This window comes from Nocardioides luti, assembly GCF_014212315.1.
In the GTDB taxonomy this organism is placed as follows: Bacteria; Actinomycetota; Actinomycetes; order Propionibacteriales; family Nocardioidaceae; genus Nocardioides; species Nocardioides luti.
Map to the genome: position 1 here is coordinate 283,711 of NZ_JACKXE010000002.1, position 223,467 is coordinate 507,177.

Genomic DNA, 223,467 nt, shown 5'->3' on the forward strand with positions numbered 1-223,467 from the left:
CCATGAGGAGCCTGGGGGCGGCCAGTAGCAGATGTGCCACGCACCATCCTCGTTGCTCTGTCCAGGGGGCGGCAGTGGGCCCTCCCCACCCGGATCCCAGACGTCGCCGACCCAGCACTGATGGCTGCTGCTCCATACCGACCCGCCGGGGCCAGTGCACGGGATCTCCCTACCGTCTGAGGTCGAGCAAGTCGACGAGCCACCGGTGTCACCGCCGTCACCGCCGTCGTTGCCGCCATCCTCGTCGTCACAGACAACTTCGCCGGTCACCGGGTCCGCTGTGCAGTCAGCGCTCGCGGCGGAGGCGGTGACGAACACGATGACGAGCGACCCTGCCAACGCCACCAACAGAGCAATGAGTCTCCTCAGCATGGCTGGTCCCAAAGCAGGTCCGAGTCGGAGACCTTCCACGCACCCTTGTCCTTGACGAGCGTGTACTCAACCGGGGCGGGGTTGCGGAGCGGGTTTCCGTTGGGGTCGGTGAAGTCCGGTTGCCTGATCGCCCCGTCGTTCTTCCAGGTGACCCTGGTGCGGTCCTCGCAGTCGATGATCAGGATCGAGGTCCCGCGATTCCGCGGCGCGTCGAGCGTGTGTGCGTACTCCCCGGTCACCGTGACGTTTTCATTCATCATGCTCGCGACGGTGTGCTGCAACTGCAGAAACTCCTCACCGGTCGCGACCGGATTGAGCGCCTTGAAGTTGATGTCCCGCTTCCGGTAAGCGAGGTCGCGTACCTCGAGGTACATCGCCAGCTGGGCCGCCGCCTTCTACTCGGGAGTCTGCGGCGTCGGCGCAGTGCTCGTCGGGCTCGAGCTCGGCGTAGCGGTCGGGGTGTCCTCGGCCTCGGGGTCGGTGCTGTCGTCCGAGCAGCCCGTGAGGGTGAGGGCGAGGGCGAGGGCCACTCCCCCGAGTGCGGAGTGGTGCTTCCTCATGCGGTGTCTCCTCCTATGTTGGGCGGCGCCATGACTGATCGCTGGCTGACGTCGGTGGCAATGTGCTCGAGGTGTTCTTCGGCGGCGTCGACGAGCTCGGCCAGCGAGCCGTTGTCGGCGGGGTCGATGCCGAACTGCTTGTCGGCGTTGTAGAGGGTGCGGATGGTGTCGCGCACGAAGACGGCCCTGGCCACGCGTCGGGCGTCGAGGTCTGGGCGGTCGCCGCCGGCCGCGACGTAGCGGCCGGTGAGCTCCTGGTCGAACGTGGTCATGTGCTGGTGCTCCCTTCCCGAGTCAGCTCGCGAGCCAGCCGTGGGTACTGATGATGGTCTTCGTGCGCTCCGACAGTTCCAGCGGGGCGTCGCCGTCGTCGGACCGGTTGCAGATCTCCTCGCGGAGGATCCGGTCGGCCTCGAGCTGGTCGCCCTCGGCCTTCATGACGTGGGCCAGGCACAGGCGGGTGCTCTCGCCGTCAGGGTCGGCCCGGTTGGCGACGTAAGCGGCGGAGCGAGCCTTGACCAGGTCGCCGGCGGCGAGAGCCTCGGTCACGACGATGAGGGCGACATCGGCGATCCAGCCGGACGCCATGAGGTCGACGCGGTCGGGCTCATTGACCAGCCAAGACCATCCCTCTTCACGCAGTTGGCTGAACGGCTTGGCCTCGCCGACCAGCTCGAGCGCGGTGCAGAGGTCGGCGACGCCTTCCGCGCCGCCCCGGGCCTGCCCGCGCTTGCGCAGTCGGAGGAAGAGGTGGAGGTCGACCAAGAGACCGTCGTCGACCTGGTAGACGTTGACGCCGCGAAGCTTGGTGGCGGGTGCCTTGTCGGCGTGGGGCAGGTGGGGCTCTCCAGTGGCCGGGTTGGAGCCCAGCCACTCGCGGACGGTGTTGGTGTAGTCGCGCACCTTGCCGGGGGTGATCCCGAATGCCTCGCCGATCTCCTCGCGGGTGGCTCCGTGCTTGCGGTGCAGGGCAAGGTACGCGAGGAGCTCGGTGAAGTAGGGCTTGCGCTTGGCCAGGGCCTTGCCGTGGGTGCGTGCGGTGACCGGACCGAGCAGGCTGAGCCGTGGACGGTCGCAGTCGGTCGAGAACCAGTCGGCGATGTCCTGGTCGAGATTGGGGTCGCTCTGCTCGACCTCGGCTCGGACGTGCTCGGGAACCTTCGGCGCCAGCGTCTCGAGGTCCTCCTGCACGATCGCGCTCTGACGGATGTAGTCCTGGTCGTCGCCCTCCAGGAGGGAGGACAGCGGCTCGTCGACGGCGTCCGCGGGGGTGTTGCGCGGCAGGGTGTACTCGCGGCGCAGTGCCCCGGACTGGTCGGTGTAGGCCTCCCAGCCGTCGGTGGCGGTCTCGTCGACCGGCACGGGGACGTCCTCGGCGACCTCGCTCTGTCCGTAGACCAGGGCGCAGCCGCGGGCCTCGTCGCTGGTGAGGCCGACGGCGATGAGGTTGAGGCTGGCTTGCTCGAGGACGACGCGGCCGGTGTTCGTCATGTGCAGGACGGCGCCCGGTGTGTTGGGGCGCTCGCCGGCGACGACGATGGAGGTGGCGGACTGCCCGACGTGGTCGGTGACCAGCTGCAGCAGCTGCTCGAGGTCCTCGGGGTCTCCGGCCGCCGCGTCGAGCAACAGCATCCGGGCCGGCCAGGTGTCGTCGTCGACGCTGCCGGTGCGTGCCGTGGACACGTCGGTGTCGTGTCGCTTCGCCCGGTCGACCGTGGTGACGGCGGCCGCGAGGGCCTCCGCGGTCGCGAGCGACCCGGCTGCTCCGGTCGGGTGGTAGCTGATCCGCTCGTCCATGGCGACGGCTTCCTCAGCCACGCCGATGCAGTCGACCTGCACGCGCCGCGACCACGGGTTGACGGCGAACTGTGCGGCGAGGTGGCGGGCGAAGTCCCGGCCGTAGGTCGGGTCGCCGCTGATGGTGAGAGTGGACAGTTCCTCGCAGTTGAGCAGCCACGTCTCACCGGTGTCGCTCATGCCGATGGTGGCCAGGAGCGGGTAGGGCGGCTCGACGTTCCCCGTGTCCGGGCCAAGCTCGTCGACGGCGGTGTCCGTGCTGACGTGCCAGTGGGTCTGGTCCGGGCTGCCCACCCAGGGCCCCGGGACAGCGGCCGGCGCGCTCAGGTGCAAGGTCAGCTTGCCGTGCGCGAGTTCCACGGCAGCGAGCGGCGGCATCGTGATGCCCTGCGCGCCGACGGCGGCCGCGAGGCGGCGCAGCGCCTCGTCCGCGAACTCCACGGTCGCCGCGGCCGCGGCACCGGTGGCGTTCAGGGTCATCTCGACAGGCGCGAGCTCCGGAGGCGGCGCGGCGATCGCGCGGCCCGGTGTCCGGTTCCGGTAGCCGGCGCGGCGGCGGGACCGCAGGGCCATGAGCAGTGCCCCGGACAGCAGGACGCCCCCGCCGGTCAGACCGGCGAGGACCCACGGCGCGTCGAGGATCGAGTCGTCAGCGTCGTCGACCTGGTCGATGTCGGCGGCCGGTGCCGCCGGCTCCTCGGCCTGGGGCGGCGCGTCGGGCACGGCCGTCTCGGGTACTTCGGGCACCTCGGGCTCCTGGGCGACCGGCGGCTCCTCCTCGGCCGGCAGGTCGACGGGCCGCTGGTCCTCGGGGCTGGCGGGCGTCTCGGGCTCGACGTCGCGCGGCTGCTGGTGCCGGGTGTCGTCGTGACTGCCCCCCTGCTCGGCGCCGGGGATTTTGAGCTTCCAGCCGACGTCGATGACGTCGGGGTCGGTCAGCTGGGCCCCGCCGGGCTGGGTGATGCCGATGGAGGCCTGGTAGATCTCGGGCCAGCGGTCGGCGTCGCCGAGCTGTTCTTGGGCGATCTCGCTGAGGGTGTCGGTGGGCTGCACCGTGTAGTCGTGGGCCGGTGCCTCGCCGTTGAGGGCGGGCAGCTTGAGTACCCAACCGGGCTCGAGGAAGCTCGGCTGCGCGCCGAGGAGGTCGCGGTTGAGCTCGACGAGTTCCTTGTAGCGGGCACCGTCGCCGAAGTGGTCCTCGGCGATCGACCACAGGCTCTCCCCCGGCTTCACAGCGTGGTCGAGCGTCTTGCGCTGGCGCTCCTGCTTCGTCTCGACCTTGACGTCCTGCTGGGCGGGCGCCTGGTCGGCGGCACCGGCGTTGACGTGTCCCACCGTCACTGGCGCCGCGGCGGCCGTGGTGATCGTGGCTGCCTGGGCGGCGATGGGCGCGGCGATGAACAGCAGGGCGGCGAGGCCGATGAGGCCGCGTGCTGCGGCCTGAGGCCGGCCCAGGCCCGGCAGCTGGGGCGCCTGGACCTTGCGGAGCCGTGCGATGGCCTCCACGACCAGGCTCAGCGCCATGAAGGCCCACGCGACCCAGCCGATCACCTTGAATAGGCCGAGGACGAGGGTGCCGTCGTCGGGCGCCAGGAGCGCGTTCTTGATGCCGTCCAGGTTCGGGGCGTGGTCCGGGATTGGGCTGGCACCGATCGCGAGGAATAGTGCGGGCAGCCCGAGGACGATGCCGAGTACGGCGGCAGAGGCTGCGAGGCCGGTGAGCCGCTGGCCCAGGGTGGGATGGGTGGTCATCTCTCGATGCCTCCTTCGGCGCGGATGAGCCGCGCGGACGCCTCCCCGGTGACCTGCATCGTGTCCAGGCCGATGATCCCGAGGAACTTGCTGGTGTATGTGTCGGTGGTGGTGACGATCAGGGTGTCGCCGTCGACGACGCGGACGGTTCCCTCCACGCCGGCGGCGCGGAGATAGTCCATGGCGGCCGTCTTGGCGGCGGTGAGGTCGACGCGGAGGTCCTCGCCGCGGACTGCGGTCGAGCCCTGAACCTCCTGGGCGCCGGTGCGGGCGGCCTGGGCGGCCGCGCTGCGGGCTTGCTGCTGGGTGTGGACCTTGCCGCCGAGGTCGACGGCCATCCCGACGAGGATGATCATCGCCAGTGCTGCGGTGGCGAACCAGACGCTGATGGAGCCGCGCTCATCGCGCGAGCGCGGCGTCATGAGGCAGCGGATGCGGTGGCTCATCATCGGCGCTCCCGGTAGGCGTCGACGGGGCTGCTGGCGGTGGCAGTGATCGTCCGGGTGCCGGGCAGGCCGGGGATGCTCAGGTCCGCCACGTCGACTTTGCAGGTCACGGTGGCGGTGACCTGGGCGGTGGTTCCCAGCGGGGCGTTGAAGGCCGCAGCGTTGATCGTGATGTTGGTGGTCGTGCATTGCAGGCCCTGGTCGTTCAAGCTGCTGGTGGCCGCGGACTTGCCGGAGGTGATGGCTTCGCTCTGAGTGCGCTCGATGGAGGCCGCTCGAGCTGCCTCGTAGGCGGCTGCGTCCACGGACTGCTTGGCGATCTCCACGCGGCCGCCGAGGATGATCATCGCCACGAACAGGCCGAAGGCCGGGACGCCGATCGCGGCCTCGATGGCCACCGACCCGCGCTCGTCCCGGCGCCGGCTGCGTGTGCTGGTCCGCCTCGTCTGCCTGGTCATTCGGTGAGCCTCTCGACCGGGACGCTGGCGCTCTGGGTGACGGTCACGTGCCAGCCGGGGATAACGCTCATGGACTTGCCCGTGACGGTGATCGTGGCGGTGGTCGTGGTCCGTGATCCGGAGACGCTGGTGGAGGTCATCACGTCGGAGCCTCCGGCGTCGTGGAGGAAGGTGTTCGCCGTGGCCACACCGGCGTCGCGGGTGCCGGTCTCGCTGCCTGCCTCACGGGCGCCCTCCTGCGCGGCCGCGAGCGCTACCTGCTTCGCGTGGTAGTACAGGGCGCCTTGGAGGCCGAGGAACATCAGCAGGAACAGCGCGGGCATCAGGAAGACCATCTGGATGGTCACTGAGCCGCGCTCGTCCCGGCTGCGGCGGTGGAGGCTGGCGAACATGGCGGCCTACTTGATCTTGGCGGACTCGCTGGTCACGAAGAACTTGATGGCCGCGACGACGATGCCGACGATGACGATCACTGCGCCGGCCCACAGGACCTGCTCGATCGTGACGGAGCCGCGCTCGTCGCGCTGCCTGGTGACGCGGTCCTCGAGGGAGGCGAGCGTGGTCAGCGCCGCTATCTGGAGGGCGATGAAGAGCTTCAACATCGGGGTTCTTCCTTCCTGGTTGTTCGGTTTGCGGTCTGGGTGGACCCGGGTTCTTGGGGTCGGTGTTAGGTCGGTCAGGTGGTGAAGCGGAGCAGGGAGGGGGTGACGAGGATCGCCATGAAGACGATGCCGAGCAGGCTGGCTGGGATGTACATGCGCTCGGAGGTGGCGTTGGCCTTGCCGACCTCGGCGCTGAGCATCGCCGAGCGGAGTGCGGCGGCGCGGGCCCGGAGGTTGTTGTAGATCTGGGCTCCGTCCTGGCCGGACTGCTGCATGATGTCGGCGAGGTCATCGAGCTCGGGGACGGCGAGCTCGTCGGCGAGACCGTGCAGGGAGTCCCAGGGTGCGCGGGTCATGTAGCGGGCGCGGCGCAGCTCGCTCTCGATCCGCTTGAAGACCCACTTGTCGCCGACCTCGGCTGCCGAGCGCAGCGCCTGCTGGCCGCTGGATCCGTCGCGGACGCCGGTGGCCACCATGTCGATGTAGGCGCCCAGGGCGCGGCTGAACTCGATGCGGGCCTTCTTGGCGTCGTCGGCGGCGTTGTAGTTGGGCATGAACCAGAACAGGGCTGCCAGGGCCAGCGAGCCGAGCGTCGGGATGGCGAACGGCAGCGGAAGGCCGATGAGAGTGAAGAAGGCGGCCAGCAGCGGCGGCATGATCAGGCCGAGCAGTGCCCAGACGACCTTCTCGCCGTAGAACCGGGTCTCGCTGATCTGCAGAATGGCCAGGTCCTTGCGGGGCGTGTGCGCCGAGGCGCCGCCGGGCAGGTTCTTCATCGCCCACAAGCCGATCCGATCGACCGCCGAACTGGTGCCGGTGTCGGCGTCGGGGCCGGGAGTGTTGCGGCGGGGTACGACGTGGTCAGGTGAGAGACGGTCCAGCGCGTCGACTAGGTCGGGGTCGGAGGGCGCAAGGCGCCATACGAGCAGGGCGAGGGCCAGCCCGAGGAGGGTGCCGCTGGCGAGCGCGATCTGCAGGCCGGTCATGCGAGCGCTCCTTCCTTCTCGCCCGGCGCCGTGCGCTGGGCGGCGCGGTGCGCGTTGCGGGCCTGGAGGTCGAGGAACCGCGGGAGTGGCTTGGCGACGGCCATCCGGCGCATCCACAGCAGGGTGGCCACGTAGGCCGAGAGCAGGACGGCGAGGATGACCTGGCCCAGCGGGGACCCGTAGGGCTCGATGTAGTCGCCGGTGAAGGCGAGCATGCCGAGCACACCGAGGGTGATCACTGTGACGGTGCGGGCGGTGGTGCGGGGCTTGGCTTGGTCGGCGGCGATTTGGCGGCGGGCGCGCACGTCGGAGGCGACGGTCTCGGCGAGGGCGTCCAACGCCTTCGACAGTCCAGCCTGGCCGCGGCCACTGGCTGCCAGGATCAGCTGGCTGGCCACGACGTCGCCGGTAGAGTCGTTGAGGTCCTCGGCGAAGGCGCGCAGCACGTCCTCGGTATTGGCGGTGTTGTTCCACAACCGGGAGACCATCAGCCCGACCTCACGCTCGATCGGCGCCGGCGCGGACTGCAGGGACTTGATGAGCGCCGAGCGCAGGGACTGGCCGGCGGTCAGCTTGCCCGACAGCGACCGAGTCCACTCCTCGAGCGCCTCGAGCTTCTCGATGCTCGCGGCCGCCGGCGGGGGCGTCAGCAACAGCGGGATACCGACGATCCCGGCCGGGACGAGCACGATCGCGATCACCCAGCCGGTCACCAGCGCGACCAGGAGGCCGGCCACGGCTCCGCCGACCATCAGCATCCGGGTGCGCCGGTCGAGCCGGACGAACCAGTTCCCCAGCCGCCCGAACGGTGTGACGGTCCGGGCGGGCCGCGGCAGCTTGGGCGGCGCGGGGATCAGCGCGTAGACCATCCCGATCAGGCCGATGACGATGAGCGCGCCGAAGACAGCGGGCAGGAACGCGGTACTCATGACGTGGCCACCCCCGGGTTGGCCTGGGACTCGGCCTTGTACGCCTCGAGGTCGAACCCGTGCCGCGCCAGCTCCTGGGCGAGGAAGCTGTCGAGCTTCCCGGTGGCGACGGCCTGGCCGAGCTGGTTGGGCGCGAAGATCGGGGTGGTGGCGTATCCCCTGGCGGCGTCGATGCTCGGCTGGACGACCAGGACCTCCTCGACCCAGCGCTGCTTGCGGAAGGTGCCGTCGGGATTGGGGACGACCTCCGAGCGCAGGTACATCACGATGTCGATCGCGGCAGCAAGCTTGCTGATCGCCAGCTCACGGGTGACCTGCGGGCCCTTCTCCATGGCGCAGGAGACGAGCTTCTCGATGGTGTGCTCGGCGCTGCGTGCGTGGGTGGTGCTGATCGAGCCCGGGCCGGACTCCATGGCCTTGAGCATGTTCCAGACCTCGGGGCCGCGGACCTCGCCGACGATCTGGCGGGCGAGGTTGAACCGGAAGGAGTGGTGGATGGCCTCCTCGAGGCTGAACTCACCGGCCTGGCGGCCGTCGATGCCGACCTCGCCGGATCCGGGGCGGTGCTCCCATGCGTGAACAATCTTGTGGCGGTCGACGAGCTCATGCAGGTGCAGCTCGAACTCGGTCTCGAAGGTGCCGATCATCTCCCAGGGCGGGATACACGAGCACAGTGCTCGGACCCAGGTGGTCTTGCCGCTGCCTTGGACCCCGGAGACGACGATGCTCTTGCCGGCGCGCACGCAGGCTGCGACGAAGTCGGCCAGGACCGGACTGCACGCCTTGCGGCCGTAGACCATCTCGTCCATCGACACCTCGCGCAAACCGTGGCGACGGATCACGACCGAGGTGTAGGCCATCACCCAGGAGCCGGCCGCGAGCCGCGCTCCGCCGGGCAGCCGGAGGTCCATGTGCGGCCGCGCCTCGGTGAAGGGCCGGTTCTGCCGGGCGCCGAGGTCGGAGACGAACTCACGCAGCTCGTCCTCGGAGTCGGCGATCGGGGCGGCCTCGACCAGCCTGCCGTCGACCAGCTCCAGCCAGACCGAGCAGACCGGGCCGCGGGCGATGACGATGATGTTCTCGACGTCCTCGCGCTCGACCAGGGGCTGCAGGCGGCCGAGTCCGAACAGGGCGGCGTGGAGGGCGGACTTGAGGGCCTTCTCCTGGCCCTTCGTCCACGGCGGCCGGCCGGTGGAGACCAGCGTCTCGGCCTCGGACTTGATGAGCTCCTCGATGACGTCGAGGCCCATCTGCTCGCGGTCTTCTTCGGTGACCCGGCCACCTTCCTTGTCGAGCCGGGCGGTCAGTCGCGACGAGATCTCGGCGCGATACTGCGCGATCAGCTCCCAGTCCAACTGGACCTCGCCGTCCGCACCGTGGATGTGATGGTGCTCCTCCGGTGTGGGCGCCATCAGCGGGCGCAAGCTGAACTCCGAGCGGGCGCGGCCGGGCAGCTGGCCCTCGCCTTCGCTGGTCCAGGCGCCGGCGAAGATCGGCAGTGAGGTCGGGTCGTGGGCCTCGACGCCCGGCGGCGGAGGCGGCGGAGTGCCGTTGGTGCCGCGGCCGCGGGCGAAGGGCGAGGTTTGCTCGCGGTTCGCGGCGTGGCGGGCATCGAGCCACTCGTCGGCGCGCAGCGGGTGACGATCGTTGGTCTCCTGGTGGTGTCCGTTGGTGCTCATGCGTGGCCTCCGTTCGTGGAAGCGAGGGCGGCCTGGTTGGCGCCGAGGATGGACTGGATTGCGGCGGTGCTGCCCCGGTAGCCGCGCCGCAGCCCAGAGGACTCGAACTTGCGTGGCTTGCGGGCGCCGTGGGAGTAGACCTCGGCCACCTCGGGCTCCCAGTCCACGGAGGCGACCACGGGAATCTGGAGCGCCTTGGCGATGTGGCGTGCGGTGTACGGCCGGACTCGGGCGCCGGTGGGCACCGTAGGCCAACGTCGCTCCTCGTCGACGAGCAGGACCCCGAGGCGAGACAGGCCACCGACCGCGGCGAACTGTGCACGCAGGGTCTTGGCCCAGCTGGTGGCGCCGGCCAGCGCCGGCAGCGAGCTGCGGGTGACGAGCAGGGTCAGGTCGGATGCAGCGATGAGCGGCTGGGGCCAGCCGACGAGGCCGAGTCGGCCGGCGTCGACGATGACGTCCTGACCGTTGCGCTCGAGGGCGCGCAGCTGCTCGGTGAGCGGCTCCCACAAGGGCAGCAGGCTGGGGGCCTGCTCGTGGGCCCGGATGCCGGGCAGGAACCAGGCCGAGCGCTCGGCCGACGCCTCGGGGTCCAGCAGCAGCGTCTCGCGGGGCAGTGCGTCGGCCAGCGTCCCCTCGCGCAGGGAGAGGGCGAGGTTGATCAGCCCGCCGGTCGGCTCCTGGGTACCGTGGAAGTAGCCGGCGAAGACCGAGGAGGATCCGGTCGGGTCGGCGTCGACCAGGAGCACGGGTCGGTGCCAGTTGAGGGTGAGCCCGAGCGCCGAGGTGGAGACGCCGGGCGAACCGCTGGCGGAGGCCAGGACTATCAGCGCCATGCCTCAGCGCTCCCGGGCGTCCAGGACGAGTGCGACCCTTCCGGTAGCGGCCCGGGCAGCCAGGTCGGCGGCCTCGGCTTCGGGGACCGAGACGTCGACGACGGTCTCCCCCGTCTCCTCCGCCCGGCTAACACCAACGACGGTGGCCTCGATCGTGACCGGCTCCTTGTCGGTGATCTCGCCCTGGTCGCCGGGTGTGGTGACGATCCGGACGACGTCGCCGCCGTAGAGCGGCTCCGAGGGCATCTGCGCGGGAGTGAGACTGATGCCCACCAGGGACTCCCCCTCCCCCGGCACCAGGTTGTCGGTGACTGCCTGCGCGGTGAGCAGAGTGCCGGCCCACAGGTCGACGGCAGCGCGGCTGCCCTCGAGCTCCGCCTTCTGGCTGCCGGGGACCGGCGTCAACGCCGGGTCGACACTGACCCGCACGACGGCGAGGTCGCCGGCCTCGATGATCTCGCCGCGCTTGATGTCGCTGCTGACGACCAAGACCTCTCGGGTGTCATTAACAGACGTGTACGCGTAGCCGGTACCTAGCGCACCAGCAGCGACCAAGCCTGCGCAGAGTGCAAACACCCACCGCCTGGGGCGTTGTCTGAAGGGCCGGTAGTGGGTGACGTGGGGCGTGGCCGCGACATCGGAGGGTGCTTCGCCCGACCGGTCCTGAGTGATGTTCATCGACATGGATCCCGAGTCCTCTCGTGTCTCGATCACCTACGTGTCAAGCCGGGTTCGGAGCGATCATCGCCAACCCAACTCGACAAGACGACACTAGTGCATTTCTATCGAGCGAGTGGATATCCACAGGTGACCAACTCCGAGATGTCATCGCCCGGGCCCTGACTGGAAGCTGTTGCGCGGCCCAGTCCCCCCGATGGGACCGATCAATTTCGCGCACCGAATGTCCGGATCTATGGGACCACAAAATCATCCGGTTCTCCCGGGGAGAACCTGTTCCTTGTGGATAACCGTCAACCCGGGGCGTTTGCGCGTTGTCTGCCCGGAGCTAGATCTCCTCGCGCTGCAGGCGTTGACGTTGTGCCTCGTAGAAGGCGGCGACGACGACATCAATAGGGTGCCCCGAGGCACCGGCGAGTTTGTCGAGTTGCCTGGCCGCAGGGAGCCGAGCCCAGCGGCCTTGCTCCCATGCGTAGTAGGTAGGCACAGCAACATTCACGGCCGCCGCCAGCTTGGGGACTGTCAGTCCGGCCTGCAGACGCAGAGCCCTGAGGTCGGGGATCTCACCGTCAATGTGAATGAGACGAAGGGTCGGGATGTCCAGTGCCCTTGCGAGCTTGACCAGGAAATCCGGCCGGGGAACGGACGTGCCGAGCTCCCAGCGCGAGATGCGCTCCCCGCCAGCAGCACCGACGAGACGCGCCAGCTCGTGCTGGGTCAGGCCCGCCTTCTCGCGTGCTGCCCGCAACTCCGAGGGGTCGACTCCGGTAACCATCAGCGACGAACACTAGCGACAGGGAGAACGATCACAGTTCCGCGACCGCGCCGAGGTGCTCGAACTCCTGGGCACAGTCCAGCCGCCAGCCGCCCCGGAGGCTGCAGCCGCCCCGGTGGACTGCTTCACCCCCGAACGCCTCTTGCTGATCGCTCGGACGCTCCTCAATCACAAAGGTGACCCGCACCTGGATGGCAGAATCCCCGTGATGACTACACCAGACCGCTACTCCCCTGCGGCCGGCTGATCGGGTGGGCTGCACGATCCTGGCGCGACCGGCGCATCGACGACCTCCTGGCGGCCGTCTCCGACCTCGGCATGACGATGTCCCGGTCCGCTGCCGGCGAGTTGCTCGACGAACGGGTCAAGTTCGTCGCTGAGCAGATGCGTGTCACAGAGACCACCGCCCGCCGGTACCTCACCGACGATGCCCTCGCCGGCATGGCCAGGGAGATCGTCTTCGGCTTCGTCGACGAGACACCGGGTGCGGACCTGATGAGCGCACCGCGGACCGCCGCGGTTCCCGTGAGGTTCGCCGGCCGGGTCTTCGCGGGGTTGGGCGAGGTCGTCCGCATCCTCCTCGTCGAGCGCGACGATCTCGAGCACACCCGCGATCGGGTGGCTCAGATCGCGCACGCGCAGAGCTATCTCGGACTGCTGGTCCATGACCAGGTGGCCACCACAGGCTTCTACGACGAGCCGTCGGTCCAGATGCCCCCGGCGCTTCTCCTGCGCGTGGCGCGCATCCTGGAGACCGCCGCAGACCTGGTGGAGGATGGCCTGATCGGCTACCAGGGGGATCCGGAGCAGAGCGCTGGGCTCCCATCAGCCTTCCGCCGGGACGTTCGCCTGATGCGCACCATGGCCGGGCAGGAGTCGAGCACGTGACGGAGACCGCAGCTCGAGTCCTCGCCCTGTACGCCCCGGGTGCAGGAGATCCCGCCCGACCACCGCGGCGGCTACACCCTCGGCCGAGACGAGTTGACCGTCCAGGACTCCGACTACGACCAGGCGCTCGCGGCCGCCCGACGCCGCGTTCCTGACGGGTGGCGAATCATCGCCCTGCGAGTCGTGCGCAGCTAGCAGCGGATCCGACGCTGCCGTGCCCGCCGCCGGTGCACTACGCGTGCCGGCCCAGGCCGGTGAGCTGGCGAAAGTACCTCGCGCAGCTGATCGCTCCCAAGGTCCGGGATCACCTAGGTGACCAAGCAGAGGAGGACCCAGATGAGCACTTCACCCGCAGAGCAGCCGGGCCCCGGCTTCGTCACCTTCACCCAGCAGGGCGACCGCGCCCTCGATCGCCTCGCCGCCGACCTGGTCGACCACTGCGACGGCTCCGCCGGCAGCATCGCCGACATTCTCGAGCAGGTGCTGTCCGCCGACATCGCCGAGCTTGCCGACAAGCTCGGCGAATCCCTCGTCTGCGGCGAGGCCGGCCCAGCCCCCGAGAGTCCCGACCAGGCAGCCCGTAGACCCCTCGGCGCCGACCGGTCCACTGCCGGCGGCGCTCCTCCCCCGCCACGCCGGATCGGCCGTTGACACGCCGGTCCCACGCGCGAGAGCTCGCCCGCCGAGTGACCACCTAGACTGACCTAGAAAACCCCCTAAATCTAGGTGAGTCTAGGAAGGTGGCGCTGGTGGATCAGAGCCCGTACACGCCCGGTGCTGGGCACAACCCGCCCGTCCTGGCAGGACGCGACGGCCTTCTCCGTGACTGGCACTTGGTGCTCAACGACATTGTCGCTGGCGGCCGCGTCCGTGCCCAGGACATGATCCTTGCCGGCCCGCGCGGCGTGGGGAAGACCGTCACGGTGAGCGCGTTCGCGGACCTTGGCAAGGAGCAAGGCTTCGAGGTGGTCAACCTCCAGGCTGTGTCGGGCCACGCTGGTCTTGTAGAGGCGCTGCTCCAGCGCGCTCGCACCCGTATGGCGGAGGAGGCCGGCCCCTGGCAGCGCGCCCGCAAGGCCTTCGAGCGGATCGGTGGGGTCAACCTCAGCATCGCGGGCATCGGTGCCGGGATCTCTACCCACCAATCCGACGCCGCAGCACCGGGCCTGGACGCGGGAACGCTCGCTGACGCCCTGGCCACGCTGGCGGCCGAGGTCCGCAAGGACGCCCACAGCGGCGGCCTGCTGATCACCGTCGATGAACTCCAGGTCGCCTCTGGGCCCGACCTCGCCCTGCTCGCGGCGACGCTGCACCGACTCAACGTCGACCACCCCTCCGCACCGGTCCTCTTCGCCGGCACCGGACTGCCCTTCACCCCCGATGCACTCCGCAAGGCCGGCGTGACCCACCCAGACCGCCTCTTCGTGCTGGAGCCCATCCCGCTGACGCTCGAACCCGATGACGCCCGATACGCCGTGGTGGAGCCAGCACGCCGGGCCGGTGTCGCGTGGACTCCCGAGGCGGCTGCAGCCGTGGTCGAGGCCAGCAACGGCTACCCGGCCCACCTGCAGCTGTTCGCCCACGCCATCTGGACATCCGCGCCTGGGCCCGACCAGATCACCCTCGGCGACGTCGAAGCCGCACTCCCCCAGGTCGCCGACATGCTCGAACGCCGCACGCTTGGTCCCCGCTGGGACCGCATCAGCGATCGCCAGATGGAGTTCCTTGCCGCCCTCGCTCTGCACGGCGGGCGCGCCTCGACAGCGGCGATCGCCAAGACTCTCGGTCGCTCCCAGCAAGAGCTGTCCTGGCTCCGCGAGGAGCTCATCGAGGAGGGCGACGTCTACGCACCCAAACGCGGCCAGCTGGCGATGGCGGTTCCGCTCTTTAACCGCTTCGTTCTGAGCCACTACGAACGCACGCGGCCCGAGGCAGCGACCGAACTGCTGAGCCTGCAGAAGATGATCGCGAACGCCGGGCTGGATCCGTCAGCAGCCCACGCGGATCGGGACATGCTGCGCCGAAGCAAGCAGAACGAGACCCGCCAGGTGCCACCGCCCAGCGGCGAATCTGTGCGGCCGCGCTCCTGAGTGGCCGCGCGCACCGCTACCGAACGCGCGGACATACGTTCCGTTACACAACGCAGCCGTGTAACAGGCTGGGAGCGGGCCGGCACGGACCGCGACAGTCCGCGCGGCGCTAGAGCTGGCGGCGGGCCCGCCGCAGCATGAGGCCCTGTCACGTCGGGCAGCAGCGCGGCAAGGGACTGCGGCGGCGCGACGTCGGCCAGCTCGTCGAGCAACTCGGAGTCGTCTGCCGTCAGTGACTCCATCGTCGGGCGCAGTAGGCGTTCCACTCACTGGCCGCCGCGGCGAGCCGGCGATAGGCCTCAACATCCTGGGGGCGTTGAACCACGCGGCGGCGGACATCGCGACGCGCCGCGCGATCAGGGCCGCTTTGTCGTCCATGGCTCAGTCTCCCTCCCCACACACCTGGAGGGAGTCCCTTTCCCGTTGTTAACAGCCTCACCGCCAGCGGCGCGCGCCGGCCGGCGAGATCCGCGAGACTCAAGCCCAACCTCTCGGAGGGAAGGGCACCCGGTGGACGACAACGACCAGCTCGAAGCAGGCGGGCACGCGTCGGCGGCCCGCGAGCACGTCTACGGCTTCAACCGCGCCACGATGTGGGAGCAGGACCAGATCCCGGCTGAGACCTCCGCCCAGCTGGCGGAGTTCGCCGAGATCGCGGCCGCACTCCCCCAGGCATCATCGCAGCTTTCCAGCACGCTCGAGCAGGCTCTGGCTCACCAGGTGCTCAGCATGGATGCGATGACCGACGAGTCGGACCCGGCGATGGCGATCGGCGTCGCTCGCCTCCATCTAGAGGAGGCCCGCGGTCTCGCGGTCGACCTGCACAAGCACCTCAACGCCGCGCGCAACGCCACCGCGCACGTCATCAGCCAGGGCGCCGACGACGGCCAGGAGTCGATGCCCTGAGACCAGCCCTGACCCGGCCCCGCTGACGCATCAGCGAAGATTTCTTCGCGTCGGGTGATCGCCCCGACGGGTCGACCTTCCTTTGGTGACTGAGAGATGACCCCGGTCCACCAAGGAGCTGCCCGTGAGCACGCCCACCGATTCCCCGTCCGCGGCCGACCGTGACCCGGTCCAGGACGTCCGCGCACACCTCGAGCAGGCCCTGGCTGCGCTCGATCAACTCCGCGAGGTCCTGCCCCCTCCCACCGCTCCGCCCGCCCGAAACCGGAGGCGGTGAGTCGGCATGACCACCGACACCACAATGAGCGCCGCCGACGCCGTGTTCGAGGCCGAGCAGGCCGTGGGCAGGGCCCGATGGGTGGTGGAGGAGCTGAAGGAGACGATCGGCTCCGCGCTCCGCGTGCTCAACGACGCCGAACTCGACTCGGCCAAGGCCAAGCTGTCCGGGCGCGGTTCCTTCTACCTCGAGGCCGCCGGCGAGCACCTGGGACGGCTGCGCACGAGGTGCAACGAGATGCCTGACCTGACGCACGACCTGTTCGTACACCTCAATCGCGCGTCGCAGTCGGTCACCGACGCCCGTGCCCTCCTCGACCCGGCCGACACCTCCGATCCCGTCATCGCCAGCGAGGTCGCCCAACTCAAGCCGCACCTCGCGGTCGTCGGAGAGATGGTCACCCTGGCCAAGCCCGTCGCCCAGCTGGCTGCCCAGCACGTCGAGACGGCACACCAGGCCAGCCAGGACGTGACTGCCATGGGGCTGCTGGAGCCGGTCAGCCTGGAGCGGAGCATCGCGACCGCCGGCAAGGAGCTCGGCCGCGCCGACGAGGACGTGCGCCTGCTCGGCAACGTCGTCGACCACGCCGCGGCCAGCGCCCGTGAGTCGGCCGGGATCGCCAGCGAGATCACCGACAACGCTCGCCGGCGGATGTCCGAGCAGGCCCGTGACCCGATCCCGAGCCCCACCCTGCCGGGTCCCAGGACCCCGGGTCGGTAGAGCGAGCCATGGATCTCGACCCGGGCGGCCGCCAGCTGGCGGGCCTCATCCTCGACGCGGCTGGCCGAGGCGAACATGACCAGGTCGCCAGCCTGATTGCACCGCTCGATGCAGAGCGGCTGTGCTCGCTGGTGACGGTGCTGGCCGTCCAGGTCGACCAGAGCGCGCCGGCCTCCTCGGCAACCGGCCCGGCCGCGGTGTGCGAGCTGGCCATCAACGCCGCGGCGCCGATGTTCGGCACGACGCCGGAGGCGATTCTTAGCGCCGAACGCCGCCGACCAGTCAGCGATGCGCGGGCGGTGGCCATGACGGCCGCCCGCGAGACCGGCCTGTCCCTGCCGGCGATCGCCGAGCACTTCAACAAGGACCACGGCTCGGTGATCCATGCGGTCCGCCGCACCGCCGAGCGGCCCCGACTGGCCGACGCCGCGGCGCGGGTGAGCGAGCACGTCAACAGCCGCTACACCGCCCGTCTCCCCCGCACCGAGGAGAGCGTGGTCGACCTTCACCAGCGGCCTCTGGCCTCGACGTTCGAGCCCGATGGCCCGGTCGAGCACGCCGTGGTGGCGGCCGCGGATGCCTTCAACACCACACCGGAGGTCCTCCTGGGTGCCGACCGGAGCCGGGCGGCCGCCGATGCCCGGGCGGTGGCCATGACCGCCGCCCGGATCCACGGGCACAGCCTGCCCACGATCGCCCGGCACTTCGAGCGCGACCACACCACGGTGCTGCAGGCGACTCGGCGCATCGAGAAGACCCCGCCGCTGCGGGACCTGGCCGCCAAGATCGCCGCGGATCTCCCCGAGCAGCCGGCCAGCGCCAGCGCCGGCAGGCTGGAAGTCGACGAGCACGTGCCCGAGAGAGGCCCCCGCTCCCTCGGGTTGCGCGAGCAGCAGCGGGCGATCCCCGTTGCCGCCGAGCGGGCGCAGCTGAGGGTCGCCCGGTGAAGGCACTGATCGGGCTGGCCGCGGCCGCGATCCTCGGGCTCACCGCCGGCGGGATCAAGGCCGCCCTGCCCGAAGTCCAGACAGGACCCGAGCCCGCCGAGGGCAAGACCAGCCAGGTGCGCGCAGGCGCTCGCCCGCGAGGAGTCGTACGCCGCGGCCACCGACGATGCCCAAGGCGCTGAGCGCGGCCTGTGAGGCAACTGCTGAGAGCCAAGGGGCAGGTCAATGGACGAGCAGCTGACGCTGGCCGCGAAGACGCTGGCCCGGTGGTGCTACGCCCGCGGCATCGACGAACGCCTCCTCGGCTGCGGTGAGCAGCTGTGCAGAGTCGCCGTCGACCAGGCCCTCGGCCGCCCCGCCCCGGCGCACCTCGAGCAGGCACTGTGGCAACAGACCGCCACGCTGCTAGGCCAGCGCCGCGACTGGGACCGCGAACACCAGGTGAGCCCACCGACGCCGGCCGCCTGCCTGCCCTGCGCCGTGGCGGCCGACCAAGTGCCCCACCCACGCCGGCCGGCGCTGTCGTGCCTGCGGTGGCCAACTGCACCGCATCGTCGTCGACGAGGGCTTCGGCACCCATCCGTGCTGCGACCGTCCCGGTGAGAACGGATCCTTGGGCGTCCTCAAGCACACCGCGCAGCAGCTGGGAGCCACGCTGCTGGCGCAGTCGGCGTGATCGGGCCCGGGTCGCCAAGACGGATGCGCCGAGGGTGATCGCTCCCACCCCCGATCCGCACTTAGGAGACCAAGGAGGACTGGCGCAGCCTGTGCCGGTCCACGGGATCCATGGGAGTTCACATGAGTGACGCCGCTCGCGAGGAAGCCGCGCTCGAGGAAGAGGCTCGTCAGCGCGCCGAGGAGATCAGGGCCACCCAGGAGGCCGCCGCCCAGGCCGCGGCCGCCGACACCGGCCCCTCCCCCGACGCCGAGATCGCGCAGGTCCACCGGTCCGGGCGCCAGCACGACCACACCGACACGGCCGCCTACCAGCGGCCCCAGCTCGGCCGCCGCCGCGGCCCGCGGCGCTAGGGGGTCGCGATGGCAACCGCGCTCGCATCAACGGACGCCAGCCGCATCCCCGGCCGCACAACGGTCCGCTGGGTCGACTGCTCCCACAAGCTGGGTTCGCTGCCGTGCATGAACCACAAGCCGCACGAGGGCAACGGCCACGGCTGCGTGCACCACTCCACCTCCGGCTTCCAGGACGACGAGTAGCTCGCCGACCTGCAGCGCCAGAGAGCGTGCCTAGCCGTGGACCAGGTGCAGCCGCCGCCGCGCCGGCTGCTCGACGGCCGTCTCCAGGCGCTGCAGCCGCTCGAGCGTCATCGGATGGCCATGACGCCGGAGCAGGCCAGCCAGCACGGAGCCCAGCCCAAGGGAGACCACCAGCTGGTCGGCCGCGGCCTCCGCGCCGGCCTCGATCCGCCGGCTGGCTGCCGGCACCAGGTAGGTCAGGGCGATCACCGCGCCGCCCAAGATCCCCGGAGCGGCCCGGCCCTCAACGACCGACTGCACGATGCAGATCACCCCGACGACACCTCGCAGCGTCCACGCCAGCCGCATGAACGGAAGCCAGGCGAACGCCCGGGCCACGCCGCGGAACGACGCGCCCACCAGCCGCCACGGCGTCGTCGCCGCAAGCACAGCGAGCTCGAGCCGCGGCCGGATCGCACGCCGCCGGCCGACGGCATGAGCAATCGCGGCGGCCGCCTCCGCAGCGGTCACTCCTCCCCGGTAGGTGGCGTTGAACAGTCCGGGGCTGACCATGACAGCGCCATCCGCGATCGCCGCAGCCACCAGGGTGCCCGGACTCTGACGCCGGCGTACGAACAGGGTGCCGACGTCGACGCCGCGGACACCCAGCTCGGCGAGCACAGGCCCCATCACCTGGAGCTCAGCCGCAGTCGCAGGCCGCGACCGGGTCAGCGCCGCGGTCGCCGGCACCTCGAACTGGCCGAGCGCCAGTGCAACGAGCACGCCCGCTGCAGCCAGGAATGCGATCAGGCCGAGCGCCGGCGGGAGCAGGGCGCACACCACCACGGTGAGGACGAAGCTCACCAGCAGCGCCGGCGCCAGCGTCACCACTCTCAGCACGGTCATCGGGAACCTCATCATCACGACCCTCCTCCATCTGTCAGCACTAGTGCGAATCTCTTGACTTTATCCGCGATGCTCGTCCGGCGACCGCCATACGACATAGGCGAACGAGACCAGTTTGTGCCCAGCCGCCGACACGACCCCGAGTTATCCACAGCCCGCCGCGCAGCGGAGCGAGGACCGACCCGGACGTGGGTTCATGGGCCAGACCGACCTCCGACCGAAAGGAACCCCCGTGGACACCCTCAACGCTGACGGCACTTGGGACCGCCTCGGCTCGATCGCCCTCCTGCTGCACCAAGCCGCCACCCAGGTATGGAGCGACGCCGACCGGGCGGCCGCCGACTCGCCGCTGCACGACCTCGGCCTCGGTGTCTACCTCGCGCACTCCCAGGCCAGCGCCCTGCTGCCCGAGGACTACGAGCTGCCCGACGTCGAGGTGGACGAGCTCGAGGAGCCCACCCCGCTGCAGCTGCTCACCGAGGCCGAGGAGCTGACCCGGCCCCTGCCGCTGCACCGACCCGACCTGCACGGCTCCCAGCTGGTCGTCGACCTGTGCGACCTCATCCGGGAAGCCCGCGGCCTTGGCTACTGACCTGCGGCTGGCGTACGCCGACATCGACCAGGAGCTCTTCGACGTCGACCAGATCCCGATTACCGCGCGCGACGTGCGCAGCGTCGGCGAGATGCTCTTCGACGTCGACTACCTGGCGCGCCAGCTCCTCATGGACGTCGACGGAGACGCCGCCGGTACCCTGCTGCGCAGCTGGCCGACGATGGTCGCGGCCGCCGAGGACCTGTGGGCATCCCTGCCCGGTCGCCGCCCCGGCGTCGACGAGCGCGACCGGCCCATCACCACCCTCTCCGCCCAAGCCGCCACCATCGAGACCAGCCTCTCCGGCCGCACCGCCTGGCCAGGGCAAGGCCCAACCAGCCACCGCATCGACCAGATGACCCAGACCTTCCTCAACGCCGCCGCCCTGGTCCGCCGCTACGGCGCCGAGATCCCCCACGAGCAGCCCGACGCCCACCGCGACCTCGAGGCAGCACGCACCCGGATCATGCACGGGCTCTACCTCACCGCCCACGCCGTCAACGTCGCGCTCCAGCAGCACGGCCGCGACCGCGTCAACGACGCCCGCAGCGCCGGGCACCGGATCCACCTGGCGCAGCACCACTCCCCCTACGCGATCGCCCCCACCGGTGCCTGGATCGACCGGATCTCCGCAAGCGAGAACACCGCCCGCAGCTACCTGAGCGACCGGTTCGCCCAAGCCCTCGCCGGCGAGGCGATGCGCCCCGTCGACGACCCCGGCCGGCTCGCGCAAGCGCTGGCCAACTGGGACATCCAGACCCACCGCGCGCTGGCCCGGGAACTCGAAACGTCCAACATCCTGCTGATCACCCGCACCCAGGGCCTGATCGCCGGCGCCAGCATGGTCCTCGTCGACGCCGCCGCGACTGCCGGCGCGCTCGAGCGTTCCGACCGCCTGATCCCCGCCATCGCCGAGACAGGACGCTCCTGGAGCAACCTGGCCAGCCGCTGGGGCGACCTCGCTCCCCCAGGAGCCCGCCTCGAGGAGCCACTGGCACGCGCGGCCGCGGAGGTCCGCGCCGCGTACCGCCAGATCACCCACGACAAGACCACCTTGGCCAGCCCGGAGGTCATCGCCAGCCGCCCAGGACTGCCCCAGGCAATGCACGCCTCGCTGCGCGCGATCGAGGCCGGCTCCGAGCTCGCAGTCGTCGTCGCCGAGAAGGCCGACGCACCCGACCTCACCGGCCCGGCCCGAGCCCTGTCGCGCCGAGCTCACAACGACGTCGAGGCCGGCCTGGCTACCCCGCCTGCCGAGGGCGACGTCGTCTGGGTCTCCCCCGCCGACATCCTCGCCAAGCGCCTCGTGCCACTCCCCCCGCCCGTCGCGGAGACCCTGCGCGCGGCCAGCGACGCCACGATCGACGCCACAAGCTCGGCCTCCGCGGTGGTTACGGTGCACATGCCGAGCAATGAACGAGTCCCGGCGAGGGTGAACACGCACCAAAGCCCTACCGGGCGAAATGAAGTGGCACCACTCACCGCCGGTATCCCAGCCAAGAGCCGTGGCCGGTGACGACGCTTCGCGCCCATACAAGTCCGGTAGCACCGCAACTGAACCGCGCCTGCCACGAACTGTCGGAGGTGACTCGTACCCTCAAAGAGCCGGGCTCTCCAGGTTCCTCGGCAGAAGCGAGGTACCGGTGGGAGGCGGTAAGCAGGTCAAGTCGCAGCACGCACATCAGCGACGCTGGGATTGCCCTGATTCACCAGCGGGTCAGCGCCATGGATCACGTCTGGCATGAGCGCACAGTCGACGCCGGGATCGATGGCACGATCGAGTTGCGCGACCCCGCGACGGGCGAAGTTAGCAACTGCCACCTCCAGGTGCAAAGCAAGGCCCGCGACAACGACTTCCGCCGCCTCGGACAGCTGGTCCTCGACGGACTCCACCTCCCAGATGAGACCGTCGGGTTCCCGTGAGGTGCCGTACGCAGGGCAGCGCGGGTCGTCGCTTGTGCCAACATATGTAATCCGGTGCGTTGTGCGCTTGTTGACGTAGCCTTTTCCATCTCAAGTATGTCCCATCTCGGGCATACCGCCGACCACCGGTCAAGTCACGGAGTTCACCTTGGTTCCACGGTCTGAGGTTCGACACGACCTGTTCGGCGATCCCACACGAGAGGCAGTGGGAGACGTTGACGGGGCGCACTCAACCGACGCTTGGTCGCGTACGCTGGAGGTCCTCTCGCGAGCAGCAGACCATCCCCTGATGCGTGCATTCGACCTCGATGCCATTTTCACTTTTGACCGCAGCCTGCGCTACCTGTCAGTCAACGGCAGCGGCCTCGCCGCGCTGGGCCTCTCCCGAGAGGCCCTGGAGGGCAAGACCCTCTTTGATGTCTTCCCTGCAGAGACGGTCACCATGGCCGAGCCTTGGTTCCGAGACGCGCTCGCAGGTCGCTCGAACACCATCGACGTGCCCTTTGCGGGCCGAATCTTCTCTCAGCACCTGACTCCCATTCGAGACGAGTCCGGCCAGGTCGTAGCAGCAATGGGAGTCGTAGAGGACGTCACCGAGGCACGGGCAACGGCGCAAGCGCGCCGGGAATCCGAGGAACGTTTCCGGCTCAGTTTCGACCACGCCCCCATCGGCAAGGCGCTGGTCGAACTCGATGGGCGCCTGCGGCAAGTCAACAAAGCGTTCGCGAACCTTACGCGGTACTCCGAGCAGGAACTGCTGGCACGGTCGTTCCAGGACATCACCCACCCCGACGACTTCGACACACACGTGGATTACAGCAGTCGGCTGCTTGCCGGGGAGATCGACGCGTACGACCTGGAGAAGCGCTACATCACCGGGTCGGGTTCCACCGTTTGGGCGCAGCTGTCGGTCACATTGGTACGGGATCCTGACGGCGCGCCGCAGTACTTCATCGCTCAGATCCAGGACATCACAGATCGCAAGGTACGCGAGGCATCTCTTCGGGACATGGTTGCCATGCTGTCGCACGACCTGCGCGCTCCCATGTCGGTTGTCACGGGGTACGTCGAAATGCTTCTCGACTCCTGGGATTCACTGCGCGCCGACGAGCGCCGCAGCTTCCTGCAGAAGACGAAGGCAGCGGCGCATTCAGTGCAAGCGCTGCTCGAAAACACGTTGACGGTCTCGGAACTGGACGACAGCGGTCTCGTCGTTTATCCCGCGCCGGTGAGCGTGAGCGAGGTGGCTGGCGAAGTCCTAGACAATCTCGGTTTGACGTCGTCTATCACCCTTCGCGCAACGGGAGACACCACGGCGCTTGTTGACCGCGGACACCTGACGCAGATCGTTACGAATTTGGTGACCAATGCTCTGAAGTACGGCGCAGAACCAGTCGTCGTGAACATCCGCACGGACACCGATTCGGTTGCCGTCGAGGTGGCGGACGCGGGTCCAGGGGTGCCGCCGGAGTTCGAGCCACATCTGTTTGACCGCTTCACCCGATCTGAGGCGTCTCGATCGGGCCGGGAGCGGGGCAGCGGGCTCGGCCTTTACATCGTCCGGCGTCTTCTTCTGCTCAATGGCGGTGACGTCCGGTACACACCCCAGCCAGACGGGGGTGCGATGTTCGCCTTTCATCTCCCCCGGGCCGCACCACGCGCTCCCACGTCACGGCGCGGACAGTCTGTCCAGTGAAACAACTGACTGTGGATTGGGCGCGACTCATGGCTCGCGATCTTCGGGCGTGGTGGGGGTCGCAAGGCCGTTGAGGATCAATGCGCAGATCGCCGCTGCGAATCGTGCCGCATCCGCAGACGGATCCTCTGAGGGACCTTCGACTGCGGCGCTGAGGCCGGCGACGGTGATGGCACCGAAGACGCCCATGGCGACCGCACTCGGGTCGGCGACCCGGCGCAGTGACCCGTCGGCCAGCAGTTGCTCGATCGGCTCGTAGAACGCACTGCGCAATGCATCGGCGAGGTCGGGCAGCCGGGTGGCTCGCCCCAGGTCGCCCACCAGGGCCCGGCACAGGAACGGGTGCTCGACCATGACGGCCAGTTGCGCGGCAACGGCGGCCTCGAGGCGGCTCCGCGCGTCCTCCTGAGTTGAGACGGCGACACCGACCTCCCCTGCGATGAGGTCGAGCAGGTCACCCAGCAGGAATGCCAGCACCCCGTTCTTCCCGTCCAGGTGGTAGTAGATGGTGGCTTTGGGGATACCCGTGACCTCGGCGATGTCGTCGATCTTGGTGCCGTCCAGCCCCCGTTCCGCGATGAGCTCGGCCGCGCCGTACAGCTGGGTGGCCAGCTTTGCCGGAAGTTTCCTCATGACTCACTTTGTTCTCTACCCGCCACGCCCGTGCAGGCTTTCGGGGTTGAATCGCCTCGGGTCTGATGGAGGCTCTCAATCCATGGAGGATGAGAGTCATGGCAGCACCCAGGAAGTACCCCGACGAGCTGCGTGAGCGGGCCACCCGGATGGCGGTGGAGCTCCGCCAGGACCCGGCGACAAAGCAGGGCGCGATCGCCCCGTGTCGCCGACCAGCTCGGCATGCACCCTGAGACCCTGCGCAACTGGGTCCGACAGGCCGAGATTGACGGTGGCGTCCGGCCCGGCACCACAACCAGTGATGCGCAGCGGCTGGCCGACCTCGAGCGCGAAGTCCGCGAGCTGCGGCGGGCGAACCACATCTTGAAGACCTCGGCGGCTTTCTTCGCGGCGGAGCTCGACCGCCCCACGAACAGGTAGTGGTCTACATCGACGCCCATCGCCACGACGTTGTCGACGGGCGTGAGGTCGGGGTCGAGCCGATCTGCGGCGTGCTGAGGAACGCCGGCGTGCAGATCGCCCCGAGCAGCTACTACGCGGCCAAGACCAGACCGCCCTCGGCACGCGCGATCCGTGACGCCGAGCTGGTCGAGGACATCAAGGTCGCCCACAAGGCGAACCTGGGTGTTTACGGCGCCCGGAAGATCCACGCCGAGCTCAACCGCGAAGGCGTCAAGGTCGCCCACAAGGCGAACCTGGGTGTTTACGGCGCCCGGAAGATCCACGCCGAGCTCAACCGCGAAGGCGTCAAGGTCGCCCGGTGCACCGTGGAGCGGCTGATGCGCGCCGAGGGCTTGCGGGGGATCCCGCGGGAGAAGTTCCGCAAGACCACCATCGGCGACGGTGCTGAGACCGAGCGTCCCGAGGATCTGGTGAAGCGGAAGTTCGCAGCGACCGGCCCGAACCAGCTGTGGGTGGCCGACTTCAAATGCCGACGTCGGCATTTGAAGTCCTATGCCGACGTTCGAACTATGCCGATGTTGTCGGTGATGGCGTTTGACAGCTTGGCCTTCGGTGTTGAGAGGTCGGCATAGTCACAGCGCGGTGAGCCAGGCCAGGATGTCGGGTTCGGGCTTGTAGGTCCCGGGCTTGATGTCGGGTGGTCTCGTTCGGTCGATGGCGGCCTGCTTGATGGCCATGTCGGCGTGCAGGTAGGCGTCGGTGCTGTGGGTGTCGGCGTGTCCGAGCCAGAGCGCGATGACCGAGACGTCGACTCCGGCGGCGAGGAGATTCATCGCTGCGGTGTGCCTCAGGGTGTGCATCGTGACGTGCTTGGTCGCGAGGTTGGGGCAGGTGGTCGTGGCGGTGGCGAGGTGCTTGGCGAGGCGGTGCTCGAGGGCGTCACGCGACAGTGGCCATCCTTGGGGACCGCAGAACAGGGCCGTGCCGAGACGTGTGGCTCGTTCGGCGAGGTAGGCCTGCATGATGCCCAGGGTGGCTCGGGTCAACGGGGTGATGCGTTGGCGTCGTCCCTTGCCGGTGCAGGCGACGTGGGGGCCTGTGCCGAGGTGGATGTCGGCACGGGTCAGCGAACGGATCTCGCTGATTCGAAGCCCGGTCTGGACGGTGAGGGCCAGCAGGGCGTGGTCGCGTCGACCGGTCCAGGTGTTGGGGTCGGGCGCGGCGAGGAGTGCGTCGACCTCGGTGGTGGTGAGGAACTCGATGACGGGTCTGATGGTGCGCTTGGGTGGGATGGCGAGGACCTGGGTGATGGTGGCGGCGTGTTCGGGATGGTCCGGAAGGGCTCGGCCGAGCACGGAACGGATCGCGGTCAACCGAGCGTTGCGGGTCCTGGCGGCGTTGCCGCGTTCGTGCTCAAGTTGGTCGAGGAACCCGGACACGTTGGCGGCGGTGATGGCGTCGAAGTCGAGGGAGTCCGCGGGGACCCCCAACGTGGAGGCCAGGTGCTTGAGCAGCAGCCGCCAGGTGTCGCGGTAGGAGGCGATCGTGTGGGCGGACAAGTCGCGCTGATCGTGGGCGAAGGTGGTGAAGTAGGTCTGCAGGCTGGTGGCCAGGGCGTTCATGAGGGGTCTCCTTCGGGGTCGTGCTCGAGCAGGCCGGCGGCGCGGGCCATGAGCTCCCCGGTCGCGGTCAGATACCAGTAGGTGTGGGCGGCGTCGGAGTGCCCCAGCCAGGTGGCCAGCAGCGTGAGCACTCGTTCGGGGTCGCCGTGGTAGGCGTAGGCGGTGGTCATGTGCGCAGTGGCGAAGGTGTGCCTCAGGTCGTGCAGGCGGGGGCGTGCCCTTCCGCGCGGGGTGAGCCCGGCGGCCTCGCGAACCCGTTTGAACCGCGCCTGGAACGGTCCGTAGGCGTAGCTGGTTCCCTTGGAGGTCACGAAGACCGGACCGTGGGGGTCGGGGTGGGTGGCTGTTCGGGCAGGCAGGGCGATGTATTGCAGCAGGGCGGCCGTGGTCGTCGGGTGGATCGGGACCAGCCGTTCTGCTGACTTCGCTTCCTGGATTACCAGCAGGTCGTGGGCGGTGTCGATGTCGTCGACACGCAGGCGCAGGGCCTCGCCGATCCGCAGCCCCGTCGCAGCGAGCAGCCCGATAACGGTGCGCACGGTCGCGGCGATCCGCTCGTCGGTGAACGTCGTGTCGCAGGCGGCGAGCAAGGCGTCGATGTCGGCTTGGCTATAGATGAAGGGAACCGCCCGCGGCTTCCTGGCTGGCAGCAAACCGCTGGGGATCGCCGGGACGTCGACGCCGCTGGCGTTGAGGTGGTTGGCGAAGCGGCGGACCAGCGACAGCCGGGTGGCCCACCATGATGGATGCGCGTCGGGGTTGAGCCGCGCCCACCTCACGGCGTCGTCGATGGTGAAGGTCTGTGTCTGGCCGCGTGCCTCGAGCCAGGCGAGGAACAGGCCGACCTGCCGTTCGACGTCGTCGAGCTGGAACCCCAGGGCCCGTCGCATCGCCAGGTACTCATCCAGCCACTCGCGCAGCGTCGTCGGCGTCGTCGGTGTCGTCATCGCGGGACCTGTCCGAACGGCACGACCAGCTCACGCAGCGAGGCGAGGTCGACTTTCGCGTAGGCCATCGTGGTGGCGGCGTGGACGTGGCCCAGCAGCTCCTTCGCTTCGGTCAGGGAACCGCCCGAGGCCAGCACGCTCATCGCGGCGGTATGCCTGAGCCGGTGCGCGTAGATCGGGTCGATCCCCGCCAGGCCCGACAGCCGGGCGATGACGCCAGAGATCCCCGAGGTCGTCATCGCCTGGCGAGGCGCCTTCATCCGCACGAACACCGCCCTGTCCAGGGCAGGAGGCCGGTGCCGCAGCCACGCCTCCAACGCCTGGCCCACGTCGACAGGGAGCGGGAGCACGTGCTCGCGGCCCTTGCCGGTGACTTTGAACTGGCCGGTGGCCCAGTCGATATCGTTGAGCCTCAAGCCCGCTGCCTCACCAGCGCGCAGGCCCAGCCTCACCAGGACCAGGACGAGCGCCCGGTCCCTGGTCCCGATCGCCGTGGCGGGATCGCACGCCCCCAACAGTGCAGCGACCTGGTCGGCGCTCACGCCACGCGGCAAGGAACGCTTCGTTCCTGGGGGCTTCAGGATGCCAGGAGCAAGATCCCGGTCGATACGACCGGTGCTCAGCGCCCACCGCAGTAGGCACCGGACAGCGGTCACGATGTGCGCACGTGCGACAGCCCCGTAGCCACGTCCGCGCTCGGCGACGTAGGCGTTCACGAGGGGGACTTCAAGCCGACGCCATTCCAGGGCCCCGCCGTCGGTGGTCAGCGCGTCCAGGAGGCCGGCTGCGTAATGGACGCGGGCCGCGATGGTCTGCTCGGTCAGGCCGCCTTGGTCGCGCATCCAACCACGCCACTGCGCCACTGCAGCCGCAGCCGGCGTCGGGTGGCAGTCCTCGACCACCACAGAGCCCAGGTATCCGCTCGCCACAAGGAACCTGCGCATCGTCCCTCGGGCCCTCATCGCGGTGACGCAGACGACGTCCCTCGCGCGCTCCTCCTCCACGAACCTGGCGAGGAGCTCCTCCTCGATGTCCTCGACACCGGCACCGACCGTTCGCATCCACAAGCTGAGTCGGCCCAGCGCGTTCAGCACCCCGGCCGCCGAGCCCGGGGAGTAACCCTTGATGCTCAACCAGGCCGAGCACTCGCCCAGCACCGTCGGTGCCAAGGGGCCCACCGGAACCCGAGGAACCCGATCCGGGTACGACCGGGCTATCGCAGATCTCTTCGTCACGAACCACACCTCCAGACAGACACCCCGTGTCTGAAAGCGTGGCCACGACTACGCGACTATGCCGACCTTCCGAACCTCAGCATCACCGTTGACCTGCGCGACCGCTGAAATGGTCGGCATAGTTCCAAGGTCGGCATAGGACCTGACCTACGTGCGGACGCACGCCGGCTGGACCTACGTCGCGTTCGTCCTGGACGTCTTCAGCCGGATGATCGTGGGCTGGCATGTGTCCACCAGCCTGCGCACCGATCTGGCGCTCGACGCCCTCGACATGGGGATGTGGACCCGGCAGCGAGCCGGGCAGGACGTCACCGGCCTGGCGCACCACTCGGATCGTGGCGTTCAGGGCGAATTCAACCGGTCGTCGCAACACCTCATGATCACGGAGGTGTTTGATGGGTCGTCGTCAGCAGGCGTCAGATCGTGCGGTCCGGCCAGCGATGCGGTCCCCGGGTCGTCCTCAACCGCCCCGGCAGGTCGAGCAGGAGTTCTGGCGGCGGATCGCGGAGGGCATGAGCAGCGAGGACGCCGCCGCCGCTGTGGGCGTGTCAGGACCAGTCGGCTCCCGATGGTTCCGCCACGGTGGCGGCATGCCACCCCTGAGTCTTGCCCCGCCGTCGGGCCGGTACCTGTCGTTTCCTGAAAGGGAAGAGATCGCGATCTTGAAGGCGCAGGGCCTTGGGGTCCGTGAGACCGCCAGGCGCCTCGGTCGACATCCTTCGACGATCTCGCGCGAGCTGCGCCGCAACGCCGCCACTCGCAGCGGGAAGCTGGAGTATCGCGCATCGGTGGCGCAGTGGAAGGCCCAGATGGCCGCCCGGCGTCCCAAGGTTGCGAAGCTGTTGGCTGACCTGCGACTGCAGGGCTACGTCCAGGACAAGCTCGCCGGCGTGCTCCGCGGACCCGACGGCGCGGAGATCCTCGGGCCCGATGTCGCACCGTGGAAGGGGCGCAGAAAGCCGCACCGTCAGGACCGCCGCTGGAGCAAGGCCTGGAGCCCGGAGCAGATCTCGAACCGACTTCCTATCGACTTCCCCGATGATGAGTCCATGCGCTGTAGCCACGAGACGATCTACCAGGCGCTCTTCATCGAGAGCCGTGGCGCCCTCAAGCGCGAACTCGTTGCATGTCTGCGCACCGGTCGGGCATTGCGTGAGCCCAGGGCACGTACCCGCAACAGACCCGGCGGCCATGTCACCGCCGATGTCGTGATCAGTCAGCGACCTGCCGAGGTCGAGGACCGTGCAGTCCCGGGGCACTGGGAGGGAGATCTGATCATCGGGTTGAACCGCTCCGCGATCGGGACCCTGGTCGAGCGGAGCACGAGGTACACGATGCTGGTCCACCTTCCTCGCGCTGAGGGTTACGGGATGGTGGCGCCAACGAAGAACGGGCCACCGTTGGGTGGTTACGGCGCGGTGGCCATGAAGGAGGCCCTCGTCGAGACCATGACGACCTTGCCCGAGCAACTGCGACGCACGCTGACCTGGGACCGCGGCAAGGAGCTCTCCCAGCACGCGCAGTTCAAGATCGAGACCGGGATCGCGGTCTACTTCGCCGACCCGCAGAGCCCTTGGCAGCGCGGCACCAACGAGAACCACAACGGTCTGCTGCGCCAGTACTTCCCCAAGGGCACCGACATCTCGCGATGGAGCAACGAGGAGACACAAGCGGTCGAAGCTGCACTCAACAGCAGACCCAGGAAGAGCCTCGGATGGAAGACCCCAGCAGAGGCCCTCGACGAGCACCTACGATTGCTCCACCAAGCTGGTGTTGCTACCACCGGTTGAACCCAGTCAGTATCGAGCGATTCGATACACCGAGCGACTCGCCGAGGCCGAGGCCGTCGCGTCGGTCGGAAGCCGAGGAGATTCGTATGACAACGCGATGGCCGAGGCGCTCAACTCGCTGTTCAAGGCCGAGTGCATCCGCAACCCGGTCATGAGCCCTAAGGGCGGCTGGAAGTCCGTGAGCGACGTCGAGATCGCCGCCGCCGAGTACGTCGACTGGTTCAACCACAGGCGCCTTCACGGCGAGATCGGGCTCGTCCCGCCCGCCGAGTTCGAGGCCAACCACTGGGCCAGCATCCGGCCCGAGCACTACCGTGAAGCACCCGTCCCGACCGGGGCTGGTTCCAAGTAACCGAGCCTCCACGAAACCCGGGGCGATTCACTTTTCACGTAGAGCTCGAACTCGGAGGTGGACCAAGAGGCGCCGGGCTTGTGGGCCTGGTTCCCACGATCGGCGGCATGCGCGAGGATGTCCGCCCTCGGGACAATATGCACGCTGGTGCGGCCCCCGAACCGAGTGCATCCGTTGACTCCCGGGTCGGGGTCGTCTCCGGTGCGGGATACCTGGTGAGGATCTTGTCGCGTTTGCGGGGGCTCAGGTTGGCGCACGTGAGGTCACCGTTGAAGTGGGCGAGCACGCGGTGATCCATCACCCTTCGCCACACCGGGGGGAAGAGGGCGAGGACGATCATGCCAGGCGTAGCCGGTGGGCAGGACCGGCGACTCCTCGAAGTCGCGCAGTGTCTGGTAGCGCCGGGTCGGGTTGGCGTGATGGTCGGAGTGCCGCTGCAGGTGGTGCAGGGGCACATTGGTCGCGATGTTGTTGGAGTTCCAGCTGTGGCTGGGGTCGACACGCTCGTAGCGTTCCTTGCCGGGTGCGCCAACCTTCTAGCGCACCATCCCGTAGTGCTCCATGTGCTTGACCACCTCGAGGAGCGAGAATCCCACGACAGCCTGGATGACGAGGTACGGCGTGATGCCGACACCGAGCCACGCGATCATCGCGCCCCACAGCACCGCCGACATCAGCCACGCGTTGAGCACGTCGTTGCCGATCCGGAACGGGTGCTGCTTCTTGCGCGCGTAGCGCTTCTTCTCGATGTTCCAGGCACTCTTGAGGGAACCACCGACCGTACGCGGCCAGAACTGGTAGAAGTTCTCGCCGTACCTGCTGCTGGCGGGGTCCTCCGGTGTGGCGACGCGGACGTGATGGCCCCGGTTGTGCTCGATGTAGAAGTGGCCGTAGAAGCTCTGGCTTTTGGTCCTTGCGGTGGCGGCGGACCCGATCACCGGCTGGGAGTGTACGTCAGGTCGTGGCTTCGGACGTCGCCGCTTCGACGGAGAGCCCGAGGTACCTCAGTCCGACCTCGGTGATCTTCCGTGAAGTGTCCTTGCGGGACATGGTGGGCAGGGCTAGATGGCTCACGGTGAGCCTCACCAGAGCCTCCGCAGCGTCCGCCACATCGTCGGCCTGCACCCCGGGCACGTGAGCCATGAGCCACCGTGCCAACGAGTTCGAGGCCAGTTCCAGCAGCTGCGCGGAGGTCGTCATCAGGGGGAGAATGCCCGTCGCGGTCGGGGAGGAATCGCGGTTGGCGATCAGCACCGCCCTGAGTAGAGAGCTGTTCTCAGCTTCCTCGAGCACGAATTTCACCGAGGCCGCGAGGCCGCGAGCAGCATCGGCGTCGTGGTGCGCGAGCACTCCTTCGATGCCCTCGATGAAGCGCGCCGCCTCCCTCAGGACGACGGCCTCTCCCAATCCGGGCTTGTCGCCGAACTCTTTATAGAGCAGGGCGCGTGAAATCCCGACTGCCTCGGCGATCTCACCCATGCGGACTCGCTCCCAGCCTCGATCGGCGATCAGGTCGTGAGCAGCCTCCACCACAGCCGTGCGGACGTGCTCGCGGTACCGATCGCGCATGGAGGGGGATGACACGGTGGACACGATAGCGACCGTGGTGCCCAACGGACTCATGTCACATCGGACCTGGCCATGACAATGAGATGCTCGTGCCTTAGGTTGGAACAAATCATGCAAATTGTCTTTAGGAATGAGTTCCATGGCCAGCTCGAGCGACGCCGTCGCGGTTCCCTACCCGCACCGACGTGGCGGCCACTGCGGCTCGGGCGCGATGCGCGACCTCCTCGAATGGGCCGGGCTCGGCTGGGAAGGCCCGCCCGACGAGGGCCTCGTCTTCGCGCTAAGCGGGTCGCTGGACCTCTCCTACGTCCGGAATGCAGCGCTCATGCCACCGGTGTACCTCGTGGGTCGGGGCGGGGACCTGGAGACCGATCTCCCGACACGACTCGGCGCCGTGGTCACCGTGCACGCCACGGAGGACCCCCAGGTGGGCTGGACCTACGTGCGCGATGCCGTGCGCGCCGGTCGCCCAGCCCTTGTGTGGGCCGACATCGCAGAGCTGCCCTACCTGCGCGTGCGCCTTCAGATGAGTCGCCATGACATCGTTGTGATCGGCTACGACGACGTGCAGCAGCTCGCGCACGTCGTCGACAACGACCGCGACGAGGTGCAGCTGGTGCCTTACGAGGCTCTGGCTCGGGCTCGCTGCTCCCGAGGATTTCCGGTCCCGACGCGCCACACCTACTTCGACATCGCCTGGCCCGATTCGCTGCCCGACCTGGCCACCGTCGCCCGGGCGGCGTTCGCCCAGGCGGCTGTCGCGATGACCACCTCGACCGGTCCCTCGATTGTCACCGGGAGGGACACGGCGACCGGGGCCACGGGGCTGGCCGCCGTCGACCTGTTCGCCGAGGACCTCGCTCGATGGCCAGAGGTCTTCCCCGACGAGGTCTTGGACCTGGCGCTCCAGGGACTCAGCGCATTCGTGGAGAAGGCCGGCACCGGCGGTGGGCTGTTCCGGCGACTGCTCTCCAGCGGCGCCGCCGACATCGCGCGTCTGACCGGGGACGTTCGCGCGAGCGAAGTCGCCAACGCTGCGCACCTCTGCGCGGAGACATGGTCACTGGTCGCGTCGCTGGGCCGGCAGGAGGGCCCGGCCCGGGGCCGGGCGGAGCAAGCCGCCCTCGCAGCTGCCGCCCTCCCGTCGCTCGAGCGGGACCTCGTCACGGCCCTCGGGGCGGCCGGCGCACTCCAGAACGCCGAGGTCAGTGCCTGATGGGCGACGAGCTCGACCCCCGGCAGGCCCTTGCCCCGACCGGGTTCATCGACAGCGACCACCACGACGTGCGCGACTTCACCGAGTCCGTGGTGCGAGGTGTCCAGGATCCGCGTGAGCGGGTCGGGCTGCTCTTCGCGGAGGTCCGCGACCGACTCCGCTACGACCCCTACAGCGTCACCGCGGCCCCCCCGACCTACCGCGCCAGCGCGATCCTTGACGGTGGCCCCACCTGGTGCGTCCCGAAGGCGGTGCTGCTCACGGCGAGCCTGCGCGCTGCGGGGATCCCGGCCGTACTGGGGTTCTCCGATGTCCGCAACCACCTCAACAGCGAGGCGCTGCTGGAGCTGATGGGCACGGACCTGTTCGTGTTCCACGGGTGGAGCGCGGCGTACGTCGACGGCCGGTGGCGCAAGGGCTCGCCGGCCTTCAACTCCGAGCTGTGCCGCCGCTTCGGCGTACCTCCGTTGGAGTTCGACGGATCGCAGGACGCCCTGCTCCACGCAGCCGACGGCGCCGGCCGCCGCCACATGGAGTACGTCCGCGAGCGGGGGATGTTCGTGGACCTACCGTTCGATGAGCTGATGGCAACACTGCTGGACACCTACGGCCCCGCGATGGTGCGCGGCTCGGGATCCTCGCGCCCTGAGGATCCCGCCTTCGGCGCCTGAGCACGGATGGACCGCGCCGCCGCGGTGGCTCCACGCAGCTCGCACACCATCGTGATGAGGACGTCCTCGAGCCGTTGACGGCCCACTTCGACGGCACGTGCGGGCTCCAGGTCACGGAGGTCCTCGAGCGGGACGGGAGCGCCGACGAACACGCTCACCTGCCGTCGCCAACCCCATCGCAACCGCCCGCTGTATGCGGGCAGGATCTCCTGGGCACCCCACTGGGCCACCGGGAGGAGCGGGACCGACGCCTCGAGGGCGATGCGAACCGCCCCTGACTTCATCGTCATCGGCATACCGTCCTCCCGCTTGCTGATAGAACCCTCGGGATACACCAGAAGGAGCTGACCACAGCGTGCCGCCTTCACCGCGTCGTCGTACCCTGCGCGTCCGGCAGCCCGGTCGACCTTGACGTGGCCGGCCGCACGGAACCACCTGCCCACGATCGGACCGTGGAAGAGGCTGTCCTTCGCCAAGAACCGCGGCACCCGCCCCGAGGCCAGCACCAGCTCCGCGACTAGCAGAGGGTCGATGTGCGAGACGTGGTTGGCGGCCAGCACTGCCCCACCCGACCTCGGGATCCCTGAGACTCCGCGCCAGTCCGGCCGGCGCAGCACGATCAGGAACGGCTTGCAGCTCAGCACGGCCACCCACCAGGCAAGGCCACGTCGCTCGGCATCGGTTTGAGGACGGTGAGGTGTCCAGATGAGCCGCATAGCGACGAGTGTAGACAAATGTAGCCCCAACGTCTCACGTGAATACAAATATGCCATCATGTCTCGTGCGTTGGCGAACGGCGGGTCATTGACTTTCGGCTATAGGCCACTCTCGTCACGACGACGACTTGATCCTGTATGCGAGAGAGACAGATGCGACGTTGTGCCTCCGCGCCCGTCGGTCTTGAATCTGAGGAGCTTTCCATGCGCGAACCGATCCGAGGCGCCTCCGGCGCAGGCGAGCAAACCGCCCCGGCGAACGAGGTACGCTCCGAGGGGGGCGCCATGTCGGCATTGGAGGCGTGGATCCGCTCGATGTCGCGGCCCGAGCCGTCGGCGGAGGGACGCCTCCCCTCGCACTCCCCCACCTGCGCGGGATGCGGGACGGAGAATCCTGCTGGTCTTGCACTGAAGGTCGACGCCACCGAGGTCGGCGTTCGCGCCGTGCACCGCTTCGACCACCGTCAGGAAGGGGCGCCCGGGATCACCCACGGCGGCCTGGTCGCTGCAGCGTTCGACGACCTCTTCGGCTTCCTCCTCTACCGGGTCGGAGAGCTTGCCGTGACGAGGTCCCTGACCGTCGAGTACCTCCGTCCGGTGCTGCTGAGGACCGACTACGAGTTCTCTGCCCACGTCCGGGACCGCTCGGGACGGCGGTTACACGTGGAAGCCGCGGCGTTGGATGCGGACGGCAACCCGGTCGCCACCGCACACGCGACATTCGTCGTCGTCGATGTTGAGCACTTTGAGCAGGGCAAGATTGCGGGCCGTTGATGACTCACCCGCCGATGAACGGCTCCAGCTCGACCGCTGGGTCGAGGTCGATTCCGTGGGCGGCCAAGGCATCGTGCAGCACTAGAGTGACGTGGCGCGAGAGGCGCCCCACCATGACCTCGAGGGTTTCGTCGCGCTGGTCGAGCCACCAGATGATTGTCGCGTCGACCATCCCCATCACGCCCACCAAGATGCCCTCGGGAAAGGTCTCCTCGGCCGAGTTGGTATAGCCGCGAGCCGCCGCAGCGATCTCGTCCAGCAATCGCGAGCGACCCATCCGAGCGCGGTGAAGGGTGCGACTCTGCCCCCGTGCGGCTAGGAAACGGAAGAGGTGAGGGTGGACGTCGGCCCAGGTGGCGCAGGCGTGGACCAGCCCCTCGACGACCTGTGAGGGCGTGCCGCGCCGAGTCAGGTGGGGCCGGACGCAGGCAATGAGGTCCTGCGCGGCGAGGCGTACCACATCGTCATCCAGGTCCTCACGGCTGGAGAAGTAGCGGTAGACGTGCGGCCTCGGGATGCCAGCCCGCTCGGCAATCAGGGCCGTGCCGGCACCCACTCCTGCCTCGTCGACGACCTGCAGAGCGGCGCTCGCCACCTGTTGTCGTCGCCGCGCCCGGACCTGATCATCGCGCGACGACCGGCGCCGCACCGTTGAATCCACCCATCGCCCGACCTCGACCACAAGAGGCAGCCTATGCGGGGTCGACGAAACCAACGACTCCCGGGTCCGCATGCATGGAACACCTTGTACCCAGGGCGACGGGTGTGGTCAGATTGGTACACCCTGTACCCGACCTGCCGGAGGCACCCCTTGCCCACTCGTCGCTCCCCCTGGATGGACAAAGACCTCGACGACGTGCGCGACCTGGCACGTACGTTCTGTGAGAAGGAGATCAAACCGCACATCGAGACCTTTATCGCCGACAAGCACGTCGACAGGGAACTGTGGAACCGCGCTGGTGATGTCGGTCTGCTCTGCCTGTCGATCCCCGAGGAGTACGGCGGCGGCGGCGGCACCTTCGCCCACGAGGCCATCTTGATCGAGGAGCAGGCACGGGTCGGCGACAGCTCCTGGGGGGCGTCCCTGCACAACGGCATCGTCGCCCACTACCTGTTCGCCTACGGCACGGAGGAGCAGAAGCAGCAGTGGCTTCCCAAGATGGCTTCCGGCGAGGTCGTCGGCGCGATCGCGATGACCGAGCCCGGGACCGGCTCGGACTTGCAGAACATCAAGACTAAGGCGGTGCGCGAGGGTGACGACTACCTTGTCAGCGGCTCCAAGACCTTCATCACCAACGGCTCGCAGGCCGACCTGGTGCTCACCGTGGTCAAGACCGATCCGGACGACCGCGCCGCCGGCATCTCGCTGATGCTGGTCCCCACCAGCACGGAGGGCTTCTCCCGCGGTCGGGTGCTCGACAAGATCGGGATGAAGGGGCAGGACACCTCGGAGCTCTTCTTCGACAACGTCCGCGTCCCGGTCACCAACCTGCTGGGCCTCACCGAAGGCCAGGGCTTCGTGCAGCTCATGCAGCAGCTCCCCCAGGAGCGGCTGTTGGTCGCAGTGTCGAACGTCGCAGCCATGGAGTTCTGCTTGGCCGAGACACTGGCCTACGTGCGCGACCGAAGCGCCTTCGGACGGCCGATCTGGGGGTTCCAGAACACCAAGTTCAAAATGGCAGAGGTCGCTACAGAAGCTCGCGTGGCACGGTCCTTCGTGGACGAGTGCATCCAGCTCCACGTCGGCGAGGGTCTGGACATCCCCACCGCCGCCATGGCGAAGCTGTGGTGCTCCGAACGAGCGCAGCGCGTCGCCGACACCTGCCTCCAGCTGCACGGCGGCTACGGGTACATGAACGAGTACCCCATCGCCCGCATCTGGGCCGACATGCGCGTCTCCCAGATCTACGCCGGCACCTCCGAGATCATGAAGGAGATCATCAGCCGGTCCCTGTGAGGACCGACCCGGCTCCGGCGGCACCGCTGGAGCCGGCGGGCCGGGCCTTGTGCGCCGAGCCCCGCGGGATCCTCCGCGTTGAGCAACGGCACATGACGCCCACTCCACCGAGGTGACACCCTCGACAGACATCGTCTGACAGGAGTGCCATGAGCTAGCGAGTCGCCCTCATCGACCGGGCATCGACCCGGACTCGGTACTCCTGGCCGACAAGTGGAGACCGCTCCACGCCATCCACAGCTGACCGCCCGCACGTACACCCGTCAGATCGGCGGCACTGCCGGTCCGCCGCCCCACTCGCGTCGAACACCTCACAGAAGGATCCACATCCCATGACCTCGGCCCACTACGACGTGCTGATCATCGGCTCCGGCTTCGGCGGCTCGGTGACCGCCATGCGCCTGGCGGAGAAGGGCTACCACGTCGGGGTGCTCGAAGCAGGCAAGCGCTACGACACCGACGACCTGCCCACCTCGTCCTGGGACACCCGTCGGTTCGTCTGGGCGCCACGGCTCGGCTGCTTCGGCATCCAGCGCATCCACCTGCTGCGCGACGTCGTCATCTTGGCGGGCGCCGGCGTCGGCGGCGGTTCGCTCAACTACGCCAACACCCTCTACCAACCTCCTGCCCCGTTCTTCAACGATCCACAGTGGGCGCACATCACCGATTGGCACGCCGAGCTGGACCCGCACTACCAGACGGCACGGCGGATGCTGGGTGTCACGCAGAACCCCCACGTGACGCCTTCGGACAAGGTGCTGCGCGAGGTCGCGCGCGACATGGGTGTGGAGCACACCTTCACACTGACCCCCGTCGGCGTCTTCTTCGGAGAGCCCGGCAAAGAGGTTCCCGACCCGTTCTTCGGCGGGGCGGGGCCGCGCCGCACCGGGTGCACCCAGTGCGGGTCGTGCATGACCGGGTGCCGGGTCGGGGCGAAGAACACCCTGGACAAGAACTACCTGTACTTCGCGGAGAAGCTCGGGGCCGAGGTACGTCCCCTGACCACCGTGGTCGACGTGCGCCCGCGCAAGGGAAGCGGGTACGTCGTCGACACCGTCCGCACCGGCAGGTCCGCGCGCCGTCGCCGCAACCGGCAGTCATTCACGGCCGACCACGTCGTCTTCGCAGCGGGCACCTACAACACCCAGAAGCTGCTCCACCGACTGAAGGCCACGGGCTCCCTGCCGCACATCTCCGCCCGACTGGGCACCCTGACCCGTACCAACTCCGAGTCGATCCTGGGGGCGAAGTCCCGCGATCGATCCAGCGACTTCACGCGCGGCGTGGCCATCACATCCTCGATCCACCCCGACGAGTTCACCCACATCGAGCCGGTGCGCTACGGCAAGGGCAGCAACGCCATGTCCCTACTCCAGACCGCGCTCACCGACGGGGACGGCCATGGGCCCCGGTGGTGGCGCTGGCTGCGGACAATCGCGACCCAGCCCTCTCATCTGACGTGGTTCAGCCCGCGACGGTGGTCGGAGCGCACAGTCATCCTGCTGGTCATGCAGACGCTGGACAACTCCATCACGGTGCGGTCGAGGAAGACCCTCCTCGGTCGCCCCACGATCACCTCGGGACCTGGCCACGGGGCGCCCAACCCCACCTGGATCCCCGTCGGCAATGAAGTCACCCGTCGCGTCGCCGAGAAGATCAACGGCGTGGCCGGCGGGTCCACGGGGGAGATCGCCAACATCCCGATGACCGCTCACTTCATCGGCGGGTGTGCCATCGGTGACTCCCCGGAGACCGGGGTCATCGACCCCTACCACCGTCTCTACGGGCACGACGGGATCTTCGTCGTCGACGGCTCCAGTATCACGGCGAACCTGGGGGTTAACCCGTCGTTGACGATCACCGCGCAGGCCGAGCGGGCAGCCTCCCTGTGGCCCAACAAGGGCAATCGGGACGAGCGTCCCCCGTTGGGCGCCGGCTACCAGCGGATCTCCGCCATTGAGCCGGAGCGGCCGGCCTTCGCCCCCCGGACCTGATGCCCGTCGTCGAGGGCGGCCAGCACCCGGCCTAAGCCACGGGACAGGAGACGACCGCGAGCGCCACGCGACGCTCGCGGTCGTTTCGGATGATCCGTGGCGCGCGATCGCGCCCTGTGGCATCAGCTGCGACCGACCCGCTCCAAGTAGGCCTGACGCGCCGCGGAGTCCACGCGGTCGAGGAAGACCGTGTCGGTCCCGAGCATCGCCCCGAGCTGGGTCGCGATCCGCTCGGGAACGAACTTCATCGCCGCCACCATCGTGCCGGCGATACGCGTGACTCGCACGAAGGGCTGCGGGCGCTCGATGAGAGCCGCCGTGGCGCGCGCGATCTCCTGCGGCTCTGCGTTGCGCATGCCCTTGGCCCCGCTCGTCCCCGCGACCAGCTCGGTGTTGGTGAAGGTCGGACGCACAGTGGACAGGGTGACACCCGACCTGCGGTACTCCTGCCGGGCGGCCTCGGTGAACCCGATGACCGCGAACTTGGTCCCGCAATACGTCGCCAGCCCCGGGACCGGGAGCTCCCCGGCCAGTGAAGCCGTGTTGATGATGTGTCCCTGTCGCCGTGGCAGCATCCGCTGCAGGGCGATCTTGGTGCCGAAGATGACGCCCAGGATGTTGATCTCCACCTGCCGGCGGGTGACCTCGTCGGTCTCCTCGTGCACGTGCCCCGTCGGCATGACACCCGCGTTGTTGATGAGGACGTCGATCGGCCCCAGTGCTTCCTCGGTCACGTCGAGGAAGGACGCCACGGAGGCAGGGTCGGTGACATCTAGACGCACCGCGACGTCGAGGCCGAGCTCCTCGGCGGCCACCTTGAGCTGGATCTGGTCGATGTCCCCGATGGCGACCCGGTGACCGCGCCGGATGAGTTCCTCCGCGGTGTGGTATCCGATCCCCCGGGCGCCCCCGGTGATGGCGACCACCCGTCGCTTGTTCGTTGTCGTCATGGTTCCTGTTCCTTTCAGAGGCCGAGTCGCTGCCGCAGGCCGCGACCAGCGGCCAGGCGCAGCACTCGGCCGGCGATCGCCGTACGCCGGGCGGAGTACGGGTACCAGGTGAGCTCCTTGGTGGTCAGCGGGATCCGCGGCTCGGTGATTGCTTGGACGCGGCAGTACTTCCGCAGACCCTGCGCGCCGCCGAGGCGAGCCCCCAGGCCCGAGGACTTCCAGCCGCTGTGGGGTAGCCCCACGGCGAAGAGGTTGCTGAAGACGTCGTTGATGTTGACCGCACCGACCTCCAGTTGGTCGGCGATGCGCCGCCCTCGGGAGACGTCTCGTGTCCACACGGTGGCCGAGAGCCCGTACGCGGAATCGTTGGCCAGGGCCACCGCTTCGGCCTCGTCGGCCACCCGCATGACCGGCAGTGTTGGCCCGAACGTCTCCTCGGTCATGCAGGCCATGCTGTGGTCGACGTCCACCAGCAGCGTGGGGGCGAAGAAGTTGCCTTCGTCGGCCCGCGACCCGCCGACAAGCACGCGCGCACCGGACTCCTGAGCCTCCCGCACATGCCGCTCGACCGTGTCCACCTGCGCCCGGGTCACCATGGCGCCGACATCATCGCGGGCTCGAGAGCCCTGCTTCAGCGCTCCGAGGGCCGCCACCACCTTCTCCACGAACCGGTCGTAGACCGCGTCCACCACGTAGACCCGCTCGACCGAGATGCAGACCTGCCCCGAGTTGAAGATCCCGCCCCAGACGATCCCGTGCGCGGCCCGATCGAGGTCGGCATCCTCGAGCACGATGGCAGCGTCCTTACCGCCCAACTCCAGGCTGACCGGCTTGAGCAGCTGAGCACAGCGCGTGGCCACCCGACGGCCCGTCGCCGTCGAGCCCGTGAACTGAACGAAGTCAACAGCCTCGACCACCGCTCCTCCAGTGTCCCCGGCCCCCGCGACGTGCAGGAGGACCGGCGGGGCGCCGATCTCGTGCCATCCCTCGATGATGCGCGCGCACGTCAGCGGGGTCATCTCCGACGACTTTGTCAGCACCGCACATCCCGCTGCGAGCGCCGGCGCCGCATCCATCAGGAACAGGGTGATCGGGAAGTTCCACGGGATGATCAGTCCGACCAACGGGTAGGGCCGATAGCTGCGGGTCAGCCGCTTCGGAAGGCTGAGCAGCCCTCCTGCCCCCACTCGTTCGGGGGCGAGGAACTCCTTCGCATGGTCGGCGTAGAAGGAGATGAACTCGCACGAAGCGGTCGTCTCCACCAAGGCGTCAGGGCGGACCTTGCCGGTCTCTGCGACGAGCAGGTCAGTGAGCTCATCGGTGTGGTCGAGGATCCAGCCCCGCCACTTGCGCAGCCAGGTGGCTCGCGCAGCAGGACCCATGTCGCGCCACGCGACCTGCGCCGCGCGCAGGTCCTCAGCGGCGGCGCGCACGCGGTCGCCGTCGACGATCGGGACCGATCGGAGTACTTCGCCGTCGGCGGGACGTCGGATGTGCAGGGTGGGTGCGGACGGGGCGTTCATGACACTTCCTCGAGGTCGGTGACGGTGCCCGGGAGGGCCTGGCTTGCTGCGCCATCAGACGACGGTCGACGGGGGCCGCTGTGGGCTTGCAGCGGAGTGCGCGGGACAGCAGCAGTTGCGAAGTCGCTGGCGAAGGAGTACGCAGGCGTGGTGATCCCGTGCTCGCGGCACCATGCCCCGGGCTCGCGCTGGGAGCGGCGCGGGATGCCGTTGGACGGCTCCTGCTGGAACGAGATCGGCGGCAGCGGCGGCAACTCCCGGCCGGACTCGGCCGCGAGCTCGTCCACCAATCGCGCCTCGCGCCGTGATGCCTTCCCATGCAGTCAGAGATCGATGACAGCGAGGTCGCCGTCGGCGTGCCGGGCGCGGAGCAGCTTCTTGTCGAACTTGCCGACCGAGGTCTTGGGCACGTCGGGCACGAAGCACCACCGCTCGGGCAGCCACCACTTGGCGACCTTGCCCTCGAGAAAGTCCCGCAACTGGGAGGGAGTCACCTCGGACCCGTCCCGAACGACGATCACGGCCAGGGGCCGTTCCTGCCACTTCTCGTCCGGAACGCCGATGACGGTCGCTTCCAGCACATCCGGGTGACCTGCGAGCAGCAACTCGAGCTCCACTGACGAGATCCACTCGCCGCCCGATTTGATGACGTCCTTCGCCCGGTCGGTCAAGGTGACGAAACTACGCTCGTCGATCCGTCCCACGTCTCCGGTACGCAGCCATCCGTCGTCGAACTTTTCCGCGTCCTCGTCACCGATGTAGGACCCCGTGATCCATGGGCCGCGAACCTGGATCTCCCCGACTGACTTCCCGTCGTGCGGCACCTCGTTACCGTCGTCGTCGATCAGTCGCAGCTCGACCCCGGCGACGGGACGACCTTGGGAGGCCCGCAGTGCCCAGTGCTCCTCGCCCTCGACCGCTGCCGGCGGCCGAGCGATAGCGGCTAGGGGCGAGGTCTCGGTCATCCCCCACGCCTGCACGATCTGCACGCCGTACTTCTCCTGGAAGGCCTTCATTAGATGAAGCGGCACGGCCGATCCACCGCAGGCCACCAGCCCCAGCGACGAGATGTCGTGACCGGGGTTGGAGTCGAGGTGATTCAGGACGTCACTCCAGATCGTAGGCACAGCTCCGGCGATCGTGGGGCGCTCGCTGCTGATGAGTCGCACCAGTGGCTCGGCCTGGAGGAACCGTTCGGGCATGACCAGGTCGGCTCCTGCCATCAAAGCCGCGTAGACCAGTCCCCAGGCGTTGGCATGGAACATCGGCACGATCGCCAGGATGGCATCGTCACCGGTGACGCTCAGCCCGTCGGCGGCACACGCAGCCATCGAGTGGAGGTAGGTCGATCGGTGGCTGTAGGCCACGCCCTTGGGGTTGCCGGTAGTGCCCGAGGTGTAGCACATGGCCGCAGCGGAGAGCTCATCGAGTTCCGGCCACTCGAACGTCTCCAGGTGACCTCCGATGAAGTCGTCGTAACCGACAACGGTGAGGCCGTCACGTTCGAGCGGCGCGAGATCGACACCCCCCGTGACGACCACGGTGTGCACCTCGGCGAGCTGCGGTAGGACCGCCGCCAGGAGCGGGGCGAGCGTACCGTCGACGATCACCACCCGGTCGTCAGCGTGGTTGGCGATGTAGACCAGCTGCTCGGGGGTCAGTCGAGGGTTGAGGGTGTGCAGGACTGCCCCCATGGAGGGCACTGCACAGTAGGCCTCGACGTGCTCCTGGTTGTTCCACATCAAGGTGGCGACCCGCTCGTCCCCCACGACCCCGCAGGCCCGCAGCGCGTGGGCCAGCTGCGCCGAGCGGCGTCCCACCTCGGCGAACGTGCCGGTCCTGACCGAGCCGTCGGGCTGGAGCGTGCGCACGCGCGCGGTGGCGTGCACACGGGCACCGTGCCGCAGGATGGCTGCCGTCGTCAGCTGGACGTTCATCATGGTGCTCTGCACGAGTAGTCCTCCGGCGATGGGGTGTTGAGGGGGGCGGTGATGGGGTGCGGGGCTTCGCCGAGGCGCGCGCCCGGCACTGTGAATCAGGAGGCGGCGGGCCGTTGCAGTTCCGCCCGATCGACGTCGAGACCCTGGCCGAGCGTTCTCTTGGCCTTCATGAAGTCCCGGGGACGGTTCACACAGTCCGCGGCGAGCAACCGCCCACGTTGGAGGTAGTAGCAGGTGAAGTCGCGATCGCGCGCGGGGTCGCCGCTTAGCACGATCTCGTCGTAGCCCGTGTTCAGTCCCGCGATCTGCAGCTTCAGGTCGTACTGGTCGGACCAAAACCACGGCAGCGCCGAGATAGGCCGCTCCTTGCCGCACAGCGTGGCGGCAGCCGCCTTCGCCTGCTCACCCGCGCTGGGCACCGCTTCAAGTCGCACCCGCCGGCCGTAGCGAGAAATGTAATGGATGGCGCAGTCCCCCGCCGCGACGATCTTGGGATCGCTGGTCGAGGCGAAGTCGTCGATCACGACACCGTCCTCGACCTGCAGGCCCGCCTCAGAGGCGAGCTCGGTGTTCGGGACCAAGCCCACACCCACGATGACCAGGTCTGCGGGAATCCGCTCACCCCCGGCTAGCACCACCTCGCCGGCGCGGCCGTCGCCGGCCACGGCCTCGACGAGAGCGCCCGTCCGCACCACGACCCCGGCGTCGCGGTGGATGCGCTCGTAGAACATCGACACCTCAGCAGCCGTGACCCTCTCCAGGACACGTTCGGCGGCCTCCAGGACCGTTACCTCCAGCCCGAGGGCGCGCAACGACGCGGCGGTCTCCAGCCCGATGTAGCCCCCGCCGACGATCACGGCTCGGCGACCCGAGGCCGTGGCCTCACGGATCGCCTCGACGTCCGCGAACGTCCGCAGGTAGAAGACGCCCGGCAGATCGATGCCAGGAATAGCCAGCGGACGCGCCCGGCCCCCGGTGCACAACGCGAGGCCGTCGTAGGCGAGCGTCTCACCGTCGCTCAGCACGACCTCTCCGGCCGCACGATCAATCTCGGTGACCGTCGCCCGCAACAGGCGGATCTTCTGCTTGTCGTAGAACTCCGCCTTGCGGATGGCGAGCTCCTCCAAGCTGCTCTTGCCGGCAAGGTAGGCCTTGGACAGGGGAGGCCGCTGGTACGGAAGCGCGGCTTCGTCACCGATGACGACAACCTCACCTGCCCACCCCTCCTGGCGAAGGCTGGCGGCCAACTGGGCCCCGGCGTGGCTGGCCCCGACGATCAGCGCCCTCCCCGAGGTCACGCGTCGGTCTTCGGCGTCAACTGGACCATCAACCGGCTGATCCCGCGCACGAAGTTGGACTGGACATACTCCGGCTCACCCACGACCTCGATCTTCTCGAAGCGCGGGAGCAGCTCTTCCCACAGGATCCGCAGCTGCAGCTCGGCCAGACGGTTGCCCATGCACCGGTGGACGCCAAAGCCGAACGCGATGTGGTTGCGTGCGTTTTTGCGGTCGATGATGAGATCGTCCGGACGTTCGAACACTCGCTCGTCGCGGTTTCCCGAGGCGTACCACATGACCACCTTGTCGCCCTCACGGATGAACTGGCCGTTGAGGACCGTGTCCTTCTTCGCAACGCGACGCATGTAGGCCAGCGGCGTCTGCCAGCGGATGATCTCTGAGATCATGTTGGGGATGAGGTCCGGGTTGGCCTTGAGCTTCTCGAACTGGTCGGGGAACTGATTGAGGGCGAGAACACCCCCGCTCATAGAGTTGCGTGTGGTGTCGTTGCCGCCGACGATCAGGAGCACCAGGTTGCCCAGGAACTCCATCGGGCGGTCGATCAGGTCCTTGGTGTGCTCGTTGCTCTGGAGCATGGTGATCAGGTCGAACCCGGGTTCCTCACCTGCCGCGAGTCGCGCCTGCTTGTCCCGCCACAGCGCGCTCAGTCCCCGCGCCGCGTCGACGAAGCCCCGGAAGACCTCGTCGTTGTCGGATGGTCCGCCGTTGGCCTGCTCCATGGAGCTGGCCAGGTCCGACCACTCGACGAGCTTGCGGCGTTGGTCGTATGGGAAGTCGAGTAGGGTCGCGAGCATCCGCGCGGTGAGCTCGATCGAGACGCGGTCGACCCAGTTGAAGGGCTCACCTACCGGGAGCTCGTCCAGTACTTCCTGGACCCGCGTGCGGATCAAACTCTCCATCTCGCGCAGGTTCTTGGGGGCGACTACGCCTTGGACCGCGGCTCGCTGGCGGTCGTGTCGGGGCGGGTCCATGGCGATGAACATCGCGACATCCATGAACCGTGGGGGCTCGCCGATGATGATGAAGGGCTCAGCCGAGAAGGTCTCATGGTCTTTGTCGACCGCGATGATGTCGGCGTGCCGAGTGACGGACCAGAAAGGTCCGAACGGGCTGTCGGCCTGGTAGTGGACGGGTGCCTCGTTGCGCACGCGCTCGAAGTAGGACTGCCACTTGCCCTGACGGTAGAGGAACGGGTTGCTCAGGTCGATGTCGGCGAGGGCGACGTCCTCCACGGGGGGAATGGGCTCCTCGACGAAGATCTTCTTCCCGTTGGTCCGTGTCACGAAGCGACGGGTCTTGTCGTACAGGTGCGCCCCGCGGATCTGGATCTCCATCGGGATGATGGACTGGGCTCGCTCAGCCACGGCGTCGGTCACGGTAGTCAGGGTCGTCATGGTGCAGTCTTCCTCTCGACGGTCACATCTGGAACTCGGGGAGTCGGACGACGAGGCCGTCCCAGCTCTCGCTCACCCGCATCTGGCACGAGAGCCGCGAGGTCGGCTCGCGCTCGGGGTTCATGGCGAGCATCTCCTCCTCGACCGGACCCGAACGGCCGACTTCGGCGATCCACTGGTCCTCGACGATCACATGGCACGTGCCACACGCGGCCTCCCCGCCACAATCGCCGTCGATCCCGGGCACCATGTTGTCTACGGCGATCTGCATGAGGGACGCACCCTCCTCGAGGGGTGCCTCGCGCTTCTCCCCGTCGTGGGAGATGAAGGTGACAACTGACATGGAACGACTCCTTGCTCGAACGTGAGTCAAGTGTTGGCACTCTGGACATGCTGTGGCTATGGTCACTCGAGTCAATATGTTGTGATTTCGGCTCAGGAGGTCACTGCCCATGAAGTCCCCCGAGCCCGGGGTGCCTCCGTTGGCGTTCGTCCAGCTCTTGAACAGCGATGCTCTCGGTCCTCAAGCCGTAGGTCGCTTCCGCGCGATCATCGACCGCGAGGGGACTTCCGAACTGGAGCTGGTCCAGCGCGACCGACAGGTGCCGATCCGGTGGTTCCGTGAGGTCTACCCCGGACTCGACCACGACGAAGCCACAAGCCTCGGGCTCTCCTTCGCCGAGCACGCGCAATTGACGTCGTTCGGCCCGCTCAGCCTGCCGCTAGTCAGCTCCGGCTCCGTGGCCGAGGTCTTCGAGCTGCTCGGGTATCTTCCGATCATCTCGAGCGCCTTGCGCCCCCACTTCCACAGCAGTCAGCGCAGCCTAACCGTGGGCCTCACCGGCCACACCGGCGATCGTGATCTCGACTGCCTAGTCATCACCTACGGCGGAGCGGCACTGCTGCGGCTCCTCGACATGCTGACGGGCCCGCTGCCAGGCGTCACGATGAACCTGGCTTGGAAGACACCCCAGTCCCCTCAGCGCATCGCCGGCGCGCTGGCCGGACGCTTGGTGTTCGGCGCACGCGCGTCGTTCATCGACGTTCCCGTCGACATCCTCCAAGCACCCTGTCGCTTCCCCGACCCGGTCGCCTATCGCATGGCCATCGGCGAACTGCGCCGAAGCCTCGACCGTCACACCGCTGCCACCAGCTTTACCGAGACCGTGAGGCGATTGCTCGAGGAGGACCCCGGACACATCAGCAGCCATGACATGGCTGAGCTCCTCGCAGTCTCCCCGAGCACCATGAAAAGGCGCCTCCACGAGGAGGGCACGACCTTCCGCGACGTACAGCAATCGCTGTTGCGCGAGAGGGCGATCGTCCGCCTGCTCGACCGATCGCTGACGGTCGGTCAGATCGCCATAGATCTCGGCTATAGCGACCTGGGCAACTTCTCGCATGCCTTTAAACGCTGGACCGGGCAGTCGCCAAGCGAATTCCGTCAGTTCGGTCGCCGCGAACCGGGCTAGGTAGGGCCCGGCTACCAACCTTCGCTCGCTTCGCGCCACTCAAGCAGCACGCTCGCGGCGTTGTTCACGCAGTCACGTCACCGTTGACGATCCAAGTGGGGGCGTCATCCCTCCCGACACGCACGCCGACAGCCATGTCAGCTCAGCGTGCGACTCGCACCCTTCCGTCGTCACACGGCAGAGGAACAGGCACCAGCCGGGAGTACCGACCGGGAGTACCGGTCGCGCCCGTGTCGAACCCGACCGCGCTGAGATCCCGCAGAGTCCCTCCGCCACGGTGCGCTTGCGACCGTGGCGCCCACGGGAACTTCGGGGATAAAGCGGCCCACCCACGTCTTAGTCATCGCGGCCTGCCCTGGTCGAAGTGGGTCACGTCCACCCTCAGGAAAAGGGCCGAAGCGAAGGCGACAGTTGGTCCTCCGGTCTCACTCATGTCGGCCTCCACGAAGAGCTTGCGCCCTTCTGTCCGGACGACCCTGGCCGCGAGCTCGTAGGTGGTGCCGAGGATGACGGGCGAGTCGTAGCGCACCTCGAGCTTCCGGGTCACCGCTGGACTGCCGGTGAGGTAGAGCAGGAACCCGAACAGGTCGTCGAGGACCGTTGCCACGGCGCCTCCGTGCGCGATCCCGGGAGCGCCGACGTGGCGCTCGTCGAAGACGTGAACCGCATGCACCTCGTCGCCGCGACGCTGGACGGTGAGGTGATGGCCGTGGGGGTTGTCGGGTCCGCAGGCGAGGCAGTGGTCGTGGTGCGGCGGAAGCCGGGCGCCGTCCTCGTACGCCCGGAACTTCTCGTTCCAGCTCGCGAGGAGCTCATCCAGGCTGGTCACGGCCGCTCACCCGATTCGTGGTCATCGCGAGTGCGAGGTGTCGCGAGACCGTCGAGGATCAGTTCGCAGATCGCCGCAGAGAAACGGGCCGCATCTGCGGACGGGCCAGTTGAAGACCCCTCGACCGCGGCGCTGAGACCGGCCACGGTGATGGCACCGAAGACGCTCATTGCAACGGCACCCGGATCGGCGACCTGGCGCAGCGAGCCGTCGGCGACGCCGTCGGCCAGAAGCTTCTCGATCGGCTGGTAGAACGCGCTCCGCAAAGCCTCGGCGAGGTCAGGCAGCCGGGTGGCACGGCCGAGGTCCCCCACGAGTGCCCGGCACAGGAACGGATGCTCGACCATCACACTTAGTTGTGCTGCGACGGCGGCCTCGAGCCGGGTACGGGCATCCTCGACCGTTGAGACTGCGACACCGACCTCGCCAGCGATGAGGTCAAGCAGGTCTCCCAAAAGGAATGCGAGGACCCCGTTCTTGCCGTCCAGGTGGTAATAGATCGTGGCCTTCGGGATACCCGTGGCTTCGGCGATGTCGTCGATCTTGGTGCCGTCCAGACCGCGCTCGGCGATCAGCTCGGCCGCGCCGTAGAGCTGACTGGCCAGCTTCGCCGGAAGTTTCCTCACCGCTCTCACTCCTCCCCTTGTGCCCCACCGTGCCAACTGGCCTCGACGTCGACCACATCCTATGTTGTACTGCCAGTACAACATTTCAGTCCAGAGCATTGGTGCGGGTGAATGGGTCGCGGACCACGAGCCGGAAGCAGCGGACCGCTGAGGTCTGCCCTCAGGCTGGGGCACCGCTTCCCATCGATCGTGGTGCTCGGCTGGGTGCTGGCCGCCGCCGCGCTCTCGCTGCTGGTCACCCCGCTGGGGACCGTGGTCGAACGCAGCAGCACTGCCTTCCTGCCCGAGGACTCACCGACCCTGCACGGGCTGCGGGTGATGGACACCGCGTTCGGGTCGGGCAACACCCACTCGTATGTGTTCGTGGTCATCACCGACGACGACGGCCTGGGCGTGGGGGACCGCCGCGTCTACGCCGACCTCGTGAGCACCCTCCAGAAGGAGCCGGAGCGGGTCTCGGAGGTCCAGGACTACCTCGGCAAGCCCGAGGCCCGGCGCTCGATGACCAGCAAGGACGGCGAGGCGACCTACCTAGTCGTCGGGCTGCGATCCGCGGTCGGCTCACCGGCATCCGACGAGGACGTGAAGTGGCTCCGCTCGGTCGTCGACGACCTCGATGCTCCACCCGGCACCGAAGTTCACGTGACCGGCGACCCGGCGATGATCGCCGACCTGACCACGGCGGTGAACGACGCCTCGTTGAAGATCACCGCGGTCTCCCTGTTCCTTCTGGTCGGAATCCTCTGGCTGGTCTACCGCCGGATCGCGACCGTCCTGGTGTCGCTGGTGACCATCGGTGTCGCCCTGCTGTGCACCCGCGGCGCCCTGGCCTGGGCAGGTGAGCACGGGCTGGCCCTGTCCACCTACACCGACGCGTTCGTCGTAGCCATCACCCTGGGCGCCGGGACCGACTACTGCGTCTTCCTCATCTCCCGCTTCCGCGAGGAATACGGCAACGGCCTCGAACCCCTCGATGCGGTAGCCGAGTCGGTCTCCCGGGTCGGGCCCGCCCTGCTGGCCTCGGCAGCCACCGTCATCCTCGGCGCCATCTGCCTCGGATTCACCGAACTCGCCATCTTCGCCACCACCGGCCCCCCGATGGCGATCTGTATCGCGGTCACCCTCGCGGTCAGCCTCACCTTCACCCCCGCCCTGATCCGCTGGTTCGGACCCCGCATCGGGCCAGCTCCGGCACCGCGGCCGGACTCGCGGTGGGCCCGCACCGGCCGCCTCGTCGGACGACACCCCGCCCGGATCCTGGTCGCGGGAGTGACGGTCCTGGTGCTGCTCGCGCTCGCGCTGCCCACGATGCAGCTCTCCTTCGACGAACGCGCCGCCCAACCGCCAGACACCCCCAGCAACCTGGGCCTCGCGGCGATGACCGAGCACTTCCCACCCAACCAGACCCTGCCCGACTACCTGCTCATCCGCTCCGACCACAACATGGCCAACACCCGCGACCTGGCTGTCATCAACTCCGTGAGCACCGCGGTCGCGAAGGTCGACGGCGTCAACCAGGTCCGCAGCATCACCCAACCGGCCGGAAGGCGACTGGAACCCGCCTCCATCGCCAACCAGCTCGGGAAACTCGCCCGAGGACTCCACCAGGCCGACCGCAAGCTCGAGTCCGGGGAACCCGGGCTGGAACGCCTCGCGTCCGGGGCCGGCGACCTCGGAGACGCCCTCGGCCAGGTCTCCGCAGGCGCCGGGAAGGCCCAAGACGGCGCCGGGAAGCTCAGCGACGGCAGCCGCCGCATCGCCCACGGCCTCGGGCAGGCAGCCGATCACACGAGCCAGGCCGCCAGCGGCGCCCGCCGGCTCCGCTTGGGCGCCGCCGCACTGGCCGCCGGGCTCCGCACCGCACACGACCAGGTCGCCCAGGCCGTCGAGGGCCTCGGCAGGATCGTCGAAGCCCTGGAGGACGATCCGATCTGCACCGCCGACCCGATCTGCAAACGCTCCCGTGAGGGCCTGCGCAAGATCTACACCGGCGAACGCGACCGGCTCCTGCCCGGCCTGGCCCAAGCGGCCGCCGGCGCCGAACGCCTCGCCGCCGGCGACGGACGCCTCGCGACCGGGCTCGACCAGCTCGCCGCCGGGCTCCGCCAAGCCCAGTCGGGCAGCAACCGGATCGCCGAGGGCCAAGCGCTGTTGAGCGAGAAGCTCGGCGAGCTCGAAGGCGGCACCGACCGGCTCGCCACCGGTGCCGCCGGCATCGCACCTGGCATCGAGCAGCTCCTCACCCAGACCGAGAAGCTCAGCAACGGGCTCGACGAATCCGGCGACTACCTCCAGGCCATCAACCAGCGCGCCGACACCCCAGAGGCCGGAGGCTTCTACCTACCCGCCTCCGCACTCGGAAAGCCCGACTTCGCCCTGGCCCGCACCCAGTTCCTCTCCGAGGACGGAAAACTGGCCCGCATCCAGGTCACCGGCGATACCGACCCCCTCACCCCCGCCGGACAGGAGCGCTACAACGAAGTCCAGGACACCGCCGACCAGGCCATGAACAACACCCGCCTCGACGACTCCACCATCCTCGCCACCGGCGCGGCCGGCCTCGGCGCCGACCTGGCCCACTACCTCGCCGACGACGCCGTCCTCGTGGTCGCCGCGGTCCTGCTCATGGTGCTCCTCATCCTCATCCTCACGCTGCGCGCCCTCACCGCACCGCTCTACCTCCTCGCCTCCGTCGTCCTGTCCTGTGCGGCCGCGCTGGGGCTCACCACCCTCGTGTTCCAGCAGCTGGTCGGACAAGACATCCACTTCACCGTCCCGGTCATCGTGTTCGTCCTGCTCGTCGCCGTGGGCGCGGACTACAACATCCTGCTCATGAGCCGGATGCGCGAGAGCGGCCTCGCCCTGGACCGCGACGAGGTCGCCCGCGCAGTCACCGCCACCGGACCCGTCATCACCGCCGCCGGCCTCATCTTCGCCTCCACCTTCGTGGCCCTGCTGTTCTCCCCCGTCGAAGCGCTCGCCCAGACCGGGTTCGCCGTCGCCGCCGGACTCCTGCTCGACACCTTCATCGTCCGCACCCTGGTCGTACCCGCCTGCGCGGCCCTTTTCGAGGACCGCAGCTGGTGGCCACACCGCAGGCCCACGCGCGCCCCGTCCGCACTGCAGCCAGCCACCACATCCGATGCACACGCGTGAACCGACAACCGAGAGAGATGCGATGAGCAACCAGCAGCTGACCTACAGCCCGTTCGACCCGGAAGTCATGGCGGACCCGTACCCCGTCTACCGCGAGCTGCGCGACCACGCTCCCGTGTACTGGTCCTCGCAGGCGAGCTGTTGGGTCCTCAGCCGCTACGACGACGTCTCCGCCGCCCTCGCCGATCCGGCGACGTACTCCTCGGCGTCCGGGATCTTCCCCACCCCGCCCGGGGTGGACATGACCGACCTGTTCCTGCCCATGCTCATCATGAGCGACCCACCCCGGCACACCCAACTGCGTCACCTCGTCAGCAAGGCCTTCACCCCCCGCCGCATCGCCGGGCTCGAGACACACATCCACACCATCGTCGACGACCTCCTCGACCAATCCCCCGAGACCGGCCCGTGGGACTTCGTCTCCGAATTCTCCGGACCTCTGCCCGCGATCGTGATCGCCGACATGCTCGGCGTGCCGCGTGAAGACCGCGACCGCTTTCGGACCTGGTCCACCACCCTGATCCAGTCCAACCCCGTGCGAGGCGAGTTCGGCGCCGGGCTGGACGCCGCTGCAGCCCTCTACGAGTACTTCTCCGCATTCCTGGCCGACCGACGCGCGCACCCCCAAGACGACCTCATGACAGCGCTCGTCCAAGCCGAAGTGGACGGCGAGCACCTCACCGAGGAAGAACTTCTCGGCTTCTGCCTGCTGCTGCTCGTCGCCGGGCACGAAACGACGACCAACCTCCTGTCCAACAGCGCTGTCATCCTCGCCCAGCACCCTGAGGACCGACGCGCTCTCGCCGACGACCCCGAACTCGTGCCAGCAGCCGTCGAAGAGCTGCTCCGCTACGACTCACCGGTCCAGGGCCTGGCACGCACCCTGACCCGACAGGTCGATCTGCACGGGCAGGCCATGGCAGCCGGCGACACCGTGCTGCTGCTCTTCGGCTCAGCCAACCGCGACGACCACGCGTTCCCCGACGCCGACCACTTCGACATCAACCGTCGCCCCGAACGACAGGTCGCGTTCGGGCGCGGCATCCACTTCTGCCTCGGCGCATCCCTAGCCCGCCTCGAAGCACGTATCGCTCTGCGAGCACTCCTCACCCGCCGCCGTGACTGGGATGTCGACATCGACTCCGCGGTCCGACTCCGCTCAGGCCCGATCCGCGGGTTCGCATCTCTACCCATTCAGTAGGTCAGCCACACACCATCCAGTCCCACGAAGGAGTACCCGTGAAGGACCGACCGAAGCCGAGCCGCGCAACAGTCCTCCACAATCTGATCGAGGAGATCCTCGCCCGAAACGACGGGCAAATCCCCACCAACATCGAAGGCACCGACACCTACTTCAACAACATCGAGGATCTCGCGAACGCGCTGCTGCTCCGCTGGCACACCCGCCTCGTGGCATCACTAGAACGCAGCCTCGTCGACGACCCTGAAGACCGCAGGGAGGCCGTCATCGAAGCCTGGCGGCACGCCACCCGGATCTACTCGGGCGTGCGGAAGGTCATCGACGACCTCGCGGACCACCCTCCCACCGAAGAAGTTGCTCATGCCGTCCGCGCGACCGCGCACAACGACTGGGCCGCCATGGCCGTCGCCGCCGGGCTGGCCAGTGCCTTCGATGAACCAGCAGTTCGAGTCGGCCACCGTCTCGAATTGGAAGCGCGACGACGCAACATCGTGGAGCAAAGCACCGCTCGCACGCCTCGGCCGCGAACCGTGCTCGGTAAGGTCAAAGCCATGATCACCGGTTGAGGCACCAGCGCCCAGAAGCAGAGCCTGCGGCGGGTGGTCGTCCAACCACAACGGCGTCTCTCAGCTTTGCTTCTAGCGCGGCCTCGTCCATCCACTTCGGTCGGGTCTTGGCGATGATGAGTTCGGGGTCTTCGCGCGGATGGCTTCCTCAGAAGGAGCGATGAGAACTCCCCAGAACCCGCCCATCCTGTAGTCGTTGGCGACCAAGTATTCGCCCTCCCCAAGGACGGCGGGCAGGTCGTCCCGATCGGCCATGCCGTGAGAATCTCGCGCCCGTCGGTCGCTCGCTCATGGCTGCCATGGGCGGGCGCATCGACTGCGTCCACTCCCCCGCCCGCCAGGAAGATCCGACACAGGGCACGGAGCTCGACGGCCCGGAGCGATGACCCCGACTCCCTAGCAGACCCGCATCCGTTACAAGCGTGGTACAAATTGTCGAAAGTCCTCGACGTTTGCGCAGGTCAGCATGGGTCAGTCAGTCAGTATTACGACATATAGTCACTTGTGCACATAGAGCTCGAACTCAGCGTTCGACAGCGAGGGCTCCGGTTTAGCCGGGGCCCTCGTTGCATCTCGAGTTTCGACGTGGCACACGCGACCTTCGTAGACACCAGCCACTCCCCTGGCCGCCGTTGCCGAAGTGCCCGCGCATAGCCGATAAGCGCGTGCACTTGGCCCTGCGTGTTCCGTCCCAGGCGTGGTTCACGGGGGGCTGCAGTGCTGACGATGTCGAGTCTGGTGGGATGGCTTCGACGTACGTGTGATGGGGCCGACCGCCGGCCCCGGCGACGTGAGGAGCCCTCCCATGAAGTTCGTGATTCTCATCCACTCGAATCCCCAACCCTGGGGACATCCCACAAGCGCGAACACTGCGGAGTACCAGGCGCTGCCCCAGCAAGAGCGTGACGAGCTCGGTGCCCGGTGGGACAAGGTGTTCGGCGATGCCGACGCGAAGGGTGAGATCGTCTACGGCTGCGCGCTCGGTGACCCCGGCGCCTCGGTGGTACTTCAGTACGAGGGGGCACCTGTGGCCACGGACGGCCCCTACGCCGAGAGTAAGGAACACCTTGCCGGGTTCTTCGTCATCGACGTCGCGTCGCAGGAGCGTGCCCAGGAGATCGCCGAAGCGTTCTCCTGTCCCGGCGACACCATCGAGCTGCGCCCGACGATGCGGCCGGGCTGCGAGTCCTGACGCCGTTTCCGGCTTGATCACGGATGGCGGGACGGAGGACGTGTGGCGTCGCGAGGTGCCACACGTCCTCGCTGCGCTCCAGCGTCGGGGCGTCGCTCTAGAGGACTGTGAGGACGCCGTCCAGGAGACGCTCCTGGCTGCTGCCGTGCAGTGGCCCCGTGAAGGCATGCCTACGAATCCCCGAGGATGGTTGATCCGGGTCGCTTCTCGCCGTCTCATCGACGCTCAGCGCTCTGATGCCGCCCGCCCTCGCCGCGAGCTCCAGACTGAGCAGGACCGCACGGCCACGTGGAGCCAGCGAGTCGATGACCACGACGACTCGCTCCAGATGCTGGTCCTGTGTTGTCATCCGGCGCTGACCACGGCCTCCGCAGTGGCGCTCACGCTGCGTGCCGTCGGCGGCCTTACCACCCGCCAGATCGCAGCCGGTCTGCTCGTCCCGGAGTCCACTGCCGCGCAACGAGTCAGTCGGGCAAAGGCCACCCTGCGCAGCGCCGGTGCCCGTTTCGAACCTGTTCCTCCCGAGCAGCTGCCGGCCCGACTCCATGCCGTCCGGCACGTCCTTCACCTGATCTTCACGACCGGGTCTTCGCTGCCTTCTGGGTCCACGGTCATCGACCGAACCTTGACCGACGACGCCATCCGCATCACCGAGCGTCTCCACCGGGCTGTGCCCCGCGATCCGGAGACCGCCGGGCTCCTTGCGCTCATGCTCCTGGTTGACGCCAGGGCCGCCACCCGCGTCAATGACGGCCGACTCGTCCCGCTGGCCGAGCAGGATCGGGCCGCGTGGGACGCCGCGCAGATTGATCGCGCGGTCTTGCTCCTCGAGGAGGCCCTGCCCCGCGGCCGCGTCGGGCCGTTCCAGCTGCAGGCCGCCATTGCGGCCGTGCACGCCACAGCAGCCGCCTTCGCAGACACCGACTGGCCACAGATACTCGAGCTCTACCGAATGCTCCTGACCGTCGCCCCCAGCGCGGCCGTTGAGCTCGGCGCAGCCATCGCGCTCAGCGAGGTCGAGGGCCCTGAGGCCGGTCTGGCGGCACTCGAGCCTCTCGCTGCGGCACGCCCCCGAGACCATCGCGTCATCGCGGCCCGCGCACACATGCTTGAAACCCTCGCCCGACCCGAGGCCGCTGTCGCCTTCCGGCAGGCAGCAGCACTCACCGACTCCATCCCCGAGCAGAACTACCTCAACGTCAAAGCCGGCCATGCCTGAGTGACTGGATCACGCGGAGTCGATGGTCGTCGCCGGCCGGGCGGTGGGTGCACTGCGGCATCCGCTCCTGCCGCGATCCGCGCGCCGCCGGGCGCACGCTCTTGCCGCGCGGGGGACGTTTGTCCGACCAAGCCACGATCGGTTGCGTCGTTCATCCAACCGAAATGCAGAGGGGACGCCGGATGGTACAAGACCGTCAGGCCGCGGCGTCGGGGTCGGCGGAGGCTACGAGGCCCCTGCCTCAGGGTCGACCGACCAGGCGGAAGCGCTGGGTCACGACCGGAGTGTCGTCGTTGATCTCCGGCACGTAGCCCAGGACTTTGGCCACGCAGTCGCTGCGGAAGAGGTCCTCGTGGGCGATTCGCCACGCGGCGACGTCGCTGTAGCCGCGCCCCTCGGCGTGGGCATAGGTGGCACTCACGGCGTCTCGGCCGTCATGGTGGCTGGGCTGACGGCGTCATGCCACGAATCTGCCAGGTCTGACACCGTCTCGGGTCTCCTGCCGGGCCTTGAGCCAAAGCTGGACCCTTGAGCCTGGCGTGAGGCTGATTGCGAACTCCTGGTCGCTTCCCCGTCGCACCGGAAGTGTCCCGACGGGGGGAATGGGACGTCCCTGGCACATCTGGGGAGGGCGAGGGCGCCGCCGTTCCAACAGCCGCCAGTCGGACCACTTCCTGTCAGGCGAGTTCATCGGCTGCGGTATCGAGGCGGTTGATTTGCGCGTCATCCAGTGTGATGGCCGGTGCGGACACGAGGTCGTCGAGTTGCGCGATGGAGGTGGCGGAAGCCAACGGTGCCGTGACGGTCGGCTCGTGCAGCAGACCCACACGAAGCGCTTACTCGTTACAAGCGTGGTACAAATAGTCGAACATCCTCGACGTTTGCGCAGGTCAGCATGGGTCAGTCAGTCAGTATTACGACATATAGTCACTTGTGCACGTAGAGCTCGAACTCATTGATTCGAGCACGAGGGCCCCGGCGCCGCCGGGGCCCTTGCTGCGTCTCGGTTCGGCGTGGTGAGCCCTTGCGTCACTGTCGCCTACCGCCCCGGGCGGTCAGCTGCCGAAGTGCACGCTCATGCCGATGAGCGGTCGCGCTCCGGGCAGCCGCTTGCGGGGCTGGTCCCAGCAGTCTTCGCTGTTTCCGGACGCTGTCCGTCCTCATTGCCTCCTAGCATCACCAGATGGATATCAGCCCGAAACTCGACCTCGTGATCCTCGACTGCCCCAATGCGCTGCAACTCGCCCAGTTCTACTCCGCATTGCTGAGTTGGCCCCTCGAAGAGGGAGCCGACGAATCGTTCGCGACACTCACCCCACCCGGCGGCGGTGTGTCACCTGACAACCCCGAGGGCCGAGCCACCCTCGCGTTTCAACGGATCGACGATTGGGTGACGCCGACCTGGCCCGGCGGTCAACACCCGCAACAGTTCCACTTGGACTTCAGTGTCGGCGACATCGACGCCGCTGAGCCCCAGGTGCTCGCCTGTGGGGCGCGGCGACACCAGCACCAGCCGTCCGTCGACGGCGGGTTTCGGGTGTACTTGGACCCCGTCGGACATCCCTTCTGCCTGATTCGATGAGGGTAGGAGTGAGAAGGCTTTGAGCGCAGCCTCATGCGCCGCTGCGCGAGGCGGCCGACATCCCGGGCTTTGAGCGAACGACCGTAGTCTGATCTGGTGACCGGCCGCGCTTCTTGGGGCAAGACACCTCGGCAAAGCGTCGAGGAGGAATGCGCGCGTCGGGGCAAGGACGAGGTCGTCGCGGGTTGTATCGCCTTGCTTCGAGGCGACGACGGCGATGGAGCGTTGATCTTCGCTCTAGGTGGCCCTCCGGCGCGCTGGGCGGTCGAGGGTGGCGAGCCTGGGCCTCCCTACTGGTTGCGGGTCTGGGCGCTGCGCGGCCTGCTTTGGGCTTGGGACGACGATGCCCTGCCAGCTGTGGAGACAGCACTGAACGACGAAGCGTGGCGTGTGCGCGAGATGGCCCTGAAAGTGGTCGCCCGACATCGGCTGGAAGACTTGATCGACCCCGTCGTCGCGATGCGAGAAGACGAATCGGCGCGGGTCCGAGCCGCCGTTTCGCGTGCGGAGACCTGCCTCGCTCGAGGCAGCAGATAGTCACGCAGCGCCGGTGCACGCTCATGCCGCTTTGAGGGCGGCTACGCTCCGTGCGAGCGCGCACGCTCTCGCGGAGCGACAGTACGTTGTCTTGCATGCCGATCATCGAGGTCACCTATGGCCCCCAGATAGAGGAGGACCAGCTCCTCAGGCTCAAGCGCGCACTGCCGCACGCGGTCTCGCTCGCGATCGACTGCCCAGAGGAGCCTTACGATTGGGCGCTTCGCCCGGGGGATGTCGAGATCCGTTTCCGTCCGCGGGGGCCGTACGACGTCAGCGGCCTTGAAGTAGTTGTCGAGATCCGGTCGAAGTGGTTTCCCAGCCGGGACGAGACGCGGCAAGAGAGATGCGACCAGCTCTGTGACGCGGTAGTCGAAGTGGCCGCGACGCCCAGCGTGGGGGTCTACCTATCTCTACCGATCGCGGCTTGGTCGCAGGGCGAGTAGACCGGTCGTGCGCCGCGGGTCGGGTTAGTAGCCTCGCTGGTATGTCCAGCAAGTCGGAACGGCGGGCCGTGGTCGAGGTAGTTGCGGAGTATCACGAGGCTCACTTGGCCGAGCTCGTCCAGCGGGTAGGCGACGGCGTTGACCGCTTTCGTACAGGGGAGCTCAACGCCTTCGAGGCCGACCAGGTCATCTTTCAGTACGGCCGTGCTGCGAAGGAGCTGTGGAAGTTCTGCAACCTTTCCGACGCCGAGCTCAGCGCCAGCATGATTCGTGACGGCGCAGCCGTCGACTGGTGGGAGCGGGGTGCGCCGAGGCACCGATGACGCCGGTGTCGATGAGGATGGAGGACCGGCGCGGAGTTGGCCGCCTTGACGTCGGGTTCCGCGGGTGACGCAGTGGGGAGATGAACACTGCCCAACTCCTCGTGCCTGGCGACGACGCCATAGCAACGCTTCGCATCGCCGTCGCGGCCTATCTCGCGCGGTTCAAAGGCCAGTCCCGGGTCCACACCGAGTCAGATCTGCGTTCCTTCCTCACCTGGTGCGGCCGGCAGGGTCTTGATCCTTTGGTGGCTCAGCGTCCCCATATTGAGCTGTTCCTCCGCTGGATGCAGGAGATCGGCCGCTACAAACCATCCACTGTCTCGCGTCGGCTCTCAGTCGTCGCCGGATTCTACCGCACCTGCGTCATCGACGGACTCCTTGAGCACTCGCCCGCGGAGTATGTCCGCCGTCCCCGAGTCTCCACCGAGTCCCCGACGCTCGGCCTCAACCACCTCCAACTCGAGGCGATGCTCACCGCGGGCAGGAAGTCCTCGAATGTCAACGACTTCGCCCTGGTGACCATGCTGGGTCTGCTCGGGCTGCGCATCTTCGAAGCAACCGGCGCCAACATCGAGGCCCTCGAGGAGGTGCACGGACACCGCGTGCTGCGAGTCCTGGGCAAGGGCGACAAGATTGCGCTGGTCCCGCTGCCACCTGCCGTGGGGCGCGCCATCGAACGAGCGGTCGACGGCCGGTTCGGTGGCCCGATCCTGAGGAGCCGTACCGGTAGCCGGATGGATCGCCACTGCGCCACCCGCAGACTCCGCGCCCTCGCCAGGGCCGCCGGCGTCTCAACCGCCCGCATGCACCCGCACATGCTCCGCCACACCTTCGTCACCACAATGCTCGACGCCGGGGTGGACCTCCGGGACGTCCAGATCGCCGCCAGACACGCCGACCCGAGGACGACCATGCGCTACGACCGAGCTCGCAAGAACCTGGACAGGCATCCCAACTACGTCCTGGCCGCGTACATGGCCTCAGGAACCTGAGCGCTCGCATGTGAACTCAACGCGGCAGATCCGGATGGCCGCACCGGTCGAAAATGCCACCTGACATCGCAACGGCCTCCACGTGAGCGTCCAACTCGCGTCGTCACATCAGAGGCCGAACGCTCCGCCGCCCCACAGAATCACGATGCCCAGTCCGATGAGGACGATCGGAAACAGCACATGCTCCCAACGCTCAAGGACCTCGTTGATACCCGGACGAGTGGCAACGAACTTCGCCAGCACGACCAGCGCCGCCACCAGGATGAGGAATACGACGCAGTACGCGGCAGTCGCGGCGGGACCCACGTTGAGGAAGACAGGAACGTAGACCCCGATGTTGTCACCACCGTTGGCGAAGGTGACTGCGGCGACCGTCCAGGCCGCCACAGACTTGCCCGCGACCTTCGCCTCGTCATCGTCATCGTCGCCGTCACGCCAAGCCTGCCATGCCGCCCAGAGGCCCAAGGCCAACGGGATGAGGCCGAAGTAGGGGATTGCCTCCTCGGGCAAGAAGGCTCCTGCCCCCAATGAGACGAGCACCGCTGCGGCCAAGATGCCAGCGAAGCCAAGGTACTGACCGGCCAAGATTCGAGTTGTGGTCCCGCTTCGTCCGGCTCCTCGGGCAAAGAACAGCGAGAGCACGATGATGTCGTCGATGTTGGTGGCAATGAACAGCCCGAACGCCTGAAGTGCGGAAGGCAGGATCACGCGCCGACCCCTCCGCTGCCGCACTCCGGCAGGGAACAGGCCGGGTCGATGCACGGTGCACTCTCGTCGACCGCGAGCGTGACCTCCACCAGGGCGGTGAGTGCTCGCGCCAGGTGCGGGTCAGCGATGGCATAACGCATCTGGCGACCCTGCGGTTCCGCGACAACGATGCCGCAGTCCCGCAGGCACGAGAGGTGGTTCGACACGTTGGATCGGGTCAAGCCAAGATCTGCCGCCAGTTCGGCGGGATACGCGGGCCGCTCCACCAGGATCATGAGCAAACGCGAACGGGTGGGATCGGCCATTGCCCGACCAAGCCGATTCATCACGTCCAGGCGCGTGGCGACGGTCAACATGGCCGAGACAGTACAGCAGTCGCTGAACTGTTGATCGTGTGGGGGGTAGCCCTGCCCGATGTCGGCCGTTGGCTCGACGCGCATCCGCGAGTGTGGTCGACAGAATGCCGACGCGCTCTCATCGCAGATCCGGGTGTTCCGGTACGCCGACAGGCGGTGGAGAGACGTACTCATCGCGGCTGTCAGGACGTGCCCGGATCGGAGGTCGAGCGCCACGCTCCCGTCGAGGGAGCCCGGGAGATACTAAAGGTCAAGGGGTCGGGGTGACCCACCATGCGGCTTCGGGAGGTTGGTCATGAAGGTCGAGTTGCTCTACTTCGAGGGCTGCCCGAACTGGACCGTGGCAGATGAGCGGCTGGCGCAGGCGCTGACGACCCTGAGGCGTGACGACATCACGGTGGAACGACGCCAGGTGGAGACCACTACTCAGGCCGAAGAGTTCGGTTTCACCGGCTCCCCGACGATCCGGGTCGACGGCCGCGACCCCTTCGCGACCGGTGAGCAGCACGTCGGGCTGGCCTGCCGGGTCTACTCGACCCCGAAGGGTCTGAGTGGCTCGCCGACGGTCGAGCAGTTGGTGGAGGTGTTGTCGTGAAGCGCCTCGTACTCATCGTTCTCGGGGGGTATCTGCTCGTCGCGGTCGGCAACAAGGTCGCGGAAGCAGCGGGCATGATGACGTGCGGCTGCGCCGACGACTGCTGGTGCAAGCGCCCCGGCTTGAGCCCGTTCCGGTGGGTATTTCCGTGGCGGCACCACGGTCCTCACACGGCTCAGGAGAAGGCCAATCTGGAGCCCGCGCAGGCGTAGCCGACGGGAATCCGGCGCCGGGGCGGACCGAGGACCCGTGGGCCCCTGTGGTGTCGCGCGATCAATCCCTGACAGAGCGGACTTGGAGTTCGGTGGGGCTCGTTTAGGGGAATAAGACCACCACCACAGCGGGGTCGTCCGGAATTCGGCATGAGCGGGCACGCGGCCAATCAAACTGGCGGGGCCTCTCCCCCGTCGCCAGTCACCTCGCCGCGAGTGATGCACCAGCCGCGAGGGAGGGACCTAGAGAACGGCCGATTTCTAGACGAATCTAGGCGGGCTAGTCAGCGCCAGCGCTCCTGCACGGGAAGCTAGTCTGTTACAAGCCCGGTACAAACGGCCGGGAAATCTCGACGTTTGCGCAGGTCAGCATGGGTCAGTCAGTCACTATTACGACATATAGTCACTTGTGCACGTAGAGCTCGAACTCACCGATTCGAGCGCGAGGGCTCCGGCTTGGCCGGAGCTTTCCTGCATCTCGAGATTCGGCGGGGCGAACGCGTCCTCTTCGCAGACGCCGCTACTGCCCGGCCGCCGGTGCGGAAGTGCATTCTCATATCGATGAGCGAATGCGTCATGTCCAGGCAACGTGACATGGTCTGTGCGTGATTACCACTCTGACGAGCGGCACGCTCGATGCTTGCGTCTCCCTCTACGTCGATACCTTCAGCGCGCCGCCGTGGAACGAATCTTGGAATGCCCGTGATGCCGCGCAGCGGCTCGGCGACTTCTACTCCACTCCTCGCGCCCACGGTGTCTGCTCGTTGAACTCGGACGGCGAAGTGCTTGGGTTCGCTCTCGGTCATCTTGAACGTTCAGGAGTCGATGACCACTTCCTTCTGAAAGAGATGTGCGTACGCACAAGCATGCAGCGCAGGGGGCACGGCACCCGGTTGCTTGAGGCTCTCGCAGACGATCTCGGACATGTGCGGCACTGGTACCTCCTGACTGCTCGTGACAGCGACGCGTCAGCCTTCTACGAAAGGAACGGCTTCCGCCCCGCCGGGCGCATGGGCGTCTTCGTCCGTCCGTGACGAGAGCAGAGCACCATCGGCCCTCGCGCGGGAGCCTCTGTCCGCTTCTGCCGCGAAGCGTGCGGATCGATCGGTGACGACATGCTTCGTGAGAGGCAACAGGCTAGATGCCCGCTGCCGTTACTGAGATGTGATCTGCCCACGCCTTCTCGGACTTCTCCAGACTCATGTTCTCAACCTGGGATGCCGGCAGGTGGACCACCTAGAGCAGCGCGTCGATCAACCACTTCGGGGACCGGTTCGGGCTTGTCGGGCTCCGGGATCGCGGTCAGGTTCCGGGCCTGCTTGGCGAAGAGCTCCAGGACGTCCGAGAGCGCCTTGGTCTGCGGCGAGGCACCGGAGATAGAGACGCGTTGCCTGATCTCCGCATACACCTCGCTGCCCTTGCGGTAGCCGACCGCCCATACCCCCGAAACCTCGATTAGGTAGTCGCCGGTGTCGTCTCGCACCACGCGCCACACCACCCGCCAGTCACGGTCGCCAACGGTGATCTTGCGATAGCCGATGAGTCCGCCCAGCAGGGGGTCCCCGGCGTTCACCGGTTCCGGATTTGCGCTTCCGCGACTTCGTGGCCGTCCGGAGCTGCTGTAAGGGTCACGACATCGCGGTAGCGCCCCGGGGCCAACGGGTTAGAAGGCTCGCCGGTATGTCCAGCAAGTCGGAGCGGCGGGCCGCGGTCGAGGTTGTTGCTGAGTATCACGAGGCTCGATTGGCCGAGCTCGTCGACACAAAGCTGACGAACTCTTCGCGCCGGTGGCCTCAGAGGCTTTCTGATGGCTGCTCGGCTGGGTGCAAAGCCCTGCCCCGAGAGACTCACCTTTGAGGTCTGTGTCGTTCAGTCGACGGGTCGGTGGGACCCGAGCACTCGGAGGCGCCGGGGTGTTGCGCCGGAGCCTTCATCCTGGCTTCACCTGGCCTTCCTAGCGTCGTCGGTGTTCGCGAGCGCGAGCACACGTCGTGCGCAAGGAAGGCCCAGCGATGACACACGTTGCCATGGTGGCCGTTAGCCTGGCCCTCTGCTCCGCCCTGACGTTCGGGTTGTCGACCTCGTTGCAGCACCGGGCGGCGACGGCCCTCGCCGATGTCGCCCCCGGGCGCCTGTTGGGCCGACTCCTACGACGCCGCGAGTGGCTGGTCGGCATCTGTCTCAGTGTCCTGGCGTTCGGCCTGCACGCCTGGGCACTGGGCAGCGGGCCCCTCTCACTGGTGCAGCCGGTGATCATCAGCGGGGTCGTCTTCGCCGTGCTCTTCCGTTCGGCACTCGATCGCCGGTGGCCGTCGCGACGCGAGCTGGGCTGGGTCGCGCTCACGTGGTCGGGGTTGGTCGTCTTCATCGCAGGCACGGGCGCCCCCGAGTCCACCCACCTGCCGGCCCATGCGCCGCTGGTGACAGGAGTCCTGGCCGTGGTCGCCGCCGTGTCCACTCGCCGCGGTGCCCAGGCGGCCACGCCCGAGGGTCGCGGCCTGTGGCTCGGCACCGCCGCGGGCATTCTCTTCGGACTCGTGGCGGCCATGATCAAGCTGGTCCTGGTCGCCGCATCGCACCATGCGGGAGCGCTGTCCGTCGCCTGGCCGATGACGGCCATGCTCCTCGCGGGGCTGTGGGCCGTGGCCCTCAACCAGCGCGCGTACCAGACCACTCGCCTGTCGGTGTCGATGCCGGTGCTGAACGTCGTCGATGTGCTGGTCGCCCTGGCTTTCGCCGGCATCGTCCTCGGGGAGCGCCCGGGACTCTCTCCCGCTGGCCTCGCCGCCCAGTGCCTGGGGCTGTTCGCCATCAGCTGGGGGGTCCGTCAGCTCGCCCGGGTCGAGGAGCGCGCCCACCCGGCACCCGACCAGGACGCACTCCCTCCCCCTGCTGCCGACCCCGATCTCCACCCTGCCCAAAGCCTCGCTACCAGGAGCCCCTCATGACCCCTGCCCTCATTGCCCTGGCCCTCGGGGCCTTCGCCGCCCTGCATGCCGCCAGCTGGGGCGGATTCAAGGACGCCCCCTTCGAGGGCTTCCGTTGGCGCAGCTACGCACGCAGCCTCCTGCTGGGGGCGGCCGTCGCGGGACTCGTGGCGCTCTGGCTCCCGGTCACCTCCCCGAGATCGGCCGTCACCCTGATCGGGGTCACCTACGCCCTCGAACGGCTTGCGACCGAGTGGTGGAAGAGCATCGTGCGGGAGGACGACCAGTCCGCGTACACGATCCCCATGAGACTGGGCATCCGGGGCAGGACCATCGACGACCGGCGGACCCGCTACCTGGCGGGATCGGTCGTTGCCCTGTTGGTCGCGCTCAGCCTGCTCGTTATGCACCTCCTCCAGGCCGTCGCCCCGACGGCGCCGACCTGGCTCGTGGTGCTGACCGTGGGCGGTGCTGGCGGCTGGGCGACCGCGGTCGGTGGAGCCTGGAAGGACGCGCCGGTCGAGGGTTTCAGTGGGTGGAAGTTCCTGCGCAGCCCCCTCGTGGCCACGGCCTGGGCGCTGCCGCTCTCGATCGTGACGCACAGCTGGCCGGCACTCCTGCTCGGCGCCGCTGGTTTCGCTGTCGCCAGCATCGAGACCTACAAGACCTTCTTCACCGGTGGCCGGGCGCCCGGCAAGTTCGCCGGCCGCCCGGTGCGCTCGACGCTGCCCCGGCTGCGCCGCGCTCTCGCGACCCAGAACGCCGCCTGGTGGTTGGTCATGTCCGCGGCGTTCGCGGCCAGCATCCTGAACCCGCTGAGCCCGCTCGGCGCCCTTCCAGTCCCGACCGGACCGGTCACCGCCACCTTGCTCAGCGTCGCCGCTGGCGCCGTTGGCCTGGCGGGCATGGTGACCGTCCGCGGCCACAGCAAGCGGCTCCTGGCCCTGGACGTGACGCTGTGAGCCTCACGGGGACCCCGCGGGGAGCGGACGTTCCCCGGTCCATCCTCGTCGTCATCCCGACCTACGACGAGGCCGAGAACGTCCTCGCCGTCCTCGAACGCATCCACCGGTCCGCTCCCGGGGTGCACGTGCTCGTCGTCGACGACCGGAGCCCTGACGGGACGGGCGACCGCGTACGTGAGTACGCCCGCCATCGCACGGACACGTTCCTGGAGACCGGTCGTGCCAAGACGGGCCTCGGCACGGCCTACCGGACCGGGTTCGGCTGGGCCCTGGCCCGCGACTACGACGCCATCGTGCAGATGGACGCCGACCTCTCGCATCCTCCGGAGCAGATCCCCGCCCTGGTCGCGGCGCTGGTGGACCACGACGTCGCCGTGGGGTCGCGATACGTCGAGGGGGGACGGGTCGACGATTGGAAGCGGTCTCGACGACTCGTCTCGAGAGCGGGCAACCGCTACGTCCGGATCGTGCTCCGGCTGCCCGTGAGCGATGCCACGGCCGGGTTCAAGGCCTGGAGACGGCAGGCGCTGATCGGCATTGGCGCGGTCGAGAGCACCTCGAACGGGTACTGCTTCCAGATCGAGAACACCTGGAGGGCGAGCCGCCTCGGACTCCGGATCGCCGAGCTCCCGATCACGTTCATGGACCGGGACGCGGGTGAGTCGAAGATGTCGGGGAAGATCGCCCTGGAGGCGGTGACCCGGGTCCTCGCCTGGCGCCTGGGCGAGCTCTCCGGCTGCCGTCCCGCACGAGTATCGCCGGGCTCCCGCACCGCCTCGGATGAACGGATGCGGGTCCGATGACCATCCTCCGTCAGCCCCTCGACCGGCGGGCCCCGCTCGGCTCGTCCGTGGAGGACGGCACCGTTCGCCCGGCCGTGCCTCGGGTCCTGATCGTCTCCGCGAGCGTGGGCGCCGGTCACGATGGTGCCGCAACCGAGCTCGCCCGTCAGGCGGCAGCGGCAGGGTACGCCGTCGACCGGGTGGACTTCCTCGACCTGTTCCCGCGCGGGGTCGGTGGGCTGCTGCGGGCCGCCTACCGCATCCAGCTCAGGTCCGCACCCGCCACGTGGGGGTGGCTGCTGGCGCGTCTCGAGCACGGCGGTGGGCGCCGGTGGGCTGCCCGCGTCGCGGCGCGCCTGACCCGCAAGCGGCTGCTGCGTGCCTGCGCGCCGGACCCGACCCTGGCGGTCTCCACCTATCCCCTCGCCAGCCAGTCGCTGGCCGACCTCAGGCTCCGTGGACTGCTCGGGTGCCCCGTCGTCACGTTCCTCACCGACATGAGCGTCCACCCCCTGTGGGTGGCGCCCGGGGCGGACCTGCACCTCGCGCTGCACGCCGAACCCGCCCGGCAGGCCGCTCGGCTCGGCGCCCGCGGCGTCCGCATCGTCGGGCCCGCGGTCTCGCCCGCCTTCACCGCCGTGACCCCGACGTCCCGCGCCACCGCGCGCTCCCGGTTCCGTCTCCCGACGGAAGCCCCATTAGGCCTCGTGGTGGCGGGGTCCTGGGGGGTCGGCGACATCGTGCGCACCGTCCACGACCTGCTGGCCGCGGGTGTCGTGACGCCGGTGGTCGTGTGTGGCAGCAACGCGGCCCTGCGCCGTCGACTGGAGAAGGTCCCGGGCGTACGCACCCTGGGTTGGGTCGACGACATGGCCTCGCTCATGCACGCGTGTGACATCGTGGTCCAGAATGCCGGCGGACTCACGTCCCTGGAGGCCCGGGAGTGCGGACTCCCCGTCGTCACCTACCGCTCGTTGCCCGGTCACGGGCACTCCAACAGCCAGGCCCTCGAGATAGCCGGCTGGACCATCTGGGCCCGCGAGCGCGCCGAGCTCGTGCCCGCCCTCCTGCTCGCCCTCGGCCACCGTCCGACCGTCGAGCCATCGGTCTGCGTCCCCTGGGCCGGGCTGCTGGACCAACCCCTGTTGATGACGGCATGAGCGCCACCAGAACCGTGGCCGTACTCGGGGCGGCCGCCGGTGTCCTGCACCTGGCTCCTGCCACCACGGCGCTCGGGCCGGTCCGCCGCCTCGGCCTCGACCGGCTCTCCGGCGTCGGGTCGAAGGAGCGGGTCGCGATCACCTTCGACGACGGTCCGGACCCGGCCTCGACGCCGGCGTTCCTGGACGTGCTTGCGGACCTTGACGTCCGGGCGACGTTCTTCCTGCTGGGGAGGATGCTCACGCGCGCACCCTGGATGGGCCTCGCTCTCGTCGAGGCCGGCCACGAGATCGGGGTGCACGGGTGGGACCACCGCCCACTGGCGTTGCGCGGGCCCGGAGCGACGTACCCGGACCTGGCCCGCACCTGTCGAGAGATCGAACGCCGGTGCCGGGTGACTCCTACCTTTTACCGGCCGCCGTACGGCGTGCTCACCTGGTCCGGGCTCGCCGCGGCACGGCGGTTGTCGCTGAGCCCGGTGCTCTGGACGGCCTGGGGAGCGGACTGGCGCCGCTCGGCCAGCCCGGCTTCCATCCGGGCCACGGTCGGGCGACGCCTCCAGCCGGGAGGCACGGTCCTGCTCCACGACAGCGACTGCACCTCGTCACCCGGCTCGTGGCGGGCCACCCTCGAGGCGCTGCCCGGCATCGTCGCTGACATCCGTGGGGCCGGGTTGACGCCCGGTCCGCTGGGCGCGCACGGTCTCGGAGGGGCGCGATGACCCGCCGCAGGATGGTGAATGGCGCCCGGATGCTGGCGGTCGTCGCCGGGGCCGTAGCCCTGCTGGCGGTGGCGCTCCCGTCCGTCTCCGGGATCGACTGGCGCCCCATCGCCGCGGCCGTGGCCCACGTCCCCGGGAGGGACCTGGCGCTGCTCGGTGTCCTGTGGGCGTCCGGTCTCGTGCTGCACACCTTCACGCTCACCGCAGCCCTCCCGCGCCTGACCCACCGCCGCGCCCTCACCCTGAGCCTGACCGGGAGCGCCGTGGCGAACGTGCTGCCGCTCGGGGGTGCGGCGGGCATCGCCCTGAACTACCGGATGGTCCGGGCCTGGGGCTTCGGGCCCCGTGACTTCGCGACGTACACGCTCGTGACCAACGTCTGGGACGTGCTGGTGAAGCTGTGCCTGCCGGTGATCGCGCTCTCCTGGCTGCTCGCGAACGGCGAGGTCGTCGCGGGACCGATCGTCACCGCGACGGTCGTGGCGACGTCGCTCCTGGCGCTGCTCTCCGCGACGCTCGTCGTGACCCTCCTCAGTCGACGCGTCACCGCCGCCGCGGGCGCCATCGCCGATCTGGCCCTGCTGCCCGTGCTGCGGCGGGTGGGGTCGACCCGGCGCCCGGACGTCGCGGCACGACTGCTGCTGGTGCGCGAGCAGTGTGCCTCCGTGGTCCGGCGGGGCTGGGCGCGGCTGACCGGCGGCATGCTGGCCTACACCGCAACCCTGGCCGTGCTGCTGTGGGGCTGCCTCACCGTCTCGGGTGCGGGGCTGCCCGTCGCGGCCGTGTTCGCCGGATTCGCCCTCGAGCGGGTGCTCACCCTGGCGGGACTCACGCCCGGCGGTGCCGGGGTCGTGGAGGTGGGTCTCGCCGGTCTGCTGCTGCTCCTGGGGGGTGACCCTTTGGGGGTTGTTGCGGGCACCGTGCTCTACCGGGCGTTCACCTTCGGGCTCGAGATCCCCGTGGGCGGTGTCGGGCTGGTCGGTTGGCTCTGGCTTCACCGGCAGCCCCCCGCCGGCTCCGGCGAGAGCGCGGCGACCTGATGCGCATCCTCCACGTCACCGACTGCTACCTGCCGCGGATCGGCGGCATCGAGATGCACGTCCGGGACCTGTGCCGGGCGCAGCGAGACGCCGGCCACGACGCCCTCGTGGTCACGGCGACCGCAGCCGGCCCGAACGCGGAGTCCGACGACCCCTGGGTGCACAGGCTGCGCCCCGACGCCCGGTTGCTGCTGTCCTCGGCCACCGGCGGCGACGGCCTGGCCGGACTCCTCGACCAGTACCGACCCGACGTGGTGCATGCCCACGTCTCCGTCTTCTCGCCGTTCACCGTCGGTGCGGCCCGTCAGGCGGCCGCGGCCGGGCTGCCCACGCTCGTCACCGTGCACTCGATGTGGCAGGGACCGGTCCGGCGCGTGATGCGCGCGCTCTTGCTCGGGTTGAGCCGCGAGCCAGTCGCCTGGTCGGCGGTCAGTCGCAGCGCGGCCGAACCCGTGCGCGCGGTCCTCGCGGATCGGGTTCCTGTCCTCGTCCTCCCCAACGCCGTGGATCCCGGATGGTGGCGCTCGGAGCCGGCGCCGGTGCCGGCCGTCCCGACGATCGTGAGCGTGATGCGGCTGGCCCGCCGCAAGCGACCGCTCGCCCTGGCCAGGATGCTCCGCAAGGTCAGGGCCACCTTGCCCGCCGACCTGCCCCTGCGCGCCGTCATCGTCGGCGACGGGCCACAGCGGCCCGCGCTGGAGGCGTACCTGGCCCGGCACGCCACGTCCTGGGTGGAGGTCCGGGGACGCCTGGACCGCGAGCAGATCCGGTCGCTCTACGCCGAGTCCACCGTGTACGCCGCACCCGCGACGCTCGAGTCGTTCGGCATCGCGGCGCTGGAGGCCCGATCTGCGGGGCTGCCGGTGGTGGCCAGCACCCGCGGCGGGGTCGGCGAGTTCGTCACCGACGGCGTCGACGGGCTGCTCGCGCATGACGACGACGACATGGTCGCCGCCCTGGTCCGACTCGTCGGCGATGCCACGTTGCTCGCCTCGATCACGGCCCACAACCGCGCCGAGGTCCCCCGCCTCGACTGGCCGGCAGCCTGCACGGCCTCACTGGCGGCGTACGCCGTTGCCGCCCGACGCGCCGGGACCGAGGCCGTCGGTTCGACCCTCGCCCAGGCCGTCGCCGGGCAGCGCTCATGACCATCCCGTCGCCGAGGTTCACGCTCGTGTCGTTCCACGCCCACCCGGACGACGAGGCCCTGCTGACGGCGGGCACCCTGGCGCGCGCCGTCCGCGACGGGCACCGGGTGGTGGTCGTGGTCGCGACGACGGGCGAGGCGGGGCTGTCGGCCGGGTCGCCCGAAGGTCTGGCCGCGACGCGGACCGCGGAGCTCGAGGCGTCCGTCGCGGCGATCGGCGCCCATCGCGTCGAGGTCCTCGGCTTCGCCGACTCGGGATTCTCGGTCGACGACGCCGACGGATCGAAGTTCCCGCCCGATCCGGACGCCCAGCGCTTCTCGGATGTCCACGTGGAGCTTGCGGCGCACCGCCTCGCCGCCATCCTGGTCGAGGAGGGCGCCGACGCCCTCACCGGCTACGACCCGGCGGGCGGCTACGGCCACCGTGACCACGTCCAGGTCCACCGGGTCGCGGCGCGCGCGGCCGCGCTGGCCGGTACGCCGCTGCTGCTCGAGGCGACGATCGACCGGCGGTTGCTCCTCCCGGTGCACCGGGTGCTGCGCGCCATCGCCCGCCTCGTCGCCCTCCCCGCGCTGCCTGATCTGTCGCGCGCCTATACCGCACACGCGGACCTGACGCACCGCGTCGACGTCCGCGGCCACCTCGACGCCAAGCTCGCCTCCATGGCGGCCCACGTGAGCCAGGCCTCCGCGGACGAGGGCGTGCGCACCCTGGCGCTGCTGCTGCGCCTGCCGCGGCCGGTCGCTCGCCGGGTCCTGGGCACGGAGTGGTTCCGGGAGGTCGGCCGACCCGGAGGCGCACCCCTGCTCGACGACATCTTCGCGTCCCTGCGGTGCCCCGACCCGGACGGTCAGCGGACCGCTGCTGCCTCGCGCCCGCGCCGCAGCGGGCCCTCGACGGGTCCCGTCCGACCCCGCGGGTAGATCGTCAGGCGGCCGAGGCCCACCGCGACGAACGCGAGTACCAGGCCCGCTAGGTCGTCGACGGCGAAGTGCCAGCCGAGGTAGACGGTGGCGAGCAGGGTGCCCCCCAGGAAGACCGTCATCGCCCTGGCCGTCCGGCGCAGCCCGTAGTAGCGGGCCATCAGCAGGAGCACCGTCGTCACCGCGACGTGCAGGCTCGCGAACGCCGAGATCTGCGCGAACGAGTCGCTCGCGGCGGGGTGCGCCAGCAGGTGGGCGCGCTGGGCGACGTACCGCGCCTGGGTGTCCTGGATCATCGTGTGCGGCAGCCCGGCGAAGTCCTGCGGGGCCGAGTGGAACGGCCCGAGCGACGGGATCAGGTAGTAGGACCCCACCCCCAGGATCCACACCCAGACGGCCGACGCGATGAAGACGTAGCCGTCCCGGACTCGGGTGGTCAGCGTGATCGCGGCGACGAAGGACACCGTGGCGAGCCACGAGAAGGACTCGTAGACCACCATCAGGACGTAGGCCGCGACGTGCTGGCCGAGCAGGTCGTGCAACAGCACGGCCGGGCTGTGGCCGAGGAACAGCCAGCGGTCCCAGCCCAGGAGCATCGCGTCCCGCGGTGCCCGCAGGACGTCCGAGCTCTTGAGGTTGTGGTAGCAGAAGTAGACCAGGTGGTAGGCCAGGAGCGCGCTCGCGACTAGGACCAGCCGCTCCCGGTTCCACCGGGTCCGGAGCACGTCGAGGGTCCGCCGGGCCGTCCACCCCCGACGGCAGACCCGGAGCGCGGCGTCGACCAGGGACAGCACGACAAAGAGCCCCAGCGAGATGCCGAGGCGGGAGAGCAGGATCGCACCGTGCGGGTCACGCAGCGGGATCCCCACGGCGTACGAACGGGTGAGGGCGACGGCGGCGAAGACCGCCGCAACGACCCAGAGGCGCACGACCCAGGGCGGCCACGGGTCGCTGGCGTGGCCCTCGGCGTCGAGGGTCGTCGGTGCGACCCGGCTCGTCGAGGTGGTCACGCGCGCTCGCTCTCGTCCGGGGGTTGGCTCGATCCACCCACGATGCAGGAGCCAGCGTGAAGGGACGATGAAGGGTGGTGCGCGCAGCTCAGCAGTCGTCGCTGGACACGCCGGTCGGGCGCGACACGCCCTTGACGAGATAGACCGGCACGTCGCAGACCGTCGCCACCTGGCGGTAGTGCTCGGCCAGCGTCCGCGTGAGGATCCCGCTGTCGTCGATGCCCCAGGAGTTCTCGGGTGTGCCCTGCACGTACCAGGTCGGTGCGTCCGGGCCGCTCAGCCGTCGGGTCAGCAGTTCGAGGTCTGGGTCGAGCACCCGGAGCGTGAGGCTCCACAGGTAGGGGTAGGCCGGGCGGAGTCCCGAGTCCAGCAGGATGTTCGGGTGCCCGTAGCCCACGTAGCCGGTGTCGCCGGGCCGGTCGACCGAGGCCAGGTAGCCGACGAGCGCCGCATCAACGTGGTTGTTCGCGGGCCGCGCGAGCAGGTTGCCCATCCCGACCACGCAAGCGACCGCGACAGCGCCCACGAGCAGCACCGTGACCCGAAGCTTCCCGCGGCCGGCCAGCCACCCGACACCGAGAACGACCGAGGGGACCAGCGCGACGAGGTAGTGCGACCAGTAGCTGCCTCCCAGCACGATGCCGGCCACCTCGACGACCAGCATCGCGGCGATGCCGACGGGCACCGGGTCCAGCCGACGGATCCGGACCACGACGTGCCCGACGACGTACGCCGTCAGCGGCAGCAGCCCGCTGACCAGGACCAGGCCCCACAGACCCCAGGCCCGCCGATCCGGGGCCGACAGGCTGTGGGAGTCGATGGCCCGGCTGGCGTCGACCCGGAAGCCGTAGAGCGTGTACAGCAGGGTTCCTGTGCCGGCGGACGCGGTGGTGACCCACCAGAGGACGAGCAGGAGCGGCACCAGCGCGCCTAGGAGGCCGCTCACCACGACCCGAGCGGCCACCCGGGGGGCCAGGTCGCGGCGCGCGGCGGCGGCAACGACCAGGGCAACGGGGAAGGCCAGCGCGTCGACGAAATTCTGCTTCACGAGCACCGCAGAGACGGCCGCGACCCCGGCCAGCACGGCGTACGCCGCGGCCCGCGACCCGGCGGCGCCGGGCCGGACGGCGCGGAGCGTCAGCGCCACGCCGACCATCACCAGTGGGGCAGCAAGGATCTCGGCGTCCACCTCGGGCGCCCCCAGCAACGGCGAGGCCGCGAGGACGGCCGCTGACGCCGCCGACCAGCGCGCACCGCGGACGCCACCGACGGACCAGCCCGAGGCCCCGGCCGCCGCTACCAGCACGACCACCGCGACCATCGCCAGACCGCGCCCGGCGACCACGCCACCCAGGGCGTCGGCCGCACGCCAGAAGGCGATCAGCAACGGCGGCCGATCCACCCACAGGCTGCCGTAGAGTCCCGGTCCGCCGCCGTGCCAGTGCCGCGCCACCAACAGGTAGCCCGCCTCGTCCGGGTAGGACGGGCGCCAGGTGAACGGCAGCCGCAGCAGCACGGCGACGAGCGCGGCGAGCGTCACCGAACGAGTCGCCGCTGTGGCCTCGGTGCGCATGACCCGACGCTAGGAGCGGCGGATGAAGCCAGCATGAAGGTCGCCCGGCCCCAGGACAGCAAGGGCCCGCCCTTCATCACCCCTTCATGCGCGACACCTAGCGTCGCGGTGAACGGCCGCCCGATGCGGCCCCTGCTCACGGAGGACCGATGGAGACCCTGTTGCCGGCTCAGGCGGGTGCCTTCCTCCACGACGCCTCGCTGTTCCGCCACGTCAACGACCTCGCCCGCACCACGCCCTGGCTGCACGAGCCTGCCCGCTTGTTTGCGACGTACGGCGTGGTCCTCTTCGCCGTCCTGCTGCTCTGGTCCTGGTGGTCGGCGGTCCGAGCCGATGACCAGCGCGCCGTTGGCTCGTCCCTCTGGGCGCCCCTCGGGATGCTGCTGGCACTGGCCATCAACCAGCCGATCGGACGGTTGGTCGGTGAGCCGCGGCCGTACGCCGTGCTCGGCCACGTCCTGGTGCTCGTGCATCGGACCTCCGACTTCTCCTTCCCCAGCGACCACGCGGTGATGGCGGGGGCCGTGGCGGCCGGAGTGCTCCTCGCGCACCGCACGCTCGCGGGTGTCGGCCTGGTCGCCGTGGTGGCGGCACTCCTGATGGCCTTCACCCGGGTCTATGTCGGCGCCCACTTCCCCGGTGACGTCGTCGCCGGCCTGGCGCTCGGCGCCGTGGTGACCCTGATCGGTCACGTGCTGACGAAGCCGCTCCTGCTGGCCCTGGTGCGGCGACTCGCGGGCACTCCCCTGCGCCGCCTGGTGGGCATCGCCGATCGCCGGCCCGCCCCGGCCGGCACTCCGGCGCCGCGGTGATCGAGAACGCCGCCGCCCACATCCTCGACCTGCCCCCCTGGTTGGCGCTGGTCCTGGTCTTCGCTCTGCCTGCACTGGAGTCGTCCGCCTTCGTCGGCTTCGTCTTTCCCGGTGAGATTGCCCTGGTTCTGGGCGGGGTCCTCGCGTTCGAGGGCAAGGTGTCGCTGGCGGCCGTCCTGGCGGCCGGGATCACCGGGGCGGCCGTCGGCGACTCGATCGGTTACGGCGTCGGGCGGCGCTACGGGCGCCGGGTCCTCAATGGCACGCTGGGCCGCTGGATCAACCAGTCGCACTTCGATCGGGCCGAACGCTACCTCGCTGCTCGCGGCGGGCGGGCGGTCTTCGTGGGCCGTTTCACCGCGGCCTTGCGGGTGATGGTGCCCGGCCTGGCCGGTATGGCGCACCTGCGATACCGCACGTTCCTGTTCTTCAACGTAGCGGGCGCCGTCGCCTGGGGCACGTTCTCGGTGTTGCTGGGCTACCTGGGCGGGAGCAGCTGGCGGCAGGCGGCGAGTACGTCGTCCCATATCGGCCTGGCGTTGTTCGCAGTCGTCGCCCTGGCCCTGCTGGCGGGGTGGCTGGTGCGCCGGCGCCGCGCCCGGTCGGGCACCGAGGACTTCACCTGACCTTCACGGACCGGCGGTACCGTCGGCGGGTGCCTCAGTTCAGGATTGTGACCCCGTGAAGGTGCTCGTCGCCGAGGACGAGCCGCGCCTGGCAAGCCTTCTCGAGCAGTCCCTGGTGGAGGTCGGTTGGGACGTCGATGTCGTCGCGAACGGGCGCGAGGCCTACACCGCGGCGCTCGGCGACACGGCGTACGACGTGCTCCTGCTCGACTGGATGCTTCCCGGCATGGAAGGCGTCACGGTGTGCCGGAAGCTCCGCGAGGCAGGGGTGCGGACCCCGGTCCTGATGCTGACCGCCCGGACCACGGTGCCGGACCGGGTCACCGGGCTAGAAGCCGGTGCCGACGACTACCTGCTCAAGCCCTTCGACCTCGACGAGCTCATCGCCCGGCTGCGGGCCCTGCACCGCAGGGCGCGCGACGAGTACGACGAACCGCTGCGGGTCGGCGACCTGGTGCTCGACCCCGAGGCGCGTCGCGTCCATCGCGGATCCACCGAGATCGAGCTGTCCGCCCGGGAGTTCGACATCCTCCAGCTGCTCCTCTCGCGGGCCGGCCGGCTCGTGACCCGGTTCGCGATCCTCGACGAGGTCTGGGACGGCGACACCGACGTGAAGAGCAACGTGATCGACGTCCACGTCGCCTCCGTGCGCGCCAAGATCGACCGCCCCTTTGGGACCAACACGATCACGACGTTGCGAGGCTCCGGCTACCGCATCGACCCGGCATGACGGTGCGACGCCGGCTGGCCCGGCTACCGCTTCGGGTGCGACTGGTGGCCGGGTTTTCTGCCACCATGTTCCTGGTGCTCTCCGCCATGGGGGCGTTCGTCTACTGGCGCGTGCACTTCGCCCTCGATCGCCAACTCAACGGCGACCTCACCTCTGACACCAGGGTGCTCGCGCCGATGATCGGACCCGACGGGAAAGTCCGCTCCGGAGGCCGCGACGTCGTTGACAGCGAGCTCTACCAGGTCCTCGACCGGGACGGAAACGTGCTGAGCGCCAGCCCCACACTGCAGACCCGCGCGCTCGTCTCACCCACGATGGCTCGCGAGGCACTCCAAGGGCCGGTGCTGCGCAACGTGGGTGCCCTGCTCCCCACGACCCGAGATCCGCTGCGGGTGTACGTCACCCAACTGCCCGGCGCCGAGCGACAGCAGGCCGCCTTCCTCGTGGTCGCGGTCCGCCGCAACCACCGCGACGAGGCCCTTCTAGAGCTCCTGGTCCAGCTGAGCGTCGCGGGCTTCGTCGCGCTGCTCGCCACCGCAGTCGTCGGGGAGCGGCTCGCCCGCTTCGCACTCCTCCCGGTGGAGCGCTACCGCGCCCGCGCGGACGACATCATCGCCGGCGACACGAGCGTGCGCCTCGAGGTCCCTGCGCATCGACACGACGAGGTCACCCGGCTCGGCGAGACCCTCAACACCATGCTGACAGCGCTCGAGGGCGCCCTTGAGCGCGAACGCCAGTTCGTCAACGACGCCAGCCACGAGCTCCGCACACCCCTGACGCTGCTCACCACCCGTCTCCAACTGACGCGCCGACGGCTTCGGTCGGTCACCGAGTACCAAAGCGTGCTCGCCGAGATCGAGACTGACGTGCTCCGCCTCGTTGGTCTTACCGAGCACCTCCTCAATGCTGGGAGCCACCAAGGCACCGGGGACGTCAGCGCCGACCTGGCGGCGCACGCAGTCGCTGCCGTCGAGCGCCGCAACGCCCTAGTCCAGGCGTCGGATCACGCTGGGCTCTCCGTGACGGTCGGCGAACCGGTTCGAGTCCAGCTGTCAGAGGCTGCGGTCGACCAGGTGATCGGCAACCTGCTCGACAACGCGGCGCGACACGGGGCTCCCCCCGTGTCGCTGAACGTGGACCAGACCGGCGGGTTCGGTCGCATGGCGGTCGTCGACGTTGGAGACGGCATGAATCCCGACCTGTTGGCGACCGCGACCCAACGCTTCACCCGAGCGGCCGTTTCCCGCGCACGTGAGGGGTTCGGTCTCGGACTCTCCCTCGTCGAGCGCATCGTCCTCGGCGCCGGCGGCGAAGTGCGCCTCTGCTTCGCTGGCCACCACACGCGGCATGGCGTATCGAGCAGGCTGGACGAGGTGGCGTGCGAACACACCGAGGCCATGACCGTTACCGTTCTCCTACCGATCGCCGAGACTCAAGCCCAGCCGTGAAGCTCGCCGCTGCGAATCCCCCGTTCACGCACGACGCCCATCAGCGCACATCAAATCCTGTCCGCCGAACCTCGACTTCACCCCGCACGTTTCACGGCCACTGCGCAATTGTCCACCGCACGGTCGGTCCTAGCCCCACCGTGCCAACACAAAGTCGGACGACCCACACCGATAGGCCCTCGTCATCGGCCCTATCAGGTGCAGCGCGGCTGGAACCATGTCGGGTGCCAGCGAACACATGCGTGGTCTCGGGACGCTTCCGAAGTCACCAGGCGAACCGTTGGGCCGCTGGCCAGCCCGCGTCGCAGACCAACATCACGCGCACGGCAGGCCTTCGGCCTGCATCATTGGACCAACGATGGACATCCCTGCCGTCAAGGCCTGCAGGGAGGCTCGCTGCCCTGAGGTACGCCGGGGTGCAGGTCCTCGAGCAGCTCCAGCTCGACTCCCGGCGGCGGGGACTCCCCGACCATGTAGGCGAACTGACGCACCGCGATGCCACCGACGGTCGGGTGCCACCACAGGAGTGCCAGCACGCCGCGGCTGCGCCGGTCACGCACCCACAGCTCGCGTCGGCGCAGCCCGCAGGCCATGCACTCCCCCTCGTGCCACCGGTGCTGGGGCGGTCCCGCTCGCGGCCGGCCGGTCACCGACATGCCGGGCCGGCCCGCTCGGAGGAGGTCGGCACGATCACTCGTTGACGAGCACGGGGACGCCGACGGCCGCCGCCACGACGGCTCCGCGGAGGCCACCCGGCACGCCCACGACCACGTGCTGGGTCTCGTCGGGAGCACCGGCCCTGTCCTGGTGCAGGGTGTGGTGGCGCACGGCCCTCCGGGTGCCCAGGAGGTCCCCGCGAGCGTCGTAGAAGCCGACGACGACCTCCAGCTCGAGCAGGTCGCTGACGTCGCTGGTCACGGTCAGGTCCCCACTGACGCGGCCGTCCCCGAGCCGGAGGCCCGACCAGGTGTACCGGTCGTCGAAGGGGCCGGCGACCCGCGCGACCGCGCCGGCGGCCGGGCGCGCCGTGTCGAAGCCCGGCAGGGTCGGCTCGCCGGTCGCGGGCGCCAGCCCGGGGAGCGCCGTGCGCGCCCCGTCACCGGGCACCTCTCCCGCGCTCACCACCTGCTGGCGACGCTCACCGGGGCCACGGTCGTCGGCCGCGACCCGCGTGACGACGAAGCCGACGAGCAGGGCCGCCACGGCGACGGCGGCCAGGGTCCATCGGGGGCTGGGCGTCATGGTCACTCCTCAGGGGCCGCACGCCGGCCCGCTGCTGAGCGGGCCGGCGTACGGCGGGTTGGTTGGGCGGGTCCGGCGTCAGCCCGTGACACCCAGGGCCGCTCCGACGACGTCGAAGAGGTCGGTGTTGTCGACGCTGCCCTGCAGCTGCTCGGAGCCCGCGCCGTACGAGAAGATCGGCACGTCGGCACCGGTGTGGTTGCCCGAGAGGTAGGTCAGCCAGAGGCTTGCCTCGGGCGACCCGTCCTGCACGCCCGCCGCGTCGTCGGGCGTCCGGAAGGTGGCGGGCCCGAAGTTCTTCGGGTCGGCCGATCCGGACCCGTTGACGATGCCGCTGGAACGCGCCGGGTCCTTGGCGCCGCTCGTGGGCCGCGACGGCGTGGAGCTGTTCGCCGGGTTGCCCGCGTCGACGTTGGCCGGCGGCACGGCGGCCTCGGCGTTCGTGTAGGTGCCCTTCTCGATGATGTTGAAGCCCGCGCACTCGTGGTCGGCGGTGACGATCACCAGCGTGTGGCCGTCCTTCTTCGCGAAGTCGAGCGCGACCTTGACGGCGTCGTCGAACGCCTTGGTCTCCTCGAGCGTCTGCGCCGCGTCGTTGGCGTGCGACCGCTTGTCGATCAGGGCGCCCTCGACCTGGAGGTAGAACCCCTTGCCGCCCCGGGCCTTCGCCGAGAGGAGCTCGATGGCCTTGCTCGTCATGGTCGGGAGCGTCGGCTCCTGGGCCTGGGCCGCGTCCGGGTGCTCACGCTTGAACTTCTCGACCGTCAGGTTGCCCTTGTTGAAGAGGCCGAAGACCTTGCTGCCCCGAGCGGCAGCAAGATCGCTCTTGGTCGCGACGGTCTGCGTGGCGGGCGAGCCGAGGACCGTGTAGCCCTGGTCGCGCAGCGCCGCCTCGTCGTCCGCGTCGAAGCGGGCGAGACCGCCGCCGAGGATCACGTCGGCCGTGCCGTTGCGCGCGATCTGGTCGGCGATCGGCGTGACCCGCACGTCCGAGGTCGGCAGCGGGGCGCCGGTCACGGCCGGGTCCTGGCAGGCCGCCGCGGAGTACGTCGGTCCCTGGCAGCCGCGTGCGAGGGCGTGGCTCATCTGGCCGGCCGGGGTCGCGTCGGTGATCTCGGCGGTCGACACGTTGCCCGTGCGGAAGCCGTCGTTCTTGGCCAGCTCCATCAGGGTCGGGACCGTGTTGCCCTTGGCATCGACACCCAGCGCGGCGTTGTAGGTCTTGACCCCGGAGGACCACGCGGTCGCCGCGGAGGCCGAGTCCGTCACGAGGTTCGGGGAGAAGTCGCTCTCGCCGGGCTGGCCGGACTTCTTGTTCACGGCGTACGTCGACACCTGTCCGGTCGACGGCAGGGTCTCCATGACCAGGTGGCCGTTCGCTCCGTAGTAGCGCTCGCGGGCCGCGGTCACGTGGGTCCTGCCCATCCCGTCGCCCAGGAGGTAGATGACGTTCTTGATGCGCCCCGAGTTGTCGTGACCCGAGGCTGCCTCGGCGGTCGTGCTCGCGGCCGCGAGCGCCGAGCCACTGATCCCGGCGAGCAGCACCACGGCCACGCCGGCCGAGCGCTTCGACTTCGAAACAGACATGTGCGTCCTTCACAGGAGGAGAGCGGTGCGAGTCACCGCCGCCGCGGACGCTAAGCAGGTTGCGCAGCCATCTCGGTCGTAACCAACGGCCAACCGGTGACCGCCGCGTGAATTCAGGTTGTCAAGGTCCTCACCGGCGATGGGCACAGCGTGCCCGGCCAGGACGCCGGCGCGAGCCAGGCCGATACCATCCTCGCTACGGCCAGCTGTGAGAGCGTCTCATCGAGCGATGTCACTCGCTGGACGGTGACCAACGTTCCAGGACGAGCTGACGCTTCAGCGCGACGCTCGGAGAAATGAGTAGCTGATGTGGTGGCAGTCTGTCATCGGTGTGGTTGCCGGACTGGCGCTCGTGTGGACGGGACTGGTGGGTTGCCTGTATTACCTCGGGCGCAAGCAGGACAATCCCACCCGTTTCAGCGACGTCCTTCGTCTCCTGCCCGACGTCCTCGTCTTAGTTCGTAGGCTCGCCTCGGATCGCACGCTGCCGCGAGGCGTCCGCGTCCGGCTCGCGATCCTCATGGGTTACTTGGTGTTCCCCATCGACCTCGTCCCCGACTTCATCCCCGTGATCGGGTACGCCGACGACGCCATCGTCCTCGCCCTGGCACTGCGATCAGTCGCCAGGATCGCTGGCAACGAAGCGCTTGAGCGACACTGGCCAGGCACACCAGCAGGCCTGCTGACGGTCAAGCGACTCGCCAACATTCCAAACTCAATCAGCAGGTGACACGACGTCGGCATCAGCCGTCGGCCCGTTCGCCACATGACGTCGGACCAGGAGAGCGAGTCGACGGGCCTGGTCCGGTTCTGCCCCGGAATCCGTGTGATCGCCCGAGCAGCAGTAGAACTGAGTGACAGCGTTCCAAGTGAGGCGCAAGCGCCGCAGTCACGACGTTGGGTGCAGAGTTCGGATGGCCATGAGCTAACGCGGCACAGGTAGTCCGCCGAGCGCGTGTACGTTCGGTCCCGCACCGCCTCGTCATCAATCCCCCGACGGCGAGGCGGTGTCCAACCACCACGACGAGCGACGAGCGCGGCGAGCCAACCTACAGGTCTCGGGAGGCCGGGTTCGACCTCGAGGGCGGAGGTAACCTCGTCGCCCGCGACGGCGACAGTGTTGCCCGTCCCAAGTGCCTGCCTGCCCTACTCGGGCCAGGTCTCCTGCGGCACCGGTTCGTAGCCGAGGACGCTAGCCTTTGCACAGACCATCCAACCTATGCGCAGGGCCACGCAGGCTCCCTAGGCAGATGGGGGCGAGCAAATTCCATCAAGTGGGCCCCCGACCCGCGCTGTCGGGTCTGCGCCCTGACAGTCCGGACTTCGTCGTCCGTTCGTTGAGTGGAAACGCCATTGAAACGACACCCGGCGACGATCAGGCCTCGAGGCACCCCTCGTTGATCGGAGATCGAAGATGCTCCCCCTAGCGTGGATCAGGACGACCCGACGGTTACGACGGACCCGCTCTATGCGATCAACTGACCGTGACCAGCGGGCAACTACTCCGTGTCTGCGAACAGCGCGGTGCACAGCGCCCCCAGGGCACGAACCGACATCGCACCCAGATGCCCGCCAAGCACAAGACGGGGCCACCTTCGAGTATGCATCCCCTCCGGCACCACACCCCCATGACACCTCGAGGCGGCAAGAGCCCGTCCCTCTCAGCGAGGACGACGCTCGAACGGTTCTGGCGCGACGAGGCGCTTCAGGCGGGTACACCCCCGACCGTGCAGCGACCGGTTGGTACTTCCTACCCAGACTGGGCGAGTCTTGCGCGCCGAGTCCACTGGTCTGGGTCGTAGCTGACAACGGGCGAAGCCGTGCCGTGACGAGCACCGAGATGCGCCTGTCGGACGTCTTGGCCGAACTGAGCGACAGCGCCAGGTAGCGATCATTCATCCAAACTTCATGTCCTCTCCCTAGCGTCCTTTACGCACTCCCCGCGAAAGGACCACCATGCTCCAGACCGTGCTGTCGGCCGTGCTCGGCCACCTCGGCGGACCCGCCCGACTCGGCCTCGACGTTTTGTCCATGCTGCTCCTTGTAGGCGTGCTCTACCGCCGACGAGTCGCCGCCCCCGAGATGATCCTCGTCTTCACCGCCCTCAACATCGGGCTCTTCGCCGCCGTCTCCGCGATCGGCTCCGGCAGCTTCCCCACCGGCATCGGCTTCGGGCTCTTCGGGCTGCTCAGCCTGGTCCGGCTACGCAGCACGGCCTTCACGCTCAAGGACGTCGCCTACACCTTCGTCGCGCTGATCCTGGCCCTGATCAACGGACTGCCCGAACGCAACCTCATGCTGGTGATCGCTCTCGACATCGTCTTGCTGGCCGCCATCTGGCTCACCGACGACTCGCGATCCACCCAGCCGACCCGGATCATGCGCGTCACCCTCGACCGGGCCGTCACCGACACCGATGCGGCCATGGCACTGGTGCGCGACCGGCTCGCCGTCGAGCCGATCAGCCTGAGCGTGGACGACGTCGACTTCGTCCGCGAGACCACCCGCGTGTCGGTCCGGTACGCCGTGGACGACGGCTGGTGGAGCTGGACCGACGCCCAGAGTGCGAGCAACCGGGCCGACGCGGCCGAGAGCGGGGCGACCGATGCCCACTGACAGCACCCTCGCCCCTGTCCCGCTCGAACTCCACGGCCGGGACCGCGTCGGACTCGACGAGGTCGTCGAGGAGGCCGCCCGGATGACCCGGGTCGACCGGAAGTACCTCGTCGACCGCTGCGTCGCCGAGGCCTTCCTCGGTCGCCTGCCCGCCTCCTTCCGGGTCCTCGGGATCGACGGCCGCGACAGCACGACGTACTCCTCGGTCTACTTCGACACCCTGCGCCTCGACGCCTGCCGCGACCACGTCCAGCAACGTCGACGCCGCTGGAAGGTGCGCAGCCGCCTCTACGTCGAGGACCAGCTGTGCCGTTTCGAGGTCAAGACCCGCGACGGGCGCGGCATCACCGAGAAGACTGTGCGCCTCAGCGAGCCCGGTCGCCACGGACGCCTCGGAACCGACGAGTCCGCCTTTGTGACCCAGGTGCTCGACGACCACGGGCTCGACATCGACGTCGCCACGCTGGTTCCGTCGATGCGCGTCGACTACACCCGGGTCACCCTCGCCGACACCGCAGCCCACCTGCGCGTGACGCTGGACCTCGGCGTTGAGTGCTCGCTCGACAACGGCCGGGTCTGGGTCGACGAGGGCTGGGTCCTCGTCGAAACCAAGGGCGGCCTGCGCCCCTCACCGGCCGACGCCCTGCTCGGCTCCCTCGGCGCCCGTCCACGCTCCTTCTCCAAGTACGTCTCCGCCGCCTCGCTGCTGCGCGACGACATCCCCGACAACGACGTCCGCCGCCTGCGTGGCCGTCAGCTGCACGCCCAGGAGGCTGTCGCATGACCCGTGCATCGCGCACCCGCACCCGCGCGCCTCGCACCGCCCGGTCCCGGGCGTTCGTCGCCATCGCCGTCGTGGCCGTGCTCACCGTTCTCGCGGGTGCGATCTCGCCCTGGGCCTACTCCTCCATCGTGGACACCACCGCCAAGGACCGGATCGAGGCCGCCCCGCCGCCGCCGCTCTTCCCCGACGCCGACATCGCCCCGATCGGGCAGAAGATCGCCCAGCAGCAGCCGACCGCCGAGCACCTGATGGCCGGTTGGTGGAGCCAGCACGACGCGACCGCGGACGATGCCGGGTTCGTCTCCTGGCTCGAGGCGAACCTGCCCGGACCGCCCACCAGCGCGGTTCGGGCACAGGAGATCAAGCAGGTCCAGCGGATCGCCCCGACCCGGACCACCGCTGGGATCGCGGCCGCGACCTGGCTTGAGGCCTACGGCAAGAAGGACGTATGGAAGCTCGCAGCCCACGATCAGGCCGAGCTGATGCCCGTCTCGTCGGGCGATGCCGCCAAGAACGACGTGGACGCGATGCTGTCCATGTCCAAGACCGTCGCCGACACTCTCGGCGCGAAGTACCAGCAGTCCGCGCCGTACGTCATGGACCCGTCACTGCGTACCGACCACGTGGTCGCCCCCGGGGACGTGTGCCCCTGCTCCTACCCCTCGCGGCATGCGACGTCGGGTGCCGCGTCAGCGACATACCTCGCCGGCCTCGCGCCGTACCGAGCCGGCGAGTACCGCTGGTGGCAGGACGAGATCGCCTGGTCGCGCGTCTACATGGCCGGGCACGTCTCCAGCGACATCACCGGTGGCACGCTGCTGGGCGACATGATCGGGGAATACTTCCTCGTCACCCGCGGCCACCAGCCCGTGCCGGCGACCTGAGCGCTTCAACCCATCAGCCAGCCCTCGCCCACGCTCAACCAGAGCATGCTGCGTTCATCGACAAACTGGTCGCCCGCGATCACACCATGGGCGATGCCGACCCCAGGGCGATCCATCGACGGCATCAGGAGTTGGGGAACGTTGCCGGCGGCTCACGCCGATGGGCGCTCACGGAGTCCGACCGGCTACGGAGCTGGCGGGTAGACCGCGGAGCGGAGCAGACCGGCGAGGTGGACGGCGTACGCCGCGAGCGTGCGAGTGGTGCCGTCGGTAGCCTCGGGCGTCTCGTCGAGATCGTTGAAGTCGGTGTCCTGCATGGCCTCGCCGACCCAGTAGGTGCTGGCGTTCGCGGGAATCGTGAAGCCCACATCGTTGAGGGCCTGGAGGCACTCGGCGACTGTGTGGTGGGCGCCGTCCTCGTTCCCGACGACGGCGACCGCGGCAACCTTGCCCGTGGTCGGGTAGTGCCCATCGTCGTCGGCCTCTCCCAACTCCGCGTCGAGTCGCTCCAGGACCATCTTGCACACTGAGGAAGGTTGGCCCATCCAGATCGGGGTGGAGATCACCACGATGTCCGCCGCCAGCAACCGCTCGCGGATCTGCGGCCAGGCGTCACCGTCCCCCTCGTCGTTCGTCACCCCGAAACGGACGTCGTGGTCGACGATCCGGACGATGTCGCCTGGCACCCCATGGGTGCCGAGCGCATCGAGCACCTGTTGGGCAAGCAGCATCGAGCTCGAGGGAGTGGGTGACTTCTTGAGCGTGCAGTCGAGGACGATCGCGCGCAGATCAGGCATCGATACCTCCGTGTGTCGAACTGGTCGGGTTCAGCCGTACCCAGCCCACCTGCCCCTACGCAGACCAGCAAGCATCATGAGCAATGCGGCCCGGGCTCGTGAGTCGAACCCATGCTCACCGTCATCCGCCCGCTCCTCATCCCCTAGTCCCCGGCCGGCATGCCGCCTTGAGGCTGACACCGTCAAGAACGACCCGGACCGAACCGACCACCACACCGGGCACCGGGATGCGCCGAGATATCCGTACGAGAAAACTGCGACTCCAGGTGGGTGGGTTGCTGATTCCCACCTTGGCCCGCTGGCGCCTGCAGACGCAGCGTGCCTCGCCGTGGCATAACGACTGAGTCAGGCTGCCCAAGAAGAGCTTGCGCCCGCCACGTCCCACCCTTCAAGGTGCGCGGCGGGCCCACCGTCACCACACGATCGGTCCAGACCAGCCGCTCGCACCGATAACCCTGGCCGTCGAGCAGGCGTTAACTAGGCAGTTCTCCTGTCTCCCACATCACAGGAGAGCGGAGTCAGGCCATGCGGGGGCGTTGAGGGGACGGGCCAGCTCCGGAATCGCCGAGGTCTCGGGCCTCGGCGATTCATGTCCCCAGGCGCCATCGGCGACAAGAATCTTCGTTTTCAGGACGGAGTCGACGTGATCGATCTACGGTCGTGTGGTCGGCCTTTCGGGGTGCTGCAGGCACAACGGGGCCGACACCTAGGGACATTCGCCGGGCAGCCCCGTTCTGCTGGTGCAGCCCGGGAATCCGCCTCGGCTCCGCCGCTCGGAACTCCCACGCCGGGCGGCGGAGTTCGGCCTCTCACCCTTTGGCATGAGGACGGCCGGCATCCGGGTTCCCCTAGGCTCCGGTGACCATGGACGACCCCCGGATTCGCCCCGTCCGCACCGCCATCGCGCACGACGATCCCATCGTGACCGCGGGTTTCGCCGCCCTTCTGGCGCATGAGGACCATGTCAAGGTGATCGACGTGCACGATGGCGCGTCTCCGCTCGGACGCGTCGACGTCCTGCTCCTCGATCCGGCCCAGGAAGCAGCCACCGCCGTCGACATCTCCGCGCTCACCCACCGCGGCGTCAAGGTCCTGGCGTTCACCTGGGACTTGAGCTCGGCGGCCACACGCAGTGCCGTGCTCGCAGGCGCCTGCGGAGCAGTGTGGAAAGGATCGAATGCTCAGCAACTCACCGCAGCGATCTCCCAGGCGGCCGCCGGTCAACGGGTCTACGCGTGCGACGGTCGATCGGGAGGGGCTTGGCCGGGCGGCAGAGAGGGTCTCAGCCGGGTCGAGTCAGAGGTGCTCGGGCTCATCGCGCAGGGTCTCAGCAACCACGAGGTCGCCCGAAGGCGACAGGTCAGCATCAACACGATCAAGTCGACCGTGCGCGCCCTCTATCGCAAGATCGATGTGACGCGTCGGTCGCAGGCCGTTGCGTGGGCCATCGAGCACGGTTTCCCTCCCGCTCTGCGCGACGACGCGACCCTGCTGCGAGAACGCTGGCTCCGCAATTCCTAGCCGGGACCAGAAACGGCCCCACCCCATCGGGGGAGGCCGGCACCATTTCTCGTCGCATCACCCCTGCCGGCCTTATGATTGCCCTGGTTGCTCCGAGGTGCTGCAGACACTCCGCGGGCGATCTCCCCTGGAAGCTCGACCAGTCGCGAGCTGGTCGAACTCCGCTCCACGAACGACCCCACGGCACCGGCCCCCGTCCGGAGCCGTGGGGTCTTTCACGGCTTACCACCGGGCGCCTGCCAGGGAGATCCGCCGCGTCTTCGAAGACTCCCAGGAGTCCTTCTGTCGAGTAACCACCAAGTCCGGTCCGTCGCCAAACCGGCTAGTGGCGACTTGCCGGACCCCCAGGAGTTTCGGGCGCTGCATTTGGCATCCATTCCTTCCCCGCCGGGGGGTTCACTGCGGCTCGCAGGTTGGAAGGCATGAGTAGATTTCGGCTGCACCGCCTCACCGTCCACCCCCGTTCGGCGAGGCGGTGTCTCGTCTATGCGGTGCCGGTCGGCTTCGAGCGCTGCGTGCGGGGTACGGCGGGTACATGGCAAATCCGAACAGCACGCACGTCCTCTGGTTGACCTCATCGTGACGGCAATCCTCATCGCTCTCGGAGCCATGTTTGTCCGCAGGCGCTCAAAGGAGACGACACGGACCAGATCGACTCTCAGCAGGGTCAGTCCGTTGTGCTTCGAGCATGCCGGCCGAATCCAGGTGTGCGGCAGGCGCCTGTGATGGAACAACCTGTCGGCATGGAATGGACAGACCTCGCCCAGGAGTACATAGACACCTTCGGCCAGCACCCGGCGGCCCCGTACGACCCGCCTCTCCTGCCGCCCGGCGTCACTGCCGATTCAGAATCCGGGGAGATCGGCGCAGCGGATCGCTTGGTTGCAACTGATGAGTCAGAGCAGGCGCCGAACGAGTGATGTTGCGCCACGCAAGCAGCGGCGCATCATGGCGACCGCGGACCACCCATACTCCCCCAGATCGCTGGACCGTCTCAGCCCGGGATAGTCGATCGAGCCGCTGTTTGGGCCAATCCGCACCGCCCTCTCCAGCGGGGAGCTAGCCAGCCTCGACGATTCTCCGCAGCAGCACGCTCTCCTAGCCTCGGCCCGGCCCAAGTACGCAAACAACTCAGCACACGCTGCGGGCCGCCACGTGACCCCCGGCCTCGGCGACGTCTGCCTGCCGGTTTCAAGTCGCTTTGGGGGCAATGCCCAAAGATGCGGGTCGACATCGTGCAACCCACGATGTGACGGTGCCGTCTCCCCCGCTGTTCGCCAGACCGGTCAGAGTTTACGAACTGGAAACGACGCAGGTCCGTTGCGGTAAAGGAAACATAGTTTCCTCAGCGGAAGCGAGGTACCGGCCTCGAACCCACCGCAGGAGAGACACATGGACACAGGAACCACGGCCTTCATGCTGTGCTCGATCATCGGCCTGACGGTGATGATCCCCGGGCTGGCGCTGTTCTACGGCGGCATGGTCAGCGTGAAGAGCTCGGTGAACATGATGATGATGACCTACGGCGCAGTCGCGGTCGTCGGGCTCCTGTGGTTCGTCTTCGGGTTCTCCCTGGTCTTCGGCGACTCCATCGGCGGCCTGTTCGGGAACCCCGGCGACTTCTTCGGCAGCTCCGGCCTGTTCAGCCCTGACGGGTCGACGGCTCAAACCAGTTACTCGGGTCTGCCCATCCTCCTGTTCTCACTCTTCCAGGCCCTCTTCGCCTGCATCACCGTCGCCCTGATCTCCGGTGCGGCAGCCGACCGGATGAAGTTCTCAGCGTGGATGGTGTTCGCCGGGATCTGGGCGGTCGTGGTGTACTTCCCCGTCGCCCACTGGGTCTTCGCATTCGACGGCGTCGTCTCGGAGCACGGAGGCTGGATCGCGAACAAGCTCGGGGCCCTCGACTTCGCGGGTGGCACCGCGGTGCACATCAACGCCGGCGCGGGTGCCCTCGCTGTCGCGATCGTGCTCGGCAAGTCCGCCAACTTCGGGCGTGGTACCAAGCCGCACAGCGTCCCGCTGACCCTGCTCGGCGCCGGCCTGCTGTGGGCCGGGTGGTACGCCTTCAACGGCGGATCGTGGCTCGGCGCCTCGGACGGCGCGGCGTTCGCCATGGTCACCTCCTTCCTCGCCACCTGCGCGGCCACCTTGGCCTGGCTCTCGGTCGAGAAGCTCAAGGACGGACACGTCACCGGCATCGGTGCCGCGTCCGGCGCGATCACCGGCCTGGTGGCGATCACCCCCGCCTGCGGCGACGTCACCCCCATGGGCGCGATCGTCGTCGGCCTCGTGGCCGGAGCGATCTGCCCGCTTGCGGTCGGCCTCAAGGACCGCTTCGGCTACGACGACTCACTCGACGTCGTCGGCGTCCACCTCGTCGGCGGCATCATCGGCACCCTGATGATCGGCATCGTCGGCTCCGCCGAGTCCGTCCAGGGCATCGACGGGCTGCTGTACGGCGGTGGCCTCGACCAGTTCTGGCGCCAGCTGGCCGCCGCTGCCGCCGTCCTGGTCTACTCGTTCGTCGTTTCCCTCGTGCTCGCACTGGCGATCAAGTCGACCATGGGCATCCGGATCTCGCCCGAGGACGAGGAGCTGGGCATCGACGCGAGGCTGCACCGCGACCCCGCCTACGAGCTCGCCTGACGCACACTCCGGGCCGACGCAGTCGCCCGACCGGTCCACCGGCTCGCTCCACTCCAGGGGAGCGGGCCGGTTCCGCGTTCCGGTCCGGGCTTGGTCGATCAGACCGACGTGTCGGGAAAGGCGATCACGGACAGGAAACGAATGGGGAACTCGATCAACGCGGTCGGACCATGCGCACCCTCGCCGTCGAGGGTCACCGAGTCGCCGCGCTCGAGGCGGAAGACTGAGCGGCTGTGGCCGTACTCCATGACACCCTCGAGCATGTAGATGAACTCGGTTCCCGGGTGCTGGAACAGCGGGTGCACCTCGCTGTCCTCGGTGAGCTCGACCATGAGGCACTCGAGGCGTCGGTGCTCCCCGCGCAGCGACCCGAGCAGGTGATAGCCGTGACCGACCTGGGTGCCGTTGCGCACGATCGGAGTCCCTTGACCGGCCCGGACGAAGGCCGCCGGACGCTCCGCGTCGGAGCCGCGGAACAGCGAGCCCACGGGGACGTCCAGCCCCTGGGACAGCAGTGCCAACGTGGCCAGGCTGCACGAGGTCTGAGCGTTCTCGATCTTCGACATCATCGCCTTCGAGATGCCGACCTTGGCCGCCATGTCAGCCACCGACAGTCCCTGCTGTTGGCGTAGCAGGCGCACGTTGACGCCGATCGCTCCCTCGAGCGAGAACGGGACATCGGACTCCCCACGGTGGCGCTGCCGCGTACTGCCGGTCCGGTTCCGCAGGAGCCGGGAGCTGTCAGCCAGGTCCGTCATACAGGCGATCCTAACGACCGAGTTTCCTCTCAGGAGACAGCGTCCCCGGCGGGTCGCGGCACGACCGGTGTCAGCCAGCGAGGTGACGCAGCACCGCGCTCAACGCCCCAACTCCGGCCTCGCAGTCGGCTGCGTCGACGTGCTCGGCTGGGGAGTGCGAGACACCCGTCGGGTTGCGCACGAACAGCATGGCCGTCCGCACTCCCTGCGTCGCGAGGACGCCGGCGTCGTGCCCCGCCCCGGTGCCGATCACCGGCACGCCGCCGAGCAGAGACGCCAGATCGGCCACCAAGAGGTCGTCGAAGCGGGTAGCGGGAGTGAACGACTCGCGCGTCGCCCGCACACCAAGACGCTCCTCGAGCAACGGGACCAGGCGACGTACGTCGTCCTCCACCGGTCCACGAGCATCCAACCAGCCGGTCACCGACGACGGGATCGCGTTGACGCCGTTCGGGCGGACCACGACCTTGCCCACGGTCGCCACGCAGCCGAGCTGCGCTCCGGTGGCCCGGGCACCGGTGATCAGCGCTGCCAGGTCCAGCATCGGGTCCCTCCGATCCTCGAAGCGAGTCGTGCCGGCGTGGTTGGCCTCCCCCATCAGGTCGAAGCGCCACCGCCCGTGCGGCCAGATGGACGAGCCGACCGCGACGGGGACAGTCGGTCCGTCGAGGTCGGCGAGGAGACGGCCCTGCTCGAGGTGCAGCTCGACGAACGTGCCGATCCGGGCGAGGGTCTCGTCGTCACGGCCCACCCGCGTCGGGTCGCGCCCCGCGGCGATGAGCGCCTCGGCCATCGTGAGTCCCTCGCCGTCGGTCAGGCCCAGGGCGTGCTCGGGCGTCATGGCACCGGAGAGCAGGCGTGACCCTGAGCAGGCCACCCCGAAGCGTGCCCCTTCCTCGTCGACGAAGTTGGCGACCCCGATCGGTCGACCTGGCACGAACCCGGACGCCCGTAGACCGGCTACGGCTGCCAGCGACGAGGCGACGCCGAGCGGACCGTCGTACGCCCCGCCGTCGGGAACCGAGTCGAGGTGGGAACCGGTGACGATGCCCGGTCGATGGTCCCGGACCGCGGCGTCGGGGTCGCCCCACCAGGCCCACTGGTTGCCGACCCGGTCTTCGGTGACCGTGAGCCCGAGGCCCGTCGCGGTGCTGGCGAACCACTCCCGCAGGTCGGCGTCCGCGCGCGTCCAGGCGAAGCGCCGATACCCTCCGGTCGCGTCGTGGCGGCCGAGCCCCGCAATCTCATCGAGCAGGGCCGTGACCTTCATTAGCGCATCTCGCCGGCACCGACGTAGGGGTGGAGACTGGTGAGGAGCTCGCCTTCCTCGAAGCGCTCGAGTCGGAAGTCGGATGCGGGGATGTCCGGGTCGGTGCTGTCGCCCTCGAGGACGAGGTCGGCGACGAGGTCACCCACCGCGGGGGCGATCTTGAAGCCGTGCCCCGCGAAGCCGGCAGCAAGGACCAGGCCCTCGAGGCCGCCGACCGGAGCAATGACGGGGTTCCAGTCCGGGGGGACGTCGTAGACGCCGGCGTAGGTATGGGTCACGGTCGGGTCGGGGAAGCCCGGGAAGCGGTGGATGAGCTTCTCGGCGTATTTCTCGATGCTGGTGTCAGAGGCCAGGTTGGAGTAGCGGTCAGGGTCGACGGGCTGCCCGTCGCGCACCCGGTGGTCGCTGTTGCCGACGAGGAACTGACCGGCGCCCTCGATCCGGCAGTACTGCAGGCTCACGAGGTCGGAGATAACCGGCAGGTCGGGCAGGCGCTCGCCGGCGTCGACGACCAGGAGATCGGAGCGGTACGCCTCGACCGGGAACGCGACACCGAGGTCGGACAGCAGCCGGGCCGACCACCACCCCGAGGCCACGACCACGACGTCGGCGTCGACGATCGATCCGTCACCGAGCTCGACGCCGGCCACCCGGTCACCCCGGGTCAGGACGCGCGCCACCGGCGTGTTCTGCCGGACGCTGGCGCCGTGGTCGCGCGCTACCCGACCGTAGTGGAGCGCGAGCTGGGTGGCGTCGGCGAAGCCGCCGCGGGGTTCGTACGTCGCCAGTGCGACGTCGTCGACGTGCATCATCGGCCAGAGCCCGGCCAGCCGGTCGATGTCGATCAGCTCCACCTCGACGCCCAGCCCTTGATGCATGACGGTGTTGTCGCGAAGCGGCTGCTCGTTCTCCGGTCCGACGATGACGCTGTAGCCGACCTGCCGAAACCCGACCTCCGGTCCGAGCTCCTCGAAGACCGGCAGGCTGCGCCAGGCCATCGCGGCGATGGACGGCACGCCGTAGTGGGTGCGCACGATGCCGGAGGACTTGCCCGTCCCGCCGCCCGCCAGCAGGTGTCGCTCCAGGACGAGGACGTCGGAGATGCCGCGTGCCGTGAGCGCCCGGGCGATGGACAAGCCGATGAGCCCGCCACCGACGACGACGACGTGCGTTCCGCGGTCCATCAGAGCGAGCCTCCGTTGTTCCAGCCGGGGATCCAGCTGGTCCCCGCCAGCGGGACCCGGGCCATCGCCGCGCCCTCGATCGAGGTCGCGACCATGTCCTCCGGCTCGAGGTGGGTCACATGGGCCTTCCCGCAGGCCCGCGCGATGGTCTGCGCTTCCATGGTGAGCACGCGCAGGTAGTTCGCCACCCGCCGCCCGCCCTCGACGGGGTCGAGGCGCTGCTGCAGCTCGGGGTCCTGGGTGGTGATGCCGGCCGGGTCCAGGCCGGCTTGGAAGGCGTCGTAGAACCCGGCCGCCGAGCCGAGGCGTTCGTAGTCCTCCTCGTAGCGCGGGTCGTTGTCGCCGAGCGCGATCAGCGCCGCGGTGCCGATCGCCACCGCGTCGGCCCCCAGCGCGAGGCACTTCGCCACGTCCCCGCCGTTGCGGATGCCTCCGGACACGATCAGCTGCACACCGTCGGGCCGCTTGTGCACCCCGAGCTCCTGGAGGGCCTGGACGGCCTGCGGGATGGCCGCCAGCGTCGGGATCCCGACGTTCTCGATGAAGACCTCCTGCGTGGCGGCAGTACCACCCTGCATGCCGTCCACGACGACGACGTCGGCGCCGGCATGCACGGCCAGCTTGACGTCGTAGTAGGTGCGCGAGGCGCCGACCTTGACGTAGATGGGCTTCTCCCAGTCGGTGATCTCGCGCAGCTCGTTGATCTTGATGGTGAGGTCGTCCGGGCCGGTCCAGTCCGGGTGCCGCGAGGCCGAGCGCTGGTCGATCCCGACCGGCAGGTCGCGCATGCCTGCCACCCGCTCCGACACCTTCTGACCGAGCAGCATGCCTCCCCCACCCGGCTTCGCACCCTGGCCGAGCACGATCTCGATGGCGTCGGCCCGGCGCAGGTCGTCGGGGTTCATCCCGTAGCGGTTCGGCAGATACTGATAGACGAGGTGCTTGGAGCTTCCCCGCTCCTCAGGCGTCATCCCGCCGTCGCCGGTCGTGGTGGAGCTGCCGACGTCCGAGGCACCCCGACCCAGGGCCTCCTTGGCGCGTCCGCTCAGCGCACCGAAGGACATGCCGGCGACGGTGACGGGGATGTCGAGGTGCAGGGGGAACTTCGCGTGGCGCCCGCCCAGGACGACGTCGGTCCCGCAGCGCTCGCGGTAGCCCTCGAGCGGGTAGCGCGAGACCGACGCCCCGAGGAAGAGCAGGTCGTCGAAGTGCGGCAGCGCCCGCTTCGAGCCCCAGCCCCGGATGTCGTAGATCCCCGTCTCGGCGGCGCGCTGGATGGCGGCGATGGTCGCGCGGTCGAAGGTGGCGGACTCGCGCAGGCCGCGGCGGGCCCGGTCGTCGGAGGTGGCGGTCATGGCGGCGGCCTCGGTCCTGGTCAGTAGGAGTTGTCGGCGTGGAAGTGGTAGAGCGTGCGGGCCGAGCCCAAGCGCGTGTACGTCGTCGGGTCGTCGTCGTAGCCGGCCGCCTTCAGCAGACCGGCGAGCTCGGCGAGGTGCTCGGGACCCATCGCCTTCTCGACGCAGTCCGCCCCGAGCGACGTCGCCGTACCGCGCAGGTAGATCCGCGCCTCGTAGACAGAATCGCCCAACGCCTCCCCGGCATCACCGCGCACGACGAGCCGCCCGCGCTGTGCCATGAACGCGCTCATGTGACCGACGGAGCCCCCGACCACGATGTCGAGGCCCTTGAGGGAGATCCCGCAGCGAGCACCGGCGTCGCCGTCGATGACGAGCAGCCCGCCCCGGCCGGTGGCACCCGCCGACTGCGAGGCGTTCCCGGTCACGTGGACGGACCCGCTCATCATGTTCTCCGCCAGCCCCGTGCCGGCGTTGCCGTGGATGGTGACCTCGGCCTGCTGGTTCATCCCGGCTGCGTAGTAGCCGACGTGGCCCTCGACCGTCACGGACACGGGAGCGTCGAGACCCACCGCGACGTTGTGGGCCCCGGCGGCCCCTTCGATGACGAACGAGCCGCTGAGGCCCGGAGCGTGCAGCGCCTGGTTCACCTCGCGCAGGGGCACTCGGGCGAGGTCGAACGTCGTGTCGGCGGCGCTCATGCCGGCACCGCCGCTCGGGTCCACGCGTAGATGACCTCGGGCTCGGGCTCCCAGATGCGTGCGGAGGCAATGCCCGGCAGGTGGGCCAGGGCGCGGTACTCCGAGGCCATGGCGACCCAGTCGCCGGTCTCCGCGATGACCGCCGGCTTGCACGCGATCGCGTCGCGCACGACCGCGAACGAGTCCCGGTCGGAGACCAGGAGCGTGTAGAACCCGTCGAAGGTGCGGGTCAGCTCGGTGAGAGCCGAGGCGACGTCCTTGCCGGCCGCGAGCTGCTGGGCCACGAAGTGGGCGCCGACCTCGGTGTCGTTCTCGGAGTCGAAGGTGACGCCGGCCGCGCGGAGCTCGCGGCGGATCGTGGCGTGGTTGCTGAAGGACCCGTTGTGCACCAGGCACTCCCCCGGCCCCACGGCGTACGGGTGCGCACCAGCCGGTGTCACGGCCGACTCGGTGGCCATCCGGGTGTGCCCGACGCCCTGCCAGCCTCCGGCGGAGGCGAGGCCCCAGCGCTCGGCCAGCGCGCGCGGCGTCCCGACCCCCTTGAGGACCGCGAGGTCCTCGCCGAAGCCGCCGACCAGCACATCGGGGTAGGCCGTGCGGACGGCCGCCATCAGTGCTGTGGGCGACGCCTCGGCATGTGCGAGCACGACGCCTCCGACGTGCGCGGCATGCACCCGGTCACCCAGGGCCGTGGTCAGCGCGGCGCCGACCTCGCCGGCGTCGAGCCCCTCGTCGATCAGCGAGACCGTGCAGCGACCCGCCGGCGCCCACTCGTGGTGGCCGTAGACCGCGATCCCGGCCGAGTCCGCGCCACGGTCCTGCATCTCGCAGAGCATCCCGGTGAGCAGCTCGCCGAGCCGGGGGTAGAGCTCGGGGTTGCGCAGGTGCAACCCGACGATTCCACACATGCTGTCGCTTCCGTCCTCTCGTGGGGTCCAGCTGATGGGGATCGGCCTAGAAGGCCGTGAGGTAGCGCTCGATCTCCCACTCGGAGACCGCGGCGTGGTAGGCGAAGAACTCGTTCTTCTTCAGGTGTGCGAAGTAGTCGGAGACCCCCGGTCCCGCCGCGTCGAGGACGCCACGGATCACGGGGTCGGCCTCGAACGCTTCGACCGCGCTGAGGAGCGTCGCGGGGAACGGCGTGTCCGGGCCGCTGCCCACATCACCGAGCACGGCACCACCGGCAATGCCGTCGAGCCCGGCACCCACGGCCGCCGCGACCGCCAGGTAGGGGTTGGCCGAGCCGTCGCCGCCGCGCAGCTCGATGCGCTGGTCGTCGGGGACGCGCACGTAGTGCGTGCGGTCGTTGCCGCCGTACGTCGGGAGCTTGGGCGCCCACGTCGCCCCGCTCGCGCTCGAGGCGATCGCACCGGTGCGCTTGTAGGAATTGACGGTGGGGGCGATCACCGCCTGTAGGGCGGTCGCATGGGCCAGCACGCCCGCGACGAAGGACCGCGCCGTCGTGGAGAGCCCGAACCCGTCGACATCGGCGTCGGTGCCGTCGGCCCCTGCGGGGAAGACCGGCTCGCCCGTGCTGGCGTCTCGCAGCGACAGGTGAAGATGCAGGCCGGAGCCGGTGCGGTTGCTGAACGGCTTCGGCATGAACGTCGCGATCATGCCCCGCTCATGGGCCATGACGTTGAGCAGGTAGCGCAGCGTGATGACCCGGTCGGCGGTGGTCAGCGCTTCGGCGTACTGGAAGTTCTGCTCGAACTGCCCGTTGCCGTCCTCGTGGTCGTTGGCGTAGTTGCCCCAGCCCAATGCGTTCATCGCCGTGCTGATCGAGGCGAGGTGGTCGTACATCCGCGTGACCCCGCGGGCGTCGTAGCACGGCTGGGCCGCGACGTCGTCGCTGTCAGCCGGGACCAGGGCACCCCCCGCATCGCGCTTGAGCAGGAAGTACTCGACCTCCGCGCCCGCATAGGGCGAGAAGCCCGCGGCGGCCGCCCGGGCGACGACCTCCTGGAGGATCACCCGGGGCGCGAAGGGCCACGGCTTCCCGCTGACCCAAGGGTCGCAGTGCACGATCGCGAGCCCCGGCTTCACGAACGGGATGGGCGTGAACGACGTCGCATCCGGCATCGCCATGATGTCCGGGTCCTTCGGCTCCTGGCCGATCGCGCCCACGGCGTACCCCGCAAACCCGACGCCCTCGTCGATGAGCTGCTCGATCGCCTCGACGGGCACGAGCTTCGCGCAGGGCTTGCCGTTCAGGTCCACGAACAGGGCGAGCACGAAGGTCGTGCCCGACGCCTCGCACAACTCGGCGAGGTTTGCACGCTCAGCGTTCATCCGATCCTCCGTCTCCCACCAAGATCTTTTGTCCATTCACAGTAGACGGTAGCGATATTTCGCAAGAGTTACAGCGATGGCAATTCCGTCTCTCGACCCGAGCGGTTCGCTTGCCACCGACACCGAATTTCCGAACAGGGGGGGGTGGCCGCGTCCACGTCATGGGGCGCGGGTGTCGGTTGACTCTTCGAGGCGAATCGACGCATCCGACGCAACGAACTGGCTGGACTTCTGCGCCGTGCCAGAGTCGACGTGGTCGCACTCGTCCTGGCTGATCCGCATCGAGCAGAACCGCACTGCCGCCACCGAGAGCGGCGTCCACAGCCGCCATCTCCTGACAACGGCGCTAGGCGTCTCTTCGCCGCAGTGCACTTCTGATGAGTATGCGGAGGTACGCCATACTCGGGTATGGGTCTCGGAGGTCCCACACGGAGTGAGTGGATTTCCATGCCCTCATAAGGGGTTGCATGACCTGGCGGCCTGTGCGCCAGCCGCTACGCAGGTCGCCGTACAGCCACTGGTAGCGCATGCCGCTGCGCGCCCGCGGTGCCACGACATCGCCGATCGTGGCGGCCGTGGCCCATATTGCGGCGAGGTCGACCCCAGCGGCGGCCGCGAGCGCCATCGACCCGTAGCAGCGGCCGTTGACGTCGATGAGGAGCGGTCCTCGGGCGGAGTCGAGGAACTGTGCCTCGGCGAGGCCGCGCCAGCCGATTGAGGCTAAGAAGCTGGTGAGTAAGTCAACGAGGTCGGATTCGATCTCGACGGTCTTGGCAAAGACGCTGACGCCCGCTTCGGGAGGCCACAAGCTCATCGCTCGTTGCTGCACGGCGGCGAGCACCCGACCCTCATTACCCATGACCACCGATACGGCAACCAGCTGTCCGGTGACGTGCTCCTGCAACAGGGGCTCCGCACCGCGTGCGCGCATAGCGCGTGCCGCCGCTCGCAGCTCATCAATGTCAGACGAGACCAACGTCTCTGAACGCAGTTGGGCGTGGGAGCGCGACTTGAGCACTATCGTGCGGCTCACCGCGGACAGCGCCTCGTCGGTGGCCAGCTCCGTGTGCGGCACGCTCAGGCCCGCACGACGCGCGGCTGCCGTCATGTCGAGCTTGTCGAGTATCAGGCGTACGGATTGCCGGCTGCCGTACGGCACGTTGCAAGAGAGTGAGTCTCGAGATTCAGATAGCGCCAGCATCTCAGAGTCGCCGCCGGGCAGGACCACGCCATATCGTGCGGTGGCAACAGCGGCATCCACCGAGGTCACGACGTCACGGTGCAGGGGGTGCCAGTCTTGGGTGTGACGTGATGCCCCGACAAGGCTGTTGCGCGTTGGCGTGCAGACGCCGACGTTCCAACCGAGTCGCGACAAGGATCGTGCAGCCGCCAATAGACCGCGAGAATCATCGCTTCCGACAAGCAACACGCGGCCGGCTGCGGGGCGAGGACGCGCGAGGATGGCCGCGCGCGGATTCTCGACTCTACGGACGGAATCTGAGCCAGGCACGGAACTCCTCGGGACGGACGTCGAGCAAGGACTGGTCAACCAGCAGCAGCCGCACGGGCGATCTTCGCAAGCTGTGACTTCAGTGAGATACGTCCCGGAGCACCGACCCACGTAGCCACAACCGTACGGCAGTTCAACTGGCTGAAGCCCATGAAAGCCTCCGAGCTGCGCCTACTCGACGCCCACGTCCAGCCACCCGCATCGCTGGTGCGTCAAGAAGCCCGAAGCGGCAAGTACCTCCGCGGGAGAGGCGGGGCACAGCGCACGACCTAGGTCTCCGAGCGGCATCGAGGTGATCACGGTCGAGAGGTCCGACGCTCCCTCCACGAGGTTTCCGCAACCAAGGCCGGAACCACGCCGTCGCGGTGCTCGATGCGGAGAACCGGCGACTTTATATGGACGGCGGCCCCGCGCTCGACCACCCTGTCCCGCGCGCGCTTCTCTATCATGCCGGGACCAGGATGCGGACACTGAAACTCCTCGGTCGGGCTGGTGATCTGCTTCCCGCGCCGGAGCCGCAGCGCGATGAGAACCGCACCGGGCAGCGAGAGACTTCTCGATACGCTGGGCGGCCCAGTCAGCCTGGGTGCTCGAGGCGCTGACCCCCAGACCTTCTCGGTACGTCTTGAACAAGTGCGGTGGAGCCGCCAGCCGCACCGTGCCGCGACCCAACCCTCGAAAGACCTCTGGTCCGCGGGAGGGCCGACCCTCTGGCACAAGGCCCAGGCGAGCGGTTCCGCCGCGACCGCCCACCGCCATGAGCGGATACACACGTCTGCGACTCGAACGCGTGACACCTTTGACCCTGCGGACCTCGCCGTGATCGTACAGAAGATGACCACCCATCTCGATGAATCTGGGCGCGTCGGCCTGCTCCGGGGTCAGAGTTACCAGAGGTAGCCTGTTACATCTCCGGTACAAGCAGCCGGCCGCCCTCGACGTTTTGTGTGGGTCAACATGGGTGAGTCATTCAGTACTGCGACGTGTAGCCATTTGTGCACGTCCAGCTCGAACCCGGAGTTGAACAACGAGGGCTTGGGCTTGCTGGGCCCTTGTTGCGTCCACCCGCAGGGTCACCACGGCGACTTGAAGCGCTCCGTCGGGCACTCGGTTCTTGAGACGCGAACCTCCGGCAACGGGCTCGACCAGTTGGTCGGCGTCCGTGCACTTGTCGACTGATTGAGCATCAGCCGAATGCCCGAGCCGTTCTCCCGGAGAGGTAACCCGACCGCCTCTAGGATGAGGTTGTCGTAGGTGACCACAACGAGCGGTCAACGGATGCCGCAATGTGTCGTCCCAGATCGCTTCGGCACTGTCGCTGCCTTGCCAGGTGCCGTAGTGACACTCGCACGACAACGGGTCAGTCTCCGGTTCGAGCCGCAGCGTCGTGCCGATGATGGCTGCGGCCTGCTGCGCCCGGATGATGTCCGAGGTCAGCAACCGTTCTGCCCCTCGTGCGAGACAGTTGGGATCCGCCTTCGACAGCTTGGCGGCGACCGCGCTCGGTCAGTTCCGTGGAGACGGTTCGGCTCTCCACGTGCCCGGCCGCGTTCCAGGTTGACTCCCCTGTTGGATCAGCAATAGCTCCGTCATGGCGCCGTGCGGCCGATCCCCTGGCGTAGCTTGAGTCCGCTGATCAGCATGGCGACCGCCAACGATGCTCCGACGCCCTCCCCGGCCCGGAGGCGCAGGTCGAGCAACGGTTCGAGACCCAGGTGCTCCAGGACGGCAGCGTGTGCGCGTTCGCGGCTGCGCTGGCCGGCTACGAGGTACGCCGCAGCACCGGGCTCGATGCGCACGGCGACCAGCGCCGCGACGCTCGTGGCGAGGCCATCCAGGACGCTGACCGCTCCGGTCGACGCGGCGCCGAGCACGGCGCCGGCGAGGACGCAGAACTCCGGTCCGCCGACGGCGGCCAGCACCTGCTCAGGGAGGAGCCGGTCCTCTCCGCTCCCTGCACGCATCCGCGCCACCGCGGCTTCCACGACTTCGGTCTTACGCCGCACCATCGTGGTGTCCGCGCCTGCCCCGAGCCCCACCACCTCGGCGGCGGACAGGTCGAGCAGCGCTGCTGCAAGAGCCGCAGCCACGGTGGTGTTGCCGATGCCGACCTCTCCGAGGGCCACCAGCCGGTGCTCCTGTCCTGCATCTGCCCCGCGTCGTCGGCCACGCTCGATCAGGCTTGAGACCTGTTCGGCGGTGAGGGCGTCGGTTGTCACGAGGTCACCGGTCGCCGAACCCGCGTCGACTACCTCGAAGTCGAGGCCGGCGGCTGCCGCGGCGACCGCACCGGCGGACTCCCCGACGTGGCTGGCCGCAATCACGTCCTCAGTCACGGAGTCGCGGTAGGCGGAGACGCCGTGGGCAGTCACCGGGTGCCGTCCGGCCACCAGCAGCAACCGGCCGGTGGGGGTATGGTGCGCGCGTCCCTGCATCGCGGCCTCGACCCGGTCGACGTAGCGGTCCAGCAGGCCGAGGGATCCCGGCGGCGAGAGCAGTACGTCGGCATGGTCCCGCGCTCCCACCACGGCGTCGTTCTGCGGGGCCCGCAGGTGCGAGGGCGGTGCCGGCGTGGTTACGCTCCACCGCTCGGCGAAGATCACGTCCTCGACCGGCTGACGCCGCGACCAGCCTGCCCGCTCCAGTCCCGGGGCGGGCGGCCGCTCGTCGGGCCACCCAAGGCAGAGCCAGCCCAGTGTGACCACTCCATCAGGCACGCCAACCAGACCCTCGAGGTCCTTCTGCTCGAAGAGGGTGACCCAGCCGATGCCCAGGCCCTCGGCGCGCGCGGCCAGCCAGAGGTTCTGGATGGCGCATGCGCACGACCACACATCGGCGTCGGGGAACGTCGCCCGGCCGAGCACCCCCGCAGCCGCCGTGCGCCGGTCGCAGGCGACGACCACGCCGAGCGGAGCCTCGCGGATGCCTTCGAGCTGCAGGTCGAGCAACCGCCGGCCCGCCTCGGGGTCCATCTGGCGGGCCTGACGCAGCCGCTGCTCGTCGGCCATCCGGGCGGCCCGGTCCCGGGTGGCCGGATCGGAGACCACGATGAACCGCCAGGGCTGGCTGTGCCCGACCGACGGCGCCATGTGTGCAGCCGCCAGCACACGGCGCACCGTCTCCGGGTCGACCGGGTCGGGCCGGAAGCGGCGTACGTCTCGACGGGCAGCGACGACGTCGTAGAACGTCTCCCGGGCGGTCTGCGGGAAGGCCCAGCCCTCGACCTCGGCGGCCCGCTCGGCCGCCGAGGTCTGGTCACCGAGGAGGGGTACCGGGCGGTTCCAGGTCATGGGGCGCGAGTCTAGGCAGGTTCCTCGACGTAGATCGATGAGCCCAGCTCCACGAACTGCGTGGACTTCTCCTCCATGCCGGCGGCCACGTAGTCGCGGACGTCCTGGCTGATGCGCATGGAGCAGAACTTCGGCCCGCACATGGAGCAGAAGTGCGCGGTCTTGCTGGCCTCGGCCGGTAGCGTCTCGTCGTGGAAGGACTCCGCCGTGTGCGGGTCCAGCGACAGTGCGAACTGGTCGTGCCAGCGGAACTCGAAGCGCGCCTTTGACAGCGCGTCGTCCCAGTCACGCGCGCCCGGGTGATCCTTCGCGATGTCCGCGGCATGGGCGGAGAGCTTGTAGGTGATCACGCCGGTCTTGACGTCGTCGCGGTTGGGCAGGCCCAGGTGCTCCTTGGGAGTGACGTAGCAGAGCATCGCGGTGCCGTGCATGGCGATCGCGGCCGCGCCGATCGCTGAGGTGATGTGGTCGTAGCCCGGAGCGATGTCGGTGGCCAGCGGGCCGAGGGTGTAGAACGGCGCGCCGTGGCACCAGTCCTGCTGGAGCGCGACGTTCTCCTCGACGAGGTTCAGCGGCACGTGGCCGGGGCCCTCGACCATCACCTGCACGTCGTGCTCCCAGGCCCGCTGGGTGAGCTCGGCCAGCGTGCGCAGCTCGGAGAGCTGGGCCTCGTCGTTCGCGTCCGCGGTGCACCCGGGGCGCAGCCCGTCGCCGAGGGAGAACGAGACGTCGTAGCGCGCGAATATCTCGCAGAGCTCGTCGAAGTGGGTGTAGAGGAAGTTCTCCTCGTGGTGGGCCAGGCACCAGCCAGCCATGATCGCGCCGCCACGCGAGACGATCCCCGTGATCCGCTGGGCGGTCAGCGGCACGTAACGAAGCAGGACGCCGGCGTGCACGGTCATGTAGTCGACACCTTGCTCGCACTGCTCGATCACGGTGTCGCGGTAGATCTCCCACGTCATTCGGGAAGCGTCGCCGTCGACCTTCTCCAGGGCCTGGTAGATCGGGACAGTGCCGATCGGAACCGGGGAGTTGCGCACGATCCACTCGCGGGTGGTGTGGATGTCGTCGCCGGTGGACAGGTCCATCACGGTGTCGGCACCCCAGGTCACGGCCCAGGTCATCTTGTCGACCTCCTCGGCGATCGAGCTCGTCACCGCAGAGTTGCCGATGTTGGCGTTGACCTTCACCAGGAAGCGCTTGCCGATGATCATCGGCTCGGCCTCGGGGTGGTTGACGTTGGCCGGGATGATCGCGCGTCCGGCTGCGACCTCGCTGCGGACGAGTTCGACGTCCATCCCCTCGCGGAGCGCGACGTACTGCATCTCCGGGGTGACCACACCTCGGCGGGCGTAGTGCATCTGGGTGACGTTGCGGCCCGGCTGCGCACGGCGCGGTCGTGCCCGGTGCCCGCGCCACTGCTCGCGGGCCTCCCCGCGGCGCACGGCCGCCTTGCCGTTGTCGAGCAGCTGGGCCTCGCGGCCGTCGTACTCCTCGGTGTCCCCGCGCTCCACGACCCAGGGTGTACGCAGCGCGGGCAGGCCGACCTCCGGGTCGCTGCCCGGACCGGCGGTGGCGTATCGGTCGAAGGTCTCGCCGTTGGTGAGCGCGACCCGGGTGAACGGCACGGCGACGTCGTCGCGCGATCCCTTGCGGTGGACGGTGCTGTGCGAGGGGTGGATGTGCATCAGTTCTCCTTGAGGGGTTGGGTGAACACGTGGGCGACCGGACCGCGACCGCAGCCGAGCACCCAGGGAGCAGAGACGGCGAGCGCCTCGGCCACGAAGGCCTGCGCTCGCCGGGCCGCGGCCTCGAGGTCAAGGCCTCGGGCGAGGTGGACGGCGAGGGCCGCGCTGTAGGTGCAGCCGGTGCCATGGTCGTTGGCCGTCGCGACGGCTGGATGCTCGAGCACGGTGACGACTCCGTCCCGGACGACCAGGTCGCGACAGGTGCCGCTCCCGGGCTCGCCGCCCGTCAGCACCACGGCCGGCCCGAGAGCGTGCACCGTGAGCGCCAGTTCCTCGGGATCGGTGTCTCGTGGCAGCCCGGTCAGCGCCGCTGCCTCGTCGCGGTTGGGAGTGACGACGTCTGCGCGCGGCAGCAGGACCTCGCGATACGCCCGGACCAGTGCCGCATCACCCAGGACGGCGCCGCTGGTCGCGACGAGCACCGGATCGACCACGAGCGGCAGGGATCCGGCGAGCAGGTCGGCGACGACGTGGGCGACCTCGGCGGAGCCGAGCATCCCGGTCTTCGCGGCAGCCACGGGAAGGTCGTCGAACACGGCACGGATCTGGGCACGCACGTCACCGGCGCCCATCGGGACCACACCGTGCACGCCGGTGGTGTCCTGCGCCGTGACGGCCGTGACGGCGCAGGTGCCGTGGACGCCGAGCGCGGCGAAGGTGGCCAGGTCAGCGGCGAGACCGGCGGCGCCGCCGGAGTCGGTGCCGGCGACGCTGAGGACCACGAGCGGTGTGGCCGTCACTGCTCCCCCAGCTCGGCGAGCAGCGCGGCGACGACGACGGCCGGGTCGTGGGCCCGCATCACGGCGCCCATCACCGCGACGCCGTGGGCGCCGGCCGAGCGCAGCCGGGCCGCCACCTCGGCGGAGACGCCGCCGAGCGCCAGCACCGGCAGGCCGTCGGCGGCCTCGACGGCACGGCGTACTCCCCCGGCGCCGAGCGCCGGACCGTAGCCCGGCTTGGAGGCCGTGGGCGCGACCGGCGAGATCGTCACGTAGGCCGCACCCTCCTCGGCGGCCCGCGCGACCGCGGCCTCGTCGTGGCAGGAGCGGCCGTGCGGCGGCCCCGCCGGTGCCGGGGCGGCCTGGTGGGCGGCGAGGTGCAGACCGGCCGCGCCGGGCAGGAGGGTGCGCGCCGAGATGACCTGCACGTGAGCCGCCAGCTCGTCCGCGAGGGCGGCGCGCGCCGGCTCGTCCAGGTCGAGCTCGCGCAGCACGACCGTCGTCGCGCCGGCCGCCGCGCACGAGGCGAGGGTCTCGACCAGGCCACGTCCCGGGAGCAGCTGCCCGCGGTCGGTGAGTAGGAGCAGCCTCGGCACCCTCACCGCCCCACCCGCCCACGCATCGGGCTCGAGGCCCGCGCCGTCTCCCGGCGCGGGATCCGCCCGGCCCGGCGGGCGAGCTGACCCGACTCGACGGCCAGGCTCATCGCGCGCGCCATCGCGACCGGGTCCTCGGCGCGGGTGACCGCGGTCGCCACGAGCACTGCGTCGCAGCCGAGTTCCATCGCGTGCGCCGCCTCGCTGGCGGTGCCGATCCCCGCGTCCAGGACGACCGGGACGTCCACCGCCGCCCGCACCGCCTCGATCGTGTGCGGGTCAGCGATCCCGCGTCCCGAGCCGATCGGGGAGCCCAGCGGCATCACCGCGGCACAGCCGACGTCGACCAGCCGGCGGGCGACGACCGGGTCTCCGGTCGTGTAGGGCAGCACCGTGAAGCCACGAGCCACCAGCGTCTCCGCGGCCTCGACCAGCTCGACGACGTCGGGCAGCAGGCTGACCTCGTCGCCGATCACCTCGAGCTTGACCCAGTCGGTGCCGAGCGCCTCCCGGGCGAGCTCGGCGGTCAGCACCGCCTCCTGGGCGCCGAGGCAGCCGGCAGTGTTGGGCAGCACCTGGACGCCGAGGTCGCGCAGGGTGGCCAGCAGGCTGCCCGTCCCGGTGTCGGAGGTACGCCGGACCGAGACCGTCACCAGACCGGGGCGCGCCGCCTCGACCACGCGACGCACGGTCTCCAGGCTGGTCAACCCGCCCGTGCCCAGCCACAGCGGGGCGAGCTGCACGCCCGCGACCTCGAGCATCTCCACGCCGCTCACCCGCCCTGGTGGGCGGTGACGACCTCGACGAGGTCGCCCTCGCGCAGCGGGATGGCCGGCCACTCGGCGGCGCGCACGACGCTGCCGTTGAGGGCGACGGCGACGCCGCGAGGGTCGGGGGCCACCGTCTCCAGCAGGCCGGTCAGCGCGGTGCCCTCGGGCAGCTCGTGCGGTCGTCCGTTCACGCTCAGGCGCATGGTTCCTCGTTCCGATCCGTGTCGCGGTCTGTGTGGCGGTCCGTGTCGTTGGGGCGGTCGAAGCGCTGGGGATTGAACGCCTGCGCCGCTGGCGGCACCGCGAGGCCGTCGACGTGGGCACGCACGGTCGCCGCGGTGACCGGCGCGAGCAGCACGCCGCCCCGGTGATGTCCACCGGCGAGCACCAGCCGGGCGCTCCCCGTGCCCGGCACCGGTCCGAGCAGCGGACCGTTGTCGGGGCTGCCGGGCCGGTCCCGGGCGACCACCTCGAGAAGCTCGGCGGTGGCGAGTCCGGGTATCAAGGCGCGCGCGGTCTCGAGCAGCCGGGCCACCCCGCCGAGGGTCGGCAGCGGGTCGCCGTCGTCGGCCGGGTGCTCCTCCTCGGTCGCGCCGATCAGCAGCTCCCCGTGCGCGCGCGGCACGACGTAGACCCGCTCCCCGTGGACGCGGGCCCGCAGCACCCGGGCCGGGCTCGGCCTGGACCGCAGCCGGACCGCCTCGCCGCGCACCGGGCGCACGTGCGGCATCCCGGTCGCGCCGGTGGCGAGCACCACCACCTCCGCTCGCAGACGGGAGCCGTCGTCCAGGACCACGCCGTCGGGCTCGGGGGTCGCGCGGGCACGAACCACCCGGTCGCCCAGCACCGCGAGTAGCGCGTCAGCGACCCGCCGCGGGTTGACATGGCGGTCGTCGGGCAGCAGCGCCCCGCCGACGACGCGCCCCGAGAGCATCGGCTCGGCCGCTCGCAGGGCCCGCCGGTCGAGCTCCTCCACCCGCACCCCGCTGGCGTCCAGCAGTCGGCAGGCACGGTGCACCTCGGCGAGGTCGTCGCGGTCGGCGGCGACGAGCACGGTGCCGGTCGAGCGCAGGTCGAGGTGGTGCCCCGACCGTTCCGCCAGCGAGGCTGCGAAGGCCGGCCACCTCGCGAGCGAGTCGATCCCCAGCCGCAGCAGTGCCTCCTCGCCGAACCATGCCTCGCCACCGGGCGCGAGCATCCCCGCGGCGGCGTACGTCGAACCGCCGCCGGGTCTGGGGTCGCAGACGGTCACGTCGTGCCCGGCCATGACCAACTCGTCAGCGCAGGCCAGCCCGATCACCCCGCCACCGACGACCACCACCCGGAGCCCGGGCGTCACCGGGCTCACGACGTGTGAACGAGCTCGGCGATCTCCCGGGCCGCGCCGGGTGGGTCGGGGTCCTTCCAGACGGCGGCGACCACGGCGACGCCATGGGCACCGGAGGTCATCACGTCGCGCACCCGCGCCGCGGTGATCCCCCCGATCGCGATCGCCGGGATCTCCCGTGCGGTCGCGGCGAGCACGTCGAGACCGAGGGGGTCAGGCAACCCGTCCTTGGTCGAGGTGGCGTGCACCGGACCCACCCCGGCGTAGTCGGCGCCCTCGGCCCGCGCTGCGATCGCGTGCTCCGGACCACGGCAGGTGGCACCGACCAGGAAGTCCACCGGGGCGAGCGCCCGCGCGTCCGCGACGGACAAGTCGTTCCGGCCGAGGTGCACCCCGTGCGCCCCGGCGGCGAGTGCGACGTCGAGGCGGTCGTTGACGATCACCCGCGTCCCCCGTGGCGCGAGCTCGGCCAGCAGCTCACGCGTCCAGGCGACGACCTCACGGTCACTGGCTTGCTTTGCACGGACCTGGACCGCGTCGACGCGCGGAGTGCCGACGGCGCCCTCGCCAACGACGGCGAGCAGGCGCGTCAACGCATCCCGATCGAGGGGTCCGAAATCGGTGATCAGGTGGAACCGTGGCAACACGTCGATCTCACTTCCTTCGCCGGCATGATCCGGAGCAGGTTCGACGGTCGGGGCGGCATCAGCCCCATCTCAGCCCGATGCATCGGGCTCCCGTGTGGATGCGGAGGACACTAGCACCGGACCGGTCCGTGCCCACGGGTGTCGTCCGCACGGGTGTGTTGGTAGCGTGCCGAACGCCAGTCAACCTCCCGTGGTCCGCCGCGGGGGCGCAGGGAACCCGGTGCGAATCCGGGACTGACGCGCAGCGGTAAGGGTGACGGGCGGGGCCCTGTCTTACGACAGCCACTGGACCGCGGGGTCCGGGAAGGCGTCCCGCACCGGGTGATCCCGAGTCCGAAGACCTGCTGGCCCTTGCGGCAACAGCCGCGAGGTCACTCGAGGACCCCGCGCACGGGTCCCTGACCTCAGAGGACCATCGGTGCCCCTCCCACCCGTTCGACTCCGCCGTGACCGGTGCCCCGGCGTGCTCCGCCCCTGGCCCGCCGACGACGGCGCACTGATTCGCCTGCGTCTGGCCGGCGGCCACCTCCCAGCCGGATCCCTTGAGATCCTCGCGCAGGTGGCGCACGACCACGGCGACGGGCAGGTCTACCTCACGGGGCGTGCCAACCTGCAGCTGCGCGCGCTGCCGTTCGTCGGCGGCCAGCTTCCTGACGAGGTGGTGGACGCCGTCGTGGGGACCGGTCTGCTCCCCTCGCGCAGCCACGAGCTCGCACGCAACCTGATGTGCTCCCCGCTCACCGGGATCTCCGGAGGTCGGGCCGACCTGCGGCCGGTGGTCCATGAGCTCGACGAGCGCCTCTGTGCCTTACCTGAACTGGCCGCACTGCCGGGCCGGTTCCTGTTCGTGCTCGACGACGGCCGGGGCGACCTCGTCGACCGCGAAACCGACCTCGGTGCCGTGGTCCTCGACGCGGACACCGCCCAGCTCAGGGTCGGCGCGGGCTGGGGTGCGGTCGTCCCACTGCCCGACGTCGCCGAGGAGTTGGTCCAGCTGGCCCACCGCTTCCTGCTGGAGCGCGGCCACGACGAGACGGCCGCCTGGCACGTCGCCGAGCTCGAGTCCCCGCTGGCGCCTCCCGCGCCAGGCGACGCCCGAGTACCCGCCGCCTCCGGCATCCCGTCGTACGACGGAGTGCTGCACGTGCCCGTCCCGGACGGCGTCCTCACGCCCGACCTCGTCGGCGACCTGGTCGGACCCGGTCACGACCTGGTGGTCACCCCGTGGCACGGCGTGGTGGTGACGCCATGACTGGCTCGATCGAGGGACCGGCCCGACCGGCCCGCCATTACGCCTACGTCGACCAGGGGTCCGCGATCTACGCCGAATCGTTCGCCACGATCCGTGCCGAGGCGCGGCTGGACGCGCTGCCCCCGGAGGCTGAGTCGGTGGCGGTGCGGATGGTGCACGGCACCGGGCAGGTCGACCTGGTCGACGATCTCGTCGTGCACCCGCGTCTGGTGCCTGCGGCGCGGACCGCGCTGGAGGCGGGGGCGCCGATCCTCACCGACGCCCACATGGTCGCCTCGGGGGTCACCCGCGCTCGACTCCCCCGCGACAACGACGTGGTCTGTCTGCTTCGCGACGCGCGCGTGCCCGACCTCGCGCGCCGGTGGGGCACCACGCGATCGGCCGCCGCGGTCTCGCTGTGGGTGCCGCTCCTCGAGGGAGCGGTCGTGGCAATCGGCAACGCTCCCACGGCGTTGTTCCACCTGCTGGAGCTGCTCGTCGAAGGGGCTCCTCGGCCCGCTGCGGTGATCGGCTGCCCGGTCGGCTTCATAGGCGCTGCGGAATCCAAGCAGGCGTTGGAGTCCTTCGCGGACGACCACGGTATCGACGTCCCCTTCCTCACCGTGCGGGGCCGCCGCGGCGGCTCGGCCATGACCGCCTCGGCGCTCAACGCGCTGGCCCAGGAGCAGGAATGACCACGCCAACTGGACACTTCTACGGCGTCGGGCTCGGCCCCGGCGACCCCGAGCTGATCACCGTCAAGGCCGCGCGGCTGGTCGCCTCCGCCGACGTCGTCGCCTACCACGCGGGCGTCGGCAAGCAGTCCAACGCGCGCCGCATCGCCGCCGACCTGATCCCGGCAGACGCGATCGAGGAGGAGCTGCGCTACCCAGTCACGACGGGCAGCACGGCCCACCCGGGGGGCTACGCCGGGGCGATCGCGGAGTTCTACGAGGAGTCGGCCGCCCGGCTCGCCACCCACCTCGAGGCCGGACGGACCGTCGTGCTGCTCGCCGAGGGGGATCCGCTGTTCTACGGGTCGTTCATGTACATGCATGACCGGCTCGCCGACCGCTTCCCTACCGAGATCGTGCCCGGGGTGCCCGCGTTCGCGGCCGCCACCGCCGCCGTCGCCTCACCCCTGGTCCGGCAGACCGATGTGCTCACGATTCTGCCGGGCACGCTGCCCGAGCCGGAGCTCGCGCGCCGCCTGGCCGACACCGACGGTGCGATCATCATGAAGCTCGGTCGCACGTTCCCGGCTGTGCGCTCGGCGCTGGAGCAGGCAGGCCGGCTCGAGCACGCGCTCTACGTCGAGCGGGCCTCGATGCCGGCAGAGCGCTGGCTGCCGGTGTCGGAGGTGGATCCTTCCTCGGTGCCTTACTTCTCGTTGATCGTGGTCACCGGTGACAGCCGCCATGCGGAGCCGACCGGTCGACGCGCAACGGTGCCGGCGACGGTCGCCGGCTCGACCGCCGGCGAGCTCCTCGTCGTCGGGCTCGGCCCGGGGCCGGACGCATGGATCACCCCGGAGGTAACCGAGGCGCTCGCGTCGGTGGACCACGTCGTGGGCTACGCGCCCTACGTCAACCGCGTCCCCCAGCGCGCAGGGCTGACCCGGCATGCCTCCGGCAACACCGTCGAGCTCGACCGCTCCCGGCTCGCTCTGGACCTGGCCCGTGCAGGGGAGAAGGTCGCGGTTGTCTCCGGCGGCGACGCCGGGGTCTTCGGGATGGCGGCGGCGGTGCTCGAGGCTGCCGAGGATCCGGCGTACGCCGACGTGGCCGTGCGCGTCCTGCCCGGGATGAGCGCCGTGCAGGCCGTCGCGGCGAGGGCTGGCGCCCCGATCGGCGGTGACTTCGCGGTGATGAGCCTCTCGGACCGACTCAAGCCGTGGTCGGTGATCGAGCGGCGGCTGCGCGCGGTGGCCGCGGCCGATCTGGTGCTGGCGATCTACAACCCCGCCTCGCGCTCGCGGACCAGCCAGGTCGTGGAGGCGCAGAAGGTGCTCCTCGAGCACCTGCCCACCGACACCGTGGTCGTGGTCGGCCGCGACGTCGGCCGGGGCGAGGAGTCGCTCGAGGTCACCACGTTGTCCGGTCTCGACGCCGCCTCGATCGACATGAAGTGCCTGCTGATCATCGGCTCGTCCGGCACCCGGCGGTCGGCGTCCGGGGCGGTGTGGACCTCGCGCTCGACCCCCACCGCCCCGGAGCCCTTCGCTCAGCCCAGCGACGAGCGATCACGTGCCGGGTCGTAGAGGAACGACTCCCCGCCACCGCTCGGGTCCAGCGCCCGCCCGACCAGGATCACCGCGGCCTGCCGGAGGCCCGCGTCCTCCACCTGGTCGGCGATGTCGGCGACGGTGCCACGCAGCACCTGCTCGTCGGGCTGGCTGGCGCGGTGGACAACGATCACCGGGCAGTCGGGGCCGTAGTCGCCCACGAGCTCGGCCATCGTCTCGCGCGTCCGGGTGATCGCGAGGTGCAGCGCAAGAGTGGCACGCGTGGCGGCGAAGCCGGCCAACGCCTCGCTCTCGGGCATCGCGGTGGAGCGGGCCTGGGCGCGGGTCAGGACGACGGACTGGGCCACCAGCGGGACGGTCAGCTCGCGACCGACGAGGGCAGCCGCGGCGGCGTACGCCGGGACGCCGGGCGTGACGTCCCACGGCACGCCGGCGGCCTCGAGTCGCCGAGTCTGCTCGGCGAGGGCGGAGTAGAGCGAGGGGTCACCCGAGACGAGGCGGACGACGTCGCGCCCGGTCGCGTGGGAGTCGACCAGCTCGCTGATGATCTGGTTAAGGTCGAGCGCTTGGGTGTCGACCAGCCGCGCCTCGGCGCGGCAATGGCCGAGCACCTCGGCGTCGAGGTAGGTGCCCGGATAGAGCACCACGTCGGCGGCACTCAGCATGGCGGCCGCGCGGAGGGTGATCAGGTCGGCGGCACCGGGGCCGGCGCCGACGAAGTGGATGGTCACGACTGCTCCTTGACGTAGGCCCACTGGATCACGGCCCGGGCCGGCGTCCAGCCGGTGAAGGTGCCGATCGGTTCGGCGTGCTCGACCGCGATGCGGGTCAGCTCGCCGCCGTGCTCGGAGTGCAGCCGCACCAGCAGCTGCTCGGTCTCCAGGGTGACGCCGTGCACCACAAGCCGGCCGCCTGGTCCTAGGGCAGCGAGGCACGTGTCGACGACACGGGCGCGGGTGGCACCGCCGCCGACGAAGACCGCGTCGGGCGCGGGCAGCCCGGTCAGGGCGTCGGGGGCACGGCCGTGCACGACCTCGAGATCGGGGACGCCCAGCGCGCCGGCGTTGCGGGCGATCCGCGCGGCCCGGTCGCTGTCGGACTCCACGCCGATCGCGCGGCACGACGGGTGCGCCCGCATCCACTCGATGCCGACCGACCCGGCGCCTGCGCCGACGTCCCAGAGCAGCTGGCCCGGGGCGGGCGCGAGGCGGGAGAGTGCCGACGCGCGGAGGTCGCGCTTGGTGAGCTGGCCGTCGTGCTCGTACGCCGAGTCGGGCAGACCGGGCGACCACGAGGCAAGACCCTGACCGACCACCTCGAGGGCGATCACGTTCAGGCGGGAGACCTCGCCCTCCCAGCCATCGGCCACGCCCTCGACGCGCGTCTCGTCCCCGCCCAGGTCGCCGAGCACGCTGATCCGGCTTGCGGGGTACCCGTGCTCGACCAGCAGACGCGCGACCACAGCGGGGGTGGTTTCGTCGGCGGAGAGCACGAGCACGCGTCGGCCTGGGGCGAGCGCGCGCAGCAGCAGCCGCGGGTCGCGTCCGACCAGGCTGACGACGTCGTGGTCCTCAGCGGCCCAGCACATCCGGGCGCGGGCCAGCGCCACCGAGGAGACGGCCGGCTCGACGTGCACCGCATCGGCGCCGAGCAGCTCGGCCAGCGTCGAGCCGATGCCGCTCACCAGAGGGTCACCGGAGGCGAGCGCGACGACGTCCAGGTCGGCGTACTTCGCCATCAGGCCGGGAAGACCGTCGCGCAGCGGGCTCGGCCAGGCTTCCCGCGCCTGCTCGGAGACGTCCGGCAGCAGGGCGAGGTGACGACGTCCGCCGAGCACCACCGCGGCGCCTTCCACCATCGTGCGCAGGCGATCCGGAACCCCGACCCACCCGTCGGCGCCGAGGCCGACGACGGTGATCCGCGGACGGCCGTTGGAGGTCATGGGGTCAGACGCTATCGTGACGCCCGACAGGCACGAGGTGCCCCGACGGCCACGAGACGAACAGGCCCGACGGGAGAATCTGGGAAGCCGGTGAGAGTCCGGCACAGGCCCGCTGCGGTGACCTGGACGACGTCGATCGCGAGACCGGCACCGATCCAGGAAGTCCGAAGACCGGCCTCGCGCCACTTTGTTCGCTGGCTGACGAGCGGGAGCCTCCCATGCCACTGCAGTTTCCCTTCAGCGCCGTCGTGGGATCCGACGACATGGCCCTGGCCCTGGTCCTCACCACGATCTCGCCCGGCGTCGGCGGAGTCCTGGTGCGCGGCGAGAAGGGCACCGCGAAGTCCACGATCGTGCGTGCACTGGCCGCCGTCCTGCCACCGATCGACGTGATCGCAGGCGACCGGTTCTCCACCGACCCACGCGACCCCACGCCGCTCTCACCGGACGGGCCGTTCGCGGCGGACGCCCCGACGGAGACGCGGCCGGTGCGGCTCGTCGAGCTGCCGGTCGGCGCCACCGAGGACCGCGTCCTCGGCTCCCTGCACCTCGAGCGCGCGCTGTCGGAGGGCAAGGCGGAGTACGAGCCTGGCCTCCTGGCCCGCGCCCACCGCGGGATCCTCTACGTCGACGAGGTCAACCTCCTCCAGGACCACCTCGTCGACCTGCTGCTCGACGCCGCCGCCATGGGCCGGTCGAACGTCGAGCGCGACGGTGTCTCGGTCGAGCACGCCGCCCGGTTCGTCCTCGTCGGCACGATGAACCCCGAGGAGGGCGAGCTCCGTCCGCAACTGCTCGACCGGTTCGGCCTCACCGTCGAGGTCGCCGCGCCGCGCGACCCGGCCTCCCGCGCCGAGGTCGTTCGCCGCCGGATGTCCTACGACACCGATCCGGAGTCCTTCACCCGCCAGTACGCCGAGTCGGAGCGCGCGCTCACCGACCGGATCCAGGCGGCCCAGAAGCTCGTCGCGGAGGTCGAGCTCCGCGACGACGTACTTCTCAAGATCGCCGAGGTCTGCGCCGCCTTCGAGGTCGACGGCATGCGCGCCGACATCGTCACGGCCCGGACCGCCGTCGCCCACGCCGCCTGGCACGGCCGCACCTCGGTCACCACCGCCGACGTCCGCGCCGCCGCCCGCCTCGCACTCCCCCACCGTCGCCGCCGCAACCCCTTCGACGCCCCCGGGCTCGACGAGGAGCTGCTCGACCAGGTGCTCGGCGACGACGACCCCGCGCCGGAGCCCCCCGAGCCGCAGGGCGGATCCGAGGGGGAAGGGACCGAGGGGGAAGGGCCCGCGGACGGCCGTCTGGACACCGACCAGGACGGTTCCGGGGATCGTGAACCCACGAGCGGGACGCAATCACCGTCGGACTCCTCCTCGAGCCCCTCCGATGGCGGCGAGAGCGCGCCGCCGTCGACGGCCGGCGAGGCCCCAGCAGACGCAGCCGCCGCTGGCGATGCTCCCGGCCGGCCGGACACCACCGTCGACGCGCGGACCCCCTATCGGCCCAAGCTCTTCACGGTCCAGGGCACCGGCGAGGGCGAGGCCGGTCGGCGCAGCCGCGCGATGACCGAGTCCGGACGTCGGATCGGGTCCCGACACAGCACGGGCGGGGCAGGCTCGATCCACGTCGCCGAGACCGTGCGCGCGGCCGCGCCCCACCAGCTCGCCCGCGGCCGAACGTCGGGCAGCCTGCTCTTCCGCCCTGACGACCTGCGCGTGGCGACCCGCGAGGGACAGGAGTCCAACCTGGTGCTCTTCTGCGTCGATGCCTCCGGGTCGATGGCCGCGCGTCGCCGCATGGAGCAGGTCAAGACCGCGATCCTCTCGCTGCTGCTGGACGCCTACCGGCGCCGCGACCAGGTCGGGCTCGTGACGTTCCGGGGCGACCGCGCCGAGCTGGTGCTGCCGCCCACCCGCTCCGTCGACATCGCCGCGACCCGACTCGAAGCACTCCCTGCGGGAGGGCGTACGCCGCTGGCCGAGGGCCTGCTCGAGGCCGCCCGTGTGCTGCGCGTCGAACGCGTCCGCGACCCGCGTCGACGCCCGCTGCTCGTCGTCGTCACCGACGGTCGCGCGACCTGGGGACCCGACGCCGTCGCACGGGCGCGGACAGCAGCAGCTCACCTCGCGGGGACCGGGGTGACGTCACTGGTCGTCGACTCCGAGACCGGCTCGTTCCGGCTCGGGCTCGCCCGGGACCTGGCCGGGGTACTACGCGCCGAGCACGTCCCGGTCGACGAGGTCAGCGCGACCGGGCTCACCACGCTCGTCCACGACCGCGTGCATCCTCGCACGACCGCCGACACCAGTACCGAAGGAGCAGCCTGATGCCCCAGGGCCAGCCACTCACCGTCCCGGACGACGGTCTCAGCACCCGCGAGCGCCGCGAGCAACCGCTGCTGATGGTGCACACCGGTGACGGCAAGGGGAAGTCGACTGCCGCCTTCGGGCTCGCGATCCGCGCCTGGAACCAGGGCTGGGACATCGGGGTCTTCCAGTTCGTGAAGTCCGCCAAGTGGCGCATCGGCGAGCAGACGGTGCTCGAGCGACTCGGCACACTGCACCAGGAGTCGGGCGAGGGCGGCCCCGTGGAGTGGCACAAGATGGGTGCCGGGTGGTCGTGGTCCCGGAAGGCTGGCGACGAGACCGACCACGCCGCCGAGGCAGCCGAGGGGTGGGCCGAGGTCAAGCGCCGGATCGCCGCGCAGACCCATGACCTGCTGATCCTCGACGAGTTCACCTACCCGATGGAGTGGGGGTGGGTCGACGTCGAAGACGTCGTCGACACCCTGAGCCAGCGGCCCGGGCGACAGTTCGTCGTGGTTACCGGCCGGCGTGCGCACCCCCGGCTCGTCGAGGTCTCCGACCTGGTCACCGAGATGACGAAGGTCAAGCACCAGATGGACCGCGGTCAGAAGGGCCAGCGAGGCATCGAGTGGTGACGCCGTGACCAGCCTTCCCCGGTTCGTCGTCGCAGCTCCGGCGACCGGCCAGGGAAAGACCACCGTCGCGACCGGTCTGATGGCCGCGCTGACCCGCGCGGGCCGTGTGGTCAGCGGCCACAAGGTTGGGCCGGACTACATCGATCCGGGATTTCACGCCCTGGCGAGCGGCCGCCCCGGCCGCAATCTCGATCCCCACCTGGTCGGCGAGGACAGGATCGTCCCGCTGCTGCTGCACGGCGCCGCGGGCGCCGACGTCGCCGTCGTCGAGGGCGTGATGGGCCTGTACGACGGCCGGGTGGGTGGTGAGGGCTTCTCCTCGACAGCGCACGTCGCCGCCCTCACCGGGTCGCCCGTCGTGCTGGTCGTCGACATCTCCCGATCCTCCCGTTCGATCGGGGCGGTGGTACACGGCATGGCGACCTTTGACCCGCGCGTCGAGGTCGCTGGTGTGATTCTCAACAAAGCCGGTTCGCCGCGCCACGCGCAGGAGGTTGCCAGCTCGATCGGACTGCCCGTCCTGGGCACGATCGGTCGCGACGACGCGTTCGCCGCGCCCTCGCGCCATCTCGGCCTCGTTCCCGCGGCAGAGCGCGAAGAGGCCACGCACACCCTCGACCGGCTGGCGGACCACGTTGCCCAGACGGTCGACTTGGATGCCGTGCTCCGGATCGCGCGCACCGCTGCCGACCTGTCCGCCGATCCGTGGGACCCGGTCGCCGAGGTGCACCCTCCTAGCGATGCTCGCCCCATCGTCGCGATGGCCGGCGGTCGCGCGTTCACCTTCCGCTACACCGAGACCGAGGAGCTGCTCCGCGCAGCCGGATGCGACGTCGTCAGCTTCGACCCGCTCACCGACAAGGCGCTGCCCGCCGGCACCAGCGGCCTCTACCTCGGCGGCGGATTCCCCGAGGTCCACGCCGTCGCGCTGGCCGCCAACACCGCGCTGCGCGAGGACCTGCGCGTCGCCGTCGCCGACGGCATCCCGACGGTCGCCGAGTGTGCCGGCTTGCTCTACCTCTGCAGCACCGTCGACGAGGCGCCGATGGTCGGTGCCCTGGTGGCCGAGGCACGGATGACCGCGCGGCTGACCCTGCGTTACCCCACCGCCACGGCAGCCACCGACTCACTCCTGACCCGGGCCTCCGAGCAGGTGAGCGGCCATGAGTTCCATCGCACCCACACCCGCCCCGAGGCCGGAGACACCCCTGCCTGGACGATCGACGGCGAGAGGGTCGGCTTCGCCACGCCGACCCTGCATGCGTCGTACCTGCACACCCACTGGGCCGGTCACCCCCACCTCGCCCAGCGCTTCGCCGACGCCGTCCACGCCGCCACCCCGCACATCCAGACGGCCTCCAGCACCAGCGTGGTGGGGCAGGCCCGCTCGGCACCGCTCGCGGACCCCCTGCGCCACCACGGCGACGCGGAGGCCGAGGAGGGGTTGCTCGACCTCGCCGTCAACGTCTATGGCGGGCCACGGCCGTCCTGGCTCGACGGCGCCCTGCGAGCCAGTCTCGACGAGATCGGGCGTTACCCGACCTCCGTGCGGGCCGAGCAGGCGATCGCCGCCCGCCATGGCCGCGACGCCACCGAGGTGCTGGCGACCGCCGGCGCCGCCGAGGCGTTCACGCTGCTCGCGCGGCTGCGCGCCTGGCGGGCGCCGGTGGTGGTGCACCCGCAGTTCACCGAGCCGCATGCAGCGCTCGAGCTGGCCGGCCACCACGTCGTCGAGGTTCGCTGCCGGGCGGAGGACGGGTTCACGCTGCGGGGCGAGGACATTCCCGAGCGGGCCGACCTCGTCGTGCTCGGCAACCCGACCAATCCAACCGGTGTGCTCCACCCTGCTGCGACGATACGTGGGCTGCTGCGGCCCGGACGGGTGGTCGTCGTCGACGAGGCATTCATGGACACCGTCCCCGGCGAGCCCGAGTCGCTGGCCGGTGGGGCGCACCTCGGTCTCGTCGTGCTGCGCAGCCTGACCAAGCACTGGGCGATCCCCGGGATCCGCGCCGGCTACCTGCTCGCCGACCCCGAGGTCGTGGCCGACCTGCGCCGTCACCAGGTCCCTTGGTCGGTCTCGACGACCGCGGCCGCCGCGATGGTGGCGTGCTCCTCTGACGTCGCCTCGGAGGAGTCGCGACGCCGTGCCGCCCAGCTTGTCGCCTGGAGGTGCGGGCTCGAGGAGGCCCTGCGTGCGCGAGGCATCCCGTTCGTGGAGTCGTCCGCCTCGTTCGTCCTCGCTGAGGTCGGCGCGGGTGTCCACGTGGCTTTGCGACGGCTCGGGGTCGCCGTACGCCGGGCCGACACGTTCCCCGGGCTCGGCCCCTCGTGGGTGCGGATCGCCGTACGACCCGAGCCGCAGACCCGGCAGCTCCTCGACGCGCTGGACGCCCTTGCGCCGCAGCGCAGCTGATGCCCTAGGGTGCTGCCTGCGGGCACGAGGAAGCCGGTGGGATTCCGGCACAGTCGCGCTACTGTGACACCTCCTCCAGACAGGTCCCCCGGGACCGGTCGGGCGGTGGTGGAGTCAGACCCGAGTGTCCGTCCACCCCATCAACAGGGACGCAAGCATCCCTAGGAGGACACATGTCTCACGCCATTTCCGCCGCCCCCACCACCGACGTCGCCGTCCCGGCGATCCCCGTCGCCGAGCTGGCGCCGTGGGCGCTGTTTGTCGGACTTTTCGCCACGCTCGTACTGTTCTTCGTCAGCGCCGACCAGGGGGCCGTCTCGCTCACCTCGGGCACGCTCCTCCACGAGTTCGTGCACGACGGTCGCCACCTGCTCGCCTTCCCCTGCCACTGAGAGCGGCCGTCCTCCACGGACAGACCGCTTCTCGCTGTAGCAGCTTCCCCGGGAGAACGGGCCGTCTCGACGTGCCCGGACCCGGGCCTCTGAACGGAACCTCGATGACCGCACGGGCCCTGCTCGTCCGTGGTCTGATCGCCGGTCTGCTCGCCGGCGTCGCCACGTTCCTCGTCGCCCACCAGGTCGGCGAACCGCCGGTGGAGACCGCCATCTCGCTGGAGGAGTCCTCCGCCCACCACTCCGGGGCCACCGCTGGAGCCCACTCGCACGACTCCGAGGAGGCCGTCGTGTCCCGCGAGACCCAGAGGACGTGGGGGTTGCTGACCGGGACCCTCACCGTGGGCACCGCGCTTGGCGGCCTCGTGGCCCTGGGATCCGCGCTCGTCGCCGGCAGGGTCGGGCGCCTGCGCCCGACCGCGGCCACCGCCGTCGTGGCCCTCACGGGCTTCACGACAGTGGCCTTCGTGCCCTTCCTGAAGTACCCCGCCAACCCACCGGGCGTAGGCACGGCCGAGACGATCGGCGCCCGGACCGAGCAGTACTTCGGGTTCCTGCTCGTCTCGCTGGTCACGGGGATCCTCGCCCTGGTGCTGGCCGGACAGGTGTGGCCCCGGTTCGGCACGTGGGGTGCGGTCGTCATGGGCGTCGCCGCGTACGTCGTCGTCACGTCAGTCGCGGCCACGCTGATGCCGGGGCCCGACGCGGTGGGCTCCTTCCCGGCCGACACCCTCTGGGCCTTCCGCCGCGGGTCGCTGCTCACCCTCGTCACGTTGTGGGCGGGCATCGGCGTCGTGCTGTCCGGGCTCGTCGGCCGCCTCGAGAAGCACGAGACAGCGAAGTCGCAGCGCCGCGCCCTCGCCGCTTCCCTGTGAGGACGCGTGCCTGACTCCTGGCGCCTCGCGGTGGGCACCCTGACCGTCCTGAGGGGCCCGGCTCCCCGCTGCGTGGACCGCCGTACCGCAGGGGCGGCGATGCTGATCGCCCCCCTGGCCGTGCTCCCGCTCGGTGCGGGCGTCGCGCTGGTGCTGCTGGCCGGCCGCGCGGCGCACCTGCCTCCGCTCGTGACCGGCATGCTCGCGGTCGCAGTGCTCGTGCTGGGCACGCGCGCCTTCCATGTCGACGGGCTGTCCGACACCGTCGACGGGCTGACCGCCTCCTACGACCGGGAGCGGTCGCTGGCCGCCATGCGCACCGGGACGTCGGGGCCGGCCGGCGGCGCGGCGGTCCTGCTGGTGCTCGGGCTGCAAGCGACGTCGATGGCCTGGTTGGCGGGCCAAGCACGCGGCGCCGTGCTCGTCGGCACCCTCGTGTGCGTGTCGCGCTGCGCGCTGGCGCTCACCTGCCTCCGCGGCGTGCCGGCCGCTCGCGACGACGGACTCGGGGCGGTCTTCACGGAGTCGGTCCCCCGCCTCGCCGCAGCGACCTCCATGCTCCTCTCCTTCGTAGCCGTCGGTCTGGTCACCGGGTGGGCCGGGCTGCCGTGGTGGCGCGGGGTCATCGCCGTCGCCCTGGGTCTCGTCGTCACCCTGCTGCTCGTACGCCGCGCCGTACGCCGCCTCGGTGGGGTGACGGGCGACGTCTTCGGGGCCGCGGTCGAGCTGTGCCTGGCGACCCTTCTCGTCGCTCTGGCCGGGGCCACTTCGTGAGCCGCGCCCTCGGGCTGGTCCTCGGGTTCGCCGCCGACCTGGTCTTCGCCGACCCCGGCCGGTGGCACCCGGTGGCGGGCTTCGGCCGGCTGGCCGCCGCTGCCGAGTCGCGGTGGTGGTCGCCGTCGCGCGGCCGTGGCGTGGGGTACGCCGGGAGCCTCGTCGGCGCGGTCACGCTGGCCGGGGCACTCCTCGAGCGGAGCACGCGCGCTCGTCCCGGGTCACACACCCTCGTGACCGCGGCTGCGACCTGGGTCGTGCTCGGAGGCTCCTCGCTGGACCGCGAGGCCCGGGGTGTCGCGACTCTTCTCGCGGCCGATCGGCTGACCGAGGCGCGGCAGCGGCTCACCCACCTGGTCGGCCGCGAGACCGCGACGCTCACCGCCGACGAGGTCGCCCGGGCGGTGGTCGAGTCGGTCGCCGAGAACACCTCGGACGCCGTGGTGGCCCCGCTCGTGCTCGGTGCGGTCGCGGGCGTGCCCGGGCTGCTCGGGTACCGCGCCGCCAACACGCTCGACGCGATGGTCGGCCACCGCAGCGAGCGGTACGCCGAGTTCGGCTGGGCCTCCGCCCGGCTCGACGACCTGCTCAACCTCCCGGGCGCGCGGGTCACCGCGCTGCTGGCCGCGTTGCTCGGACCCGATACCGGTGGCGCGCTGACGGCCTGGCGTCGAGACTCACCGGGACACCCCAGCCCCAACGCCGGACCGGTCGAAGCCTCGTTCGCGGGTGCTCTGAGCCTCCGCCTCGGCGGCACCAACCACTACGGCGAGCGCACCGAGCACCGGGCCGTGATGGGGTCCGGCGCGAGTCCGACGGCAGCGGCCATCTCCCCCGCACTGGCCCTGGCCCGACGCGTCGATTTCGGCGCCCTCGCGATCGCAGTGCTGTTCACGCTCCGGACCCGCCGACCCCGCCGGTAGCCGCCGTCCGGCGCCTCAGAGCACCAGCGCCCGCCCGGCCACCACGAAGTGGACCTCGTCGCAGGCGGCCGCCAGGCGCTGGTTCACGGTGCCGAGCACGTCGCGGAAGAGACGCCCGGAGCGGTGTTCGGGAACCACGCCGAGGCCGACCTCGTTGGTGACCAACACGACCGGGCCCGACGCTGAAGCCAGGGCCGCCACAGCCGTCTCCACCCGGGAGTCGACCAGGGCCCGCACCTCGTCCGAGGGTAGTTCCCACGCCTTCGCCTCGTCGAGAATGGCCGCGAGCCAGGTGCCCAGGCAGTCCACGAGCACCGCTCCGTCCAGCGAGAGCGCGGCAGCCAGGTCGCGTGACTCCAGCGTGGTCCAGGTCGCCGGTCTGCGTGCTCGGTGCGCGGTGATGCGCGCGGCCCAGTCCGGGTCGGGGTCATCGACAGGGGTCGGCCCCGGAGCGACGTAGGTGACCGACTCCTCATGCTTCAGCAGGCCCTCGGCGTGGCCGGACTTCCCGGACCGGACGCCCCCGGTCACCAGCACCTTCACGGCAGGCTCCTCACCCAGGTGACGGCCTGGTCGACGTCGGGCACGGTGCGTACGCCGCTCGGCGCGGCCGGGCGGCGTACGACGACCACCGGGATCCCGAGCTGGGCGGCCGCGTCGAGCTTGGGACGCGTGTAGGAGCCGCCGGAGTCCTTGGTGACCAGCACGTCGCTGTGGTGCTCTCGCATCACCTCCAGCTCGGCGTCGAGACCGAACGGGCCGCGATCGAGCAGCAGCCGCCAGCGCGTCGGCACCGTCCCGGGATCGTCGACCACCCGCGCCATTGCCTCGAGGTCGGCCAGCGTGCGCGTGAAATCGGCGAGCGACTGTCGTCCGACGGTGAGGAACGGCCGCTCGCCGAGGGTCGCCGCCACCCTCGCGGCCTCGCCGTGACCGTCGACCCAGTGCCAGTCCGCGGCCCCGGGGCTGGTCAACCAGCCGGGGCGCTGCAGCCGCAGCAGTGGGACTCCCGCGCTCGCGCAGCCCTGCGCGGCGTGGGCCGAGATCTGGGCGGCGAACGGGTGCGTCGCGTCGACGACGGCGTGGTGTCCGGCGTTCACGAGGTGCTCGCGGAGACCCATCGCCCCGCCGAAGCCGCCAACCCGGACGTCCCCCACCGGCAGCCGCGGTTGCTGCACCCGTCCCGCCAGCGACGACAGCACCGGGACCCCCGCCTCCAGCAGCCGGGCCGCCAGGTCACGTGCCTCGGCGGTGCCGCCGAGCACGAGCACGCTCATCGACCGGCCCCCGGAGGCAGGAGGGGCCAGGTCCCGCGCGGACCGGACGTGGCGAGGTCGAGCAGCGCGTCCACCGCGAGGTGCTCCTCCACCAGGTCCCCGAGGAGCTCGAGCCGGCGCTCGCGGGCGGCTGGGAAGCTCACCGAGGACGGCGCTCGTGACCCGCCGAGGAGCCGGGCGACCTCGCCCAGGAACGCCTGCCGGAACGCATCACCCTCCATGCTGCCGTGCCACATCGTGCCGAAGACCGCCTCGTCCCGGGCACCTCCCAGGAACTCCTCGGCCTCACCACGTGTGACGCGTCCGTGGTGGATCTCGTACCCGCCCGTCGGCAGTCCTAGCGCGCTGCCCTCCGGCAGCCCGAGCACCTTGTCGGGCGAGAAGTCGGTCCTCGCGTCGAGGAGACCGAGACCCTCGACCACCTCGCCCGGCCCACCCTCGACGCCGAGGGGGTCCGCCACCGTGCGGCCGAGCATCTGGAACCCGCCGCAGATGCCGAGCACCGGCCGACCGGCGCGGGCGTGTGCCAGGATCGCGCGGTCGAGTCCGCGACGGCGCAACCAGGCGAGGTCGGCGATGGTCGCGCGGGTGCCGGGCAGCACGACCAGGTCGGCGTCCGACAGACTCCGCGGGTCGCTGGTGAACACCACGTCGAGGTCGGGCTCGAGCCCGAGCGCATCGACGTCGGTGAAGTTGCTGATCCGCGGCAGGCGTACGACGACGACCTTCAGCACGGACTCCTGCGGACCACGCCGGCCCTCCAGGTCGAGCGCATCCTCGGAGTCCAGCCACACGTCGGGGTGCCAGGGCAGTACGCCGTGGACCGGGCGGCCCGTCAGCCGCTCCAGCTCCTGCAGCCCCGGGGTCAGCAGCGAGGCGTCGCCGCGGAACTTGTTGACCACGAAGCCCGCGACCAGTCGCTGATCCGCCGGCTCCAGAAGCGCGACGGTGCCGTACATGGCGGCGAACACGCCGCCACGGTCGATGTCGCCCACCACGATCGCCGCCATGTCCGCGTGCCGCGCCAGGCCCATGTTGACGTAGTCACCGGCCCTCAGGTTGATCTCGGCGGGGCTTCCCGCGCCCTCCGCGACCACCACGTCGTAGCGGGCGGACAGGTCGTCGAAGGCGTCGTACGCCGCTCGCGCGAGGTGGCGTCGTCCGTCGACGAAGTCGCGCGAGGAGACCTCGCCGGCCGGGTGACCCATCACCACGACATGGCTGCGCTGGTCGCCGCCGGGCTTGAGCAGCACCGGGTTCATCGCAGCCTCCGGCTCGGCCCGGGCCGCCAGCGCCTGGATCCACTGGGCCCGGCCGATCTCGGCGCCGTCCCGGGTCACCATCGAGTTGTTGGACATGTTTTGCGCCTTGAAGGGTGCGACTAACACCCCCCGCCGGGTCAGCGCCCGACACAGACCCGTGGTGACGATGCTCTTGCCCGCGTCGGAGGTCGTACCGGCCACCAGCAGGGCGCTCACGCGGGACCTCCTCCGCGGGTGTGCGTGCCGAACCGGTGTGGCACGAGCTCGCGCGGCAGGGCGCCGCCGTCCTGGACCCACGTCACCAGGCGCTCGGTCGTGCGCCGGTTGAGCACCCCGCCAAGCCAGGTGTCGTGCGGGCGCCGCCCAGCGGTGAAGTCCCGCACCAGCACGACGTTGCTACGGTCGCAATGGTCGAGGCAGTCCACGACGCGCACCCGCACGCCGAAGGCCCCGTCGCAGTCAAGCAGGGCGTCCCGCTGGGCGTCGTGGTCGGTCCTCGGGTGCTTCTCGGCTGTGCCGCAGCAGCAGCCGCGGCACAGCAGCACGTCGCGGTCGGGCCGGCTCATCGGTGCCTCAGCAGGTAGAGATCCATCACCCAACCGGCGGCAGCACGCGCCCGCTCGCGGGCCTCCTCGAGCTCGCGCAGCACGTCGCCCACCCGACCGGAGATAAGCTCCTCGCTCGGCGTGCCGAGGTTGGCGCCCCACCAGATCCGCCAGTCCTCCAGCCCCGCGAGGTCGAGCGTGCGGTTGAGCATCACGACGAGGTTGTCCTGGCCCTGCTCGATCGCCTCGCGCAGCCGCCGACCGGTCGTCACGTGGACCGGTCGACCCACCTCGTGCAGCACGATCCGGTGCCTGGCCGCCAGCAGCTGCGGGGCGCTGATCCCGGGCGTGACGTCGACCTCCAGGTCCACGCGCTGCGCCATCGCCTCGACGATCCGCAGAGTCGAGTCGTACAGGGACGGATCACCCCACACCAGCATCGCGACGTCGCCGGGTCGTTCGTCGAGGACCCGCAAGTGCGCGGTGACCCGAGCCTCGTGCCAGTCGTGGACCGCGCGGGCGTAGTCGTCGGGGTCGTCGCGGTCGCGCGGCGGATCGGAGACGACGACCAGGGGCGGGTCGCCGTAGGCCCGGCAGACCTCGGCGCGCACTTCAAGCAGCGGGTCGGCCTGGCCCTTGGCGAAGGCGAGGACGTAGTCGACCGTGCGCAGGGCGTGGGCTGCCTCTCGGGTGACGTGCTGCGGGCCCATGCCCACCCCGATGACGCGGACGCGCCTCACTCGCGATCCTCCAGGTCTCCCTCGAGGTCGAGGTAGATGCGGCGCATGCGGTCCAGCACGTCGGGGTCGGGCTCGGCCCACAGCCCTCGGTCGACCGCCTCGTGCAGCTTCTCCACGATGCCGCGGAGGGCCCACGGGTTCGACTGCCTCATGAAGGCCTGGTTGGTCTCGTCGAGGACGTACTCCTGGGCGAGCGCGGCGTACATCCAGTCGTGGACCACGCCGGTGGTGGCGTCGAATCCGAAGAGGTAGTCGACGGTGGCCGCGAGCTCGAAGGCCCCCTTGTAGCCGTGCCGCTGCATCGCGCCGATCCAGCGCGGGTTGACCACCCGCGCCCGGAACACCCGGTTGGTCTCCTCCTGCAGCGTCCGGGTCCGCACGGCGTCAGGGGTCGTCGAGTCACCGACGTACGCCTTGGGGTCGCTGCCGGTCAACGCTCGCACGGTGGCGACCATGCCGCCGTGGTACTGGAAGTAGTCGTCGGAGTCGGCGATGTCGTGCTCGCGGGTGTCGATGTTCTTCGCGGCGACGTTGATCCGTCGGTAGTTCACCCGCATGTCGTCGGCGGCCGGCGCACCATCCAGACCCCGCCCGTAGGCGAAGCCGCCCCAGGCCGTGTAGACCTCCGCCAGGTCGCGGTCGTCGCGCCAGTTCCCCGACTCGACCACCTGGAGGATCCCAGCGCCGTACGAGCCCGGCTTGGAGCCGAAGATCCGCGTGGTGGCCCGCCGCTCATCGCCGTGCTCGGCGAGGTCGGCTCGGGTGTGCGCCCGCACGAAGTTGAGGTGGTCGGGCTCGTCGAGGTCCGCCACCAGGCGTACGGCGTCGTCCAGCATCGCCACGACGTGAGGGAAGGCATCCCGGAAGAAGCCGGAAATGCGGACGGTCACGTCGATCCGCGGACGGCCCAGCTCCTCGAGGGGTATCACCTGCAGGTCGCTGACCCGACGGGAGGCCTCGTCCCACTGCGGTCGTACACCGAGCAGGGCCAGCACCTCGGCGACGTCGTCACCCGACGTACGCATCGCGCTGGTCCCCCAGACCGAAAGCCCCACCGACTCCGGGTGATCACCGGTCTCCTCGAGGTAGCGCTGCACCAGCGAGTCGGCCATCGCGCTACCGGTCTCCCAGGCCAGCCGGGACGGCACGGCACGAGGATCGACGGTGTAGAAGTTGCGGCCCGTCGGCAGTACGTTGACCAGTCCACGCAGCGGTGAACCCGAGGGCCCCGCCGGGATGAACCCGCCGTCGAGCGCGTGCAGCACCGCGTCGAGCTCGTCGGTGGTGCGCTCCAGCCGGGGCACCACCTGGGTGGCGGCGAAGTGCAGCACCTCCTGGACAACCGGGTCGTCGTGCAGCTTGGCTGCGGTCCCGACCTCCCAGTCGGCGTCGTCCATCCGCTGCACCAGGCCGCGGGCCTGTCGCTCGATCTCGTCGACGGCCACGGTGGCCTCCGCGCCCTCCTTGAGGCCCAGGGCGGCGCGCAGGCCCGGGACCGCGCGGGACTCACCCCCGAACACCTGGGCGGCGCGGAGGATGGCGAGCACCAGGTTGACGCGCGCTTCGCCCGCCGGCGCCTGGCCGAGGACGTGCAGGCCGTCGCGGATCTGGGCGTCCTTGATCTCGCAGAGCCAGCCGTCGACGTGCAGGATGAAGTCGTCGAACTCCTCGTCGTCGGGGCGCTCGTCCAGGCCGAGGTCGCGGTGCATCTCCGCGGCGTGCATCAGCTGCCAGATCTCGCCGCGGATGGCCGGAAGCTTGGCCGGGTCCATCGCCGCGATGTTGGCGTGCTCGTCGAGCAGTTGCTCGAGTCGGGCGATGTCGCCGTATGACTCCGCGCGCGCCATGGGCGGGATCAGGTGGTCGACGATCGTGGCGTGCGCACGGCGCTTGGCCTGCGCCCCCTCCCCCGGGTCGTTGACGAGGAAGGGGTAGATCAGTGGCAGGTTACCGATCGCCGCGTCGGTGGCACAGGCCGCGGAGAGCGCCGCGTTCTTGCCGGGCAGCCACTCCATCGAGCCGTGCTTGCCGAGGTGCACGACCGCGTGAGCGCCGAAGCCGCCGGTGTCCTCCGATGCGCCCAACCAGCGGTAGGCCGCGAGGTAGTGGTGTGACGGCGCGAGATCGGGGTCGTGGTAGATCGCGACCGGGTTCTCCCCGAAGCCCCTGGGCGGCTGGATCAGCAGGACGACGTTGCCGGCGGTGATCGTGGCGAGCACGATCTCCCCGTTGTCGTTGACGAAGAGCCGTCCGGGCGCCGGACCCCACGCCTCGACCATCTTGTTCCGCAGCTCCGGGTGCACGTCGGCCGTCCACGCGCTGTACTGCTCCGGCGTGATCCGCACGTGCGCGTCGGTCAGCTGGGTCTGGGTCAGCCATTCCTCGTCCTGGCCGCCTGCCGCGATCAACGCGTGGATCAGGGCATCACCGGCTTCGGTGTCGTCCTCGAGCTCGAGGCCCGGGACCGCACCCACGGGGCCGAGGTCGTAGCCCGCGTCACGCATCCGGCGCAGCAGCCGGATCGTGGACACGGGGGTGTCCAGGCCGACGGCGTTGCCGACCCGCGAGTGCTTGGTGGGGTACGCCGACAGCATCAGCGCGACCTTGCGCTCGCAGGGCGGAATCCGCCGCAGGCGTGCGTGGTTGACCGCGATGCCGGCGACCCGGGCGCAGCGCTCGGGGTCGGCGACGTATCGCGGCAAGCCGTCCTGGTCGATCTCCTTGAAGGAGAACGGCGCGGTGATGATCCGCCCGTCGAACTCGGGGATAGCGATCTGGCTGGCCGAGTCGAGCGGCGTGACGCCGTCGTCGGATGCCTCCCACTCCTCGCGACTGCTGGTCAGGCAAAGTCCCTGGAGCACGGGGATGTCGAGCGCGGCGATCCGCGCAACGTCCCACGCCTCATCGTCCCCTCCGGCACTGGCCCCGGCCGGCTGGCTCCCGCCGGCGGCGAGCACGGTCACCACCAGGGCGTCGAAGGCGCCCAGGGCTTCGTACAGCTCGTCAGGCGAGGACCGGAGCGAGGAGCTGAAGATCGGCACCCCGACCGCCTGGCCGGTGGCGTCGACGGCGTCGGCCAGGGCATGCGCGAACGCGGTGTTGCCACTGGCCTGGTGGGCTCGGTAGAAGAGCACGCCAACCCGAGGCAGGTCGACCGGTGTCACTGGTCGCTCCAGCACACCCCACGCGGGGATCTCAATGGGGGGCTCGAACCCCTCCCCGGTGAGCAGCACCGTGTCAGAGAGGAATGCGTGCAGCTGGGCCAAGTTGGCGGGTCCGCCCTCGGCGAGGTAGCGGTGCGCCTCGGCAGCGATCCCGATCGGTACGGTTGAGAGCTCCATCAGCTCGGCGCTGGGCTGCTGCTCGCCACCCAGAACGATCATCGGCATCCCGGTGGTCCGGATCCGCGCGAACCCGGAGCACAGGTCGTGCGGCGAGCCCAGGATGCGGCCCACCACCAGGTCGGCGCCCTCGATGGCCTCGGCCATCGACTGGTGGCCGGGCCGGGCCGGGTTGGCCCAGACGTAGGCGGCGCCCGAGGAACGGGCGGAAAGCAGGTCGGTGTCCGACGTCGAGAGCAGGGCGATGCGCATGCGCCTGGTCAGCTCCTCCTCGGGATTCTCGTCCCGGCTGGGTGGATGTCTCGTGGCCAGTGTCTGGCTGTGCCCGCCGCCGGTGGGACGAAGGGCATCACAGTGGCGGAACCGCCCCGGACTCGCACCGGGTTCCTGATCCCACGAGACGTGTGCGGTCAGCCTAGAGGACGCCGCGCGCGTGGGAGACGCTGCGTCTCGAGGATCTGAGCTCGGACCAGGTACTCGGCCACCAGGGCCCGGGCGGTGTCGGGGTCGACGTGTTCGTACCAGACGTCGTCCGGCTGGACGCTGACCACGGGCCCCGGATTGCACGGGAACTGACAGCCGGTCTGCGTCACCAGGACGTCTTCGTCAACGGGCCCCTGCTGCATGAGGGCGAGCACTAGCACTTCGGCCCTCCGATCGGACGACAGCGCCGTGCGCCAAGACGCACGACACCTCAAGACCTGATGCCGATGAAGGGGGGACGTCCTCCCACGCCCGCGACCTGAGGCCCGGTACGCTGCCCAGCAACGGACTCGCACTCGACACGAGCTCGGCTCTGTCGGGTCCGTGAGCAACGGGCCGACGCCGCGATCTCCGGACCGGGCCCCGCTCGCTCCCGCACCCAGCGCAGCGACCCCGCCGCAACGATCCGGGCCAGCGGCACCTCTCTCATTGCCCGAAAGCGTGCTACGACGCCGGCACAAGTTGCCCCAGTGTCGCGACGTGCTCCGACCGGTTCGAGTCACGCACGACGTTCACACCTCGTCACTTTCGCGCGCAGATCGAGAGCTCGCTGCGGCGTTGAATCCTGCCTTTCGGGCGCTTGTGACGTCCAGTCGTCGAGTTCGCGAGTTGCCACCACCTGTTGCTTGGCCGTCTTGCCTGCGTCCAGCGGCGGATGCCATGGTCCGGATGTGCTGCCGCCACGCGGTTGCGGCGGCAGCACATCGGGACGCGATGCGCGGACAGTTAGCTGCGCATTGCTCAGGTGGGGACGACGGCCTGGTTGCGGCGCAGCAGCCACATGACAGCTGGGTATCCGGTGGCCAGACCGATGATGACGCCTACCTGCATGAGGAACCAGAAGGTGCCCTCGGTGACTGGCGGCATGGCGCTGTTGTAGTAGAGGAGGAGCATCCAGCCGACCATGCCGATGTCGAATGCCGTGACCGTGAAGATGGCGGCGGTGGTGGCGGCGCCGACGGAGAGCCAGCGGGCATTTCCGGTGCTGGAACCGCGACCGGCGAGGTACCCATAGACCGCCAGCATGATGATGACCAAGACGGCGATGACGAGGATCATGGGCCACATCGCCTCGCCGGCGATCGTCCACCCGACCGCGACGACGAGCGGGACCGCGATCAGGTGGGCGACGGCGGAAGCGCCGCCTCCGGGTAGCACCGCGAGTGCTGTCGCGTCCGTGACTGGCATCGTCTCGTCCGCAGAAGTCGACGACCCAAGGCGTCCGCGACTCAGATAGGCGAGGATGGCGAAGGGACCGAGGTAGAGCGCTGAGGTGACCCACACCAGTTCGGGGGCAACGCTGTGGTGGCGGCGGCGGGCCAGGTAGATGTCGGCCGCGATGAAGGCAGTGCTGAGCAGGGAGAGTGCGATGTAGGTCCAGGCGACGGGGGTGAGCCAGTCGGGGATGGCGGAAGCCATTTCCATGAGTTGTTCAGTCCTTCGTGGTGGGGAGTAGGTCCGATCGGGTTCCCGATGCGCCGCATCCGCCCTGTGAGCGTTGCGGACGAACGGGCGACCGGTTCAGGTCGTGACGGGCGCACGAGGCGCACCGGTCGGGCAGCTTGCGGCTAGGCATGCCACCGGAGGCTGGCTCAGAGGAAGGAGTCCTGAGCGACCTGTCAGACCCGGAACACGCACACAGAGATCGGTGACAGCACGACCCAGGGCGTTCGTTCGCGTAGCCGTCGGCGCGGGAGGCCAGGCCGCCGAATGCGGGCCAGGAGCCCAAGGTACGTGTGACGACGAGACGTCTTAAGCAAGACCAGCACGCTGGTCACCATCAGCCAAGCGCCCGCGCAGACGACACTGGTGGCGTCGATGACACAACCGTCGGCGCACATGTCAGCCATGGCGGGCGACGCCGCGGCAACCTCCTCGGCCACAGAGACAGCGGCAGTGGGGATCGGGGCCACCTCGTCGCTCATGTCGGCCATCGGAGCGACGGAGGTCAGAGCGGAGAGGACGGTGCAGGTCAAGCCCACTACCAATGCGATCGCTGCACCGAGAGAACTCCGCAGCACTACAGCAAAGGTCGGCCCGGGCATGCCACGAGGCTACCGGACCGCCGAGGTCACTCTCCTTCTCGGCGAACCGAGACCCTCCACGTCCCGGTTCGGTAGGGGCCGCGTTCGGCCCGCACGGCACCAAGCCCTCGGGCCCGCCTAGTAGTCACCAGACTTGTTGGATCGCCGCAGGCCTCGATGAGCATCGATACCCGTTCGTCTCGGGCTTGGCCACCACCCCGGAAGCGCCGCTCGGTCTATGGGTTGATCGACCCGCACGGTCTCTCACGACGCATCGCTTGCAGAGTCCTGAGTGAGCTCCCGATTGGTGGCAGCCCAGTTGGAGAGAAGCTGTAGGCCGTCGGCTGTCGGGGATCCGGGCGGGGCTGAGAAGGCCACAAGCTGGAGCCCGCGCTCACCGCTGAGGTCGAGCGCTTCGAACGAAAGGTCGAGGTCGCCGACCACCGGATGACTGATCGACTTGATGCCTGTGCGGTGTTCCCTCACGTTGTGAGATGCCCATAACTTGCTGAAGGTCTCGCTGCAGGTGGTGAGCTCGCCGACAAGGTCGCTCAGCTCGCGGTCGTAGGGTGTCCTGCCTGCCTCGCTGCGGAGCAGCGCAACGATCTGCTCAGCTGACTCCTCCCACTGCTGGTAGAAGGCGGGAGCCGCAGGATCCAAGAAAAGGAAGCGGGCGAAATTTGCTGATCGGGTGGCGTCCTCGTACATCGGGGAGAAGAGCGCGCGTCCGAGCGCGTTGATCGCGACCACGTCCATCCGTCCGTTCTGCACCACCGTCGGCACGTCGCGCATGGCGTCGAGCAGTTGTTGCACTCCGGGGCGAACCGATCTCGATCGCGGTCGACTCTTTCGTCGGCTGGGTTCAGCGCCCTCGTTGGCTGCCCGGACGAGATGACGCAGGTGCGACACCTCCGCCTCGTCGAGCTTGAGGGCCCGAGTGATCCCCACGAGCACTGACTCCGAGACACCCGTGGCGTTGCCGCGTTCGAGTCGCACGTAGTACTCCACACTCATACCCGCAACAAGCGCCACCTCTTCACGTCGCAACCCGGGCACACGACGTCTGCCCTTGTAGTCAGGGAGATCGAGGTCGGCGGGCGTGAGCCTGGCCCGCCGGGTGGTCAGGAACTCGCGGATCTCGTTCCGGATGTCCATGCTGCCGACGCTAGAGCACCAGTCCTCTTCCAGGGAGGCACTGGCAGGGACCCTCTAGAGAGGGTCTGCCTCAACCCGCGGAGACGCCGTTGACTTGTCCTGTCACAAGCAACGTCGTCGGCCAATGTGGTGCGACGGCCCACAAGAAGGAGACAGCCCCATGGCTGAGAACCCTCAGGTCTGGTTCGTCACGGGCGCAAGCCGCGGCATGGGCATCGACATCGCCAAGGCGGCCCTCGCTGCTGGTCACCACGTCGTTGCCACCGGTCGCGACCCTCAGCGCGTCCTGGCCGCCGTAGGCGAGCACGAGAACCTGCTGGCCGTCGCCCTTGACGTCACCGACCCCACCGCGGCTGCGAACGCGGTCGACACCGCGGTCGAGCACTTCGGTCGTGTCGACGTGCTCGTCAACGACGCCGGCAACTTCTACGCCGGCTTCTTCGAGACGCTCAGCCCCGAGCAGGTCCGCGCCCAGATGGAGACCAACTTCTTCGGCACCCTCAACGTCACCCGTGCGGCCCTGCCGGTGCTGCGCCGCCAGCAGGCGGGCCAGGTCATCACCGTCACGTCAACCGCGGGATTCGTCGGCGGCGCGTTCACCTCGGCCTACACGGCGTCCAAGCACGCACTCGAGGGCTGGATGGAGTCGCTGGCCGACGAGGTTGCTCCGTTCGGCATCTCCACCATGTCGGTTGAGCCCGGATTCTTCCGCACTGAGTTGCTCGTCGAGGGCTCCTCGACCATCTGGCCCGAAATGGTCATCGACGACTACGCCGACAACACCGCCCAGACCATGGACGCCTGGCGTGCGATGCACGGAACCCAGGTCGGGGATCCCGCCAAGCTGGCCGCCGCCCTGGTGACGATCTCCGGCGCCGGACCGCTCCCCCGCCGCTTCATCGCGGGCTCGGACGCCATGGCCGCGGTCGAGCAGAAGCAGGCACATGTCCAGCAGCAGATCGACCACTACCGCGACCTCTCCGCGTCCCTGTCCTACAACAACTGACCCAGCCCGCCCACGCTCCTCGAGCGCGCCACCACCTCACGAACGGACACCACTCATGACCGCCCCACTCGGCATCATCGGCACCGGCGCCATCGGCGGCACCCTTGCTCGCCTCGCCATCGCAGCAGGCCTCGACGTCATCCTCGCCAACTCCCGTGGACCCCAGACCCTGAGCGATCTCATCACCCAACTCGGTCCTCGCGCTCGCGCCGGCACCGTGACCGAGGTCGCGCGGGAGGCAGACATCGTCGTCGCCGCCATCCCACTGAGCGCCCACCCAGCACTGCCCGCCGATGAGCTGGCAGGAAAGGTCGTCCTCGACACGACCAACTACTACCCGCAGAGGGATGGACAGATCCCCGCTCTCGACGACCAGACATCGACCGCCAGCGAGCTCGTCCACGCCCACCTGGCCAACTCCGACCTCGTCAAGGCTTTCAACAACATCACCTTCGCCAGCCTCGGCAACGGGGCACGACCGCCCGGCGCGCCAGACCGAAGCACTCTGCCGATCGCCGGACAGAGCGCCTCGGCCAAGCAGCGAGCCACCGACCTGCTGAACCAGCTCGGGTACGACGCGCTCGACATCGGCGACCTCGACGGCAGTTGGCGCAGCGAACCGGGCACCCCGATCTACTGCGATCCCTACATGCCCGCGTGGCCGACCGAACCCATGCCCCTTGACCAGCTCGTCGCCTGGCTCCTCGCCGCACCAGTCATCCCTCTGTCCAGGGACGCAGCTCAGGAACTCATCACCGGCGCTGAACGCGGACCCGCTGGAGGCTACTTCCCCGAGACGACCTGAGTTCGATGGTCTTGGCAGCAGGGCCCGACATCACCTGACGATGGTGAGACCTGCCCCTATCCGCACTCCGCTCAACCGAGCGCGGCGATGATCCGCGAACTCGTCCAGCAGACCAGAGCGCGTCGTCAGGCGGCGCTGAGCACGTCCGACCGACCGCACGTCAGGGTCTCGACGGCACCGCGAGAGAGCCTCTCGTTACACACGTGGTACAAACGAACATCAGCCGTTCGACGTTTGCGCAGGTCAGCATGGGTCAGTCAGTCAGTACTACGACATCTGATGTTCCTCGCTGGTTGAGGAGGTCCCGCAGCGACCGTCTCGACACCAGTGCGACTCGACCCTCCCGGACCCTCCGGGAGGGTCTCGTCCTCTCCGGGAGCCTCAGGGTCACGCCATGACGCACAGAGCACCTCGGCCACGGCGTGTCGGGTGCTTCGTGCGTCATGACGTCGGCCCGGTCACGGCGAGCACGGTCGTGCCCACGACGGTGCGCTCGGCGTACGCGCCCGCGTCGCCCGTCCGGGCCACGACCGTCGTGCCGAGCATCCCGCACCGAATCGACTGATCTGTACGGCTCGCACGTCCTCTGGTCCAGGGCTTCAACCAGACTTCATGTCAAGGACTCAGGTGCCGACGCGGAGCTCGAAGCCGTCGGTGCTGTCGTCGCCGGGGCTGTGGTCGGTGACGCCCGCGACGGCGCCGACGACGCCGGCCAGCAGGAGCAGGCCGACGACGGTGGGGCCGGGGGCCGTCGGGTGGGCGGCGCGCCAGGTGTGGAAGTCGCTGCGCGTGAAGGCGGCCAGCGAGGCGATCGCGGCCGTGGTCGCGAGGAGTGACAGCAGGTCGAGGGGGTCGAGGTCAACGGCGAGGCCGATCGCGCCGAAGACCACCTGGATGACCAGCACGACCCACGCCAGGACGGTGCGCCAGCGACGCGCCGCCAGCACCCCGGCCGAGACCCAGACGACGACCAGCACGTTGACCGGCACGGACAGGGCCACCGAGAGGGCCTGGTCGGCGGGGCCGGACCGCACGAGCTGCAGCACCTGCCCCACCAGGCAGCTCAGGCCGAGCACCCAGGCGGAGGTGGGGACCTCGCCCGGCGATGGGACGTCGTACGCCGGGTCCTGGGTCACGGCGCCAGGGTGTCGACGTACCGACCGTCAGCGGTGACCGGGTGGTCCTCGTTGATCGCGCGCACGGCCTCGGTCAGCTCGGTCGGGACGTGCGCGGGGCGGCGGTCGAGGTGCACGCCGGCGATCATGCAGCGCACGGAGCCGCCGGCCAGCTCGATGGTCGGGATGTCGACGGCGACGATCTCGCAGGACTCCTCGATGGCCGCGACCTGGTCGGGCCGCAGGCTGCGGCGGGCCCGCGCGGACATCGCCATCACGTAGCGACGCCGACCCTCCGGCGTACGCCCGCACAGCTCGACGGCGTTGCCGGCGAACTCGCGGATCTGCTCCTCGCTCAGCTCGACGACGGTGCGCCCGTTGACCGAGAGCCGCTCGCGGACCTGCTCGCGGCGCTGCTCGTCCGGGATCATCCCGAGCGCGATCAGGGCGACGTCCGTGCCGATGCAGGCGATCACGTTGGTGTGGTAGACCGGAACGCCCGCGGAGTCGACCGCGTCGAAGGCCATCGGCTCGTAGCCGAAGTCGGTGCAGAACCGCTCCAGCACGTGGGTGTCGGCGCGGTGGCTGATCGCGGTGTAGGCCACGCGGGACACGTGGTCGAGGACCATCGCGCCGGTGCCCTCGAGGAAGATGCCGTCGGGCTCGAGGCCGGAGTAGTCGACGATCGTCTGGACGCGGTACTCCGACTTGAGCAGCTCGAGCACGTCGGCCCGGCGCTCGTGGCGGCGGTTGGAGGCGTACATCGGGTAGACCGCGATCGTGCCGCCCGCGTGGGTGGAGAGCCAGTTGTTCGGGAAGACGCTGTCGGGCCGCGTGTGGTCGTGGTCCTCGAAGACGTGGACGCGCACGCCGGCCCCGCGCAGCGCCTCCGCCACGGCGTCCATCTCGGCCAGCGCGGCGGTCGAGGTGGCGGCGTCGGACTGCCCCGGGGGGACGTCCTGCTGGAAGGCGTTGTCGGCCGCGGTGGCCGGGTTGGGGAGGAACCGCTGGGCGCGGATCAGGATGACGGCGGACGGGGCTTGAGCACTCACGATGGGAGGCTAGAGCATCGGGTCGGCACCGCCCCAACTACGCTGGCCGAACTCCCATGACACCCTCCGGAACCCCCTTCGCCGAGCGCCGTCTGCTGCTCGCCGTCGACGCGCCCTCGCTGCTCCACCGCAACCACCACGCGCGGGTCGAGAGCGGTCTCCACGACCGGGGCGGGCGGCCGGCCTGGGCGCTGCACGGCATGCTGCGGCAGATCCTCGAGGCCATCGACGTCTTCGCGCCGGACGCCGTGGTCTTCGGACTCGACGACCGCGTCGCCTCGGTCCGCGAGGGCCTCTACCCCGACTACAAGGCCGGCCGGGCGGCCAAGGACCCGGCACTGGTCGACCAGCTCGACCGCGCCGGCGCGATGCTCGACGCGATCGGCTTCCTCACCGTCACCCCGCCCGGGCTCGAGGCCGACGACGTCAACGCGTCCGCGGCCACCTGGGCCGAGCGCGAGGACTGGAGCTGCGTGCTCATCACCTCCGACCGCGACTCCTTCGCCCACATCAGCGACCACACCCAGGTGCTCCGGCTGATCAACGGCGGCATCGCCGCCTCTCCCCTGCTCAACCCCGCACGCCTCTTCGCCATGTACGGCGTGGCCGCCGAGCGCTACCTGGAGTACGCCGCGCTGCGGGGCGACGCGAGCGACAACCTGCCGGGGGTGCCGGGCATCGGCGAGAAGACCGCTCCGGTGCTGCTGTCCGAGATGGGCTCGATGCAGTCGGTCTGGGCCGACATCGACCACTGCGCCGGGACGAACCTCGTCGCCACGCTCGACTCCTGGAGCGAGGAGACCGGGCAGCGCCGGATCGGCGCCGGGCTGCTCAAGCGCCTGACGGCCCCCGGGGCTCGCGAGCGCTACGAGTTCAACCACGCGATCATGTCCGGCCGCACCGACCTGGACCTCGGGCTGACCCCGGACGTCCCCGGCACCCCCGGCGTGCTGCCGCTCGACATCGACCGGGTCTCCCGGGTCGTGGGCCATCTGGGCGTCGACGCGACCACGGACCTCGCGCTGCGCGTGCTCACCGAGCCGCCCGCCTCCACGACGAGCGCCTCCGCGACGACCGGCCCCGTGACCCACCCGAGAACTCCTGACTGATCGCCGGACGACTGGGTACGGTGGTCCGGCCGCATCACAGCGGCTCTCCCGCACGAGATGAGGACCGCCCGTGATCGAGTTCCGCTCGGTGAGCAAGCAGTTCCCGGACGGCACCACCGCCGTGGAGGACTTCAGCTTCGTGCTGCCCTCGCGCAAGACGACCGTCCTGGTCGGCTCCTCCGGCTGCGGGAAGACGACCCTGCTCCGCATGATCAACCGGATGATCGAGCCGACCAGCGGCCAGGTCCTCATCGACGACGTCGACGTGGCGACCCAGGACCGGGTCAAGCTGCGCCGCAGCATCGGCTACGTCCTGCAGTCCTCGGGCCTGCTCCCGCACCGCAAGGTCGTCGACAACGTCGCGACCGTGCCGGTGCTCAACGGCGTCCCGAAGGCGAAGGCCCGCGAGCAGGCGCTCGAGCTGCTCGACAAGGTGGGGCTCGACCGCGGCCTGGCCAACCGCTACCCCCGCCAGCTCTCCGGCGGCCAGCAGCAGCGGGTCGGGGTCGCGCGGGCGCTCGCCAGCGACCCCAACATCCTCCTGATGGACGAGCCGTTCGGCGCCGTCGACCCGATCGTGCGGGCCGACCTCCAGAACGAGCTGAACCGGCTGCAGCGCGAGCTCGGCAAGACGATCGTCTTCGTCACCCACGACATCGAGGAGGCCTTCGTCCTCGCCGACCAGGTGATCATCTTCCGCAAGGGCGGGGTGATCGCCCAGGCGGGCAGCCCGGCCGAGATCCTCGCCGCGCCGGCCGACGACTTCGTCGCCTCCTTCATCGGCGCCGACAAGGGCAAGCGCGACCTCTTCGTCCAGGAGCGCCCCGACGACGGTGGCCGACGGCTCGTCGTCGACGCGAACGGCCGCGCGATCGGGGTCCTCGGGGACGGATCACCCGCCTCGTGAACTGGACCGAGAACAACCTCGACCTGATCCGCGAGCTCACGATCAACCACGCGCGGCTCTCGGTCATCCCGATCATCGCGAGCTTCGTGCTCTCGATCCCGCTCGGCTGGCTGGCCAACCGCAACACGGCGATGCGCTCGCTGGTGATCGGCGGGGGCAGCCTGCTCTACACGATCCCCTCGCTGCCGCTGTTCGTGATCCTGCCGCTGGTCATCGGCACCCGCGTCCTGGACGAGACCAACCTCGTCGTCGCCCTCAGCATCTACGGCGTCGCGATCATGTCCCGCTCGGCCGCCGACGCCCTGGCGTCGGTGGACAAGCCGGTCCTCGACGCCTCGACCGCGATGGGCTTCTCGCCGCTGTCGCGCTTCCTCAAGGTCGACCTGCCGCTCGCCGGACCAGTCCTGCTGGCCGGGATCCGGGTGGTGTCGGTGAGCACGATCGCCCTGGTGTCGGTGGGCGTCATCATCGGCTCGTCGAACCTCGGCTACCTCTTCCAGAACGGCAAGCAGCGCGGCATCCTCGAGGAGGTCGTGGTCGGCGTACTGATCAGCCTCGTCCTGGCCCTGGTCTTCGACCTGCTGATCGTGCTCGCGGGGCGCCTGCTGCTCCCGTGGAACCGGAAGGCGCTGGCATGAACCTCCTGCTCAGCGCGCTGCGCTGGATCTTCGACCCGGCCCACTGGCAGCCCGGCAGCCAGAGCCCGCTCCCCCTCCAGGACCGCCTGCAGGAGCACCTGCTCTACACCTTCGTCTCGGTCGCCATCGCCTGCCTGATCGCGCTCCCGCTCGGCTTCCTCATCGGCCACACCGGCCGCGGCCGCCAGCTGGTCATCGGCTTCACCGGCTCGATGCGGGCGCTCCCGACCCTGGGGCTCCTGTTCTTCCTGCTGATGGTCTTCGGGCGCTTCCTGTCGTACGACACCGCGCCGATCGTCGGCGCCACGATCGCGTTCGTGATCCTGGCCATCCCCTCGATCCTGGCGGGTGCCTACTCCGGCCTCGAGTCCGTCGACCGCACCACGATCGACGCGGCCCGGGCCACGGGCCTGACCGAGTGGCAGATCCTCACCCAGGTGGAGATCCCCCTCGGCCTCCCCCTCATCGTCGGCGGGATCCGGGCCGGGACGCTGCAGGTCATCGCCACCGTGACCATCGCGTCGTACGCCGGCCTCGGCGGGCTGGGGCGCGTCATCACGGCGGGGATCGGCCTCAACGACTACGATCGGATCCTCGGTGGGGCTCTGCTCGTCACCATGCTGGCACTGGTCGTCGACGCCGTCTTCGCCCTGCTCCAGCGCTTCACGGCCACAGCAGGGCTCCGCGAGTCCCGCACGACCGCCCGCACGGGCAGCCGCCGGTCACCGCGACCGACCACGCGCGAGAGCGTGTGATACGAAGGGAACACACCCCATGACCAGTTTCCGTAACCGGACCGGCCGGATCGGGGCCGTCACGCTTGCGGCGGGCCTCGTCCTGTCGCTCGCCTCCTGCTCGTCCAGCGACCCGACGGCCCCGCCGAAGGCGGACGGGGGCGGCGACGCCGTCGTCGTCGGCTCGTTCGCGTTCCCCGAGAGCGAGATCCTCGGCGAGATCTACGCCCAGGCCCTCGAGGCCAAGGGCATCGACGTCACGACGAAGTTCAACATCGGCCCGCGCCAGCAGACCATCCCGGCCCTGCAGGACGGCTCGATCAACCTGATCCCGGAGTACAACGGCAACCTGCTGGCGTACTACAACCCGGACTACACCGAGCGCACGACCGACGAGGTCAACGGTGCCCTGAGCGACGCCGTCGCCAAGGACAAGCTGCGCGTGCTCGACTCGGCCGAGGCCGAGGACAAGGACGCCTACGTCGTCACGAGCGAGACCGCAGCCAAGGGCATCTCGTCGATCGGCGACCTCACCAAGATCGAGCCGTTCAAGCTCGGCGCGAACCCGCAGTTCGGCGAGCTGGGCTACGGCATCCCCGGGCTCAAGAGCGTCTACAAGGTCTCCGACGTCGACTTCGTCCCGATCGAGGACTTCGGCGGGCCCGACACGGTCAAGGCCCTCGTCGACGACAGCGTCCAGGTCGCCGACATCTACACCACGTCCCCGGCCCTGACCGCCGAGAAGCTGGTCGTCCTCGACGACCCGGAGAACCTCATCTCGGCGCAGAACATCACGCCGCTGATCGCGGACTCGGTCTACAGCGACGAGATCGCCTCGGCGCTCGACGCGGTCTCGGCCGCGCTGACCACCGACGACCTGATCGCCCTGCGCGACCGGGTCGAGGGTGACGAGAAGGCCTCGGCGGCCACGGCCGCCAAGGACTGGCTGGCCGAGAAGGGCCTCGACTGATCCGTCCCACCTGCTCGACGCGCACCACCTGAACGACCTGCAGCACGACGAAGGCCCGGACCGCACGGTCCGGGCCTTCGTCGTCCGCACGGGTGCCGACGTCGTCCATCGAGTCGGCGCGTCTGCAGACGTCAGGACCGTCGAGTCGGCGCGTCTGCAGGCCCCGGAACGGCCGAGTCGGCGCACCTGCTGCTGCAGATGCGCCGACTCGGTGTGCTTCTCGTCGGCAGATGCGCCGACTCGGCGGTGGGTCAGTTGCCGAGGAACCCGGCGACGTCGTCACCGACGTACATGTCGGTGACGGCCTTCGCGCCACCGGGCACGTCGGCGGCCTGGAAGATGTAGCTCGAGTCGCTGGGCGAAGTGCCCACCTGGTAGGCCAGCGGCACGGCGAGGCCGCCGGTGTCGACGGTGCCGAGCTCGTCCTTCGCGGCGAGCACGCCCTCGGGCGTGAGGTCGCCGTTCTCGCAGGCCTTGTCCAGGATCTGGCGCATGACGTCGGCCGCGGCGGTGCCGAAGACGACACCCAGCGTCGGGTCACCGGGGTAGGCGGCCTGGTACTCCTTGAGCAGGTCGGGGAGCTTGTCGAACGGCGCGACCGGCGAGGCGACGAACAGGTTCTTCTCCAGCGCCGGGCCGGCGGGGCCGTCCAGCAGCGCGGGGGCGAAGACCGGGTTGTTGCCGGCGATCGGGACGTCGAGCCCGGCCGAGGCGGCCACGCCGGCGACCGAGGCGGTCTGCCCGGGGGCCACGGTCAGCGCGATGGCCTTGACGCCCTCGGCCTTGAGCTTCGTGACCGGCGCGGTCATGTCGGTGTCGGTCGACTGGATCTGCTGCTCGACGACCGTCATCCCGTGCTGCTCGGCGAAGTACTTCGAGCCGGCCAGGCCGCCCTCGCCGTACTCACCCTCGAAGTAGATGTGGCCGATCTTGTCGCCCTCCTTGATCTTGCCCTCCTTGAGGAGGTAGTCGAGGACGTTGATCATCTCGACCTCGTACGTCGCGCCGACGATCGTGATCTCGGGGCTCTCGGTGAGCGACTGCGCCCACGCGGCCGGGATGTTGACCATGGAGTCCTGGTCGAGCTGCGGCAGCAGGCCGGTGTTGATCGGCGAGCCGATGGTCTGCTCGATGGCCAGCACGTCGTTGTGGATCGAGCTGTAGAGCTGGATGCCGCGCTGGGTGTCGTAGCCGTGGTCCTTGACCGTCTCGTCGATGGTGTACTTGCCGCAGATCTTGTCGCCGGCGTTCTGCTTCTTCCAGTAGAGCGCCTGGGCGTTGGTGATGTCCTTGCCGAGTGCCGCGAAGACACCCGTCAGGTCGGTGAGCGACCCGAGGTGGATGGTGGTGCCGTCGATCCCACGGCCGACCTTGACGCCGTCCTGCTCGGTGGTCGCGCTGTCGCCGGCCTTGGTGCTGCAGCCGGACGCCGCCAGCACCATGGCCGCCGACACGAGCGTGACCGCCCCGCGCTTGGTCATTCTGTTCATCTGTTGTCTCCTCGAGTTGACGTGCCGGCTTGCGCCGTTGTGGTGATCGGGTCCTGATCGGCACCGGGGGGCGCCGCCGGGGCGGCTCCGGGTGCACGTGCGGGGCGCCGCAGGCGGCGCGCGAGACCGACGAGGCCGCCGGGCTCGAAGAGCACGACGAGGATGATCGCCGCGCCGTAGAGGAAGGCGGCCGCCTGGCTCGCCACGATCCCGGGCTGGCCCGGGTCGACGATGAACGGCAGCGCGCCGGCGTACTGCTGGAAGACGAGCGGCAGCGCGCTCACGAAGGTGGCACCCAGCACCGAGCCCCAGACCGAGCCGAGGCCGCCGAGCACGATCATCGCGAGGAACTGCACCGACAGCGTGAGCCCGAAGGACTCCGGCGCCACGGAGCCGATCGACAGCGCGTAGAGGACACCGGCGAGGCCGGCGTACATCGACGAGACGAGGAACGACTTGGCCTTGTAGTCGCGGACGTCGACGCCCATGACCGAGGCCGCGACCTCGCTGTCGCGCAGGGTCTGCAGCGCCCGACCGGGTCGCGAGCGGAGCAGGTTGGCGGCGAACCAGCAGGCGCCGATGCAGAGCACCAGGCCGAGGTACCAGAGCCGCTCGGGCTGCCCGAAGGGCACGCCGAGGACGGCGAGGTACGGCGACTCGTTGCCGCCGAAGCTGAAGCCGAAGACCGAGAACGTCGGCACCAGGCGGCCGTTGAAGCCACCGGTCACCGAGCCCCACGTGTTGAGCACGTGGTCGCCGATGAACACCAGGCCCAGCGAGGCGATGCCGAGGTAGATCCCGCGCAGGCGGGCCGCGATCGGGCTGAACACCAGCCCCATCACGCCGGCGGCGACCACGCCGAGGACCATCGCGAGCAGCGGCGACCAGCCGAGGCCGCCGTACGGGTTGGCCGTGCCGCCGGGCTCGCCGGCGACGTAGGTGTAGGTCACGGCACCGACCGCCAGGAAGAAGGCGTGCGCCAGCGACAGCTGGCCGGTGGTGCCCACGAGGAGGTTCAGGCCGACGGCGCCGATGACGGCGCCGAAGACCGCGAAGCCGGTGCGGAGCCAGAACTCCTCGACGTAGAGCGGCAGGGCGAGCAGCACGACGAGCAGGGCCAGGCCCAGCACGAGCTTGACCAGCCGGCCGGCGGTCGGGGTCGAGCGACGGCTCGTCGCGGGCTGCTGCGAGGGGCGTTCCTTCACGGTGGTCTCAGACACGAGTCATCTCCCGGGTTCCGAAGAGTCCGGACGGTCGCACGAGGAGCACGGCGACCATCACGACGTACGGCACGACGTCGCCGAAGCCACGACCCAGGAACGCGATCTCGTCCTGGTAGCCGGCGGCCATCGCCTCGGCGACGCCGATCAGCAGGCCGCCGACGAGGGCGCCCCCGGTGGAGTCGAGACCCCCGAGGATCGCGGCGGGCAGGGCGCTCAGGGCGACCGTGGCGACCGCGGGGGTCACGCCCGGGGTCGGCGCACCGACCGCGAAGAGGCCCGCGACCGCGGCGAGCACGCCCGCGATCATCCAGGCGACCATCGAGACGCGGCCCATCCGGATGCCCATGAGCGCGGCGGCCTCGCCGTCCTCGGCCGCGGCCCGCATCGAGATGCCCCAGCTGGAGTACTTGAACGTGACGAAGAAGGCGGTGATGAGGATCCCGGCCACCACGATGGCGAGCGCCCGGTTGGTGGTGATGCCGACGCCGCCGAGCGAGATCGACTCACCACCCCACGGGTGGCCGACGTTGAGGATGTCGGAGCCGATCCGGCGGGTGAGCTCGGTGACGATGATCAGGTCCACGCCGATCGTGAGGATGGCGAGGCTGATGACGGGGGCACCGCGGAGCCGGTTGATGAGGACCCGCTCGACGAGGATCGCGGCGACCGCGGAGCCGACGATGCCCAGCGCGACCGCCCCCCAGAAGCCGAGGGTCTCGTGGAAGCGGCCCATCAGGTAGGCGCCGAGGAGGAGCAGCGAGCCCTGCATGAAGCTGGTGACCTCGCTGGCCTTGAAGATGATGACGAAGCCCAGGGCGATGAGCGCGTAGATCGCGCCCAGCGACAGGCCGTTCAGCAGCAGGGACAGGAATTGCGTCACTGGGGACTCTCCTCGTGGTGGACCTGGTCCGCCGCGGCGGCGGGGTCGACGTCGTCGCCGGACCCGAGGTAGGCGCGGATGACGTCGGGGTCGGCCTGCGTCTCGTCCGGGGTGCCGTCCGCGATCCGGCGACCGAAGTCGAGGACCGTGACCCGGTCGGCGATGCTCATGACCATCCCCATGTCGTGCTCGACGAGGACGATCGAGATGCCCAGGCCGTCACGGATCTGGAGGACGGCCTGCGCCATCCGCTCGGTCTCCTCGGCGTTCATGCCGGCCACCGGCTCGTCGAGCAGCAGCAGGCGGGGCTCGGTGCAGAGGGCCCGGGCGACCTCGACGCGCTTCTGGTCGCCGTACGACAGCACGCCGACGGGGGTGTGGAACTTGGAGCCGAGCTCGAGGAAGTCCGCGATCTCGCGGACCCGCTCCCCGTGGCGACGCCCCTCGCGGGTGGCCGACGGGAGCCGCAGGCCGGAGGACACGAAGCCCGCCTTGGTCAGCGAGTGCCGGCCGAGCATGAGGTTCTCCCCCACCGACTGGCCGGCCGAGAGCGCGATGTTCTGGAAGGCGCGGGCGACCCCGAGCTTGGCGATCTTGTGCGGCCGCAGCCCGGTGAGCACGGTGTCGCCGAGGCGCACCTGCCCGGAGGTGGCGCGGTAGACGCCCGACAGCACGTTGAACATCGTCGACTTGCCCGCCCCGTTGGGGCCGATGACGGCGTGGACCGTGCCGGGACGGACCGTGAAGGACACCTCGGAGAGGGCCTTGAGGGCGCCGAACTCGACCGTGACGTTGTCGACGGTGAGGGTCTCGACGTCCTCGCGGAGGTCGACGTCGGAGGTCGGGTCGGAGGTCGTGGTCATGCCGTCCACCTCGTGAGCTTCCTGGTCGTCGTGCGGGTGGCGGCCGGCTTGCCGGACGCCTCGTCGCCCCCGTGGCCGAGGTAGAGGCGCTGGACGGCGTCGGTGCTGGCCAGCTCGGCGGCGGAGCCGGAGAGCGAGACCTTCCCGACGTCGAGGACGAAGGCGTGGTCGGCGACGCCGAGCGCCATGGTGGCGTTCTGCTCGACGAGGAGGACCGAGGTGCCCTGCCGGTTGATCTCCTTGATGACCTCGCCGATCTGGCCGATGATCCGCGGGGCCAGGCCGAGTGACGGCTCGTCGAGCAGGAGCAGCTGCGGCTTCGACATCAGCCCGCGCCCGATCGCGAGCATCTGCTGCTCTCCGCCGGAGAGCAGGCCCGCCCGCTGGCTGCGCCGGTCGGCGAGCACCGGGAACATGTCGTAGATCCGCTGGTGGTCGGCGGCGCGCGCGCCGCGGTCGCCGACCGAGAGCCCGCCGGCCTTGAGGTTCTCCTCGACGGTGAGCCGGCTGAAGATGCGCCGCCCCTCCGGGACCTGGACCAGCCCGGCCGAGACCGAGGCCGCGGGGTCGCGGGCCTTGAGCCGGTCGCCGCGGTAGACGATCTGGCCGCTCTCGATGCGTCCCTTGTGCAGCCGCAAGGTGCCCGACAGCGTCCGCAGCAGGGTGGTCTTGCCGGCGCCGTTGCTGCCCAGCAGCGCGACGACCGCACCCTCCTCGACGGTGAGCGAGACGCCGCGGAGCGCCTGCACCACCCCGCCGTACGTCACCGCGAGGTCCGTGACCTCCAGGATGGGGCCGCCCTTGGCGGCCGGGGTTTCGCTCATGCTCGGGTCTCCAGACGTAGCGCGCGCTTGAGGATCTTGCCGGTGGAGGTCTTCGGGATCTCCTGGACGATGTCGACGACGCGGGGGTACTGGTGGGCGGCGACCCGCCCCTTGACGAAGGCGCGCAGCTCGCCCGCGGTGGCCACGGCCCCGGGCTTGAGGGTGACCACGGCGCGCACCTCCTCGCCCAGGCTCGGGTGCGGGACACCGACGACCGCGGCCTCGTCGACGGCGCGGTGCTCGTGCAGCACGTCCTCGACCTCCCGCGGGAAGACGGTGTCGGGGCCGCGGCTGATCAGCTCCTGGGTGCGGTCCACGACGTAGAAGAAGCCGTCGGCGTCCCGCACGCCGACGTCGCCGGTGCTCAGCCAGCCGTCGGCGAACGCCGCCGCGGTCGCGGCGGGGTGGTCCCAGTAGCCCTTCATGACGTTCGGTCCCCGCACGACGAGCTCCCCGGGCTGGCCGTCGGCGACCTCGGCACCACGCGCGTCGACGACCCGGAGGTCGACGCCGAGGACGGGGGTGCCGACCGAGCCGACGCGCCGGTGGTCGACCCGGTTGGAGGTCGTGAGCGGCGAGGTCTCGGCCAGCCCGTAGCCGTCGAGGACCAGGCACCCGAAGGCCTCCTCGAAGGCCAGCAGCACGTCGACGGGCAGCGGCGCGCCGCCGGAGAGGCACACGCGCAGCGCGGACAGGTCGGCGTCGGCGTGCAGGGGGTGCGCCAGCAGGGCGGCGTACGTCGCCGGGCCGGCCGCCAGCACGCTGACCCGGCGGTCCTGCAGCGTGCGCAGGGCGGCCTCGGCGTCGTGGCTGTCGTCCAGCAGCGCCAGGCAGGCGCCGGACCGCACGGCGGCGTTCAGCGCGGCGGTCTGGCCCAGCGCGTGGGACAGCGGGAGCCCGGCGAGGACGACGTCCTCGGAGGTCAGGTGCACCAAGTCGTTGACGACCACCTCGCAGTTGCGCGCGAGGTTGCCGTGGGTCAGCTCGGCGCCGCGGGGGGCGCCGGTGGTGCCGGCCGTGTAGAGGACGACCGCCGTGTCGTCGGGGTCACGGGGCTCGACCTCGTCGCGGGGCTCGGTCTCCCCCAGCAGGCCCGGGAGGCCGTCCGGGCCGAGCACGACCACGAGGACGCCGAGCGTGCGGGCGAGGGGCTCGACCGCGGCGCGCCCGCTCGGCACGACCACGACGGTGCCGGCGCCGGAGTCGCGCAGCCGCAGACCGACCTCGTGCTCCGCGAGGCGCGGGCTCATCGGGACGACCACCGCGCCGAGACGCAGGATGCCGTAGTAGAGGGCCGTGAACTCCGGGACGTCCGGGAGGACCAGGGCGACGCGGTCGCCGACACCGACGCCGCGGACGGCCAGGAGGCCGGCGACCCGACGGCTCGCGAGGTCGAGGTCGGCGTAGCTGAGAGCGGTCTCCCCGAGCGTCACCGCGGCGGAGCGGCCGCGGGCGCGGGCCGTCCGGTCGAGGTTCTCGGCGAGGTTCACGCGGGGGGCTCCGTCGCAGCAGGGGTCGTCGGTCCCTCCCCATCATTTGTGTGACGGGCCCCACTCGGCCATAGTGACCACACTCACATCCCCGGTGAATGTTTGTTCCCCGGAACAAAGGAGACGACTCGGTGTCCCCCGACGTGACCCGCTCCCACCCCCCGACACAGCCCTCGATCCACCCCCGGATCACGGCCGCCTGCGAGAGCCTCCTGGAGGACGTCGACGACATCGCGTCGTCGTGCTCGGGCATCATCCGGCGCGAGGAGCCGCACTACGTCGACATCATGAGCTTCGAGGAGCTGGCCCACGCCGTACGCCCCAACATCATCGGCCTGGTCGAGAGCGTGATGGTCAACGAGACCAGCCTGCTGGCGGCCCCGCGGCGCACCGGCCGGGAGCGGGCGCAGGCGCGCGTGCCGCTCACGATGGTGCTGCACGCCTACCGCCTGACCGCCCTCCACATCTGGGACCGGCTGGTCCGGCTGTGCGGCGAGAACGCCGAGTCCAACCGGGCCCTGCTCGACTCGGCCTCGGCCCTCTGGAGCGCGGTCGACGTCTACTGCCAGGAGCTGGCGACGGCGTACCGCGACGTCGAGACCGAGCAGCTGCTGCGCGACGTCCGGGTCCGCGAGGCCGCCCTGGCCTCGCTCTTCAGCGGGGTGAGCGGCACGGGTGAGCACTTCGCGGACGTCGCCGACGCGCTGCGGCTGCCCAAGGTCGGCCGCTTCGTGGTCGTGGCGTCGGACTCGTGGCGGGTCGAGCCCGAGCGGGCGCCGGCGACCGCCGAGCGCGCGCTGGCCTCCCTCGGGGTGCGCTCGGCGTGGCGCTCGGAGGCCGACGGCGAGGTGGGCCTCGTGGTCCTGACCCACGCCCAGCGCATCGAGCGGCTGATGGACAACCTGGCCTCGCTCACCGTGGGACGGGTCGGGATCAGCGAGACCTTCGAGGCCGTCGTCGAGACGCCGCTGGCGGTCAACCAGGCGCGCCTGGCCCGCGACACGGCCACCCCGGGCCAGGACGGCGTGATGCGCTTCGGCGACTCCCGCGTGGCCGCGCTCGTCGCCGCGACCCCCGACCTCGCGCTCGGCCTCGCCCAGCAGGTCCTGGGGGCGGTGCTGGAGCAGACCGAGGAGGAGCGTTGCCTGCTCGTGGGCACCCTGCGGGCGTGGTACGACGCCCAGGGATCGGCCGCGGAGGCGGCCAAGCTGCTCCACTGCCACCCCAACACGGTCCGCTACCGGCTCTCCAAGGTGACCCAGCTGACCGGGCGCGACCTGCACGTCCCCAGCGACGTCGTGCACCTCTACTTGGCCCTCGAGGCGACCCGGCTGTTCCCGCCGGTCCCGGCCGACTGAGCCCCGGCACCCACGCGCGCAGGGGTGCGGTTGTACGCCGGAACAAAGCCCGGTCCAGTCCGCCAAGGCTCGGGTCCCGCGGCCGGTCACCTCCAGTCAGGTCGTCGACAGGTGGAGCCACCGACGGTGGGCACATGACGACGACGACACCCGCCTCCGGGCTCCGCCGGACGATGCTGAACAAGGTCCCCGAGGTCACCCTCTACTTCTGGGTCATCAAGATCCTGTGCACCACGGTGGGCGAGAGCTTCGCGGACTACATCAACGAGACCCTGGGCTTCGGGCTCACCAACACGACGCTGCTCTTCTCGGCCGCGCTGGTCGTGGTGCTGGTGTTCCAGTTCCGTGCCCGGCAGTACCTCCCGCCGGTGTACTGGCTGGCCGTGGTGCTCATCAGCGTGGTCGGCACCCTGCTCACCGACAACCTCACCGACGCCCAGGGCACGCCGCTGTGGATCAGCTCCACGGTCTTCACCGTGCTGCTGGCCGTGGTGTTCGGCGTCTGGTACGCCCGGGAGCGCACGCTGTCGATCCACTCGATCGTCACGACGCCGCGCGAGTCGTTCTACTGGCTCACGGTGCTGGTCACCTTCGCGCTCGGCACCGCCGTCGGGGACTGGACGCTCGAGCTGACCGGCTGGTCGCCGGGTGCCGCGGTGCTGCTGCCGGCCGGCCTGATCGCGCTCGTGTTCGTGGCCTGGAAGGCGGGCGCCGGACCGGTGCTGACCTTCTGGATCGCCTACATCCTCACGCGCCCCCTCGGCGCCAACATCGGCGACTTCCTGGCCTCCGACCGCTCCGAGGGAGGCCTGGGCCTGGGCACGCTCGGGACCAGCGTGCTGTTCCTCGCGACGATCGCGATCGTGGTCGCCTACCTGACCGTCACCCGCGTCGACCGGACCGAGGAGGGCCAGGTCACGTCGCCACGTCCTGGACCCTCGTCGGAGTAGCACCGAGAAGACGTCGGGTTCTGGCATCATTCGCTTCATGACGACGGCCTCGGGTGAAGACAGACGGGCCCTCGTAGTCGAGGACGACGAGGACATCCGGGAGCTGATCACCTTCACGCTGTCCACGCAGGGCTTCGACGTCACTGCCGTGGACAGCGGGCTCGCCGGGGTCGAGGCCGTCCGCGCCCTCGACCCCGACCTGATCACGCTGGACCTCGGCCTGCCCGGGATCGACGGGATCGAGGCGTGCCGCCGCATCCGCGAGCTCACCGACGCCTACGTCGTGATGATCACGGCCCGCGACGACGAGGTCGAGCGGCTGATCGGTCTCGAGACCGGCGCCGACGACTTCATCTCCAAGCCGTTCAGCCCGCGCGAGCTCAAGGCCCGGGTCAACGCGATGTTCCGCCGGCCGCGCCGCGGCCCCGCCACCGTCGCCGCGGTCGCGGCGCCGGTGGCCGCGGGCGACGAGCACGAGGTCCTCAACCACGGCGACCTGTCGGTGGACGTCGACGGCCGGCGCGCCTTCCAGAACGGCACCGAGCTCTCGCTCACGCGCACGGAGTTCGACCTCCTCACCGAGCTGATGCGTACGCCGGCCCGGGTCTGGTCCCGCGAGGCGCTGCTGCGCAGCGTCTGGGACACCGAGTGGGCCACCGACACGCACCTGGTCGAGGTGCACATCGGCAACCTGCGCCGCAAGCTGGGCGAGACGCCCGGCAGCGCGCGGCTGATCCGCACGGTACGCGGCGTGGGCTACCGCATGGAGAGCTCGGGCTGAGCCGGCTGCCTCCAGTCGCTGGGGTGGCTCAGGCGCTCAGGCGCTGAGGCCGAGGTACTCCGCCAGCGCGTGGTCGGCGCGGGCCGCCGCGACGGGCAGCCGGGACGCCACGGTGCGGGCGGCGGTGACGTCGAAGCGCCGCACGTTGTCCTCGATGTCGAGCGCCAGGTCGGCGAGCTCGCAGGTGCCGACGGTGACCGAGGAGACCTTGAGGCTGAGGGTGGCGTCGAGCGCCGCGTCCACGTCCGCCTTGAGCAGGGCGCTGGTGATCCGGTTCACCCGGCCGGCCAGCATCTGGCGGTACCGCGTCGCGAAGACGGAGGTGAAGGCACGGTCGTTCACGTCGATGGCCATCCGCACCAGGGCGGCTGCGTCGAAGGCAGGAACAGCGGACAGCGTGGACTCGGACATGTGGGGGATCCCCTCCTCGGGTGTTGACCCGAACTGTCCGCTCCCGACCTCAAGTCCGTGGGATGAAAACCACGAGGTTTCCTCAAGGCTTCCTCAAGATCCGCCGGCCCCCGCGATCTCCGCCACCCAGCCGGCGACCTGCGCCGGGTCGTGGCGCAGGGCCGCGTCGTAGGTCGCGAACTCGGTCGTCACCACCCCGGGCACGTCGGTGGCCCGCCACCCGCCGCAGGGCTGGACCCGCTCGCGCTCGAGGAAGGCCACCAACCGCTCCTGCACCTCGTCGAGCGGCGCGTGGGCGTAGATCTCGAAGGTGTTGGTGGGCGGCACCTCGGGGTGCACGGTCAGGCCGCGCTGCGTGAGCTCGGCAGCGAAGGCCCGCGCCCACGTGGCGTACTCCCCCATCCGCGGGAGCCGGTCGCGCAGCCCGACGAGCGCCGAGACGGCGTACGGCGTCATCCGGTAGACCTGGCCGCCCATCCGCTGGCGCCAGCGGCGCAGCTCGTCCATCACGTCGCGGTCGCCCACGACCGCGGCGCCCGAGAGGCCGCCGAGGCCCTTGTAGAACGAGACGTACACCGAGTCGGCCAGCGCGACGATCTCCGGCAGCGGCCGGTCGTAGAACGGCTGCACCTCCCAGAGCCGCGCGCCGTCGACGTGGAGCGGGACGCCCAGCTCGCGCGCCGCCGCCGACAGCGCGGCCAGGTCCTCCCACGGCGGGACCAGGCAGCCGGCGTCGCGCAGCGGGAGCTCCACGAGCGTGGCGCCGAGCCCGCCGCCGAGGGCGCGCAGGTCCTCGGCGGTGGGGGTACGACGGCCCTGGGTCAACCACTCGAACTCGAGCCCGTGCACGCGGCGCGGGCCGTCGGCCTCGTGGTGCAGCAGGTGCGAGAGGTCCGGGATGCCGACCCGGCGGCTGCCCCGGCGCTCGCACCAGACGCGCAGCGTGGCCTGCTGCGCCATCGTCCCGCTGACGAAGAAGACGGCCGCCTCGGTGCCGAGCAGCTCGGCGACCTCCTGCTCCACGCGGGCGACCGGGCCCCGCTCGCCGTAGCCGTCCCACTCGTCGATGCCGAGGTCCTCGCAGGCCGCGGCCAGCGCCGCGAAGCTCTCGGCCGGGGTGGTCGGCGCGTGCCAGGGCACGTGGTCGGTGCAGGCGCGGGTGGCGGCCCGGAGGCGGTCGTCGATGTCGGTCACGTGCCCACCCTGTCCGCCCGGCGGCCGAGCCGCAACGCGGTTGCGTCGAGGACGAGGACGAGGAGCAGCGACAGGCCGAACAGCGGCAGGAACACCCCGAGCGCCACGACCCCCGCCGCCAGCAGCGGCGTGGTGCGCAGCGGCATCCGGCCGCGTGGGGCCGCCAGGGACCGCGAGGCGCGCGGGCGGCGCCGCCACCACATCAGCGGGCCGGTCACGCACGACACGATCACGAGCACGCACATCAGCGCCGCGCCCCAGAAGGACCACAGCCCGAGGCTGCGCCCCTCGTGCAGGCCGATCCCCTGGGAGACCACCCGGGCCAGCACCGGGTAGTCGTCGAAGCCGTACGTCGACACCACCTCGCCGCCGTACCTGTCGACGTGCACGGTGCGCTCGTCGGAGGGCGCGTCGAAGGCGTAGCCGATCACCGAGAACACGCCGTCCTCCTCGGCCGGGAGCGCCACCGTCATCGGGTGGCGCAGGCCCTCGCCGGCCGCGACGCCGACCGCGGTGTCGATGCTCGCGACGGCGTCGCCGGTGCCCGGGGTGGACGTGGGGACCTCGCTGTCCCCCATCGCCCACGGCACGTCGTTGCGGTGGCTGTGCGGCAGCGACTCGTCCAGCGTCGAGGTGGGGTCGCTGATCGCGCCGGGGTCCGTCGACCACAGGGAGGACCCGCGCTCGGAGGCGAGCGCCTGGACCCGGTCGCCCCACAAGCCCGTCCACGGCAGGCCCGAGACCAGCAGGAGGAGCAGGCCGACGCCGACGACGCTGCCGACCAGCCCGTGCCGCGAGCGCAGCCGGGCACCGGGACGCCCGGCCCTCGCCAGCCGGCGCCGCGCGCGCCGGCCGCGCACGAAGAGGTAGTAGCCGGTGAGGGCCATCACCACGGCCCAGCAGGCGCCGAGCTCGATGACCGCGTCCCCGAGACGACCCGACATCAGCTCGCCGTGCAGGCGCACGGCGTACCCCGACAGCGTCGTGTCCGGGTCCACTGCCCCCAGCACCTCCCCGCCCCAGGTGCTGACGTGGACGTCGCGGGTGCTGCCGTCGTCGAGCACCACCGAGAAGACGGTGTTCCGGTCCGGCCCGGACGGTTCGACCATCGAGGTGACCGTCGCGTCCGGCCAGGCGGCCTCGACGGCGGCCTGCTGGGCGGCGTACGTCGCGGGCTGCTGGCCGGCCTCGCGGGCCGGCGCGGTCATCACGTCGGCGTGGAGCAGCGGCTCGAGCTCGAAGCGGAAGAGGTAGATCAGGCCGGTGGTCGCGAGCAGCAGGAGCACCGGCACCACCAGGAAGCTGGCGAAGAAGTGCCAGCGCCAGACGGCGCGGAAGAGGCCGGGTCGGGAAGCGGGTCGGGCGGAGGGTCGGGTCGGGTCGGGCACGGAGGGTCTCCTCGGGACGCGTGCGCGCGCACGCAGGGCTGCGCGACCGGGACGCCGGGGGCGTCGCGGGTCGCGTGGGACGGGCGGGTGGTCGCTGCCGGGACCGGGGTCTCAGGCGGCGAGCAGCACCGGCGGCCCGCGGCGTACGACGCAGCGCGCGAGGAGGAGCAGGATGGGTGGCACGGGCGCGTGCCGGGGCGGCACCGTGGCGGGCCGGAGGGGTGCCGCGGCACCGGCCAGCGCGGTCAGGGCGAGCAGGAGCGGGCGGACCACCGCCCCGGCGGCCAGCGCCAGCAGGGTCCAGAGCGCGTGCTCACCGACGGCGAGCCAGAGGCCCACGAGCACCGCGGCCGCGAGGTGCGCGGCCATCATCGGGGCGTGGTCGGACAGGTCGGCGACCAGGTGCCCGACCGGCAGCACGGGCGCGACGTCGTCGCGGCCGCCCAGCGTGGCGGCGTACTGGTCGGACAGGGAGCCCACCCGCCGGCCGCCCTCGGTGGGCAGGGCCGCCGGGGTCGGGCGCAACCGCGCCACGGCCGGTGCGTCACCCGCGTGACCGGCGGTCGTGCTGAGGACGAGGTGCACGGCCGTCTGGCCCAGCACGAGCAGCGAGACGACCCGGTGCGTCGAGGCCGGACGGGCGAGCAGGGCGAGGCTGGCGACGGCAACGCCGGCGACCAGGAGGGCCAGGGTGGGGGCGCCGGGCAGCAGGCCGTCCGCGCCGACGTGGCCGGCGATGCCCAGGAAGCAGGTCACGGAGGCGAGGACGAGCGCACGTGCACCGAGCACGGCGGGGTCCATTCTCGACTCCATGGGTCGAGATTCTGTCACGCCACGGACCCCGGACAGGTGACGGTCAGGTTCCTGGCAGGTTCAATGGACGAACCTGCAGTTGACCCTGCCTGAGGAGACCCCATGTTCGACCTGATCAACGGCCTGCCCGTCCACCCGCTCGTCGTGCACGCCGTCGTCGTGCTCGTGCCGCTCGCCGCCCTCGGCACCATCGCGATCGTGGCCCGGCCGGCCTGGCGGGCGCGCTTCGGCGTGCTCGTCGTCGCGGCCGCCGCGATCGGGACGATCCTCACCCCCGTCTCCACGTCCTCGGGCGAGGCCCTCGAGAAGCACGTCGGCGACCCCGGCAAGCACGCCGAGCTCGGCGACCAGCTGATCTGGTTCATGATCCCGCTCCTCGTGCTGGCCCTCGCGGTCGTGCTGCTGGACCGCCGTCGGGCCCGGGCCGGCGACTCCTCGACCCCGCGCTCCGGTGCCGACTCCCCCACGGTGTTCATGGTGGTCGCCGCGCTCGCCGTGGTCGCCGCCGTCGCGACCACCGTGCAGGTCTACCGGATCGGCGACTCCGGCGCCCGCGCCGCCTGGGGCGACCAGGTGTCGTCGTCCGCCGGCGAGTCCGGCAGCTGACCGTGGTCCACGTCGGTCTGTGCGAGGACGACCCGGCGATCCGCCGGGTCGTCTCGCAGGCGCTCACGCTCACCGGGCACACCGTCGCGGTGGCCCACGACGGTGGGGAGGCGCTGCGGCTCTTCGGCGCCGAGACCGCGCTCGACGTGGTGGTCCTCGACATCGGTCTCCCGGACGCCGACGGACGCGACGTCTGCCAGGCGCTGCGCTCGGCCGGACAGCCGGCGCCGGTGCTGTTCCTCACCGCGCTGGCCGGCGTGCACGACCGGTTGTCCGGGTTCGGCGCGGGCGGTGACGACTACCTGCCCAAGCCGTTCGACGTGAAGGAGCTGATCGCCCGGGTCGAGGCGCTGGCGCGGCGCGGCCGTCCGGCCCCGGAGCCCACGGGAGGGCTGGTCCTCGACCCGGCGGCGCACGCGCTGCGGCACGAGGACCGCGAGGTGATGCTGACGCCCACCGAGTTCCGCATCCTGGCCGCGATCACGTCCCGCCCCGGCGAGGTCGTACGCCGTCGGGCCGTCGTCGCCGCCGCGTGGCCGGACGGCGCGCGGGTCGCCGAGAACACCATCGACTCCTACATGCGTCGCGTGCGCACCAAGCTCGAGCAGGTCGACGCGCCCGTGACCCTCCAGACCGTCCGGGGCGTGGGGTTCGTCCTCAAGTGAGGCTCTCCGGCCGGTGGCGGCCACGCACCTTCCGCACGCAGATCGTCGTGTCGACGATGGTCCTCACCGCGCTCGGCATGCTGCTGGTCGGGCTGGGCCTCCAGGTCCTCACCTACCGCATCGTCGAGGGCAACGTGACGACCGTGCTGGAGGACCGCGCCGACTCCGTCGTCGGCGCGGTGGACGCCGGCACGAACGGTGCGACCCCGGTCGTGCCCGCCGGAGTGCTCGACCCGGACACCGTGGTCTTCGACGCCGAGGGCCACGAGCTGGCCGGGCTGGTCTCCCCCCGCCTGAGCGAGCACGCGAGCGACCTCGCGTCGGTGACGACCCCGACCTTCACCACGGTCGGCGACAAGGAGCGGCTGCTCGCGCAGCCGTTCACGACCGGCAGCGGCGCCCGCGGGGTCGTGGTCGTCGCGGAGCCGCTCGCTCCCTACGAGCAGGCCGAGCTGTACGTCGGTCTGGGCACCGTGGTCGTCGGGCTGGTCGCGGTCCTCGCCGTCGGGCTGATCGCCCGCTGGGTGAGCAGCCGCACCCTGGCCCCGGTGGCCCAGATGGCCGAGCGGGCCGCCGACTGGAGCGAGCACGACCTCGACCACCGCTTCGAGCTCGGACCGCCGGTCAACGAGCTGTCCGCCCTGGGGGCGACCCTGGACGGGCTGCTCGAGCGAGTCGCCCGCACGATCCTGGCCGAGCAGCGGCTCACGGCCGAGCTGGCCCACGAGCTGCGTACCCCGCTGTCGGCGATCCAGGGCGCGGCCGACCTGGCGCTGCTGCGCGGCGGTCTGGACGAGGACGCGCAGACCGACCTCGAGCAGATCGCGGTGTCGTCGCGTGCGATGGCCGAGACCATCACGACCCTGCTCGACCTGGCCCGGGACCCGAGCGCGCGGGAGCAGTCCTCGACCTGCCGGGTCGACGAGGTCGTCGCAGGCGTCGCCGGACTCGTGCCCGAGGGGATCGTCTTCGACGACACGGCCGCCGCGCTCCACGACGTACGCCTCGCGTCGCCGCGCGACCTGGCCGTGCGCGCGCTGGCTCCGCTCGTCGACAACGCCGTGCGGCACGCCCGGAGCCGGGTGAGCGTCGGCGCCGAGGTCGTCGGGCGCTCGGTCGTCCTCCGGGTCGCCGACGACGGCGCCGGCATCGACGCGGCGGTCCGCCCGCAGCTCTTCACGCCCGGCGCGAGCGGGCCGGGCGGGGGCACCGGCCTGGGTCTCGGGATCGCGCGACGGGTCGCGCGCTCGGTGGGCGGCGAGGTCGGGGCCGAGGTCACCGACGACACGGCGCCGGACACCGGCGCGATCTTCACGCTGCGGCTGCCGCGCGCCTGAGCCAGTCAGGTTGGTGGCAGGTGGCGCTGGCCATGCTGACGTAGGTCCGAGCGGGTTCCCCCGATCTGCGAGGACCGCCACGCCTCCCCGTCCCCTGGACGGGGAGGCGTGTCACGTCCGGACGTCGGTCAGTTGAGCATCCGCATCGTCGACGGCACGCCGCCGCCGCGCTGCACTTCCTCGACGAGCTCCTGCAGGGCGGTGAGCGCGACGTTCTGCGCCATGGGGCCGTAGGAGACACGGGCGACGCCGAGCTCCTCGAGCCGCTTCAGCGAGGGCGTCCCGGGGATGCCGATCAGCGTCAGGCGCTGCGGGCCGAACGCCTCGACCAGCGTCGACACCTGCTCCTCGTTCAGCCGGCCGGGCACGAAGACGACCGGGGCACCGGCGTCGAGGTAGGCCTTGCCGCGCTCGACGGCGTCCCGGAGGACCTCGGCGGGGTCGCGGTCGCCAGCCTTGACGAAGGCGTCGGTGCGCGCGTTGAGGACGAAGTCGACGCCCTCGTCCTGGGCGACCTTCATGATCTTCTCGACGTTGCCCGCGGCCTCCGCGAGCGGACGCATCTGGTCCTCGAGGTTGGCGCCGACGATGCCGACGCCGATGGCCTTGCGGATGGTGCCGGCGGGGTCGCCGTACCCGCCCTCGAGGTCGGCGCTCACCGGCAGCGACGTGGCCGCGGCGATCCGGCCGACTGCCTCGATCATCAGGTCGACGGGGATGTTCTCGCCGTCGGCGTACCCGTAGGACGCGGCGATGGAGTGGCTCGCGGTGGCGAGGGCCTTGGTGCCCTCGACGTCGGCCACGACGGTCGCGGAGATCACGTCCCACACGTTCACCACCGTGAGGAGCTCGGGTGCCTGGTGCAGGCCCAGCAGGGTCGTCGCGCGGCTGCGCGTCTGGTCGTCAGTCATGCCCTCCACAGTAGCCAGCAACCCGTGACAGGCTGGGGCCGTGGACAGCTACTACGACAGCACCGGACGGGCCGACCGCATCAGCGGCGGGGTCCGGATGATCCCGATCAGCACGCCCGCCGGCGACTTCCGGGTGTGGACCAAGCGGGTGGGCAACAACCCGACCGTCAAGGTGCTGCTGCTGCACGGCGGCCCGGCCGCGACGCACGAGTACCTCGAGTCCTGTGACAGCTTCCTGCCCGCCGCCGGCATCGAGTACTACTACTACGACCAGCTCGGCTCGCACTACAGCGACCAGCCCGACGACCCGTCGCTGTGGGAGATCGACCGCTTCGTCGACGAGGTCGAGCAGGTGCGCGTGGCGCTCGGGCTCGACCGCGAGAACTTCTTCCTCTACGGGCAGTCGTGGGGCGGGGTGCTGGCGATCGAGTACGCCCTCGCCCACCAGGAGCACCTGCGGGGTCTGGTCGTCTCCAACATGATGGCCAGCGTCCCGCGCTACAACGAGTACGCCGAGCAGGTGCTGATGCCGCCGATGGACCAGGACGCCCTGGCCGAGATCAAGCGCCTCGAGCGCGAGGGCCGCACCAACGACCCGTCGTACGAAGCGCTCCTGATCGAGCACCACTACGTCCACCACGTGTGCCGGCTGCCGCTCGACGAGTGGCCCGAGCCGGTGGTGCGGTCGTTCTCCCACATCAACCACGACATCTACGCACCGATGCAGGGGCCCAGCGAGCTCGGGGCCAGCGGCAAGCTGCTGGAGTGGGACCGCAGTGCCAACCTGTCGGCGATCACGGTGCCGACGCTGGTGATGGGCGCCGCCCACGACACGATGGACCCGGCCTACCTCGAGTGGATGGCGACCCAGCTCCCCGACGGCCGCTACCACCACTGCCCCGAGGGCTCGCACCTCGCGATCGTGGACGACCAGGAGACCTACTTCGAGGGACTGCTCGGCTTCCTCGCCGACGTCGACGCCCGTGGCTGAGCCGCTGTCGCTCGACGCGGCCCTGGCCGTCGCCCTGGTCACCGCGGACGCCGGCCACCCGACGGTCTCCGGGGAGGCCGTGATGATGGTCGCCGGTCCCTCGCGGGGCGTGGCCGCGCTCGACGCCGTCAACGAGGTGCTGGAGTTCGCCCACCGCGAGGGCCGCAAGGTCGTCGCGACCGAGCCGGACCTCGGCCCCGCCGCGGCCGAGGTCGCCGCCCGGGTCGCCCGCCGCTGGCCGGAGCTCTCGCCCGACGTCGTACGACGGGTGGGCAACCTGTGGGCGTACGAGAACCGCTGACCGCGGCGCTCAGGCGTCCAGCCGGGGCAGCGTCGGCCACCGGTCGCTCGCCCAGGCCAGCCAGCTCGCCGAGCCGCTCGGCGGGGCCGGCAGCGGACCGCCCGCGAGCTCCTCGGCCGTCGGCGGCCGGCACAGCGCCACGAACCGGTCGTGGTCCTCGGCCGTCATCTCGAAGGTGGTCTCCGGCGCCTCGGTCCAGCGCCGGTCGCACCGGCGCCGTCGTTCGTCCTCCGGCACCTGCAGGTGCTCCATCGTGAACGCCGCACCGGCGTGCTCGGCCACGGCCCGGATCGCGTAGCGCTCCTCCGGCGACCAGCACCCGAAGTCCAGCACCACCGACGACCCGCTGACGAGCACCTCGTGCGCCACCCAGACCATCCGGCCCTCCAGGATGTCGCGCCGGCCGCCGGCGTCGCTGTGCCCGAACAGCGGCGCCATCCAGTCGTCCGGCGTCAGCCGCAGGATGCCGTGCGCGGTAGCCAGCTCGCGGGCACGGGTCGTCTTGCCGGCGCCGGGGAGGCCCACGGTCAGGAACAGCGTCGGGGTCGTGGACAGCACCGGTCGAGCCTCGTCGCCGGCGCGGTCGCGTGCAAGGCGGTTTCGAGACGGTCGCTGCGCGACCTCCTCAACCGGCAGGGGCGCGACCTCCTCGACCCACGAGGGCTACTCCCAGAAGATCCGCTCGACGACCGCGTGCGCGTGCCGCGTGATGCGCAGGTAGTCGTTGACCATCGCGTCGGCCTCGCCGGCGGGGTAGCCCAGGATCGCGGCCACCGCCGCCTTCTCGAGCGGGTCGCGCGGCAGCTGGTCGCCGGGCTTGCCGCGCACGAGCGTGACGGCGTTGCGGATCCGGCTGACCGTGCGCCACCCGTGGGTGAGCTCCTCGGCGTCGTCGGCCGAGATCAGGTCGGCCTCGCGGGCGGCGACGAGGGCCTCGAGGGTGCGGGTGGTGCGCAGGCCGGGGACCTGGCCGGCGTGCTTCATCTGCAGCAGCTGGACGGTCCACTCGATGTCGGCGAGACCGCCGCGACCGAGCTTGAGATGGGTCGTCGGGTCGGCGCCGCGCGGGAGCCGCTCGCGGTCGACGCGCGCCTTGATCCGGCGTACCTCCCGGACGTCGTCCTCGGAGATCCCGCCGGCCGGGAAGCGGAGCGGGTCGACGAGCGCCTCGAAGCGGGTGCGCAGGTCGAGGTCGCCGACGACGGCGTCGGCGCGCAGCAGCGCCTGGGCCTCCCAGACCTTGGACCACTTGGCGTAGTAGGCGGCGTACGAGTCGAGGGTCCGCACCAGCGCGCCCTGCTTGCCCTCGGGCCGCAGGTCGGCGTCGACGATCAGCGCCGGGTCGGCGCCCGGGAGCGCGAGCAGGCGGCGGACCTCGTTGGCGACGGCGGTGGCGTACGACGTGGCCGCCTGCGGGTCGGCGCCGGAGACCGGCTGGTGGACGAAGAGCACGTCGGCGTCGCTGCCGTAGGACAGCTCGAAGCCGCCGTAGCGCCCCATCGCCACGATCGCCATCACCGTGGGCGCGGTGTCCAGCGACCGCGCGCGGCGTACGGCGCGGGCCGCGACGTCCAGGGTGGCCTCGAGCGTGGCGTCGGTGAGCCGCGACAGCCCGGCCCCGACGTCCGCGACGTCAATCAGCCCGAGCAGGTCGCCGGTCGCGATCCGGAAGAGCTCGCGGCGCCGGATCGCCCGGATCGAGCGGGTGGCCTTCTCGGCGTCGTCGCGGCGGGCTCCCGAGGCGAGCATCTCCTCGGTGAGCACCTCGGCGGACAGCGGCGAGAGGTCCTCGCCGAGCATCCGCACGCCCTGCGGCTCACGCTCCAGCAGCCCGCTGGCGTAGCGCGAGGTGGCGAGCAGGGTCGCCAGACGCTCGGCGACCTGCCCCTCGTCGCGGAGGGTCTTGAGGTACCACGGGCTCTCCCCCAGCGACTCGCTGATCCGGCGGAAGCCGAAGAGCCCGGCGTCCGGGTCGGGGGCGTCGGCGAACCAGTCGAGCATCGCGGGCAGCAGGGTGCGCTGGATGCTCGCCGTGCGGGAGACGCCGCTCGTCAGCGCCTCGAGGTGGCGCAGCGCGGCCTTGGGGTCGAGGTAGCCGAGCGCGGCGAGCCGCTTGCCCGCCGCATCCGGCGAGAGCCGCGCCTCGTCCCCGGGGATCCGGGCCACGGCGGTGAGCAGCGGACGGTAGAAGAGCTTCTCGTGCAGCCGCCGCACCTCGAGCCGCTCGTGCTGCCACGCCTTGTCGAGGGCCGTCACCGAGTCCTTGACGAATCCCATGCTCCGGCCGAGCGCCCGCAGCGACTCCTCCTCGGTGGGGACGACGTGGGTGCGGCGCAGCTGGCGGAGCTGGATGCGGTGCTCGAGGGTGCGCAGGAAGGAGTAGGCCTCGTGGAGCGCCTCGCCGTCCTCGCGGCCGACGTAGCCGCCCCGGGTCAGCGCGGCCAGGGCGCTCAGCGTCGTGGGCGCGCGGATGCTCTCGTCCGCCCGCCCGTGCACGAGCTGCAGCAGCTGGACCGCGAACTCCACGTCGCGGAGCCCGCCGGACCCGAGCTTGAGCTGGCGCTCGGCCTCGCGCGGCGGGATGTTCTTGACCACCCGGCGCCGCATCGCCTGGGTGTCCGCGACGAAGCCGTCGCGCTCCGCGGCCGTCCACACCATCGGCGCGACCATGGCGACGTACTCCTCCCCGAGCGCGAGGTCGCCCGCGACCGGCCGAGCCTTGAGCAGCGCCTGGAACTCCCAGGTCTTGGCCCAGCGCTCGTAGTAGCCGCGGTGGCTCGCGATCGTGCGCACCAGCGGCCCGGACTTCCCCTCGGGTCGCAGCGCCGCGTCGACCGGCCAGATCGTGCCCTCGGTCGTGTGCTCGCCGCAGACCCGGATCAGGTGGCTGGCCAGCTGCGTGGCGACGCGGGCGGCGTCGTTCTCGTCGGCGCCGTCGGCCGGCTCGAAGGCGAAGATGACGTCGACGTCCGAGACGTAGTTGAGCTCGTGTCCCCCGCACTTGCCCATCGCCACGACCGCCAGGCGCGCGAGCTCGGCGCCCGCGACCCGCTGGCGGGCCACGGCCAGGGCCGCCTCGAGGGTGCCGGCGGCGAGGTCGGAGAGCTCGGCCGCGGCGTCGTCGAGCCCGAGGTGGTGCGCGAGGTCGCGCGAGGCGAGGCGCAAGAGGATCCGGCGGTACTCCACGCGCAGCGCGTCGAGCGCGGCCGCGTCGTCCAGGGTCGCGGTCGGCAGCGGGGCGTCGGGGTCGGCACCGACGGCGCGGAGCAGGTCGGCGCGGACGGCGTACGCCGCGGGGCGGGTCGAGCCGAGCAGCGGGTCCGTGAGCTCGCGCCAGTGCTCGGGGTGCCGGACGAGGTGGTCGGCGAGCGCGCTGCTGGCGCCCAGGACGCAGAGCAGCCGCATCGCCGTGCCCTCGTCGTCGACGAGCTCCTCGACCAGGGCGTCGCGGTCGTCGACGACCTCGGCGAGGCGCACCAGTGCGTCGAGGGCCTGGTCGGGGTCGGCGGTCCGAGCCAGGATCGCGAGCAGCGGCTCCGCGTCGGCGCCCAGACGGTGCAGCGCGGCGAGGGCGGGCTCGGCGTCGCGGAAGCCGAGCCGGACGAGGGTGCCCGCGGTGACCGGGGGGTGGCTCATCCGGCGGACCTCGCGGACCCGGCGATCCGGGCCAGGCCCGCGGCCAGCGGCCGCCAGGCCTCGTCGAGCTCGCCGCGGGCGGCGTCGATCTCGCGCAGCACCGCCGGCTGGTCGATCCCGCGCGCCTCGTGGGAGCCGAGGTCGTGCGCGGCCCAGGGTCGCAGCACCTCGACGTCGACCTCGGGGTGCAGCTGGACGCCCCAGACCCGGGGCGCGAACCGGACGGCCTGCGGCTCGCCGCGCTCCGTCGCGGCCAGCAGGACCGCACCGTCGGGCAGGGCGGTGACGAGGTCGTCGTTCCACTGGACGCCGCGCCGCGGCGTGGCGAGCGGCCCGAGCAGCTCGTCGGCGGCAGCCGCGTCGGTCCAGCCGACCGCGAGCAGCCCGAGCTGCTGGCCCAGCGGGTTGCGGGCCACGGTGCCGCCGAGCGCGACGGCGATCAGCTGGTGGCCCAGGCAGATGCCGAGGGTGGGCAGCCCGCTCGCGACGGCGTCGCGGACGCGCTCCTTGACCGGCCCGAGCCACGCGTGCTCGGCGTCGTCGTTCGCGCCCATCGGCCCGCCGAGCACCACCCAGGCGTCGTACGACGTCGGGTCGGGCAGCTCGTCGCCGGCGTACGGACGGCACACCTCGACGGCGCAGCCGGCCTCCTCCAGCCAGGTGCCGAAGAGCGCCGGCGGGCAGTCGGTCTCGTGCTGGACGGCCAGGATCCGCGGGGCGCTCACGCGCCGACCCTAGTGGGCGCTCGGCTCCGGCGGATCGTCGTCCCGACCCGGGAGCACGCCGATGAGGAGGAGCGGGACCGCGACGACCGCGACGAGCAGACCGATGAACGTCTGGCTCAGCAGCACTGCCACCACGATCGCGACGAGACCGGTCGCCGCCACCCAGGGCCGGGCGTTCGGGTCCTCGTTCGACACCGCGCGCAGCGCGCCCGCGACCAGTCCTCCGAGAAGCACGCCCGGCACCACCAGCACGAGGAGGGCCGTGGACGCGGACCCGTGCCCGAGCAGCAGCAGGGCGGCCCAGCCGAACAGGAACACCACCACCACGGCGGCCGCCCCCAGGAGGATCCGCAGCTGACGGGCTCTCTCCGGCCGGTAGGGCTCGCCGAGCGCGAAGCGGATCATATGACCGGCAGCATCCGGTCCCGCTCGAAGACCGAGACCTGGCCGCGGTACTCGTCCCACTCCGCGCGCTTGTTGCGCAGGAAGAAGTCGAAGACGTGCTCGCCGAGGGTCTCGGCGAGGAGCTCGGAGTTCTCCGCGATGCCGATCGCGTCGTGCAGGCTGCGCGGCAGCGGGTCGATGCCGAGGCTCTTGCGCTCGCGCTCGGAGAGCGACCACACGTCGTCCTCGGCCTCGCGGGGCAGCTCGTAGTCCTCCTCGATGCCCTTCATGCCCGCGGCGAGCACGACGGCGTACGCGAGGTAGGGGTTGCACGCGGCGTCGAGCGTGCGCAGCTCGATGCGGGTCGACTGACCCTTGTTGGGCTTGTACATCGGGACCCGGATCATCGCCGAGCGGTTGTTGTGGCCCCAGCAGACGTACGACGGGGCCTCACCGCCGCCGATGAGGCGCTTGTAGCTGTTGACCCACTGGTTGGTCACCGTGGTGATCTCCGGGGCGTGGCGCAGCACGCCGGCGATGAACTGGCGGCCGGTCCGGGAGAGCTGGTACTCCGCGCCCGCCTCGAAGAACGCGTTGCTGTCGCCCTCGAAGAGCGACACGTGCGTGTGCATGCCGGAGCCGGGGTGCGTCGTGAACGGCTTGGGCATGAAGGTCGCCCAGATGCCCTGGCTCAGCGCCACCTCACGGATCACGGTGCGGAAGGTCATGATGTTGTCGGCGGTGCTGAGCGCGTCGGCGTACCGCAGGTCGATCTCCTGCTGGCCCGGACCGCCCTCGTGGTGGCTGAACTCCACCGAGATGCCCATCGACTCGAGCATCGTGATCGCCTCGCGGCGGAAGTCGGCGCCCATCGACTGCGCGGTGTGGTCGAAGTAGCCGCTGCGGTCGACCGGGATCGGGTCGGCGCCGGGCTGCGGGGTGTCCTTGAAGAGGTAGAACTCGATCTCGGGGTGCGTGTAGAACGTGAACCCCTTCTCGGCCGCCTTGCTCAGCGTCCGCTTCAGGACGTAGCGCGGGTCGGCGTACGACGGGGAGCCGTCCGGCATCACGATGTCGCAGAACATCCGGGCGGTCGACGGACCCTCGCCGCGCCACGGGAGGATCTGGAAGGTCGACGGGTCCGGCTTGGCGAGCATGTCCGCCTCGTAGACCCGGGCGAAGCCCTCGATCGCCGATCCGTCGAAGCCGATGCCCTCGGAGAAGGCGCCCTCGAGCTCGGCCGGGGCCACCGCGACGGACTTGAGGAAGCCCAGCACGTCGGTGAACCACAGCCGGACGAACCGGACGTCTCGCTCCTCGAGAGCGCGGAGTACGAAGTCCTCTTGCTTGCCCATGGCGTCAGCCTAGGGGTCGGACCGCCCGGGGCGGCGGTGGGTGGTCACCCGATCCGGTGACCGAAACCGTGAAGCACCCACCGCCGCTCCGGCCGTCGTCAGGGCTGCGCGCAGAACGGGACGTCCTGGGTGCCGAAGATGCCCTTGAAGGTGCGCTCCATCGGCGCCCAGAAGTCCTGCGTCGTGGAGGTCCACGCCGCGGTGGCCTTCGTCGGGCCGGTCGTGCCCTCCACGCTCACCTTGCGGACCTCGAGCGGGATCGTCACGTCGCTCGCGTCGGTGCCGGCCCAGCAGGCGCTGCCCCGCTTCTTGGCCTTCACGTCGGCGTACGACGACACGTCGCTCCCCGGCTTCTCGTGGCCGTAGCGGAAGACCACCTGGCTGACGTAGCCGGTCGTCGTGCCGTTCGCGCCCTCCCACGGCGCCTGGATGGTGGCGTCGAGACCGTGGGTGCGCTTCGTGGGGATCGTGAAGGTGACGGCGCCGTCGTGGGCCCGCTTCGTCTTCGTCTGCCAGACCTTCTGGCGACCCTGGATGGCTTGGTGCAGGGTGATCTCGCACTTCAGGCAGTCCGGGACCGTGAAGGTCACCGTGGTGGTGTCACCGGCCCGGGACGCGGCTGCGGCGTGCGAGGCCGGGGCCGTGGCCTGCGCCGGTGCGGCCGCGAGACCGGCGCCCGCTGCGAGCAGGGTGGTGAGGAGGACTGCCGCGCGTCGTGCCGGGCTGGTCGTCATCCGAGATCTCCTTCGTACGGCGCCCGGGCCTCCCGATGAGGTCCGGCGCGCTTGTCGAGAGGAAGACGCAGACGGTCGCGGGATTGTTGCGGTCAGCTCGCGTCGGCTCCGCAGACGTCCGGGTCGTCGGCGTACTTCTCCAGCAGGCAGGCGCCGTCGACCAGGGCCCGGTCCCCCAGTGGCGCCTCGAGCTCGGCGACGACGGTGTACGTCACGGCCATCGCCACGCAGGAGCCACCGCCGGTGGTCTCGCGCACGGTCAGGACGACCTGCTCGGACGTCTCCTCGGCGCGGTAGTCGCGCGACTTCTGGCACGCACTCCCGGTGAACTGCACGGTCACCGCGCTGCCGCGGACCTCGGCCGGCTTGCCCCAGGGCCGGACCTGCGCCGCCGGCTCGTCGCCCCCGCCCGAGCACGCGGCGAGCAGCACCACCGACAGCGCGGCCACGACGTACCTCATCCCGGCAGGGTGCCACGGCCCCCGCCCGCACCGTCGCGTTTCGCGCCGCGCGCGGGGTCGTCGACCGCTCACTCGTCCGGCAGCGTGTTGCGCTCCAGCTCGCTCACGGTGGGCCGGCCGCGGTTGCAGAACACCTCGAGGTCGATCGAGCGACGCTGGTTGGCGAAGACCGCGTCGACGTCGTCGTCCGGGCCGGGCTCGTAGCTCACGGTGCGCCAGCCCGCGGCCCGGTCGGGACGGGCCTCGATGCCGTAGGCGACCGCGCCCCGGCACTCCACGACGAACGCACCGAACTCCTCCTCGACGGTCGCCCGCACCGACTCCGCGTCGGCGAGCGGGACCGCGCTGCCCTCCTGGAGCTCGGCGGCCCGGGCGGTCTCGTTGCCGAGCGGACCGCGGCCGCGGATGCTCGCCCCCACCTGCGAGACGGCCACGAGCCCGACGACCACAGCGAGGGTCGCGGCGACGACCCAGGCCAGGGAGAGGCCGGCGCGTCGGGCCAGGCGGCGTTCGGGATCCACGACGGCAGTCTGGCCGACGGGGTCGGAGCCGCTCGCTAGGCGAGGGTTAAGGCCACGCTAAGGCCGTGGCGACCCCGGCTACCGTCCCCCTCGTGGCCCACGTGCTGATCATCGAGGACGACCCCCGCATCCGCCCGTTGCTGATGCGCTCCCTCGGCGAGCGGGGGTACGCCGTCGCGTCGGCGCCCACCGGGATGCTGGGCCTGACGATGGCGGTCGAGAGCCGCCCCGACCTGGTGATCCTCGACCTCGGGCTGCCCGACGTGGACGGCACCCAGGTGCTGTCGATGCTGCGCGCGGTCAGCGACGTGCCGGTCATCGTGGCGAGCGCCCGCGACGACGACCCGTCGCTGATCGGGTGCCTCGACGCGGGGGCCGACGACTACGTCGTGAAGCCGTACACCACCCAGCAGCTCGAGGCCCGCATCCGCGCGGTCATGCGTCGCTCGGCCGGTGCCCGGGCCCCCCGCACGAACCTGGTCGTGGGCGGGCTCGAGATCGACGTCCCGGCCCGTCGCGCCACCCTCGACAGCAGCGTCCTCGACCTGAGCCCCCGCGAGTTCGACCTGCTGGTCCGGCTGGCCGAGAGCCCCGGCGAGGTGGTGACCAAGCGCGAGCTGCTCACCGACGTGTGGCACCAGGCCTGGGGCGGCTCGGACAAGACCGTCGACGTGCACCTGTCGTGGCTGCGCCGCAAGCTCGGCGAGTCCGCGGCCGAGCCGCGCTACCTGCACACGATCCGCGGGGTCGGCGTACGCCTCGCCGTCCCCGACGACGCGCCAGACGGCGCGTCCGACGACGCGCCAGGCGCCTGAGCCCGTGCGCCGCAGCCTGATCCTCACCGTCGCCGCGGCGGTCTCGATGGTGCTGCTCGCGATGCTGGTGCCGATGGCGGTGCTGCTGCGCAGCTACGCCCTCGAGGACCGGCTCTCGCGTGCCGCGCTCGAGGTGCAGGCGACCGAGACGGTGGTGTCCGGCGGGGATGCGGGGGCGGTGAGCAACTACCTCGAGCGCATCAACCACGACGACAGCGAGACGATCACGACGGTGCTCTACCCCGACGGCACCGCGATCGGGCCGCACCCCGGCGAGGACACCCGGGTGCGACAGGCGCGCACGACCGGGCAGGCGCGGGTCGACGACGTCGACGGCGGCGCGGAGATCCTCGTCCCGGTGTCGCTGGGCTCGCTGGGCGGCGGCAGCCCCGGACCGGAGAGCACCCCCGTCGTGCGGGTCGAGGTGCGCGAGCCCGGGCTGGGGTCAGGGATCCTGCGCGCCTGGGTCGTCCTCGCCGCCCTCGGGGCGGTGCTGCTGCTCGGCGCGCTGTTCCTGGCCGACCGGCTCGGCCGCTCGTTCGTGCAGCCGATCCGCCGGCTCGCGTCGTACGCCGGCCAGCTGGGCGACCGCGAACGACCCGACCCGGTGCCGGCCGAAGGCCCCGCCGAGGTGCGCGAGCTGACCGGCGCCATGAACCGGCTCGTCGGCCGCGTCGAGGTCCTGCTGGAGCGGGAGCGTCAGGGCGTGGCCGACCTGTCCCACCGGCTCCGCACGCCGATCACCGCCCTGCGACTGCGCATCGACGCCCTGCCGGTGCCCGCCGACCGCGACCGGCTGGCCGAGGACCTGGACCGGCTGGTCGGCATGGTCGACCACGTCGTGAGCGAGGCCCGGCGCTCGGCCCGCGAGGGCCTGGTCGCCCAGGCCGAGGCGGTCGGTACGCTCGCCGACCGCGCGCGGTTCTGGGAGCCGCTGGGCGAGGACCAGGGGCGGGCGTTCGCGCTGGCGCTGCCGTCGCACGAGCGGATCCTGGTCGGCACCAGCACCGAGGACCTGGTGGCGCTGCTCGACGTGCTGCTCGACAACGTCTTCTCGCACACGCCCGAGGGCTCGCCGGTGGGCGTGAGCCTCGCGGAGCGCGCCGGGGGCGGCGTGATCCTCACCGTCGACGACGGCGGCCCCGGCTTCCCCGCGGATCTCGACGTCCTCGACCGCGGCACCAGCGGCGGCGGCTCGACCGGGCTGGGCCTGGCCATCGCGCAGCGGACCGCCACCGAGTCCGGTGGCGGCCTGCGCGTGGAGCGGTCGTCGTACGGCGGCGGGCGGGTCGTCGTGGAGCTCGGCCCGCCCGCCTGAGCCGTCCACTCCCGGCGGACGGTGTCGGCGGTCAGCGCGTGGTGACCTTCGTGGAGCAGGTGGTGCCGCCCCCGACCCGCGTGGCCTTCATCGTGAAGACGTCCTTGCCGGAGGTGTTCCTGCGGAAGCGGTCGACGTCGAGGTCGCCCTCGCCGTCGGTCGTGCGGACGACCTCGGCGAAGCGCTTGCCGTCGTGCTTGAGCACGATGGTCCAGCGCGACCCGACCGGCTGGTTCTCGAGACCGGCGTCGATCTCGAAGCCGTTGCCCTCGCGATCGACGCTGAGCTCGTAGGTGCCGCTGCCGCAGGCACCCTGGCGCTCGACGTCGGCCTGCGCGGGGGCCGCGACGAGCACGGCGGTCGGGACGGCGACGATCGCGCCGGCGGTGGTGAGGGCGATGGTGCGGGTGAGGACGTTCACGGGATCTCCTGGGGTGTCGGTGGGGTGTGGCCGGGTCAGCGGGTGAGCGTGGCGGTGCAGGGCTCGCCCCCGCCGGACGGCGTGGCGGTCGCGGTGAACTCGTCGCCGTCGGCCGCGTCGCGGACCGTGACGTCGACGTCGATCTCGGCGTCCTCGTCGGTCATCCGCTGGCCGTCGAGGATCGGGGCGCCGTCCTGCTCGATGACGACGTCCCAGGTCTCACCGGGGGCGGACGACTGGACCTCGAAGCTCACCTCGTAGGCGTCGCCCTCGGTCTCGGCCTCGAGGCGGTAGTTCGAGGCGTCGCAGGCCCCGCTGGTGAACCGCTCGTCGTCGCTCATCGCGGCCCAGGTCCCGGTGCCGACCGCGGCGACGAGGGCCAGGGCCGCGACGACGACGAGGGCCGGCTTCGTGCCCCGCATCGGCTTGCGCTTCATGTCTTCTCCTCCTGTGTGGTGCGGACAGGAGGAGACTCGCAACGGCGGCGCTAAGCGCGAACCAGCGTTGCGTCAAGGCCAGGTAAAGGCCTCAGGCGTCGGGGACGTTCGCCTCGAGCTCGGCCAGCCACGCCGCGGCGCTCGCGTCGGACGGCATCCGCCAGTCGCCGCGGGGCGACATGGTGCCCCCGGCGCTGACCTTGGGACCGTTCGGCAGCGCCGAGCGCTTGAACTGGCTGGCGAAGAACCGTTGCGTGAAGACCACGAGCCAACGCCGCACCGTCGCGAGGTCGTACGCCGTCCGCGACTCGTCCGGGAAGCCGGGCGGCCACTCCCCCGCCTCCTCGTCGCGCCAGGCGTGCCACGCGAGGAAGGCGATCTTGCTGGGACGGTAGCCGCGACGGATCACGTGGAAGAGCGTGAAGTCCTGCAGTGCGTAGGGCCCCACGGAGTCCTCGGTCGCCTGCGGCTTCTCGCCCTCGGTGTGCGGGATCAGCTCCGGGGTGATCTCCTGCGCCAGGATCTCGCGCAGCACGTCGTTGGTGTCGGCCTCGAACTGCCCGCTGTCCGCGACCCAGCGGATCAGGTGCTGGATCAGCGTCTTCGGCACGCCGGCGTTGACGTTGTAGTGCGACATCTGGTCGCCCACGCCGTACGTGCACCACCCGAGCGCGAGCTCGGACAGGTCGCCGGTGCCGAGCACGATGCCGCCGCGGTGGTTGGCGAGCCGGAAGAGGTAGTCCGTGCGCAGCCCGGCCTGGACGTTCTCGAACGTCACGTCGTAGACGGGCCGACCCTCGGCGAAGGGGTGGTCGAGGTCGGCGAGCATCTGCCCGGCCGCGGCGGTGATGTCGAGCTCTTCGAACGTCACGCCCAGCGACTTGGCCAGGCGCGTGGCGTACGACTTCGTGGTGTCGCCGGTCGCGTAGCCCGGCATCGTGAACGCGTGGATGTCGGTGCGCGGCCGGCCGAGCCGGTCCATCGCCTTGGCGGCGACGATCACCGCGTGCGTCGAGTCGAGCCCGCCGCTGACGCCCACGACGACCTTCGGGGCCCAGGTGTCCGTGGTCATCGCGTGCAGGCGCTGCCCGAGTCCGGAGACCTGGATGTTGTAGGCCTCATAGCAGTCGAGCGCGAGCCGCTCCACGTCGTCCGGCACGAACGGGAAGCGGTCGACCTTGCGCCGCAGCCCGAGGTCGCCGCTCGGGGCGTCGAGGGTGAAGGCGATGGTCCGGAAGGCGCCGACGCGCACGTCGTGCGTGCGCCGGTTGTCGTCGAAGGTGCCCTGCCGCAGCCGCTCCTGGCGCAGCCGGTCGAGGTCGACGTCGACGACGGTGCGCCGGGGCCCGTCGGGGAACCGCTCGCTCTCCCCCAGCAGGTCGCCGCACTCGTAGACCATCGTCTGGCCGTCCCAACTCAGGTCGGTCGTGGACTCGCCCTGCCCGGCGGAGGCGTAGAGGTACGCCGCGTTGCACCGCGCGCTGGCGCTCCGGACCAGCAGCCGGCGGTCCTCGGCGCGCGCCACGGTGATCGGGCTGCCGGACAGGTTCGCCAGCACGGTCGCCCCGGCCAGCGCGGCCTCGGCGCTCGGCGGCACCGGCACCCACATGTCCTCGCAGACCTCGACGTGCAGCACCAGCCCGCGCAGGTCGGTCGCGGCGAAGAGGAGGTCCGGCCCGAACGGCACCGTCGCCCCGCCCAGCGTGATCGTGGACGCGCGGCGGTCGTCGCCGGGCGCGAAGTGGCGGCGCTCGTAGAACTCGCGGTACGTCGGCAGGTAGGACTTCGGGCTGACCCCGAGCACCACGCCGCGGTGGATCACGACCGCGCAGTTGAGGACGCGGGTGCCGTGCACCAGCGGCGCCCCGACCACGATCACCGGCAGCAGGTCGACCGACCCGGCGACCACCTCGGCGATCGCGTCCTCGACGGCCGCCAGCAGGGTGTCCTGCAGCAGCAGGTCGTCGATCGCGTAGCCGCACAGGCTCAGCTCCGGGAAGACCGCCACCGCGACCCCGTCGTCGTGGCAGGCCCGCGCCTGCTCGAGCACCGTGCGCGCGTTGGCGGCCGGGTCCGCGATCGCGACCGGCACCGTGCAGGCCGCGACCCGGGCGAACCCGTGGGCGTACGACGAGGAGAAGTCCACGTGGCGAGTCTCCCACGACGCGATGAGTTCCCGGCGTACGACTGGTCTGCACGACCGAGACCCGTTCACGGCGACCGGGACCGGAGCGAAGGAGCCCGCCATGCAAGCGATCACCCCCTGCCTGTGGTTCGACGACAACCTGGAGGAGGCGATGGAGCTCTACGTCAAGATCTTTCCGGACGCGGCGATCGGCACCGTGATCCGCACGGGCGAGGGCGGCCCGGTGCTGTCGGGCGACTGGACGATGAACGGCCAGACCTTCCGCGGGATCAACGGCGGCCCGATGTTCGCGCAGTTCACGGAGGCGATCTCGTTCAGCATCGACTGCGAGGACCAGGACGAGGTGGACTACTACTGGGAGAACCTCGCGGCCGGCGGGGAGTACAGCCAGTGCGGGTGGCTCAAGGACCGCTTCGGGCTGTCCTGGCAGGTCGTGCCGCGGCGGCTCTTCGAGCTGCACGCCGACCCGAATCCCGCTCGCGCCGCCGCCGCGATGCAGGCGATGATGGGGATGCAGAAGCTCGTCGTCGCCGAGCTCGAGGCCGCCGCCGACGCGGCCGCCCCTGCCTGACCTCCACTCGAGGAGCCGCGTGCGCGAGCAACCCGCCGAGCTGGGCGACGGTGAGGTCCTCGCGCTCGTGCAGGCCTCCTGGCCGGCCGCCGTCGACCGCGTCGAGCACCTGCCGGTCGGCTTCGGGGCGCACCACTGGCGCGCGACGGTCGGCGACCTGCCGGCGTACTTCGTCACCTACGACCGCTTCGGCGAGCGGCACTCGCCCGCGAGCCTGGAGGCGGCGTACGCCGGGGTGAGCGCGCTGTCCTTCGCGCTCGACTTCGCGGTCGCGCCGCTGCCGTCGGCCTCGGGCCGGTGCACGGTGCCGGTCGCGGGGGGCGCCCTGTCGGTGACCCTGTGGGTCGCCGGCGAGCGCGCCGGTGACGGCCCGCTCGCCAGCCGCGCCGACGCCGAGGAGAGCGCCCGCCAGCTCGCCCGGCTGCACGCGCGGCCGCCGGCCGCGTCGCTCCCCCGCTGGGCGCCGCTGGTGGGGCCGGACCTCGCCGACACGCTGGCCGCCCGGCTGGCGGACCCGTCCGTGTGGGACCTCGGGCCCTTCGGCGCGCGGGCCCGGGCCGCCCTGCAGACGCACCTCGACGACGTGGCGCGGTGGACGGCGGCGTACCACCGCCTCGCCGGCGAGGCCGCCGACCGCCCGTGGGTGCCGACCCACGGCGAGCCGCACACGCGCAACCTGGTCCGGACGCTGGCCGGGCCGCTGCGACTCGTCGACTGGGAGTCGCTGAAGGTCGCGCCGCGCGAGCGCGACCTGCGGACCCTGGTCGACTCGGGGCACGCCGACCTCGCGGACCCGCACGGGCCGATGCTCGAGCTCTTCGACCTGGAGTGGCGCCTCGACGAGGTCAGCCAGTACGCCGCGTGGTTCGCCGCACCGCACACCGGCAACGACTCCGACCGGGTTGCGGTCGAGGGGCTCGTCGAGGAGCTCGAGCGCCCGGAGTGGTCGCCGCCGGCCTGACGCGTCCCGGGTGCACGATGAGCCCATGTGGAGCGACCTGATGACGATGGGCACCTCGGTGCCCGACAAGCTCATCCGCACCGTGGCGGTGTACGTCGCCCTCGCGGTGCTGCTGCGCCTGGCCGGCAAGCGCGACCTCGCCCAGCTCAACACCTTCGACCTGGTCGTGATGCTGCTGGTCTCGAACGTCGTGCAGAACGCGATCATCGGACCCGACAACTCCCTGCTGGGCGGGGTCATCGGCGCGGCCGCCCTGCTCGCGGTCAACGCGGTCGTCGTCCGGCTCGCCGGGCGCACGCGCGTGTCCCGGGCGATCTTCGAGGGGACGCCCACGGTGCTGGCGCGCGACGGCGCCTGGGACCGCCACGCCCTGCGCCGCGAGGGGCTGCGCCTCGCCGACGTGGACGCCGGCATTCGCCGCCAGAACGCCACCGCGGTCGAGGACACCGAGACCGTCGTGCTGGAGGCCGGCGGCGCTCTCGTGGTCACGATGAAGGCGGCGTACCAGCCCACCACCCGGGCCGACCTGGACCGCCTCGAGGCCAAGCTCGACCGGCTGCTGGCGGCGGGCACCCCGCCCACCACGCCTGCGCGTCCCGCACCGTGACGACCGCCACAGCCTGCTACCCGTCGGTTGCGGTCTAGCCTGAGGAACGGTCCGTGGACTCCAGCAGGGAGCCGCGAGATGACACCGAGGAGCCCCACGATGAGTGCTGAGGAGACGGCGCCGTACGGCACCGGCCCGGCGAAGGCGACACCCGGCGGAGGTGCCTCGCTCAAGCGGGTCCGCACCCACCACCTGCGCGAGATGAAGCAGCGCAGCGAGAAGTTCACGATGCTCACCGCCTACGAGCAGTACGCAGCGCAGACGTTCGACGAGGCCGGCATCGACGTGCTGCTGGTCGGCGACTCCGCGAGCAACAACGTCTTCGCGAACGAGACCTCGCTGCCGGTCACCGTCGACGAGCTGATCCCGCTCGTGCGCGCCGTGACCCGCTCGGTCCGTCGCTCGCTGGTGGTCGCCGACCTCCCGTTCGGCAGCTACCAGGCCTCCCCCGAGCAGGCCTACCTCACGGCGGTCCGCTTCATGAAGGAGGCCAACGCGCACGCGGTGAAGCTCGAGGGCGGGCTGCCGATGGTGCCGCAGGTCCGCAAGCTGACCGAGGGCGGCATCCCGGTGATGGCGCACATCGGCTTCACCCCGCAGTCCGAGCACAACCTCGGCGGCTACCGCGTGCAGGGCCGCGGCGACGCCGCCGCGCAGGTGATCGAGGAGGCGCAGGCCCTGGAGGCGGCCGGCGCGTTCGCGGTCGTCATGGAGATGGTCCCCGGCGACGTCGCCGCCCAGGTCACGAAGTCCGTCGACATCCCGACCATCGGCATCGGCGCCGGCGTCGACTGCGACGGCCAGGTGCTGGTCTGGCAGGACGCCTTCGGCCTGCGCACCGGCCGGATGGCGAAGTTCGTCAAGCAGTACGCCGACCTCCACGGCGAGCTGCTCCGCGCCGCCCAGGAGTACGCCGCCGACGTCAAGGGCGGGACGTTCCCCGGGCCCGAGCACACCTTCTGAGGGGTCCGCGGGGTCTTCGGTCCCGGGGGCGGCTGGCGGACGTCATACGGACGGTGCCGGCGCTGGCTCCGTCCGTATGACGTCCCGGGGCGACCGGCGGACGTCATACGGACGGTGTCGGCGCTTGCTCCGTCCGCATGACGTCCGACGTCCACGAAGCGCCGTCAGTCCACCTCGAGGACGTGCAGCCGGGTGCCGGTGACGTAGGCGAGGAGGTGCCGGTCCGCGTCCGCCCCGGCGGGGACGCTGGTCCGTGGCCCGCCGAGCGCGACCCGGGCCGAGCCGTCGGGGCGGGCCAGCCGCAGCCGGCCGGATGCACCGGACCATGCCAGGAACCCGGCCCCCACCACGACCTCGGACGGGTAGCCGTCCGCGACGATCCGTCGCGTCGTACCTCGCCAGCGGGTCCACAACGAGACCGGGTCCGCGTTCTGCCGGCCCTCGTCGGCGCGCTCGGTCCAGGCGACGACACCGCCGGCGGCGCTGACCCGCATGCCCAGGCCGTCGGTGCTGAGCGAGCGCCCGTGTCCACGCGTCGCTCCCCAGCGGCGTACGTCGCCGGCCGGGAGCCCCCGCACCCGGCGGTCGGCGTACCGCACCAGCACGGCCCCGCCCCGGCTGGGCAGCACCTCGTAGACGTCGCGCACGTGCCGCCGCATGTCCTGCACCCGCGCCCCCGGTGTCCAGGTCCGCACCCGGACTCCCGCTGCCGGGTCGTCGGGATCCTCGAGCTCCTGCCACAGCACCCGACCGTCCGCTGCGCGCGGGAACGGCGCCGGGCTCGGCGTTCGGGACCCGGCCAACCGGGTCGTCCGACCGGTCCGCACCTCGACGGCCAGGACCCGCCAGGTCGTGACCGTGTCGGCGTCGTAAGCCGGCCGCGCCTGGTCTGCGAGCACCAGGTAGTGCCCGACCAGGTCCGCGCCCTCGATGCGACCGGGCGCGAACGTCGATCGGACCGTGCGCCGCGCACCCGTCCGCCAGTTCAGGACGGTGACGGTGTCGCCGGTGCCCTCGCCGTCCGCCGCGATCCGGGTCCACGAGACCCAGTTGCCGGAGACCTGCACTCCCACCACCCCGCGCGGCACCACTCGGTGACCGCCCACCTCCTGCACGTCCAGCGGCGGCTCGTCCACCGGCGGTGCGTCCGGAGACGGCTCATCGGACGAGGACTCAACAGCCGCCGCCGACCCGGCGGGCACCGCGTCCGACGGCCGACCGGAGGAGGAAGAGGCGGAGGCGGCGCCGGCCCCGCCGCCGTCGCAGGCCGTGACGCCCAGGGTGAGCAGGAGCGCCAAAACGGCCGCGGTCGAGGTGTGCATGCCGGTGGGACGCACCGGGGACGCGTTCGGTTGTGATCCCGGGGACGTCATGCGGTCGGTGTCGACCCCTGCTCCGTCCGTATGACGTCCCGGGGCCTCGTGCCGGCCGGGCGATCGACGTACGGTGAGTCACATGCGCTCCCTGCTGATCGCCCTCACCCTCGTGCTCGCCACCCCGACCGCGGCGCTCGCCAACCGCGGCAACGACGTCGTCGGGCCGGCGGTGCCGCAGTCGTACTACGACCGCGCCGCCACCCACGACTTCCGCGCCGCCCAGGCGGCGCGCGGTGAGCGGGGCGAGGCGGGCCAGCGCGCCGTGCCGCGCCTCAAGGTCACCACGATGATCAGCGGGCTCGACCACCCGTGGGACGTCCAGTCGATCGGCGCGGGACGCTTCCTCGTCACCGAGCGCGACTCCGCCCACCTGCTGATGTGGGACGGCAGCACGCACCGCGTGCGCTTCCCGAGCGGCCAGGTCTGGGTCTCGGGCGAGACCGGCCTGATGTCGCTGGCGATCGATCCGGAGTTCGCCGACACCGGCCGGTTCTACACCTGCCAGGGCGGCACCCGGGCCGGCGGCGGGCACGACGTCCGCGTCGTCGCCTGGACGCTCAACGCCGCGGCGACCCGGGCCACGAAGGTCAAGACGCTCGTCGGCGGCTTCCCCACCAGCACGGGTCGCCACGGCGGCTGCCGGCTGCTGATCACGCGCAACGGCTCGATGCTCGTCGGCACCGGCGACGCGGCGCAGGCCCCCAACCCGGAGAACAAGATGTCGCTCGGCGGCAAGACGCTGCGCCTCGACCGGTTCACCGGCCAGCCGTGGCCGGCCAACCCGTTCATCGGCAGCGACAACAAGCGCAAGCGGTACGTCCACACCTACGGCCACCGCAACGTCCAGGGCCTCGCCGAGCGCCGCGACGGCAGCCTGTGGTCGATCGAGCAGGGCACCTACCGCGACGACGAGGTCAACAAGCTCAAGGCCGGCGGGGACTACGGCTACAACCCGGGTCCGGGGTACGACGAGAGCGTGCCGATGACCGACCAGTCGCTGCCCGGCAAGCAGATCAACGCCCGCTGGCGCTCCGGCAACCCGACCAAGGCGACCTCCGGCGGCTCGTTCGTCTACGGCAAGCAGTGGGGCGCGCTCAGCGGCTCGCTGGTCGTCGGCGTCCTCAAGGACCAGGAGGCGCTCTTCCTGCAGTTCGGCCCCGCCGGGAAGCTGAAGAAGGTCCGCGTGCCCGACGCCCTCCAGCACTCGGGCCGGCTGCGCTCGGTCACCCAGATCCCGGGCGGCGACCTCCTCATCACCACCGACAACGGGTACGGCGAGGACGTCGTGCTGCGCGTCCACCCCCGCTGACAACCGGGAGCCACCTTCGCGCGTCGAACTGACACCACCCCGTCAGGAGACCGCCATGCACCGACCCCGCACCGCCCGTCTCGCGTCGCTCCTCGCGACCGCCGTGACCGGCGCCCTCGCCTGCACCCTCCTCGCCGCCGCCGCCCCCGCCGACGCCCTGCCGGCGTGGGAGGACCACGCGACCCACTGGTCGACCGACGCGAAGCGCCAGGCCCGCGTCGTCGACCTGCGCTACGCGACCCACGACACCTTCGACCGCGTCGTCGTCGACCTGCGCCGCGCGATCCCCCGCGGCAACGTGCGCTACCAGCGCCACTTCGCCTACGAGGGCTCCGGCGAGAGGGTCCCGATCCTGGGGCGGTCGGGCCTGCTGTTCTCGTTCCTCGACGCCGCCGGGCACACCTACCAGGGCCGAGACGTGTACGACGGCCCGTGGATCGCCCGTCCCCACCTCGACACCCTCAAGGCGCTCGCGATCACCTCCGACTTCGAGGGCGTGGTCGGGCTGGCCGTCGCCCTGAACCACCGGGCGGACTACCGGGTCTTCCGCCTCAGCAACCCGCGGCGCCTGGTGATCGACGTCCGCCACGAGTGAGAGCCGCTCAGGCCGACCAGTTGAGCAGCAGCGCCCCGCCCAGCACGGCCACGAACCAGAGCACGATCGCCACGACCGCCACCCAGGGCACCCACGTCGGGTGCAGGCTCCACCAGGCGATCGCGACGAAGGTCAGGAACGCCCACACGAGCAGCAGCAGCACGACCGCCCACCACGGGGCGACCAGCCCGCTCGCGGCGTACAGGAAGAAGGCGCACGCCATCCCCACCATGCCCACGAACGGCCACGGGGAGGTGGCGTTGCGGTTGAGACGCGTCGATCCGGGTCGGGACACCGACCGCTACTTGGCGTCGTTCCAGTTGGGGTCGTTGTCCCACTCCTGGTTGCGCTCCTCGGCCTTCTCGAGCGCGTGCGAGGCCTCCTCCTCGGAGGCGTAGGGCCCGAGGCGGTCGATCGGCGGGCAGATGTCCTCGCCCTGCTCGACCCGGGAGTGCTTCGTGCAGTACCAGTACTTGCTCATGTCCGGTGAAACTACACGCGACCCTAGAGTTGGACGCGTGAGTCCCCTCGCCACGCCCGTCCGCGCCCACACCGTCTCGCCCCGCCGCCCGGTCCCGCCGGAGATCCCGCGGCCGGAGTACGTCGACCGCCCGGCACCCGCGCCGTTCACCGGCAGCGAGGTCAAGGACGCCGAGACGATCGAGAAGATGCGGGCCGCCGGGCGACTGGCGGCGCAGGCCCGCGACCTGGTGGGGGCGGCCGTCGAGCCCGGCGTCACCACCGACGAGCTGGACCGGATCGGCCACGAGTTCCTCTGCGACCACGGCGCCTACCCCTCGACGCTCGGCTACCGCGGCTTCCCCAAGTCCCTGTGCTCGAGCGTCAACGAGGTGGTTTGCCACGGCATCCCCGACAGCCGCCGGATCGAGGACGGCGACATCGTCAACATCGACATCACGGCGTACCTCCACGGCGTGCACGGCGACACCAACGCCACCTTCCTCGCCGGCGACGTCGACGAGGAGTCGCGGCTGCTCGTCGAGCGGACCCGCGAGGCGCTCGCCCGCGGCATCAAGGCCGTGAAGCCCGGGCGCCGGATCAACGTGATCGGCCGCGTCATCGAGTCCTACGCCGCGCGGTTCGGGTACGGCGTGGTGCGCGACTTCACCGGCCACGGCATCGGCACGCACTTCCACAGCGGCCTGATCGTGCCGCACTACGACGACGCGGCCCACGACACGCTGATCGAGGTCGGCATGACCTTCACGATCGAGCCGATGCTCAACCTCGGCACGGCCGACTGGGTGATGTGGCCCGACGACTGGACGGTCGTCACGGGCGACCGGCGGCGCAGCGCGCAGTTCGAGCACACGCTGCTCGTCACCCCCACCGGCGCCGAGGTCCTCACCCTGCCCTGACGGGCTCCGCGCTCGCGTCGGGCGCCAGGTGCGCCACGGGCGTACGCCGCGAGCGCCGCAGGTGCGGCAGCACCACCCCCACGACGACCAGCAGGCCGCCGAGCACCTCGGGCAGCGCCGGCACCTCGCCCAGCACCAGCCACGCGGTCGTGATCCCGGTGACCGGCACCAGCAGCGAGAACGGCGCGACCGAGCTCGACGGGTGCCGGCGCAGCAGCGAGGTCCAGATCCCGCTGCCCACGACCGTCCCGACCAGCACGGTGTAGAGCAGGCCGAGGTCGGCCGGCCAGGCCTCCCGCGACAGCCCGGTGGCCAGCGCGTGACCGATCCGGCCGGGACCCTCGACGGCCAGCGAGAGCGCCAGCATCGGCAGCGGCGGCACCACGGTCATCCACATCATCAGCCGGAACGGCGAGTCCGCCTGCGCCTGCCGCGAGGCGATGTTGCCGCAGGCCCAGCCCAGCGCGCCGATCAGCACGAGCACCGTCGGGAGCAGCGAGACCACGAGGCCGCGGTACGCCGCGATCACGCCGAGCCCGCTGAGGGCGAGCGCGATCCCGATCCAGGCGGCCCGGGTCGGCCGCTCGCGCAGGAACACCGCGGCGATCAGCACCGTGAACGGCGCCGAGGCCTGCAGCACGAGCGAGGACAGCCCGACCGGCATGCCGGCCGCCAACCCGGCGTACAGGAAGACGAACTGCACGATGCCGAACCCCACGCCGTACCCGAGCAGCCAGCGCAGCGGCACCTGCGGCCGCGGCACGAGCAGCAGCGTCGGGACCGCGAGCACCGCGAAGCGCAGCGCGACCAGGAACATCGGCGGGTAGTGCCCCAGCGAGGCGTGGATCGCCAGGAAGTTCACGCCCCAGCACACCGAGACCAGGATCGCGAGCAGGACGTCGCGGCGGGGCATGTGCCGCAGGGGGGCAGTCGTCGGTGAGCTCACGGGACGATCCTCCCGCGGCCGATCGTGAAGTTCCATCGAGAGTTCCGCGACGGACTGTGTAGCGTCGCTTCATGGACCTGCACCGCCTCGCCCTGCTGCGCGACCTGCGCCGGCTCGGCACCGTGACCGCGGTGGCGCGGGCCGCGCACGTCACGCCGACCGCGGTCTCCCAGCAGCTCAAGAAGCTCGAGCGCGAGGCCGGGGCCGCCCTGGTCCGCCGGGTCGGCCGCGGGCTCGAGCTCACCGACGCCGGCGTCGTGCTCTGCGACGCCTCCGACCACGTCGAGGTCGCCCTGGCCCGGGTCCAGGCGACCTGGGACTCGTGGCGCGGCGAGGTCGGCGGCACGGTCCGGCTGAGCATCTTCCCGACCGCCGCGCAGGGTCTGCTGCCCGGCCTGCTCGACCGGCTCGCGGCGCACCCCGGCCTCGCGCTCGAGGTGGTCGAGGCGGACCTCCACGGCGACGAGTACGCCGTGCACACCGACCGCGTGGACGTCGTCGTCGGCCACCGCGCGGGCGTCGACGGCCGCTGGGACCCCGAGGCCTGGGCCCGCCGCGGCGTGCACGTCGTCCCCCTCGTCGACGAGCCGCTGGACGTCGCCCTGCCGCCCGACCACCCGCTCCTCGCGAGCGGCGACCTCGTCGCCGTCCAGCCCGGACAGCTCGCCGACGAGTCCTGGGTCGGCGTCCCGGAGGCCTGGCCGTTCGACCGGGCGCTCGAGGACTGGTTCGCGGCCGCCGGGCTGCGTCCGCGGATCGGGCTGCGGTTCACCGACCTGCGCGCCCAGGAGGCCCTGGTGGTGGGCGGGCACGGCCCGGCCCTGCTCCCACGGTTCGCGACCGACGACCGCGACGGCGCCCGGCTGCGGCTGGTCCCGACCGCGGGCCTGACGCAGTACCGCCACGTCGCGGCGCTGGCCCGCTCCGACCGCGCCGAGCGGGTCGCCGTGCGCGTCGTGCTGGAGGCGCTGCGCGCGCAGGGGCGGGTGTACGCCGGGGCGTGAGACGTCCCGCGTCGCGTCACCCCGCTGCAACACGTTCTTTGTAGGGTCACGGACATGAACGCGATGTTCGAGGGCTACGGCTCCCGGGGACCGGCCTACGACGAGATGTTCGACGGCGACGACCTGCGCTCGCCGTACCTCCGTCTCCGCAGCTCCCTGCAGACGATGACCACGCCAGACCTGGTGAGCCGCGTGGAGGCCCTGCAGGCCAGCTACCTCGACCAGGGCGTGACCTTCGACATCGGCGGCGAGGAGCGGGCGTTCCCGCTCGACATCCTCCCGCGCGTCATCGAGATGGACACCTGGTCGCAGATCGACGCCGGCGTCCAGCAGCGGGTGCGCACGCTCGAGGCCTTCCTCGCCGACGTGTACGACGCCGGGCAGGTCTTCGACGACGGCGTGATCCCGCGCCAGGTGATCGCCACGTCGTCGCACTACCACCGCGAGGCCGCCAACGTCCGGCCCCCGAACGGCGTCCGCGTGCACGTGTCCGGCATCGACCTGATCCGCGACAACGCCGGCGAGTTCCGCGTCCTCGAGGACAACGTCCGGGTGCCGTCCGGAGTGTCCTACGTGATGACCAACCGGCGCGCGATCTCGGCGGCGTTGCCCGAGACGATCGCCGAGCACCGGATCCGCCCCGTCGCGGGCTACCCCCAGCGGCTGCTGACCGCGCTGCGCGCCGCGGCTCCGGCCGGTGTGGTCGACCCGACCGTGGTGGTGCTGACGCCCGGCGTCTACAACGGCGCCTACTTCGAGCACGCGCTGCTGGCCCGGACCATGGGCGTGGAGCTCGTCGAGGGCCGCGACCTCGAGTGCCAGCGCGGCCGCGTGATGATGCGGACCACCAAGGGTCTCGAGCCGGTGCACGTGATCTACCGCCGCATCGACGACGAGTTCCTCGACCCGGTGCACTTCCGCGCCGACTCGGTGCTCGGCTGCCCCGGCATGATCGACGCGGCCCGCGCCGGCAACGTGACCCTCGCCAACGCGGTCGGCAACGGCGTCGCCGACGACAAGCTCGTCTACACCTACCTGCCGGACCTGATCCGCTACTACCTCCACGAGGAGCCGGTGCTCAAGAACGTCGACACCTGGCGGCTCGGGGACGCCGAGGCCCGCGAGGAGGTGCTCGACCGGCTCGACGAGCTCGTCCTCAAGCCGGTCGACGGCTCCGGCGGCAAGGGCATCGTGATCGGCCCCCGGGCCACGAGGGCGGAGCTCGACGAGCTGCGCACCAAGGTGCTCGCCGACCCGCGCTCCTGGATCGCCCAGCCCGTCGTCCAGCTCTCCACCGTACCGACCTTCGTCGACGGGCGGCTCGGACCGCGGCACGTCGACCTGCGGCCGTTCGCCGTCAACGACGGCAACCGCGTCTGGGTGCTGCCCGGCGGCCTGACCCGCGTCGCCCTCGCCGAGGGCGAGCTCATCGTGAACTCCTCGCGCGGTGGCGGCTCCAAGGACACCTGGGTGCTCGCCGGCCCGACCGGGGGCAAGGCCGCGGTGCCCGAGCCCGTCGACGAGGCCGAGGCCGCGCCCGACCCCGGGTCCCAGCCATCCCCCGACGTACCCATCCCGCCGGCGCAGCCGGCCGGCACCGCGCTGAGCGAGATGAGCCAGCAGCAGGACCAGCAGCAGCAGGGAGCGAGCCGCTCGTTCGTCGAGCCAGTCGAGACGCCCACGGACGGAGACCACGCATGCTGAGCCGGATCGCCGAGTCGATGTTCTGGATCGGCCGCTACGTCGAGCGCGCGGAGGACACCGCCCGCATCCTCGACGTGCAGGTCCAGCTGCTGCTCGAGGACGCCACCATCGAGGAGGAGGCGACCTGCCGGGCGCTGCTCTCGATCATGGGCGTCGAGGACCAGCCCGACCACGTGGACACCTCCCTGGTGCTCGACCAGCTGGCCTACAACCTCGACTCCCCCGTCTCGATCGCCTCGGCGCTGGCGGCCGCCCGCGAGAGTGCCCGCCGCGCCCGCGAGACGCTGTCGGTGCCGATGTGGGAGGCCATCAACACGACCTACCGCGCCCTGCCCTCCGGCGTCTTCCACGGCATGCGACCCCCCGGGATCTTCCAGTGGGTGCGCGAGCGGGCGGCCCTCATCAACGGCACCGCCGACGCCACGATGACCCGTGACGAGGGCTGGCAGTTCATGATGCTCGGCCGCTGCGTGGAGCGCGCCGACATGACCTCGCGCCTGGTCGCGACGGCGGCGGTCTCGGCCAACACCGGGGCCCCGTGGACCAGCACCCTGCGGGCGTGCGGCGCCTACGAGGCCTTCCTGCGGACCTACCGAGGCCTGGAGACCGAGCGCGGGGCCGCCGAGTTCCTGCTGCTCGACCGGCTCTTCCCGCGGTCGGTGGTCTTCGCGCTCAACCGCGCGGAGCTGTGCCTCGACAACCTCGACTCGGGCGGCCAGCGCGCCGGCTTCCAGAACGAGGCGCAGCGGCTGCTCGGCCGGATGCGCGCCGAGCTCGAGTACCGCTCGCTCAACGACGTCGTCGCGGACCTCCCCCACGAGATGGAGCGCCTGCAGCGCACCTGCGCGCAGGCGACCGAGGCCGTGACCCGGCGCTACTTCGCGGGTGCGGAGCACCTGACCTGGCAGGGAGTTCTCTGATGCAACTCAGGATCGTGCACACGACGTCGTTCGAGTACGACGGCAAGGCGGTCGCGTCGTACAACACGGCGCGGATGACGCCGCAGACCACGCCGGAGCAGATCGCCGTCCACACCCGGCTGGAGATCACGCCGAAGCCGTGGACCTACAGCTACCGCGACTACTTCGGGACGGCGGTGACGGCCTTCCAGGTGCTCGACCCGCACGAGGCGATGGTCGTGACCGCGAACTCCACCGTCCAGACCAACCGCCCGCCGACGCCGCCCGCGGCGATCGGCTGGGAGGAGCTGGCCGAGCGCGAGGTCGCGGACCGGTGGACGGAGTACCTCACCCTCCCGGAGCTGGTCGCTCCCCCGGCCGACTTCGCCACCCGGGTCCGTGCGATCGGCGAGGCCGCCGCCCTGCCCGGCGACGCGGCCCGCGAGATCTGCGCGTTGGTGCACGACGAGGTCGAGTACATCCCCGGCTCCACCGACGTGAAGTCCAACGCCGCCGAGGTCTGGCAGCAGCGCTCCGGCGTCTGCCAGGACATGGTCCACCTGGTCCTCGGCGGGCTGCGCACGCTGGGCATCCCGGCGCGCTACGTGTCCGGCTACTTCCACCCGCAGCCGGCACCGCGCGTCGGCGAGACCGTCCGCGCCGAGTCGCACGCCTGGGTGGAGTGGTGGGACCACGGCTGGCACCCCTTCGACCCGACCAACCACCACGAGCCGTGCGACCGGTACGTCGTCGTGGCCACCGGTCGCGACTACGAGGACGTCAAGCCGCTCGCCGGGATCTACTCCGGCACGGCCACGTCCACGATGAGCGTCGACGTGGAGGTCACCCGGCTGGGCTGAGCGGGCTCAGACGAGGTCGTCGAAGCCCTTCTCGCCGCGCTCGGCCATCCGGCGCTCCACACGCAGGACGGCGAGCTCGTGCTCGGGGTCGCCGGTCATCGCGGCGGCCAGCCGCAGGTGCGGCAGCGCCTCCTTCAGGCGGGACTGGCGCTCGAGGCTGCGGCCGAGCGCGTGCCGCGCCCAGTCGTCGTCCGGGTTCTCCTCGACCAGCGCCCGGAGCTCGTCCTCGGCGCGGGTCAACCGCGCGCCGATGAGGTAGGCCCAGGCCCGCAGCGCCCGCAGCCCGGTGTTGCCGGGCTCCTTCTCGAGCGCGGGCTCCAGCAGCTCGAGGGCCTCGCGCGGGGCGCGCCGGCTGAGCAGGTCGTGGGCGGCGCGGTACGCCGTCTCGGGGCCGCGCTGGCCGGGGAAGACGACCGGTGGCGCGGTCACGGGGGTGCTGTCGTCGTACATGTCCATGTCAACGCTCCTCGCCCGGTCGGGATTCCGCGGTCCTCACGCTACGCTTCGCGTGCGAATGGGCTGGCCGGGCGACCGCGTCGCCGTACCCCCGGGTGCGGTGCCGAGGAAGGTCCGGGCTCCACAGAGCGAGGTGGTGGGTAACCCCCACCCGGGGCAACCCGCGGGACAGTGCCACAGAGAACAGACCGCCGCCCGGCTCCGGCCGGGAGGTAAGGGTGAAACGGTGGAGTAAGAGCCCACCAGCGATCCGGGTGACCGGATCGGCTCGGCAAACCCCACCTGGAGCAAGGTCAAGAAGTCCGGCGCCTTCGGGCATCGGACGCGCGCACGTCCGAGGGCTGCTCGCCCGAGTGCGCGGGTAGACCGCTGGAGGCTGTCGGCAACGGCAGTCGTAGATGGATGGTCGCCCCCCGGCTCGCCGGGGACAGAACCCGGCCTACAGGCCAGCCCATTCGCCACACCCCCTCTCATCTGCTTCCCGGCCTGAGCATGGTTACCGGGCAGGACGTAGCAAACTTCCTAGGTCGGAGCGACAGTGCGACTGTCGCCCTGGCCGGGGAACACGTCACCATCGTCACCGCGATGGCCCGCAGCTACACCCGAGACCGAGGCTTCGACGGGGCCGACCCATTCGACGACGTGGCCGCAGTGATCACTACCGCGACCGCACGACTCCTGGCCAACCCCGGACAGGTCGGAAACACCGCAGGACCGTTCACTGTCGCGGGAGGCTTCACCGGCTGGTCGCTGCCTGAGACGTTTGTCCTCAACCGCTACCGCAAGCGCACACAATGACGCCGCGGGGCAGGTATCGCGAAACCAGCCGGAGCACCGAGCCAGAGTCAGAAGTCACCCAACGAGAACCCCACCGCGAACTCTTTCTTCCTCAACTCATCTTGGGAGTAGCTGAGGTCCCCGCGATCGGCAAGTTCGACCGAGTAATACGTGGACGGCTCAATGTCCGCCTCGAAGTAGAGAAGGCACAAAAGTCCTTCGCCCGACTCCAAGAAGTCGCGGAGTTCATCAACGGCAGCCGCCAGGTCTTCCTTCTCAGTCAGACCGATGGCGTTCGACCCCCAATCCGCGCGGACTACGTCCTCGAGGTTCGCCTCCGTCACGTTGACAACATTCCCCGTACCAACGATCTCGTCTGACTTCCCTTTAACCGATAGGCGCATGCCCTCGCCGAAGTCCGAGTACCCTCCTGTGCCCTTGCAGTCGTCCCAGGAACCCTCGACCGACCCGTCCGGATCGAACAGGATGGCAGTGCCACGGAGAGTGTCCCCGCTAGCCTTCTCATCTCCGCTATTTGCACCAAGCAGGAGGGTCGCAGCGATGCCGATCCCTGCTACGAGGACAACTACCGCCAGCCCGATCACCAAAAGCTTCGTGTTCAACTGCGCCGGAGCACTTTGCGGCGCCACATTGGGCGACGATGTCGCCCCCGCGCCATATGGGGCCGGTGGCAGAACCGGGGCTGGCGCGGCGGGCGCTTGGACGGGCGCCGCCGGGGCGCTCTCGGAACTATCGGCCAAGGGCTGTCCGCACGTACTGCAAAATGCGGCCGTGTCCTCGTTCTGGTGGCCTTGCGGGCACATCTTCATCGTTTGACCAATCGTCGAGTTGTTCCGTTAGCGGCGCGGTAGAGGACGGTACGTCAGCCGAGCCGAATCTGTGCCGAAAAACAGGAACTTGCCCGTCCGCATCCACGCCGCGCGGTGGGTCCTTGGATACCCGCTTCGCCTGCCTCGGAAGGAGGCCGCTCGGAGACAGGGCGCGTGTGATGCGCGCGCCACACGCGGAGGGGGCTCATCAGTCCGCAGAGAGTCCGCAGAATGTTCACAAACGGTCATCGCCGCTCAACGGTCGCGAGTGGCTTCTGTGCAGGTCAGCGCGATTTGCCATCGTTTTTCAACGATCAGGGATCACGTGAGGCCATTCCCCGGCCTACAGGCCAGCCCATTCGCCCCTCCGCAGGGTGCCGCCCTGCTCAGCGCCCGGCCTGCAGCTTCAGCCCGGCGAGGAGCAGGTCGAGCCCGGCGCGGAACTGCTCGGTGTCGTCGTGCCCCTCGAACTCGTCGACGACGTGGTGGAGGAAGGGGAACTCGGCGGCGTCGAGGTCGCGCCACTGCTGCACGAAGCGACCGAGGTACTCCTCGCGCCCCACGGTGCCGTCGGCGACCTCCTGCGGCGGCTGCTGCCCCAGGTCGGCCGCGATCCCGATGACGAAGCCGAGCAGCGCGGAGACCGCGTGGAAGCTCTGCCGCGGCGTGAGCCCCAGCCGCAGCACCTGCTGCCCCAGCCGCTCGTAGAGCGCCAGGGCGTTGGGCTGCACGCCCGTGTCGCGCATGAAGTACGCCGCGAGCCAGGGGCGGGCCGCGATCGCGTCGAAGAGCGTGATCGCCATCGACCGGAGGCCGTCGATCGGGTCCTCGGCGTCGACCAGGCGCTCGGTGTCGGCGAGCACCCCGACCAGGACGTGGTCGCTCGCGCGGTCGAGCAGCTCGTCCTTGTTGGCGACGTACCAGTAGATGCTCGCGGCCCCGCCGCCGAGCCGCGCGGCCAGGGCCCGGAAGGTCAGGGCCGAGTCGCCGGCCTCGTCGAGCAGCGCCACCGCCTCGCCGATCACCGCCTCCAGGGAGTGGGTGGCGCGGCGCCGGCCGTCGCGCTCCGGGCTCGTCCGGGTCCGGGTCCGTCGCGGTGCCGTGCCTGCCATGTGCGCCATTCCATCACCTCGGTGCCGGTCGTCGTCTTGCGCGATCATCGAACAACGTTCTATCGTCTCGAACATCGTACGATACTCGTACATCGTTCGATCCGCGGATCGGGCGCTCCCGCACCAGGAGGTGCCTCCCATGACTGCCCTCATCCAGCCCGCACAGGCCCGGACGTACCTCTCCCTCCGGGCGGCGTGGGTCCCCCTGTTCGCCCTCTGCCTGGCGTTCTTCGTCGAGATGGTGGACAACACCCTGCTCACCATCGCGCTCCCGACCATCGGGCGTGACCTCGGCGGCGGCACGACCGCACTCCAGTGGGTGACGGGCGCCTACTCGCTCACGTTCGGCGGCCTGCTCCTGACCGCCGGCTCGATGGCCGACCGCGTCGGCCGCCGCCGGGTGCTGCTCGTCGGCCTCACCGCCTTCGGTCTGATCAGCCTCGCGGTCGTGCTGGTGCACAGCCCCGGCGAGCTCATCGCCCTGCGCGCGGCCCTCGGGCTCGCCGCGGCCGCGATGGCCCCGATCACCAACTCGCTGGTCTTCCGCCTCTTCGACGACCAGGCGCTGCGGATGCGGGCGATGACGCTGATGATCACGGTCGGCATGAGCGGCTTCATCCTCGGTCCGGTGCTCGGTGGCACCGCGCTCGCGCACGTCGGGTGGGAGTGGCTGCTCGCCGTCAACGCCCCGATCGCCCTCGTCGCCTGGGCGGGCGTCCGCCTCGGGGTGCCGGCCGACCGGCCCGAGGACCTCACGTCCGACCGGCTGGACCTGCCGGGCGCGGCGTTCAGCATCCTCGCGATCGGGTTCGCCTGCTACACGCTGACCAGCGGCGTCGAGCACGGCTGGGGGTCTCCCGCGACCCTCGGCTCGGCGCTCGGTGCGCTGCTCGCCCTCGGGGCGTTCGTCCGGCACGAGCGCCGTACGGACGAGCCGATGCTGGACCTCGGCCTCTTCGCCAGTGGCACGGTCCGCGGCGCGGCCATCGCCCAGGTCGGCACGTCGATCGCGATGGCCGGCGTGATGTTCGGCCTGATCCTGCACTTCCAGTACGCCTACGGCTGGAGCCCGATGCGGGCCGGTCTGGCCAACCTCCCCCTCATCCTCACCATGGTCCTCGCGACGCCGGTGTCGGAGGGCCTGGGCAAGCGGTTCGGCCACCGGATCGCCTGCCTCGTCGGCGCGGCCCTGATGGCCGGCGCTCTGGCGGGCCTCGCCTGGGGCGTCGGCCACGGCTACCCCGCGATCGCCGCCGGCATCGTCGTGATGACGGTCGGCCTGCGCACCGTGATGACCATCTGCGCCGTGGCCCTCGTCGACGCCATGCCCGCCAACCGGACCTCCGTGGGCGCCGCGCTCAACGACACCGCGCAGGAGGTCGGCACCAGCGTCGGCACCGCCCTGGTCGGCACGCTGGTCGCGGCGCTGGTCACGACGACGCTCCCCGCCGGCGTGTGGAGCAGCGACCTGGTCGCCTCGTTCTTCCACGGTGAGCGCGTCACCTTCGCCGTGCTCGCCGTCATCGTCGGGGTGGTCGCCGGCTGGGGTGCCCTCACCCTGACCGACTCGCGCTCGGTCGACGAGCCGCACTGACCGCTCAGGCCGGCGACAGCGCGAACTCGTTCCCGTCGGGGTCGGCCAGCGCCACGACCTCGCCGCGGGCGTCCGGCGCCTCGAGCCGGGTGGCTCCGAGCCCGACGAGCCGCTCGACCTCGGCCGACACGCCGTCGGCGACCAGGTCGAACCGCTGCCGGTCCCGGCCGTGCCGCGGAGCCAGCGGCGGACCGCCCCAGGCGACCTTGGTGCCGCCGGCCGGGGACTGCACCGCGGTCTCCTCGTCCTGGTCCCAGACCAGCGGCCAGTCAAGCGCCGCCGCCCAGAACAGCCCGACCTCGCGGGTCCCGTCGCAGGCGAGCTCGCCGAGGAAGCCGCAGCCGGCGAGGTAGGAGTTGCCCGCCTCGATCACGCAGAGCTCGTTGCCCTCGGGGTCGGCCACCACGACGTGGTCCTCGTCGGGCAGCTGCCCCACGTCCGTCTCCCGGCCCCCGAGCGCGACCAGCCGGTCGACCGTCCGGCGCTGGTCGCCGAGCGCCTCACTGGTCAGGTGCAGGTGGACACGGTTCTGGCCCACCCGCTCTGACGTGCTCGCGACGAACCGGAGCCCGACCTGGGTCGCGGTGCCCGGCAGCAGCAGCCCGCGCCCGTCGTCGACGACCTCGCGTCCCAGCACCTCGGCCCAGAAGGCCGCCAGCCGGGCGGGGTCGTGCGCGTCGACGGCCAGGGCGAGCAGGCGCAGGGTCATGCCTGCCGACGGTAGGTGGCCCTGCCACTCCGCGCACCCGACTTTCCCCCTGGCGGCGGACGCCACGACCGCTACAGCCGCTCGCCCGCCTCCACGCGCGCCTCGACGGTGTTGCCGAGCGGGGCCAGCGGGCAGCGCCAGCGGTCGTCGTAGCGGCAGGACGGGTGGTAGGCGAAGTTCAGGTCGAGGACCAGGTGTTCCTCGTCGCCACCGAGCCAGGCGCCCTTGATGGTGTCGAGCAGGTAGCGCCCGGCGCCGTAGCTGCCCGACCCCGCGGTCCCGTCACGCAGCGGCACGAACAGGCCGCCGGCGTACTGGTGCAGCCACCAGACGTCCAGGGACCCGCCGACCGGCGCCGGCAGCTCGACCCGGCCGATGCGCTGCATCGTCACGGAGCCGTCGTCACCGCCGTCGACGTCGCGCTCGTCGGGCTCGGCCTCGAGGACCGGGACCTCGAATCGGAGGGCCGGGTCGTAGGGCCAGTACTGCACTCCGTGCTCGCGCAGCTCCGGCACGTGCGCGGTGGGGCTCTGCGGGTGGTGGGCGAACAGTTCGGAGCGGCCCGCCACCCAGAGCCGGTGGCCCTCGGCGGGGTCGGACTCGGCGCGGACCGCGGCGTAGAGGTCGGCCACGCGGGTGCGCCAGTCGGCGAGGGTCAGGGCGGAGGTCCGGGACGTGGTCACGCTCCCCACCCTGTCAGGTGGGGCGGCCGCACCGACAGGAGGAAGTGTCTGCGGCGTGCGACGCCCCCGCGTGAGCGGGTCGCGCGGGCCGGGTTCGTCCTGTCCGTGGGGCCTGTGGAGAGACGGCGCAGACGCGACGCGAAGGGGGAAGGCTGGGTTGATGGACCCGGTGGCGGCACTCACCCAGCTCGGCGGCGTCGCCGGGACCCGCGCCGTGCTCGCGCTCACCACGCGCCGCCGGTTGCGCACCGCGCTGCGCCACGGCGAGGTGGTGCGGGTGGCGCGGGGCGGGTACGCGTTGCCGGCGGCCGACGAGGCGCGCGTCCTCGCGGCCGAGCTGGCGGGGGTCGTGGCGCTCCGCAGCGCGGCGCTGCACCACGGCTGGGCCGTGAAGACCGTGCCACCGGTGCCGGAGGTGGCGATCGGGGCGCGACGCCGGATCGCGGCCGAGCGACGAGTCGGAGTTCGGGTGCTCTGGCTGGACCTGCGGCCCGAGGACGTCGTCGACGGCGTGACCTCGCCGCTGCGGACCTGCCTGGACTGCGCGCGACGGCTGCCCTTCGACGAGGCGCTGGCCGTCGTGGACTCGGCGCTCCGGTCCGGCCGGGTGACACGGGCCGGGCTCGACGCCCTCGCCGACTCGGTGCGCGGCGCCGGGGCAGCGGCGGTGCGGCGGGTCCTCGAGGCGGCCGACGGACGGGCGGCCAACCCGTTCGAGTCGGTGCTGCGCGGTGCCTGCGTGGAAGCCGGGCTGGGCGTCGTCCCACAGCAGCGGATCGCCCTGGCGACGGGCGAGGTCCGGCCGGACCTGGTCTGCCGGGGGCGACGGGTCGTGCTCGAGGCCGACTCCTGGACCTGGCACACCGGCAAGGAGGCGCACACCCGCGACTGCGCCCGCTACAACGCGCTCGTGCTCGCGGGCTGGCGGGTGCTGCGGTTCACGTGGGAGCAGGTGATGCTGCAGCCGGCGTACGTCCGCTGGGTGCTCGACGAGCTGATGCGGCCCGGCCGACAGGAAGAAGTCGGGACGGCGTACGACGTCCCCGCCTGAGCCGGCGCGCCCGCCGGATTCCTGCCCGTGCGGCCGCCCACGCAGTCACGTTCCGGGCAGGTGGACCGCCGCACGATCGGAGCATGAGACGGCTCGTGGTGCCCGCGCTGGCGCTGCTGGCCGCCCTCGCCCGGCTGCCGTTCGTGCGCTCTCCCCTGTCGCCGGACGAGGGTGGGCTGCTGATGGTGGCGGCGCAGTGGGGCCCGGGCCACTCGCTGTACGGCGCCTACTGGGTCGACCGGCCACCGCTCCTGCTCGCGCTGTTCGCGCTCGCCCACGCGGCGGGACACCTCGTCGGGGATGCCCTGGCGCTTCGTCTCCTCGGCACGGTCGCGGTGGTCGTCGCGGTGCTGCTCGCCGGGCGGGTCGGCGCACTCCTGCGGCCGCGCGGCGGGCCGCTGACCGCGGCCCTCGCGGCCGCCCTGCTCGTCTCCCCGCTGGTCGGCAGCTCGCCGGAGGTGAACGCCGAGCTGCTCGCCGTCCCCTTCGTCCTGACCGGGATCGTCGCGCTGCTCACGGCCCGGGCCTCGGCCCGCCCCCTCCGGTGGCTGCTCCTCGCCGGCGCCGCCGGCGCCGCAGCGGTCCTGGTCAAGCAGAACGAGGTCGACGTCCTCGTCCTCGCCGGCCCGGCGATCCTGGCCTGGCTCCCCCGGCGCCGGCCCGCCGAGGCGCTCCGTCACCTCGCCGCCCTCGCTGCCGGTGCCGTGCTGCTGGCCGCGCCCGTCCTCGCCGGCGCCGCCCTGCGCGGCACCGGGCCCGCGGCACTCTGGGACGCGCTGGTGCTCTTCCGGATCGACGCGAGCCGGGTCATCGGGACCTCGGCGACCGGGACGACCAGCGCCCGGCTGGGCCACCTCCTGGTCGCCCTCGCCGTCAGCGGCGTCCCCGTGCTCGTCGTCGGGCTCGCGGTCCTCGGCCGTCGTACGCGCCCCTCCACCACCACCGGACGCCCCGCCGGCCCCGCCGCCTGGCCCGCCCTCGTCCTGCTCGGCTGGGAGCTGGTCTCGGTGGTGGCCGGCGGCAGCTACTGGCTGCACTACCTGGTCTGCCTGGTCCCCGGCACCGTGCTCTACGTCGGCCTGGTCGCCGCACGCTCGCACGCCGCCACCGTCTGGTCGCGGGTGCTCGTGGCGTACGCCGCCGCCGTCACCGCCGTCGCGATGGGCACCCTGGCGCTGCACCCGTGGCCGGCCCCGCCCGCCGCCGACTGGCTCGCCGCGCACGCCCACCCCGGCGACACCGCGGTGGTCGCGTTCGGCCACCCCGACATCCTGCAGGCCGCCGGCCTGAGCAGCCCGTACGACGAGCTCTGGAGCCTCCCGGTCCGGGTCCGTGACCCCGACCTGACCGACCTCACCGCCGTCCTCGACGCGCCGGGCCGGCCGACCTGGGTGCTGACGCGCAGCGACCTGGCCGGCTGGGGCATCACGCCGTCCGACGGGCAGGTCGCGCTGGCCGAGCACTACCGCGAGGTGGCCGACGTGGACGGGCTCGAGGTCTACCGCGCCCGCCGCACGGGCGGCGACCCCCGCACCGGCACCTAGGCGAGCTCGAAGGCCACCTTCCGGGTCGCGACGTCGGCGGTGACGAGGCGGACCTCGACGTCCTGGCCGAGCGGCAGGTCACCCGTCGACGAGAGCGGCCCCTCGACCGCGGGCTCCTGGATCACGACGGTGCCGTGGGTGGGCTTGTCGTCCGACACGTCGGTGACGACGCCGTGGAAGGTCTCGCCGACGTGGGTGCTGAGCAGCCCGGCCTCGACCAGGTCGAGGACGGCGTTCTCGTACTGGTGGCCGCGACGGGCCGAGTCCTGCAGGACCTTCGGCAGGTCGTGCAGCGTGGCCGTGACCCAGGCCGGCACCTCGGTGTCGGCGCAGAGCGCGACGCAGATCTCCCCGGCGTACCGGTCGCCGAGGCGCCGCAGCGGCGCGGTGACGTGGGCGTACTCCGAGGCCAGTCCGGCGTGCCGCGGGTCCGCGGGGACCTCGCCGTCGAAGGCGACGTACCCGCTGCCGCGCAGCAGGCGGGTGCACGCCTCGATCATCGCGGCGTGCGCCGGCTTCGAGGCGTCGAGGGCCCGGATGAAGTCGGGGTAGAGCTGCTCGGCCGGCCACTCGATCCCCAGGCCGCGCGCCACGCGGTGCAGGCGCTGGACGTCGCGCGGGTCCGGAGACGGCAGGGTGCGCAGCAGCCCGACCCGGGCGTAGACCATCAGCGACGCGGCGGCGAAGCCGGTCAGCAACGACATCTGGGCGTTCCACTGCTCGGCCGGCAGCAGCTGGCGGAACTCGAGCTCCCACTGGTCGCCCTGCACGTCGATCTCCTGCTCGGGCAGCGGCAGCGAGATGCCGCCCCGCGCCGCCTCCCGGGCGATCCGCAGCTCGCCGACCTCCTTGAGCAGCATCAGGGACTCCGACGCGGTGCCTTCGTCGACCATCTTCTGCACGCCGACGTAGTCGAGCTTGGCCGTCGAGCGCACCCGCGCCCGCTCGACGTGGACGTCGGTCCGCTCGCCGCGGGCGTCCACCTTGATCGTCCACAGCAGTGCCGGGCGGACCTCGTCGGGCAGCAGCGAGGCCGCGCCCTCCGAGAGCACCGGCGGGTGCAGCGGGATCCGTGAGTCGGCGCCGTAGAGCGTCTCGCCGCGCCGGTGCGCCTCCTGGTCGATCGGCCCGTCCGGCTCGACGAACGCCGCCACGTCCGCGATCGCGTAGTGCACGACGTACCCCTCCCCGTCGCGCTCGAGGTGCAGCGCCTGGTCGAGGTCGCGCGAGGAGGCGGGGTCGACGGTCACGAACGGGATGTCGGTGCGGTCCAGGTCGGGCAGTCGCGGCGCCGCGGCCGCGGCCTCGGCGGCCTGCTCGACGTCCGCCGGGAAGTCCGGCGTCACGCCGAGCTCCTCCTGGATCCGCGCGATCCCCTCGCGCAGGCTCTGGGCGGCGACACCGTCGCCGGTGGACCGGACGTGCACCACTCGATTGCTCGGCATGACCAGACCTTAGCCTTGCCGCATGCTGATCGTGCTCCCGCCGAGCGAGGGCAAGTACGCCGCCCGCCGCGGCGCCCCGCTGGACCTGGCCGGCCTGAGCTTCGCCGGGGTGCCCGGCGTGAGCGAGGCCCGCGGACGGGTCCTCGACGCCCTCGTCGACCTGTGCGCGAGCGACCCGGAGGGCGCCGCGAGCACCCTGGGGCTCGGGCCGACCCAGCTCGACCTCGTGGCGCTCGACGCCTCCCTGCGCACGGCTCCCACGGCGCGGGCCGACCGGGTCTACACCGGCGTGCTCTACGACGCGCTCGGCGCCGCGACGCTGTCCGCCGCGGCCAAGCGGCGCGCCGGGACCCGCCTCGCGGTCACCTCGTCGCTCTTCGGGCTGGTGCGGCCGGCGGACCGGATCCCGGCGTACCGCCTCTCCGGCGACGCCACCCTCCCCGGCCTCGGCCCGGTCGCCGGGGTCTGGCGCGAGGCGCTCGGGCCCGCCGTGTCCGAGGCGGTCGGCGACGGGCTGCTGGTCGACCTCCGGTCGACGATGTACGCCGCGTTCTGGCGCCCCCCGGCCGACGTCGCGCGACGCGTGGCGACGGTGCGGGTGCTGCACGAGGTGGGCGGCAAGCGGCAGGTCGTGAGCCACTTCAACAAGGCCACCAAGGGGCGCATCGTGCGCGCGCTGCTCGAGGACGGCGGCAACCCGCGCTCGCCCGGACGGCTCGCCGACCTGCTGACCGACCTCGGCTGGAAGGTCGAGGTGGGCGCGCCCACGCCGAAGGGCACCCAGCTCGACGTCGTGGTCACCGAGGTCTGAGCGGGCGCGACCGCGCGGCTACCAGCGCACCGCGCCGGAGAAGGCGTCGTTGCCCGGCGGTAGCGCGTTGAACATCCGCATCGAGGCGCGCTGCTCGGTGCCGTCGCGGCCGCCGGTGAAGAACGAGACGACCGAGACCGACGCGGGCGCGAGCTCCATCCGGAAGACCGACCCCAGCGGGGCCTGCACCGCGTGGGCGACCAGCGTCTTGATCGGCGTCACGTGGCTGACGACCACGACCGTCTGGCCGGCGTGGGCGTCGAGCACCCGCTGCAGGCCGGCCAGCACCCGCTCCTCGACGACGAGGAACGACTCGCCGCCGCCGGGCGACACGTCCAGCGAGCCGAGCCAGGCGTCGAGGTCGTCGCCGTCCCGCTCGGCCACCTCGGCGAAGGTCATCCCGTCCCAGGTGCCGAACTCCATCTCGGCGAAGCCGGGCTCCACCTCGATGCTCTTGCCGAGCACGGCCGCCACGATCTCCGCGGACTCCAGGGTGCGGCGCACGGGCGACGCGATGACCGCGTCGATCCGCTCGGCGAGCGGCGCGAGCCACTCGGCCGCCGCGCGGACCTGGTCGCGGCCCTCGTCGCTGAGCCCGGGGTTCGAGCTCGCCAGCCCGCCCGAGAAGCGCTTCTCGAGCGTGTGCGGCGTGACGCCGTGCCGCAGCAGGATGATGGTCGTCGGCGTCCCGCTCGAGGCCGCCCAGCCGCGGGCCGGCGCCGGTGCCGCGTCGGAGGCAGGGGCCGGGCTCTCGATCTCCTCGATGAGGGACTCGACGTCGTCCGCCGCCAGCGTGACGCCGCTCCGGCGCCCGTCCAGCGCCTCGTTGGCGAGCCGGTCGGCGTGCGTGTTCTGCTCGCGCGGGACCCAGGTGTAGGTCGTGCCGGCCGGCGCCAGCTGGTGCGCCTCCTCCACGAGCGGCTGCAGGTGCGGCTGCTTGACCCGCCAGCGCCCGGACATCTGCTCGACGACGAGCTTCGAGTCCATCCGGACCTCGATCTCGGCGCGCGGGGCGTGCTCCTCGGCGAGCCGCAGCCCGGCCACGAGGCCGGAGTACTCCGCGACGTTGTTCGTCGCCACGCCGATCGTGGTGCCCTCCTCCGCGATCACGGCGCCGGTGTCGGCGTCGGTCAGCACCACGCCGTACGCCGCCGGGCCGGGGTTGCCGCGCGAGCCGCCGTCGGCCTCGATCAGGACCCGCTGGTGCTGGTCCGCGCTCACAGGCCTGACTCGGGCGAGCGGACCAGGATGCGCGAGCACTCCTCGCAGCGCACGACCAGGTCCTCGGGCGACTTGCGGATCTTCTCGAGCTCGGCCGGGTCGATCGTCAGCTGGCAGCCGGTGCAACGGCGCTGGCGCAGCTCGGCCGCCCCGACGCCCCGGCGGTTGCTCCGGAGCTTGTCGTAGAGCGCGAGCAGGTCCTCGGGCAGTCCCTCGACCTCGGTCGCCCGCTGGTCGACCAGGCGCGCGAGCTCGGCCTCGATGTCGACGCCCTTCTCGTCGCGCGAGGCGAGCAGCACGGCCAGCCGCTCGTCGGTCGCCGACTGCTGGGCCGCGAGCGAGTCGAGGGTGCGCTGGGCGTCCTCGACGCTCGCCATGATCTCGAGCTCGTCGTCCTCGAGCGAGGTGATCCGCCGCTCGAGCGAGACCATCTCGTGCTGCATCCGCTCGATGTCCTTGGGGTTGCTGATCAGGCCCTGGTCGATGCGGTCCTGGTCCCGCTTGCGCCGGGCCTTGACCTGCTCGACGTCCGCGTCGACCTTCTTCTGCTCGACCGTCAGGTCGTCGACCACGATCCGCGCGTCACGGGCCTGGTCGACGAGCTCGGTGCGGGTCGCCTGCAGCGCGGCGATCTCCTCGAGCTCGGGGAGGCTGTCCAGCTGGTGGCGCAGCAGGTCGGCCCGGGCGTCGAGCGCCTGGACGTCGAGCAGCTTCAGTTGGGCGGCGGGATCGGCTTTCAGCGGGACTCCTCGGTGGTGACACTGTTCAGATGGGTGCGGATCAGGCGCGGAAGCTCCACGGATCGGTGCACGTGGTGCTGACGCGGGACTCCACCGTATCGCCCAGCGCCGCGGTCAGCCGCGCCTGCACCAGCGGGAGCCAGGTCGACTCCGCCGCCCAGTGCGCCACGTCCACCAGCGCCGGGCCGTCCTTCTCCAGGAACTCCCCCGCCGGGTGGTGCCGCAGGTCGCTGGTGACGTAGACGTCGGCCCCGCTCCGGAGCACGTCGTCGAGCAGGAAGTCGCCCGCCCCGCCGCACACCGCCACCCGTCGTACGACGCGGTCCGGGTCGCCCGCGACCCGCACGCCCTGCGCGGTCGCGGGCAGGGCCGCGGCGACGGTCGCGGCGAAGGCGCGCAGCGTCGTCTCCTCGACGTCGCCGATCCGCCCGGCGCCCGTCGGGGACGTCCCGGGGTCGGCGAGCTCCATGACGCCGTACGCCGGCTCCTCGTAGGGATGTGCCGCCAGCACGGCCGCCACCACCCGGTCGCGCAGGCTCCGCGGCAGCACCGCCTCGATGCGGGCCTCGTCGACCACCTCGGGCCGCCCGATCTCGCCGATCGTCGGGTTGGCCCCCTCGAGCGGGCGGAAGCGGCCCTCGCCGGGGATCGAGAACGACGCGTGCTCGTAGTCGCCGATCCGCCCGGCGCCGGCCGTCGCCAGCACCTGGCGCAGCTCCTCGGCCTGCTCCCGCGGCACGTAGACCGAGATGTGGTCGAGCGGCTCGTCCCAGGCCGGCGCGACCGGCGCCAGCCCGGTCACGCCGAGGGCGGTCGCGAGCGCCTCCGACACCCCGCCCAGCGCCCGGTCGGCGTTGGTGTGGGCGGTGAGCAGCGCGCACCCGGCCCCCGCCAGCACCGCCAGCGTGCGGCCCTTGGGCGTCGTCGCGGCGAAGCCGTGCACGGGCTTGAGGAACAGCGGGTGGTGCACGACCAGCAGGTCGGCGCCCCACGCGACCGCCTCGCGGGCGACCTCGATCGTCGGGTCGACGGCGAACATCACCTTGCGGACCGGCGCCTCCGGGTCCCCGTGCACCAGCCCGACCGCGTCCCAGCCGTCCGCCGTCCCCGGTGGGTACCACCCGTGCAGCAGGTCGACGAGCTCACGCAGGTTCGGCATGCCCGGAGATTAGTCGAGTCGGCGCATCTGCAGATCCCCGACCGCCGAGTCGGCGCATCTGCAGATCCGGTACGCCGGGTCGGCGCCTCTGCGTCTGCAGACGCGCCGACTCGGCGATCAGGGTCAGTTCACCTGCCGCTCGCGGCCCTCCCAGTACGGCGCCCGCAGCTTGAACTTCTGCAGCTTCCCGGTCGCGGTGCGGGCGAGCTCGTCGCGGAACTCGATCGACGTCGGCGCCTTGTAGCCCGCGGCCTTGTCCTTGCACCACGCGATCAGGTCGGCCTCGGTGGCCTCCTGGCCCTTCTCGAGCACCACGAGCGCCTTGATCGTCTCGCCCCACTTCTCGCTGGGGACGCCGATCACCGCCACCTCGGCCACCGCCGGGTGCGAGAACAGCACGTCCTCGACCTCGATGGAGGAGACGTTCTCACCTCCGGTGATGATCACGTCCTTCTTGCGGTCGCTGATCGTGAGGTAGCCGTCGTCGCCGATCACGCCGCCGTCGCCGGTGTGGAACCAGCCGTCCCGCAGCGCCCGCGACGACTCCTCGGGCTGCTCCCAGTACCCCTCCAGCACGACGTTGGAGCGGGCCAGCACCTCGCCGGCGTTCTCCTCGTCCTCCGAGGTCGTGAGGCGTACGCCGAGGGCCGGGGCGCCCGCCCGGGTCAGCAGCGTCGCGCGCTCGAGCGGGTCGAGGTCGTCCCACTCGGCCCGGCCCCGGTTGATCGTCAGCAGCGGCGAGGTCTCGGTGAGCCCGTAGATCTGGATGAACTCCCAGCCCAGCTCCTCCTCGACCCGCGCGACGGTCTTCGTGGGCGGCGGGGCGCCGGCCATGATGATCCGGACCCGGTCGCGGCCCGGGATCTCGCCCTCCCAGGACTGCGCGGCCTCGAGGACGGCGGCGGCGACCGCGGGCGCGGCGCACATCACGGTGACCCCGTGGTCGCGCACCCGGCGCAGGATCTCGGCGCCGTCGATCTTGCGGATCACGACCTGCTTGACGCCCAGGCCGGTCATGGCGAACGGCATCCCCCAGCCGTTCGCGTGGAACATCGGCAGCGTGTGGAGGTAGACGTCGCGGTCGGTGACCGCGGTGTGCATCGCGAAGGTGACCGCGTTGACCCAGATGTTGCGGTGGGTGATCTGCACGCCCTTGGGGCGGGCGGTCGTGCCGGAGGTGTAGTTGATGCAGGCGGTGGCGTTCTCGTCGGGGGTCCAGGGCTCCGGCTCGGCGCCGCCGTCCTCGGGGGCGGCCGCGTAGAGGTCCTCGTCCGCGCCGATCACGAAGCGGTGCTCGGCGGTGACGTCCTTGAGCACCTCGTCGAGCTCGGGGTCGATGATCAGGACCCGCGCCCCGGAGTGCTCGACGATGTACTTCACCTCGTCGGGCCGGAGCCGGAAGTTCACCGGCACCAGCACCCGCCCGAAGCCGGCGACGCCGAAGAACGCCGTCAGCAGGCGGGCGCTGTTGTGGCTGACCACGGCCACGCGGTCGCCGAAGCCGATGCCGAGCTCGTCGAGCCGGGCGGCCTGCCGGCGCGCGAGGGCGCCGATCTCGGCGTAGGTCAGCTCACCCCCGCCCAGGGGCGCGGCCGGCTGGTCCGGCTCGTCCACCACGCCGGTCCGGGCGCCGTAGACCTGCACGGCACGGTCGATGAAGTCGGAGACGCTGAACGGGACGAGCACGGGACCTCCTGGGCGCAGGACTGTGACGACCACCACTGTAGTGAGCCCCCGTTGCCGCTTCGTCGGTCGCGCCCGACGCAGGCGCACGCACCGCGGCCCCGACCGACCCGAGGGTCGACCGGGGCCGCGGCGTACGACGCTCACCAGGTCGCGGTGGCGACCTCCCCGCCGCGCACGGCGACGGTCAGGTGGATGTCGCGCGTCTCCTTGACGTAGAGGTCGTAGGACCCCTCCACGAGCTCGGGGAACACCAGCGACGGCACCTGCTGCCCACCGACGGGACGGTTGACCACGGCCACGTGCGGGTGCGGCGACCCGTGTGCGTGTCCGTGGTCGTGAGAGTGCCCGTGGTCGTGCGAGTGGTTGTGCGCGTGGTCGTGCTCCGGCCCGAAGTCGGCTCCCTCGGGCTTGATCTCGACCTCGACGCCCTCCATCTCGACCGGCATGGTGACGACCAGCGCGCCGACGTCGCCCCCGATGTCGAGCAGGACGGAGCCCTGCCCGGCGTACGGGTTCTCGACCTGCGCGGCGGTGGTCACGACGCCTTCGTGGTGCCGGGCTCGGTCTGGTAGCCCCCGCCGGGGAGACCGAGGTAGGGGAACTTCCCGGTCACGGCCGCGTTGGTGTTCTTCGTCCCGTCCGTGACGGCGCTGGCGGCGTCGTCCGGCTGGTACGACGGGTCCACCAGCGGGATCGTGAGGCCCGCGATCGCCCGGAGCTCGATCGTCACGACGTCGTCGCGGATCCGGCGACCGTTCGGGAAGCCCGCGGCGTCCCCGGCGACGAGGCCGAGGTTCTTGGGCTTGTCCGACGGCGGGATCGCGACGTTGAGCCGCAGCATGTCCGACTTCACGGGTCCGGTGTAGTTCTGGAAGCCCGGGACGATCCCGGCCGGGATGCCGGTGAGCAGGATCGCGTTGAGGTCGGCACGCGGCTTGTCGTACGCCGCGAGCTTCGGGAACACGCCGGGGTAGAGCACGGGCAGCAGGCCCTGGAGCTCCGGCTTGTTGACGTACTTCTCGTAGCGGCGGTCACCGTGCGGCCGGCGGGCGTTCCACGTGTCCTTCTCGGCCATCGGGACGATGACCTCGTTGAACAGCGGGTTGCCCAGGCGACCGACCTGCTCCCAGGGGCCGTGGCCCTTGTAGGAGCCCGACTCCTGGTCGAAGATCCGCGACTTGCGCCGGCTCGCCGAGGCCCAGACGCCGATGACGGCCTTCTCGGCCATCGGGTCCTTCGGCCGCGAGCGGTCCCGCGTGAGCTGCTTGATCGGCACCTGGATCGCGATCGTGTGCACGTTGTAGGACTGCACCGCGTTGACGCCGCCCATGTTCGGCATGGAGATCAGGTGCGCCTCGTTGAAGGGGCGCAGCGCCCCCAGGTCGAAGATGCTGCCGAGGTCGACGTGGAAGGCGTCGGCGCGCTGCCCGGCGAAGACCTTGCGACCGTTGCCGATCTTGTGGATCGCCTGGTTGGAGAGCGTCTTGTAGTCAGGCGTGCTCCGCTTGCCGACGTTCACCGGCGGGACGGGCAGGTTGCGGGCGAGTGTCCGCTCCTTGCCGTTCCGGACGACGCTGACGGTGTAGTACTGCGGGCGGTTCCAGGTCTCGTCCGAGATGTTCTTGATCTGGCCGGTGTTGTAGAGGAACGTCTTCGCGTTTCGGATCCGGGTGTGGAACTTGAAGCGGTAGGTGATGTCCGCCTCGCCCGTGCCTTTGTTGGCCACGTGGATCTCGTAGCGCACGTCGTCGCCGAACTCGTAGAAGTTCGGGCCGCCGTCCGGCTGCTGCAGCGGGATGAAGTTGGCCACGAGCGTGACCGTGTCCGGCTTGTCCGGGCTGACGAACGCGTAGGTGTCGGTGTTGTCGGCGACCGGGTCCTTGGAGATCTCCGGTGCTTCGCGGTGCGAGGACATCAGCGACCCCCTGCCGCGTTGAGGATGCGGGTGACGAGGTCGCGGTCGTGCACGACGACCTCGCGCTCGCCGACCATGAGACGCAGCTCGCTGGAGCGGTGGTCCTTGACGTAGGCGACCACGGTCTCCTTGGCGCTCGTCGCGCTCGGACGTGCGCCGGCCGCCTCGGCCGCGCCGGCGGAGCCGGTGGTCAGCGCCACCGTTCCTGCGGCCGCGCCTGCGCCGGCCACGGCGATGAACTTTCTCCTGCTGGTGTCGCTCATCCATGCCTCCGTGTGAAGGGGTGCGCGCCTCCATGTGAGCCGCGCCACAAGGCGTTCGGAGCCGGTGGCCGGACGGATGGGACCGGGGGCAGAAGATCTCGGGTGGGCGCAGAGGGGATCGAACCCCCGACCACCTCGTTGTAAGCGAGGGGCTCTACCGCTGAGCTATACGCCCGGGCTCCGGCGCGGAGCGGGCACAGACTACGCGAGCCGGCGCGGCGTCCGGCAACTCGCCACGGACGGCGCCCTCGGGCAGAAATGAGTCGAACCGCTGGCGTCTCGGGTCACCAGCGGTTCGACGAGATCCACGTTAGAACGGTCCCCGGATCGTTGTCGCCCCTTGTCCGGAAAGTTGTGGAAAAACCGCGGTTCCGGTCCAGACCATGACGCTGGACCAGTGCGCGCGACCCCTTGACGAGGTCGCCGGCCGGCGTCAGGAGAGCGCGAGCAGCTGGTCGAGGTGCTCGTCGAGGTCGCGGCCCTCGGGCATCGCGTTGTGTACCGCCCAGCGCACCGTGCCGGCCTTGTCGATGACGTACGACGAGCGCCGCGGGCAGCCCTTCTGCTCGTCGAAGACGTCGAACGCGCGCGACACCTCGCCGTGCGGCCAGAAGTCCGAGAGCAGGGGGAAGTTCAGCCCGTCCTGGTCGGCGAAGGTCCGCAGCGCGTAGACCGGGTCGCACGAGATCGCGAGCACCTCGGTCTCGAAGGTCATGAACTCCGCGAGCCGGTCGCGGATCCCCGCCATCTCGCCCGTGCACACGCCGGAGAACGCGAAGGGGTAGAAGAAGATCGCGACGGCCTTCTTGTCGCGGTACGACGAGAGCGTGACGTCCTGGCCGAACTGGTCGCGCAGGCAGAAGTCCGGGGCCGGTCCCCCGATGGTGAGTCCATCCATGGTGGACACATCCTCGCACCAGCCGCGGACACCGCCGCACCGGCCCGGCCACCGCCGACGTGCCGTGGGTCAGTCCTCGTCGGGGTCCTTCGCGAGCTCGCGCTTGAGCACCTTGCCGGTCGCGTTGCGGGGCAGCTCGTCGAGGAAGACGATCTCGCGCGGCACCTTGTAGCGGGCGAGGTTCTGCTTCACCCAGCCCTTGAGGTCGTCCTCGCTGACGTCCTGGCCGCTCTTGAGCGAGACGAAGGCCTTGAGGCGCTTGCCGTAGTCGTCGTCGTCGACGCCGATCGCGGCGACCTCGCCGACCGCCTCGTGGCGGGCCAGGCAGTCCTCGACCTCCTTGGGGAAGACGTTCTCCCCGCCGGAGACGATCATCTCGTCGTCGCGCCCCTCGACGTACAACCGGCCGTCGTCGCCGAAGCGGCCGACGTCGCCGGTCGACATCAGGCCGTCGATCATGTCCTTGTGGCCGCCGCCGGTGTAGCCCTCGAAGAGCAGGCTGTTGCCGACGAAGATCCGGCCGGCGTCACCGTGCCCGACCTCCTTGCCGTCCTCGTCGTAGATCTTCACGACGGTCGCCCACGGCGGCTTGCCGGCCGAGGACGGCGCCTCGCGCAGGTCGACGGGGTTGGCGATCGAGGCGTAGGCGACCTCGGTGGAGCCGTAGATGTTGTAGAGGTTGTCGCCGAAGTGGTTCATCCAGTCCAGCGCCAGGTCGCCGGGCAGCGCCGACCCGGAGGCCGCGACCACCTTCAGCTGCGGGAGGTCGTACGACGCCAGCGTCTTCTCCTCCAGCGCCATGATCCGCTGCAGCATCACCGGGATCACCGCGAGCGAGTCGCACTTCTCGGACTGCACGGCCTCGAGACAGCCCTCGGGGTCGAACTTGCGTCGGAGCACCACGGTGGAGCCGAGCAGCATGGCCATGGCCAGGTGCGCGAAGCCCCACGTGTGGAAGAGCGGAGCGGCGATGTGCGTGCGCCAGCCGTACTTCAGCGGCATCCGCGACAGCAGCGAGACCGCGGCGTCGATGCCGGCCTCGTTGCGGGGCGCGCCCTTGGGGGTGCCGGTCGTCCCGGAGGTGAGGATCACGATCCGCGCGTGGTGGTCCGGCGGGTCGAGGTCGCCGTCGTCCTGGGAGTCGATGAGCGACTGGATCGTCGGGACGTCGACGTCCTCGTCGTGCCAGGCGACGACCCGCTGGGCGACGTCGGCCTTGGCGAGCAGCTCGGTGAACTCCTCGTCGTGGATGACGACGGTCGGCTTCTCGCGCTCCAGCACGTCGACGAGCTGCGGGCCGGCGAAGGCGGTGTTGAGGTAGAGGATGTCCGCGCCGAGCTTGGCGACCGCGACGGTCGCGTCGACGAAGCCCCGGTGGTTGCGGCACATCAGGGCGACCGAGTCGCCCTCCTCGACGCCCTGCTCGGCCAGCGCGCGGGCCAGCGCGTTCGAGCGGCGGTGCATCTCGCCGTACGTCAGCGACCCGATCTCGTCGATCAGCCCCACCTGGTCGGGCGCGCGGACCGCCAGGGCCGCGAAGCCGCCGGCCGGGCCGGTCCCCCACCGCCGGATCGTGCGGGCGATCCCCAGGAGCGCCGCGGGGCTGTAGGGCCGGATGATCCCGGACTCGGTGAGGACCTTGAGGCTGGTGCCGGTCGCGGCAGCGCGGCCGAGGGCGGATCGGAGCACGTGTGTCCTAGGGCTGGAGGATCAGGCGGGCGTCTTCGGGGCGACCAGCCGGGTGGCCGACCAGTCCTTGCTCACTGCGGCCGTGGTCGTCTGCGACAGTCCGGCGATCGGGGCGGCCTCGGCGATGTCGGCCGGGTCGACGCTGTTGGGCCGGCCGACCTTCGGCGTCAGCAGCCAGATCTGGCCGCCGCCCACGAGGTCGGTCAGCGAGTCCACGAGCCCGTCGACCAGGTCGCCGTCCTCGTCGCGCCACCAGAGCAGCACGGCGTCCACGACGTTGCCGTAGTCGCTGTCGACGAGGTCGGCGTCGACCGCGTCCTCGATCGCGACCCGGAGGTCGTCGTCGGTGTCGTTGTCCCAGCCCAGTTCCTGGATGACCATGCCGGGCTTGAAGCCGAGCCTCTCGGCCGGGCCCTGCGTGGCTCCGTCTGTCTGGGTGGACCCGCCACCCGCGGTCGAACTCACTGAATCCTCCGGTCGCTCAAGGTCAGCCGCCCGTTCCCGGGCGGCAAGGTGGAGGTAGTCCACCGGAGTTGCGGCGGTGGCGCAACCCGTGTCCACCGCGCGACCTGCGACTTCGGGTCCCGCGGAGCCCCCGGACGGGGCCGATCCACCGCCCCTGAGACTACCGATGGGTAAATTTCGCAGGATCCACGCGCGTGCAACGATGACACGGTGACCGAAGACTCATCCTCCCCTTCAGGCACCACCTCGGACACCACGACGAGCCCCCGATCGGGGTCGATCGCGTCGGTGATCCACGAGGGGCTGCCCACCCAGCTGCCCGACATCGACCCGGACGAGACCAACGACTGGATCGACTCGTTCGACTCGCTCGTCGGTGAGCGCGGTCGCGAGCGGGCCCGTTACGTGATGCTCCGCCTGCTCGAGCGCGCCCGCGAGATGCAGGTCGGCGTGCCCGCGCTGCGCAGCACCGACTACATCAACACGATCCCTCCCGAGCGCGAGCCGTGGTTCCCCGGCGACGAGGAGGCCGAGCGCCGGATCCGTGCGTTCATCCGCTGGAACGCCGCCGTCATGGTGTCGAGCGCGAACCGCAAGGGCCTCGAGGTCGGCGGGCACATCGCGACGTACCAGTCCTCGGCGAGCCTCTACGAGGTCGGCTTCAACCACTTCTTCCGCGGCAAGGACGCCCCCGGCGGCGGCGACCAGATCTACATCCAGGGGCACGGCTCGCCGGGCATCTACGCCCGCGCCTTCCTCGAGGGCCGCCTGAACGAGGAGCAGCTCTACCGCTTCCGCCAGGAGGTCCAGCACGGCGTGGGCCGCGGCCTGCCGTCGTACCCCCACCCCCGGCTGATGCCGGAGTTCTGGGAGTTCCCGACGGTCTCGATGGGGCTCACCGGCCTCAACTCGATCTACCAGGCCCGGTTCAACCGCTACCTGTCCAACCGCGGCATCAAGGACACGAACGACCAGCACGTGTGGGCGTTCCTCGGCGACGGTGAGATGGCCGAGCCCGAGTCGCTGGGCGCCATCCGGATCGCCGCGCGCGAGGAGCTCGACAACCTCACCTGGGTCATCAACTGCAACCTCCAGCAGCTCGACGGACCGGTCACCGGCAACGGCAAGATCATCCAGGAGCTCGAGGCCAACTTCCGCGGTGCCGGCTGGAACGTCATCAAGGTCGTCTGGGGCCGCGAGTGGGACACCCTGCTCGCCCACGACGTCGACGGCGTGCTCGTCAACAAGATGAACACCACCCCCGACGGCGCCTTCCAGACCTACTCCACGGAGAAGGGCGACTACATCCGGGAGAACTTCTTCGGCGGCGACCCGCGGCTGCGCAAGATGGTCGAGCACATGAGCGACCAGCAGATCGTGAAGCTCCCCCGCGGCGGGCACGACTACCGCAAGGTGTACGCCGCGTTCGACGCCGCGACCAAGCACGTCGGCCAGCCGACGGTGATCCTGGCCAAGACCATCAAGGGCTGGACGATCGACGCCCTCGAGGGCAAGAACGCCACGCACCAGATGAAGAAGCTGACCCAGGACGACCTCAAGAAGTTCCGGGACCGCCTCTACCTCCCGCTGTCGGACCGCGACCTCGAGCGTGCCTACGAGGAGACCGGCGCCGCGCCGTTCTTCCACCCCGGCAAGGACTCCCCCGAGATCCAGTACATGCTCGAGCGCCGTGCGGCGCTCGGCGGCTCGGTCCCGCGCCGCGTCGTGCGAGCCAAGGCGCTCAAACTGCCCGGCGACAAGGTCTACGCCGAGCTCAAGCAGGGCAACGCCAAGAACAAGGTCGCCACGACCATGGCGGCGGTCCGGCTGCTGCGCGACTGGATGAAGGACCCGGAGATCGGGCAGCGCATCGTCCCGATCGCGCCGGACGAGTACCGCACGTTCGGCATGGACTCGATGTTCCCGAGCGCCAAGGTCTACAACCCGTCCGGCCAGCAGTACGAGTCGGTCGACCGCAATATGTTGCTGTCCTACAAGGAGTCCGCCCAGGGCCAGATGCTCCACGAGGGCATCTCGGAGGCCGGCGCGATGGCCTCGGCGACCGCGGCGGGCTCGGCGTACTCCACGCACGGCGAGCACATGATCCCGTTCTACATCTTCTACTCGATGTTCGGGTTCCAGCGCACCGGCGACTCGATCTGGGCGATGGCCGACCAGTTGGCCCGCGGCTTCCTCATCGGCGCCACGGCCGGCCGGACGACGCTGACCGGCGAGGGCCTCCAGCACGCCGACGGCCACTCCCCGCTGCTCGCGGCGACGAACCCGGCGGTCGTGCACTACGACCCCGCGTTCGCCTACGAGGTCGCGCACGTGATGCGGTCCGGGCTCGAGCGGATGTACGGCAGCACCGAGGCCGACCCCGACGGCGAGAGCGTGATCTTCTACATCACGGTCTACAACGAGCCGGTCGAGCAGCCCGCCGAGCCCGAGGGCGTCGACGTCGAGGGGATCCTCAAGGGCATCCACCGCGTCTCGACCGCCGACGGCGAGGGCCCGCGCGTCCAGCTGCTCGCCTCCGGCGTGGCCTTCCCGTGGATCAAGGAGGCCGCCAGGATCCTCGCCGAGGACTGGGGCGTGCAGTCCGACACCTGGTCGGTCACCTCGTGGAACGAGCTGGCCCGCGACGCTGTGTCGGCCGAGCACTGGAACCTCAACCACCCCGGCGAGAACCCGCGGACGGCGTACGTCGCCGACAAGCTGGCCGACGTCGAGGGCCCGGTCGTGGCGGTCTCGGACTACATGCGGGCCGTCCCGCTGCAGATCGCGCGCTGGGTCCCCGGCGACTACCGCGTGCTCGGTGCCGACGGGTTCGGCTTCGCCGACACCCGCCCCGCCGCGCGCCGGTTCTTCCAGATCGACGCCGAGTCGGTCGTCGTCCAGACCCTCCAGGCCCTGGCAGACGCCGGCACCATCGGCCGCGACCAGGTCGAGAAGGCCTTCGCGACCTACCGCATCGACGACCCCACCGCCGTCGCCGGACGCAAGCAGGAGGGTGGGGACGCGTAGTCCCACCTGTCACAGCAGGCGCAGGAATCCCCGGATATCCGGGGAAACCCGCACTTATCGGGTGTTGCAACACCCGGAAAGTGCCAACTTCCCCGGATATCCGGGGAAGTTGGCAGCCGGCACCCCCCGCAACGCCGAAGGGCCCGCACCATCGAGGTGCGGGCCCTTCGTCGTCGTCTCAGGCGCTGGTGATGCTCGTGACCGTCGCGGTGGGGCCGCTGCCGACCTGACCGGACCTCAGCAGCGAGCGGAAGCGCGCCCGGCTGTACGTCGCCGGCTGGGTCGTCCGGACGAACTCGTGGACGATCTTGGCGAACCGGTGCGGGTGGTCCTTGTGCGGGAAGTGCCCGGCGTTCGGGATCACCTCGATGCGGGCGTCGGCAGCCAGGGCCGCGGCGTTGCTCGCGTGCCGCACGGGGATGACCTTGTCGTCGCGGCCCCAGATGACGCCCATGGGCATCTCCTGGGTCAGGTAGGCGCGGTCGGCCATCGTGACGATCTGGCCGCGCCAGTCGACGACGGCCCGCACGACGTGGCGGATGGCGTGCCGGGCGGCGGGGTCCTTGAACGAGTCGTAGATCTCGGCGACCTCGTCGAGGTCGCGCGTCGACTTCCACGAGGTGCGTGAGAGCGCGCGCATGCCGGCCATGCCGACGTGGCGTACGCCGGGCAGCGTGAGCACGCCCATGACCTGGTGGAAGCCGGGGGTCGTCACGGCGCGGATGGCGGGCGAGACCTCGGGGCCGAGGCCGCCGGAGGCGACCAGCATCAGCCGCTCGGTGCGCTCGGGGAACTGGTAGGCGAACTGCATCGCCACCCCGCCGCCGAAGCTGTGGCCGATGACCGTGACCTTGTCGATGCCCAGCACCGTCAGGAGGTCGCGCATGCCGTTGGCGTAGCCGCCCACGCTGTAGTCCGCGCGGGGCTTGGCCGACTGGCCGTGACCGAGGAGGTCGGGCGCGATGACCGTGTAGCGACGGGCCAGCGAGTCGATGACCGGCTCCCACGTCGTGTGGTCGCACCCGAGCCCGTGGAGCAGCAGGAGGACGGGACCCTGCCCGACCTTCACGTAGGCGCGTCGGTGACCATGGAGCGTGAGGTACTGCACCTCGTGGGGCGTGCCGGACAACGGTGCCTCCTGAAAACCCCGGAAACGGGGCGTCTAGGGCTCGGATTCAACCAGACGTACCCGCAATTGGGGAGGGCGATTCCCTTTATTTACTGGGGATTTGTCCATTCTGGTGGCGCGCGGGCCCCTCCACTAGCGTGGCCTCGTGCCCCGCCGACCCGCCACCCGCCCGCGCCAGCGCGCGGCGGACGCCCTCCAGCGCTCGACGGGGGCCCTCAGCACCACCGCGATGGCCCGCATGGAGGCGGACATGCCGTGGTTCCGCGAGCTCAGCGCCGAGGACCGGTCGTGGGTCGGCCTGATCGTCCAGGCGGGCATCCGGGGTTTCGTGGACTGGTACACCCAGGGCGGCGACCGGCCCTCCGAGAACACCGCCCTCGCGTCCTCCGTCTTCGGCGCCGCGCCCCGCGCCCTGGCCGGCGTCATCACGCTGCAGCAGACCGTCGACCTCGTGCGGCTCTCGATCGAGGTCGTCGAGAGCGACGTCGACACGCTGGTCCACCCCGACGACGCCCCCGACGTCCACGGCGCCGTGCTGCGCTACGCCCGCGAGGTCGCGTTCGCCACGGCCGAGGTCTACGCCCGGGCCGCGGAGGTCCGCGGCGCCTGGGACGCCCGGCTCGAGGCCCTGGTCGTCGACGCCGTGCTGCGCTCCGAGGCCGACGAGGCGCTGCTCTCCCGCGCCAGCGCGCTCGGCTGGGCGGCCCGCGGCGACGTCGTCGTCGTGCTCGGCTCCGTCCCGGCCCGCCGGACCGAGACCGACGTCTTCGACGAGGTACGCCGCACCGCGCGCGCCGCGGGCATGGACGCCCTCTGCGCCGTCCAGGGGGAACGCCTCGTCGTGCTGCTCGGCGGCGTCACCGACTCGCGGACCGCCGCGCAGGCGGTCGTCGACCGGTTCGGGGACGGCCCGGTCGTCGTCGGCCCGGTCGCCGAGGACCTCACGCGGGCGCACGTATCGGCCCGGGCCGCGCTGTCCGCCCACCGCTCCGCCACCGGGTGGCCCGAGGCACCGCGCCCGGTCCGCAGTGCGGAGCTGCTGCCCGAGCGGGCGCTGGCGGGTGACGGGCACGCGCGCCGCCACCTGGTCGACGAGATCTACCTCCCGCTCGTGCAGGCCCGCGGCACGCTGATCGAGACGCTGGCGGCCTACTTCCACCACGGGTCGTCCCTCGAGGCGACGTCCCGGGCGCTGTTCGTGCACCCCAACACCGTGCGCTACCGGCTGCGCCAGGTGGGCGACCTGACGGGCTACGCCCCGACGGACGCCCGCGACCGGTTCACCCTCGAGATCGCCCTCGTCCTGGGCCGCCAGTCCGGCCGCGGCGACGACGCGCGCTCCTGAACGGACTTGTAGGTTTCCTACAAAGAACACCGACCCAGATTCGTGCGCGCCAGAGGCGAACCGGCGGCGCGTTCCCGGCACAGTTGACCTCGTGCTCGTCATCGTCGCTCCCGGTCAGGGAGCCCAGACTCCCGGCTTCCTCCAGCCCTGGCTCGAGGACCGGACCTTCCGCTCGCGCTTCGAGTGGCTCTCCACCGTCGCCGGCCTCGACCTCGTCCACTACGGCACCGAGGCCGACGCGGACGCCATCCGCGACACCCGGATCGCCCAGCCGCTGCTGGTCGCGACCGGCCTGGTCGCCGCCCTCGAGCTCTTCCCGCACCCGGCCGACGCGTTCGCCCAGGTCGGTGCGGTCGCCGGCCACAGCGTCGGCGAGCTGACCGCCGCCGCCGGTGCCCGCGTGATCACCGCCGAGCAGGCGATGGTGCTGGTCCGTGAGCGCGGCAACGCGATGGCCGAGGCCGCCGCGACCACCCCCACCGGCATGACCGCCGTCCTCGGCGGTGACCGCGACGAGGTCCTCGCCGCCCTGGCGTCCCACGGGCTGACCGCCGCCAACGACAACGGCCCCGGCCAGATCGTCGCAGCCGGCACCACCGAGCAGCTCGCGGCCTTGGCCGCGGCGCCGCCCGCCAAGGCCCGGCTGATGCCGCTGAGCGTCGCCGGTGCCTTCCACACCGAACACATGGAGCCGGCCGTCGGCCATCTCGGTGCGCTCGCCCGCTCGGTCTCGACGCACGACCCGCGCACGGCCCTGATCTCGAACCGCGACGGCCAGGTCGTCCACGACGGCCAGGAGGTCCTGCGCCGCCTGGTCGGCCAGATCGCCAGCCCGGTCCGATGGGACCTGTGCCTCGACACGATGGCCGACCTCGGTGTCACCGGCATCCTGGAGATGCCGCCGGCGGGCACTCTCACCGGGATCGCGAAGCGGGCGCTCAAGGGCGTCGATACGTTCGCGCTCAAGACGCCCGACCAGCTCGACGACGCTCGGGCGTTCTGCGCCAAGCACGGCGAGTACTCGCACATGGACTCCTCCCCCACCTGGCGGATGGTCGTGAGCCCGAACAAGGGCACGTTCCACCTCTCCAGCGAGGCCGTGGAGCTCGACGTGCTGCCGGCCGGCGCCACCATCGGCGACGTCGCCAGCACCCGCGACCGCACCCGGGTCGTGGCTACGCACGGCGGCCAGATCGTCGAGTGGCTCGTCGAGGACGGCGACCTGGTCTCCCCCGGCCAGCCCCTCGTCCGCCTCCACCCCGAGGGAGCCAACTGATGGTCGCCCTCCAGACCTCGCAGGGCTCGCCGCACGCCGCGATCCTCGGCGTCGGCTCCTACCGCCCCACCCGCGTGGTCCCGAACTCCGAGGTCGTTGACGCGATCGACTCGAGCGACGAGTGGATCCAGCAGCGCTCCGGGATCAAGTCGCGGCGCTGGGCCGGTCCCGAGGAGTCGGTGCAGATGATGTCGGTCGCCGCGGCCCGCAAGGCCCTCGACCGCGCCGGCATCGACGCCCACCAGATCGACACCGTGGTCGTCGCGACCGTCAGCCACATGCTGCAGACGCCGGCGATCGCCACGGCCATCGCGCACGAGTTGGGCACCGACCAGGCCGCGGCGTTCGACATCTCCGCCGCCTGCGCCGGCTTCTGCCACGGCATCGCCATGGCCTCCGACTTCGTCCGCGCCGGGAGCGCCGGCCACGTGCTGGTCATCGGGGTCGAGCGGCTGACCGACATCCTCGACCTGCACGACCGCGGCACGGCGTTCATCTTCGCCGACGGCGCGGGGGCCGCCGTCGTCGGACCGAGCGACACCCCGGGCATCGGGCCGGTCGTCTGGGGCTCCGACGGCGAGCAGTTCGACCTGATCCGGCAGCGCGAGGACTGGCGTGACGTCATCACGTCGGGCGAGCCGGTGATGCCGCACCTGGTCATGCAGGGCAACCCCGTCTTCCGGTGGGCGTCCTTCGCGATGGCCAAGATCGGCCAGCAGGCGCTCGACCGCGCGGGGGTGTCGCTCGACGAGCTCGACGTCTTCGTCCCGCACCAGGCCAACATGCGCATCATCGACGCGATGGCGCGCTCGATGAAGCTGCCCGCGCGCGTCCAGATCGCCCGCGACATCGCCGAGATGGGCAACACCTCGGCGGCCTCGATCCCCCTCGCGCTCGACCGGATGATCGACGAGGGCACCGCCCGCTCGGGCGACACCGCGCTCCTCGTCGCCTTCGGCGCCGGCCTCGCGTACGCCGCGCAGGTCGTCACCGTCCCGTGAGCCGGCACCACCCGCACGAACCGCACCACCCCGTACTCAACCAACCGACACACCCACAGAGAAGGAACGCCTGATGGCCACCACCGAAGAGATCCGCGCCGACCTCGCCGACATCGTCAACGAGGTCGCGGGCATCGACGCCGACGACGTGCAGCTCGACAAGTCCTTCGTGGACGACCTCGACGTCGACTCCCTGTCCATGGTCGAGGTCGTCGTGGCCGCCGAGGAGAAGTTCGGCGTGTCCATCCCCGACGACGAGGTCAAGAACCTCAAGACCGTCGGCGACGCCGTCGCCTTCATCGAGCGCGCCCAGGGCTGACGCACCCGCCCGGTCCCTCCGGACCGGGCACCAGCACGCGCACCAGACACGGCCGCGGACGGCGCCGGCGGGACACCCCGCCGGCGCCGCACGGGCGCAGAGCACCAGGAGTCGAGGACAAGCATGAGCCGCACAAGAGTCGTGGTCACCGGCATGGGCACCACCAGCCCCGTCGGCGGGGACGTCGCCAGCACCTGGGACGCCCTCGTGGCCGGTCGCTCCGGCGTCCGGTACCTCACCGACGAGTGGGCCGAGCAGATGCCGGTCCGGATCGCCGGCCGGATCGCGGTCGAGCCGACCGAGGTGCTCGAGCGCGTCAAGGCCCGCCGCCTCGACCGGTCCTCCCAGTTCGCCCTGGTCGCCGCGATGGAGGCCTGGGCCGACTCCGGTCTCGACCAGGCGCAGGCCGCGGGCGAGCTGGACGGCGACCGCGTCGGCGTCGCGATGGCGTCCGGCATCGGCGGCGTCACCACGCTGCTCGACAACTACGACGCGCTCAAGGAGAAGGGCCCGCGCCGGGTCTCCCCCCTCGCCGTCCCCATGCTCATGCCGAACGCGCCGGCCGCGCAGATCAGCCTGTACGTCGGCGCCCGCGCCGCCGTGAACACCCCCGTCTCCGCCTGCGCCTCGGGCAACGAGGGCATCGCCCTCGCGATCGACCAGATCCGCCTCGGCCGCGCCGACGTGGTCGTGGCCGGCGGCACCGAGGCCGCGATCCACCCGCTGCCGATGGCGGCGTTCGCCAACATGATGGCGCTCTCGAAGACCGCCAGCGGCGAGGCCGGCGGCGACCCCACGACCGTGTCGCGCCCCTGGGACACCGGCCGCGACGGCTTCGTCCTCGGCGAGGGAGCCGGCGTCCTCGTGCTCGAGTCGCTCGAGCACGCCCAGGCACGCGGGGCCCGCATCTACGCCGAGGTGCTCGGGGCCGGCATCACCGCCGACTCCCACGACATCGCCCAGCCCGACCCCCAGGGCCGCGGTGGCGCCCGCGCCATCCTGCGCTGCCTGGCCGAGTCGGAGATCGGCGCCGGGGACATCAAGCACATCAACGCGCACGCCACGTCGACGCCCCAGGGCGACATCGCCGAGGGCCTGATGATCCACGCGACGCTCGGCGCCCACGCCTCCGACGTGGTGGTGACCAGCACCAAGTCGATGACCGGGCACCTGCTCGGCGGGGCCGGCGCCCTCGAGGCGATCGCCACCGTCCTGGCCCTGCACCACCGCGTCGTGCCACCCACGATCAACCTCGACGACCTCGACCCGCAGGTCGAGCTCGACATCGCCACGAAGGCCCGCCAGCTGCCGGACGGCGACATCGCCGCGCTGAACAACTCCTTCGGCTTCGGTGGCGCCAACGTCGCCGTCGCGTTCGGGTCGTTCCGATGACCACGGCGCAGCCTGCCCCGGGCCCGGCGAAGCCGGCCAAGCTGCCCCGCGAGGAGGACCCCCGCAACCCGGTCCACCGGCTCCGTGCCCTGCTCGACGAGGGCTCCATGGAGCTCATCACCCCCGACGACGACTCGGGGATGCTCGCCGCCGTCGGGCTCGTGGACGGCACCCGCGTGGTCGCCTTCTGCTCGGACGCCACCGTCATGGGCGGCGCGATGGGCGACGTCGGCTGCCGTGTCGTCGTCGACGCCTACCACCGCGCGATGACCGACGGCATCCCGATCATCGGGCTCTGGCACTCCGGCGGCGCCCGGCTGGCCGAGGGCGTCCTCAGCCTCCACGCCGTCGGTCGGATCTTCCACGTGATGACCCAGGCCTCCGGCAAGATCCCGCAGGTCTCCGTGGTGCTGGGCCCGGCCGCCGGCGGCGCGGCGTACGGCCCCGCCCTGACCGACGTCGTCATCCTCGGCCCCGAGGGCCGGATCTTCGTCACCGGACCCGACGTGGTCCGCTCGGTGACCGGCGAGGACGTCGACATGCTGCGCCTGGGCGGCCCCGAGCCACACGGACGCCGCTCCGGCGTCGTCCACATCCTCACCGAGTCCGAGCGCGAGGCCCTCGACCGCGCCCGGATCGTGGCCTCCCTGCTCGGCTCCCAGGGCAGCCTGGTCGTCGACGACGTCGAGGACCGCGACCTCTCCGCGATGCTCCCCGAGTCCAAGAAGCGTGCGTACGACGTGCACCCGCTGGTGGAGTCCGTCCTCGACGAGGGCACCGCCCAGGAGCTCCACGCCCGGTGGGCGCCCAACATCGTCACGGCCCTGGGGCGCTTCGGCGGCCGGACCGTGGGGGTCGTCGCCAACAACCCGCTGCGCCTCGGCGGCTGCCTGGACTCGCTCTCCGCGGAGAAGGCGTCCCGCTTCGTGCGGATGTGCGACGCGTTCGGCGTGCCGCTCATCGTGCTCGTGGACGTGCCGGGCTACCTGCCCGGCGTCGGCCAGGAGTGGGACGGTGTCGTCCGCCGCGGCGCCAAGCTGCTGCACGCGTTCGGCGAGTGCGTCGTCCCCCGCGTCACCCTGGTCACGCGCAAGACGTACGGCGGCGCCTACATCGCCATGAACGCCCGCTCGCTCGGCGCCACCAAGGTGTTCGCCTGGCCGGGTGCCGAGGTCGCCGTCATGGGTGCGGTCGCCGCGATCCGCGTGCTGCACCGGCGCAAGCTGGCCGAGGTCGCCCCGGACATCCGCCCCCAGGTGGAGGCCGAGCTGGCCGCCGAGCACGAGCGCATCGCCGGCGGTGTGGAGAAGGCCGTCGAGATCGGGGTCGTCGACGAGATCGTCACCCCCCAGGCCACCCGCTCGACGATCGCCCGCGCCATCGACGACGCCGTGCAGACCGGCGGGGTCCGGCGCGGCATGCACGGCAACATCCCGCTCTGAGGCGGGGCCACGGCCGGACCGTAACCGTCCGGCCTCAGCCCCGTTGAACCTCTCATGACGTCCGTCACACGTTCTGGGAGGGACACGATGTCACGCACTGCCCTGGCCGCCGCACTGCTCGGTGCCGCCCTGTCCGTCGTCCCCGCGGTGCCCGCGTCCGCGAGCACCGCCGAGTACGGCAAGACCGCCGCACGGGACCGCGTCCTGAAGCCCAGCTGCCACGACTACCGCTACCGATTCGTGATCAAGGCACCGACGAACGACTGGACGCTCGAGACCTACCTGATCGGCCCGCGCGGCCGCCGCCTCGCCTCCGGCGTCTTCAGCTCGGAGTCCGAGGACCGCCGCGACCACGGCGTGTTCCGCATCTGCCGCTCGAACACCCGGCCCGGGAAGTTCACGATCAAGGCCAAGCTCAACTGGTACAACGGCAGCGAGGACCACCAGGTGTGGTTCAAGCCGTCGTACTTCCGCCTCCACCGCGCCTGACGCGCCCGGGGACGACCTGGGTCGGACGAGCCCGCTCGGACGACCCGGCTCAGACGACCCGGCTCAGACGACCTGGTGCAGCCAGCGGACCGGGGCGCCGTCGCCGGCGTGCCGGAAGGTCTCCAGCTCGTCGTCCCACGGCTTGCCGAGCAGCTTGTCGATCTCGCCCAAGATCGTCGTGTCGCCGAGCGCGGCCTTGACCACGGCGGCCTTGAGCCGGTCCTCGGGGATCAGGATGTCGCCGTGGAGCCCCGTGACCGCGTGGAAGACGCCGAGCTCGGGCGTGTAGGAGTAGCGCGCACCCTCGGACGACGGCGTGGGCTCCTCGGTGATCTCGAAGCGCAGGTGGTTCCAGCCGCGCAGCGCGGAGGCCACGGCGGCGGCGGAGCCGGCGTCGCCGGACCAGGAGAGCTCGGCGCGGTAGGTCCCGGTCTGGGCCCCCTGCGGGGTCCAGTCGAGGCTCACGGGCACCCCGAGGACACCACCGACGGCCCACTCGATGTGTGGGCACAGCGCGGAAGGCGCTGAGTGGACGTAGAGAACGCCCCTCGTCGCGGTGCGGGTGGCAGTGCGTGCGGTCACCGTGACCTCCTTCATCTCCGGCGCGAGATACGCCTTCCCCAGCGGTCTCGAAGTGGAGCGGAAAGAATGTCGTGAGTGACACGTATGTAAGTTGTAGGACCATTGTGGCCCATGGGGCGGCCGAGCACCAGCAATCGGGGGCACGCGGCGAAAAGTTTCGGCGGCCCTCAGGTGCCGCTCGCGACGCCGGACCTGCGCGGCCCGAGGTCCATCAGGGTGTCGATGACCTGCCGGGCGATCCCGAGCCCGCCGAGGTGGCTCTCGCCGTCGATGACGGTCATGGTCGCGTCGGGCAGCCGGTCGACCAGGTGCTGGCCGTGCCGGAACGGCACGATGTGGTCGTCGTCGCCGTGCCACCACCGCACCGGCACGCGCACGTCCGCGGCGCGGAAGCCCCAGTCCCGGGTGAAGAGCACCAGGTCGTTGAGCGGCGCCGAGGTCTGGAAGCGGCTGCCGTTGAGCAGGTCGTCGAGGAACATCGCCTTGAACTCCGGGCGCGCGAGCAGGTTCTTGTCCCCGGGCGGCTGCACGGCGGCGTACAGGTCCAGGCCGGGACCGGCCAGCGGGCGCACCAGGCGGATGGCCTGGGTGAGTGCCACGCCGAGCGGCACCCGCGCGACGACCAGCAGCGGCGCGAGGTGCACCGCGAGCTGGATGATGCCGCCGGCCGCCGCGTCGTCGCCCCGGGTGGGCGCCACGCCGCCGAGGACGCCGACGCCGTGCACCCGGTCCGCGAGCGCCGCGCCGGCCGCGAGCACGTAGGGCCCGCCGCCGGACAGCCCGATCAGGCGGGCCGTGTCGACGCCCAGCGTGTCGAGCAGGATCTCGAGGTCGGCCGTCCAGTCGAGCACGTTCGGGTAGAGGTACGGCGTCGACGACCCAATCCCGGGCCGGTCGATGCCGATGATGCGGAGACCGTGGCGCTCGGCGTGCGCGCGGGCCTCGAAGGGGATCTGGCGCCTCGCGCCGGGCGTCCCGTGCATCCAGACGATGGCCGGTCCGCGGGGCGCGCCGTACTCCGCGAAGCTCAGGCGCCGGTTGCCGCGCACGGCCACCGTCCCCTCCAGCGCGGGCCGCTTGACGTTGCTCATGGCGCCGAGTGTGGCACCTTCAGCTGCGCACGGCCGCGGGGTCCACGATGTTGGCGAAGTCCCACAGCGCGCCGAGCACCTGCCCGTCCCCGACGACCAGCGGGCCGTCGACGACGTCGAGCACCAGGCAGGTGATGTTGTCGCGACCGCCGGCCTCCAGCGCCGCCTGGGTGAGCGTGGCGGCCGCCGAGTGCGGGTCGTCGACCAGCAGGCCCTCCGCGATGTCCGCGTCTCCGACCAGGTCGGAGAGCCCGTCGCTGCAGAGCAGGAAGCGGTCGCCGACGCGGGCCCCGAGGTCGACGACGTCGGCCTCCACCTCAGCCGCGTCACGGTTCCCGTCGAGCGAGCGCATCACGACGTTGCGCCACGGGTGGGAGCGGACGCCCTCGCGGGGCAGCTGACCCGTGTCGACGAGGTGCTGCACGTAGGTGTGGTCGGTCGAGACCTGGGTGAGCAGGCCGTCGCGGAGCCGGTAGGCGCGCGAGTCGCCGACGTGCCCGAGCAGCACGCGGCTGCCGTCGCACACGAGCATCGTGAGGGTCGTGGCCATGCCCGCGCGGGACAGGTCCTCCTGGACGCCCAGCCGCAGGCTGGTGCGGGCATGCGAGATGCCGCGCCGGATGATCTCGACCGGGTCGTCGCCGAAGCGCGCGAGGGCGGTCGCGGAGACGGCGTACGCCGTGGTGGCGGAGGCGACCTCGCCGGCGGCCGCTCCCCCGACGCCGTCGGCGACCAGGGCGACGTAGGGACCGAGGAACGCGGCGTCCTCGTTGTGCGGACGCACCAAGCCGACGTCACTGACGCCTCGACCCGAGAAGCGGAGCATGGTGGTCTCCTCACGACTGACTGGCAGTAGAACCCGTTCCTCGGGAACGGGTCAAGACCCGTGGTGCCTCCCGCACCGGGGACCCTTCCCCCGCGCGGCGCCGTTCAACCGTCCAGACCAGTCCCCCGTCGAGGCCTACCCTCGAGCATGACCACCTCCGCGCTGCCGACGCCCGGTCTCGAGGTCCGCAGGACCCGGGCCTGGGTGGCGCTCGCGCTCGTCCCGGTCCTGCTCCTCGTCGCCGCGGGCGTCTGGTTCGTGACCCACCCGGCGCCGCTCGAGACCACCACGGTCCCCGTCCAGGCGACGGCGCCGGTCGGCGTGGCGGTGTACGTCGGCGTCTACCGGCTGCCCGCCGACGCGGACCGCACCCTGCACCTCAGCGACGTCGACGTCGCCGACGACGGCGAGGCGGAGGTGGCCGTCGCCGCACTCGTGTGCCACGGGTCGGCGCTCAACGTGACCTCGACGCCGACGACGTTCTGCCCCGACCTGGAGCCCGCTTCGGACGCCACGATGCGGCCCGGCGACCAGCTGGTCCTCCAGGTCGCCGGCGAGTCCGCCGGCTCCGTGACGATCAGCCCCCCGCGGGTGTCCTACCGGGACGCGCTCCAGCGCGCGACCCAGCCGGCGGGACGGCCGGTCGAGCTGACCGTCCTGGCCCGCTGACGGTCACTCGCGCGTCTGCTCGAGCTTCTCCGCACGCTCGGCGGCGTCGGTGATCTCGTCGCTGTCGATCGCCATGGTGCGGTGGAACCACATCAGGGCGTCGGTCTCCCGGCCCGCGGCCTCGAGGGTGTCGGCATACGCGTAGCGCAGCCGGACCACCCAGTTCGCCCGCGTCTTGTTCATCAGCGGGGCGAGCTCGAGCGTGCGCAGGGAGGCGTCGAGCTGGCCCATGTCGCGACGGGCTCCGGCCTCGACCAGCGTCATCTCGGCCTTGGCCTCCGGGGCGAAGTTCGCGACCGACGGGCTCTTGGCCAGCTTCAGCGCCTGCTCGGGGTTGCCGAGGGCACGGTGGCAGTCCGCCATGATGGGGAGGTACTCCGTGGCACCATTCATCCGCTTCGCGGCGCGCAGCTCCGAGAGCGCCTCGGCGTAGTGGCCGGCGGCGTACGCCGCCTCGCCGGTGGCCTCGCGGACCACGGCGATCCGGGACGCCCGGGCACGGGCGGCCAACGTGTGCTGGTAGGCCGTCTCCGGGTCGGAGTCGACGAGCATGCCGGCCGCGGCCAGGTGACGGGCGACGCGGGCGGCGAGCTTCTCGGGCAGGCCCTTGAGCTGGCCGGTCACCGAGCGGTCGAGCTCCTTGCCGGTGATCTCCTCGGGCAGGTCCGGGCCGTCGTACTGTGCCTGGGACTCGGTGCGGGAGAGCTGCTTGTCGACCGGACGCTTCCAGTCGCCCTTGCGGCCGGGACGGTCGCCGGAGGAGCTGCGGCCGGGACGGTCGCCGGAGGAGCTGCGGCCGGGACGGTCGCCGGTCGAGCGGGAGCGGTCGGACCGCTCGGGGCGATCGCGGTCGCCGCCGCGGCTGGGGCGGGCGTCACGGCTGCTGCCGGACCCGCTGCCACCCCTGCCGCTCGAGGACGAGTCGCTGCGACGGGGCCCCGAGGGCCGCCCACCGCCGCGTGCTGGACGCTGGTTGCCACGCTCTTCGGCCACGGCTGTTCACCTCTCGCTGCTGCGTTGCCCCGAACGGGGCGTAAATAGCGTAGAGGCCACCTTGCGGTGGCCTCTACGAAGTGTATGTCCGGCGGCGTCCTACTCTCCCACAACCTTGCGGTTGCAGTACCATCGGCGCTGAAAGGCTTAACTTCCGGGTTCGGGATGGGACCGGGTGTTTCCCTTTCGCTATGGCCGCCGTAACTC

227 protein-coding genes, 1 tRNA gene, 1 rRNA gene, 1 other RNA gene, 3 pseudogenes and 4 riboswitches (1 of these 237 only partly in view) are annotated in these 223,467 nt (G+C 70.8%); of the genes and pseudogenes, 110 read left to right on the top strand and 123 right to left on the bottom strand.

Annotation, left to right across the window (positions count from 1 at the left end; genetic code table 11):
* The 15 genes from H5V45_RS20305 to H5V45_RS20375 all read right to left on the bottom strand — a co-directional run.
* Positions 1 to 372 carry the 5' end (the start) of a hypothetical protein gene (locus H5V45_RS20305; protein WP_185254953.1) on the bottom strand. 525 nt of this gene lie to the left of the window's left edge, so only the first 372 of its 897 coding nucleotides appear in the window; the start codon lies at positions 370 to 372; its stop codon lies off the left edge, out of view.
* Entirely contained in the window at positions 366 to 746 is a 381-nt protein-coding gene (locus H5V45_RS20310; protein ID WP_185254954.1) for a hypothetical protein, read from the bottom strand. Before H5V45_RS20310 ends, H5V45_RS20305 begins: the two co-directional genes overlap by 7 nt.
* Before the next feature lie 21 nt (positions 747 to 767).
* Positions 768 to 932: a hypothetical protein gene (locus H5V45_RS20315; protein WP_185254955.1), complete on the bottom strand. Its 165-nt coding sequence runs from the start codon at positions 930 to 932 to the stop codon at positions 768 to 770.
* Positions 929 to 1,204, bottom strand: a complete 276-nt coding sequence (locus H5V45_RS20320; RefSeq protein WP_056680600.1) for a hypothetical protein — start codon at positions 1,202 to 1,204, stop codon at positions 929 to 931. The genes H5V45_RS20315 and H5V45_RS20320 overlap by 4 nt, the downstream gene beginning before the upstream one ends.
* 22 nt (positions 1,205 to 1,226) lie before the next feature.
* Positions 1,227 to 4,481, bottom strand: a complete 3,255-nt coding sequence (locus H5V45_RS20325; RefSeq protein WP_056680598.1) for a LysM peptidoglycan-binding domain-containing protein — start codon at positions 4,479 to 4,481, stop codon at positions 1,227 to 1,229.
* Positions 4,478 to 4,930, bottom strand: a complete 453-nt coding sequence (locus H5V45_RS20330; RefSeq protein WP_056680597.1) for a TadE/TadG family type IV pilus assembly protein — start codon at positions 4,928 to 4,930, stop codon at positions 4,478 to 4,480. Before H5V45_RS20330 ends, H5V45_RS20325 begins: the two co-directional genes overlap by 4 nt.
* Positions 4,927 to 5,325, bottom strand: a complete 399-nt coding sequence (locus tag H5V45_RS20335) for a TadE/TadG family type IV pilus assembly protein (protein WP_343061665.1) — start codon at positions 5,323 to 5,325, stop codon at positions 4,927 to 4,929. Before H5V45_RS20335 ends, H5V45_RS20330 begins: the two co-directional genes overlap by 4 nt.
* 56 nt (positions 5,326 to 5,381) lie before the next feature.
* The gene (locus H5V45_RS20340; protein WP_056680593.1) at positions 5,382 to 5,777 is read right to left on the bottom strand and encodes a TadE/TadG family type IV pilus assembly protein; all 396 of its coding nucleotides are present in this window, start codon (positions 5,775 to 5,777) and stop codon (positions 5,382 to 5,384) included.
* 6 nt (positions 5,778 to 5,783) lie between these two features.
* Positions 5,784 to 5,987, bottom strand: coding sequence for a hypothetical protein (locus H5V45_RS20345; protein ID WP_056680591.1), 204 nt, complete (start codon positions 5,985 to 5,987; stop codon positions 5,784 to 5,786).
* 74 nt (positions 5,988 to 6,061) lie between these two features.
* Positions 6,062 to 6,973 carry a type II secretion system F family protein gene (locus tag H5V45_RS20350; protein ID WP_056680588.1) on the bottom strand — a complete coding sequence of 304 codons (912 nt, stop codon included), beginning with the start codon at positions 6,971 to 6,973 and terminating at the stop codon, positions 6,062 to 6,064.
* On the bottom strand, positions 6,970 to 7,902 hold the full coding sequence (locus H5V45_RS20355) for a type II secretion system F family protein (RefSeq protein WP_056680585.1): 933 nt from the start codon (positions 7,900 to 7,902) through the stop codon (positions 6,970 to 6,972). The genes H5V45_RS20350 and H5V45_RS20355 overlap by 4 nt, the downstream gene beginning before the upstream one ends.
* Positions 7,899 to 9,581 (bottom strand): TadA family conjugal transfer-associated ATPase, encoded by a 1,683-nt coding sequence (locus H5V45_RS20360; RefSeq protein ID WP_056680581.1) that lies wholly within the window; start codon positions 9,579 to 9,581, stop codon positions 7,899 to 7,901. Before H5V45_RS20360 ends, H5V45_RS20355 begins: the two co-directional genes overlap by 4 nt.
* Positions 9,578 to 10,417: a MinD/ParA family ATP-binding protein gene (locus H5V45_RS20365; RefSeq protein ID WP_056680578.1), complete on the bottom strand. Its 840-nt coding sequence runs from the start codon at positions 10,415 to 10,417 to the stop codon at positions 9,578 to 9,580. Before H5V45_RS20365 ends, H5V45_RS20360 begins: the two co-directional genes overlap by 4 nt.
* 3 nt (positions 10,418 to 10,420) lie before the next feature.
* Positions 10,421 to 11,101, bottom strand: a complete 681-nt coding sequence (locus tag H5V45_RS20370; RefSeq protein WP_246416626.1) for an SAF domain-containing protein — start codon at positions 11,099 to 11,101, stop codon at positions 10,421 to 10,423.
* A gap of 322 nt (positions 11,102 to 11,423) precedes the next feature.
* Complete coding sequence (locus H5V45_RS20375) at positions 11,424 to 11,870, bottom strand: helix-turn-helix transcriptional regulator (protein WP_056680576.1); 447 nt, start codon at positions 11,868 to 11,870, stop codon at positions 11,424 to 11,426.
* A 318-nt stretch (positions 11,871 to 12,188) separates the two neighbouring features.
* Between H5V45_RS20375 and H5V45_RS20380 the strand changes: the two genes are divergently transcribed.
* The 10 genes from H5V45_RS20380 (at position 12,189) to H5V45_RS20425 (ending at position 18,913) form a co-directional block, all read left to right on the top strand.
* Positions 12,189 to 12,758, top strand: coding sequence for a hypothetical protein (locus H5V45_RS20380; RefSeq protein ID WP_056680573.1), 570 nt, complete (start codon positions 12,189 to 12,191; stop codon positions 12,756 to 12,758).
* A gap of 336 nt (positions 12,759 to 13,094) precedes the next feature.
* Positions 13,095 to 13,409 (top strand): hypothetical protein, encoded by a 315-nt coding sequence (locus H5V45_RS20385; protein WP_056680570.1) that lies wholly within the window; start codon positions 13,095 to 13,097, stop codon positions 13,407 to 13,409.
* Between the two features lie 89 nt (positions 13,410 to 13,498).
* Positions 13,499 to 14,848, top strand: coding sequence for an ATP-binding protein (locus H5V45_RS20390; RefSeq protein WP_056680567.1), 1,350 nt, complete (start codon positions 13,499 to 13,501; stop codon positions 14,846 to 14,848).
* A gap of 510 nt (positions 14,849 to 15,358) precedes the next feature.
* The gene (locus H5V45_RS20395) at positions 15,359 to 15,754 is read left to right on the top strand and encodes a hypothetical protein (RefSeq protein WP_056680564.1); all 396 of its coding nucleotides are present in this window, start codon (positions 15,359 to 15,361) and stop codon (positions 15,752 to 15,754) included.
* Positions 15,755 to 16,037: 283 nt separating this feature from the next.
* On the top strand, positions 16,038 to 16,751 hold the full coding sequence (locus H5V45_RS20400) for a hypothetical protein (protein WP_056680562.1): 714 nt from the start codon (positions 16,038 to 16,040) through the stop codon (positions 16,749 to 16,751).
* 8 nt (positions 16,752 to 16,759) lie between these two features.
* Positions 16,760 to 17,698: a helix-turn-helix domain-containing protein gene (locus H5V45_RS20405; protein ID WP_056680558.1), complete on the top strand. Its 939-nt coding sequence runs from the start codon at positions 16,760 to 16,762 to the stop codon at positions 17,696 to 17,698.
* Positions 17,695 to 17,880 (top strand): hypothetical protein, encoded by a 186-nt coding sequence (locus H5V45_RS20410; RefSeq protein WP_056680556.1) that lies wholly within the window; start codon positions 17,695 to 17,697, stop codon positions 17,878 to 17,880. The genes H5V45_RS20405 and H5V45_RS20410 overlap by 4 nt, the downstream gene beginning before the upstream one ends.
* A 43-nt stretch (positions 17,881 to 17,923) precedes the next feature.
* Positions 17,924 to 18,301, top strand: a complete 378-nt coding sequence (locus H5V45_RS20415) for a hypothetical protein (protein WP_056680553.1) — start codon at positions 17,924 to 17,926, stop codon at positions 18,299 to 18,301.
* A gap of 195 nt (positions 18,302 to 18,496) precedes the next feature.
* Positions 18,497 to 18,727 carry a hypothetical protein gene (locus H5V45_RS20420; protein ID WP_056680550.1) on the top strand — a complete coding sequence of 77 codons (231 nt, stop codon included), beginning with the start codon at positions 18,497 to 18,499 and terminating at the stop codon, positions 18,725 to 18,727.
* A 9-nt stretch (positions 18,728 to 18,736) separates the two neighbouring features.
* Complete coding sequence (locus H5V45_RS20425; protein WP_156393574.1) at positions 18,737 to 18,913, top strand: hypothetical protein; 177 nt, start codon at positions 18,737 to 18,739, stop codon at positions 18,911 to 18,913.
* Between the two features lie 30 nt (positions 18,914 to 18,943).
* Here the strand turns inward: H5V45_RS20425 and H5V45_RS20430 are convergent, their stop codons facing one another.
* Positions 18,944 to 19,798, bottom strand: coding sequence for a hypothetical protein (locus tag H5V45_RS20430; RefSeq protein WP_156393573.1), 855 nt, complete (start codon positions 19,796 to 19,798; stop codon positions 18,944 to 18,946).
* Positions 19,799 to 20,030: 232 nt separating this feature from the next.
* On the opposite strand from H5V45_RS20430, the gene H5V45_RS20435 reads away from it, so the two are divergent.
* The 4 genes from H5V45_RS20435 (at position 20,031) to H5V45_RS20450 (ending at position 24,009) form a co-directional block, all read left to right on the top strand.
* Entirely contained in the window at positions 20,031 to 20,390 is a 360-nt protein-coding gene (locus tag H5V45_RS20435; protein WP_056680544.1) for a hypothetical protein, read from the top strand.
* The gene (locus H5V45_RS20440) at positions 20,380 to 21,906 is read left to right on the top strand and encodes a hypothetical protein (RefSeq protein WP_056680541.1); all 1,527 of its coding nucleotides are present in this window, start codon (positions 20,380 to 20,382) and stop codon (positions 21,904 to 21,906) included. The genes H5V45_RS20435 and H5V45_RS20440 overlap by 11 nt, the downstream gene beginning before the upstream one ends.
* Positions 21,907 to 22,115: 209 nt before the next feature.
* Entirely contained in the window at positions 22,116 to 22,313 is a 198-nt protein-coding gene (locus tag H5V45_RS22920; protein ID WP_056680538.1) for a DUF4365 domain-containing protein, read from the top strand.
* A 289-nt stretch (positions 22,314 to 22,602) separates the two neighbouring features.
* Positions 22,603 to 24,009: a sensor histidine kinase gene (locus H5V45_RS20450; protein WP_056680535.1), complete on the top strand. Its 1,407-nt coding sequence runs from the start codon at positions 22,603 to 22,605 to the stop codon at positions 24,007 to 24,009.
* Positions 24,010 to 24,036: 27 nt separating this feature from the next.
* Here H5V45_RS20450 and H5V45_RS20455 read toward each other — a convergent pair whose 3' ends face one another.
* A complete protein-coding gene (locus H5V45_RS20455) occupies positions 24,037 to 24,642 on the bottom strand; it encodes a TetR/AcrR family transcriptional regulator (RefSeq protein ID WP_056680532.1) in 606 nt (201 codons plus the stop codon).
* 132 nt (positions 24,643 to 24,774) lie between these two features.
* Between H5V45_RS20455 and H5V45_RS20460 the strand changes: the two genes are divergently transcribed.
* Complete coding sequence (locus H5V45_RS20460; RefSeq protein ID WP_343061667.1) at positions 24,775 to 25,062, top strand: transposase; 288 nt, start codon at positions 24,775 to 24,777, stop codon at positions 25,060 to 25,062.
* Positions 25,062 to 25,676, top strand: a complete 615-nt coding sequence (locus H5V45_RS20465; RefSeq protein ID WP_185254956.1) for an IS3 family transposase — start codon at positions 25,062 to 25,064, stop codon at positions 25,674 to 25,676. Before H5V45_RS20460 ends, H5V45_RS20465 begins: the two co-directional genes overlap by 1 nt.
* Here H5V45_RS20465 and H5V45_RS20470 read toward each other — a convergent pair whose 3' ends face one another.
* The 3 genes from H5V45_RS20470 to H5V45_RS20480 are packed head-to-tail and all read right to left on the bottom strand — an operon-like array spanning position 25,677 to position 28,791.
* On the bottom strand, positions 25,677 to 26,666 hold the full coding sequence (locus H5V45_RS20470) for a tyrosine-type recombinase/integrase (RefSeq protein ID WP_056680689.1): 990 nt from the start codon (positions 26,664 to 26,666) through the stop codon (positions 25,677 to 25,679).
* Entirely contained in the window at positions 26,663 to 27,613 is a 951-nt protein-coding gene (locus tag H5V45_RS20475) for a tyrosine-type recombinase/integrase (RefSeq protein WP_056680693.1), read from the bottom strand. Before H5V45_RS20475 ends, H5V45_RS20470 begins: the two co-directional genes overlap by 4 nt.
* The gene (locus H5V45_RS20480) at positions 27,610 to 28,791 is read right to left on the bottom strand and encodes a tyrosine-type recombinase/integrase (protein WP_235532554.1); all 1,182 of its coding nucleotides are present in this window, start codon (positions 28,789 to 28,791) and stop codon (positions 27,610 to 27,612) included. Before H5V45_RS20480 ends, H5V45_RS20475 begins: the two co-directional genes overlap by 4 nt.
* A gap of 196 nt (positions 28,792 to 28,987) precedes the next feature.
* Here H5V45_RS20480 and H5V45_RS22115 point away from each other — a divergent pair.
* The 3 genes and pseudogenes from H5V45_RS22115 to H5V45_RS20490 all read left to right on the top strand — a co-directional run.
* Positions 28,988 to 29,194, top strand: a pseudogene (locus H5V45_RS22115) (DDE-type integrase/transposase/recombinase); the annotation flags it as partial.
* Positions 29,195 to 29,243: 49 nt separating this feature from the next.
* On the top strand, positions 29,244 to 30,638 hold the full coding sequence (locus tag H5V45_RS20485; protein WP_082563432.1) for an IS30 family transposase: 1,395 nt from the start codon (positions 29,244 to 29,246) through the stop codon (positions 30,636 to 30,638).
* A gap of 4 nt (positions 30,639 to 30,642) precedes the next feature.
* A pseudogene (locus H5V45_RS20490) lies at positions 30,643 to 30,990 on the top strand (integrase core domain-containing protein); the annotation flags it as partial.
* A gap of 536 nt (positions 30,991 to 31,526) precedes the next feature.
* Here the strand turns inward: H5V45_RS20490 and H5V45_RS22120 are convergent.
* Positions 31,527 to 31,928, bottom strand: a complete 402-nt coding sequence (locus tag H5V45_RS22120; RefSeq protein WP_229662970.1) for a fatty acid desaturase — start codon at positions 31,926 to 31,928, stop codon at positions 31,527 to 31,529.
* 16 nt (positions 31,929 to 31,944) lie between these two features.
* Positions 31,945 to 32,574 carry a TetR/AcrR family transcriptional regulator gene (locus tag H5V45_RS20500; protein WP_229662971.1) on the bottom strand — a complete coding sequence of 210 codons (630 nt, stop codon included), beginning with the start codon at positions 32,572 to 32,574 and terminating at the stop codon, positions 31,945 to 31,947.
* 124 nt (positions 32,575 to 32,698) lie between these two features.
* Between H5V45_RS20500 and H5V45_RS20505 the strand changes: the two genes are divergently transcribed.
* Both H5V45_RS20505 and H5V45_RS20510 read left to right on the top strand, forming a co-directional pair.
* Positions 32,699 to 33,775 carry a BtrH N-terminal domain-containing protein gene (locus H5V45_RS20505; protein ID WP_056680457.1) on the top strand — a complete coding sequence of 359 codons (1,077 nt, stop codon included), beginning with the start codon at positions 32,699 to 32,701 and terminating at the stop codon, positions 33,773 to 33,775.
* Positions 33,775 to 34,446 carry a transglutaminase-like domain-containing protein gene (locus tag H5V45_RS20510; protein ID WP_056680455.1) on the top strand — a complete coding sequence of 224 codons (672 nt, stop codon included), beginning with the start codon at positions 33,775 to 33,777 and terminating at the stop codon, positions 34,444 to 34,446. The genes H5V45_RS20505 and H5V45_RS20510 overlap by 1 nt, the downstream gene beginning before the upstream one ends.
* Here H5V45_RS20510 and H5V45_RS20515 read toward each other — a convergent pair.
* Positions 34,380 to 35,162 carry a lysophospholipid acyltransferase family protein gene (locus H5V45_RS20515; protein ID WP_082563713.1) on the bottom strand — a complete coding sequence of 261 codons (783 nt, stop codon included), beginning with the start codon at positions 35,160 to 35,162 and terminating at the stop codon, positions 34,380 to 34,382. The genes H5V45_RS20510 and H5V45_RS20515 overlap by 67 nt on opposite strands.
* 204 nt (positions 35,163 to 35,366) lie before the next feature.
* Here H5V45_RS20515 and H5V45_RS20520 point away from each other — a divergent pair, with 204 nt between their 5' ends.
* Positions 35,367 to 35,936, top strand: a complete 570-nt coding sequence (locus tag H5V45_RS20520; protein ID WP_200951121.1) for a PaaI family thioesterase — start codon at positions 35,367 to 35,369, stop codon at positions 35,934 to 35,936.
* 4 nt (positions 35,937 to 35,940) lie between these two features.
* Here H5V45_RS20520 and H5V45_RS20525 read toward each other — a convergent pair whose 3' ends face one another.
* Positions 35,941 to 36,618 (bottom strand): TetR/AcrR family transcriptional regulator, encoded by a 678-nt coding sequence (locus tag H5V45_RS20525; protein ID WP_229662973.1) that lies wholly within the window; start codon positions 36,616 to 36,618, stop codon positions 35,941 to 35,943.
* A 153-nt stretch (positions 36,619 to 36,771) separates the two neighbouring features.
* On the opposite strand from H5V45_RS20525, the gene H5V45_RS20530 reads away from it, so the two are divergent.
* Together H5V45_RS20530 and H5V45_RS20535 are read left to right on the top strand one after the other, a co-directional pair.
* Positions 36,772 to 37,893, top strand: coding sequence for an acyl-CoA dehydrogenase family protein (locus H5V45_RS20530; RefSeq protein WP_056680449.1), 1,122 nt, complete (start codon positions 36,772 to 36,774; stop codon positions 37,891 to 37,893).
* A gap of 332 nt (positions 37,894 to 38,225) precedes the next feature.
* Positions 38,226 to 39,887: a GMC oxidoreductase gene (locus H5V45_RS20535; protein WP_056680447.1), complete on the top strand. Its 1,662-nt coding sequence runs from the start codon at positions 38,226 to 38,228 to the stop codon at positions 39,885 to 39,887.
* A gap of 122 nt (positions 39,888 to 40,009) precedes the next feature.
* Here H5V45_RS20535 and H5V45_RS20540 read toward each other — a convergent pair whose 3' ends face one another.
* From H5V45_RS20540 to H5V45_RS20570, 7 genes and pseudogenes are all read right to left on the bottom strand, one after another.
* Positions 40,010 to 40,837: an SDR family oxidoreductase gene (locus H5V45_RS20540; protein WP_056680445.1), complete on the bottom strand. Its 828-nt coding sequence runs from the start codon at positions 40,835 to 40,837 to the stop codon at positions 40,010 to 40,012.
* 14 nt (positions 40,838 to 40,851) lie between these two features.
* Positions 40,852 to 42,360 (bottom strand): aldehyde dehydrogenase family protein, encoded by a 1,509-nt coding sequence (locus H5V45_RS20545; protein WP_056680442.1) that lies wholly within the window; start codon positions 42,358 to 42,360, stop codon positions 40,852 to 40,854.
* Complete coding sequence (locus H5V45_RS21600; protein ID WP_056680439.1) at positions 42,357 to 42,647, bottom strand: hypothetical protein; 291 nt, start codon at positions 42,645 to 42,647, stop codon at positions 42,357 to 42,359. The genes H5V45_RS20545 and H5V45_RS21600 overlap by 4 nt, the downstream gene beginning before the upstream one ends.
* 36 nt (positions 42,648 to 42,683) lie before the next feature.
* Positions 42,684 to 44,312 (bottom strand): long-chain fatty acid--CoA ligase, encoded by a 1,629-nt coding sequence (locus tag H5V45_RS20555; RefSeq protein ID WP_056680435.1) that lies wholly within the window; start codon positions 44,310 to 44,312, stop codon positions 42,684 to 42,686.
* A gap of 83 nt (positions 44,313 to 44,395) precedes the next feature.
* Entirely contained in the window at positions 44,396 to 45,598 is a 1,203-nt protein-coding gene (locus H5V45_RS20560; RefSeq protein ID WP_056680432.1) for an NAD(P)/FAD-dependent oxidoreductase, read from the bottom strand.
* An 11-nt stretch (positions 45,599 to 45,609) separates the two neighbouring features.
* A pseudogene (locus tag H5V45_RS20565) lies at positions 45,610 to 46,995 on the bottom strand (cytochrome P450); the annotation flags it as partial.
* 22 nt (positions 46,996 to 47,017) lie between these two features.
* Entirely contained in the window at positions 47,018 to 47,338 is a 321-nt protein-coding gene (locus tag H5V45_RS20570; RefSeq protein WP_056680426.1) for a 2Fe-2S iron-sulfur cluster-binding protein, read from the bottom strand.
* A 109-nt stretch (positions 47,339 to 47,447) separates the two neighbouring features.
* Here H5V45_RS20570 and H5V45_RS20575 point away from each other — a divergent pair, with 109 nt between their 5' ends.
* Positions 47,448 to 48,467 (top strand): helix-turn-helix domain-containing protein, encoded by a 1,020-nt coding sequence (locus H5V45_RS20575; RefSeq protein ID WP_056680425.1) that lies wholly within the window; start codon positions 47,448 to 47,450, stop codon positions 48,465 to 48,467.
* A 340-nt stretch (positions 48,468 to 48,807) separates the two neighbouring features.
* Here the strand turns inward: H5V45_RS20575 and H5V45_RS20580 are convergent, their stop codons facing one another.
* Complete coding sequence (locus H5V45_RS20580) at positions 48,808 to 49,296, bottom strand: PaaI family thioesterase (RefSeq protein WP_056680421.1); 489 nt, start codon at positions 49,294 to 49,296, stop codon at positions 48,808 to 48,810.
* Positions 49,293 to 49,922, bottom strand: coding sequence for a TetR/AcrR family transcriptional regulator (locus H5V45_RS20585; protein ID WP_056680413.1), 630 nt, complete (start codon positions 49,920 to 49,922; stop codon positions 49,293 to 49,295). The genes H5V45_RS20580 and H5V45_RS20585 overlap by 4 nt, the downstream gene beginning before the upstream one ends.
* Before the next feature lie 189 nt (positions 49,923 to 50,111).
* Between H5V45_RS20585 and H5V45_RS20590 the strand changes: the two genes are divergently transcribed.
* From H5V45_RS20590 to H5V45_RS20610, 5 genes are all read left to right on the top strand, one after another.
* Entirely contained in the window at positions 50,112 to 53,078 is a 2,967-nt protein-coding gene (locus H5V45_RS20590) for an MMPL family transporter (RefSeq protein WP_229662974.1), read from the top strand.
* A 22-nt stretch (positions 53,079 to 53,100) separates the two neighbouring features.
* Positions 53,101 to 54,279 (top strand): cytochrome P450, encoded by a 1,179-nt coding sequence (locus H5V45_RS20595; protein WP_056680409.1) that lies wholly within the window; start codon positions 53,101 to 53,103, stop codon positions 54,277 to 54,279.
* A gap of 38 nt (positions 54,280 to 54,317) precedes the next feature.
* Positions 54,318 to 54,845 (top strand): hypothetical protein, encoded by a 528-nt coding sequence (locus tag H5V45_RS20600; RefSeq protein ID WP_056680406.1) that lies wholly within the window; start codon positions 54,318 to 54,320, stop codon positions 54,843 to 54,845.
* An 805-nt stretch (positions 54,846 to 55,650) separates the two neighbouring features.
* Positions 55,651 to 56,037 carry a YciI family protein gene (locus H5V45_RS20605; protein ID WP_185254957.1) on the top strand — a complete coding sequence of 129 codons (387 nt, stop codon included), beginning with the start codon at positions 55,651 to 55,653 and terminating at the stop codon, positions 56,035 to 56,037.
* Positions 56,038 to 56,092: 55 nt separating this feature from the next.
* The gene (locus H5V45_RS20610) at positions 56,093 to 57,256 is read left to right on the top strand and encodes an RNA polymerase sigma factor (protein ID WP_343061670.1); all 1,164 of its coding nucleotides are present in this window, start codon (positions 56,093 to 56,095) and stop codon (positions 57,254 to 57,256) included.
* Between the two features lie 241 nt (positions 57,257 to 57,497).
* Here H5V45_RS20610 and H5V45_RS20615 read toward each other — a convergent pair whose 3' ends face one another.
* Positions 57,498 to 57,677, bottom strand: coding sequence for an ASCH domain-containing protein (locus tag H5V45_RS20615; RefSeq protein ID WP_185254958.1), 180 nt, complete (start codon positions 57,675 to 57,677; stop codon positions 57,498 to 57,500).
* 256 nt (positions 57,678 to 57,933) lie between these two features.
* Positions 57,934 to 58,083 carry a hypothetical protein gene (locus H5V45_RS20620; protein WP_185254959.1) on the bottom strand — a complete coding sequence of 50 codons (150 nt, stop codon included), beginning with the start codon at positions 58,081 to 58,083 and terminating at the stop codon, positions 57,934 to 57,936.
* A 356-nt stretch (positions 58,084 to 58,439) separates the two neighbouring features.
* On the opposite strand from H5V45_RS20620, the gene H5V45_RS20625 reads away from it, so the two are divergent.
* The 5 genes from H5V45_RS20625 to H5V45_RS20645 all read left to right on the top strand — a co-directional run bounded on the left by H5V45_RS20625 (position 58,440) and on the right by H5V45_RS20645 (position 61,136).
* Positions 58,440 to 58,838 carry a VOC family protein gene (locus H5V45_RS20625; RefSeq protein WP_185254960.1) on the top strand — a complete coding sequence of 133 codons (399 nt, stop codon included), beginning with the start codon at positions 58,440 to 58,442 and terminating at the stop codon, positions 58,836 to 58,838.
* 96 nt (positions 58,839 to 58,934) lie between these two features.
* Positions 58,935 to 59,375 carry a HEAT repeat domain-containing protein gene (locus H5V45_RS22790; protein WP_185254961.1) on the top strand — a complete coding sequence of 147 codons (441 nt, stop codon included), beginning with the start codon at positions 58,935 to 58,937 and terminating at the stop codon, positions 59,373 to 59,375.
* A 95-nt stretch (positions 59,376 to 59,470) separates the two neighbouring features.
* Positions 59,471 to 59,821 carry a hypothetical protein gene (locus H5V45_RS20635; protein ID WP_185254962.1) on the top strand — a complete coding sequence of 117 codons (351 nt, stop codon included), beginning with the start codon at positions 59,471 to 59,473 and terminating at the stop codon, positions 59,819 to 59,821.
* Positions 59,822 to 59,862: 41 nt separating this feature from the next.
* Positions 59,863 to 60,144, top strand: coding sequence for a hypothetical protein (locus tag H5V45_RS20640; protein ID WP_185254963.1), 282 nt, complete (start codon positions 59,863 to 59,865; stop codon positions 60,142 to 60,144).
* A gap of 101 nt (positions 60,145 to 60,245) precedes the next feature.
* Positions 60,246 to 61,136: a tyrosine-type recombinase/integrase gene (locus H5V45_RS20645; protein WP_343061671.1), complete on the top strand. Its 891-nt coding sequence runs from the start codon at positions 60,246 to 60,248 to the stop codon at positions 61,134 to 61,136.
* A 108-nt stretch (positions 61,137 to 61,244) separates the two neighbouring features.
* Here the strand turns inward: H5V45_RS20645 and H5V45_RS20650 are convergent, their stop codons facing one another.
* Together H5V45_RS20650 and cmtR are read right to left on the bottom strand one after the other, a co-directional pair.
* Positions 61,245 to 61,844 carry a cadmium resistance transporter gene (locus H5V45_RS20650; protein ID WP_185254965.1) on the bottom strand — a complete coding sequence of 200 codons (600 nt, stop codon included), beginning with the start codon at positions 61,842 to 61,844 and terminating at the stop codon, positions 61,245 to 61,247.
* A complete protein-coding gene (cmtR, locus tag H5V45_RS20655) occupies positions 61,841 to 62,200 on the bottom strand; it encodes a Cd(II)/Pb(II)-sensing metalloregulatory transcriptional regulator CmtR (RefSeq protein ID WP_185254966.1) in 360 nt (119 codons plus the stop codon). The genes H5V45_RS20650 and cmtR overlap by 4 nt, the downstream gene beginning before the upstream one ends.
* Positions 62,201 to 62,495: 295 nt before the next feature.
* On the opposite strand from cmtR, the gene H5V45_RS20660 reads away from it, so the two are divergent.
* The 3 genes from H5V45_RS20660 (at position 62,496) to H5V45_RS20670 (ending at position 64,041) form a co-directional block, all read left to right on the top strand.
* The gene (locus tag H5V45_RS20660; RefSeq protein WP_185254967.1) at positions 62,496 to 62,795 is read left to right on the top strand and encodes a DF family (seleno)protein; all 300 of its coding nucleotides are present in this window, start codon (positions 62,496 to 62,498) and stop codon (positions 62,793 to 62,795) included.
* The gene (locus tag H5V45_RS20665; protein WP_185254968.1) at positions 62,792 to 63,007 is read left to right on the top strand and encodes a hypothetical protein; all 216 of its coding nucleotides are present in this window, start codon (positions 62,792 to 62,794) and stop codon (positions 63,005 to 63,007) included. Before H5V45_RS20660 ends, H5V45_RS20665 begins: the two co-directional genes overlap by 4 nt.
* A gap of 605 nt (positions 63,008 to 63,612) precedes the next feature.
* On the top strand, positions 63,613 to 64,041 hold the full coding sequence (locus tag H5V45_RS20670; RefSeq protein ID WP_185254969.1) for a GNAT family N-acetyltransferase: 429 nt from the start codon (positions 63,613 to 63,615) through the stop codon (positions 64,039 to 64,041).
* A gap of 173 nt (positions 64,042 to 64,214) precedes the next feature.
* Here H5V45_RS20670 and H5V45_RS20675 read toward each other — a convergent pair whose 3' ends face one another.
* Positions 64,215 to 64,580, bottom strand: coding sequence for a hypothetical protein (locus H5V45_RS20675; protein ID WP_185254970.1), 366 nt, complete (start codon positions 64,578 to 64,580; stop codon positions 64,215 to 64,217).
* Between the two features lie 454 nt (positions 64,581 to 65,034).
* Between H5V45_RS20675 and H5V45_RS20680 the strand changes: the two genes are divergently transcribed.
* From H5V45_RS20680 to H5V45_RS20715, 8 genes are read left to right on the top strand one after another with little or no spacing between them, the layout of a single operon-like run.
* Positions 65,035 to 65,955: a DMT family transporter gene (locus tag H5V45_RS20680; protein WP_185254971.1), complete on the top strand. Its 921-nt coding sequence runs from the start codon at positions 65,035 to 65,037 to the stop codon at positions 65,953 to 65,955.
* Complete coding sequence (locus H5V45_RS22130; RefSeq protein ID WP_185254972.1) at positions 65,952 to 66,896, top strand: hypothetical protein; 945 nt, start codon at positions 65,952 to 65,954, stop codon at positions 66,894 to 66,896. The genes H5V45_RS20680 and H5V45_RS22130 overlap by 4 nt, the downstream gene beginning before the upstream one ends.
* On the top strand, positions 66,893 to 67,702 hold the full coding sequence (locus H5V45_RS20690; protein ID WP_343061672.1) for a polyprenol monophosphomannose synthase: 810 nt from the start codon (positions 66,893 to 66,895) through the stop codon (positions 67,700 to 67,702). The genes H5V45_RS22130 and H5V45_RS20690 overlap by 4 nt, the downstream gene beginning before the upstream one ends.
* Entirely contained in the window at positions 67,699 to 68,841 is a 1,143-nt protein-coding gene (locus H5V45_RS20695) for a glycosyltransferase (protein WP_185254973.1), read from the top strand. The genes H5V45_RS20690 and H5V45_RS20695 overlap by 4 nt, the downstream gene beginning before the upstream one ends.
* Positions 68,838 to 69,563 carry a polysaccharide deacetylase family protein gene (locus H5V45_RS20700; protein WP_185254974.1) on the top strand — a complete coding sequence of 242 codons (726 nt, stop codon included), beginning with the start codon at positions 68,838 to 68,840 and terminating at the stop codon, positions 69,561 to 69,563. Before H5V45_RS20695 ends, H5V45_RS20700 begins: the two co-directional genes overlap by 4 nt.
* Complete coding sequence (locus H5V45_RS20705; protein WP_185254975.1) at positions 69,560 to 70,603, top strand: lysylphosphatidylglycerol synthase domain-containing protein; 1,044 nt, start codon at positions 69,560 to 69,562, stop codon at positions 70,601 to 70,603. The genes H5V45_RS20700 and H5V45_RS20705 overlap by 4 nt, the downstream gene beginning before the upstream one ends.
* Positions 70,603 to 71,751, top strand: coding sequence for a glycosyltransferase family 4 protein (locus H5V45_RS20710; RefSeq protein WP_185254976.1), 1,149 nt, complete (start codon positions 70,603 to 70,605; stop codon positions 71,749 to 71,751). Before H5V45_RS20705 ends, H5V45_RS20710 begins: the two co-directional genes overlap by 1 nt.
* 26 nt (positions 71,752 to 71,777) lie before the next feature.
* Complete coding sequence (locus H5V45_RS20715; RefSeq protein ID WP_343061673.1) at positions 71,778 to 72,674, top strand: PIG-L deacetylase family protein; 897 nt, start codon at positions 71,778 to 71,780, stop codon at positions 72,672 to 72,674.
* Here H5V45_RS20715 and H5V45_RS22795 read toward each other — a convergent pair.
* Positions 72,602 to 73,684 carry a phosphatase PAP2 family protein gene (locus H5V45_RS22795; protein WP_343061674.1) on the bottom strand — a complete coding sequence of 361 codons (1,083 nt, stop codon included), beginning with the start codon at positions 73,682 to 73,684 and terminating at the stop codon, positions 72,602 to 72,604. The genes H5V45_RS20715 and H5V45_RS22795 overlap by 73 nt on opposite strands.
* Positions 73,685 to 73,772: 88 nt before the next feature.
* A complete protein-coding gene (locus tag H5V45_RS20725; RefSeq protein ID WP_185254978.1) occupies positions 73,773 to 75,257 on the bottom strand; it encodes a hypothetical protein in 1,485 nt (494 codons plus the stop codon).
* Positions 75,258 to 75,406: 149 nt separating this feature from the next.
* On the opposite strand from H5V45_RS20725, the gene H5V45_RS20730 reads away from it, so the two are divergent.
* From H5V45_RS20730 to H5V45_RS20745, 4 genes are all read left to right on the top strand, one after another.
* Positions 75,407 to 76,069 carry a phosphatase PAP2 family protein gene (locus H5V45_RS20730; RefSeq protein ID WP_185254979.1) on the top strand — a complete coding sequence of 221 codons (663 nt, stop codon included), beginning with the start codon at positions 75,407 to 75,409 and terminating at the stop codon, positions 76,067 to 76,069.
* Entirely contained in the window at positions 76,066 to 76,695 is a 630-nt protein-coding gene (locus tag H5V45_RS20735) for a DedA family protein (RefSeq protein WP_343061675.1), read from the top strand. The genes H5V45_RS20730 and H5V45_RS20735 overlap by 4 nt, the downstream gene beginning before the upstream one ends.
* A 55-nt stretch (positions 76,696 to 76,750) precedes the next feature.
* On the top strand, positions 76,751 to 77,425 hold the full coding sequence (locus tag H5V45_RS22800; RefSeq protein ID WP_185254980.1) for a response regulator: 675 nt from the start codon (positions 76,751 to 76,753) through the stop codon (positions 77,423 to 77,425).
* A gap of 65 nt (positions 77,426 to 77,490) precedes the next feature.
* On the top strand, positions 77,491 to 78,873 hold the full coding sequence (locus H5V45_RS20745) for an ATP-binding protein (protein WP_246416630.1): 1,383 nt from the start codon (positions 77,491 to 77,493) through the stop codon (positions 78,871 to 78,873).
* Positions 78,874 to 79,247: 374 nt separating this feature from the next.
* On the opposite strand, the gene H5V45_RS20750 is transcribed toward H5V45_RS20745, so the two are convergent.
* The 3 genes from H5V45_RS20750 to H5V45_RS20760 form a co-directional block, all read right to left on the bottom strand.
* Positions 79,248 to 79,466, bottom strand: coding sequence for a hypothetical protein (locus H5V45_RS20750; protein WP_185254982.1), 219 nt, complete (start codon positions 79,464 to 79,466; stop codon positions 79,248 to 79,250).
* A 97-nt stretch (positions 79,467 to 79,563) separates the two neighbouring features.
* The gene (locus H5V45_RS20755; RefSeq protein WP_185254983.1) at positions 79,564 to 80,115 is read right to left on the bottom strand and encodes a hypothetical protein; all 552 of its coding nucleotides are present in this window, start codon (positions 80,113 to 80,115) and stop codon (positions 79,564 to 79,566) included.
* A 78-nt stretch (positions 80,116 to 80,193) separates the two neighbouring features.
* The gene (locus H5V45_RS20760) at positions 80,194 to 81,702 is read right to left on the bottom strand and encodes an alkaline phosphatase (RefSeq protein ID WP_185254984.1); all 1,509 of its coding nucleotides are present in this window, start codon (positions 81,700 to 81,702) and stop codon (positions 80,194 to 80,196) included.
* 307 nt (positions 81,703 to 82,009) lie between these two features.
* On the opposite strand from H5V45_RS20760, the gene H5V45_RS20765 reads away from it, so the two are divergent.
* The 4 genes from H5V45_RS20765 to H5V45_RS20780 all read left to right on the top strand — a co-directional run bounded on the left by H5V45_RS20765 (position 82,010) and on the right by H5V45_RS20780 (position 85,986).
* Entirely contained in the window at positions 82,010 to 82,432 is a 423-nt protein-coding gene (locus tag H5V45_RS20765) for a YkvA family protein (RefSeq protein ID WP_185254985.1), read from the top strand.
* Positions 82,433 to 83,658: 1,226 nt separating this feature from the next.
* Positions 83,659 to 84,318, top strand: a complete 660-nt coding sequence (locus H5V45_RS20770; protein WP_185254986.1) for a DUF4956 domain-containing protein — start codon at positions 83,659 to 83,661, stop codon at positions 84,316 to 84,318.
* Positions 84,308 to 85,102 carry a VTC domain-containing protein gene (locus H5V45_RS20775; RefSeq protein WP_185254987.1) on the top strand — a complete coding sequence of 265 codons (795 nt, stop codon included), beginning with the start codon at positions 84,308 to 84,310 and terminating at the stop codon, positions 85,100 to 85,102. Before H5V45_RS20770 ends, H5V45_RS20775 begins: the two co-directional genes overlap by 11 nt.
* Positions 85,099 to 85,986, top strand: a complete 888-nt coding sequence (locus H5V45_RS20780) for a phosphatase PAP2 family protein (RefSeq protein WP_185254988.1) — start codon at positions 85,099 to 85,101, stop codon at positions 85,984 to 85,986. The genes H5V45_RS20775 and H5V45_RS20780 overlap by 4 nt, the downstream gene beginning before the upstream one ends.
* A 185-nt stretch (positions 85,987 to 86,171) precedes the next feature.
* Here the strand turns inward: H5V45_RS20780 and H5V45_RS20785 are convergent, their stop codons facing one another.
* Positions 86,172 to 86,783 (bottom strand): flavodoxin family protein, encoded by a 612-nt coding sequence (locus H5V45_RS20785; protein ID WP_185254989.1) that lies wholly within the window; start codon positions 86,781 to 86,783, stop codon positions 86,172 to 86,174.
* A gap of 864 nt (positions 86,784 to 87,647) precedes the next feature.
* Here H5V45_RS20785 and H5V45_RS20790 point away from each other — a divergent pair.
* The 3 genes from H5V45_RS20790 to H5V45_RS20800 all read left to right on the top strand — a co-directional run bounded on the left by H5V45_RS20790 (position 87,648) and on the right by H5V45_RS20800 (position 90,953).
* On the top strand, positions 87,648 to 88,304 hold the full coding sequence (locus tag H5V45_RS20790) for a response regulator transcription factor (protein ID WP_185254990.1): 657 nt from the start codon (positions 87,648 to 87,650) through the stop codon (positions 88,302 to 88,304).
* Between the two features lie 743 nt (positions 88,305 to 89,047).
* Positions 89,048 to 89,224, top strand: coding sequence for a hypothetical protein (locus H5V45_RS20795; protein WP_185254991.1), 177 nt, complete (start codon positions 89,048 to 89,050; stop codon positions 89,222 to 89,224).
* Between the two features lie 472 nt (positions 89,225 to 89,696).
* Entirely contained in the window at positions 89,697 to 90,953 is a 1,257-nt protein-coding gene (locus H5V45_RS20800) for an ammonium transporter (protein ID WP_185254992.1), read from the top strand.
* A gap of 98 nt (positions 90,954 to 91,051) precedes the next feature.
* On the opposite strand, the gene H5V45_RS20805 is transcribed toward H5V45_RS20800, so the two are convergent.
* From H5V45_RS20805 to thiE, 17 genes are all read right to left on the bottom strand, one after another.
* Positions 91,052 to 91,711, bottom strand: a complete 660-nt coding sequence (locus H5V45_RS20805) for a helix-turn-helix domain-containing protein (protein WP_185254993.1) — start codon at positions 91,709 to 91,711, stop codon at positions 91,052 to 91,054.
* Positions 91,712 to 91,781: 70 nt separating this feature from the next.
* Positions 91,782 to 92,981 carry an allantoate amidohydrolase gene (locus H5V45_RS20810; RefSeq protein ID WP_185254994.1) on the bottom strand — a complete coding sequence of 400 codons (1,200 nt, stop codon included), beginning with the start codon at positions 92,979 to 92,981 and terminating at the stop codon, positions 91,782 to 91,784.
* A complete protein-coding gene (locus H5V45_RS20815) occupies positions 92,981 to 94,165 on the bottom strand; it encodes an NAD(P)/FAD-dependent oxidoreductase (RefSeq protein WP_185254995.1) in 1,185 nt (394 codons plus the stop codon). The genes H5V45_RS20810 and H5V45_RS20815 overlap by 1 nt, the downstream gene beginning before the upstream one ends.
* The gene (locus H5V45_RS20820; RefSeq protein WP_185254996.1) at positions 94,165 to 95,520 is read right to left on the bottom strand and encodes an FMN-binding glutamate synthase family protein; all 1,356 of its coding nucleotides are present in this window, start codon (positions 95,518 to 95,520) and stop codon (positions 94,165 to 94,167) included. The genes H5V45_RS20815 and H5V45_RS20820 overlap by 1 nt, the downstream gene beginning before the upstream one ends.
* Positions 95,521 to 95,540: 20 nt before the next feature.
* On the bottom strand, positions 95,541 to 96,221 hold the full coding sequence (locus tag H5V45_RS20825; protein ID WP_185254997.1) for a GltB/FmdC/FwdC-like GXGXG domain-containing protein: 681 nt from the start codon (positions 96,219 to 96,221) through the stop codon (positions 95,541 to 95,543).
* Positions 96,218 to 97,129 (bottom strand): class II glutamine amidotransferase domain-containing protein, encoded by a 912-nt coding sequence (locus H5V45_RS20830; RefSeq protein WP_185254998.1) that lies wholly within the window; start codon positions 97,127 to 97,129, stop codon positions 96,218 to 96,220. The genes H5V45_RS20825 and H5V45_RS20830 overlap by 4 nt, the downstream gene beginning before the upstream one ends.
* 46 nt (positions 97,130 to 97,175) lie before the next feature.
* Positions 97,176 to 98,513 (bottom strand): type III glutamate--ammonia ligase, encoded by a 1,338-nt coding sequence (gene glnT, locus H5V45_RS20835; RefSeq protein WP_185254999.1) that lies wholly within the window; start codon positions 98,511 to 98,513, stop codon positions 97,176 to 97,178.
* A 346-nt stretch (positions 98,514 to 98,859) separates the two neighbouring features.
* Positions 98,860 to 99,783 (bottom strand): ATP-grasp domain-containing protein, encoded by a 924-nt coding sequence (locus H5V45_RS20840; protein WP_185255000.1) that lies wholly within the window; start codon positions 99,781 to 99,783, stop codon positions 98,860 to 98,862.
* Positions 99,784 to 100,989: 1,206 nt separating this feature from the next.
* Positions 100,990 to 101,463, bottom strand: coding sequence for a histidine phosphatase family protein (locus H5V45_RS22925; protein ID WP_185255001.1), 474 nt, complete (start codon positions 101,461 to 101,463; stop codon positions 100,990 to 100,992).
* A 149-nt stretch (positions 101,464 to 101,612) separates the two neighbouring features.
* The gene (bluB, locus tag H5V45_RS20850) at positions 101,613 to 103,313 is read right to left on the bottom strand and encodes a 5,6-dimethylbenzimidazole synthase (RefSeq protein ID WP_185255002.1); all 1,701 of its coding nucleotides are present in this window, start codon (positions 103,311 to 103,313) and stop codon (positions 101,613 to 101,615) included.
* Positions 103,314 to 103,324: 11 nt separating this feature from the next.
* Positions 103,325 to 105,001, bottom strand: coding sequence for a phosphomethylpyrimidine synthase ThiC (thiC, locus tag H5V45_RS20855; RefSeq protein WP_185255003.1), 1,677 nt, complete (start codon positions 104,999 to 105,001; stop codon positions 103,325 to 103,327).
* On the bottom strand, positions 105,001 to 105,801 hold the full coding sequence (gene thiD, locus H5V45_RS20860; RefSeq protein ID WP_185255004.1) for a bifunctional hydroxymethylpyrimidine kinase/phosphomethylpyrimidine kinase: 801 nt from the start codon (positions 105,799 to 105,801) through the stop codon (positions 105,001 to 105,003). The genes thiC and thiD overlap by 1 nt, the downstream gene beginning before the upstream one ends.
* The gene (locus H5V45_RS20865) at positions 105,798 to 106,382 is read right to left on the bottom strand and encodes a thiamine phosphate synthase (RefSeq protein ID WP_185255005.1); all 585 of its coding nucleotides are present in this window, start codon (positions 106,380 to 106,382) and stop codon (positions 105,798 to 105,800) included. Before H5V45_RS20865 ends, thiD begins: the two co-directional genes overlap by 4 nt.
* Positions 106,379 to 107,137, bottom strand: coding sequence for a thiazole synthase (locus H5V45_RS20870; protein ID WP_185255133.1), 759 nt, complete (start codon positions 107,135 to 107,137; stop codon positions 106,379 to 106,381). Before H5V45_RS20870 ends, H5V45_RS20865 begins: the two co-directional genes overlap by 4 nt.
* 11 nt (positions 107,138 to 107,148) lie before the next feature.
* Complete coding sequence (thiS, locus tag H5V45_RS20875) at positions 107,149 to 107,349, bottom strand: sulfur carrier protein ThiS (RefSeq protein WP_185255006.1); 201 nt, start codon at positions 107,347 to 107,349, stop codon at positions 107,149 to 107,151.
* The gene (gene thiO / locus H5V45_RS20880; RefSeq protein WP_221634667.1) at positions 107,340 to 108,494 is read right to left on the bottom strand and encodes a glycine oxidase ThiO; all 1,155 of its coding nucleotides are present in this window, start codon (positions 108,492 to 108,494) and stop codon (positions 107,340 to 107,342) included. Before thiO ends, thiS begins: the two co-directional genes overlap by 10 nt.
* Positions 108,491 to 109,066 (bottom strand): thiamine phosphate synthase, encoded by a 576-nt coding sequence (gene thiE, locus H5V45_RS20885; RefSeq protein ID WP_221634668.1) that lies wholly within the window; start codon positions 109,064 to 109,066, stop codon positions 108,491 to 108,493. Before thiE ends, thiO begins: the two co-directional genes overlap by 4 nt.
* 48 nt (positions 109,067 to 109,114) lie before the next feature.
* Positions 109,115 to 109,224, bottom strand: a riboswitch (TPP riboswitch).
* A 58-nt stretch (positions 109,225 to 109,282) separates the two neighbouring features.
* Positions 109,283 to 109,483: riboswitch (cobalamin riboswitch) on the top strand.
* A gap of 100 nt (positions 109,484 to 109,583) precedes the next feature.
* Here thiE and H5V45_RS20890 point away from each other — a divergent pair.
* From H5V45_RS20890 to H5V45_RS20900, 3 genes are read left to right on the top strand one after another with little or no spacing between them, the layout of a single operon-like run.
* The gene (locus H5V45_RS20890; RefSeq protein WP_185255007.1) at positions 109,584 to 110,372 is read left to right on the top strand and encodes a nitrite reductase; all 789 of its coding nucleotides are present in this window, start codon (positions 109,584 to 109,586) and stop codon (positions 110,370 to 110,372) included.
* The gene (locus tag H5V45_RS20895) at positions 110,369 to 111,046 is read left to right on the top strand and encodes a precorrin-8X methylmutase (RefSeq protein WP_221634669.1); all 678 of its coding nucleotides are present in this window, start codon (positions 110,369 to 110,371) and stop codon (positions 111,044 to 111,046) included. Before H5V45_RS20890 ends, H5V45_RS20895 begins: the two co-directional genes overlap by 4 nt.
* Positions 111,043 to 112,611, top strand: coding sequence for a precorrin-2 C(20)-methyltransferase (locus H5V45_RS20900; RefSeq protein WP_185255008.1), 1,569 nt, complete (start codon positions 111,043 to 111,045; stop codon positions 112,609 to 112,611). The genes H5V45_RS20895 and H5V45_RS20900 overlap by 4 nt, the downstream gene beginning before the upstream one ends.
* On the opposite strand, the gene cobM is transcribed toward H5V45_RS20900, so the two are convergent.
* Both cobM and cbiE read right to left on the bottom strand, forming a co-directional pair.
* Positions 112,575 to 113,327: a precorrin-4 C(11)-methyltransferase gene (cobM, locus tag H5V45_RS20905; protein WP_185255009.1), complete on the bottom strand. Its 753-nt coding sequence runs from the start codon at positions 113,325 to 113,327 to the stop codon at positions 112,575 to 112,577. The two genes, H5V45_RS20900 and cobM, sit on opposite strands and share 37 nt — an antisense overlap.
* Positions 113,324 to 114,538: a precorrin-6y C5,15-methyltransferase (decarboxylating) subunit CbiE gene (cbiE, locus tag H5V45_RS20910; protein ID WP_185255010.1), complete on the bottom strand. Its 1,215-nt coding sequence runs from the start codon at positions 114,536 to 114,538 to the stop codon at positions 113,324 to 113,326. Before cbiE ends, cobM begins: the two co-directional genes overlap by 4 nt.
* Before the next feature lie 18 nt (positions 114,539 to 114,556).
* Positions 114,557 to 114,732: riboswitch (cobalamin riboswitch) on the top strand.
* 24 nt (positions 114,733 to 114,756) lie between these two features.
* On the opposite strand from cbiE, the gene H5V45_RS20915 reads away from it, so the two are divergent.
* The 7 genes from H5V45_RS20915 to H5V45_RS20945 all read left to right on the top strand — a co-directional run bounded on the left by H5V45_RS20915 (position 114,757) and on the right by H5V45_RS20945 (position 122,865).
* Positions 114,757 to 116,871, top strand: coding sequence for a magnesium chelatase subunit D family protein (locus H5V45_RS20915; protein ID WP_185255011.1), 2,115 nt, complete (start codon positions 114,757 to 114,759; stop codon positions 116,869 to 116,871).
* A complete protein-coding gene (gene cobO / locus H5V45_RS20920) occupies positions 116,871 to 117,485 on the top strand; it encodes a cob(I)yrinic acid a,c-diamide adenosyltransferase (protein ID WP_185255012.1) in 615 nt (204 codons plus the stop codon). Before H5V45_RS20915 ends, cobO begins: the two co-directional genes overlap by 1 nt.
* Positions 117,486 to 117,489: 4 nt before the next feature.
* A complete protein-coding gene (cobBC, locus tag H5V45_RS20925; RefSeq protein ID WP_185255013.1) occupies positions 117,490 to 119,901 on the top strand; it encodes a bifunctional hydrogenobyrinic acid a,c-diamide synthase/histidinol phosphate aminotransferase CobBC in 2,412 nt (803 codons plus the stop codon).
* 173 nt (positions 119,902 to 120,074) lie between these two features.
* Complete coding sequence (locus H5V45_RS20930; RefSeq protein WP_185255014.1) at positions 120,075 to 120,293, top strand: CbtB domain-containing protein; 219 nt, start codon at positions 120,075 to 120,077, stop codon at positions 120,291 to 120,293.
* 104 nt (positions 120,294 to 120,397) lie between these two features.
* Positions 120,398 to 121,168, top strand: a complete 771-nt coding sequence (locus tag H5V45_RS20935; RefSeq protein ID WP_185255015.1) for a CbtA family protein — start codon at positions 120,398 to 120,400, stop codon at positions 121,166 to 121,168.
* Positions 121,169 to 121,198: 30 nt separating this feature from the next.
* Positions 121,199 to 121,942 (top strand): adenosylcobinamide-GDP ribazoletransferase, encoded by a 744-nt coding sequence (locus H5V45_RS20940; RefSeq protein ID WP_343061683.1) that lies wholly within the window; start codon positions 121,199 to 121,201, stop codon positions 121,940 to 121,942.
* A complete protein-coding gene (locus tag H5V45_RS20945; RefSeq protein WP_185255017.1) occupies positions 121,939 to 122,865 on the top strand; it encodes a cobalamin biosynthesis protein in 927 nt (308 codons plus the stop codon). Before H5V45_RS20940 ends, H5V45_RS20945 begins: the two co-directional genes overlap by 4 nt.
* Before the next feature lie 15 nt (positions 122,866 to 122,880).
* Here H5V45_RS20945 and cobU read toward each other — a convergent pair whose 3' ends face one another.
* From cobU to H5V45_RS20990, 9 genes are all read right to left on the bottom strand, one after another.
* The gene (gene cobU, locus H5V45_RS20950) at positions 122,881 to 123,408 is read right to left on the bottom strand and encodes a bifunctional adenosylcobinamide kinase/adenosylcobinamide-phosphate guanylyltransferase (protein WP_185255018.1); all 528 of its coding nucleotides are present in this window, start codon (positions 123,406 to 123,408) and stop codon (positions 122,881 to 122,883) included.
* On the bottom strand, positions 123,405 to 124,142 hold the full coding sequence (locus H5V45_RS20955) for a cobalt-precorrin-6A reductase (protein ID WP_185255019.1): 738 nt from the start codon (positions 124,140 to 124,142) through the stop codon (positions 123,405 to 123,407). The genes cobU and H5V45_RS20955 overlap by 4 nt, the downstream gene beginning before the upstream one ends.
* Positions 124,139 to 125,620, bottom strand: coding sequence for a cobyric acid synthase (locus H5V45_RS20960; protein WP_185255020.1), 1,482 nt, complete (start codon positions 125,618 to 125,620; stop codon positions 124,139 to 124,141). The genes H5V45_RS20955 and H5V45_RS20960 overlap by 4 nt, the downstream gene beginning before the upstream one ends.
* Positions 125,617 to 125,970: a hypothetical protein gene (locus H5V45_RS20965; protein WP_221634670.1), complete on the bottom strand. Its 354-nt coding sequence runs from the start codon at positions 125,968 to 125,970 to the stop codon at positions 125,617 to 125,619. The genes H5V45_RS20960 and H5V45_RS20965 overlap by 4 nt, the downstream gene beginning before the upstream one ends.
* Positions 125,967 to 126,689 carry a precorrin-6A synthase (deacetylating) gene (gene cobF, locus H5V45_RS20970; protein ID WP_343061676.1) on the bottom strand — a complete coding sequence of 241 codons (723 nt, stop codon included), beginning with the start codon at positions 126,687 to 126,689 and terminating at the stop codon, positions 125,967 to 125,969. Before cobF ends, H5V45_RS20965 begins: the two co-directional genes overlap by 4 nt.
* A complete protein-coding gene (cobN, locus tag H5V45_RS20975) occupies positions 126,686 to 130,282 on the bottom strand; it encodes a cobaltochelatase subunit CobN (protein ID WP_185255021.1) in 3,597 nt (1,198 codons plus the stop codon). Before cobN ends, cobF begins: the two co-directional genes overlap by 4 nt.
* A gap of 37 nt (positions 130,283 to 130,319) precedes the next feature.
* Positions 130,320 to 130,464, bottom strand: a riboswitch (cobalamin riboswitch).
* A gap of 790 nt (positions 130,465 to 131,254) precedes the next feature.
* Positions 131,255 to 131,932 carry a DUF4396 domain-containing protein gene (locus H5V45_RS20980; RefSeq protein WP_185255022.1) on the bottom strand — a complete coding sequence of 226 codons (678 nt, stop codon included), beginning with the start codon at positions 131,930 to 131,932 and terminating at the stop codon, positions 131,255 to 131,257.
* Between the two features lie 200 nt (positions 131,933 to 132,132).
* A complete protein-coding gene (locus H5V45_RS20985; protein WP_185255023.1) occupies positions 132,133 to 132,558 on the bottom strand; it encodes a hypothetical protein in 426 nt (141 codons plus the stop codon).
* A 243-nt stretch (positions 132,559 to 132,801) separates the two neighbouring features.
* A complete protein-coding gene (locus H5V45_RS20990; RefSeq protein WP_185255024.1) occupies positions 132,802 to 133,692 on the bottom strand; it encodes a helix-turn-helix transcriptional regulator in 891 nt (296 codons plus the stop codon).
* Positions 133,693 to 133,852: 160 nt separating this feature from the next.
* Between H5V45_RS20990 and H5V45_RS20995 the strand changes: the two genes are divergently transcribed.
* Together H5V45_RS20995 and H5V45_RS21000 are read left to right on the top strand one after the other, a co-directional pair.
* A complete protein-coding gene (locus H5V45_RS20995) occupies positions 133,853 to 134,698 on the top strand; it encodes an SDR family oxidoreductase (RefSeq protein ID WP_185255025.1) in 846 nt (281 codons plus the stop codon).
* A 55-nt stretch (positions 134,699 to 134,753) separates the two neighbouring features.
* On the top strand, positions 134,754 to 135,503 hold the full coding sequence (locus H5V45_RS21000; RefSeq protein ID WP_185255026.1) for an NADPH-dependent F420 reductase: 750 nt from the start codon (positions 134,754 to 134,756) through the stop codon (positions 135,501 to 135,503).
* Between the two features lie 623 nt (positions 135,504 to 136,126).
* Here H5V45_RS21000 and H5V45_RS21005 read toward each other — a convergent pair.
* Both H5V45_RS21005 and ctlX read right to left on the bottom strand, forming a co-directional pair.
* Entirely contained in the window at positions 136,127 to 136,639 is a 513-nt protein-coding gene (locus H5V45_RS21005; RefSeq protein ID WP_185255027.1) for a hypothetical protein, read from the bottom strand.
* Positions 136,636 to 137,670 carry a citrulline utilization hydrolase CtlX gene (gene ctlX, locus H5V45_RS21010; RefSeq protein ID WP_185255028.1) on the bottom strand — a complete coding sequence of 345 codons (1,035 nt, stop codon included), beginning with the start codon at positions 137,668 to 137,670 and terminating at the stop codon, positions 136,636 to 136,638. The genes H5V45_RS21005 and ctlX overlap by 4 nt, the downstream gene beginning before the upstream one ends.
* A gap of 56 nt (positions 137,671 to 137,726) precedes the next feature.
* On the opposite strand from ctlX, the gene H5V45_RS21015 reads away from it, so the two are divergent.
* The 5 genes from H5V45_RS21015 to H5V45_RS21035 all read left to right on the top strand — a co-directional run bounded on the left by H5V45_RS21015 (position 137,727) and on the right by H5V45_RS21035 (position 142,028).
* On the top strand, positions 137,727 to 138,779 hold the full coding sequence (locus H5V45_RS21015; protein WP_185255029.1) for a 5'-3' exonuclease: 1,053 nt from the start codon (positions 137,727 to 137,729) through the stop codon (positions 138,777 to 138,779).
* A gap of 70 nt (positions 138,780 to 138,849) precedes the next feature.
* Positions 138,850 to 139,686 carry an ATP-binding cassette domain-containing protein gene (locus H5V45_RS21020; protein ID WP_185255030.1) on the top strand — a complete coding sequence of 279 codons (837 nt, stop codon included), beginning with the start codon at positions 138,850 to 138,852 and terminating at the stop codon, positions 139,684 to 139,686.
* Positions 139,683 to 140,324: an ABC transporter permease subunit gene (locus H5V45_RS21025; RefSeq protein ID WP_185255031.1), complete on the top strand. Its 642-nt coding sequence runs from the start codon at positions 139,683 to 139,685 to the stop codon at positions 140,322 to 140,324. The genes H5V45_RS21020 and H5V45_RS21025 overlap by 4 nt, the downstream gene beginning before the upstream one ends.
* The gene (locus tag H5V45_RS21030; protein ID WP_185255032.1) at positions 140,321 to 141,079 is read left to right on the top strand and encodes an ABC transporter permease; all 759 of its coding nucleotides are present in this window, start codon (positions 140,321 to 140,323) and stop codon (positions 141,077 to 141,079) included. The genes H5V45_RS21025 and H5V45_RS21030 overlap by 4 nt, the downstream gene beginning before the upstream one ends.
* A 19-nt stretch (positions 141,080 to 141,098) precedes the next feature.
* Positions 141,099 to 142,028 (top strand): ABC transporter substrate-binding protein, encoded by a 930-nt coding sequence (locus H5V45_RS21035; protein ID WP_185255033.1) that lies wholly within the window; start codon positions 141,099 to 141,101, stop codon positions 142,026 to 142,028.
* 251 nt (positions 142,029 to 142,279) lie between these two features.
* Here the strand turns inward: H5V45_RS21035 and H5V45_RS21040 are convergent, their stop codons facing one another.
* The 6 genes from H5V45_RS21040 to H5V45_RS21065 are packed head-to-tail and all read right to left on the bottom strand — an operon-like array spanning position 142,280 to position 148,798.
* Positions 142,280 to 143,518, bottom strand: coding sequence for an ABC transporter substrate-binding protein (locus H5V45_RS21040; protein WP_185255034.1), 1,239 nt, complete (start codon positions 143,516 to 143,518; stop codon positions 142,280 to 142,282).
* Positions 143,515 to 144,738, bottom strand: coding sequence for an ABC transporter permease subunit (locus H5V45_RS21045; protein ID WP_185255035.1), 1,224 nt, complete (start codon positions 144,736 to 144,738; stop codon positions 143,515 to 143,517). Before H5V45_RS21045 ends, H5V45_RS21040 begins: the two co-directional genes overlap by 4 nt.
* On the bottom strand, positions 144,731 to 145,621 hold the full coding sequence (locus tag H5V45_RS21050; protein ID WP_185255036.1) for an ABC transporter permease subunit: 891 nt from the start codon (positions 145,619 to 145,621) through the stop codon (positions 144,731 to 144,733). The genes H5V45_RS21045 and H5V45_RS21050 overlap by 8 nt, the downstream gene beginning before the upstream one ends.
* The gene (locus H5V45_RS21055) at positions 145,618 to 146,484 is read right to left on the bottom strand and encodes an ABC transporter ATP-binding protein (protein WP_185255037.1); all 867 of its coding nucleotides are present in this window, start codon (positions 146,482 to 146,484) and stop codon (positions 145,618 to 145,620) included. The genes H5V45_RS21050 and H5V45_RS21055 overlap by 4 nt, the downstream gene beginning before the upstream one ends.
* Positions 146,481 to 147,308 (bottom strand): ABC transporter ATP-binding protein, encoded by an 828-nt coding sequence (locus H5V45_RS21060; RefSeq protein WP_185255038.1) that lies wholly within the window; start codon positions 147,306 to 147,308, stop codon positions 146,481 to 146,483. The genes H5V45_RS21055 and H5V45_RS21060 overlap by 4 nt, the downstream gene beginning before the upstream one ends.
* Positions 147,305 to 148,798 (bottom strand): AMP-binding protein, encoded by a 1,494-nt coding sequence (locus H5V45_RS21065; RefSeq protein WP_185255039.1) that lies wholly within the window; start codon positions 148,796 to 148,798, stop codon positions 147,305 to 147,307. The genes H5V45_RS21060 and H5V45_RS21065 overlap by 4 nt, the downstream gene beginning before the upstream one ends.
* Before the next feature lie 131 nt (positions 148,799 to 148,929).
* Between H5V45_RS21065 and H5V45_RS22805 the strand changes: the two genes are divergently transcribed.
* The 3 genes from H5V45_RS22805 (at position 148,930) to H5V45_RS21080 (ending at position 151,887) form a co-directional block, all read left to right on the top strand.
* Positions 148,930 to 150,156 carry a helix-turn-helix domain-containing protein gene (locus H5V45_RS22805; protein ID WP_185255040.1) on the top strand — a complete coding sequence of 409 codons (1,227 nt, stop codon included), beginning with the start codon at positions 148,930 to 148,932 and terminating at the stop codon, positions 150,154 to 150,156.
* 134 nt (positions 150,157 to 150,290) lie between these two features.
* Complete coding sequence (locus H5V45_RS21075) at positions 150,291 to 151,106, top strand: COG4705 family protein (protein WP_185255041.1); 816 nt, start codon at positions 150,291 to 150,293, stop codon at positions 151,104 to 151,106.
* 37 nt (positions 151,107 to 151,143) lie between these two features.
* Positions 151,144 to 151,887: a response regulator transcription factor gene (locus tag H5V45_RS21080; RefSeq protein WP_185255042.1), complete on the top strand. Its 744-nt coding sequence runs from the start codon at positions 151,144 to 151,146 to the stop codon at positions 151,885 to 151,887.
* Positions 151,888 to 151,923: 36 nt separating this feature from the next.
* On the opposite strand, the gene H5V45_RS21085 is transcribed toward H5V45_RS21080, so the two are convergent.
* The 4 genes from H5V45_RS21085 to H5V45_RS21100 all read right to left on the bottom strand — a co-directional run bounded on the left by H5V45_RS21085 (position 151,924) and on the right by H5V45_RS21100 (position 155,693).
* Positions 151,924 to 152,298 (bottom strand): hypothetical protein, encoded by a 375-nt coding sequence (locus H5V45_RS21085; RefSeq protein ID WP_185255043.1) that lies wholly within the window; start codon positions 152,296 to 152,298, stop codon positions 151,924 to 151,926.
* 93 nt (positions 152,299 to 152,391) lie between these two features.
* Complete coding sequence (locus tag H5V45_RS21090; protein WP_185255044.1) at positions 152,392 to 153,492, bottom strand: beta-eliminating lyase-related protein; 1,101 nt, start codon at positions 153,490 to 153,492, stop codon at positions 152,392 to 152,394.
* Entirely contained in the window at positions 153,489 to 154,880 is a 1,392-nt protein-coding gene (locus tag H5V45_RS21095) for a PepSY-associated TM helix domain-containing protein (protein ID WP_343061678.1), read from the bottom strand. The genes H5V45_RS21090 and H5V45_RS21095 overlap by 4 nt, the downstream gene beginning before the upstream one ends.
* Before the next feature lie 111 nt (positions 154,881 to 154,991).
* Complete coding sequence (locus H5V45_RS21100) at positions 154,992 to 155,693, bottom strand: hypothetical protein (protein WP_185255045.1); 702 nt, start codon at positions 155,691 to 155,693, stop codon at positions 154,992 to 154,994.
* Positions 155,694 to 155,795: 102 nt separating this feature from the next.
* On the opposite strand from H5V45_RS21100, the gene H5V45_RS21105 reads away from it, so the two are divergent.
* Genes H5V45_RS21105 through H5V45_RS22810 form a run of 3 tightly spaced genes read left to right on the top strand, consistent with a single transcriptional unit; the run spans position 155,796 to position 158,301 of the window.
* The gene (locus tag H5V45_RS21105; RefSeq protein ID WP_185255046.1) at positions 155,796 to 156,299 is read left to right on the top strand and encodes a DUF2231 domain-containing protein; all 504 of its coding nucleotides are present in this window, start codon (positions 155,796 to 155,798) and stop codon (positions 156,297 to 156,299) included.
* A 2-nt stretch (positions 156,300 to 156,301) separates the two neighbouring features.
* On the top strand, positions 156,302 to 156,964 hold the full coding sequence (locus H5V45_RS21110; RefSeq protein WP_185255047.1) for a response regulator: 663 nt from the start codon (positions 156,302 to 156,304) through the stop codon (positions 156,962 to 156,964).
* Positions 156,961 to 158,301 (top strand): ATP-binding protein, encoded by a 1,341-nt coding sequence (locus H5V45_RS22810; protein WP_185255048.1) that lies wholly within the window; start codon positions 156,961 to 156,963, stop codon positions 158,299 to 158,301. The genes H5V45_RS21110 and H5V45_RS22810 overlap by 4 nt, the downstream gene beginning before the upstream one ends.
* A 128-nt stretch (positions 158,302 to 158,429) precedes the next feature.
* Here the strand turns inward: H5V45_RS22810 and H5V45_RS21120 are convergent, their stop codons facing one another.
* On the bottom strand, positions 158,430 to 159,212 hold the full coding sequence (locus tag H5V45_RS21120) for an isocitrate lyase/PEP mutase family protein (protein ID WP_185255049.1): 783 nt from the start codon (positions 159,210 to 159,212) through the stop codon (positions 158,430 to 158,432).
* A 40-nt stretch (positions 159,213 to 159,252) separates the two neighbouring features.
* Here H5V45_RS21120 and H5V45_RS21125 point away from each other — a divergent pair, with 40 nt between their 5' ends.
* Positions 159,253 to 160,203, top strand: a complete 951-nt coding sequence (locus H5V45_RS21125; RefSeq protein ID WP_221634671.1) for a proline iminopeptidase-family hydrolase — start codon at positions 159,253 to 159,255, stop codon at positions 160,201 to 160,203.
* A complete protein-coding gene (locus H5V45_RS21130; RefSeq protein WP_185255050.1) occupies positions 160,196 to 160,504 on the top strand; it encodes a hypothetical protein in 309 nt (102 codons plus the stop codon). Before H5V45_RS21125 ends, H5V45_RS21130 begins: the two co-directional genes overlap by 8 nt.
* A 9-nt stretch (positions 160,505 to 160,513) precedes the next feature.
* Here the strand turns inward: H5V45_RS21130 and H5V45_RS21135 are convergent, their stop codons facing one another.
* The 8 genes from H5V45_RS21135 to H5V45_RS21170 all read right to left on the bottom strand — a co-directional run bounded on the left by H5V45_RS21135 (position 160,514) and on the right by H5V45_RS21170 (position 168,320).
* Positions 160,514 to 161,062 carry a P-loop nucleotide/nucleoside kinase family protein gene (locus tag H5V45_RS21135; protein ID WP_221634672.1) on the bottom strand — a complete coding sequence of 183 codons (549 nt, stop codon included), beginning with the start codon at positions 161,060 to 161,062 and terminating at the stop codon, positions 160,514 to 160,516.
* A gap of 105 nt (positions 161,063 to 161,167) precedes the next feature.
* Complete coding sequence (locus H5V45_RS21140) at positions 161,168 to 164,140, bottom strand: bifunctional [glutamine synthetase] adenylyltransferase/[glutamine synthetase]-adenylyl-L-tyrosine phosphorylase (RefSeq protein ID WP_185255051.1); 2,973 nt, start codon at positions 164,138 to 164,140, stop codon at positions 161,168 to 161,170.
* Positions 164,137 to 164,865: a glutamine amidotransferase-related protein gene (locus H5V45_RS21145; RefSeq protein WP_185255052.1), complete on the bottom strand. Its 729-nt coding sequence runs from the start codon at positions 164,863 to 164,865 to the stop codon at positions 164,137 to 164,139. The genes H5V45_RS21140 and H5V45_RS21145 overlap by 4 nt, the downstream gene beginning before the upstream one ends.
* Before the next feature lie 9 nt (positions 164,866 to 164,874).
* Positions 164,875 to 165,270: a hypothetical protein gene (locus tag H5V45_RS21150; RefSeq protein ID WP_185255053.1), complete on the bottom strand. Its 396-nt coding sequence runs from the start codon at positions 165,268 to 165,270 to the stop codon at positions 164,875 to 164,877.
* Positions 165,267 to 166,604, bottom strand: a complete 1,338-nt coding sequence (glnA, locus tag H5V45_RS21155) for a type I glutamate--ammonia ligase (protein WP_185255054.1) — start codon at positions 166,602 to 166,604, stop codon at positions 165,267 to 165,269. Before glnA ends, H5V45_RS21150 begins: the two co-directional genes overlap by 4 nt.
* 98 nt (positions 166,605 to 166,702) lie before the next feature.
* Positions 166,703 to 167,338 carry a hypothetical protein gene (locus H5V45_RS21160; RefSeq protein WP_185255055.1) on the bottom strand — a complete coding sequence of 212 codons (636 nt, stop codon included), beginning with the start codon at positions 167,336 to 167,338 and terminating at the stop codon, positions 166,703 to 166,705.
* Positions 167,339 to 167,430: 92 nt separating this feature from the next.
* The gene (locus H5V45_RS21165; RefSeq protein ID WP_185255056.1) at positions 167,431 to 167,799 is read right to left on the bottom strand and encodes a hypothetical protein; all 369 of its coding nucleotides are present in this window, start codon (positions 167,797 to 167,799) and stop codon (positions 167,431 to 167,433) included.
* Positions 167,800 to 167,867: 68 nt separating this feature from the next.
* Positions 167,868 to 168,320, bottom strand: a complete 453-nt coding sequence (locus H5V45_RS21170; RefSeq protein ID WP_185255057.1) for a hypothetical protein — start codon at positions 168,318 to 168,320, stop codon at positions 167,868 to 167,870.
* A gap of 65 nt (positions 168,321 to 168,385) precedes the next feature.
* On the opposite strand from H5V45_RS21170, the gene H5V45_RS21175 reads away from it, so the two are divergent.
* The gene (locus H5V45_RS21175; RefSeq protein ID WP_343061679.1) at positions 168,386 to 169,135 is read left to right on the top strand and encodes a response regulator transcription factor; all 750 of its coding nucleotides are present in this window, start codon (positions 168,386 to 168,388) and stop codon (positions 169,133 to 169,135) included.
* A gap of 4 nt (positions 169,136 to 169,139) precedes the next feature.
* The gene (locus H5V45_RS21180; protein WP_185255058.1) at positions 169,140 to 170,453 is read left to right on the top strand and encodes an ATP-binding protein; all 1,314 of its coding nucleotides are present in this window, start codon (positions 169,140 to 169,142) and stop codon (positions 170,451 to 170,453) included.
* A gap of 31 nt (positions 170,454 to 170,484) precedes the next feature.
* Here H5V45_RS21180 and H5V45_RS21185 read toward each other — a convergent pair whose 3' ends face one another.
* The 3 genes from H5V45_RS21185 to H5V45_RS21195 all read right to left on the bottom strand — a co-directional run bounded on the left by H5V45_RS21185 (position 170,485) and on the right by H5V45_RS21195 (position 173,457).
* Positions 170,485 to 170,874, bottom strand: a complete 390-nt coding sequence (locus H5V45_RS21185; protein ID WP_185255059.1) for a hypothetical protein — start codon at positions 170,872 to 170,874, stop codon at positions 170,485 to 170,487.
* Between the two features lie 35 nt (positions 170,875 to 170,909).
* Positions 170,910 to 171,311, bottom strand: coding sequence for a hypothetical protein (locus H5V45_RS21190; RefSeq protein WP_185255060.1), 402 nt, complete (start codon positions 171,309 to 171,311; stop codon positions 170,910 to 170,912).
* Positions 171,312 to 171,402: 91 nt separating this feature from the next.
* Positions 171,403 to 173,457: an NAD(+) synthase gene (locus H5V45_RS21195; protein ID WP_185255061.1), complete on the bottom strand. Its 2,055-nt coding sequence runs from the start codon at positions 173,455 to 173,457 to the stop codon at positions 171,403 to 171,405.
* Between the two features lie 100 nt (positions 173,458 to 173,557).
* Between H5V45_RS21195 and H5V45_RS21200 the strand changes: the two genes are divergently transcribed.
* From H5V45_RS21200 to panB, 4 genes are all read left to right on the top strand, one after another.
* Positions 173,558 to 174,028 (top strand): VOC family protein, encoded by a 471-nt coding sequence (locus H5V45_RS21200; protein ID WP_185255062.1) that lies wholly within the window; start codon positions 173,558 to 173,560, stop codon positions 174,026 to 174,028.
* 19 nt (positions 174,029 to 174,047) lie between these two features.
* Positions 174,048 to 174,989 (top strand): phosphotransferase, encoded by a 942-nt coding sequence (locus H5V45_RS21205; RefSeq protein ID WP_185255063.1) that lies wholly within the window; start codon positions 174,048 to 174,050, stop codon positions 174,987 to 174,989.
* A gap of 25 nt (positions 174,990 to 175,014) precedes the next feature.
* Positions 175,015 to 175,596 (top strand): DUF421 domain-containing protein, encoded by a 582-nt coding sequence (locus tag H5V45_RS21210; RefSeq protein ID WP_185255064.1) that lies wholly within the window; start codon positions 175,015 to 175,017, stop codon positions 175,594 to 175,596.
* 99 nt (positions 175,597 to 175,695) lie between these two features.
* Positions 175,696 to 176,559, top strand: coding sequence for a 3-methyl-2-oxobutanoate hydroxymethyltransferase (gene panB, locus H5V45_RS21215; protein WP_185255065.1), 864 nt, complete (start codon positions 175,696 to 175,698; stop codon positions 176,557 to 176,559).
* A gap of 164 nt (positions 176,560 to 176,723) precedes the next feature.
* On the opposite strand, the gene H5V45_RS21220 is transcribed toward panB, so the two are convergent.
* Positions 176,724 to 177,896 (bottom strand): hypothetical protein, encoded by a 1,173-nt coding sequence (locus H5V45_RS21220; protein WP_185255066.1) that lies wholly within the window; start codon positions 177,894 to 177,896, stop codon positions 176,724 to 176,726.
* A gap of 118 nt (positions 177,897 to 178,014) precedes the next feature.
* Between H5V45_RS21220 and H5V45_RS21225 the strand changes: the two genes are divergently transcribed.
* Positions 178,015 to 179,244, top strand: a complete 1,230-nt coding sequence (locus H5V45_RS21225) for a PQQ-dependent sugar dehydrogenase (protein WP_185255067.1) — start codon at positions 178,015 to 178,017, stop codon at positions 179,242 to 179,244.
* A gap of 55 nt (positions 179,245 to 179,299) precedes the next feature.
* Positions 179,300 to 179,839 carry an AMIN-like domain-containing (lipo)protein gene (locus H5V45_RS21230; protein WP_185255068.1) on the top strand — a complete coding sequence of 180 codons (540 nt, stop codon included), beginning with the start codon at positions 179,300 to 179,302 and terminating at the stop codon, positions 179,837 to 179,839.
* A 7-nt stretch (positions 179,840 to 179,846) separates the two neighbouring features.
* On the opposite strand, the gene H5V45_RS21235 is transcribed toward H5V45_RS21230, so the two are convergent.
* Positions 179,847 to 180,134: a hypothetical protein gene (locus H5V45_RS21235; RefSeq protein ID WP_185255069.1), complete on the bottom strand. Its 288-nt coding sequence runs from the start codon at positions 180,132 to 180,134 to the stop codon at positions 179,847 to 179,849.
* A gap of 6 nt (positions 180,135 to 180,140) precedes the next feature.
* Entirely contained in the window at positions 180,141 to 180,320 is a 180-nt protein-coding gene (locus tag H5V45_RS21240) for a hypothetical protein (protein ID WP_185255070.1), read from the bottom strand.
* Between the two features lie 37 nt (positions 180,321 to 180,357).
* Between H5V45_RS21240 and map the strand changes: the two genes are divergently transcribed.
* Positions 180,358 to 181,218: a type I methionyl aminopeptidase gene (gene map / locus H5V45_RS21245; RefSeq protein WP_425491473.1), complete on the top strand. Its 861-nt coding sequence runs from the start codon at positions 180,358 to 180,360 to the stop codon at positions 181,216 to 181,218.
* Here the strand turns inward: map and H5V45_RS21250 are convergent.
* On the bottom strand, positions 181,205 to 182,164 hold the full coding sequence (locus tag H5V45_RS21250) for an EamA family transporter (protein ID WP_221634674.1): 960 nt from the start codon (positions 182,162 to 182,164) through the stop codon (positions 181,205 to 181,207). The two genes, map and H5V45_RS21250, sit on opposite strands and share 14 nt — an antisense overlap.
* 71 nt (positions 182,165 to 182,235) lie before the next feature.
* Here H5V45_RS21250 and H5V45_RS21255 point away from each other — a divergent pair, with 71 nt between their 5' ends.
* From H5V45_RS21255 to H5V45_RS21270, 4 genes are read left to right on the top strand one after another with little or no spacing between them, the layout of a single operon-like run.
* The gene (locus H5V45_RS21255) at positions 182,236 to 183,168 is read left to right on the top strand and encodes a LysR family transcriptional regulator (protein ID WP_185255072.1); all 933 of its coding nucleotides are present in this window, start codon (positions 182,236 to 182,238) and stop codon (positions 183,166 to 183,168) included.
* Positions 183,169 to 183,222: 54 nt separating this feature from the next.
* A complete protein-coding gene (locus H5V45_RS21260; protein WP_185255073.1) occupies positions 183,223 to 184,872 on the top strand; it encodes a circularly permuted type 2 ATP-grasp protein in 1,650 nt (549 codons plus the stop codon).
* Positions 184,866 to 185,792: an alpha-E domain-containing protein gene (locus H5V45_RS21265; protein ID WP_185255074.1), complete on the top strand. Its 927-nt coding sequence runs from the start codon at positions 184,866 to 184,868 to the stop codon at positions 185,790 to 185,792. The genes H5V45_RS21260 and H5V45_RS21265 overlap by 7 nt, the downstream gene beginning before the upstream one ends.
* Positions 185,792 to 186,631 (top strand): transglutaminase family protein, encoded by an 840-nt coding sequence (locus tag H5V45_RS21270; RefSeq protein ID WP_185255075.1) that lies wholly within the window; start codon positions 185,792 to 185,794, stop codon positions 186,629 to 186,631. Before H5V45_RS21265 ends, H5V45_RS21270 begins: the two co-directional genes overlap by 1 nt.
* Positions 186,632 to 186,637: 6 nt before the next feature.
* On the opposite strand, the gene H5V45_RS21275 is transcribed toward H5V45_RS21270, so the two are convergent.
* On the bottom strand, positions 186,638 to 187,087 hold the full coding sequence (locus H5V45_RS21275) for a tetratricopeptide repeat protein (RefSeq protein ID WP_221634675.1): 450 nt from the start codon (positions 187,085 to 187,087) through the stop codon (positions 186,638 to 186,640).
* Between the two features lie 59 nt (positions 187,088 to 187,146).
* Between H5V45_RS21275 and rnpB the strand changes: the two genes are divergently transcribed.
* Both rnpB and H5V45_RS21285 read left to right on the top strand, forming a co-directional pair.
* Positions 187,147 to 187,545, top strand: an RNA gene (gene rnpB / locus H5V45_RS21280) — RNase P RNA component class A.
* A 127-nt stretch (positions 187,546 to 187,672) separates the two neighbouring features.
* Complete coding sequence (locus tag H5V45_RS21285; protein ID WP_221634676.1) at positions 187,673 to 187,885, top strand: hypothetical protein; 213 nt, start codon at positions 187,673 to 187,675, stop codon at positions 187,883 to 187,885.
* A gap of 47 nt (positions 187,886 to 187,932) precedes the next feature.
* Here H5V45_RS21285 and H5V45_RS21290 read toward each other — a convergent pair whose 3' ends face one another.
* Both H5V45_RS21290 and H5V45_RS21295 read right to left on the bottom strand, forming a co-directional pair.
* Entirely contained in the window at positions 187,933 to 188,469 is a 537-nt protein-coding gene (locus H5V45_RS21290; RefSeq protein WP_185255077.1) for a hypothetical protein, read from the bottom strand.
* Between the two features lie 611 nt (positions 188,470 to 189,080).
* Positions 189,081 to 189,806, bottom strand: a complete 726-nt coding sequence (locus H5V45_RS21295; RefSeq protein ID WP_246416632.1) for a TetR/AcrR family transcriptional regulator — start codon at positions 189,804 to 189,806, stop codon at positions 189,081 to 189,083.
* A gap of 139 nt (positions 189,807 to 189,945) precedes the next feature.
* On the opposite strand from H5V45_RS21295, the gene H5V45_RS21300 reads away from it, so the two are divergent.
* Positions 189,946 to 191,400, top strand: a complete 1,455-nt coding sequence (locus tag H5V45_RS21300) for an MFS transporter (protein ID WP_185255079.1) — start codon at positions 189,946 to 189,948, stop codon at positions 191,398 to 191,400.
* Between the two features lie 4 nt (positions 191,401 to 191,404).
* Here H5V45_RS21300 and H5V45_RS21305 read toward each other — a convergent pair whose 3' ends face one another.
* Both H5V45_RS21305 and H5V45_RS21310 read right to left on the bottom strand, forming a co-directional pair.
* Positions 191,405 to 192,109 carry a VOC family protein gene (locus tag H5V45_RS21305; RefSeq protein WP_185255080.1) on the bottom strand — a complete coding sequence of 235 codons (705 nt, stop codon included), beginning with the start codon at positions 192,107 to 192,109 and terminating at the stop codon, positions 191,405 to 191,407.
* 71 nt (positions 192,110 to 192,180) lie between these two features.
* Positions 192,181 to 192,792 carry a DUF1684 domain-containing protein gene (locus H5V45_RS21310; RefSeq protein ID WP_185255081.1) on the bottom strand — a complete coding sequence of 204 codons (612 nt, stop codon included), beginning with the start codon at positions 192,790 to 192,792 and terminating at the stop codon, positions 192,181 to 192,183.
* A gap of 160 nt (positions 192,793 to 192,952) precedes the next feature.
* On the opposite strand from H5V45_RS21310, the gene H5V45_RS21315 reads away from it, so the two are divergent.
* Together H5V45_RS21315 and H5V45_RS21320 are read left to right on the top strand one after the other, a co-directional pair.
* Positions 192,953 to 193,843 (top strand): DUF559 domain-containing protein, encoded by an 891-nt coding sequence (locus H5V45_RS21315; RefSeq protein ID WP_185255082.1) that lies wholly within the window; start codon positions 192,953 to 192,955, stop codon positions 193,841 to 193,843.
* 83 nt (positions 193,844 to 193,926) lie between these two features.
* Positions 193,927 to 195,387, top strand: a complete 1,461-nt coding sequence (locus H5V45_RS21320; RefSeq protein ID WP_185255083.1) for a hypothetical protein — start codon at positions 193,927 to 193,929, stop codon at positions 195,385 to 195,387.
* On the opposite strand, the gene H5V45_RS21325 is transcribed toward H5V45_RS21320, so the two are convergent.
* Positions 195,384 to 196,832, bottom strand: a complete 1,449-nt coding sequence (locus H5V45_RS21325) for an RNB domain-containing ribonuclease (protein ID WP_185255084.1) — start codon at positions 196,830 to 196,832, stop codon at positions 195,384 to 195,386. The two genes, H5V45_RS21320 and H5V45_RS21325, sit on opposite strands and share 4 nt — an antisense overlap.
* Before the next feature lie 22 nt (positions 196,833 to 196,854).
* On the opposite strand from H5V45_RS21325, the gene yaaA reads away from it, so the two are divergent.
* Complete coding sequence (yaaA, locus tag H5V45_RS21330; RefSeq protein ID WP_185255085.1) at positions 196,855 to 197,643, top strand: peroxide stress protein YaaA; 789 nt, start codon at positions 196,855 to 196,857, stop codon at positions 197,641 to 197,643.
* A gap of 18 nt (positions 197,644 to 197,661) precedes the next feature.
* Here yaaA and H5V45_RS21335 read toward each other — a convergent pair whose 3' ends face one another.
* The 11 genes from H5V45_RS21335 to H5V45_RS21385 all read right to left on the bottom strand — a co-directional run bounded on the left by H5V45_RS21335 (position 197,662) and on the right by H5V45_RS21385 (position 207,679).
* On the bottom strand, positions 197,662 to 198,864 hold the full coding sequence (locus H5V45_RS21335) for a bifunctional RNase H/acid phosphatase (RefSeq protein ID WP_185255086.1): 1,203 nt from the start codon (positions 198,862 to 198,864) through the stop codon (positions 197,662 to 197,664).
* Positions 198,861 to 199,604, bottom strand: coding sequence for a zinc ribbon domain-containing protein (locus H5V45_RS21340; RefSeq protein WP_425491476.1), 744 nt, complete (start codon positions 199,602 to 199,604; stop codon positions 198,861 to 198,863). The genes H5V45_RS21335 and H5V45_RS21340 overlap by 4 nt, the downstream gene beginning before the upstream one ends.
* 40 nt (positions 199,605 to 199,644) lie before the next feature.
* The gene (locus H5V45_RS21345; RefSeq protein WP_185255087.1) at positions 199,645 to 200,763 is read right to left on the bottom strand and encodes a Nif3-like dinuclear metal center hexameric protein; all 1,119 of its coding nucleotides are present in this window, start codon (positions 200,761 to 200,763) and stop codon (positions 199,645 to 199,647) included.
* A 123-nt stretch (positions 200,764 to 200,886) separates the two neighbouring features.
* Positions 200,887 to 202,449 carry an AMP-binding protein gene (locus H5V45_RS21350; RefSeq protein ID WP_185255088.1) on the bottom strand — a complete coding sequence of 521 codons (1,563 nt, stop codon included), beginning with the start codon at positions 202,447 to 202,449 and terminating at the stop codon, positions 200,887 to 200,889.
* Positions 202,450 to 202,589: 140 nt separating this feature from the next.
* Positions 202,590 to 202,988: a hypothetical protein gene (locus H5V45_RS21355; protein ID WP_185255089.1), complete on the bottom strand. Its 399-nt coding sequence runs from the start codon at positions 202,986 to 202,988 to the stop codon at positions 202,590 to 202,592.
* Positions 202,985 to 204,364 (bottom strand): DUF4331 domain-containing protein, encoded by a 1,380-nt coding sequence (locus tag H5V45_RS21360; protein ID WP_185255090.1) that lies wholly within the window; start codon positions 204,362 to 204,364, stop codon positions 202,985 to 202,987. The genes H5V45_RS21355 and H5V45_RS21360 overlap by 4 nt, the downstream gene beginning before the upstream one ends.
* The gene (locus H5V45_RS21365; protein WP_185255091.1) at positions 204,364 to 204,627 is read right to left on the bottom strand and encodes a hypothetical protein; all 264 of its coding nucleotides are present in this window, start codon (positions 204,625 to 204,627) and stop codon (positions 204,364 to 204,366) included. Before H5V45_RS21365 ends, H5V45_RS21360 begins: the two co-directional genes overlap by 1 nt.
* Positions 204,628 to 204,730: 103 nt before the next feature.
* A tRNA-Val gene (locus H5V45_RS21370) sits at positions 204,731 to 204,802 on the bottom strand.
* A gap of 258 nt (positions 204,803 to 205,060) precedes the next feature.
* On the bottom strand, positions 205,061 to 205,525 hold the full coding sequence (locus tag H5V45_RS21375; protein WP_185255092.1) for a peroxiredoxin: 465 nt from the start codon (positions 205,523 to 205,525) through the stop codon (positions 205,061 to 205,063).
* Positions 205,526 to 205,594: 69 nt separating this feature from the next.
* Positions 205,595 to 207,214 (bottom strand): AMP-binding protein, encoded by a 1,620-nt coding sequence (locus H5V45_RS21380; RefSeq protein WP_185255093.1) that lies wholly within the window; start codon positions 207,212 to 207,214, stop codon positions 205,595 to 205,597.
* 21 nt (positions 207,215 to 207,235) lie between these two features.
* Entirely contained in the window at positions 207,236 to 207,679 is a 444-nt protein-coding gene (locus H5V45_RS21385; RefSeq protein WP_185255094.1) for a DUF3052 family protein, read from the bottom strand.
* A gap of 279 nt (positions 207,680 to 207,958) precedes the next feature.
* Between H5V45_RS21385 and aceE the strand changes: the two genes are divergently transcribed.
* The gene (gene aceE, locus H5V45_RS21390; protein ID WP_343061684.1) at positions 207,959 to 210,706 is read left to right on the top strand and encodes a pyruvate dehydrogenase (acetyl-transferring), homodimeric type; all 2,748 of its coding nucleotides are present in this window, start codon (positions 207,959 to 207,961) and stop codon (positions 210,704 to 210,706) included.
* Between the two features lie 178 nt (positions 210,707 to 210,884).
* Here the strand turns inward: aceE and H5V45_RS21395 are convergent, their stop codons facing one another.
* A complete protein-coding gene (locus tag H5V45_RS21395; protein ID WP_185255096.1) occupies positions 210,885 to 211,835 on the bottom strand; it encodes an alpha/beta hydrolase in 951 nt (316 codons plus the stop codon).
* 145 nt (positions 211,836 to 211,980) lie between these two features.
* Here H5V45_RS21395 and H5V45_RS21400 point away from each other — a divergent pair, with 145 nt between their 5' ends.
* The 7 genes from H5V45_RS21400 (at position 211,981) to H5V45_RS21430 (ending at position 219,099) form a co-directional block, all read left to right on the top strand.
* Positions 211,981 to 213,180, top strand: coding sequence for a PucR family transcriptional regulator (locus tag H5V45_RS21400; protein ID WP_343061682.1), 1,200 nt, complete (start codon positions 211,981 to 211,983; stop codon positions 213,178 to 213,180).
* 91 nt (positions 213,181 to 213,271) lie between these two features.
* Entirely contained in the window at positions 213,272 to 214,456 is a 1,185-nt protein-coding gene (locus H5V45_RS21405; RefSeq protein ID WP_185255097.1) for an acyltransferase domain-containing protein, read from the top strand.
* Complete coding sequence (locus tag H5V45_RS21410; RefSeq protein ID WP_185255098.1) at positions 214,456 to 215,457, top strand: beta-ketoacyl-ACP synthase III; 1,002 nt, start codon at positions 214,456 to 214,458, stop codon at positions 215,455 to 215,457. The genes H5V45_RS21405 and H5V45_RS21410 overlap by 1 nt, the downstream gene beginning before the upstream one ends.
* Positions 215,458 to 215,530: 73 nt before the next feature.
* Positions 215,531 to 215,776, top strand: coding sequence for an acyl carrier protein (locus H5V45_RS21415; RefSeq protein WP_185255099.1), 246 nt, complete (start codon positions 215,531 to 215,533; stop codon positions 215,774 to 215,776).
* A gap of 123 nt (positions 215,777 to 215,899) precedes the next feature.
* A complete protein-coding gene (locus tag H5V45_RS21420) occupies positions 215,900 to 217,168 on the top strand; it encodes a beta-ketoacyl-[acyl-carrier-protein] synthase family protein (RefSeq protein ID WP_185255100.1) in 1,269 nt (422 codons plus the stop codon).
* Entirely contained in the window at positions 217,165 to 218,610 is a 1,446-nt protein-coding gene (locus H5V45_RS21425; protein WP_185255101.1) for an acyl-CoA carboxylase subunit beta, read from the top strand. Before H5V45_RS21420 ends, H5V45_RS21425 begins: the two co-directional genes overlap by 4 nt.
* 87 nt (positions 218,611 to 218,697) lie before the next feature.
* Positions 218,698 to 219,099: a hypothetical protein gene (locus H5V45_RS21430; protein WP_185255102.1), complete on the top strand. Its 402-nt coding sequence runs from the start codon at positions 218,698 to 218,700 to the stop codon at positions 219,097 to 219,099.
* A 63-nt stretch (positions 219,100 to 219,162) separates the two neighbouring features.
* On the opposite strand, the gene H5V45_RS21435 is transcribed toward H5V45_RS21430, so the two are convergent.
* The 3 genes from H5V45_RS21435 to H5V45_RS21445 form a co-directional block, all read right to left on the bottom strand.
* Positions 219,163 to 219,696, bottom strand: coding sequence for a DUF3145 domain-containing protein (locus H5V45_RS21435; protein WP_185255103.1), 534 nt, complete (start codon positions 219,694 to 219,696; stop codon positions 219,163 to 219,165).
* Between the two features lie 152 nt (positions 219,697 to 219,848).
* Entirely contained in the window at positions 219,849 to 220,772 is a 924-nt protein-coding gene (locus tag H5V45_RS21440; protein WP_185255104.1) for an alpha/beta fold hydrolase, read from the bottom strand.
* Positions 220,773 to 220,791: 19 nt separating this feature from the next.
* Positions 220,792 to 221,598 (bottom strand): PP2C family protein-serine/threonine phosphatase, encoded by an 807-nt coding sequence (locus H5V45_RS21445; protein WP_185255105.1) that lies wholly within the window; start codon positions 221,596 to 221,598, stop codon positions 220,792 to 220,794.
* Positions 221,599 to 221,745: 147 nt separating this feature from the next.
* Between H5V45_RS21445 and H5V45_RS21450 the strand changes: the two genes are divergently transcribed.
* Positions 221,746 to 222,267 (top strand): hypothetical protein, encoded by a 522-nt coding sequence (locus H5V45_RS21450; RefSeq protein ID WP_185255106.1) that lies wholly within the window; start codon positions 221,746 to 221,748, stop codon positions 222,265 to 222,267.
* A gap of 3 nt (positions 222,268 to 222,270) precedes the next feature.
* Here the strand turns inward: H5V45_RS21450 and H5V45_RS21455 are convergent, their stop codons facing one another.
* Complete coding sequence (locus H5V45_RS21455) at positions 222,271 to 223,260, bottom strand: tetratricopeptide repeat protein (protein WP_185255107.1); 990 nt, start codon at positions 223,258 to 223,260, stop codon at positions 222,271 to 222,273.
* An 86-nt stretch (positions 223,261 to 223,346) separates the two neighbouring features.
* A 5S ribosomal RNA gene (gene rrf / locus H5V45_RS21460) occupies positions 223,347 to 223,463 on the bottom strand.
* Positions 223,464 to 223,467: the final 4 nt, after the last annotated feature.

Coding starts and splice junctions, on each gene's coding strand:
- H5V45_RS20310 (WP_185254954.1), bottom strand. CDS start 746: ATGTACCTCGAGGTACGCGACCTCGCTTACCGGAAGCGGGACATCAAC.
- H5V45_RS20315 (WP_185254955.1), bottom strand. CDS start 932: ATGAGGAAGCACCACTCCGCACTCGGGGGAGTGGCCCTCGCCCTCGCC.
- H5V45_RS20320 (WP_056680600.1), bottom strand. CDS start 1,204: ATGACCACGTTCGACCAGGAGCTCACCGGCCGCTACGTCGCGGCCGGC.
- H5V45_RS20325 (WP_056680598.1), bottom strand. CDS start 4,481: ATGACCACCCATCCCACCCTGGGCCAGCGGCTCACCGGCCTCGCAGCC.
- H5V45_RS20330 (WP_056680597.1), bottom strand. CDS start 4,930: ATGATGAGCCACCGCATCCGCTGCCTCATGACGCCGCGCTCGCGCGAT.
- H5V45_RS20340 (WP_056680593.1), bottom strand. CDS start 5,777: ATGTTCGCCAGCCTCCACCGCCGCAGCCGGGACGAGCGCGGCTCAGTG.
- H5V45_RS20345 (WP_056680591.1), bottom strand. CDS start 5,987: ATGTTGAAGCTCTTCATCGCCCTCCAGATAGCGGCGCTGACCACGCTC.
- H5V45_RS20350 (WP_056680588.1), bottom strand. CDS start 6,973: ATGACCGGCCTGCAGATCGCGCTCGCCAGCGGCACCCTCCTCGGGCTG.
- H5V45_RS20355 (WP_056680585.1), bottom strand. CDS start 7,902: ATGAGTACCGCGTTCCTGCCCGCTGTCTTCGGCGCGCTCATCGTCATC.
- H5V45_RS20360 (WP_056680581.1), bottom strand. CDS start 9,581: ATGAGCACCAACGGACACCACCAGGAGACCAACGATCGTCACCCGCTG.
- H5V45_RS20365 (WP_056680578.1), bottom strand. CDS start 10,417: ATGGCGCTGATAGTCCTGGCCTCCGCCAGCGGTTCGCCCGGCGTCTCC.
- H5V45_RS20370 (WP_246416626.1), bottom strand. CDS start 11,101: ATGTCGATGAACATCACTCAGGACCGGTCGGGCGAAGCACCCTCCGAT.
- H5V45_RS20375 (WP_056680576.1), bottom strand. CDS start 11,870: ATGGTTACCGGAGTCGACCCCTCGGAGTTGCGGGCAGCACGCGAGAAG.
- H5V45_RS20380 (WP_056680573.1), top strand. CDS start 12,189: ATGACGATGTCCCGGTCCGCTGCCGGCGAGTTGCTCGACGAACGGGTC.
- H5V45_RS20385 (WP_056680570.1), top strand. CDS start 13,095: ATGAGCACTTCACCCGCAGAGCAGCCGGGCCCCGGCTTCGTCACCTTC.
- H5V45_RS20400 (WP_056680562.1), top strand. CDS start 16,038: ATGACCACCGACACCACAATGAGCGCCGCCGACGCCGTGTTCGAGGCC.
- H5V45_RS20405 (WP_056680558.1), top strand. CDS start 16,760: ATGGATCTCGACCCGGGCGGCCGCCAGCTGGCGGGCCTCATCCTCGAC.
- H5V45_RS20415 (WP_056680553.1), top strand. CDS start 17,924: ATGGACGAGCAGCTGACGCTGGCCGCGAAGACGCTGGCCCGGTGGTGC.
- H5V45_RS20420 (WP_056680550.1), top strand. CDS start 18,497: ATGAGTGACGCCGCTCGCGAGGAAGCCGCGCTCGAGGAAGAGGCTCGT.
- H5V45_RS20425 (WP_156393574.1), top strand. CDS start 18,737: ATGGCAACCGCGCTCGCATCAACGGACGCCAGCCGCATCCCCGGCCGC.
- H5V45_RS20430 (WP_156393573.1), bottom strand. CDS start 19,798: ATGACCGTGCTGAGAGTGGTGACGCTGGCGCCGGCGCTGCTGGTGAGC.
- H5V45_RS22920 (WP_056680538.1), top strand. CDS start 22,116: ATGGATCACGTCTGGCATGAGCGCACAGTCGACGCCGGGATCGATGGC.
- H5V45_RS20450 (WP_056680535.1), top strand. CDS start 22,603: ATGCGTGCATTCGACCTCGATGCCATTTTCACTTTTGACCGCAGCCTG.
- H5V45_RS20455 (WP_056680532.1), bottom strand. CDS start 24,642: ATGAGGAAACTTCCGGCAAAGCTGGCCACCCAGCTGTACGGCGCGGCC.
- H5V45_RS20470 (WP_056680689.1), bottom strand. CDS start 26,666: ATGAACGCCCTGGCCACCAGCCTGCAGACCTACTTCACCACCTTCGCC.
- H5V45_RS20475 (WP_056680693.1), bottom strand. CDS start 27,613: ATGACGACACCGACGACGCCGACGACGCTGCGCGAGTGGCTGGATGAG.
- H5V45_RS20485 (WP_082563432.1), top strand. CDS start 29,244: ATGGGTCGTCGTCAGCAGGCGTCAGATCGTGCGGTCCGGCCAGCGATG.
- H5V45_RS20505 (WP_056680457.1), top strand. CDS start 32,699: ATGGCCAGCTCGAGCGACGCCGTCGCGGTTCCCTACCCGCACCGACGT.
- H5V45_RS20510 (WP_056680455.1), top strand. CDS start 33,775: ATGGGCGACGAGCTCGACCCCCGGCAGGCCCTTGCCCCGACCGGGTTC.
- H5V45_RS20515 (WP_082563713.1), bottom strand. CDS start 35,162: ATGCGGCTCATCTGGACACCTCACCGTCCTCAAACCGATGCCGAGCGA.
- H5V45_RS20520 (WP_200951121.1), top strand. CDS start 35,367: ATGCGCGAACCGATCCGAGGCGCCTCCGGCGCAGGCGAGCAAACCGCC.
- H5V45_RS20530 (WP_056680449.1), top strand. CDS start 36,772: ATGGACAAAGACCTCGACGACGTGCGCGACCTGGCACGTACGTTCTGT.
- H5V45_RS20535 (WP_056680447.1), top strand. CDS start 38,226: ATGACCTCGGCCCACTACGACGTGCTGATCATCGGCTCCGGCTTCGGC.
- H5V45_RS20540 (WP_056680445.1), bottom strand. CDS start 40,837: ATGACGACAACGAACAAGCGACGGGTGGTCGCCATCACCGGGGGCGCC.
- H5V45_RS20545 (WP_056680442.1), bottom strand. CDS start 42,360: ATGAACGCCCCGTCCGCACCCACCCTGCACATCCGACGTCCCGCCGAC.
- H5V45_RS20570 (WP_056680426.1), bottom strand. CDS start 47,338: ATGTCAGTTGTCACCTTCATCTCCCACGACGGGGAGAAGCGCGAGGCA.
- H5V45_RS20575 (WP_056680425.1), top strand. CDS start 47,448: ATGAAGTCCCCCGAGCCCGGGGTGCCTCCGTTGGCGTTCGTCCAGCTC.
- H5V45_RS20595 (WP_056680409.1), top strand. CDS start 53,101: ATGAGCAACCAGCAGCTGACCTACAGCCCGTTCGACCCGGAAGTCATG.
- H5V45_RS20605 (WP_185254957.1), top strand. CDS start 55,651: ATGAAGTTCGTGATTCTCATCCACTCGAATCCCCAACCCTGGGGACAT.
- H5V45_RS20625 (WP_185254960.1), top strand. CDS start 58,440: ATGGATATCAGCCCGAAACTCGACCTCGTGATCCTCGACTGCCCCAAT.
- H5V45_RS20635 (WP_185254962.1), top strand. CDS start 59,471: ATGCCGATCATCGAGGTCACCTATGGCCCCCAGATAGAGGAGGACCAG.
- H5V45_RS20640 (WP_185254963.1), top strand. CDS start 59,863: ATGTCCAGCAAGTCGGAACGGCGGGCCGTGGTCGAGGTAGTTGCGGAG.
- cmtR (WP_185254966.1), bottom strand. CDS start 62,200: ATGTTGACCGTCGCCACGCGCCTGGACGTGATGAATCGGCTTGGTCGG.
- H5V45_RS20660 (WP_185254967.1), top strand. CDS start 62,496: ATGAAGGTCGAGTTGCTCTACTTCGAGGGCTGCCCGAACTGGACCGTG.
- H5V45_RS20680 (WP_185254971.1), top strand. CDS start 65,035: ATGGTGGCCGTTAGCCTGGCCCTCTGCTCCGCCCTGACGTTCGGGTTG.
- H5V45_RS22130 (WP_185254972.1), top strand. CDS start 65,952: ATGACCCCTGCCCTCATTGCCCTGGCCCTCGGGGCCTTCGCCGCCCTG.
- H5V45_RS20695 (WP_185254973.1), top strand. CDS start 67,699: ATGACCATCCTCCGTCAGCCCCTCGACCGGCGGGCCCCGCTCGGCTCG.
- H5V45_RS20700 (WP_185254974.1), top strand. CDS start 68,838: ATGAGCGCCACCAGAACCGTGGCCGTACTCGGGGCGGCCGCCGGTGTC.
- H5V45_RS20705 (WP_185254975.1), top strand. CDS start 69,560: ATGACCCGCCGCAGGATGGTGAATGGCGCCCGGATGCTGGCGGTCGTC.
- H5V45_RS20710 (WP_185254976.1), top strand. CDS start 70,603: ATGCGCATCCTCCACGTCACCGACTGCTACCTGCCGCGGATCGGCGGC.
- H5V45_RS20725 (WP_185254978.1), bottom strand. CDS start 75,257: ATGCGCACCGAGGCCACAGCGGCGACTCGTTCGGTGACGCTCGCCGCG.
- H5V45_RS20730 (WP_185254979.1), top strand. CDS start 75,407: ATGGAGACCCTGTTGCCGGCTCAGGCGGGTGCCTTCCTCCACGACGCC.
- H5V45_RS20745 (WP_246416630.1), top strand. CDS start 77,491: ATGTTCCTGGTGCTCTCCGCCATGGGGGCGTTCGTCTACTGGCGCGTG.
- H5V45_RS20750 (WP_185254982.1), bottom strand. CDS start 79,466: ATGGCCTGCGGGCTGCGCCGACGCGAGCTGTGGGTGCGTGACCGGCGC.
- H5V45_RS20755 (WP_185254983.1), bottom strand. CDS start 80,115: ATGACGCCCAGCCCCCGATGGACCCTGGCCGCCGTCGCCGTGGCGGCC.
- H5V45_RS20760 (WP_185254984.1), bottom strand. CDS start 81,702: ATGTCTGTTTCGAAGTCGAAGCGCTCGGCCGGCGTGGCCGTGGTGCTG.
- H5V45_RS20765 (WP_185254985.1), top strand. CDS start 82,010: ATGTGGTGGCAGTCTGTCATCGGTGTGGTTGCCGGACTGGCGCTCGTG.
- H5V45_RS20770 (WP_185254986.1), top strand. CDS start 83,659: ATGCTCCAGACCGTGCTGTCGGCCGTGCTCGGCCACCTCGGCGGACCC.
- H5V45_RS20775 (WP_185254987.1), top strand. CDS start 84,308: ATGCCCACTGACAGCACCCTCGCCCCTGTCCCGCTCGAACTCCACGGC.
- H5V45_RS20780 (WP_185254988.1), top strand. CDS start 85,099: ATGACCCGTGCATCGCGCACCCGCACCCGCGCGCCTCGCACCGCCCGG.
- H5V45_RS20785 (WP_185254989.1), bottom strand. CDS start 86,783: ATGCCTGATCTGCGCGCGATCGTCCTCGACTGCACGCTCAAGAAGTCA.
- H5V45_RS20790 (WP_185254990.1), top strand. CDS start 87,648: ATGGACGACCCCCGGATTCGCCCCGTCCGCACCGCCATCGCGCACGAC.
- H5V45_RS20795 (WP_185254991.1), top strand. CDS start 89,048: ATGGAATGGACAGACCTCGCCCAGGAGTACATAGACACCTTCGGCCAG.
- H5V45_RS20800 (WP_185254992.1), top strand. CDS start 89,697: ATGGACACAGGAACCACGGCCTTCATGCTGTGCTCGATCATCGGCCTG.
- H5V45_RS20805 (WP_185254993.1), bottom strand. CDS start 91,711: ATGACGGACCTGGCTGACAGCTCCCGGCTCCTGCGGAACCGGACCGGC.
- H5V45_RS20810 (WP_185254994.1), bottom strand. CDS start 92,981: ATGAAGGTCACGGCCCTGCTCGATGAGATTGCGGGGCTCGGCCGCCAC.
- H5V45_RS20815 (WP_185254995.1), bottom strand. CDS start 94,165: ATGGACCGCGGAACGCACGTCGTCGTCGTCGGTGGCGGGCTCATCGGC.
- H5V45_RS20820 (WP_185254996.1), bottom strand. CDS start 95,520: ATGACCGCCACCTCCGACGACCGGGCCCGCCGCGGCCTGCGCGAGTCC.
- H5V45_RS20825 (WP_185254997.1), bottom strand. CDS start 96,221: ATGAGCGCCGCCGACACGACGTTCGACCTCGCCCGAGTGCCCCTGCGC.
- H5V45_RS20830 (WP_185254998.1), bottom strand. CDS start 97,129: ATGTGTGGAATCGTCGGGTTGCACCTGCGCAACCCCGAGCTCTACCCC.
- glnT (WP_185254999.1), bottom strand. CDS start 98,513: ATGAACGCTGAGCGTGCAAACCTCGCCGAGTTGTGCGAGGCGTCGGGC.
- bluB (WP_185255002.1), bottom strand. CDS start 103,313: ATGACCTGGAACCGCCCGGTACCCCTCCTCGGTGACCAGACCTCGGCG.
- thiC (WP_185255003.1), bottom strand. CDS start 105,001: ATGCACATCCACCCCTCGCACAGCACCGTCCACCGCAAGGGATCGCGC.
- H5V45_RS20870 (WP_185255133.1), bottom strand. CDS start 107,137: ATGCTCGAGGTCGCGGGCGTGCAGCTCGCCCCGCTGTGGCTGGGCACG.
- thiS (WP_185255006.1), bottom strand. CDS start 107,349: ATGCGCCTGAGCGTGAACGGACGACCGCACGAGCTGCCCGAGGGCACC.
- H5V45_RS20895 (WP_221634669.1), top strand. CDS start 110,369: ATGACTGGCTCGATCGAGGGACCGGCCCGACCGGCCCGCCATTACGCC.
- H5V45_RS20900 (WP_185255008.1), top strand. CDS start 111,043: ATGACCACGCCAACTGGACACTTCTACGGCGTCGGGCTCGGCCCCGGC.
- cbiE (WP_185255010.1), bottom strand. CDS start 114,538: ATGACCTCCAACGGCCGTCCGCGGATCACCGTCGTCGGCCTCGGCGCC.
- H5V45_RS20915 (WP_185255011.1), top strand. CDS start 114,757: ATGCCACTGCAGTTTCCCTTCAGCGCCGTCGTGGGATCCGACGACATG.
- cobO (WP_185255012.1), top strand. CDS start 116,871: ATGCCCCAGGGCCAGCCACTCACCGTCCCGGACGACGGTCTCAGCACC.
- H5V45_RS20930 (WP_185255014.1), top strand. CDS start 120,075: ATGTCTCACGCCATTTCCGCCGCCCCCACCACCGACGTCGCCGTCCCG.
- H5V45_RS20935 (WP_185255015.1), top strand. CDS start 120,398: ATGACCGCACGGGCCCTGCTCGTCCGTGGTCTGATCGCCGGTCTGCTC.
- H5V45_RS20955 (WP_185255019.1), bottom strand. CDS start 124,142: ATGAGCGTGCTCGTGCTCGGCGGCACCGCCGAGGCACGTGACCTGGCG.
- H5V45_RS20965 (WP_221634670.1), bottom strand. CDS start 125,970: ATGAGCCGGCCCGACCGCGACGTGCTGCTGTGCCGCGGCTGCTGCTGC.
- cobN (WP_185255021.1), bottom strand. CDS start 130,282: ATGCGCATCGCCCTGCTCTCGACGTCGGACACCGACCTGCTTTCCGCC.
- H5V45_RS20980 (WP_185255022.1), bottom strand. CDS start 131,932: ATGGCTTCCGCCATCCCCGACTGGCTCACCCCCGTCGCCTGGACCTAC.
- H5V45_RS20985 (WP_185255023.1), bottom strand. CDS start 132,558: ATGCCCGGGCCGACCTTTGCTGTAGTGCTGCGGAGTTCTCTCGGTGCA.
- H5V45_RS20990 (WP_185255024.1), bottom strand. CDS start 133,692: ATGGACATCCGGAACGAGATCCGCGAGTTCCTGACCACCCGGCGGGCC.
- H5V45_RS20995 (WP_185255025.1), top strand. CDS start 133,853: ATGGCTGAGAACCCTCAGGTCTGGTTCGTCACGGGCGCAAGCCGCGGC.
- H5V45_RS21000 (WP_185255026.1), top strand. CDS start 134,754: ATGACCGCCCCACTCGGCATCATCGGCACCGGCGCCATCGGCGGCACC.
- H5V45_RS21015 (WP_185255029.1), top strand. CDS start 137,727: ATGACACCCTCCGGAACCCCCTTCGCCGAGCGCCGTCTGCTGCTCGCC.
- H5V45_RS21030 (WP_185255032.1), top strand. CDS start 140,321: ATGAACCTCCTGCTCAGCGCGCTGCGCTGGATCTTCGACCCGGCCCAC.
- H5V45_RS21035 (WP_185255033.1), top strand. CDS start 141,099: ATGACCAGTTTCCGTAACCGGACCGGCCGGATCGGGGCCGTCACGCTT.
- H5V45_RS21040 (WP_185255034.1), bottom strand. CDS start 143,518: ATGAACAGAATGACCAAGCGCGGGGCGGTCACGCTCGTGTCGGCGGCC.
- H5V45_RS21055 (WP_185255037.1), bottom strand. CDS start 146,484: ATGACCACGACCTCCGACCCGACCTCCGACGTCGACCTCCGCGAGGAC.
- H5V45_RS21060 (WP_185255038.1), bottom strand. CDS start 147,308: ATGAGCGAAACCCCGGCCGCCAAGGGCGGCCCCATCCTGGAGGTCACG.
- H5V45_RS21075 (WP_185255041.1), top strand. CDS start 150,291: ATGACGACGACGACACCCGCCTCCGGGCTCCGCCGGACGATGCTGAAC.
- H5V45_RS21080 (WP_185255042.1), top strand. CDS start 151,144: ATGACGACGGCCTCGGGTGAAGACAGACGGGCCCTCGTAGTCGAGGAC.
- H5V45_RS21085 (WP_185255043.1), bottom strand. CDS start 152,298: ATGTCCGAGTCCACGCTGTCCGCTGTTCCTGCCTTCGACGCAGCCGCC.
- H5V45_RS21100 (WP_185255045.1), bottom strand. CDS start 155,693: ATGGAGTCGAGAATGGACCCCGCCGTGCTCGGTGCACGTGCGCTCGTC.
- H5V45_RS21105 (WP_185255046.1), top strand. CDS start 155,796: ATGTTCGACCTGATCAACGGCCTGCCCGTCCACCCGCTCGTCGTGCAC.
- H5V45_RS21120 (WP_185255049.1), bottom strand. CDS start 159,212: ATGACTGACGACCAGACGCGCAGCCGCGCGACGACCCTGCTGGGCCTG.
- H5V45_RS21140 (WP_185255051.1), bottom strand. CDS start 164,140: ATGAGCCACCCCCCGGTCACCGCGGGCACCCTCGTCCGGCTCGGCTTC.
- H5V45_RS21150 (WP_185255053.1), bottom strand. CDS start 165,270: ATGATCCGCTTCGCGCTCGGCGAGCCCTACCGGCCGGAGAGAGCCCGT.
- glnA (WP_185255054.1), bottom strand. CDS start 166,604: ATGGGCAAGCAAGAGGACTTCGTACTCCGCGCTCTCGAGGAGCGAGAC.
- H5V45_RS21160 (WP_185255055.1), bottom strand. CDS start 167,338: ATGACGACCAGCCCGGCACGACGCGCGGCAGTCCTCCTCACCACCCTG.
- H5V45_RS21165 (WP_185255056.1), bottom strand. CDS start 167,799: ATGAGGTACGTCGTGGCCGCGCTGTCGGTGGTGCTGCTCGCCGCGTGC.
- H5V45_RS21190 (WP_185255060.1), bottom strand. CDS start 171,311: ATGAAGCGCAAGCCGATGCGGGGCACGAAGCCGGCCCTCGTCGTCGTC.
- H5V45_RS21200 (WP_185255062.1), top strand. CDS start 173,558: ATGCAAGCGATCACCCCCTGCCTGTGGTTCGACGACAACCTGGAGGAG.
- H5V45_RS21210 (WP_185255064.1), top strand. CDS start 175,015: ATGTGGAGCGACCTGATGACGATGGGCACCTCGGTGCCCGACAAGCTC.
- panB (WP_185255065.1), top strand. CDS start 175,696: ATGAGTGCTGAGGAGACGGCGCCGTACGGCACCGGCCCGGCGAAGGCG.
- H5V45_RS21225 (WP_185255067.1), top strand. CDS start 178,015: ATGCGCTCCCTGCTGATCGCCCTCACCCTCGTGCTCGCCACCCCGACC.
- H5V45_RS21230 (WP_185255068.1), top strand. CDS start 179,300: ATGCACCGACCCCGCACCGCCCGTCTCGCGTCGCTCCTCGCGACCGCC.
- H5V45_RS21240 (WP_185255070.1), bottom strand. CDS start 180,320: ATGAGCAAGTACTGGTACTGCACGAAGCACTCCCGGGTCGAGCAGGGC.
- H5V45_RS21255 (WP_185255072.1), top strand. CDS start 182,236: ATGGACCTGCACCGCCTCGCCCTGCTGCGCGACCTGCGCCGGCTCGGC.
- H5V45_RS21260 (WP_185255073.1), top strand. CDS start 183,223: ATGAACGCGATGTTCGAGGGCTACGGCTCCCGGGGACCGGCCTACGAC.
- H5V45_RS21265 (WP_185255074.1), top strand. CDS start 184,866: ATGCTGAGCCGGATCGCCGAGTCGATGTTCTGGATCGGCCGCTACGTC.
- H5V45_RS21270 (WP_185255075.1), top strand. CDS start 185,792: ATGCAACTCAGGATCGTGCACACGACGTCGTTCGAGTACGACGGCAAG.
- H5V45_RS21275 (WP_221634675.1), bottom strand. CDS start 187,087: ATGGACATGTACGACGACAGCACCCCCGTGACCGCGCCACCGGTCGTC.
- H5V45_RS21285 (WP_221634676.1), top strand. CDS start 187,673: ATGGCCCGCAGCTACACCCGAGACCGAGGCTTCGACGGGGCCGACCCA.
- H5V45_RS21295 (WP_246416632.1), bottom strand. CDS start 189,806: ATGGCAGGCACGGCACCGCGACGGACCCGGACCCGGACGAGCCCGGAG.
- H5V45_RS21300 (WP_185255079.1), top strand. CDS start 189,946: ATGACTGCCCTCATCCAGCCCGCACAGGCCCGGACGTACCTCTCCCTC.
- H5V45_RS21305 (WP_185255080.1), bottom strand. CDS start 192,109: ATGACCCTGCGCCTGCTCGCCCTGGCCGTCGACGCGCACGACCCCGCC.
- H5V45_RS21315 (WP_185255082.1), top strand. CDS start 192,953: ATGGACCCGGTGGCGGCACTCACCCAGCTCGGCGGCGTCGCCGGGACC.
- H5V45_RS21320 (WP_185255083.1), top strand. CDS start 193,927: ATGAGACGGCTCGTGGTGCCCGCGCTGGCGCTGCTGGCCGCCCTCGCC.
- H5V45_RS21325 (WP_185255084.1), bottom strand. CDS start 196,832: ATGCCGAGCAATCGAGTGGTGCACGTCCGGTCCACCGGCGACGGTGTC.
- yaaA (WP_185255085.1), top strand. CDS start 196,855: ATGCTGATCGTGCTCCCGCCGAGCGAGGGCAAGTACGCCGCCCGCCGC.
- H5V45_RS21345 (WP_185255087.1), bottom strand. CDS start 200,763: ATGCCGAACCTGCGTGAGCTCGTCGACCTGCTGCACGGGTGGTACCCA.
- H5V45_RS21360 (WP_185255090.1), bottom strand. CDS start 204,364: ATGTCCTCGCACCGCGAAGCACCGGAGATCTCCAAGGACCCGGTCGCC.
- H5V45_RS21365 (WP_185255091.1), bottom strand. CDS start 204,627: ATGAGCGACACCAGCAGGAGAAAGTTCATCGCCGTGGCCGGCGCAGGC.
- H5V45_RS21375 (WP_185255092.1), bottom strand. CDS start 205,525: ATGGATGGACTCACCATCGGGGGACCGGCCCCGGACTTCTGCCTGCGC.
- H5V45_RS21410 (WP_185255098.1), top strand. CDS start 214,456: ATGGTCGCCCTCCAGACCTCGCAGGGCTCGCCGCACGCCGCGATCCTC.
- H5V45_RS21415 (WP_185255099.1), top strand. CDS start 215,531: ATGGCCACCACCGAAGAGATCCGCGCCGACCTCGCCGACATCGTCAAC.
- H5V45_RS21420 (WP_185255100.1), top strand. CDS start 215,900: ATGAGCCGCACAAGAGTCGTGGTCACCGGCATGGGCACCACCAGCCCC.
- H5V45_RS21425 (WP_185255101.1), top strand. CDS start 217,165: ATGACCACGGCGCAGCCTGCCCCGGGCCCGGCGAAGCCGGCCAAGCTG.
- H5V45_RS21430 (WP_185255102.1), top strand. CDS start 218,698: ATGTCACGCACTGCCCTGGCCGCCGCACTGCTCGGTGCCGCCCTGTCC.
- H5V45_RS21435 (WP_185255103.1), bottom strand. CDS start 219,696: ATGAAGGAGGTCACGGTGACCGCACGCACTGCCACCCGCACCGCGACG.
- H5V45_RS21440 (WP_185255104.1), bottom strand. CDS start 220,772: ATGAGCAACGTCAAGCGGCCCGCGCTGGAGGGGACGGTGGCCGTGCGC.
- H5V45_RS21445 (WP_185255105.1), bottom strand. CDS start 221,598: ATGCTCCGCTTCTCGGGTCGAGGCGTCAGTGACGTCGGCTTGGTGCGT.
- H5V45_RS21450 (WP_185255106.1), top strand. CDS start 221,746: ATGACCACCTCCGCGCTGCCGACGCCCGGTCTCGAGGTCCGCAGGACC.